The sequence below is a fragment of the Zhengella sp. genome (genome assembly GCF_041397485.1).
Classification (GTDB): Bacteria; Pseudomonadota; Alphaproteobacteria; order Rhizobiales; family Rhizobiaceae; genus Zhengella.
This window is the reverse complement of sequence record NZ_JAWKWO010000005.1, coordinates 55,491-283,055: the sequence shown is the minus strand read 5'-3', so window position 1 is coordinate 283,055 and position 227,565 is coordinate 55,491. Positions and strand designations below refer to the sequence as shown.

Below are 227,565 nucleotides of genomic sequence, written 5' to 3'. Positions count from 1 at the left end.
TCATGGATTTCACGCGCCGTTTTGACCGCACCGACCTCACCTCAACCGGCCTGGCCGTCAGCGCAGCCGACGTGGACGCCGCCGTCGCGGCCGTGGAACCCCAGACGATGGCGGCGCTGGAACTGGCGCGCGACCGCATCCGCTCGCACCACGAACGCCAGATGCCGCGGGATGACCGGTATGTCGACGCCATTGGCGTGGAACTGGGTTCGCGCTGGACGGCTGTGGAAGCGGTCGGCCTCTATGTGCCGGGCGGCACCGCCAGCTATCCCAGCTCCGTGCTGATGAACGCGGTGCCTGCGAACGTGGCCGGTGTCGAGCGGATTGTCATGGTCGTGCCCACGCCCGATGGCCGGATGAATCCGCTGGTGCTGGCCGCTGCACGCCTTGCCGGCGTGTCGGAGATCTATCGCATCGGCGGAGCGCAGGCGGTGGCCGCGCTGGCCTATGGCACGGAGTCGATCCGGCCTGTTTCCAAGATTGTCGGTCCGGGTAATGCCTATGTTGCCGCCGCCAAGCGCCAGGTTTTCGGCACGGTCGGCATCGACATGATCGCCGGCCCGTCGGAAGTGCTGGTCATCGCCGATGGCGAGAACGATCCGGACTGGATCGCCGCCGACCTGCTGGCCCAGGCCGAGCACGACACGGCCGCCCAGTCGATCCTGATGACCGATGATGCCGCTTTTGGCCAGGCCGTGCAGGACGCCGTGGAGCGCCAGTTGAAATCGCTGGGCCGCAGCGAGACGGCGGCTGCGTCCTGGCGCGATTTCGGCGCCGTTGTCGTGGTCGAAACCCTGAACGATGCCGTGCCGCTGGCCAATCGCATCGCCGCCGAGCATCTGGAAATCGCCACCGCCGACCCGGAAGCGCTGGCCGCGCGCATTCGCAATGCCGGCGCCATCTTCCTGGGCCGCCACACGCCGGAGGTCATCGGCGACTATGTCGGTGGCTCCAATCACGTGCTGCCCACGGCCCGCTCGGCGCGCTTTTCCTCGGGCCTCTCGGTGCTGGATTTCGTCAAGCGGACCTCGATCCTCAAGCTCGGACCCGACCAGTTGGCCGAATTGGGGCCGGCTGCGATCGCGCTGGCGAAAGCGGAAGGGCTGGACGCCCATGGGCGTTCGGTTGCCATTCGCATGAACCGGGCAGGCGGCGCCTGATGGCGGCCTCCGGCGATACGGCGCGGCTCGTCGACGTGGTGCTCGACGAATCCATCGGCCGTTCCACGCCGGATGTAGAGCACGAGCGCGCGGTGGCGATCTTCGACCTTGTCGAGGAAAACAGCTTCCGGCCGGTCAGCGATACCGGCGACGGGCCCTACAAGCTGAAGCTGTCGCTGGTCGAATCGCGTCTGGTCTTCGAGGTCACCCGCGAGAATGGCGATCCGGTCATCACCCACATCCTGTCGCTGACGCCTTTCCGGCGGATCGTGAAGGATTACTACATGATCTGCGAGAGCTATTACGAGGCGATCCGTTCTGCCTCACCGGCGCAGATCGAGGCCATCGACATGGGACGGCGCGGGCTTCACAATGAAGGATCGCAGACGCTGATGGATCGCCTGGACGGCAAGATCGAGGTGGATTTCGATACCGCGCGGCGGCTGTTCACGCTCGTTTGCGTCCTGCATTGGCGTGGATAGGCGGAGCGGCGGATGACGGCGCGTCCCGGCTCGGTCCTGTTTCTCTGCTCCCTGAACGCGATTCGTTCGCCCATGGCGGAGCAACTGGCCCGCTCCATCTTGCCGCAGGGCACCTATGTCGCCTCTGCCGGTGTGCGCAAGGGCGAGCGCGACCCCTTCGTGGACGCTGTTCTTGCCGAACGCGGGCTGGACCTCGGCAGCCGTCTGCCGCAGACGCTGGACGAGCTCGAAGACGACTACTTCGATCTTGTGATTTCCCTGTCGCCGGAAGCCCATCACAAGGCCGTCGAGATGATGCGCACCCATGCCGGCGACCTGGAATACTGGCCTCTGCATGATCCCAGTGATACACGGGGCACCCGCGACCGGATCCTCGGCGCCTACCGGGATGTGCGCGACCTCCTGGAAGCCAAGATCAGGCAGCGGTTCGCGCTCCCGCCCGCCGGAGGGAGCGGCAAATAAGCGTGTTCACAATCCGGCGGCAATCATATAGGTTCCGCCGAAAATTTGGCGCCGATACGAATTCGACAAGAAAAGGTTACGCATGGCGAAGGAAGAAGTCCTGGAATTTCCCGGGGTGGTGACGGAATTGCTGCCCAACGCGATGTTTCGCGTCAAACTGGAAAACGATCACGAGATCATTGCCCACACGGCAGGCCGGATGCGCAAGAACCGCATCCGCGTGTTGACCGGTGACAAGGTGCTTGTCGAGATGACGCCCTACGACCTGACCAAGGGCCGCATCACCTACCGCTTCAAGTAACGCGTCCGGACACGAAACGCCGGCCGCCGACAGGATTGTAACCCGTCATGAGCGTTTTCCAGAAGCTTGTCCTGGCCTCCGGTTCGCCGCGGCGGGTGGAACTGCTGCAGCAGGCCGGCATTGAACCGGACCGGCTCATGCCGGCCGATATCGACGAGGAGCCGCAGCGTGCCGAGCATCCACGCTCGCTGGCCAAGCGGCTTTGCCGGGAAAAGGCGGAAAAGGCGCTGGCTTCGCTGAAGGCGGAACCTGAATTCGACCATCCCTACGTGCTGGCCGCAGACACGGTCGTGTCCGTCGGGCGGCGCATCCTGCCCAAGACGGAAATGCTGGACGAGGCCGCCAACAGCCTGCGCCTGCTGTCAGGCCGCTCGCACCGGGTCTATACGGGCATCTGCCTTGTCACCCCGCAGGAAAAGATCCGCACGAAGCTGGTGGAAACGCGGGTGCGCTTCAAGCGCCTGTCGCGCGAGGAACTGGAAAGCTATCTGGCCTCCGGCGAATGGCGCGGCAAGGCGGGCGGCTATGCCATTCAGGGACTTGCCGGCACCTTCGTCGTCAAGCTGGTCGGCTCCTATACGAATGTCGTCGGACTGCCGCTCTACGAGACCGTCGGCCTTCTGACGGGGGAGGGGTTCAAGGTGCATTTCAACTGGCTGTCCGGCAGCCCGCAGGTGTGACCGTGCCCGGCGCCGACAACAAGGTGACGCCACTGCGCCCGAAACGCGCCTGTCCGGAATGCGGCAAGCCCTCGGCGCGCGACACCTATCCCTTCTGTTCTTCGCGCTGCAAGGATATCGATCTCAACCGCTGGCTCTCCGGCTCCTATGCCATTCCGGTGACCGAGGCCGAGGAAAACACCGATCCCGATCCGCAAGACGGCGACTGAGCAGCCGCTACCGATCCGCAGGGCGTATCCGCACGGACAACCCGCTTTGCGACGCCCTTTGAAACGCGTTTGAAAACAATGTCATGGCCGCGGTTTGCCCCGGCCGGTGCCGGCGCCTGCAAATGAGCTTGGAAAAATGCAAGGCAAGCGCTTGCCAGCGGCAAATCTCGTGATATAACGCCCGCCATCGCCGACGGGTTACCAACGCCGCCGGCCGCCGCAACCGGAAGGTCCGGCACCATGTGCCCAGGTAGCTCAGTTGGTAGAGCAGCGGATTGAAAATCCGCGTGTCGGTGGTTCGATTCCGCCCCTGGGCACCACTTCCTTTTCATGTTTCCTGAATGAGAGCCTGCGGCCGCGATGGCCATGCATGCCGCCTGGCAGGTTGGCCGGCTTCCGGTGCCGCGCTCAGGAAGCCTGGCGGCCGGTCTTGTGCTGTAGTGTTTCCCAGTCCGCGCGGGTGATACCGTAGACGAGCTTGTCGTCCAGGGTGCCGTCGCGCAGCGGGAACTCCAGGCGGAGGCGGCCTTCCAGCAGGTAACCGAACCGCTCCATGTTGGCTGCCGACCGAGTGTTCCCGGCCGCAACCGAATTGGAGATTTTCACGACGTTGAGAACGTGAAAACAGTGGTCCATGATCACCGGGCCGATTTCCTGATGGAAACCCGAGCCCCAATGGTCCTTGCCTATGATGATCGTGGTGGAGGCGGTACCTGATGACACATGGATGAGGTGCAGGCCGACCAGTTTCCCCGTGGCCTTCTCGATGATGCTTCTCATCTCCCCTTTTGATCGGCGCGCCCGGGCGCGGAGGTCCCGGTAGTAACGCCTGAAGGTCCAGCCGGAGGTCCGCATTCCGATATAGAGGAACAGTTCGGGATGTTTCGTCCAGTGATAGGTCCGGCACGCCAATGCGAAAGGACCGATCGGTTGAAGCAGCAGCCGGTCTGTTTCGATCGTCGGTCGCGTTTGCGGGCGGGTAAACAACACAGATTTCCCTGGCTCGGCAATGACATGCCCGATGTCGGATGGCTTCGGCGACGAACCTGTCGCCGGCGTGGCCTGCGACGCACGGAGCGCGAACGGATTCGTTGCTGATCATTTAGCGGTCAGCGGGAAGAACCGATACCCGGCAGGCGGGTGCGTGCCGGAATTTCTTCGCGGGAAGAAACCGGACCGGCCGGACACAAGGCCTACAATGCCAGCGTGATCCTGCCGCCATCGGCGGCGCGCGAGCAGCAGGCCATCATGCGCGTGTTGTCCGTCCGTTCCGCCTTGCTCAGCACCCGGTCGCGATGGTCGATCGCGCCGTCGATCACACCCACCTCGCACGAGCCGCAAAGCCCTTCGCAGCAATCCGAGGCAATGTCGATGCCTGCCGCGCGCAGCGTATCCAGCAGCGTTGTGTCGGCACCGACGGTGAGTGTCAGGTCGGAATCGCGCAGATGCACGTCGAATGCCTGTTCCTTTTCAGGGTCCAGCGTTCCCAGCGCAGTGCCGAAATGCTCGAAATGCAGGGTGCCGTCCGGCAAGGCCGCCGTCAGCCCCTCCAGAGCGGCGATCATGCGATCGGGCCCGCAGGCCATGATATGCGCACCGGTCGGCAGCCCGGCCACGAGCGCGGCGAGGTCGGCCCGGCTTCCTTCGTCCGTCACATGCAGGGTGAGCACCGCTCCGTGGTCCGCCGCAAGCCGGTCGAGGAAGGCCATGCCGGATCGCGAACGCCCGCAATAGTGGATTGCATAGGCCTTGCCCAGTGCCTTCAGCCGGTCGGCCATGGCGATGAGGGGCGTGATGCCGATCCCTCCGGCAACCAGAAGGTGATGCGGCGCGCTTTCATCGAGACGGAAAAGATTGTGCGGGCCGCGCAGCTTGCATTCCATGCCTTCACACACCGCCTCGTGGATATGGCGGGAACCGCCGCGCCCGTCTTCTTCGCGCAGGATGGCCAGTTCGTAAGCGTTGCGCCCGGGCCGTCCGCACAGGGAATACTTGCGGTCGAAACCGTCAACCACGAGTTCCACATGCGCGCCCGGGCTCCAGGCCGGCAAGGCCCTGCCCTTCGCGTCGGCCAGCGTCAGGCCGAGCACGCCGTCCGCTTCGCGCCGGACGGACGTGACGGTCACCCGCCGCGCGATCGCCTTGCGCTCCGGCGCGCCAACCGGAAAATGCCGTTGCCGTTCCCTGATTGAAGGGTCGGTCCGTTCCGGGTTGGCGGCCGGGTCCCATTCCACCCGGACATGGTCCGGACCGCGAAACGAGGTGTTGGGCAGATAGGTGAAGTCCTGTTCAGCCAGCCGCAGATGCGGCAGGCGCCGCGTCATCTCTTCCAGGAAGATGCGCATTTCCATGCGCCCGATATTCTTTCCCATGCACTGATGGCTGCCATAGCCGAAACTCAGATGCTCCACGGCATTGTCGCGATAGATGTCGAACCGGTCTCCGTCCTCGAAATGCCGGTCGTCCTGGTTGCCGGACGCCATCACGATCAGCAGCTTGGCGCCCTCCGGCAGGTCGACGCCGCCGACCGTTGCCGGCCCTGTCGTTTCGCGCCGCCAGGCCACGATGGAGCCGCAGAAGCGCAGGCATTCCTCCACCGCATTGGGGATCAGTGACGGATCGGCGCAAATGTCGTCCCACGCATCGCGATGCGTCAGCAGGGTCCGGAACATGTTGGCCGAAGCCAGCGCCGTGGTTTCATGCGCGGCCACGATGATCGCCATCATCATGGAATGGACATAGCTGTCGGTCACGATCTCCGGCATGAGCGCGTTCTTGCGGATCGTGTCATGCATCCAGCCGGTACCGTCCGGCTCGCCGCGCATCCGCTCGATCACGTCGCCGGCATATTGCCAGAACTTCCCCACCGAATGGGCAACCGCAACCTACTGCTCCGGCGATGGCCGCCCCCACGTGTTCACCGCGTGCGCCACGGAAAAGCGGCGCAGCGTCGCCACATCGTCCTCCGGAACGCCGAGGAAATTCAGCGCAACGGTGAGTGGCACCTCGTAGAGCATGGCGTCCACCAGATCGACATGGCCGGAATCGATGAAGGCGTCGATCTTCTCGCGCGTCAACCGGCGGATCATGTCCTGCTTGGTTTCCAGGTTTTCCGGCAGGAAATGGTCCATCAGCACACGCCGTCGCGCCATGTGGGCCGGCTCGTCCTCGTTCACCATGGTCCGGTTCATGGCATAGCCATAGGAGGCCAGCACATCCATCGCCTCCTGGCTGGCCGGCGTGATCTTCTCCAGCGCATTGCGGGGCGAAAACAGGATGTTGTCCCGGAAAACCGCCTTGATGTCGTCATGGCGGGTGACGACCCAATAGCCCAGTTGCGGGCTGAAGAAGACCGGCAAGCGCTCGCGCGACCAGCGCAACGCTTCCGCGGGGTCTGCCAGATAGGGCCCCTCGAAAAAGTCGAATGCGGCGGCCATGTCCTCTGCCGGGCAGGTGTTCGCGCCGCCATGGGAAACAGGGCATCCCGTATCGCTTGGATGTCGCAATTCGCTCATGACCGCTTTCCCTTGACATATGTGCGATAATCGCACGGAATGTTCTTTATATGCGAAGCATAGGGAGGGCGGCCAGCGCCCGTCAAGCCGCGGCAAACGGAGCGTCCTGGACAATGGCGGAAAAGGCGAAATTGCAGACACTGGATCGCGGCCTGGTGACCTTGCGTCTTGTCTCGCATGCCGCTGGAGGCATGAGGATTGCCGAACTGGCGGAGGCGCTGGGCGTGCACCGGGCCATTGCCTATCGTATCGTGGCGACACTCGAGGATCACGCCATGGTAAGCCGGCTGCCGGACGGGCGCATTGCGCTGGGCAGCGGTGTCATTCCTCTGGGTGCGATGGCGGAAGGCAATCTGCGTCTGCTGGCGCGTCCGTTGGTCGAAGCGCTCGCCCGCCGGGTCGCTGCCGCCGCCTTTCTGTCCATCGCCGATGGCGAGGAAGGCGTGGCCGTGGTCACCGCCGCGCCCCCCGACAGCTTTCTCGACATATCCTACCGTGTCGGCAGCCGCCATCCGTTGACAAGGGGCGCTGCGGGAATCGCCATACTGTCAGGCCGCCCGGAACAGCCCGGAGAAGATGAGGCTGTCCGCCAGGCCCGAAAGGATGGCTACAGCCTGACACGGGGACAATTGCAGAAGGGCGCCGTGGGGCTGGCCTGTCCGGTGCGCATTCCGGGCGGCAGCCGACCGCGGCTGGATTGCGCCATTGGCGTTGTCGGACTGGGCGGGCTGGACATCGACCTTGCACGTTCGGCCGTATGCGATTGTGCCGGGGCGCTCGGCAGGGCATTGTCAAGCTGACCGGCCGCACCTTGGCCGTTGCCGGCCTCTGCGCATGGACAATGCCTTGGCGGCGGCTGGCAGCAGGCAATTCCGCGCCGCCATGCATCCGGGAAACCAACCCGCAATACCGCGCAGGAAGCGTATTTCCGGCCTGTGGCAGGGGGGGGGCGGCCTGACGGTTCTGTCAGGTCCGGCGCCTGCCGCTGCCAATTTGGCATGTCTTAACCGATTGAATTTCCGCCGCATTTTCTGGCGCCGCAAGAACCGGCTGACAAAGTGTCACCCGAAAGCGATCCGTTTTTCGTGAGGCTGGCGGCGGTCCCGAGAAAAGCCATTTGTTACCAGATGGTTAGCGCAATGGCTGCAATTGGCGCGCTTCTTGCTGACCTTTGGCATGCCAGCAACCGGCGGTTCGGATGCTGGTGGAGAAAAGGGGGCTTTCAAATGTCATTCACCGGAAAGGTTCCGTGGCTTGCTTGTGTTGTGGTGTTGGCGCTTGCACACAGTGCGGTTGCGCAAGACGTCTTCATTGCCGGGGTTCAACCCGACCGACGGCCGGAGGATGCGCCACATGTCACGGCATTCGTAAAGCCGGCGAACTGGAATGAACGGGTGATGCACGGCATCGCCGAACCCCACCCGTCCGGCCTTGGATTCATGGCCGATCAGGGTGCTTGGTACACGCCGTTCAATCACCCCGGAATGACTGGTCATTACGACATCCGCAATTGGCATCAGGCTGACTGACCGGTTGCCGGAGGGGGATACCTCGTTTTTCCAGCCGGGTTCACCCGGCTGACTCACACAGAGCCAGGCGGGATGCCGGCCGTGTCTTCAACATAGAGGAGAGTGAAATGAAGTCGAGCAACATCAAGAAGGCCGTTCTGGCCGCACTGTGCAGCGCTTCATTGCTGGCGGTCGCTCCGGCCATGGGTGCCGGCATGAGCGGAATGTCCGGTATGGGCGGCATGAGCGGAATGTCCGGTATGGGCGGCATGTCCGGCATGGGCGGCATGTCCGGCATGGGTGGCATGTCCGGTATGTCCGGTAATGCCGGCGGCTGGGTCTGCACGCAGTGGACCTATCCTGGCATGGGTGGAATGAGCGGCATGTCCGGTATGGGCGGCATGTCCGGTATGGGCGGCATGTCCGGCATGGGTGGCATGTCCGGTATGGGCGGAATGTCCGGCATGGGTGGCATGTCCGGCATGTCCGGTATGGGCGGCATGACCGGCAACAACTGATCGCCACAAACGCCAGAGCGGGGAGGCGGTATACCGCCTCCCTTTCTTGCCCCTCAAATCTGTGAAGCAAATGTCATGAAACAAAGCCGCATCGCCCATGGCCTCGCAATTTTGTCCTCGAGCGTTTTCGCCGTAGTCGTTCTGGCCGCCCTGACCATTCCCGGGCCGGAAAATGGCATGGAGCACAACAAGCAGGCTTCGCTTCACCAGATCGATCCGAATTCGGCCGAAGAGAGGCGCGTGCTGGCCAATGGCCATGCGACACCTTCGGCCCTTACCGAAATGCCGGATGCGAATAGGGGGCTATCCGGCATTCCCGGCGCCGGCCGGACTGACGCGTCACCTAGCTCCGAAAGTCCGGGCGCGACTGTTCTGGCCGGCGCCGGCCAATCCGCAGATCCAAGGGCCATGGCCACGAAAGAGAATGCCGCACTCGCGGCGCGCATCGCTGCGCTGACCGATGAGGCCAGGACGCTTGACCATCAGCGTGCACGCTATCACCCGCTGCATTTTTCGCCGGCCATAGAGACGGCAAGCAGCCAGGACTGCCTCGTCTGCCATCAGGAGATCCTGGAGCGCAAGCCGCTTGAGGAATCGCCGGCGGGCGTGAAGGCCATCGACACGCTGGCATGGTATCAGACACTCGATACCTACGAAGGTGAGCAGCAGACTTTTCACTGGCGGCATATCGAGAGCCCGTTTGCAAAACAGGTCATGAACCTGGAATGCAACTTCTGCCACAAGGGCAACGACCCGCGCGAGGAATCGCCGGACATGGTGCCCGGAAAGGCCGCCTTCAGCGCGGATCCCGTGACGCCGGCATTTACCAACAGGAAGATGGTCAATCCGTCTGAAACCTGCCTGCTGTGTCATGGTGCCATGCCCGATCCGGAAAACATCATGGGCCTCTACGGACCTTGGCATGAAATCCGTGGCGACATGGAGGACGAGGAAAATCCGAACGGATGCCTCACCTGTCATGCGGAACTGTTCCGCACGGTCCGCCACCAGGTTACCTACCTCAATCCCGAAGGCATCGAGGAAGCGGCTCTCGCCGGATCGGACACCTGCTACGGATGCCACGGCGGCCGGCAATGGTACCGCATTTCCTATCCCTATCCGCGCCACCCCTGGCCAGACATGGATCCCGAGACACCGGACTGGGCGAAGGATCGCCCCACCCAATCCAAGGAAGAATACCGCTTGCAGCCGTCGGCGGCGAAGTGAGGAGCACAGAGCCATGACCAAGATGGATACCCGCCCGATCGCGGCACCGTTCAGCGATGTCAGCCGCAGAACCTTTCTGAAATCCTCCGCAGCCACGGCAGCAACCGCCCTGGTTTCCGCGAGCGGGACGCGCCAGGCCAGCGCCTTCGCCTATGAGCCCTACCCGCGCGATGACGACCTGACCACGGTCGTCACGAGCTGCGCGCACAATTGCGGCTCGCGTCACATGCTCGTGGCGCACAAGAAGGGCGATGTGATTGTACGTCTGTCGACCGACAACGGCACCTATCAGGGCGATGCCTACGGAACAGATACGGAGGAAATGCCGCAATTGCGTGCCTGCCTCCGCGGACGGTCCTACCGGTCCCGCCTCTATTCGCCAGAGCGCCTTCTCTATCCCATGAAGCGGGTCGGCAAGCGCGGCGAAGGCAAGTTCAAGCGCATCAGCTGGTACGAAGCCGCCAAGGAAATCACCGAGCGGATGGTCCATTTGAAGGAGAAATACGGCCCGACCGCACTCCTTGACCAGTCCTATGCCGGTGCATCCTACGGCGTCCTGCACAAGTCGGACCAGATCGAGGGTCTCCTCGCCCGCTTCCTCGGCATGTTCGGTTGCCGTACCTCATCCTGGTCGGTTCCCTCCTATCAGGGCACGACCTTCTCGTCGCGCATGACCTTCGGCACGATCCAGGATGGCAACGAGGACGATGCCTTTGCCCATTCCAAGCTGATCATCATGTGGGGCTGGAACCCGGCCTACACGTTTCATGGCGGCAATACCTTCTACTACATGCGGCTCGCCAAGCAGCGCGGATGCAAGTTCGTCCTTGTGGACCCGCAATACACGGACTCGGCGGCTGCCTATGACGCCTGGTGGATTCCGATCAAGCCGAACACCGATGCGGCCATGCTCGCGGGCATGGCGTTCCATATCTTCGAGAAGAATCTGCACGACCAGGACTATATCGACCGCTTCGTCCTTGGCATGGACAAGGGCACCATGCCCGATTGGGCGCAGGACAAGGAAAATTTCCGCGACTACATCATGGGCACCTATGACGGCCAGCCCAAGACACCGGACTGGGCGGCGGACATCTGCGGCGTCAAGGCAGACGATATCCGCAAGCTCGCGGAAATGTATGCCACGACGAAGCCGGCAGCGCTGAAGGCGTCATGGGGTCCGGGCCGCAACGCCTATGGCGAACAGTACAACAGGATGGCCGCCGCCCTGCAGGCGATGACCGGCAATATCGGTGTGTTGGGCGGTTGCGCCGAAGGCGTTGGCAAGGCCTGGCATGCCGAGGCTGTTGCCTATCCATACGACCAGTTTGCGAACATCTGGTACGCTTCCATCAAGTCGGACCGTTGGGCGCACTGTGTCCTGAACTATCCGAATGTCTCGCGCGAAGAGATCGGCCTGTGGCCGCGCGGCGACAACATGGACGGCGTCATTCCGAACATTCGCGGTATTTTCTGGCAAGGGTCGGACTGGCTCAACCAGCTCACCAACATCAACAAGGAGATCGAGGCAATCCGAAAGCTCGATTCCTATGGTGAAGGCGAGAGCCTGCTGGTCTGCATGGATTCCACCATCACGCCGACCGGAATATGGGCCGATTACCTGCTGCCCGTGGCAACGCATTTCGAGCGGCATGACGTGGCTTTGCCCTGGTACAAGGGACACTATTACATCCACCGGCCCAAGGTTATCGAGCCTCTGGGGGAATCCAAGACCGACTTCCAGATATTCACGGAGTTCGCCTACCAGCTCGGCTTCGGCCAGGCCTATAATCCGCGCTCCACACCGGACTACTGGAACAACCCCGAACCGGTGGACGAATCCTACCTGGCCGCCTGGTGGAACGAGAAGGTCATCCCTCACCAGCACGTCGACATATCCTGGGAGGAATTCAAGCGGCGCGGCGTGTACAAGTTCCGTCTCTCCGAGCCACACGTGGCCTTTCGCGAGCAGGTCGAGCAGGGCGTGCCATTTCCGACACCATCCGGAAAGATCGAGATCTTCTCCACGCAACTGGCGCAGATCACCGATTGGAAACGGACGCAATACGGCTACGAGATTCCATACATTCCGAAATGGATCGAGCCCTGGGAATATCTGGGCAGCGACAAGACGAAGGACTATCCCTTCCACCTGATCTCCCCGCATCCGCGCCACCGCACGCATTCGATCTTCAACAATATCGGCTGGTTGCGGGAGACCTACTCGCAGGAAACGACGATGAATGCGTCGGATGCCGCGCGGCTCGGCATCAAGACCGGCGATACGATCGAGGTCTGGAATGAGCGGGGCAAGGTGGTCACGCCTGTCTACGTCACCGAACGGTGCATGCCCGGCGTGGCGGTCCTGTTCGAAGGCGCATGGATGGACCTGGATGAAAATGGCGTGGACAGGGCAGGCAACCCGGACTTCCTGACGCTGGACGAGCCAAGCCCGGCTGGCGCGTTTGCCTACAACACCGTGCTCGCCAATATCCGCAAGACGGATCTCGAACACAAGCCGGGCTGGGATGAACTGGCGACGTCGCGAAGCCATGTCTTCCGCCGTGACCTCTGACCTTGCGAACGGAGAAACCTGATGGCTCAGCAACTCGACAAGACGAAGATCAAGGCCGCGGTCAAGAAGCGCAAGCGCGAGATCTATGAACCCGTCGTGCCCGACATGCAGCTCGGCTTCATCCACAACAACGTGGACTGCATTGGCTGCCGCGCCTGCGAAATCGCCTGCAAGGACAAGAACGGTCTGGCGCCGGGTCCGCGTTTTCGCCGCGTGCAATATATCGAAGGCGGCACCTATCCTGAGGTTTTCGCATTCAAGATCAACATGTCGTGCAACCATTGCGCCGAACCGGCCTGCCTTCCGGCCTGCCCCCCGGGTGCGATCTTCAAGCGCGCGGACAATGGTGTGGTGGACATCGATTCCACGCTCTGCATCGGCTGCCGCAAATGCGAGGCGGCCTGTCCCTTCGGTGCCCCGCAATTCGACCCGGAGGACAATGTCGTCAAGAAGTGCAACATGTGCATTGACGAACTTGAGGCCGGGCGCAAGCCCTATTGCGTGAGCGCCTGCATGATGCGCGTCCTCGACATCGGGCCGATCGACCAGTTGCGGGACGGAAGCTACGAGACCAAGGCCCGCGGCCCGCTCGATCAGGTTGTCGACCAGGTCCATTCCATGGCCGATCCCGAACTCACCAATCCGTCAATCGTGTTCGTGCCCCACTCCAAGGGGATCGTTTCGAAATGACGGCCGATGGAGCAAATGCGCCGGCGGCGCCCGGAGACCTTGCCGGCCTTGCGGATGTTATTGACGTGCTTGCGCGCATTCACGACCGCGAAGTCGACGCCGCCTTCATTGACGGATGGCGCGCCAACGGTCTTTCGCAATGGATCGGCGATGTACTCGGCTCGGCAATGGCGAAAGAAGGGGTCTCCGCCCTGGAGGGTGCCTTGGACGCCCTCCCGGACCCTTTGACCGGCATCGCGCATGATGATCTGGCCTCCGATTATGCTGATATCTACCTGACCCATGCCTACCGCATTTCGCCGAACGGTTCTGTCTGGTTGACGGAAGAGGGGCTGGAGCGTCAGGGCCCCATGTTCGACACGCGGTCATGGTACCGGCGTTATGGTGTCGAGGTGCCGGATTGGCGCAAGCGGCCGGACGACAATATTGTTCACCAGCTCCAGTTCCTGGCGCATCTGCTGCGTACCGGCGACCCGGAAGCTTTGGCCGATGCCGCCCGTTTCCTGGATGGCGGGCTCCTCGCCTGGTTGCCGGAATTTGCCGCCCGGATTGGTGCGCGCGCACGCACGCCCTTCTATCGCGCGTTCGCCCGCCTGACCCATGCGGCGGTCGACGAGGTCCGCGACCGTCTGGAGCAGGGCACGGGTCTGGCACGCCAGGTTGCGGCACTTCCGCAACCGTCCTGTGCCGCCACGGCTGCGCCGGACGAAATCCGCTACATGCCCGGGCTGGCCGAAAGCTGGTAGAGGCATGCTGCGGCTCTTCGGTCCCCGCAATCCACGCTGGCCGGATCGGCTTCCGGCAACACCGGACATCGATCCGGACAGATGCCTTCTGGGCGGAGACATTGCTGCCGAATGCCAGCTTTGCAAGAATGTCTGTCCGCAGGGCGCAATCGTGCAGGACGAGGATTGCCTGGGTATCGATACGCAGGCTTGCACGGGCTGCGGCCTTTGCCAGCCTGTCTGTCCTCCGGCGGCCATCGACATGGTTCCCGCACTTCCCGAACGACCTGCCGGTCCCGGCCGGGCCGCAAGCGCGCTGGCGATTTGCCGGCGGTCGGACCAGCCGGAATGGGCAACAGTGCCTTGCATCCATGCTATCGATCTCGCCGCGCTGGCCGGGCTGCACGCGCGCGGCATAGGTCAGCTCGACATCCGGATAGGCGATTGCGCGCGCTGTGACCTTGGCCGTCCCGGCGGGTTTGACGACACGCTCGCCCTCTTCAATGCCATGATGGAAAGCCGCGGCCTTGCCACACTCGCCGTCGACGATGCGCAGGATCAGCCGCCGCGGTTGCAGGAATATCAGGCCCCCGACCGGCCAGACGCCGCGCGCCGCCGCCTTCTTCTGGGCGCCGTTGCGCATGCCGGTCAAGAAAGGACATGGCGCAGACAGGCCCTCGTCAGGCTGCTGCTCAACAGGCCGGCAGGCGATGGCGAGGCACGCTGCCAGGCTGTTCCGCACATCGACGCCGAAGCCTGTATCGGCTGCGACATGTGCACCCGCGTGTGCCCCGAAGGCGCCATCCGGCTCGTAAAGAATGACACGACAGGGGCTGCCTATGAACTTGTGCCGGATGCCTGTTCCGGCTGCGGGCTATGCGCGGCAGCCTGCGACAGCAAGGCGATTGACATCGAAAAGGGGGGAACTGGCAAAACCGGAGCGATCGCGCTACACCATTTGACGTGTGCGGCATGCGGGGCGGGTTATCACCAGCCGTGCGTCCGCGTGTCCGAATCACGGCTTTGCCCGACATGTCAGAAGACAAACCATCACGCCAAGCTGTTCCAGGTCATGCCATGACATCGCCAGATGTCCCGGCTGGTTTCCCCGCCTTTGTGAAGGCCCGGTTGAGCCGGCGTTTCCTTGTCTTGCTGGTTGCCATCCTCACCGTCGTATCGCTTTGCTTTCTTGCGCTCGTACTCGGTTTCTACCGCAGCCAGTTGCTCGACGAGCATGCCCGGGCGTCACTTGAAGTGAACCATCTGCTCGAAGCCACGCTGGAAAACGCGATGCTCAAGCGGGACATTCCCGGCCTGAGCGGGATCGTCAAGCGTCTTGGAATGCAGGAAGGGATCGCCGGTGTCATGATCCTTGATCCCGACGGTGAAGTGCGCTTCTCCTCAACGGACACGAGGCCCGGAGCCCGGCTTCGCGACGACGAGATCGCAGCGGCGCTGGCGGACAGGACGCCAAGGACCGTCTTCACGCAGGGTGCGCAGGGAGGGCAATGGCTTCGTTCGATCAATCCGGTTCACAATCAGCCAGCCTGCAAGGAATGCCACGGTACACAGCTCGAAAGCCCCATCAACGGCGTGCTTGTCGTCGATTATGATGCAGCCGGAATCCGGGCCAGCGCGTGGCGTACCGCCGGTGTCCTCGGAATCAGCGGTCTTGTTGTCATTCTTGCCAGCGGACTGGGAATCTGGCTTGCCATCGACCGTCTGGTCCTGGCCCGCGTGTCCCTCTTGCGCGACGCAAGCGAACGCATTGCCGGTGGCGCGCTGGATACGCGCGCGCCTGTTCAGGGCGAGGACGAGGTTGCAGGCTGCGCACAGGCGTTCAACCGCATGGCGGACCGGGTGGAAACCATGGTCGATCACGTCGCGCACGCCGAGAGGTCGTTGCAAACCGTCATCGATTCGATCCCCGACGGCGTGCGCGTGATCGATGACACGTTCAATATCGTCAAGGCAAACGATGCCTATTGCGCACAGATCGGCCGAGCAAAGGAGCAGGTGATCGGCGAAAAATGCTACCGCTCCAGCCACGGGCGCAGTGAACCCTGTCCGCAGACGCTTGTCACCTGTCCTGTCGTGGCGTTGCGTGATCCGGCACGCTCCGCTGTCAAGTTCACCGACGTTCATCTGGCGAGCGGCGGCAGGCAGGTTTCTGTCGAGGTTTCGGCTGCCCGTGCCGATGTCCCGTCGACGCGAGGCATTACCCGGTGCGTCGTGGAATCCGTGCGCGACCTGTCACAGGATGTTGTCATGTCACAGAAGCAACGCCTGTCGGAAATCGGTCTCCTGGCAACCGGCGTCGCGCACGAGATTCACAATCCCCTTTCCTCCATCGAACTGGCGCTCTCCGCCATCCAGGAGTCCTTGCCGGACAAGGCGCTGCCGCAGGCCCACAGGCATTACATCGACATCGCAAGAACCGAGATCGAAAAATGCCTGAGCGTGACCGACAGCCTGATGCGCCTCAGCGAACCGCCGCGCGAGAAGGAACTTGTTTCCCTCAATTCCCTCATCCCGGACGTGATGGCGCTTCTTTCCTTCCAGTTCGAACAGGCCGGCATCGCATGGGAACTGGAAATCGAGCCGGGATTGCGCGTTCTTGCCTCCGATGGCGACTTGCGCATGATCACGGTCAATCTCACGCAGAACGCTATTCACGCCATGCCGCGAGGCGGGACATTCCGTATTGACGGTGAGAGCGCCGGCGCCCGCGTCATTCTGCGCTTCCGCGACACCGGAACGGGCATTGCCGCCGATGACCTTGACAGGATATTTCTGCCCTTCTGGAGCAGGCGTGCCGATGGCACGACCGGTCGCGGCCTTGGCTTGTCCATCTGCAAGGCAATCGTCGAGAACTGTGGCGGCGAGATCGCTGTCGACAGCGTGGAGGGAAAGGGGACGCAGTTCATGATCGTCTTGCCGGCTGCCGATGCCTGAGCGGACCAGGTCACGGACGCGCAATGCGGGCCGTGTGCTTGTCATCGAGGATGACAACACGCTCAACCGTCTGCTTGTCGATCAGTTGACCCGGCTCGGCTTCGAGCCGCGCGGGGTGACGTCACGCAAGGATGCGGACCGGGCCGTTGGCGAATTCGAACCCGCCCTGGCACTGCTCGACATGCGGCTGCCCGACATGGACGGGATCGACTACCTGCCCGAGTTGTCGCAACAATGCCCCGTCATCATCCTCACCGCCTTCGGCTCCATCGCCCAGGCGGTCGAGGCAGTGAAGGCAGGCGCTTCGGAATATCTCGTCAAGCCGGTCTCGGGTCAAAGCCTTGAACTGGCCATTTCACGCGTGCTGGAAAAGGCCGAACTGCGGCGCTCGGCCGAGTTCTGGGAATCGCGTGCGAAGTCATCGGCCGGCCCGAACATCATCGGCGAAAGCGCTGCCATCAAGGATGTCCGGCGCATGATTTCAATCGTCGCCGGAGCGGATACGACGGTTCTGGTTCTCGGTGAAAGCGGCGTCGGCAAGGAACTTGTGGCCCAGGCCGTACATGCCAATTCCAACAGGGCCGACAAGCATTTCGTTGCCATCGACTGTGCGTCCCTGCAGGAAACGCTTTTCGAATCCGAACTCTTCGGCCACGAACGCGGCTCGTTCACCGGCGCGGACCGCCGCAAGGAAGGTCTCATCGAGATCGCCGATGGCGGGACGGTTTTTCTCGATGAGATCGGCGAGATCAGCCCTGCCATCCAGGCCAAGCTTCTCCGTGTCCTCGAGACGGGCAAGTTCCGCCGCCTTGGCGGCACACGTGACCTCGAATCCGACGTTCGCTTTGTCGCCGCCACCAATCGTGACCTGCGCACCATGGCCAATGGCCAGGAATTCCGCAGCGACCTCTACTACCGGCTGTCCCCGTTCGAAATCCTGGTGCCGCCCTTGCGCGAGCGCCGCGAAGACATCCCCGCCCTGGCCGAGTTCTTTCTCGCCAACCGCAAGTTCTCGCGCAACATCGCCAAGCAGTTCGCGCCCTCCGCGCTCAAGGCGCTCACGCGCTATGGCTGGCCCGGCAACATCCGGGAATTGCGAAACGTGGTCGAGCGGGCCTTTCTCATTTCCGGCAGGAGCGCCAGGATCCTGCCCGAGCACATCTCGCTGCCGGAAGGCGACGGCAAGGACAAGACCGGCATCTCCCTGTCATTCGCCAGCGAACCGACGCTTGACGAATTGCGCGATGCCTATGTCGCCCGGCTCATGGACAGGCACGGCGGCAATCGCCAGGAACTGGCCGCGCGCCTGGGGATCAGCGAGCGCAATGTCTACAGAATCCTGGCGCGTCTGAAGGACCTGGGCTGACCGCCGGTCGCGGCCAGCCCCGTCCGCCGGTCCCGCGGCCGCCGGTCAGTATTTCTGCGGCACATAAAGCTCCGGCGGCAGCACGGCCCGTTCATAATCCGGGTTGAACACCCTTTCGGGCAGCGTGATTTCCTCGCTGGGCACATCCTCATAGGGGAAAAGCGTGAGCAGGTGGTCGATGCAGTTCAGCCGCGCGCGCTTCTTGTCATTGCCTTCCACGATATACCACGGTGCTTCTGGAATGTTCGTGCGGGCGAAGGTTTCCTCCTTGGCCTTGGTATAGTGCTCCCAGCGCACCCGCGACTGCAGGTCCATCGGCGAAAGCTTCCACTGCTTGAGCGGATCGTGGATGCGCATGAGAAAGCGCAATTGCTGTTCCTCGTCGGTGATGGAGAACCAGTATTTCACCAGCTTTATCCCGTCGCGGGCCAGCATCTTTTCAAACTCCGGCACGTCCTGGAAAAACTGCTCCACCTGGTCGGGTGTGGCAAAGCCCATGACGCGCTCGACGCCGGCCCGGTTGTACCAGGACCGGTCGAACAGGACGATTTCGCCACCGGCGGGAAGATGCGGTACATAGCGCTGGAAATACCACTGCGTCTTCTCGCGGTCCGAGGGCGCGGGCAGGGCGACCGTGCGCACCACGCGCGGATTGAGCCGTTGCGTGATGCGCTTGATGACGCCGCCCTTGCCGGCCGAATCGCGGCCTTCGAAGATCACCACCACCTTCTGGCGGCTATGGACGACCCAATCCTGCAGCTTGATCAGTTCAGCCTGCAGGCGCAGCAATGCACGGAAATAGTCCTTGCGCGCAATGGTCTCGCCATGGGCACGCTGGTAGATCTTCCTGATCTCCATGGAGAGCGCGGCATCTTCCAGTTCCAGTTCGTAATCCTCGTCCAGCGTGTCGGCCAGTTCCGCTTCAAGCCAGTCCATGGCTCCGCTGTCGATGGTGTTGTCGTCCATTGCCTTTCCCCCGCATTCGCGTGACTTGCGCATTCGATAAAGCGCATCTTGCAACAGTTTCGTGACAATCCCGGTTCGCGGCAACGACACAGATCAAGCCAGCGATGCCACCGGATAGGTTTTTTCCAGGATCGGCAGCAATTGCGGCCCCTTGCGGCGCAGGAAATCGTCCAGTGCCAGCATGGCCGGCGTGGGGCTGCGGTCGCCATGGCGCACCGAAAACCATTGCCGGCGAATGGGCGTGCCCTCGACATCCAGCACGGCCAGTGTGCCCGCGCGCATCTCGTGCTCGATCGTGTGGCCGGAAATGAACGCGATGCCGAGGCCTGCCATCACGGCCTGCTTGATGGTTTCGTTGGAGTCCATCTCCGACATGGCCAGTTCGCTCTCCCCGCCCTCGCCGGCCATGAAGAACTCGAAGGAGGCGCGTGTGCCGGAGCCGCGTTCGCGCACGATGAATGTCTGGCGGATCAGGTCCTGGCGCAAAATGTCGCGGCGGCGGGCCAGCGCATGGGCCGGATGGGCGATGAACACCAGCGGATGATCGCCGAACAGCGTGGCCTGGACACTGAAATGCTTCGGCGGACGCCCCATCAGCGCCATGTCGATTTCGTGCCGTTCCAGCATGGCGATCACATCGGTCCGGTTGGCCGTGGTCAAGGTTATGTCAATGCCCGGATGTGCCGCCGTGAAGGCGGCGATGATGCGCGGTGCAAAGTATTTGCCCGTCGAAACCACGCCCAGCCGCACCCGGCCGGCCCTCAGTCCCTTTTGCTCAAGTATCCGTTCTTCCAGCGTTTCCAGCTCGTCCACGATCCGCTGTGCCGCCTCCAGCGCGATCTGGCCTGCCTCGGTGGGAATGGTCCCGGTGCGGGTGCGGATGAAGAGCTGCGCACCCAGCTCCTCCTCCAGTTGGCGCAGCTGGATGGTGACCGCAGGCGAAGTCAGCCCCAGCGCCTGCGCGGCGGTGGAAATCTTGCGGTGCTGGCGCAGCGCCAGCAAGGTTCGCAACTGTCGGATCGAGGCGTTGATCATCGATAAACTAAAAATATTTTACACGATCTTATAATAGAATAAATTTTACAAACATTCAAGTTCCTGCACACATTCCGGCCATGGAGGAGACACCCATGGCTGGACAGACACTGCATGCATTCCTGCGATCCGGCGACTTTGCCGGCCACGCCCATGCCGGCGCGATCGCCGGCGTCATCATGGGGCTGGCCGGCAAGGCCGTCGAGGTGCGCAAGCTCACCAAGCAGGGCGCGCTCATCAAGGGCTTTGCGGCCTCCCGCGGCGAGACCAATGCCGATGGCGACACCCAGAAGGACCTGGATGTGGTGGCCGACGGCATGTTCCTGGAAGCTGCCCGCAAGGAGGCTGTTGCCCTCTACGGATCGGAGGAGAACAACTTTCCGATCCTGCTCGATCCCGACAAGCCGCTGGCGCTGGCCATCGACCCGCTCGACGGTTCCTCCAACATCGAGACCAATGTCTCGATCGGCACGATCTTTTCCGTCCTGCCGGTCGAGGGCGATCCGCGCGTTGCACCCGAAGCCTCCTTTCTGCAATCGGGCAGGCACCAGCTTGCAGCCGGCTTCTTCATCTATGGGCCGCAACTGGCGCTCGTCCTGACCGTCGGTTCCGGGACGCGCATCTTTGTCCACACGCCGAAACTGGGCGATTTTGTCGAGGCCTACAGCTCGGTTTCCATTGCGGACAAGGCGGGCGAGTTTGCCATCAACGCATCGAATTACCGGCATTGGGAGGATGCTGTCCGCCTATATGTCGATGATTGCTTGGCCGGCGCGGACGGGCCGCGCGAACGTGACTTCAACATGCGCTGGATCGCCTCGCTGGTCGCCGAGACCTATCGCATCCTCGTGCGCGGCGGCGTTTTCCTCTATCCCGGCGACAGGCGAAAGGGCTATTCGGCCGGCCGTCTGCGCCTCGTCTACGAAGCCAATCCGATCGCCTTCCTGATCGAACAGGCCGGCGGCAAGGCCACCGACACGGTCAACCGCATCCTCGATCTCGTGCCCGCCACACTGCACCAGCGCACGCCACTGGTCTTCGGTTCAGCCGGCGAAGTGGAGCGTATCGCCCGCTACCACGTCGACCCCGCCATGATTTCGGAGCGCTCGCCGCTGTTCGGCAAGCGCGGCCTGTTCCGCGTCTGAGGAAGAACCCATGTCCGCCAAGCATCCCATCATATCCATCACCGGCTCCTCGGGTGCCGGCACGACCACGGTCAAGGAGACCTTCGGCAAGATCTTTTCCCGCGAGGGCGTCACCGCCGCCTTTATCGAGGGCGACGCCTTCCACCGTTTCGACCGCCAGGCCATGAAGCAACGCATAGCCGAGGAAAAGGCGCAGGGCCGCGACTTCACGCACTTCTCCGCCGAGGCGAACGAACTGGAAATTCTCGAAAGCGTTTTCGAGGAATATGGCCGCCGGGGCAGGGGGCGCACCCGCCACTACATCCATGACGAGGACGAGGCCGAACGCTATGGCGCCGCGCCCGGCACCTTCACCGAATGGCAGGAATTTGGCGACACCGACCTGCTCTTCTATGAGGGCCTGCATGGCTGCGCTGTGACCGACAAGGTCAATCTCGCCCGCCATGGCGATCTGAAGATCGGCGTCGTGCCGGTTATCAACCTGGAATGGATCCAGAAGATCCACCGCGACAAGGCCGCCCGCGGCTATTCCACCGAGGCGGTCACCGACACCATCTTGCGCCGCATGCACGATTACGTGCACTACATCTGCCCGCAATTCTCCCATACCGACATCAATTTCCAGCGCGTGCCCATCGTGGACACGTCCAATCCCTTCGTGGCGCGATGGATCCCCACGCCGGCGGAATCGATCCTCGTCATCCGCTTCGCCAATCCGCGCGGCATCGACTTCCCCTACCTGCTGTCCATGCTGCACGACAGCTACATGTCGCGGGCCAATTCCATCGTCGTGCCCGGCGACAAGCTCGACCTCGCCATGCAGCTCATCTTCACGCCGCTCATCCACAAGCTGGTCGAGCGCAAGCGCCGCATGGCCTGACCACGGGAGCCTGCTCGATGAACATGACCTTGACCACTCCGGCCACCGCCGCCGCCGAGCGCGACATGGCCAATGCCATCCGCGTATTGGCCATGGATGCCGTGCAGAAGGCCAATTCCGGCCATCCCGGCATGCCCATGGGCATGGCCGACGCGGTGACCGTTCTCTTCAACCGTTTCGTGAAGATCGATCCGTCCAGGCCGGACTGGCCTGACCGCGACCGCTTCGTGCTGTCCGCCGGCCATGGCTCCATGCTGCTTTATGCGGTCCATCACCTGCTTGGTTTTGCCGACATGACCGCGGCCGCATTGCGGGACTTCCGCCAGTTGGGGGCGCCGACCGCCGGTCATCCGGAATACGGCCATGCGCTGGGCATCGAGACGACAACGGGCCCGCTGGGACAGGGCATCACAACGGCTGTCGGCATGGCGCTGGCCGAGCGCATGATGGCCGCGCGCTTCGGCCACAAGCTGGTCGACCATTTCACCTATGTGGTGGCCGGCGACGGCTGCCTGCAGGAAGGCATCAGCCATGAAGCCATCGACCTTGCCGGCCATCTGAAGCTCTCCCGCCTCATCGTGCTGTGGGATGACAACGGCATTTCCATCGACGGCAAGACCTCGCTGGCCACGTCCATGAACCAGCCCATGCGCTTCCGGGCTGCCGGCTGGGATGTGCATGCGGTGGACGGGCATGACCATGAGGCCGTCGCCGCGGCAATCGCCAAGGCGCGGACCACCGGCAAGCCTTCTCTCATCGCCTGCCGGACGGTCATCGGCAAGGGCGCCCCCAACAAGCAGGGATCGCACAAGACCCATGGCGCACCGCTGGGCGCCGACGAGGTGGCCGCCGCGCGCCTGCATCTGGGCTGGACGGCCGCACCCTTCGAGGTGCCGGATGCGGTGCGCACGGCCTGGGAGGCGGTGGCCGCGCGCGGTCGCGCCGAACGCAAGCTCTGGCAGCAGCGCCACGACGCGGCCCGTTTGCGCAAGGCCTTCGACCGGGCGCTGGCCCGTGACCTGCCCTCGCTGATGAAGCGCCGGCTGGAGCGCTTCCGCCGCACCCACCAGGCCGCCGCCACGAAGACGGCCACCCGGCAGGCGTCGCAAATGGTGCTGGATGTCATCAATGAAGCAACTCCTCTGACCACAGGCGGCTCCGCCGATCTCACCGGCTCGAACCTGACGCAGACGAAGAACCTGGCACCGGTCGCACCCGGCCGCTTCAAGGGACGCTACATTCACTACGGCATCCGCGAACACGCCATGGCTGCGGTCATGAATGGCCTGTCCCTGCATGGTGGCTTCATCCCCTACGGCGGCACCTTCCTCGTCTTTTCCGATTATGCGCGCGGCGCGATGCGTCTGTCGGCGCTGATGGAACAGCCCGTGGTCTATGTGTTGACCCATGATTCCATCGGTCTGGGCGAGGACGGGCCGACGCATCAGCCGGTCGAGCATCTGGCCATGCTGCGCGCCACGCCCAACATGAATGTCTTCCGCCCTGCCGACATAATCGAAACGGCTGAATGCTGGGAAATCGCGCTTTGCGAAACGGCGACGCCCTCGGTGCTCGCCCTGTCGCGCCAGGGCCTGCCCATGCTGCGCGCCCGCCACACCCGCGAGAACCTGTCGGCGCGCGGCGCCTATGTGTTGCAGGAAAGCGAACGTGCCCGCGACGTGACGATCATCGCCACCGGCTCGGAAGTGGAAATCGCCCGCGATGCATCCAGCCGGCTGCTGGCCGAACACGGCATTCACGCGGCTGTCGTTTCCATGCCCTCATGGGAAAAGTTCGAGCAGCAGGACGAAGCCTACCAGGCCTCGGTCCTGGGCACGGCACCGCGCATCGGCGTGGAAGCGGCTGCGCGTTTGGGCTGGGACCGCTGGCTCGGTCAGGGCGGCCATTTCATCGGCATGCCGGGCTTCGGCGCATCTGCGCCTGCATCCGATCTCTACCGGCATTTCGGCATCACCGCCGATGCGGTGATCGCGGCCGCGCGGCGCATGACGGGTGCGGCCACATGAACGCGACCGGCCCCATGGTCCGCGATCTGGATGGCGCGACCGTGCTGCTGCGCTGCGACTTCTCGCAAGGCGTGAGCGGCGACTGCGCTGATGCGATCCGCGCGCTGGCCGGGCGCGGCGCCCGCGTCGCCATCATCGCGGGCCATGACGATCCGGCCGGTGATATCAATCCGGCCATGTCGCTGCGCCAGTGGATGGAACCCTTGCGCGCGGCGACCGGCCTGCCCGTCCATTTCGTACCCGATTGCGTCGGCCCGGTTGCCGAGGCAGGCGTTTCCGCCATGCCGCAGGGGGCGGTCGCGCTCCTGGAGAACATCCGCTTTCACCGGCAGGCACAGCGCCACAGCCGCATCTTCGCCATGCGTCTTTCGGTTCTCGGCGATTACTTCCTCGTGCCCGGCGGCATGCCGGACAGGCCTTCGCCCTGGATCCGCGAACTGGCCGGCCTGCTTCCCCAACCCACCCGAACCCTTCCCGCCCCTGCCTGAAAGGACAGAACCATGGCCCGTATCACGCTCCGCCAGCTTCTCGATCACGCCGCCGAATACGGCTACGGCGTGCCCGCCTTCAATATCAACAACATGGAACAGGGCCTGGCCATCATGAAGGCCGCCGCCGCTTGCGACGCGCCGGTCATCCTGCAGGCCTCGCGCGGTGCGCGCTCCTATGCCGGCGACATCATGCTGCGCCACATGATCGAGGCGCTGACCGAGATGTACCCGCAAATCCCCGTCTGCATGCACCAGGACCATGGCAACAACGAAGCCACCTGCCTGACCGCCATCCGCCATGGATTCACCTCGGTGATGATGGACGGTTCGCTGGAGGAGGACATGAAGACGCCGGCCTCCTACGAATACAATGTCGCGATCACCGAACGCGTCGCGCGCATGGCTCATTGGGTCGGCGCTTCGGTGGAGGGCGAGCTTGGCGTGCTCGGCAATCTTGAAACCGGCGAGGCCGCGAAGGAGGACGGCTCCGGCGCTGAGGGCAAGCTTTCCCGCGAGGACATGCTCACCGACCCGGACCAGGCCGCCGACTTTGTCGCCCGCACCCATGTGGATGCGCTGGCGATTGCCTGCGGCACGTCGCACGGCGCCTACAAGTTCTCCCGCCAGCCCACCGGCGACATCCTCGCCATCAGCCAGATCGAGGCGATCCACGCGCGCATCCCGAACGTTCACCTGGTCATGCACGGGTCGTCCTCCGTGCCGCAATATCTGCAGGACCTCATCAACGATCATGGCGGCGACATGCCCCAGACCTGGGGCGTGCCGGTGGAGGAGATCGAGCGCGGCATCCGCTCCGGCGTGCGCAAGGTCAATATCGACACCGACAACCGGATGGCGATCACCGGCCAGTTCCGCAAGATCGCCACGACGAAACCGAAGGAATTCGACCCGCGCAAGTTCCTGATCCCCGCCATGGAGGAGATGGAGAAGCTCTGCCTCGACCGCTTCGAGCGCTTCGGCACTGCCGGCCACGCCAGCAAGATTCGGGTGATCGACATGGACGAGATGGCCAGGCGCTATGCCAGCGGTGCCCTCGACCCGCAATTCGCCACGGCCCGCGCCGCCTGAAACAACAGACAAAGCGAAAGGAACTGCCATGACCATCGACGCCAAGACCGAGATCAAGGGCAAGGAGCGCTACAAGGCCGGTGTGCTGAAATATGCGCAGATGGGCTATTGGGACGGCGACTACGAGCCCAGGGATACCGACGTCCTCGCCCTGTTCCGCATCACCCCGCAGGAAGGCGTGGACCCGATCGAGGCGGCGGCCGCCGTCGCCGGCGAATCCTCCACCGCCACCTGGACCGTGGTCTGGACCGACCGCCTGACGGCCTGCGAGAACTACCGCGCCAAGGCTTATCGCGTGGAGCCGGTGCCGGGCCAGGAAGGCCAGTATTTCGCCTATGTCGCCTATGACCTGATCCTCTTCGAGGAAGGCTCCATCGCCAACCTGACGGCCTCGATCATCGGCAATGTCTTTTCCTTCAAGCCCTTGAAGGCGGCCCGGCTGGAGGACATGCGCTTCCCCGTGGCCTATGTGAAGACCTTCCGCGGCCCGCCCACGGGCCTTGTGGTCGAGCGCGAGCGCCTCGACAAGTTCGGCAAGCCGCTGCTCGGCGCCACCACCAAGCCGAAGCTGGGACTGTCGGGGAAGAATTACGGCCGCGTCGTCTATGAGGGCCTGAAGGGCGGGCTCGATTTCATGAAGGACGACGAGAACATCAACTCGCAGCCGTTCATGCATTGGCGCGACCGCTTCCTCTACTGCATGGAGGCGGTGAACAAGGCGTCCGCCGAGACCGGCGAGATCAAGGGCCACTACCTCAACATCACCGCCGGCACGATGGAGGAGATGTACCGCCGCGCCGAATTTGCCAAGGAACTGGGCTCGGTCATCGTCATGGTCGACCTGATCGTCGGCTGGACGGCCATTCAGTCGATCTCCGAATGGTGCCGCCAGAACGACATGATCCTGCACATGCACCGCGCCGGCCACGGCACCTATACGCGGCAGAAGAACCACGGCATTTCCTTCCGCGTCATCGCCAAGTGGCTGCGCCTGGCCGGCGTCGACCATCTCCATTGCGGCACCGCTGTCGGCAAGCTGGAGGGCGATCCGCTCACCGTCCAGGGCTATTACAATGTCTGCCGCGAGACGAGGAACGCGATCGACCTGCCGCGCGGCCTGTTTTTCGAGCAGGACTGGGCGGACCTGAAGAAGGTCATGCCGGTGGCCTCCGGCGGCATTCATGCCGGCCAGATGCACCAGTTGCTGGACCTGTTCGGCGACGATGTCGTGCTGCAATTCGGCGGTGGCACGATCGGCCACCCGATGGGAATCCAGGCCGGCGCCACGGCCAATCGCGTCGCGCTTGAAGCCATGGTCCTTGCCCGCAACGAGGGCCGCGACATCGCCAATGAAGGTCCGGAAATCCTGCGCGAGGCGGCAAAGTGGTGCAAGCCGCTGGAAGCCGCGCTCGATACCTGGGGCAACATCACCTTCAACTACACCTCCACCGACACGTCCGACTTCGTGCCGACGCCCTCCGTGGCGATGTGAGCCTCCTGCCTCCAGGTGGCAGACCGCAAACGGATAATGAAAGGAAGACCGACATGCGTATCACCCAGGGATGCTTTTCCTTCCTCCCGGACCTGACCGACGCCCAGATTTCCGCACAGGTGGAATATTGCCTGTCGCGCGAATGGGCCATCGGCATCGAGTTCACCGACGACCCGCATCCGCGCAACACCTATTGGGAAATGTGGGGCAATCCCATGTTCGACCTCAAGGACGCCAAGGGCGTGATGATGGAACTGGACGAGTGCCGCAAGGCACACGGCGAAAAATACATCCGCATCAATGCCTTTGACGACACACGCGGCTTCGAGACAGTGATGATGTCCTTCATCGTCAATCGCCCCGCCGAGGAGCCGAAGATCGACATGGTGCGCACCGATATGCGCAGCCGCAGCCAGTCCTATTCCTGGCGCGTGGCTGGCTGAGAGTGGCAAGACGGGGGTGGCCCGGCAACCGCGCCGGCCGCCCCTGTTCCACAGGCTTTCAACAGCCTGTCAATGCATGATCCACAGACGGTCCACGGACGATCCACAGGAGGCACGGCAAATGGGCGACGACCCGGTCACGGACGAGACACAGCAGGCGGGACCTTCGGCCATAGACCTGAGGGCGGAGTTCCGCTCTTCTGGCGTGGCGGAGATCCTCGAAGAACTGGACCGCGAGCTCATCGGCCTGAAACCGGTCAAGCAGCGCATCCGCGAGACCGCGGCCCTGCTGCTGGTGGATCGCGCCCGCCGCCAGATGGGGCTGGCCACAGAAACGCCCACCCTGCACATGAGCTTCACCGGCAATCCGGGCACCGGCAAGACCACGGTGGCGCTGAAAATGGCCGGCCTGCTGCACCGCCTGGGTTACATTCGCAAGGGGCACCTCGTTTCCGTCACGCGCGACGATCTGGTCGGCCAGTATATCGGCCACACCGCGCCCAAGACCAGGGAAGTGCTGAAAAAGGCCATGGGCGGCGTGCTCTTCATCGACGAAGCCTATTATCTCTACAAGCCGGACAATGAGCGCGACTATGGTCAGGAGGCCATCGAGATCCTGCTTCAGGTGATGGAAAACAACCGCGACGATCTCGTCGTCATCATGGCCGGCTATGCCGACCGGATGGACCGCTTTTTCGCCGCCAATCCCGGCTTCCGCTCGCGCATCGCCCATCATGTCGAGTTTCCCGATTATTCCGACGAGGAATTGCTGCGCATATCGCGGACCATGCTGGAGGCACGGAACTATCGCTTCGACGCGGCGGCCGAACAGGCCATGGCCGACTATATCGCCCTGCGCCGCGCCCAGCCGCATTTCGCCAATGCCCGTTCCATCCGCAACGCGCTCGACCGCGCCCGCCTGCGCCAGGCCAACCGCCTGTTCGAAAGCGCGGCCGGCCCGCTGGATGCCGACGCGCTCAGCACCATCACCGAAGATGACATCCGCGCAAGCCGCGTCTTTTCCGGCGGGCTGGATGTCGACCGCGCGACGCGTGCCGCCGCCGAATAGGAGACATAGCCCATGACCTTCGACCGTGCGATCAAGATTGCGCCCTCCATCCTGTCCGCCGACTTCGCCAATTTCGGGCGTGAGATCCGCGCCATCGAGGCGCAAGGCGCCGACTGGGTGCATGTCGATGTCATGGACGGCCATTTCGTGCCCAACCTGACCTTCGGTCCGCCAGCCGTGAAGGCCTTCCGCCCGCATGTGAAGACGGTGATGGATGTGCATCTGATGATCGCGCCCGTCGATCCGTGGATCGAGGCCTATGCGGATGCTGGCGCGGATGTTCTGACCGCGCACCTGGAAGCCGGGCCGCATATCCACCGCACACTTCAGGCCATTCGCGCAGCCGGCATGAAAGCCGGTGTGGCGCTCAATCCCGGCACGCCCGCGCAAGCCGTGGCCCATCTGCTCGACCTTGCGGACCTTGTGCTTGTGATGACGGTGAATCCGGGTTTCGGCGGCCAGAAATTCATCGACATGACCGACAAGATCCGCGCCCTGCGCGCCATGATCGGCGACCGGCCCATCCATGTTCAGGTCGATGGCGGCGTCGATCCGGCCACCGCCCCACTGGTCGCGGAGGCGGGCGCCGACGTGCTGGTTGCCGGATCGGCGGTTTTTCGCGGCGGCTCGGTGGACAATCCGGCCGTTTATGGCGACAACATCCGGGCCATCCGTGCCGCTGCCACCACCTCCCGCGCCGCGGCCTGAGCGAAACAGCAAACCCCCGGAGTTGTCCCATGGCCGCCATTCCTCCCGTCTGTGATTTCGGCTGGAAGCCGGTCGACGCCACCCTGCCGGGCGTCGACGGAAAGAATCGCTCCATCCTTGGCGAGGCGGGCCCGAACGGTCTCGTCGTCGCCTTCATCTGCAACCATTGCCCCTATGTGCTGGCGGTGATCGACCGGATCGCCCGCGATGCCCGCGACCTTCAGGCGCTCGGCATGGGCTTCGTCGCCATCTGCTCCAACGATGCCGAGGCCTATCCCGCCGACAGTTTCGACAACATGAAACGCTTTGCTGCGGCTCACGACCTGCCTTTCCCCTATCTGCATGATGAAACGCAGGCGGTCGCCCGTGCATGGGATGCGGTCTGCACACCGGACTTTTTCGGCTTCAACAAGGCGATGGAACTGCAATATCGAGGCCGCCTCGATGCCTCGCGCAAGGAAACCGCCCCGGCCGACATCCGCCGCGATCTCCATGAAGCGATGAAACAGGTGGCCGAAACGGGGCAGGGCCCGCGCGACCAGATCGCTTCCATGGGCTGTTCCATCAAGTGGAAGGATGCCGCATGAGCCGGCATTTCGCGCAGGGCGGAGACCGTTGCGGCTGGCCGCAGGCCATCTTCTTCGACCTTGACGGCACGCTGGTCGATTCCGCGCCGGACCTCGCCGCCTCGCTCAACGAGGTTCTGGCGCTGGAAGGCCATGCCGCCCTTTCGCTGGACGAGGTGCGCGCCATGGTCGGCAATGGCGTGCGCAAGCTGGTGGAACGCGGCTTTGCAGCCCGTGCCATCGCGCTGCAAGGCACCGTGCTCGATGCCCGGACCGCGACCATGATGGAGACCTATGGCCGCCAGGTCACCGAGCGCACCACGCTCATGCCTGCCGCTGAGATGATCGTCAAAGCCTACCACCAAGCCGGTGTCACGCTCGGCGTCGTCACCAACAAGCCGGAAGGCTTTACCCGCGCCATTCTCGACCATTTCGGTTTCTCGGATCTGATGGCGGTCGTCGTCGGCGGCGATAGCGGACCGGAGAAGAAGCCGGCGCCGGACATGTTGCTTCACGCGGCCAGACAGGCCGGCTTTCACCCGTCGCGCTGCCTGATGGTGGGCGACAGTCCGGCAGATGCGGGCGCCGCGCGCGCCGCCGGCATGGCCTGTGTTCTGGTGCGCGGCGGCTATACAACCGTACCGGTGGATCAAATCCCCTGCGATGGCGTGATCGATAGCCTGGCGCAACTCGGCCAAGCTATCGAGCGTCTCAAGGAGCCGGCCTGAACCGCTGGCCCATGATCGGCGGCAAAACGCCGGAGCCGGCTGATATGCCGGCTCCCTCAAAGCGTCAGGTGTTGACGGCCAGTGCTTCCACCGGCGGGCAGGTGCAGACCAGGTTGCGGTCGCCATGCACGTTGTCGATCCGCGCCACGGGCGGCCAGTATTTCGACGCCGGCGAGGCGCCGTCCGGCATGGCAGCCTCGGCCCGGCTGTAGGCGTGGCCCCAGTCGGCTGCCAGCAGGTCTTCCGCCGTATGCGGTGCATTGACCAGCGGATTGTCCTCCTTCGGCCAGGTGCCGTCCGCCACCTTGCCCGCTTCCGCGGCAATGGCCAGCATGGCATCGCAGAACCGGTCGATTTCCTTCTTCGGTTCGGATTCGGTCGGTTCCACCATCAGCGTCCCCGCCACCGGCCAGGACATGGTCGGCGCGTGAAAGCCGTAGTCGATCAGCCGCTTGGCGATGTCATCCACCGAAATGCCGGCACTGTCCTTCAGCACCCGCGTGTCGAGAATGCACTCATGCGCGACACGCCCCTTGCGGCCCTTGTAGAGTACGGGATAGGCCTCTTCGAGCCGCCGCGCGATGTAATTGGCCGACAGGATGGCTGCCTCGCTTGCCCGTTTCAGCCCGTCCGCGCCCATCATCCGGATATACATCCAGGTGATCGGCAGGATGGCCGCGCTGCCAAAAGCGGCTGATGCGACGGCATGGTCGCTGCCCTGGGTCACATGGCCCGGCAGGCAGGGCGCCAGATGTGCTTTCACGCCGATGGGCCCGACGCCGGGTCCGCCCCCGCCATGGGGAATGCAGAAGGTCTTGTGCAGGTTCATGTGGCAGACATCGGCGCCGATGTCGCCAGGCCGGGCCAGCCCGACCATGGCGTTGAGATTGGCGCCATCGAGATAGACCTGACCGCCATGGGCGTGGATGATGTCGCAGATCTCGGTGATCGCTTCCTCGAACACGCCATGGGTCGAGGGATAGGTGACCATCAATGCGGCCAGCCGGTCGCCATGCTGCGCCGCCTTGGCCTTCAGATCGGCCACATCCACGTCGCCGCTGTCGGTGCATTTGACCACCACCACGTCAAGGCCGGCCATATGCGCGCTGGCCGGGTTCGTGCCATGGGCGGACGACGGGATCAGGCAGATCCTGCGGTCCTTGTCGCCGCGCGCCTCGTGATAGCGCCGGATTGCCAGAAGGCCGGCATATTCGCCCTGGCTGCCGGCATTGGGTTGAAGCGATACGGCATCGAAACCGGTGATCTCGCCAAGCCACGCCTCGAGATCGTCGAACATGGCACGATAACCCGGCGCATGGGCGGCGGGTGCGAAGGGATGGATGTTGGCCACCTGCGCCCAGCTCACCGGGGCCATCTCGGCGGCGGCATTCAGCTTCATCGTGCAGGAGCCGAGCGGGATCATCGCCCGGTCCAGCGCGAGATCCTTGTCGGCCAGCTTGCGCAGGAACCGCATCATCTCGGTTTCCGACCGGTTTTCATGAAAGACCGGCTGTGTCAGGAAGCCGGCCGCCTCGCGCGGGGCTGGCAGGGCGCTGGCGGCCACGTCGGCAAGGCGCGCGCCGAACAGCCGCGCCAGGCCGGTCACGTCATCGTCCGTACTGGTCTCGTCGAAGGCGACGGAGACCGTATCGGCATCGATCACGCGCAGCAGCCGGCCATCGGCTTCCGCGTCGGCAGCGATGGCCTCGGCCTTGCCCGGCACCGTCACGGTGACCGTGTCGAAGAAATGCGCCCCGGCCAGGGCAAGCCCGTGATCGCGAAGCGCCTGGCCCAGGCGCGCGGCCTTTTCATGCACGCCGGCCGCAATGGCGCGCAGTCCTTCCGGCCCGTGCCAGATGGCATAGGCGGCGGCCATGTTGGCCAGCAGCGCCTGCGCCGTGCAGATGTTGGAGGTCGCCTTTTCGCGCCGGATGTGCTGCTCCCGGGTCTGCAAGGCCAGCCGATAGCCGGGGCGGCCCCTGGCATCGACGGATTCGCCGACAAGCCGGCCCGGCAGCAGCCGGGTCAGGGGCTCGGTCACGGCCATGTAGGCGGCGTGCGGCCCGCCATAGCCCATCGGCACGCCGAAACGCTGCATCGAGCCGACGGCGATATCCGCGCCCCAGTGTGCCGGGGGCTCCAGCAGGGTCAGCGCCAGCGGATCGGCAACGGCCACGACCAGCGCACCCACTTCTTTTGCCTTCGCGATCAGCGCGGAGTGGTCGCCATAGACGCCCGCCGTGTCCGGCCACGCGACCAGCAATGCCGCCGTGCCCTCGTCGATTGCGCCGGAGGCGGTCAACCCCAGCGCCTGTCCGCGTGTCATCACCACATCCATGGTCTGGGGATGCAGGTCGCCGGCCAGCACGACATGCGAGCGCTTTTCGCGATGGTGCCGGAAGGCCACGCCCACGGCCTCGGCCACGGCCGTGCCCTCGTCCAGCAGCGAAGCGGAGGCAACCGGCAGGCCGGTCAGTTCCGCCACCAGTGTCTGGAAGTGAAACAGCATTTCCAGCCGGCCCTGGCTGATTTCGGCCTGGTAGGGCGTATAGGCCGTGTACCAGGCCGGGTTCTCGAACAGGTTGCGCTGGATGACGGGCGGAACGTGGCAGCCATGATAGCCCTGGCCGATGAAGCTTTTGGCCACGGTATTGGCATCCATTTTCGCAAACAGTTCGCCAAGCGCGTCCTGTTCGCTCACCGCCGCGGGCAGGTCCAGCGCCCGGTCGAGCCGGATGGAAGCGGGAACGCTTTCGAATATCAGCGTTTCAAGCGAGGGAACGCCGATTTTTGACAGCATGGCGCGCATGTCCGTGTCGGAAAGCCCGACATGGCGGCGCGCGAAGGAGGCTGCAGCACTCATGGGGGCCTCCTTCAGCCGATCATCGCCTGGTAGGCATCGGCGTCCATCAGACCGTCGAGCTGGCTTTCATCGGCAAGCGTCATCTTCCAGAGCCAGCCGTCGCTCTCGGCCGCGCTGTTGACGAGTTCTGGCTGAGAAGACAACGCCTCGTTCGCAGCCGTGATTTCGCCGTCAGCGGGCGCATAGACATCCGAGGCCGCCTTGACGGACTCGACCACGACGGCCGCATCCCCTTTGGACACGGTCTTGCCGGGTTCCGGCAGTTCGACGAAGACGAGATCGCCAAGCTGTTCCTGGGCGTGGTTGGTGATGCCGACGGTCGCCACGCCGTTCTCGACGCGGATCCATTCGTGGTCTTCGGTGAAATAGGTCTTGCTCATGGTGGTCACCCCTGGGTGCTGCGTTTCTGGATGAAGGGAAGCTTGACGACGGTCATGGTCACGGGTTTGCCGCGCACCTCTGCCGTCAGGGCCGTGCCGGGTCTGGAAAGCACCTTCGGTACATGGCCCATGGACACGGGATGGCCGGCTGAGGGTCCGAACCCGCCGGAAGTCACGGTGCCCACGGTCCTGCCCTCCTCGTCCATGAGCGGCGCGCCGGCGCGCACCGGCTGGCGGCCGTCGGGCACAAGGCCCACGCGCTTGCGTGTCGCGCCTTCGGAAATGATGCGGGCAAGCGCGTCGGCGCCGAAGAAGTCGCCCCCCGCACGCAGCCCCTTGGGGATCGCCCAGAGCAGGCCGGCGCTTACAGGGTCCGTCTCCTCGTCGAGATCCTGCCCATAGAGGCACAGACCGGCTTCCAGCCGCAGGCTGTCGCGCGCTGCCAGACCGATCCACGCCACCCGGTCATCGCCGGCCAGGCGGCTGGCGAAGGCCTGCGCCTCGTCCGCCGGCATGGCGATCTCGAACCCGTCCTCGCCGGTATAGCCAGAGCGCGTCAGGAACCAGCCGGGCCGCGGTTCGGTCCCCGACATGAAGGTGAGAGCGTCGATCGCCTCGCCGGCATCGCGCATCACGTCTGCGGCCATCGGTCCCTGCAGGGCCAGCAGCACCCGGTCGAGCGGCGTTACCGTGCAGTCGAACGGGCCGGCCGCCTCGCGCAGGCGCGCCAGGTCAACGGCAGCCCGCGATGCGTTCGCAACCACCATGAATCGTTCCGGCGCGAGCCGGGTGACGATGAGATCGTCGATGATGCCGGCCTGCGCGTTGAGCAGGAAGGTGTATTTGCTTTTCCCGTCGCCCATGGCGTCCGGTTGCAGCGGGCAGGCCCGGGCAAGGGCGGAAGCGGCCCCGGCGCCTTCGATCAGCACCAGCCGCATGTGGGAAATGTCGAACAGTCCCGCCTTTTCGCGCACATGCAGGTGTTCCTGCAGCACGCCCATGGGATAGCTCAGTGGCATGGACCATCCGGCAAACGCGCCGAATTTCGCGCCCGCTTGCGCATGAAGATCATGCAAGGGAAGGGTATTCAGGTCATCGCTCTCGCCCACGGGCTGCTCCTTGACGACAGGTTGCGTGGTCCGCCCTCACAATGAAGGCTGGGACCGCCCCTCTGTCGGAAGCCTGAGAGATTCGCGCCGCGGGAACCCTGTCCGCACCGCTTACACCGTCGGCGCAGGTTTCCCCTTGTGGGAAAAACCTGACTTTCCAGAGCGCCTTGACCTGTCCGCGGTTCTTTTGCCTGAGAGATTTCGGGCGATTTCCCCTTCGGCGGTTTCCCCATTCACGAGGAAACTCTCTCCCGCCAGACAGACCGGTCGTGCGACCGTGAGCAGACCTGAACCTAGGGCGATTCCGCCCGCTTGTCACGCCCCCTTGTGCCCACGGCTCTAGGCGCCCAGTTCCACGGACCGTGCGCGCGCTGCCTCGACCGCCTCTTCCACGAGTGTTTTCAGACGGTTGTCCCCCATGAGCACGGCCAGCGCGGCGGCTGTCGTGCCATTGGGGCTGGTCACCTGTTCGCGCAGCGTGCCCGGTGCCTCGCCGCTCTCGAACGCCAGTTTCGCCGCACCCAGAACGGTCTGGCGGGCCAGCAGATCCGCGGTTTCGGCCGGCAGCCCGGCTTTCTCGCCCGCCGCCGTCAGCGCTTCGATGAAATGGAACACATAGGCCGGGCCGGAGCCGGAAACGGCCGTCACGGCGTCCATCAGGTCTTCCGATGGAATGGAGGTGACAGCCCCGTTTTGCGCCAGAAGCATGTTGACCGCGTCCATGGCGGAAGGCGCGACGCGTCCGTTGGCGAAGGTCACCATCATGCCCTGGCCGATGGCTGCCGGCGTATTGGGCATGCAGCGCACGATGGCGGCATCCTCGCCGACAAGCGACTGCAATGTCGCAACCCTTGTGCCGGCGGCAATCGACACGATGGTGGCTCCGGCTTCGGCGAAACGGCGATAGGCCGGCGCGGCATCGCCCATCACCTGCGGCTTGACCGCCAGGACGACGACATCGGCGCGCAGGTCATCGGGAAGTGCGACGGCCTCCGCCACGGCTGTCACGCCCTGCGCGGCCGCCCGCGCGCGCAGCGCCTCGGCCGGTTCCACCACGGTGCAATCGCCAGGTGCCAGCACACCGCCGGCAATCCACGCCTTCAGCATTGCAAAACCCATATTGCCGCATCCGGCCATGATCACGCGCATGGTGCTCTCCTCGCCTTGAACTGTTTCGCCTTCTTGGCAAACCGGCTGCCGCTTTGCAATCGCCGCCGGTGTCAGCCGTGCGAGGGCAGGCTCACGCGCGCGGTCATCCTCAGGCCCAGCGTGGCGAAGACCAGCAGCACCCAGACGGGATCGGCCCGGTGGAAGAAGAATGTCTCGACAAAGGCGTTCAGCGTCGTGAACAGCAGGATCATCATCAGGAAATCGGCGAACAGCACGCTGTCCTTGAGCATTGGCACGCGCATGTAGTCGAACAGCGGCGCGATGTTGAACACGATGGCCGCCGCGGCGAGTGCCGGCAGGCCCATGGCGATGGCGATGTCCATATAACCGTCATGGCCATGCACGATGCCGCGGAAATCCCAGTCCGCGTCGAAATGCAGATCCTGGTTCGCAATGAAATCCGTGCCCCAGAAACTGGTATAGCCATAGCCTGTCCAGGGCTTCTTCATGATCATTTCGCCACCGAAGGCCCAAAGGGTTGTGCGTCCCGTATAGGTCAGGTCCGGGGCGAGTTCGCGCGCCAGGTCCTTGAGGGCGTCGATATAGACGATGCCGAGCGTGGCAAGGCCGAACGTGGCGATGGAAACGAGATAGGCCACCACCACGGCCCTGCGCATGCCCATCAGGTTGGGCAGCATGACCAGCAGCATGGCCGCCGGCACCAGCCCCGCCGTGGTCTTGGAACCGGTGTTGAGCACGAAGACCATGGCCGCCAGGAAGATCGCCGCGCCGGCTCCCTTCTCGCCGCGCCGCCAAAGCCACAATCCGGCAAAGGCCAGGCAGGCCATGACCGGCCCGGCAATGTTCTTGTGCGAGTAGATGCCGCGCCAGAAGCCGGCATGCTGGGCTTCATAGCCGCCCGATCCGTGGATCGCGGCCTCGGGCATCAGCACGAGGCCGAGGAAGGAGAAGACGAGGATGATGGCCGCGGCGGTTTTCACCATGGCCGACAGACCGTCGAAACTGCGCGGAAGCGACAGCGCCGCCGCCAGCGCCAGGATGATGATGATCGAGAAGGAGGCCGCCCGTGCCGCGCTGCCCGGATCGGCGGCGCGCAGGATGGAAAGCACGAAGAAGCCGAGCAGCAGGCCCCACCAGGGGCTGGCAAGCGCCAGCACGCGGCGCGGATCGGCAAACAGCGCCAGGCACAGGATGGCCAGCGCGCCGAGTGAACCGTAGCCGAGCTGGTTGACGATGTCGCCGCCGCCATCCTGCGGGCCGGTTCCCGGATTGAGCGGCTTGAACGTCACCAGCAGCAGGGTGAACAGCACCGTGGCCAGCACCATGGCCAGCCGGGAACCGGAAAGGACTGCACCCAGTCCGCGCGGCTCAGTTCTTCTCGGCGTTGCGATACTGTTCATTCGTATAGCCGAATTCCGCGATCACGCGGCCGATGCCCACCAGGACCGGGTAAAGCCCGGTCGAGACCGAGCCGGTGCGCAGCATGGCCGCCAGGCCGCGCAACGGGGATGCGCCCAGCAGCGCCAGGCTGCGCGCGATCACCTTGGCGCGCCCGAACGGCTCGCGCGCCCGCTTTCCCCGCTCCACAAGCGTGGAAATGACGCCGTTGCGGATGCTGCGTGCGCGGATCCAGTCGCCCTGCAGACGGCGCGAGGGAATTGTCTCGCGCACCGGTGCTTCCGCGCACCAGGCCTGCCGGAATCCCTTTTGCCGCGCACGGCTGAGGAAGTCGGAATCGCCCCCGCCCATGAAATTGAAGCGCAGGTCGAGAAACGGGTAATCCATCGCCTCCAGCACGGCGCGAGAGACGAGCAGGTTGCCCGACGAATAGAGTGCTTCCACCGGCCCGGTCTCCGCGTGTGGCGGCCGGAAGACCGGGTGGTTGCGCCAGTGTTCCATGTCGGCCCGCTCGAACACGGGGATTTGCGGCCCCCCCACCAGATCGGCATCCAGGGCTTCGGCTGTGAGCGACATGCGCTCCAGCCAGTCCGGGTCGGCCAGTTCGTCGTCATCGATGACAAGCAGGTGACGGAAATCGGGAAATGTCTCCAGCGCCGTCTTCCAGCCGGCATTGTAGGCGCAGCAATTGCCGCGCTCGTGCGCGACGATGACAAGCCCGTTCAATTCACCGGACTGGAAAAGGGGGGCGGCGGCAGTCGCGCCTTCGCGCTGCTCCGCCTCGTTTTCCATCACGATCACGGCGAAGGCACGATCCGTCCTTTGTCTGCGCACCGATTCGAGCGTTGCCAGCAGGTGGTCGGGCCGCTTGAAGGTGGGAATGGTGATGACCGCCTCGATCCGGGCTGGATCGAGACCGGGGGATCGGGTGACGATTGAGATCGGGTCTTGCATGGGGGGCGCCACGGTTCTTTTCGACATCTTACCTTGCGGTGCAGCGGATTAAGGCCGCGTTAAGCCTGTCGTCCGATTCGGAAAATTGTTCTCCTGGAGGCGTTACTTACACAACTTGCTTAAACATCATGAAACTGCTTTGCGGGTACACAGGAAAAGGAAAGAGAACGTTCACAAGCCGCTTTGCGTGAGGATTTGATGGCAGGCACGAAGGCTACGAAGACAGGGCGATGCAAGGGCGGCGCGACTGGGTCTCTCGTCGCCGGGAGCGCCTCGCCGTCAATCGGGCGCATGTTGGACCGCGGAGCGTGACCATGCATCTCGTTTTCGTCACCTCCATCGTGCCTGACGGCACAGCGACGACCGGCTACGAAATCGCCAACGCCGCCATCCTTTCGGCGCTGCGCCGGGCCGGAACGCGCGTGACGGTGCTGGGCTATGGCTGGCCGGGCCGGCGGCCGGCCGATGACGGGCAGACCATCCTGCTGGGTGAGATCGATGTGACGACCGCTCATGCGTCGCAATTGAAGAAGATGCAGTGGTTGGGGCAGGCAATGGCTGCCGGCACCACGGTTTCCTCGGCCAAGCTGCAGGCCGCGGGCCGCGCGGCGGTGGAACAGGCCCTCGACAGGATCGGGCCGTTCGATGGCTTCGTGCTCAACGCGGTGCAGATGGCCGGCGCCTATCCCGATCTTTTCCTGTCGCGCCCGTCCCTCTTCGTGGCGCACAATGTCGAATATGTCTCGGCCGGGCAGAATGCCGATGCGGCCACGAGCCCCTTGCAGCGCTTCCTTTTCCGCCGCGAGGCGCGATACCTGCGGGCGCTGGAGCAGCGTTTCTGTCGCGCCGCCAGCCACGTTCTGACCCTGTCGGGAGAAGATGCCGGCACCCTGGCGGGCGAGGCCGGCCATGACCGTTTCACCGTCCTGCCGCTCGTCACGCGCGCCGAAGCCCCGCCGCCCGTCACCGGACCCGCGGACCATGACGCCGCCCTCATCGGAACCTGGACATGGGAACCGAATCGTATCGGGCTGGACTGGTTCCTGCGCGAGGTGACGCCGCATCTGCCGGATGACTTTTCCGTGCGCATCGCCGGCTCGGTTCCCGGCGGCATGGCAACGGCCCATGCCGGCACGCGGTTCGTCGGCCGTGTGCCCGATGCCGCCGCCTTCATCCGCAAGGCCCGGATGGTGCCTCTGGTGGCCCGCGCCGGAACGGGCGTCCAGCTCAAGACCATCGAAACCTTCGAGCACGGCCTGCCATCCGTCGCCACGACGCTGGCCTTGCGCGGCATTGCCGAAGTGCCGGAAAACTGCACGCTTGCCGACGATCCGCAAGCCTTCGCCGCCGCCATGGTTGCCCGCGCCGCGGCACCGGCCCATGCCGATGGTGCCCGCTTCCATGCCGCGCAACTGGCCGCACTCGATTCCGGCATGCGCCGGGCGCTGGACAGGCTGGGCGCGGCCCTGGCCGGTAGGGCAGCGGCATGAACATGCTGACCATACCTCCCGGCAGGAAGGCCCGGTCGATGGTCATCCTCGGCCAGCCCGTTGCCATGCTGACCTGGGACGAGGCCATCGCTCATCTTGGCGATCTGGTCGGACAGGACGGCTTCACGCCGGTCAGTTTCCTCAATGCCCACAATGCGAATGTGGCGGCCTCCGATGCCGGATTCGCGGAAGCGATGCGGGGCTTTCTCGTCCTGCCGGATGGCGTGGGCGTCGATATCGCCGCCAGGCTGCTCTATGGCGTGCCGTTTCCGGCCAACCTGAACGGGACTGACTTCATCCCCGCATTCCTGAAGGCGCGCCAGCAACCGGTCACCGTCGGCCTGCTCGGCACCACGAGCGACAACGTCGCTGCGGCCTGCGCAGCACTTCGCCGACATGCCCCGCAGCATCGCTACGAGGTCATCGGCGACGGGTTTTTCGATGATCCGGGGGAAGCGGCGATCCTGGAGCGGCTCCGGTCATTGCGGCCCGACCTGCTGCTCGTCGCCATGGGCGTGCCGCGTCAGGAGATGTGGATCAGCCGGAAGCTCGGTGCGCGGCATTGCTCCGTTGCGATCGGGGTGGGTGCCCTGCTCGATTTCCTTTCCGGTGCGGTTCCCCGCGCGCCAGGCTGGATTCGCCGCCTTCGCCTGGAATGGGCCTATCGCCTGTGGCTGGAGCCCTCGCGGCTGTGGCGGCGCTATCTGGTCGGCAATCCCCTCTTTCTCTGGCGGGTCGCTCGCCAACGCCTTGCGATGAAGCGCCATGACGGCTGAACATGCAGCCCCATCGATGCCGCGCACGGCACTGGTTACCGCCACCTATGCGGCGGATTTCGAGCGCTGCCGCCTGCTTTGCGAAACGGTGGACCGCCATGTCACCGGCATGACGCGGCACCTGTTGCTGGTCTCCGATCCGGACGTCGCGCTGTTCCGGCAACTGGAAGGCCCGCATCGCGAAGTCATTGGCGAGCGGGACATCCTGCCGGGTTGGCTGCATGACCTGCCCGATCCCCTTTCGGGCTTTCGCCGCCGCATCTGGCTGTCGGCGCGTGTGCCGCCGCTGCGCGGCTGGCATGTGCAGCAATTGCGCCGCATCGCCATTGCCCGCCATGTCCGGGAGGATGCGCTCTTCTATTGCGATTCCGACACCGCCTTCCTGAAGCCGTTCGATGGCGCCAGTCTCTGGCAGGGTGATCGCCTGCGCCTGTTCCGCCGTGACGGCCGCCTTGCCGAACCGGGTCACGAGGCGCAGCGCGAATGGGCGCAAAACGCGGCGGCGGCGCTGGGCATTGCGGCTGGCTTCCGGCCCGCCCATGATTATATCGCAACGCTGATCGCCTGGCGCACCGATGCCACGCGCGCGATGGCTGACCGGCTGGAAGCGGCGAGCGGGCGCCACTGGATCGAGGCCATGGCCCGCAACCGCCGTTTTTCCGAATGCATGCTGTATGGCATCCACGCCGACGTCGTGCAGTCGGGCGCCGGTCATTTTCACGATCGTCATGAACTCTGCCGGATCTACTGGTCCGGCCCCACGCTGGATGCTTGCGCCATCCGGGATTTCGTCGGCGGTCTCGGCCCCGGCCAGGTGGCCGTCGGCCTCCAGTCCTTCACCGGCGCGGATGTCGGGGATATCCGCTCGGCCGTTCTGGCCGCCGCCTGATCCCGGCTTGGGCGATACAGGCCGGCGCGTCCGCCGGGCGGGCCTTCTAGAGCGGGCGGGCGGGTTGGCGCAGCGCCGGATAGGTCAGCAGCATGGAGGCGAGATAAAGCGCGCCAAAGGCCCAGGTGAGGCTGCCGATGATGCCGGCCTGGGATCCGGTTCCCCCCGCCAGCAGGAGGGTCAGCAGGCCTGCTTTCAGCACCGCCAGGACCGCCAGATTGATGGCGCGGCGGAAGGACTGGCCGCGCGCATAGAGCAGTTCGGCATGGTATTCGGTCAGGTTGCGGAAACCCGGTATCAACAACGCAAGCAGCAGGATGGGTGCCGCCTCCGCCACGTTGCGCCCCATCAGGTCCGGCCTCCAGGCCAGCATCAGCGCGATGAAGGCCATGCCGGCGGTGGAGATGGCGAAGATTCCGGTTTCGAAGCCGATGCGCCGAAGGACGCCACCGATCTCGCCACCGCGCCGCATGATCGCCTGAACCAGCATCATGTTGAACGTGCGCATGGGAATGGCGGTCAGGTCCACAAGCCGCATGATGATGGCATAGAGGCCGGCAAGTGTCGGCCCGCCAAGGGCGAGAACCAGCAGCTTGTCCAGTTCCATCTGCAGGTAGAAGAGGATCTCGGCGCCCGCCACGGACAGCGAGTCGGTCAGCCGCCGGCGGACGATGCCGGTATGGAAACGCAGGCGATGGCGCGGAAAGAACCACGCCAGCGAAATCGCCAGCACGGCGAGATTGGCCGCTGCATACCAAGGGGCCCATGCGCTGACGCTGTCTCCGGCCGCAACCAGCCAGAAGCCGAGAGCGGCGGCCGCGCGCAGCGCCGTTCCGCAGATCACCAGGATCGCGGCGCGTCCGAACCGGCCCATGCCATTGTTCACGATGACCACGATTTCCGCACTGCGCCAGATCAGCGCCTCGGTGACGATGATCAGCGCGAAGGTCGCCAGCGCCATCTCGCCGGAAAAGACGATGGCGTAGGCAAGCCCTGCGGCAAGCGCCAGAACGGGCAGCGAAGCCGCCGCCATGGCGAGATACCCGCCGGCATAGAGGCCGATCAGGCGCGGGCGCATCGTTGCGGCCCGGTAGAGCGGCGAGGAGAAGCCGAATGCCACGATGCGCGACAGCACGACGCCGGTTGCCGAGGCGGTCGCAAACAGGCCGAAATCGGCAATGGTCAGCGTGTTGGCGAGAATGACGAAATAGGCCAGCGAGAAGACCAGCCGGCCAAGCGAGCCGCTGATCGCCGACATGTAATCGCGCACGAGCCTGCGCCAACCGGCCGGAACGAGCCGGGCGAGGGCATCCGGCATCCGGCGGCGCAGGGCGGGTTTCATCGGTTCGATGGCGCTGTTCATGCGCAAACCCATACATTTCAAAGATTAAGGCAGCGTGTCCCCGCGAGGTTGATGTATTCCTAATCTACGAAAATACGTTTTCTTCCGTGCCCGGAATTAACCTTTTGTTACCCCTGTCTGTTTAGCTTGAATTAACGCTTTCGCCTCCGCGAAACGGATCAAGCCGGGAAGCCATGACTCGTCGCGACGCCAATGATTCCAACAGACGCCGTTCGCTGCTGTCGCGCGGCGCAACCGACACCGCCCCGCAGGCGGATGCCGGGCGGACCCGGCGTGGGCCCGCCCGTGAGGGGCTGTTGTCGTTGCGTGCCGAGCCCCGGGCTGACGGAAACGGCGCTTCCGATCGCGGCTGGCAGAAGGACCGTGACACGTCGCCCGGTCGAACGGGCTCGCTTCTCGACGATATCGTTGCGCCGCGCCCGCTCGACCGGATGCCCCGCGCCCGCAATCAGCGCTTTTCATCCGGTCTGTCGCGCGGCGGCGGCCAATCCGGCGAACGAGGGCAAGACCAAGCGCCCGCCGATCAGCCTGCGCCCGCCAGACCGGATGACCACGCCACGATGGCCGGGCAACAGCCGCAGGAGGCGTGGAAGCCTCTGATCGACCCGCTGGCAGTCATCGGCGGCATTCTTGGGTCGGGCAGGATCATCGTCCTGACCACCCTGGCCGGCGCGGCGCTTGGCGTCATGGTCGCGCTCGGCACGCCGAAACATTATGTCTCGACGGCCGAGATCATCGTCGACCCGCGCGACATCAAGATCGGCGAGCGTGAACTGACCGCCGGCGGGCTCCCCTCCGACGCCACGCTTGCCATCATCGAGAACCAGGTCCGCGTGATGTATTCCGGCAGGGTGCTGGGCGACGTCGTCAACGCGCTGGATCTGGCGCGCGACAGCGAATTCAATGGCCAGGGCGGTGGCATTTCGCTGCGGGGCATGATCTCCAGCCTGCGCTCGCTGGTTTCGGGCCGCGGGTCCGGTGCCGCCGATGGCGATCGCGCCCGCGCGCTGGCCATCGAGAATCTCGCGGAAAGCCTCGACATCTCGCGCGGCGACAAGACCTTCGTCATCTATGTCAGCGCACGGACCAAAAATCCGGAAAAGTCCGCCCGCGTGGCCAACACATTGGTGGATGTCTATCGCGAGGCGGCGGGTCAGCTCCAGTCGGATACGGCTGGCCGGGCCGAAACCGAGATCACCTCGCGGCTGGCGGAATTGCGCAAGGGCGTGTTCGCCGCCGAGCAGGCGGTCGAGGCGTACAAGGCTGAAAATGACCTCGTGGATGCCCAGGGCCGCCTGATTTCCGACGACCAGATCGTCAAGATCAACGACCAGCTCTCCAATGCCCGCGCGAAGACCATCGAACTTCAGGCCCGCGCCACCAGCGCCCGTGACGTCGATCCGGATGCGGCGGCCACGGCCTCCTTGCCCGAATATGTCAATTCGGCTGTTCTGGCCGAACTGCGCTCGCAATACGCCCGCCTGTCACAGCAAGCCGACGCGCTGGCCGTGCGCCTCGGGCCGCGCCACCCGGAACGGCAGGCGGTGGACGCGCAGCTTGCCGGTGCAAGGCGCCAGATCGCCGCCGAACTGCGCCGCATCGTCGCCTCCATCCAGGTGGAACTGAAGCGCGCCGTGGAGCAGGAGCAGCAATTGGGAGCCCGGCTGGCCCAGGCCAAGGCACGCCAGGCGGCTGTATCCGACCGCCTCGTCGAACTGCGCGAACTGGAGCGCGCCGCCGCCGCCGAACGCGCGGTTTATGAAAACTACCTTCTGCGCGCGCGCGACGCCGCCGAACAGAAGGGCCTGAACACGGCCAACGTCTCGATCATCTCTCCGGCAACACCGGCATTGCTGCCGACGGGGCCGTCCCGCTCCATGATCGCTGTCGTCTTCACCATGCTCGGCTTCGTGGCGGGTATCGGCCTTGGCGCGTTGCGCGGCGTGCTGGCCGCGTTCGGTGGAAGGGCGGCCATCATGCCGCGTGCGTCGCGCTTGCAGGCCCGCAGGAGCGGCCCCGAGGAAGGCCCGCTGCCGCCCCCGCCGGGGCAGGGACGCATGAAGCGCCGCACCCCGCAGCCGGATGAATCACCGGACAGGATAAACGATGCGCCAGCGCCGCAACCGGCCTGGGCGGCTGCGGCAACGGCGCTGCTGCGTGAGCGCACCGGCCAGCGAATGCCGGCGGCGCCGGATCCGGGGCCGGTCCAGCCGCCGCATCCGGCTTCGGCGCCTGCCGAAGGCCAGTCGGTTCCGCGCGACACGGAACATTTGCCCTCCGGATGGCAGGCCGCGCCCTCGGCCCCGTCCGGGCCGTCGCAAGCCATGGCACCTGCATATCAGCAGGTCGCCGCGCCCGGCATACCCGGTTCGCCGGCAGGCTGGGCCGGATATCCCGCTTCTGGCTGGCCAGCAGCGCCATGCCATGGCGCGCCTCCACCGGCCTGGCCAGCGGCCGGGCAGATCATGCCGTCCGCGCCGGTGCCGGCCATGCCGGGCGCTCACTGGAGCGGTTATGGCCAGGTTGGGATGCCGCCCGTGCCGCCTCAGGCATATTGGCACTGGCCGCATGCCATGCCGCCCGCTGCTCCGCCGGTGCATCCGGGCGCATATGACGTTCCGTATCCCGCACCGGCGCAGCCGGTCATGCCGGCACCCCCCGGGCCTCTGAATCAGCAGGGGCACGACCCGTCCGTGGACGCGGAAGTGCGCCAGTTGCGCGCGGCATTGCAGACGCTGCGCCATCGCGTCGAGAGCGCATCGGCCGGCCGCCGCCGCCGCGCCTCCTGACAATCTTGCCGAAACGGCATGGGCGTGTCGCATTCAAGAGATGAAAGCGGCGCGCGGACATGCTAGCCCCCTCGGACAAATCGAAGACGAGGACCGGCACATGGCAACCATCATCGACGGCAAGGCGATCGCGGCGGATGTCGCAGCGAAGGTAAGGGCGGAAACGGCGCAACTGGTCGCCAGCACTGGCGTCACGCCGGGCCTGGCGGTCGTCATCGTCGGCGAAGACCCGGCCTCGCAGGTTTACGTCGCGTCCAAGTCGAAACGCGCCAGGGAATGCGGCTTTCACTCGGTCCAGCACGACCTGCCCGAATCGACCTCGCAGGATGATCTCCTCGCGCTGATCGCCGATCTCAATGCCGACCCCTTGATCCATGGCATCCTCGTGCAATTGCCGCTGCCCGGCCATATCGATTCCGGCAAGGTCATCCAGGCCATCGACCCGGACAAGGACGTGGACGGTTTCCACTTCATCAATGTCGGACGCCTCGCGACAGGCGAACTGGACCAGGCCTTCGTGCCCTGCACGCCGGCCGGCTCGATGATCCTGATCGAACGGGCACTGGGCACCGACCTCTCCGGCCTGAACGCTGTCGTCGTCGGCCGTTCCAACATCGTCGGCAAACCGATGGCCCATCTTCTTCTGGCCGCCAATTGCACCGTGACCGTCGCGCACAGCCGCACGCGGGATCTGCCGGCGCTGGCCCGCACCGCCGACATCCTGGTTGCCGCGGTGGGCCGGCCCGAAATGGTGCGCGGCGACTGGGTCAAGCCGGGTGCAACGGTCATCGATGTCGGGATCAATCGTGTTCCCGCGCCGGAAAAGGGCGAGGGCAAGACCCGCCTCGTGGGCGATGTCGCCTATGAGGAGGCCAGCGCCGTGGCCGGGGCCATCACGCCCGTGCCGGGCGGCGTCGGTCCGATGACGATTTCGATGCTCATGGCCAATACGCTGGTGTCGGCCTGCCGCGGGGCCGGCGTCGAGCCGCCGCGCTTCTGAGCGCCCCGCATGACAGGTGAAAACGGGTTGCCGGTCAGGCGGCCACGTTCACCGAGTCGCCGTTGTCACCGTCGCCATTGCTGCCATTGATGGCGTTGCCCACGGACTGGATCGCCCACTTGCGGATCTGTTCTTCCAGTTCCGCATTCTTGGCGCGCAGCATTTCCACCTGCTGGTCGATCTGCTCCTTCTCCGCGGCCCGGATGGCGTCGAGCTGGGCCTTGAGTTCCCGGTTTTCAGCCAGGGTCTTCTCGTAGTCCTGCCCCGTCATCACGTCCAGCGTGCTCTGGAAAGATGACAGGCGGGCATTCACCTTGCCTTGCAATTCCTGAATCTGCTCGGCCAGCCCGCCTTCCACGCCTTCGCCGCCCTGGCCCGGTGCAGCCGCATGGCCACCCATGAAAATGGCGGCCAGCGCACCGGCGAGGTACAGCGGCACGAGCACGATGGCGAAACCTTCAAGCATGTGCACCAGGCCGACATGGCCCACATCGTACAGACCTGCCAGCAGCACGGCCCCGGACGTCACCGATAATGCGCCCATGATCTTCGGAATCAGCGCCATGATGCCGCCGCTGCTTGCGCCGTCGCCTTTGCCGGCGGCTTTCTTGTCCTTTTCCGGCTTTGCGGGCTTTTTGCCAGCCATCGTGCAGTCTCCACGGCCTTCGCGCCCAATGCTGCGTCAGCGAAGGCGGGTTATGGTGCGAAACATGCTTGCCAGAAGCAGCGGGCGGCCGCAGGCGCTTCATGCACCGCTGTCGGAAGTGACCGTCCGTCGCGAAGGTTAACGGGCGCAGGCTAAGGAAGCGTAAATGCGGTGCAATTCCCGCCCTGGCGCCTAGGGGCCGAACACCGTGGCGCCTGCATCCGCCCGCCCGGCCGCGTGGCGGAAACTGGCGAACAATTCGCGGCCCATGCCGTGCTCGTTGCCCGAAAGATCGGGCGTCTCGACCGCGCGTGCGGCCAGTTCGCCGGCATCCACCAGGATTTCCAGCGTGCCGGCCCGCGCATCAAGCGCGATCATGTCGCCGTCGCGGATGCGCGCGATCATGCCGCCGTCCAGCGCTTCGGGCGTGACGTGAATGGCCGCCGGCACCTTGCCGGAAGCGCCCGACATGCGCCCGTCGGTTACCAGCGCCACCTTGTAACCCCGGTCCTGCAGCACGCCGAGGGGCGGCGTCAGCTTGTGCAATTCCGGCATGCCATTGGCCTTCGGCCCCTGGTAGCGGATCACCGCCACGAAATCGCGGTTCAGTTCGCCGGCCTTGAAGGCGGCCTGCAACGCCTCCTGGCTGTCGAAGACCAGCGCCGGCGCCGTGATCGCTTGCCGCTCCGGCTTCACGGCCGAAACCTTGATGACGGCCTCGCCCAGATTGCCCCTGAGCACGCAAAGCCCGCCTGTGGGCTGGAACGGGGCGGCGACCGTGGAAAGCACCTTGGGATCATGCGCTGTATCCGGCGCCCGTTCGCGCAGTACCGTGCCGTTCTCGCCCAGCCGGGGTTCGATGGCATAGGCATCCAGCCCTTCGCCCCAGACCGTGCGCACGTCCTCATGCAGCAGGCCGGCCGAAAGCAACTGGCCGATCAGGTAGCCCATGCCGCCGGCTGCGTGGAAATGGTTCACGTCGGCCAGCCCGTTCGGATAAACCCGCGCGATCAGCGGCGTGGCGTCGGAAATGTCGGAAATGTCCTGCCATGTCAGCCGGATACCCGCAGCCGCGGCCATCGCGATCAGATGGATGGTGTGGTTGGTGGAGCCGCCCGTGGCATTCAGCCCGACCACGCCATTGACGATCGAGCGCTCGTCGATCATGCGGCCCACGGGTGTGAACTCATTGCCGGACTGCGTGATCGCCAGGGCCCGTTTCGCTGCCTCTTTCGTCAGGGCATCGCGCAGTGGCGTGCCCGGATTGATGAAGGAAGAGCCGGGCGTGTGCAGGCCCATGATCTCCATCAGCATCTGGTTTGAATTGGCCGTGCCGTAAAAGGTGCAGGTGCCCGGCCCATGGTAGGATTTCGATTCTGCCTCCAGCAATTCAGCGCGGCCCACCTTGCCCTCGGCATGAAGCTGGCGCACCCGCGCCTTCTCGTCATTGGGCAGGCCCGACGTCATCGGCCCGGCCGGGATGAAGACAGCCGGAAGATGGCCGAAGGTCAGCGCCGCGATGGTCAGGCCGGGCACGATCTTGTCGCAGACGCCCAGGAAAACGGCCGCATCGAACATGTTGTGCGACAGGCCGATTGCAGCCGCCATGGCGATCACGTCGCGCGAGAACAGCGACAGCTCCATGCCGGGCTGGCCCTGGGTCACGCCGTCGCACATGGCCGGAACGCCGCCGGCAACCTGCGCCACGCCGCCGGCTTCGCGCGCCGCCTGCCGGATCAGCGCCGGAAAGCTTTCCAGCGGCTGATGTGCCGACAGCATGTCGTTATAGGCGGTGATGATGCCGAGATTGGGCACCGCGTCGCCTGCCAGCGCTGCCTTGTCACCGGCATTGCAGGCGGCGAAGCCATGCGCCAGGTTGGCACAGCCGAGCTGCGCCCGGTGCACGCCCCTGGCCGCGGCTTCGTCAACCCGCGCCAGATAGGCTTCACGGCCGGCCTTCGAGCGTTCGCGGATGCGCTGCGTGACAGCGCGGATGGTCTGTGCGGCAGTCATGATGTCAGGCCTTTCCGCCCGGCGACCAGTAGATCTGAACGGGCGTTTTCGCATGTTCGAAAAGGGCGGCGACCGGAAGCATGGTCTCCGAACCCGGTTCGGTGGCGCGCAGCGCGACGTCCTTCTTCTCCAGTCCCTCGATATGCAGGACCAGAAGCGATGCGCTGGCCAGCGCCGCCAGGTTCCATGTCAGACGGGCTTCGCCGGCACTGTCCGAATGCACCGCACGGATGCCCGGTTCCGCCTGGGGATCGATCAGGCTCTTCAGTTCCGCCGCGTCGGGAAAGAAGGAGGCGGTATGCCCGTCCGGCCCCATGCCCAGGATCGCGGCGTCGAAGGGTGGCGGAATGAGCCGCATCAGCCGCTGGTTCATGGCCTCGGCTGCCGCATCGGCCGTTCCGGCCGCTTCATACAATCCTTCGAAGGAGGCCCGGGCCGCCGCTTTCTGCAGCAGGCGCATGGTCACGAGCCGCGCATTGGAGCGGTTGGATGACATCGGCACGAAGCGCTCGTCCACCAGCGTCACGGTCACCTTGTTCCAGGCGATCGGTTCTTCCGCCAGGCAGTCGAAGAAGCGGCCGGGCGTCGTGCCGCCCGAGACGGCCAGCACGGCATGGCCCTTTTGCTCGACCGCCAGTGACAGCACGCCGGCCACGCGCCGCGCCAGCGTGCGCGCCAGCGCGTCCGGCCCGGCGAATTCGTGCCAGCTCTTGCCGGCGGGCGAAGGCGTGTCGGCTAGATGCTCTCGTGCCATGTGCGTCCGTCCCTTTCGATCAGGCCGATGGAGGACGACGGCCCCCATGTGCCCGACGTGTAGCCATGCACATCGTCCGGCCGCTCCGCCCAGGTTTGCTGGATCGGGTCGATCCAGCGCCAGGCCGCTTCCACCTCGTCGCGCCGCATGAACAGGGTCTGGTTGCCGCGCACCACGTCCATCAGCAGCCGTTCATAGGCATCAGGATGGCGCACATTGAAGGATTGCGCAAAGCTCATGTCCAGCGGCACATGGCGCAGGCGCATGCCGCCCGGACCCGGATCCTTGATCATGATCCACTGTTTCACGCCTTCGTCCGGCTGCAACCGGATGACGAGCTGGTTGGCATGGACGATGCCGGCCGCCGGCTCGAAGATGGAATGCGGCACCGGCTTGAACTGAACCACGATTTCCGACACCCGCGAGGCCAGCCGCTTGCCCGTGCGCAGGTAGAAGGGCACGCCGGCCCAGCGCCAGTTGGCGATTTCCGCCTTCAGCGCCACGAAGGTTTCCGTGGTGCTGGATGGATCGCCGAGCTCGTCCAGATAGCCCGAAACGGCCCCGCCGGCCGACGCGCCGGCGCGATACTGCCCGCGCACCGTCTGGCGAATGGCGTCCGTGCCGGTGAGCGGCACCAGCGAGCGCAACACCTTCAGCTTCTCGTCGCGCATGGCATCGGCATCCAGCGATGCCGGCGCTTCCATCGCCACCAGGCAGAGAAGCTGCATCAGGTGGTTCTGCACCATGTCGCGCAGGGCGCCGGCCTTGTCATAGTAGCCGGCCCGTTGCTCCAGCCCGACGCTTTCGGCAACCGTGATCTGCACGTGGTCGATATGCGCCGAGTTCCACAGCGGCTCGTACAGCGCATTGGCAAAGCGCAGCGCCATCAGGTTCTGCACCGTTTCCTTGCCGAGATAGTGGTCGATGCGGAAGATCTGGCTCTCGTCGAAAACCGAGCCGATCGTGTCGTTGAGCGCCTGTGCGGAAGCCAGGTCGCGCCCGATGGGCTTCTCCACGACGATCCGTGTCTGCGCGTTCGCCAGGCCATGATCGCGGATGCGCCGTGCGATGTCGCTGAAGATCGCCGGCCCGACAGCCAGGTAAAAGGCGCGGATGCGCGCCGGATCGTCGAGCCTGGCCGCCAGGTCGGCCCAGCCGCTGTCGCCCGTCGCATCGACGGATACATAGGAAAGCCGGTCGAGAAAGCGGGCGATTTCCGCCTCGTCGCGTTCCGCCGGGCCGACAAAGCGTTCCAGCGCCTGCCGGGCATGGCCGCGAAATGCGTCATCGCTCATCGGAGAACGCGACGCGCCGATGATGCGGCTGGGTTCCGAGAACTGCCCGTCGCGCTGGCGCTGGTAGAGGGCCGGCAGCAGCTTGCGCTCGGCAAGATCGCCGGTGGCGCCGAAAATGATGAAGTCGAAAGGATCGACGGGAATGATCGTGCTGGTCATGGTGTCCGCTTCTCAACGCTGCGTCCTCTATAATCTAATCGATTTAAAAAGAACAGGGGGCGCCTCCCGTTTTTTCCGCCCTGCCAGTGCCCTGCTTGCTTGACAGCATGCGTGGAAGCGTTTCAAGTCGCTGCCCTGTAAACCGGCCGGGCCGGGAAGAACGAAGACGGGAGAAACATCATGGGTGCTCATCCGGCCACGACGGTCGCCCAGGGCATGGCCTTCATGAATGTCATCGACGGCCAGCGTGTGGATGCGGTCTCGGGCGAACGTATCGACGTGGTCTGCCCGTCCGACGGCGCTGCCTTCGCCACCATCCCGTCTTCCGGCCAGGCAGACGTCGATCGTGCCGTGAACGCCGCGCGCAAGGCATTCGACGAGGGACCGTGGAGCCGCATGCCGGCGGTCGAACGCGGGCGTCTGCTGACGAAACTGTTCCGCCTGGTCGAGGAAAACGGCGACGAACTGGCAGCGCTGGAAAGCCGCGATACCGGCAAGCCGGTGCGCCAGGGCAAGGCCGATGTCACGGCCACCATGCGCTATTACGAGTTCTACGGCGGCGCGGCCGACAAGGTCCACGGCGACACGATCCCCTTTCTCGACGGTTACACGGCGCTGACCCTGCGCGAGCCGCATGGTGTCGTGGCCGGCATCATTCCGTGGAATTACCCGCTGCAGATCCTTGCCCGCGTGGCCGGCGCGGCGCTGGCGATGGGCAATACGCTGGTGGTCAAGCCGGCCGAGGACGCCTCGCTGACCGCCATCCGCATGGCCGAACTTGCCCTTGAAGCCGGTTTTCCGGAGGGCGTGTTCAATGTTGTGACCGGCTATGGCGCCACCGCCGGCGCGGCGCTTTCGGCCCATCCCGGTGTCGACTACGTCACCTTCACCGGATCGACGCTGACCGGCACGCGCATCCAGCAGGCCGCCGCCATCAACAACCGCGGCGTGACGATGGAGCTTGGCGGAAAATCGCCACAGATCGTCTTTGCCGACGCCGACCTCGATGCCGCCCTGCCGGTGCTTGTCAACGCCATTATCCAGAACGGCGGCCAGACCTGTTCGGCGGGCAGCCGCATCCTCATCGAGACGCCGGTCTACGAGCGCATTGCCTCGGCGCTGGCCGAACGCTTTTCCGCGCTGGTCGCCGGTCCGCACCAGGCCGATCTCGATCTCGGCCCGATGATAAACGAAAAGCAGCGCGACCGCGTTGCCGGTTTCATTGCCGCGGCAGAAGAGGCCGGTGTGCCGGTTCTGGCCCGCGGGCGCATTTCGCCGGAGGCGCCGGACAGCGGCTATTATGCCGCACCCGCCCTGTTCGGCTCGGTGGACCCGCAGGCGGCCATTGCCCAGGAAGAGGTTTTCGGTCCCGTCCTGTCGCTCTTCGCCTTCGATGGCGAGCAGGAGGCGGTCCGGCTTGCCAACAGCACCGAATTCGGTCTCGTCGCCGGAATCTGGACGGCGGACGGCGCCCGCCAGCACCGCGTCGCCAAGCGCGTGCGCGCAGGCCAGGTCTTCGTCAATGGCTATGGCGCGGGCGGCGGCATCGAACTGCCCTTTGGCGGTTTCAAGAAATCGGGCCATGGCCGCGAGAAGGGCTTCGAGGCCCTCTACGACATGTCCGCAACGAAGACGGTCGTGTTCAACCACGGCTGAACCAGCATGAACCGGCCCTTGCAACAGGCCGGAGACGGGAAGGAGACATCCATGGGGCGCCTGCAAGACAAGGTCGCGATCATTACCGGCGGCGCGTCCGGTTTCGGCGAGGGAATGGCCAGGCGCTTTGCCGAAGAGGGGGCGAAGGTGGTCGTCGCCGATCTCAACGCCAAGGGCGCGGAGCGCGTCGCCTCCGAAATCGGCGACGCGGCCATTCCGGTCACGGTCGATGTGGCTTTGCGCGATGAGATCGAGGCCATGGTGGAGGCGGCGCTCCAGGCCTTCGGCCGTGTCGACGTGATGGTCAACAATGCCGGCTTCACCCACAGGAACGGCTCGCTGCTGGATGTCGACGAGGACACGTTCGACCTCATCACGGCCGTCAACATGAAGGCGATCTATCATTCCACCCAATTGGTGGTCCCCATCATGGAGCGCCAGGGCGGCGGCTCGATCATCAACACTGCTTCCACGGCCGGCCTGCGCCCGCGTCCGAACCTGACCTGGTACAATGCCTCCAAGGGCTGGGCGATCACCGCCACGAAATCCATGGCCGTGGAACTTGCGCCGAAGAACATCCGCGTCAACGCGCTCTGCCCGGTGGCGGGCGAGACCGCGATGCTGGCCTCCTTCATGGGCGAGGACACGCCCGAGATCCGCGAGAAGTTCAAGTCGGTCATCCCGCTCGGCCGTTTCTCCACGCCGCTCGATATCGCCAATGCCGCGCTGTGGCTGGCTTCCGACGAAGCCGGATTCATCACCGGCGTCGCGCTGGAAGTCGATGGCGGACGCTGCGTGTGAGCGGCGAGGCAAGGGGGCAAGCCATGCATGCAGTGGCCATCACCGGCACCGGCGTCTTCACGCCGGAAGCCGTCATCACCAATGCCGAACTCGTCGCGTCGTTCAACGAGCATGCGCGCCGCTTCAACGAGGCCCATGCCGATGCGATAGCGCGTGGCGAGTTGGCCGCCAAGCCCATGTCGAGCGAGGAATTCATTCTCAAGGCCTCCGGAATCGAGCGCCGTCACGTCATGGAAAAGGAAGGCGTGCTCGACCCCGACCGGATGTATCCGCGCCTTGCGCCGCGCAGCGACGACGACCTGTCGATCATGGCGGAAATCGCGCTGGATGCCGCCCGCCAGGCACTCGCCATGGCAGGCCGGCAGCCGGAGGACGTGGACGCGGTCATTTGCGCGGCCTCCAACCATGAACGCGCCTATCCGGCGATTGCCATCGAGATCCAGCAGGCGCTCGGCATTGGCGGCTTTGCCTTCGACATGAATGTCGCCTGCTCGTCCGCCACCTTCGGCATCCAGGCCGCCGCCGACATGATCCGATCCGGCTCGGCACGCGCCATCCTCATGGTGAACCCGGAAATCACCTCGGGACACCTGGAGTGGCGCGATCGCGATTGCCATTTCATTTTCGGCGATGTCTGCACGGCGGTCCTGCTGGAGCGTGCCGATGCGGCGGCGAATGGCGGCTGGGAAATCCTGTCGACGCGCTGCCGCACCATGTTTTCCAACAACATCCGCAACAACAACGGCTTTCTGCGGCCATGCCACGACCAGATGGACGACCGGCGTGACATGCGCTTCTACCAGGAGGGCCGCAAGGTCTTCAAACAGGTCGTGCCCTGGGTGTCGGAGATGATGCTGTCGCATCTCGAAGACGAGACCATCGCCCCGTCAGATCTGGCGCGGCTCTGGCTGCACCAGGCCAACAAGGGCATGAATGACATGATCGGCCAGAGGGTGCTTGGCCGCGTGCCGGAACCGGGGGAACAGCCCAACATCCTGCAGGAATACGCAAATACGTCCTCTGCCGGGTCGATCATCGCCTTCGCCCAGCATAGCGCGGACCTGCCGGTTGGCAGCCTCGGCGTCATCTGCTCCTTCGGCGCCGGCTATTCGGCCGGATCGGTGATCGTGCGCCGGATCTGATCGGCCTCGGCCTCCGGTTCCTGCCCGGACGGGGTTCGATGCGGAAGCGCGGCGTCAGAAGGTTCAGATGCGGTCGAGCAGGGCAAGGCCAGCGAAAGTGGTGCCCGGTTTCGCCTCCGGTTCCTGCCCGGACGAGGTTCGATGCGGGAGCGCGGCGTCAGATGCGGTCCAGCATCGAGAACCATGTCATCGCCGCCAGCAGCAGCGGCTTGCGCAACAGGCGCCCTCCGGGGAAGGCAGGGATTTTGAGGTCGCGATAGTGGCGCAGCCGGTCGTCCTTGCCCGCCACGGCCTCGGCATAGAGCCGGCCGGTATGGTTGGACAGCAGCACGCCATGGCCCGAGAAGCCGCCGATTGCGGTGACACCGGGCATGACATCGCGCACGAAGGGCTTGCGCGGAATGGTGATGCCGACCGACCCGCCCCAGGCATGGGTGATCTCGATGTCGCGCAAGGCCGGGTAGATCTCGGCGATCTGTTTGCGCACATGGGTCGAGATGTCCTTCGGCTCTTCCGCCGTATAGGCCTCGCGCCCTCCGAACAGCAGCCGTCCGTCGCGCGATTTGCGGAAATAGCGCACGACGAAGCGCGAATCGTCCACGCTTTCATTGCCCGGAATGACGCTGGTATCGTCACCGAGAGGAACCGTCGCGCCGATGAAGGAGCGGATCGGCATGATATGGGCGGCAGAAACCGGCTCCAGTTTTTCGCCATAGGCATTGGTGGCGAGAAGGCAGCGGTCGGCGCGGATCGTGCCGTCCGGCGTGGTCACCACCACCTTGCCCCCTTCACGGGCGATGGAAAGCGCGGGCGTGTTCTCGTGAATGGCCGCGCCGCTCTGCGCCGCCACCCTTGCCGTGCCGATGACCAGCTTGAGCGGATGGATGTGCCCGGTGCCCATGTCGCGAATGCCGCCGTGATAGCGCGTCGAGCCCAGCCGTTCGGCGGTCTCCGCCTTGTCCATGAAATGGATATGCCGATAGTCGAACCGCTCGGCCATGAGCCTGGCATGGGCGCGGAAATCGTCGAGGTAGCGCGGCTTGTGCACCACGGACATCTGTCCCGGCATGTATTCGATGTCGATCTGGTGGATGCGGGCGAAATCCATGAGATGCGTCTTGGCATCCTCGGCGATGGCAAACAGCGCGCGCGCCCGCTCCAGCCCGATTTCCGCTTCCAGTTCCTCCGCCCAGGCCCTCTGGCCGGTGCCCAGTTGCCCGCCATTGCGGCCTGACGCGCCGTCGCCGACCCGGTGCCCTTCGATCAGGATGCAGCCGATCCCGTCCTTCGCCAGTTGCGCAGCCGCCGACAGCCCGGTGAAGCCACCGCCGATGACGATGACATCGGTAGTGTGGTCGCCCTTGAGTGGCGGCCAGTCCGGCCGCTCGCCGGCCGTGGCCTCGTACCAGGACAAGCCGGGCGAAATCGCGCTCGTATGCACCATGATGGGATTTCCGGTCAGACGTTGAGAAGCAGGAACTCGCGTTCCCACGGGCTGATCACCTGCATGAAGGTCTCGAACTCGCCGCGCTTGATGGCGGCATAGGTGCCCACGAAGCTGCCGCCCAGCAGTTCGCCCAGCGCCGTATCGGCCTCGAACAGCGCCGTTGCCTCGATCAGGCCGCGCGGCAATTCGATGTCGGCCTCGTTGGCCGAGTGGCCTGCCGGTTCCTTCGGCGTCAGCTTCTGCCGCATCCCGATCAGGCCGCAGGCCAGCGAAGCCGCCAGCGCCAGGTAAGGATTGGCGTCGGAGGAGGGGATACGGTTCTCCACCCGTCGCGCCGCCGGGTCGGAGCGTGGAATGCGGAAGGCGGTCGTCCGGTTGTCATAGCCCCATTCCACGTTGACCGGAGCAGTCACCCCCTTGGTCAGTCGCCGGTAGGAATTGACATAGGGCGCGAACATGACCAGCGCGTTGGGCACATGCCGCTGCATGCCGCCGATGAAATGGCGGAAGGCTTCGCTCTCCGAGCCATCCTCGTTGGTGAAGATGTTGCGCCCGGTCTCCTTGTCGATGATCGACTGGTGGATGTGCATGGCCGAGCCGGGCTGGCCCTGGATCGGCTTGGCCATGAAGGTGGCGTACATGTCGTGCTTGAGCGCGGCTTCGCGAAGGGTGCGCTTGAACATGAACACCTGGTCGGCCAGTTCCACCGGGTCGCCATGGCGCAGGTTGATCTCGAGCTGTCCGGCGCCCTCTTCGTGGATCAGCGTGTCGATTTCCAGCCCCTGGCCTTCCGAAAAGTGATAGATGTCGTCGATCAATTCGTCGAATTCGTTGATGCCGGCGATGGAATAGCCCTGTCCGCCGCCGATCGGCCGGCCCGAACGCCCCAGCGGCGGCGTCAGCGGGTAGTCCGGATCGGTGTTCTTGGAGACGAGATAGAACTCGATCTCCGGCGCCACGACCGGTTTCAGCCCGATGGCCTCATAGGCCCGGATCACCCGCTTGAGCACGTTGCGCGGCGCGAATTCCACCTCGCGTCCGTCCTGATGCACCATGTCGCAGATCACCTGCGCCGTCGGGTCGCTCTCCCATGGCACCACCGCCAGCGTGGAGAGATCCGGCATCAGCTTGAGGTCGCCGTCATCCTCGGGATAGCGGAATGTGTCGCTCTCCTCCGGATAGTCCCCTGAGATTGTCGTCATGAAGATGGCGGAAGGCAGCGCCAGAGACGTGTTGGACGTGAACTTCTTCGACGGCATCATCTTGCCGCGTGCAACGCCGGCCTGGTCGGGCGTGATGCACTCGATGTCCTCGATCCCGCGCCATTCGAGCCAGCCGTCTGCCTCTTTCCACGATTTCACGCCACGCAGATTGTTGACGAATTTCGGCGGCCGGGCACGCCTTGCCGACGTTTCGCGCACATCCCTTTTTTCGGAAGCCATACATCACCGGTTCTGGTTGAGACGGTGCGAATATAGGAGATGGAGCGACAGAAAGGGAAGGGGGGCCTAGTCTTGTGTGCCGAGCAGGGAAAAAACGGCCTGTTCCAGCCGGTCGGGAATGATCGGTTTGCGCAGGATCATGTCGGCGGGCACATCTTCCGGCACGGTTTCGTCACCGATGACGATCAGCTTCGCCCGGTTGCGTCCCGCCAGGATGCCGGCATGGCGTCGGCACAAGTCAGCCGCCCTCGTACAATCGAGGATGACCAGGTCCGGCATCTCGCCATCGGCGACAGGGGCCAGCGCCGCCATGTCGAGCGAGCGGCAGGCAATGCCCATGCGCCGCAGCGTGCCCTCGATGACGATCCGGCTGACCGCGTCCGCCGTCATGACGAGAACGCCGCCCCCTGTGCGTTTGCGAAAGGCCGGCTGCCCGGACATTGAGATGCTGAGCCCGTAGGAAAATTTGCCCGATGTCATGGTTGAAACTTCGCTTCGAAATGTATGCCCGGAATATCTAGCGCGGGCTCTTTAAACCATGTTGTATCGGGTTGCCAGAATGCAATCTGTAATTTAATAAAAACGTGATCACGGATGACGCAAAAAGCCGCGTCCTTGCGAACGCGGCCTGTTGCGGGACCTGTTCCCGGATGCCGGGATGCGGCGGATCACTCTTCGCCGGGGGCGCCCCCGTTGGTCACGATCACCGGGATCAGCAGATCGCCCCAATTGCCATTGCCGCAGTGATGGCGCGCCGAGCGCACCAGTTCCACCGAAACGCCGGCCTCGACCGCCTTCATCACCGACTGGTTGAGCCGGTGCAGGTCGTTGGCGACCATGCGGATCACCGCCTGCTGGTCCATGTTCATGGCCGAAGCCTGTTCCTCGGCGCGTTCCTTGACTCGCGTTTTCGGTGCCATCTGTCTCTCCTTGTCACCGGGCAGCCGGATCAGTTGTGAAGTCCTTGCGCTTTTAACAGAAGCCGAACCGGCCGGTCCTGTCTGCGGCGTCCTTGAGTTCAAGCTAGCCATCGCAACGCCGTTATGCGAGGGAAAACAGCCGTTTCGAGGCCTGAATCGGGTCAAGCTGTACAGGCTTTGACGAAATGGCATTGTAAGAATGTAAAACTTGTAAAATCCACAATGTGGCTCTAATCTGTAAACTTGTGTAAAGCCTGGAACGTGGGGGTGCCGCCTTGGCGGAGCAGAAAATTTTCGTCGGACCCCGCATTCGCCGGATCCGCAATGCCAAGGGCCTGACCCAGACGGCAATGGCCGAGGCGCTGGGCATTTCTCCGTCCTATCTGAACCTGATCGAGCGCAACCAGCGCCCGCTCACCGTCCAGCTCATTCTCAAGCTGGCTTCTGTCTACAAGATCGACCCTGACGAATTGCAGGGCGAGACCGGCGCGTCGCTGGCCGCGCTGCGCGAGGTGTTCGCCGATCCGTTGCTTGCCGGTGAACTGCCGGGCGAACAGGAACTGATGGAAATCGCCGAGGCCGCGCCGAATGTCTCGGCAGCGGTCGTCAAGCTTTATCGCGCCTATCGCGAACAGGCCGAACGGCTGACCGATCTCTCCGACCTCCTGGCCCGTGAAGGCCATGCCACCGCCCTGTCGGGCGCGCGCCTGCCCATCGACGAGGTGCATGAGGTGCTGGAGCCGCGGGCCAATCACTATCCGGTCCTGGAGGAAGAGGCGGAAGCCTTCACCAGCCTGCTTCAGCCGGGTGACGACCTGATGGGTGCCCTGAAGGCATGGATGCGCACGGAACTGGGAATCACGGTGCGTGTCCTGCCGGTCGCGACCATGCCCAACTGGCGCCGCCGCTTCGACCGCCATTCGCAGCGCCTGTTCCTGTCCGAGCGGCTTTCGCCCTTCGACCAGCTGCGCGAAGTGGCCATGGAGGCGGTACTGCTGCGCATGAATGTCGCCATTGCCCGCGAGATCGAGGCGCTCAAACTGTCCACCGACGAGGCCCGCCGGCTCGCTCGCTTCGAAATGGCGCGCTACGCTGCCCATGCGCTGATGATGCCGTACCAGCCCTTTCTGCAGGCGGCACAGAAGGCGCGATACGACATGGACGTGCTCCGCTCGCGCTTTGGCGTTTCATTCGAGCAGGCGGCCAACCGGCTGACCATGCTGGGGCGGCAGGGTCAGGCAGGCATTCCCTTCTTCATGCTGGAGGTGGACAATGCCGGCCACCGCTTCCGGCGCGCGGGCGCCCAGGGTTTCCCCCAGCAGCGCTTCGGCGGCATGTGTCCCAAGCTTGCCATCCACGCCGCCTTCACCCAGCCCGGCCAGATTTTCGTCGAGGCCGTTGTCATGCCCGATGGCGCTGAATTCCTCACCGTGGCGCGCACGCTGGAAGGCCCGCAGGGCGCCTTTGCCGAGCGGCCGCGCCGCACCGCCATCCTTCTGGGCTGCGACATCGCCTTCAAGGATGAGATCATCTATGGCGGCGCGCTGCCGGGCGTCGTGCCCGGCGTCACGCCCAGGAACGGCCAGGTTCCGGCCACGCCCGTCGGGCCGGCCTGCCGCCTGTGCGAACGCTCCGGCTGCCTTGCCCGCGCCGAGCCGCCGATCACTCGCCCCCTGGGGCTGGACGAGATGGTGACCGGGCTCTCCGCATTCGATTTTCAGTGAGCCCGGCGGCGCGCTGCCATGATGCGCGCCACTTCCATCGCGGCCAGAAGGCCCGTCACGCTCCAGAACAGCCCACCGCCACGGGTCTGAAGGTACCAGTGCCACGCCGCGAAGGCCGCGGCCGGCCAGGTCAGCCGCTGGACCGGCTTCCACAATGGTCCGAGCCGCGCCCTGATCGCGGGCACCGACGAGATGGCAGGCGGCAGCAGCAGGACGAAGGCCACCCAGCCCGTCCAGATGCTGGTCCATGCCAGCCCCTGGATCACGTAGTCGAGCCGCCCGAGCGCCAGCACCGTTCCCGCCATGTGCAGCGCGGCGAAACCGAAGGCGGCAAGGCCGAAGTCGCGGCGCATGGCCGCCAGCCCTGCCGGCAGACGCCCTGCGGGCATCAGGCGTTGCAGCGGCGCAACCGCCAGCGTCGCCGCCAGCAGCAAGGCGGCGGCCAGGCCGCTCGGCTCCAGAATGTGCCGCCATTGCCAGCCGCCGTTCAGGACCATGGCGAGGAGCCAGCCGGCGCCGGCCATCGCGGCAAGGCGGAACAGGATATGGACAGGGCGGATGTTCGGAGGAACCGGCATGACGTCACCCATAGCGCCAGACGTTTCGCCCGAACAGGTTTTTCGACAGAGCTTAAGTGATGGCGGCCGAGTTGACAGATCGTCGGGCGCCCGGGCAGTCTGGCGCGTCGTCAACAATTGCGGGTATTCATCTTGGAACACGGGGTCACTGCCGCCACGGCGGTCAATCTGAACGGTCAGGGCATGGATGCAAAGAACATGGTACCCGATACCGGCACCCCCGACGGTTTCATCTCCCCGGAACACAAGGCCGAATACGAAACCTTCGTCGCCGCCCATCCGGACCTGGAGGTGGTCGAGTTCCTGATGGTTGATCCCAATGGCGTCATGCGCGGCAAGTGGGCGCCGGCGGATGCGCTGAAAAAGGCGTTTCAGGAGGGCGTGAACTTTCCCATGTCGCTGCACGGGCTGGATGTCTGGGGCCGTGAGGTGGAGGAAACCGGCCTGCATATCGAGACCGGCGACCAGGACGGCTATTGCCGCGCCACGCGCGGTTCGCTGTCCATCGTCCCCTGGGCCAAGCGCAAGACGGCACAGGTCCTCTTGCAGACATTCACGCCGGAGGGTGAGCCCTTCATGGCCGATCCGCGTCAGGTGCTGAAGGCCAAGGTGGCCGAGGCGAATGCCAGGGGCCTGTTTCCGGTCGTGGCCTTCGAACTGGAATTCTATCTTCTGGAACCCGGCACCGACTGGGATGACGGCATGCCGGCGCCCGTCGGCGCCATGGGCGGGCCGGACCGGTTGCGCATGTACGGCCTCGACGACCTGGCCGAGCATGCCGCGCTTTTCGATATGATCCGCGATGCCGCCGCAGCGCAGAACCTGCCCATCGACACGATCATCAAGGAGGCCGCGCCCGGCCAGTTCGAGGTCAATCTCAAGCACCGTGACGATGCCTTGCGCGCCGCCGACGACGTCATCAAGCTGCGCCGCATCGTCATGGGCTGCGCCCGCGCGCACGGTTTGCAGGCCACGTTCATGGCCAAGCCCTTCATCGAATATGCCGGCAACGGCATGCATGTGCATACCTCCGTGCTGGACGCGGCCGGCATCAACATCTTCTCCGGCGAGGGCGGCCGCCAGCGCCTGGAATACGCGGTGACCGGCCTTCTGAAGACCATGCCGGAAGCCCTGCTGATGTTCATCAACACCTGGAACGGCTTTCGCCGCATCACGCCGGGCTCCTATGCGCCCACGCGCGCCGTCTGGGCGGAGAACAACCGCTCGGTCGCCGTGCGCATCCCGGTCTCCAACGAGGCGAACCGGCGCATCGAGCATCGCATCGCCGGCGCCGATGCCAATCCCTACCTGGTCATGACCGCCATCGTCGAGGCGATCATGGAAGGGCTGGAACAGCGCGTTCCCCCGCCCCCGCCGGTGGAAGGCAACGCCTATGACGAGGACGGTCTGTCGCTGCCCGACGACATGGACGACGCGCTTCAACTGATGGACCGTGGCGGTTTCGCCGCCCGCGCCATGGGCCCCTTGCTGGCCAAGGTTTTCAAGGATCTCAAGAGGGCTGAAATCCTGGCTTTCTGGCAGGAGATCACGCCGTTGGAACGCACCAGTTATCTCTAGGCCGCGTTCCGGAAAAACCGGCTTGAGCAACGCGGTAAAGGCCAATAGGCTTTCAATCAGAACCGGCCGCAGCGATACCGTGAAGAGAGCCGGACGACCCTTCGAAGAGGAGAGCAGAATGACCCGATCCACCCTGTTCATGTCCGCCGTTTCGGCGCTTGCGCTCGGCCTTGCCGCCGGCAATGCAGCCGCCCAGGAGCGCGTTGTGAACGTCTACAACTGGTCCGACTATATCGACGAATCGATCCTGGAGGACTTCACCAAGGAAACCGGCATCAAGGTCGTCTACGACGTCTTCGATTCCAACGAGATTCTCGAAACCAAGCTGCTGGCCGGCGGCACCGGCTATGATGTCGTCGTGCCCACCGGCACCTTCCTCGCCCGCCAGATCCAGGCCGGCGTCTTCCAGAAACTCGACAAGTCGAAACTGCCCAATCTCGAAAACATGTGGGACAAGATCGCCGCCCGCACCGAGAAATACGATCCGGGCAACGACTATTCGATCAACTACATGTGGGGCACCACCGGCATCGGCTACAATGTCGCCAAGGTCCAGGAGGCACTGGGCATCGACAGCATCAATAGCTGGGACGTTGTCTTCAATCCGGAGAAGATTTCCAAGCTGGCCGATTGCGGCGTCTACATGCTTGACGCCCCGGCAGAGATGATCCCGGCAGCGCTCAACTGGCTCGGCAAGGATCCCGATTCCAAGACCGCCGAGGATATCGAGGCCGCGCAGGCCGCGCTTGAGGCGATCCGCCCCTCCATCCGCAAGTTCCACTCGTCCGAATACATCAACGCGCTGGCCAATGGCGACATCTGCCTCGCCGTCGGCTGGTCCGGCGACGTGTTCCAGGCCCGCGACCGCGCCGCCGAGGCCGATCAGGGCGTCGAAGTCGCCTATTCGATCCCGAAGGAAGGCGCGCAGATGTGGTTCGACCAGATGGCGATTCCCGCCGATGCGCCCCACGTCGCCGAGGCCCATGAGTTCTTGAACTACATCATGAAGCCCGAGGTCATCGCCAAGGCATCCAACTACGTCTACTACGCCAACGGCAACAAGGCCTCGCAGGAATTGCTCGACGAGGAAGTCATCGGCGATCCGGCCGTCTATCCGGACGAGGAGACCACCGACAAGCTGTTCACCACGACGCCGCCGAACAACAAGGAACAGCGGCTCATGACGCGCGCCTGGACCCGCGTCGTCACCGGCCAGTAATCGAAGGCAAGGAAACCCGGCGGAGACCGTTCCGCCGGGTTTTTTCGGAAACGGGAAAGACTTCCAGTACAGAGCGGCGCGCCGCAAGGGACGCTGTGCCGCATGAGGGGGATCAGGGGATGAAATCGCTTGGCAGCATCCGCAAGAGCTTTGCGCCCTGGAATGATCCTGACGCGAGGCCGTATATCGTCTTTCGCAACGTGACCAAGCGCTTCGGCGATTTCACCGCTGTCGACGATCTCACCTTGACCATTTATGAGCGGGAGTTCTTTGCCCTGCTTGGCGCGTCGGGCTGCGGCAAGTCCACGCTCCTGCGCATGCTGGCGGGCTTCGAGGAGCCGACATCCGGTGAAATCCTGCTCGACGGGCAGGATTTGCGTGGCGTGCCGCCCTATCGCCGGCCCGTCAACATGATGTTCCAGTCCTACGCGCTGTTTCCGCATATGAGTGTGGAGGCAAACATCGCCTTCGGTCTCAGGCAGGATGGCATGCCGAAGCCGCAGATCAAGGAGCGGGTGGCGGAGATGCTCCGGCTGGTGAAGCTGGAGCAGTTTGCCCAGCGCAAGCCGCACCAGCTTTCCGGTGGCCAGCGCCAGCGCGTCGCGCTCGCCCGCTCGGTCGCCAAGCGGCCCAAGGTGCTGCTTCTCGATGAGCCGCTCGGCGCGCTCGACAAGAAGCTGCGCGAGGAAACCCAGTTCGAACTGATGGATCTGCAGCAGGATCTCGGCCTGACCTTCGTCGTCGTGACCCATGACCAGGAAGAGGCCATGACCATGGCCGACCGCATTGCCGTGATGGATCACGGCAAGATCAAGCAGGTAGCGACGCCGGCCGAGGTCTACGAGGCCCCGTCATCGCGTTTCGTCGCTGACTTCATCGGCAACGTGAATATTTTCGAGGGCCAGGTCAGCGATCTTGGCGCCGATGGCGCGGTGATTGCCGGGCAGGACGGCCTGACCATCCGTGCGGCCAATGCCGGACCGGCCCGCAAGGGCGAGACGGCCTGGTTCGCCATCCGTCCGGAAAAGATCCGCATCATGTCGCAGAAACAGGACGCTGCGCCCAACAGCATCGACGGCGAGGTCTGGGACATCGCCTATCTCGGCGATATGACCATCATCCATGTCAGGCTGGATTCCGGAAAGGTCGTGCGCGCATCCATGATCAACAGCGCCCGCGGCTCCGACAATCCGCTCACCTGGGGTGACCGCGCCTGGATCAGCTTCGATCCGGATGCTGGTGTCGTCCTGGCAAGCTGAGGGCGGCGGCCATGCAGAAGCTGATTTCCGCCCTTGCCAGCCGCCTGGTCATCCTGGTGCCCTATGCCTGGTTGCTGTTCTTCTTCCTCATCCCCTTCCTGATCGTCTTCAAGATATCCCTGTCGACCTCGGCCATTGCCATGCCGCCCTACACACCCGTGTTCGAAGGGCTCGGCACCTGGCTGGAAAGCGCGCGCCGGTTCACCATCGACAACTACCTGTGGATCACCGAGGACGCGCTTTATGTGAAGGCCTACCTGTCCAGCGTCATCATCGCCGCCATTTCCACGGTGCTGACGCTGCTGATCGGCTTTCCGCTGGCCTATGGCATGGCCCGGGCGCCGCAGGGCCTGCGCCCCACGCTGCTGATGCTCGTCATCCTGCCCTTCTGGACCTCCTTCCTGATCCGTGTCTACGCCTGGATCGGCATCCTCAAGCCGGAAGGCCTGCTCAACCAGTTTCTGATGGCCCTGGGCGTGATCTCTGAACCGCTGCAAATCCTCAACACCCACACCGCCATCTTCATCGGCATTGTCTATTCCTATCTCCCGTTCATGGTGCTGCCCATCTATTCGACGCTGGAGAAGATGGACTATTCGCTGATCGAGGCGGCGCAGGATCTGGGCTGTCCGCCGGTCACGGCGTTCTGGAAGATCACGCTGCCGCTCGCCATTCCCGGCATCCTGGCCGGCTGCCTGCTGGTCTTCATTCCCGCCGTCGGCGAATTCGTCATCCCGGACCTGCTGGGCGGTTCGCGCACGCTGATGATCGGCAAGACGCTGTGGTCCGAATTCTTCAACAATCGCGATTGGCCGCTGGCCTCGGCGGTGGCCATCATCCTGCTGTTGCTGCTGGTGGTTCCCATCGTCATGTTCCAGAACGCGCAGGCGCGGGCGCAAGAGGCGGGCAAGTGACATGAACACGACCTGGTCCCGCTTCAACATCGCGTCCGTCGTCTTCGGCTTCGCCTTTCTCTACCTGCCGATCGTCCTGCTGGTCATCTATTCCTTCAACGAGTCCCGGCTGGTGACGGTCTGGGCCGGTTTCTCGACGAAATGGTATGGCGAGATGCTGCGCAATGAAGGCCTGATGAACGCGGCCTGGGTCACCCTGCGTGTCGGCCTTCTGTCTGCCACCATCGCCACCGTGCTTGGCACGCTGGCGGCGCTTGCGCTGGACCGCTATACGCGCTTTCGTGGCCGGATTCTGTTTTCAGGCATGGTCTACGCACCGCTGGTCATGCCGGAGGTCATTACCGGCCTGTCGCTGCTGCTGCTCTTCGTCGCCATCGGGTTCGACCGTGGTTTCATGACGGTCACGCTCGCCCATGTCACCTTTTCCATGTGTTTCGTGGCCGTGGTCGTCCAGTCGCGTCTCGTCAGCTTCGACCGCTCGCTTGAAGAGGCGGCCATGGATCTCGGCGCACCCCCGGTGACCACCTTCTTCCAGGTCACCTTGCCCAACATCATGCCTGCCGTGATTTCCGGCTGGATGCTGGCCTTCACGCTCTCGCTGGACGATCTGGTGATCGCGTCCTTCACCTCCGGCCCCGGTGCCACGACGCTTCCGATGAAGATCTACAGCCAGGTACGCCTTGGCGTGACGCCCGAAATCAATGCCGTCTGCACCGTGCTGATCGGCTTCGTGGCCACCGGCGTCATCATCGCGTCCATTGTCAACAAGCGCAGGGATCTGCAGCGCCGGCGCGACGAACAGGCGGCCTTTGCCAATGCCTGACGCCCGGCCGGGGCGTCAGCTTCGCGGCGGACGCAGAAGAAAGACGACGAGCCAGACCGGCACGATCACCATGGAGCCGAGCACGATATTGGGAATGGCCCATTCCGCGCCCTGTTGAAGCAGGCCGAGCACCCTGTCCGGCGTCAGGCCCATCTGTTGCAGGATGTCGCCGGCGGTCAGGTTGAACGCGGACAGTCCTGCTCCGGTGATCAGCGATATCACCAGGATCTTGAACAGTCCGAGCAGGAATTTGAACACGCCGCCACCCCGCACCCTCTTGCGGTCATCCGGATGAAACTAGACTGATTCGCCAATAAAGAGAATCGCGCCGGCCATGGCCGCTGCCGCGCCACCCCGTCATTGCGGGGTCAGGTTCGGTGCCAGCACCGGCGAGATCAGCGGCGCGTTCCACGATCCCCCGGCAAAGAAGGAAAGCGCGTCGCCGTCTGCCGGGTTTTCGCCAAGTGGCGTCACCGTGCCGGCAATGGCGAGGCTGCGTCCGGCCAGCGGGATCAGCCCGACCAGCCGGACCTGGCGCACCGGCGTCGTCAGCGTCGCTTTCTGGATGCGTGCGACACCCTGCTCGATAGCCAGTTCGACCTCCGCCGTCTGGAAGGCCAGCGGCCTGCCGGCAGCCTCCGACAGGCTGAAGAAGCCGGACGACCGCAGCCGGTTGACGAACAGGTCGAGATCGACCTCCGGGATCGCCCCTGCCGTCATTTGCGCCGAAAGCGATCCGGTCGAGTTCTCGATCAGGTCTGTCCACGTGGCGCCGGGGCCTTTCAAAATCAGCGATACCGTCGACGTCGCATCCGGAACGCCGCTGGCAAGCGGAATGGCTTCGCCGATCAGGCTGCCGTCCACTTCGGTGGCGAGCACCCGCAACTCGCTTGTCTTGCCTTCACCCGACCTGTTGATCCGCAATCCTGCCTGGACGGAGCCGCCGAAGGCCCGCGCATCCGAAATGTCGAAGACCGACAGGTCGTCCTTCACCTGGACCGTGGCCGCCACTTCGCTCAGCAGGACATCCTGGAACGTCGCATTGTCGGCCGACAGCCGGAGGTCGAGATTGATCCGGCTGGCGGGGACTTCCGTCAGCGCGTTGGCCGGCGTATCGCCCGGCAGCACATCGGGAAAGGCGTTCAGGATCGTCGCCAGGTCCATGGCGGGAAAATGCAATGTGCCGGAAATCATCGGCACAGGTCCCGGCAGGCCGAATTCCAGCACGCCGCTGCCCGAACTGTCGCCGAAGGACAGGTCTGCCTCTTCCAGTTTCAGCCGGTCCGGACCGCCAGTCAGGCGTCCGCTGGCGGCGATCCGGCCTGGCAACAGGCCCTGCGCCGCGGTCAGCCGCGACCATTCGAGTGCCCGCGAAAGCGAGGGTGTGGACAGCGATGCCGCGCCATCGACGAACAGGTTTGGACGCCGCGTAACGATGCCATCATAGGAAAAGGAAAGCGGCTTTGAGGTCATCTCGAAGGAAAGCGGCGTTTCTCCCCCGGCCATCAGCAGCAGGGGCTGGCGTGCCGAGACGCGCAGATCGGCCTGTTCGCCGTTCCAGATCAGCGATCCTGTGGCCGAGAGGCTGGCAGCCAGGCGCGGCCATGCGATCGTGGCATTGACGCTTGTGACAACCGGAAACTCCTTGTTGTCGCGCGTGTAGACGGCGCGTCCGTCAACCAGGCTGACGGTTCCCAGCGGTTCGTCCGGCACCGATCCGAGATCGGGGGCTTCGCCGTCCACGTCGATGGCCGATCTCGCAAGGCGCAGCGCCGTGACGAAACGCCCGCTTGAGGGAGCGGCAGGCAGCGATGTCGCATCCGGCAGGTTGATCACGGGGCGCACGATGTCGATGCGCGTGAAACGGATGCGGCCGGATACCGCGTCGAGGGCCGAGAGCGCCACGCGCACCTCCTCGGCCCGCGCCACGGTCCGCTCCGGGCTGCCCCAGGGTTTCAGCTGCACACCCGACAGCTTCACCTCGACATTGGGAAAAAGCGAGATTTCCGGTGCCGCGGTCAGCTCGACGCGATACCCGGTCCAGTTGCTCAGCTCCGCGGTGATCCGGCCGCGGATGATGGACGTGGAGGCGAGAAAGGGCAGGGACAGGAAGATCGCCACCGCCAGGATGCCCAGCAGCAGGCCGGAGAGGAACAGCCTTCGAATGACCGGTGCCGACATGCGCGTCCTGTATCTCCTTCCCGAGGCAAGCCCAACCTGTAAACGACGCGGTGGCCATTTCAAGCAGCTTGGCCGGCGCCCGATCCGTTTACCACAGGCATCTGCCGCTTTCCGGTTGCGTGCGGTGTTTGCGAAGGTGTTTATACGCTCTTGCGAAATCCGTGCGCATCGGCAACACACGCAGCCATCGAAAGGGAGGATAGCATGACCCAGGACACCCCACTGTGGACACCCTCGCCCGAGCGTGTGGCCGCCCATCCCATGACCGCCTTCACGGCTGCTGCCGGCGAGCGGGCAGGCCGGGCCTTTGAAGGCTACGACGACCTTCATGCCTGGTCGATCAACGAGCGCGAGGCGTTCTGGAGCCTGATCTGGGATCATTGCGGCATCATCGGCGAAAAGGGCGACCGTATTCTCGTCGACGGCGACCGCATGCCGGGCGCCCGTTTCTTCCCCGATGCCCGCCTGAATTTCGCGGAAAACCTGCTGTGGAAGTCGGGCGAGGGGGATGCGCTTGTCTTCCGCGGAGAGGACAAGGTCGAGCGTCGCATGTCATGGAATGCCCTGCGCGCCCTTGTCTCGCGCCTGCAGCAGGGGTTCCGGGCGCTTGGCGTCAAGCCGGGCGACCGCATTGCCGCCATGGTGCCGAACATGCCCGAAACCGTGGCCTGCATGCTGGCCACCACATCCCTGGGCGCCATCTGGTCGTCCTGCTCGCCCGATTTCGGGGAACAGGGCGTCCTCGACCGCTTCGGCCAGATCGATCCCGTTCTCTTCGTCGGTGTCGATGGCTACTGGTACAACGGCAAGCGCCAGGAAACCGGCGAAAAACTGGCCAATGTCTTTTCGAAACTGCCGGCGCAAACCTGCCTCGTGCTGGATTATCTCGGCGATGCGGCATCGGTCGCCGCCGGGATCGAGGGCGCGACGACGCTCGATGACTTCATCGCACCCTGGCAGGCGGGCGAACCGGCCTTCACGCGGCTGGAGTTCAACCATCCGCTTTACATTCTCTATTCCTCCGGTACGACGGGCATTCCCAAATGCATTGTCCACGGCGCCGGCGGCACGCTGCTCCAGCATGCCAAGGAGCACCGCCTGCATTCCGGCATCGGCGAGAACGACCGCTTCTTCTATTTCACCACCTGCGGCTGGATGATGTGGAACTGGCTGGTTTCGGGCCTGGCAACCGGCGCGACGCTCCTGCTTTACGATGGCTCGCCCTTCCATCCCGATGGCAATGTCATCTTCGATTATGCCCGCGACGAGAAGATGACCTTCTTCGGCACATCCGCCAAGTTCATCGACGCCGTGCGCAAGTCCGGCCTGCGCCCCATCGAGACCCATGACCTCTCTTGTGTGCGCGTCATATCCTCCACCGGGTCGCCGTTGTCGCCCGAAGGCTTCGAATTCGTCTATGACGGCATCAAGTCCGACGTTCACCTGGCTTCGGTGTCCGGCGGAACGGACATCGTCTCCTGTTTCGTGATTGCCGTTCCCGGCAAGCCGGTCTGGTCCGGCGAGATCCAGGGCCCCGGCCTTGGCATGGCCACCGATGTCTGGAACGACGATGGCGAGCCCGTGCGCCAGGAAAAGGGCGAACTCGTCTGCACCAGGGCCTTTCCGTCCATGCCCATCGGCTTCTGGAATGATCCCGATGGCATGAAATATCATGGCGCCTATTTCGAACGGTTCGACAATGTCTGGTGCCATGGCGATTTCGCCGAATGGACCGAACACGGCGGCATGATCATTCACGGCCGGTCGGATGCCACGCTCAACCCGGGCGGCGTGCGCATCGGCACGGCCGAGATCTACAACCAGGTCGAACAGCTTGACGAGGTGATCGAGGCGCTGTGCATCGGCCAGGATTGGGAGGATGACGTGCGTGTCGTGCTGTTCGTCCGCCTTGCCGAAGGCGTCTCGCTGGATGCCGATCTTGAAAGGAAGATACGCACGAAAATCCGCACCGGCGCCAGCCCCCGGCACGTACCGGCCAGGATCGTGCCGGTGGCCGACATCCCGCGCACGAAATCCGGCAAGATCACCGAACTGGCCGTGCGCGATGTCGTTCACGGCCGACAGGTCAAGAACAAGGAGGCGCTTGCCAACCCGGAGGCGCTCGACCTCTATCGCGACCTCGAAGCGCTGCGCGTATGAGGCGCCGGCCGTCTTGGTTAGCAAATCGTGAATGCGAAATTTACCACGCGCAGGGTTCGGGTCGCATGGCTAAAACACGCAATGTGCAGGTAAGGTTTGGTTAAGCTCTTGTCGGCACACTCGCGTTAACTGATTGTTGAAACCTTCGGATCGGTTCCCGACGAACAGCCCTTTTGCATCCCTGACAGCTTGCAGAAATGACTCAGGCGCTTTCCTCACCGGAAAGCGCCTTCTTCTTTGGTGCGGTCAGGAAGCCTCGTCTCGCATCAGCGCACGGGAAAGCAGCATCACCGGCACCAGTGCGGTGACGATGATGAGCAGGGCGGCAACGGCGCCGTCTTCCACCACGCCGCGTGAGGCGTTCTCGTAGACATGGGTGGCCAGCGTCGAGAAGCCGAAGGGACGAAGCAGGATCGTGGCCGACAGTTCCTTCACCGTATCGACGAAGACGAGCACGCCCGCGGTCATGATCGCCGGGGTCAGCAGCGGCAGGAGCACGATGCGCGCCGAACGGGCCGGCGAGCAGCCCAGCGAGCGGGCGGCGTCGTCGATATTGCGCGGCAGCTTTTCCATGCCGGAGCGGATGGTGCCTTCGGCAAGCGCCATGAAGCGGATCGTGCAGGCATAGATCACCGCGCCCGCGGTGCCGCTGATCAGCAGCCCCGTCGAAAACCCGAACCAGTCGCGCGCCAGCGCATCCACCGTATTGTCGATGCGCGCGAGCGCGAACAGCAGTCCGAGCCCGAGGATCGTGCCCGGCAGCGCGTAACCGATCGTCGAAATGCGTGCCATGGCCAGAACGCCCGGCCGCCGCACCAGCCGTGCGGCATTGAGCAGCAGCAGTGCCAGCCCGACTGTGACCACGGCGGTCGCCGCTGCCACCGCGACGGAGCTGAGGAAGGCATTCTGGAGCGCAGGTTCGAAAAGCTGGTCCAGCCGCCTGACTGCAAAACGGCCCAGAACCTGGATGGGTATGCCGAAGCCGGCCAGGATGGGAAGCAGCACGGCGAGGAAGGCGGCCGCTGCCCGCCAGCCGGTCAGTTTCAGCCGCGCCGGGCGCGCCTTGATATGGGTGGCGCGTGCTGCATGGAAACCCTGCTTGCGCCGCGCCCATTGCTCGGTCATCAGGATGGCGAAGACGATGACCATCATCACCGCCGCGATCTGTGCCGCGCCCTCCAGGCTTCCCCGGTTGAGCCAGGTCGAATAGACCGAGAAGGTCAGCGTGCGCACGCCGAGATATTCCACTGCGCCGATGTCGTTCAGCGTCTCCATCAGCACCAGCGCCACGCCGGCGATGATGGCCGGCCGCGCGACCGGCAGCAGGATGCGGCGGAACACCGTGCCCGGCCGCGCGCCCAGCGTGCGCGCCACATCGGCGATGTTGCGCCCCTGCATCAGGAACACGACGCGCGTCGTCATGTACACATAGGGGTAGAGGACGGCCGAGAGAACCAGCGCTGCGCCCTCGGTGGAGCGGATGTCGGGAAACCAGTAGTCGCGCGGGCTCTGCCAGCCGAAGATGGCCCGCAAGGCCGATTGCACCGGACCGGTGAAGTGGAAGAACTCGCCGAACGCATAGGCCGCCAGGTAGGGCGGCACGGCCACCGGCAGGACCAGCGCCCAGGCCAGCACCCGGCGCATGGGGAAATCATAGGCCACGATCAGCCAGGCCGTGGTGACGCCGATGCTGGCGGTCCCGGCCGAGACCAGCGCCAGCAGCCAGAGCGTCGTGGCGGTGGAGCGTGGCAGCACGTTTTGCAGAAGATGCGGCCAGTCCTCGCCGCTTCCCGTCACGCCCACGCCGATCAGCACCATGACCGGCAGCAGCACAAGTGCCGCGACAAGCGCTGTCAGTCCGCGAATGGCGGGATGGCGTGGCCTGCGAACCGGCGGAAGCCGGTCAAGGGACAGGGGGGCGGGATTGACGGCCTGGCTGGGTTGCATGGGATGAGCCTTTTGCCCCGGTCACGCCGACATGACAAGCAGCGAAAGGCGAAGCCGGTGGCCGGCTCCGCCTTCAATGCCGGAGGCTGCGATGAGCCGGTCAGCTTTGCGGGCCGTCATCCAGTCCCACCCGGTCGACCATTTCCGACGCGGCCTTGCGCTGGTCGGCGATATCGGTGAGCGGCAGCGTGTCCGCCTTCAGCGTGCCGAACGACTGGACCACGTCGGAGGCCTCCACGCCCGGCTTGACCGGATATTCGAACACCTGCTCGGCATAGACCTGCTGGGCTTCCTCGCTGGCCAGGAATTCCATCAGCTTGATGGCGGCATCCTTGTTGGGCGCGTGCTTCGCCAGCGCCATGCCGGAAATGTTCACATGGGTGCGGCCGTTCTCGAAGGTCGGGAAGATGACCTTCATGGCGTCGGCCCATTCCTTCTGCTCCGGTTCCTTCTCGTTGGTCTTCATCAGGCCGACATAATAGGTATTCCCCAGGCCGATGTCGCATTCGCCGGAATAGATCGCCTTGGCCTGAGCCCGGTCATTGCCTTCCGGCTTGCGGGCGAGGTTGTCGCGCAGCCCCTTCATCCACGTTTCCGCCGCTTCCGCGCCTTCATGGGCAATCATCGCGGCGAACAGGCCGATATTGTAGTCATGCTGGCCGGTGCGCATGCAGATGCGGCCCTTGTATTTCGGATCGGCCAGGTCGGCATAGGCCAGTTCGTCTTCCGGCACGCGTTCTTTCGAGGCATAGACGACGCGGCCGCGCTGGGTGAGGCCGAACCAGTTGCCCTCCGGGTCGCGGAATTCCGCCGGGATATGGGCATTGATGTCTTCATTGTTCACCGGCTGCGTGATGCCGGCTTCCTTCGCCTTCGTCAGGCGGGAAATGTCGACGGTCAGGATCACGTCGGCCGGCGAATTCCGGCCTTCGGCCGCGATGCGCTCTTCAAGGCCCTTGTCGAGGAAAAGGAGTTGCGTCTCGATGCCGGTTTCCTTCGTGAAGGCATCGAGCACGGGCCTGATCAGGTCCGGCTGGCGGTAGGAATAGATGTTGACGACATCCCCGGCCATCGCGGGGGCGGCGGCGAGGGGGGAAAGAAGGACGGCGGCGCAGGCCAGCCGTGCGAAAATGGTGTTCATTCCGGTCTCCTGGGCTGCAGGGGTCAAGGCCCTGCGCGAAGGGTTTCCATTGGTCCGGCGCGTCGGCCGGTTGCCGTTTTTCAGTGCCTTGGCCCCGCCCGGGGGTCAAGGAAATCCCTGAAAGACTGGAACGTTTCTAAACTGGAGTGGATTGATCCGGTTCAGTCCGCCAGCACGCGTGCCGGCGGGAAGATCACCTCCACGATGGTGCCCTCGCCCGGTGTCGAGGTGATGGCGAAGCGGGCGCGGTTGGCCTCCACCAGCGCCTTGGTCAGCGGCAGGCCGAGGCCGGTGCCGTCGCCGCGTGTGCGGCGCATCGTGTTGAGCTGCTTGAACGGCTTCATCGCATGCTCGATGTCGGACATTGTCATGCCGATGCCCGTGTCGCGCACATGCATCACCACCTCGCCGCCTGCCTCGTGGACGGTGGAAACGATCACCTGTCCGCCGGGCGGGGTGAATTTCACGGCATTGGAAAGCAGGTTGAGCGCGATCTGGCGCATGGAGCGCTTGTCGGCGACCACGTCGGGCAGGCCGGAGACGAGCGATGAGCGGATGATGACCCGTTCGCGATTGGCCTGCGGCTGCATGATCGCCACCGCTTCGGCGAGAATATCGTTGAGCGGAACCGCCTCATAGGACAATTCTTGGTGTCCGGCCTCGATCTTGGAGATGTCGAGCAGGTCGTTGACCAGGTCCAGCACGTGGTTGCCGGAACGGTTGATGTCGCGCAGATAGTCCTTGTAGCGCTGGTTGCCGATCGGGCCGAAACGCTCGCCAAGCATCAGTTCCGAAAATCCGATGATGGCATTGAGCGGCGTGCGGATCTCGTGGCTGACCCGGGCCAGGAATTGTGTTTTCTGGCTTGATGCGTCTTCGGCCTGCCGTCGCGCTTCGGTCAGTTCCTCCTCGGCCCGCTTCCAGTTGGTGATGTCGCGCATCACCGCACAATAGCCGCCGTGGGAAGGCAGTTTGCCGATGCTCATGTAGAGCGGGATGAAACGGCCCTTGGCTTCGCGCCCGATGACCTCGCGCCCGTCATTGAGCACGCTGGCAACCCCGTTGCCGGCGAGCCCGGCAAGGTAATCGCGCGCGGCGCGCTGGCTCTCGGCGGCAAATAGCCGGCCAAACGGTTCGCCCGTTACCTCCTCGCCGTCATAGCCGAACAGGGCCTGGGCCGAGCGGTTCATGGCGCGGATCGTGCCATCGTTCTCGATCAGCACGACGCCGTCGGTCGCGGTGTCGAGGATGGTGTTGAGTTGGCGCACCGTGGCTTGCAGCTTCTCCACGCTCTCGGGCGCAAGGAAGGCATTGATCGGCCCGCCTTCCGTCATATCCGCTCCGGCAGTCAAATCCTGCGTGCTGTCGTCGTCCTCGTCGCCGGGATCGAGAAAGGCCAGCATGATGGCCTTGCCGCCATTCCAGCCGATGCTCTGCATGTGGGTCCGCACGCGCGCGGCGGTATCGTCGGCCAGGCGGATTTCAGGCCCCTGCGGTCCTGCCTCACCGAACAGCGCTTCCAGCCCGCCAGCCGCTTCCAGGTCGGCCAGAGAGCCGTACCCGCTGAAGGACAGGAAGGCGCCATTGGCATAGGCAAGACGCCCGCCGCCGGTCACGAGCACCGGAACCGGCAGGCGCGACAGGAAGGCAGGCGAGACGTCGCCCGCTGCCAGCCGGCGGGCCAGGGGTTCGGTGCCGGAGCCATCGCCGGCCGCCGCGTCTCGCGGCGTTGCTGCGGCCCCGGTCGCCGGTTCATCCGCTCCATTGGCCGGATGGTGCCCTGCCACGGTGAAGGTGGGGTCGGGCTCTCCATGATCCGCCGCCGACGTCGCGGCGGGCTCGCCGTCTGGCGCCTGCACGCCCGGCCTTGCAAGGCTGTAGGCATTGACAGACGGGAAAACCGGTTCGACGGTCTTCGCCACGTCCGCCACGTCCGCCACGTCCGCCACGTCCGCCACGTCCGCCACGTCCGCCACGTTCGCCACGTCTTCCGGAGCGGTTTCCGTCACTGCATCCATGTCGGAGTCTTCTGCGTGGCCGCCAATGTCCTCCCCGGCACTGTCCTTCGTTCCGTCCGATGCGGCTGCGATATACATCGCCCCGGAAACGCCGGCCCCCGCGAAAGCCCCGGCATAGACCCGTCTGGGTGCCTGGCGAACCGGACGGATGGTGCCGGCCGGCGTTTCCGGCAGAAGCGCGGGCCGCGCCTCATCCTGCCGGTTGCTGCCGTCGGTTGGCACGGCACCGCCGCCGGCATCGGCGTCCTGCGCTACAGGCTCTGCCGTTTCGTCTCGCCCGGCGTCGAAGGCGGGTTGCTGGCCGCTCTCCCCGGCAGGGGCTGCCGCGGGCGTGTCCGGCTGACCGCCGTTTTCGCCTGCATCGGCATCGGCGGGCGGAAGCGATGTTTCCCGCAATGTCTTGCCAATGGTTTCGAAGACATGCTGATCGGCGCGTGACAGCCGCTTGCCCGGCCGGTCGCCCGGCCGCTCGCGATGCTGCTCCAGACTGACGATCTTGTCGTTGAGGCGCCGGTTCAGGCTCGTGTCGACGGCAAGCGCGGGCGCTTCTCCGTGAAACGGATCATGCTCCATTTCCGGCAATGTGTCCGGCGCTTCGGAAGCCGGCTCCGGGTGCGCCGGCTCCGGGCTTTCCGCCCCATTCTGCGCATCGTCCGTGCCGGTATCGGTGATTTCCGCCATGGGCGTTTCGCCTTGCGCAAGCACAAGGCCTAGGGCGCCGGGATCCTCGACCGCCTCGCCCGGACGGATCACGCCGAAGCCGCGAAATCCCTCGAAATCCCGCTCGCGGTTGTAGACGGGCAGGGCAGCCAGGTCGACGGGTGCGCGCTTGGCCGTTCCCTGCAGTGGCCAAAGGACACAGCGCCCGGACCACGTGTCGCGCCGTGACAGAAGGCCGGCGATGTCGCCATCCGGGTCGATGCCGAAACGCGCCGCCACGGCTTCGAATGTCTGGCCCAGGATGTCGGACGCGGATGGACCGACAACAGCACCGAACTCGTCCGAGAGCGCGGTGAAGCAGCCCTGCGCGTCCGTGCGCCAGACGAAGCGGACCGGCTGGGCGGCTTCCGTCTCGGCGACGAATGCCTCTGCCGTTCCTGCATCGCCAGGCTCCTCCGGGGCTTCGCCGGGTGAGGCGGTTTCTTCCGGCTTGCTGGTTCCGCCCTGCTCGAAATACCAGTCGTCATGCGGGGCAACCGGGGGGCTTGCCCTGTCCGCTGCTTCATTTCGCACGCCCGAATGGTCGCCATCGGTTGCCGCGCCGCCTTCGGCTGCCGGCATGTCATCATTGGCCGCCATGTCTTCGTGCAAGGCATCCTGGTCGCCGGGCATGTCATGGCGACGGTCCGCGGCAGCGCCACCAAAGGCCAGCCCGACCATTTCGGCAATCGTGCGCGGTGTCGCCACGGCCGGCCGGCCGTCCCGGCGCGGCGTTTCGGGAAGAACGTCCTCATGCGTCTCCAAGACAGGCAGGGCCGTTTGCGCGGCAGTGCCATCGTCTGCCTGCGCGGCCGCTTCGCCCTTGCCGGGTTCCGCTCCCGGTTCCACGGCCAGCAGCAGGTGCAGTGCCGGATCGTCCGTCAGCCGGGCGAACCCGGCCGGAAGCGGCCCGTGGCGGCTTTCGATCATGCGCTTGACGAGGCGGTCCTCCTCATGGGCCACCGCCTTGACCAGCGCCACCAGCGTGCCGGGCGCTATGCCGAGCCGGTCAAAATCGCTGGAACATTCGAGGACTTCGCCATTCGCGTCCACGAGCGCGGCATGGTTTTCCTGGCTGGAGAACCCCGCGACCACCTGCCCGCCTCTGCCGGCCCCGCGCGCTTCGGCCGGTATGGCAAGCAGGATGGCCGGCTCGCCCTGCGGCATGCTCATGCTGCTGGCCTGGAATGCCACCGTGCGCGAGCCCGTGCCAGTCCCCAGGCGGACCAGCACCGGCATCTCGCGCGCCAGATGCGGAAAACCCCGCAGGCCCTGGATCTGCCGCCGCGCGATCACGGCAAGGCCGGTTTCCTGTCCGATCGCCTCTTCGAGATCCTGAAAGCCGAAAATCTGCGCCCCGTGGCCATTCGCCCATAGCACCGTGGAAAGGTCGCTGGACAGGACGACCAGCGCGTCGCCCGATGCCAGGCGCATGCGGACAGCGTCGTTCACGGCAATGTCGAGGAAGGGGTAGACGCCCGTTTCCATGTCTGCGGCCCTGCTTTCCATGTCTCCCCGATCCGCGGGAGCTTTACGCTTTCTTAATAATCGCTGGCGCCTGCACCGTCCATGTTTCACCCCGCCCGGTGGTCCTGCAAACTCCGCAAGTGGTTAATCTGCCTCCAGAAATTGTGCAGTGCAAAATTTATGTTGCAATGCACAAAAAGATCGCTATATTGAAGCCTATCAACACACACCGGCGAGAGCCGGTCAACATTATGAGGATCATGATATGACCAAGGCTGCAAAGACCGCTGAAACCGTCGAATTCCCGGCTTTTGATGCCACCAAGGCCACTGACCAGGTTCGCGCCTTCGCCGAAAAGGGCGTTGAGCAGACCCAGGAAGCCTACGCCAAGATGAAGGCGAACGCCGAGGAAGCCCAGAAGATGGTTGAAGATTCCATGGAAACCGTCAAGGGCGCCGTCAACACCGTTTCGCTCAAGACCATCGCCGCCATGCGCGCCAATGCCGAGGCCGGCTTCTCCCACATGGAAGCCCTGCTGGGCGTGAAGTCGCTCTCCGACTTCGTCGAAATGCAGACCGCTTTCGTGCGCAAGCAGACCGAAATGGCCACCGAGCAGGCCAAGGACATGCAGGCTGCCACGACCAAGGCTGCCGAAGAAATGGCCAAGCCGGCCAAGACCGCCTTCGAAAAGGCCGTCAAGGACTTTAAGGCCGCCTGAGGCGCGCCAACCCTCTTTCCCGCGGCTATCCTCCTCCCGGCCGCTGGGAATGCCGCCCGCCATCCTCCCGGCCGGCGGCACGCGAAAAGGCCGGACTGCGCGTCCGGCCTTTTTTCGTGGCCGGCATGGCCGAAGCGCCGGATTTGTGCTTGAAACCCGAAGCAAATATGCGTATTGACGCTCCGCCGGCTTCCGGCAAGGGCGGTTGTAGCTCAGTTGGTTAGAGCGTTGGATTGTGGCTCCAAAGGTCGGTGGTTCGAATCCACCCAACCGTACCATCCCCGTTTTTCATGATCCTGATGTGCTGAAGGCGTAGCCGCCGGTTTGGCTGCGCTCAGAACAGTTCACCCTGGCGCTTGGCTGGCGGTATCACCGGCGTTTCCTTGCGCTTGCGCGGCCGCTCCTTGTCGCCGCCGACCGGCCCCAGGGCGCCAGCCCGGATCTGGCCGTCGAAGAACTCGATCGCCAGCGCATCGCCGGAGCGGATGGCGGCGGCACGCGAAACCGGTCTTCCTTCCGCATCGCGCACAAGCGCGAAACCGCGCTCCAGCGTTCCCTGGTAGGAGAAGGACTTGAGCAGCCGTCCGGCCTGGCTCAACCGCTCCGACCGCTGCTCCAGCATGCGTGCGGCAAGCCGCGGCAGCGCTGCCTCCAGGCGGGTCTGGTCACGCCGCGCCTGCGCGACGCGTGTTTCCAGCAGGCCCGGCCGCAGGCGCGCGGATGCGGCCTCGGATTTCGCCCGCTTTCGCTCCACGTTCACGCGCAGCATGCGCGTCAGGTTGAGTGCGGCCTCGTCGAACCGCCGCCGCGGCATGGCCAGCAACTGGTCGGCTTGGGGCAGGGCGCGCGCCGCCGCCCGCACGGCTTCGCGCTTGCGGTCCATCGCGCGGCGCAATGCGCCTGACAGCCGCGCCGACAGGTTGGCGAGCGCAGCCTCCAGATCCGCCTTCACCGGAACGGCCATTTCGGCGGCACCCGTCGGCGTCGGCGCGCGCATGTCGGCGGCCAGGTCGATCAGCGTCCAGTCGGTTTCGTGCCCGACAGCCGAAATCAGCGGAATGTGCGAAGCCGCCGCCGCGCGCACAACGATTTCGTCGTTGAAGCCCCACAGATCCTCAAGGCTTCCGCCGCCGCGCGCAACGATGATGACGTCAGGCCGGGGAATCGCACCGCCGGGCACAAGCGCGTTGAAGCCGTCGATGGCGCGCGCCACGTCCTGCCCGCAGGTATCGCCCTGCACCCGCACCGGCCAGACGATGACATGCAGGGGATAACGGTCGGTGATGCGGTGGATGATGTCGCGGATCACCGCGCCCGTGGGTGAGGTCACGACGCCGATGACGCGCGGCAGCGATGGCAATGCCTGCTTGCGGGCCGCGTCGAACAGGCCTTCGCCTGCCAGCTTGCGCTTGCGCTCTTCCAGCAGTGCCATCAGCGCACCGGCGCCCGCCGGCTCCAGGTTCTCGATGACGATCTGGTATTTCGAAGAGCCCGGATAGGTGGTCAGCTTCCCGGTGGCGATGACCTCCATGCCTTCCTCGGGCTTGAAACGCAGCCGCTGGAAACTGCCACGCCAGATCACCGCCTCGATCCGCGCGCGGTCGTCCTTGAGCGCGAAATAGGCATGGCCGGAGGCATGCGGCCCGCGATAGCCCGACACTTCGCCGCGAAGGCGCACATGGCCGAAGGCGTCCTCGACCACGCGTTTCAGGGCGCCGGAAATCTCCGAGACGGTGAACTCGGCCGCATTGGAAGGTGATTCGTCTGTCATGGGCGCATTGGGCTTTCGGGCTGGCGAGGAGTCAACCCGGCCTACCAGCCTGCCAGCATGTGGCCGGGCCGCAGGCGCGGCACGCGAAGGCCGCCATTGGCAGCCTGCATGTCCGGCTGGCCAAGCCCCAGCGCGCCGGGCACCGACAGGTTGTCGAGGCTTTCGCCGATATGCCTGGCCAGCGCATCCACCAGCGCCGGATGGCGGGTGCGCCCGCGCAGGATGGCAATGCCCGTCTCGCCCAGCGACAGGAACCCGTCGCTCTCGCCCAGCACCCGCATGCCCGGCCGCAGCGCACATTCGGGCAGCAGCGAAACCGCCTGGCCGGAAAGCACGGCCGCCGCGATGACCGTGGCCGACCAGCTGTTGAAGATGAAACGATGGTCCCGGCCCATGGCGTCCAGCACTTCCACCGCCCGCTGCCGCCATTTGCAGGATGGCCGCCCCGCAGCCAGCGGCAGGACCGGTTCCTCATGCGTGGCATGGGCGGCGCTCGTCACCCAGAGCAAGGGCTCCCGGCGCACGATTTCCATGCTGCCATCGCCCTCGGTCTGCGAGATGAGCGCAATGTCCAGATGCCCGCGCCGCACATGCTCGATCAGCCCGTAGGTCGGTTCGCAAAGCACGGTGAGTTCCACCTTGGGGTTCGACCGGGTGAAACGCCCGACGATCTCCGGCAGAAACCGCTCCGCATAGTCGTCCGGCACGCCGATCTGCACATGGCCGGCCAACTGGTTGTCATCAAAGGCGGCCAGCGTCTCGTTGTTGAGTTGCACAAGCCGGCGCGCATAGGCCGTCAGCCGTTCGCCGTCCTCGGTAAGGCGGTTCATGCGCCCGTCCTTCTCGAAAAGCGGTTTGCCGACGCGCTCTTCCAGCTTGCGCATCTGCATCGAGACCGCCGATTGCGTGCGGTGGACGATCTGTGATGCCTCGGTGAAGGACCCGGTTTCGGCAATGGCGAGAAAGGTACGGAGCTGGTCCAGATCGAGTGCGGCGGCCATGGCATGTTCCCATCAACAATTCTGAAGGATAAGATTAGAAACATTCGTTCGACTAATCAATTGCCGTGACGCATGATGCTGACATTCCGGACTGACCGGTCGACACACATGCCGCGAGCATCCCGCTTCGCGCCACGTCTTGCCGTTGGCCGGATTGCCGGATTTACCGAGAGGAGTCGAAGAGATGACTGCGCTGCAACACACTGCCCATGCTTCCACCCGCCTGGCCGCCCTCGCAGGCGTTGCCACGCGCGCCGGTGCGGCCGTGGCGGCGCTGGCCCGAAATTGGCGCAACCGCATCCGTCTGGCCGAACTGTCCGGCCTGACCGATCGCGAACTGGCTGACATCGGCATAACCCGTGGCGACCTGTTCGAGGCCGGCGGCAGCCGCTGGAACGAGGATCCGACGCGCCGCCTTTCCGCGCTGCGAGACGAACGCCTCTATCTGGCCGAAATGGCTGCGCGCCAGGTTCACTGAGACCCAATGGCAAATCCCGCGGGCGCTGCGCAACTCCCATGACCGCAGGCCGGATCCCCTCCGGCAAGGCCCGCGCACCTGACCCGGCCGTCCCCCCGCGGCCGGGTCTTTTTCCAGGATTTGCCGCAGGCTGTCAGCGCGGGCGGTCCATGCCCTTCAGGAACTGGTCGAAAATGCTTTCGACATTGCGCTGGTATTCGTCGCGGGCGCGCCGGCCACTTTCGAACATCTCGCCGAAAATCGTGTCATACGGATTCTGCGCCTTGTCGGCGGAACCGCTGTCCCCGGCCGGTTGCCGGCCGCCCCCGGTTTGGCCGCCCCCGGTCTGGCCGCCCATGCCGCCGCCTTGCGCGCTGCGCAGGAAATCCTCGAAAATGCGGCCGAACGGATTGTCGGTCATCGGATTTTGCGGGCGTTCGGCCTGCGGCTGTTTCTGGCCGCCGCCCATCATGGTCTCCAGCATCTTGCCGAAGGGATTGTCGAACGGGTTTTGCGGCTCCGCGCGCGGCGTGCGGTGCTGCTGCTGGCCGCGCGTCCACATGTCGGTGCCCTGTCGCATCATTTCCGCGATGACATCGCCGATTGGGTTGGCGCCTGAGCCGAAACCGCCTGCGCCGAAACCGGCCTGCGGCGCCGCCTGGCCGGTGGTCTGCCGGTAGAGCCCTCCCATGATCAGGTTGGCGAGGACGGGAAGCATCTGCTTGTAGATTTCCTGGCCGATCCCGGTGGCCGCCTCGGCCTGTTTCGCGATGGCCCGGCTGACCTCGGGCGAGCCGAACAGATGGCCGAGAATGCCGTTGCCGTTGTGCACACCCTGCGGCTGGAAGGCGGCCTGCATGTCTTCCCAGTAGCGCGCATGCTGGCCTGTCGCCAGTGCATTGAGGAAGTTGGCGACGCCGAACGGATCGGAGGCATTGCGCTTGAGCCCTTCGGAGAAGGCGGGCATCAGCGCTTCCATTGCCTTGGCAGTCTGCTCCTGGGACAACTGGAACTGGCGCGCCATCTGCTGCACGGCCTCGCCGTTCTGCATGTTGAGCATCATGTCGAGCAACGGGGCCATGGCAATTCCTCCTTGCCGTTTGAATCGTCAGACAAGGCTAGCCCGTTTGCGCGCCGCGAACAAACGGGAAGATGGTTGCAGGAACAGGCCGCGGTGACGCTCAGTAGGCGTATTCGGTGAACAGGGGCTCGACCGAATGGTCCCAGCGCGTATGCCAGGCGGCCAGCATTTCCTGCGCGTCGGTCGTCCCGCGCGCCACGATTTCCTCGAGCGGGGCCAGGAAATGCGCCTCGTCGAAACCGTCGACGTTCAGCCGGTTGCGGTTCTTGAGGCCGAGCCGCGAGATTTCCAGCACGTCGCGGGCGATCATGTGCAGGCTGCGTCCGGCGATCCCGCTGTCCAGCCCGCTGGTCGGTGCGCTGTCGCGCAGCGCCTGCGTTTCCGCCACCGTCCAGTCCTTGACGAGGGCTTCCGCAGCGTCGAGCGCCTCGCCATCATAGAGCAACCCGACCCAGAAGGCCGGCAGCGCGCAAATGCGCCGCCAGGGTCCGCCATCCGCGCCGCGCATTTCGAGGAAGCGTTTCAGCCGGACATCCGGAAACAGGGTCGACAGATGGTTGGTCCAGTCGCCCATGGTCGGTATCGGGTTCGTGATCCGGCCCTTCAGGGCGCCATCCATGAACTGGCGGAATGTCACGTCCGTTGCATCGTGATAGCGCCCGTCGCGGATAATGAAATACATCGGCACGTCGAGCGCCCATTCGGCATAGTCGGCAAAGCCGAAATCGCTGGAAAAGACGAAGGGCAGCAGGCCGGAGCGCTGGTTGTCGACGTCGCGCCAGATGTCGCCGCGCCAGCTTTGCAGGCCGTTCGGCGCGCCCTCGGTAAACGGCGAGGAGGCGAAGAGGACCGTGGCCAGCGGCTGCAGCTTCATCGAGACCTGCATCTTGCGGCGCATGTCGGTTTCGCTGTCGAAATCCAGGTTCACCTGGATCGTGCAGGTCCGGTACATCATGTCGAGGCCCTGACTGCCGACCTTGGGCATGTAGCCTGTCATGATGTCATAGCGCGACTTCGGCATGCGCGGCGTCTCCGCCAGCGTCCATTTCGGGCTTGCGCCCATGCCGAGGAAGCGGATGCCGAGCGGCTCGGCGATTTCGCGCACCTGCGCCAGATGGGCATTGCCCTCCCGGCATGTCTGATGGATGGTCTCCAGTGGCGCGCCCGACAGTTCGAACTGCCCGCCCGGTTCCAGGCTGATTGCGCCCTGGCCCGTTGGTTCGACGAGCCCGATGATATGGCCGGCGTCGATGATCGGTTCCCAGCCCAGCTTTTCGCGCATACCCTCCAGGATGGCGCGGATTCCATTGTCGCCGCCATAGGGGACCGGCCGGTTGCCGTCCACGTAGAAGGGGAATTTCTCGTGCTCGGTGCCGATGCGCCAGTCTTCCGGCGGCTTGCAGCCGGCTTCCATCCAGCCGACCATGTCGGCAAAACCGTCAAGCGGCCTTTCGTCAGTCGTGTCCCGCGCCATGCAACGCCGTCCTTCTCAATTCGCACACGGGCGCGGGCGCGCCGCGTCGTCGAGGCGCATCAATGGACGAGAAGGGCAGGGCTGATCAAGCGAAAAGTCCTGAACGCCACGTCAACAGATATTGAAGCGGTCATGTCCAGTCGCCGCGCGCCGCCTGCAGCACGGCCATTGCCGCAACGGCGGCCGTGTCGGCGCGCAGGATACGCGGACCCAGCGGAATGGCGGTCACGAAGTCGAGCGCATGCAATTGCCGCCGCTCTTCCTCCGAAAACCCGCCCTCGGGTCCGATGAGAAGGCCGAACCGGGGCTCGGCCAGGTTCTGAAGAATGGGCATGGGATTGTTGCCCTGCGCGGCCTCGTCGCAGAAGACGAGACGGCGCCCCCCCTCCCAGGTGGCAAGCAGCCGGTCCAGTTTCACCGGTTCCAGCACCTGCGCAATGGAAAGGATGCCGCATTGCTCGGCCGCTTCCACCGCATTGGCCCGCATGCGCTCCAGACCGGGCTTGTGCACCTGCGTATGCTGGGTGATCACCGGTTGCAGCACGCCCGCGCCCATTTCCACGGCCTTCTGCACCATGTAGTCGAGCCGCCCGGCCTTCAGCGGTGCAAAGCAATAGACGAGATCGCACGGCTCCGGTTGCGGCCGCGTCTGCGCCGCCAGCGTGATCTGCGCGCGCTTCTTGCCAGCCCGCGTGACATGGGCCAGCCACTCGCCGTCGCGCCCGTTGAACACCAGCAGTTCCGCGCCGTCGGCCAGCCGCAGCACGTTCAGCAGGTAGTTCGATTGCTGCGAATCGGCATCGACCACGATGCCGCCGGCCAGGGCGGTGTCGAGGAACAGGCGGGGAAGCTTGTAATTGGCGCGCATGGCAGATGGATGACCGAGGAGGCGGCCGGGGTCAAGCGGTGCTGTCTGCGCGCCAGGCCGGCCGGTAGCCGTTGCGCAAGGCCGTCACCGTCGCCTTCGGCGTGATGAGCGTGACCGGGAAACGCATCAGGTCCGAGAGCGCCATTGGCGGGCCATAGGCATCCGCATGCCATGCAAGCGCCCGGCGGCCGCGCAGCGCGAAGGCCCGGCCGTCCGCCTCCACCATGGTGCCGTCCGGCAGGCCGGGCAGGTCGATCGGGGAGAGGCGCTGTGCATCGGCACGCGTCGAAAGCCGCCGCTGGCCGTGGAGAACGGCGTCCATGCCGGCCGCGGACATGGCTGGCGCGTTCATCCCCTGGGCAAAGGCCGAGGCGAAAGCGGTTGCCGCGCCCCGCCGGCACAGGAAGCAGGGCCTGTGGCCGGCCGCCAGCGCTGTCACCTCGTCGGCGAAGAACAGTTCCGTCCAGCCCGCGGACCCGCCGGGACCGTTCCGGCCCCAGACATCGCGCTTGCGGTCCTGGTAGGTGAGCGCACAGCAGATCCACGCCTTTCTCGACCATCGCCGTCCGGTCGGCGTTCGGGTCTCAGGATCGTGAATGACACCGCGATTGCCCGTGAACGTACCGCGCGCCGGATCCGCAAACAGGCCGCCGAACGGGTTCACGCGGTTTGGCAGGGTCATCGGTCAGGCCGCCCGCTTGACCATCAGCGAGGCAAGCCCTGCGGAAATCAGGAAACCGGCGCCGGTACGCGTGGCTGCCCTGAGCAGGGCCGGACGCCGGATGGCCTGGCGCGCTGTGCCGGCCAGCAGTGCGTAGGCGGCGGCGTTCACCATGCCCAGAACTGTGAACACCGCGACGAACACCGCCGCCTGCGGTACGAAATCCCGCCCTGGCACGATGAATTGCGGCACGAAGGCCATGAAGAACACGATACCCTTCGGGTTGAACAGGGTCACGAGAAAGGCATCGCGGAAAACCGGCCAGCGGCGGATGCCGGCCACCGGTTCGCCCGCCGCCAGCCCCGACAGCACGGGCGCCACCGGCGCGCGCCACATCTTCACGCCGATCCAGACGAGATAGGCCGCTCCCACCCACTTGATCACGGTGAAGGCCGTGGCGGATGCCGCCAGTATGGTTCCGACGCCGACGAGCGAAAGGCTGGCGGCAAGGAGGTCGCCAAGGGCCACGCCGGCAACGCTGGCCAGCGCCACGCGACGGCCATGCGCCAGTGCCTGCGCCACCACCATGATGATGGTCGGGCCGGGAATGACGAGCAATGCCAGGGAAGCGGCGGAAAAGGCCAGCAGGACAGGCAGGTCGACGGGAAAGTCCATGGTTGCACTCCGGCATGGGGTCCTTCGCACCAGATAGGACCGCGGGCCCTGCGCCTGTCAATGCGGCACATCATGGCGCCGGAGGCACCGGATGCGGCGGCACTTGCGTTGCTGCGTTGCAACAAATCCGCTTTTCCGTGTGCAGTCTGTCACAGACGGCTGGTAATCGATCCGTTAATGACTTAGGGAAACCGCCGTCGGGGCAGGGTGGCCTTGTCGATCAGAATGGAACAGATGAAATGCCTTTCCCGTTGTCTGGCAACGGAATGGTAACCAAAACTGGCGCAGGTAGTACGGAAAGCAAACAGAGATGAATCCCGTGAAAGCAACACTTCTTTCTGTCTTCCTGCTGACCGCTGCAGCCATGTGGAGCATCGGTTTCTATGCCACCGATGCCGCCGCCGGAAAATCCGCCACCCATGACGGCTACGGAATCGTCGCGCTGGGCAATTGAGCCCGCCCGCTTGTGATTCGCGTTCAGGCGCGGATGGAGGGCCCTGTGCCTTTCATGCGGCCGTCGATCCGCCTGTTTCCTGCAAGATGCGTGTGAGCCGGCCCTCGATCACGAGGGCCGAGAGAATGCCGGAGGAATAGGCTCCGGTGTCGATATTGACGTGATTCGGCCTGAGGTCCGGGGCGGCAACCGGGGTATGGCCATGCACGATCACCTTGGGGTGCAGCCCGGCCCAGCCAAGGAAGTCGTCGCGTATCCAGATCAGATCCTCGGGATCCTGCCGGTCCAGCGCCAGTCCGGGACGGATGCCGGCATGGCAGAAAAAGAAATCCCCGAAGGAAACCGACCGGGCGAGCCCGGTCAGGAAACGCGTGTGGGATTCGGGAATGGCCGCGTCAAGCCGGCACGCCGTATCGCGCGCTGCCTCATTGCTGCTGAAATCCGCCGTCACGCCGTAGGAAAGCGCGGTCTGGACGCCGCCATGGCGGGTGAACAGGGTGTTGGCGCGAGGCTTGGCGAGAAACCACAAGAGGCCGAGATCGTGATTGCCCGCCAGCGCGATGTTTCGCTCGTCCGCTGACGACTTTCCGGTCAGGAAATCGAGCACGCCACGCGAGCAGGGGCCGCGGTCGATATAGTCCCCGACATGGATGATCCGCCAGTCAGCGGGCCGGTCGCGCGCGATTTCCGCCCCGATTTTGCCGTGGAGCGCGCTCAGCAGGTCAAGACGGCCATGCACGTCGCCGATGGCATAAAGACGCATGCCGGGCGGGCTGGCCGCCTCGCCCAGCGCAATACCTCGGTCAGCACTCACGTTGCCTTGCCGACGACGATGACATGCAACGCCTTCGGCCCATGCGCGCCGAGGATGATCTTCTGTTCCACGTCGCCGGACCGCGACGGCCCGGTCACCAGGTTGACCGCGCGGGGCATGCCCTTGCGCCGGGAGGCCTTGCGCAACCGGGCGAAGGCTTCCTCCATGGTACCGTCGATATCCGCCGCGTCGAGCACCACGATATGATGTTCCGGCAGGAAGTTGATCGTGGTCGGATTGTCCGCGCCGGCCGTCAGCATGACGGTGCCGGTTTCCGCGATCCCGCACAGGCCGTGGCTGACGCCGGTCATGTCATCGCCGTCCGATGCACCGGCCTTCACCTCCAGCGATCGCTGCTTGTCCCAGGGCATGGCCTTGAGCCGCTTGTCGGCGCCCATGCGCACCGATGCCGGCAGGTTTCGCGCTCGCAGATAGGCTGAAACGGCCTTGGGCACGTCGTCGCCGGACTTCACCGTCTGCACCGTTGCCTGCACGCCCTCCGCCTTGGCGAGGAACAGCTTGACCCGCTCGGCCGGCGCAATTTGCGCGCGCGCCGGCACAACGCCCTGCGGGTGCTTCTTCAGCCGGTCCGCGACCGCCTTCATCCGCTCGTCCGCCGCGCCGCTGCCGCCCGCATGCTTGCGGATGCGGTTGAGAATGGCGTCACGCGCGCTCATGGCCGTGCCTCCTGCTTCAGCGCCTCGCGCTGGGCCCATTGCTGCATGAACGTGCGCGATTCCGGCGCGGGCAGCTCGCGATGCCTTGTCCACCCGCCGGCAAGCGGCAGCCACGAAAAACGGCGCTTCGCCCCGCCGAACACCGAGAGCAACGGAATGGCGAACGAGGTGGCCAGCCGGTAGATGCGGGGCCGGCGGGCGAGAAAGGCCCAGCTCTTCAGCCCGAAACGTTGGGTCGACGGGTTCAGTCCGCGCTCGAATTCCCGTTCGCGCCAGTGCCGCATCATCTTGGGCAGGGGAATGCGCATCGGGCACACCGCCTCGCAACGCCCGCAGAAAGTGGAAGCGTTGGGCAGGTGACCCGCCTTGTCCACGCCGATCAGCGAGGGGGTGAGAACCGCGCCCATCGGCCCCGGATAGACCCAGCCGTAAGCGTGCCCGCCGACGGTGTGATAGACCGGGCAATGGTTCATGCAGGCGCCGCAGCGGATGCAGCGCAGCATCTCCTGGAACTCCGTGCCGAGCATGGAGGAGCGCCCGTTGTCGAGCAGGATGACGTGATATTCGTCCGGGCCGTCCGGGTCCTTGTCGCGTTTCGGCCCGGTCGAAAGCGTGGTGTAGACGCTCATCTCCTGGCCGGTCGCCGAGCGTGCCAGCACACGCAGGATTTGCGACACGTCCTCCAGCGTCGGCACCACCTTCTCGATGGAGGCCATGACGATATGCACCTTGCCCAGTGTCTGGGTCAGGTCGCCATTGCCCTCGTTCGTGACGATGATCGAGGAGCCGGTTTCGGCGACCAGGAAATTGGCCCCGGTAATGCCGACATCGGCCTCGAAATAGCGCGAGCGCAGCACGCGGCGCGCCTCGCCCAGCAGATCTTCCGGCTCCGACAGGTCGCGCGAAGGCGGCAGATGCGTGTGGACCCGGCGGAAATCCTCCTCCACCTGGTCCTTGTTGACATGGACGGCCGGCGCGATGATGTGGCTCGGGTGTTCGCCGCGTAGCTGGATGATGTATTCGCCCAGATCCGTCTCCACCGGCTCGATGCCGGAATGCTCCAGGAAGTCGTTGAGCCCGATCTCCTCGGTGATCATCGACTTGCCCTTGGTCACGGTGCGCGCACCGGCCCGCCGGCAGATGTCGAGCACGATGCCGCGTGCGTCGGCGGCGGTTTCCGCCCAGTGGACATGCCCGCCGGCATCCTTCACGGCCTTCTCGTAGGTTTCCAGATACAGGTCGAGATGGGCAAGCGTATGGTTCTTGATGTCGCGCGCCTGGTCGCGCAGTGCCTCGAATTCCGGCAGGCCCGCGGCCGCCTGGGCCCGCTTTTCGATGAAGCCGGAGCGAACATTGCCCAGCGCGCGCTGAAGCTGGCGGTCGTCCAGCGCGGCGCGGGCGTTCTTCCTGAAGGTCGGTGAGGTGATCTGCATGGCGTCAGCCTTTCCCTGCAATCGGCGGCGTGTCTGTCATGCCGGCCAGCACTTCGGCCACGTGGCGCACCTCCACGCCCGAGCCTTCGCGCTTCAGCTTGCCTGCCATGTTCATCAGGCAGCCGAGATCGCCGGCCAGCAGCAAGGAGGCGCCGGTGGAGGTGATGTCGGCCGTCTTGCGTTCGACGATGGCGTTGGAAATGTCGGAATACTTGACGCAGAACGTGCCGCCGAAACCGCAGCACACATCCGGGTCGCGCATCTCGCTGACGGTCAGGCCCTCCACGCTGGCAAGCAGCTTGCGCGGCTGCCCCTGCACACCCAGTTCCCGCAGGCCGGAACAGCTGTCGTGATAGGTCGCAACCGTATCGAGGCGGGCATCGACGCCCTCTATCCCCAGCACATCGGTCAGGAAGCTGACGAGTTCGTGGCACTTGGCCGAAAAGGCTGACGCCCGTTCTTCCCATGCCGCATCGCCGGCAAAAAGGCCCGGATAGTGCTTCTTGAGCATGGAGGCGCAGGAACCGGACGGCGCGACCACGTAATCGAAGTCCTCGAACGCAGCGATGGTCTGTTCGGCGATGGCGCGCGTGTCGGCCCGGTCGCCGGAATTGTAGGCCGGCTGGCCGCAGCAGGTCTGCGCCCGCGGCACGTCGACCCGGCACCCGGCCGCCTCCATCAGCTTGATGGCTGCAAAACCCACGCTCGGGCGGAACAGGTCGACCAGGCATGTGACGAACAGGCCGACGCGGGGAGGGGAACTCTCTGACATGGGATGCTTCCGGATTACTCGATTGTCGTCTCGCTGCGCTGGCGCAGGCGCAGGCGGGAAATGCGCTGCCAGTCCACGGTGCGCTCTGCGTCGCGCATGGAATTCTCCACATAGGTCATGTGCGCCTGCGCGGCTGCGCGCGCTGCGGCCGGATCGCCGGCCATGACGGCATCGTAGATGGCAAGATGCTGCTCCAGCAATTTGTCGCGCGCGCCGGGGAAATTGTAGATCATGGACCGGTTGTAGAACACGCCGTCCGACAGCAGGCGGTAGCAGGAGCGCAGCGTATGCAGCAGGATGATGTTATGCGCGCATTCGCCGATGGCGTTGTGGAACTCCACGTCGATGGCGGCTTCTTCCTCGAAGTCGTCCTTCTGGTGGGCTTCCTTCATGCGCTCGATGATACGCGTCAGCAGCGCCTTGTCATCCTCGGTGGCCCGTCTGGTGGCATACTCCGCCGCCACGCCCTCGATCTCGCGGCGATATTCGAGATAGTCGGCAATGGCCTTGCGGTGCTTGGAGATCAGTTCCATCACCGGTCCAGTGAAAACCTGGCCGATCACATCGGCAACATAGGTTCCGCCGCCGTGGCGGGTGACCAGCAGGCCGCGCGCCTCCAGCATCTTCAGCGCGTCACGCAGGATCGGCCGCGACACCTCGAACTGGCGGGCCAGTTCCCGCTCGCCCGGCAGCTTGTCGCCGACGCGCAGGATGCCCTCCAGGACCAGCACCTCGATCTGCTCGACGACCTCGTCGGCAGTGCGTGAGTGGTGGATCCGGGAAAAGATCTCGTTCAACGGCCTGAAGTCCTCCCTGCGGCAAATTCACGCGAGTCTATCGTTTCGCAGGCAAACTGGTCAATTTGTTTATCCACTTGCGCGCGTTTTCCATCCACGTGCAGGAATGCGCTGGCTTTGCGGCACTGCAATATGTTGCTAAAGCTTGCCGGATAAACGCGTTTGCCCGCGTCCGGAGAAGCGCGGGCCCTGCGCGATCGGGCTGCAAGAGGGAAATTCGATGGCATCTGGCGCTGGGGAACAGAACCGCTCAACCGCCGCAACGGTACTGGGGTTCCCGGTTCATCCGGGGCGGTCGGCCGCACTTGGCGAGGTGCATGCCCGTCCTGCGCCGCTGGTGGAGACGCCGCACCTGCTCGTCCAGCTTGCCTTCATGACCGAGGGCGGCGCCACGGTGGACCACGCCGTCCTGTCGGACCTTTCGCGGGCCAATGGTGTCGCCCCGCCCGATCGCGGCGCGCGCCACCACACCATCCTGCGCGGCCGGGGCGCGCTGCGCTGGGAGCGGCACACGGAATTCTCCACCTATCTCTGGAACGGCCCGCTTTCGCCGCAAGACGGAAAACCCCTGGAAGAGCCGCCCTTCGGCCCGTCCTTTGCCTTGCCGGGTGTCGTGCTGGCCGGCGTGCGCCTCGAGATTCGCAAATGGACCGAAGCCAGCGAGCGCCTTGTCACCGGCTTCGATGCCGCCAGCCTCTGTTACAGCCTCGTGGAAAACGGGCAGGCGGCCGCCATCACCGATTTTCGCCAGGACGGCGACGGCCTGACCCGCATCCTTGTGCTCGACCGCGGCCTGACGCCGGCCCGCGCCGGCGCGCTGGCCCAGCGCCTGATCGAGATCGAGACCTATCGCATCCTCGCCATGCTCGGCCTGCCGCTGGCCCAGGAACTGTCGCCGCGCATTCGCCGGATCGAGGACCGCCTTGCCGACGTGACGAACCGCATGCGCACCCGCAGCGGCGCCGGCAGCCAGGATTTGCTCACCGAACTGACGGATTTGGCCTCGGAACTGGAGGCCGATGCCGCCGCCAGCCTGTACCGGTTCGGCGCCAGCCGTGCCTATGACGGCATTGTCAATGAACGGCTGGCCGCCATCGGCGAGCAACCGGTGACGGGCTACGAGACATGGGGCGCTTTCCTGAAGCGGCGCATGGCGCCCGCCATGCGCACCTGCCGCTCGGTCGAGGAGCGTCAGGCCAATCTGTCGCGCAAGCTGGCCCGTGCGACGACGCTGCTCAGAAGCTGGGTGGAAGTTGACTTGCAGCGCCAGAACAGCGACCTGCTCAACTCGATGAACCGCCGCGCCCAGCTCCAGTTGCGCCTTCAACAGACCGTCGAGGGCCTCTCGGTCGCCGCCGTTTCCTATTACATCGTCGGACTGATCGGCTATCTGGCCAAGGGAACCGGCCTTCTTGGCCATGGCATGAAGCCCGAATATGTGACCGCGGCCTCGGTGCCCATCGTCATCCTGTTCGTGTGGTGGATGGTCAGGCGCATTCGCCGCGCCCACGGCGAGCACGATTAAAGGTTACTCGGCGGCCAGCGCGCGGGGTTCGCTGCCATCTTCCCAGTAGGGCGAGGGGCCGTAAAGACCGGCCAGGAAATCGATGAACAGGCGCACCTTGACCGGCAGGAAGCGGCGCGAGGGATAGACGGCGTAAATGCCGACATTCTTCGAGGCCGAATAGTCCGGCAGCACGCGGCGCAATTCGCCTGACGCCAGTTCCGGGCCGACATCCCAGGTCGAACGCAGCGCGATGCCGATGCCGGCGAGCACGGCTTGCCGCAGCACTTCCGATGAGTTGGTCAGCAGCGGGCCTTCGGGCCGGTAGATCAGCGGGCCGTCCGGCCCTTCCAGACGCCAGGGCTCGTGGTTGTGGGCCGGCAGCACGACGTGATTCTGAAGGTCAGTGATCGAAGTCGGCTCACCGTGTTTTTCCAGATAGCTGGCGGAGGCGACGAGGAAACGCTGGACCGGGGCCAGGCGGCGCGCCACAAGGCTCGAATCGGTCAGTTCGGCAATGCGGATGGCAAGATCGAAACCTTCGCCGACAATGTCCACGAAATCATCGGAAAGAACGAGATTGATGGCGAGATCCGGATTGTCTCGCATGAAGGCCTGCAGATGCGGGGCGACATGCATGCGGCCGAAGGACGTGGGCGCGGACACCTTCAGCGTGCCGCGCGGTTGCGCCGAGCGGCGGGACACGAAGCTTTCGGCCTCTTCCACCGCTGCGAGAATGGCGACGATCCGCTCATAGAACCCCTGACCGGCCTCGGTCAATGCGATCTGGCGCGTCGTGCGCTGGAGCAACCGGGTTCCGAGACTGTCTTCCAGCCGGCGCAGCCTTTTTGAAACCACCGCCGGCGACAGGCCCATCTCCCGGCCGGCCGCCGAAAGGCTGCCAGCGGAGACGACCCGGGCGAAAATTTCATAGTCGGCTATATGGCTCATGTGAGACTCACCTGACATCTGAACCTCACTACGTCCTTTGCTGATCGTTGGATCACTGTTTCCGGAAAAGTTTCTTTGCCGCCCCTCTTTCTTGTTGACGCAGGGTGACAAGTTTTTGTTCCGTCCGGAAAAAGGCTTTCAATGCGAAGGTCGGCCGGCCATTGATTGCGCATGGTGCCGACGAGTGGTAAAACTATTTGACCAGTTCTGGGGAGGAAGGCATGGCAAACATCCGTTTTCACGATCCCGATCCGCGCATTCTGGCGCGGCGTGCCGACATTGTCGCCGATCTCGCCGATCTCGTTCCTGCGTCGTGTTTCGTCAGCGACGAGCGTGAACTGGTGCCCTTCGAAACCGATGCGTTCACGGCCTACAGGCGCGTGCCGCTGGCCGTCATCCTGCCCGAGACGACGGAACAGGTGGCGAAAGTGCTGAAATACCTTGCCCGCGAAAAGGTGCCCGTCGTGGCGCGCGGTGCCGGGACGTCGCTTTCAGGCGGCGCCATCCCGCAGGAGGACGCGGTGGTGATCGGCTTGTCGAAGATGAGCCGCATTCTCGAAATCGACCTGCCCAACCGTCTGGCGCGGGTGCAGGCCGGCGTTACCAATATCAACATTTCCAACGCGGTCGAGGCAGACGGCTTCTTCTACGCACCTGATCCCTCCTCGCAGCTTGCCTGCACCATCGGCGGCAATATCGGCATGAATTCCGGCGGCGCCCATTGTCTGAAATATGGCGTCACGACCAACAACCTGCTTGGCGTGCGCCTTGTCACCTTCGATGGCGAGATCCTCGACATTGGCGCAGGCGAACTGGACGCCGCCGGCTATGACCTGCTCGGCCTTGTCTGCGGTTCTGAAGGCCAGCTCGGCATTGTCACCGAAGCCACCGTGCGCCTGATCGCCAGGCCGGAAGGGGCGCGGCCGGTGCTTTTCGGCTTCGATTCCTCGGAAGTCGCCGGGGCCTGCGTGGCCGATATCATCGGCGAGGGCATCATTCCGGTTGCCATCGAATTCATGGACAAGCCGGCCATCGAGATTTGCGAGGCCTTCGCCCATGCCGGCTACCCGCTGGATGTCGAAGCGCTGCTGATCGTCGAGGTGGAAGGGTCCGAGGCCGAAATGGACGACATGCTCGCGCGCATCGTCGAGATCGCGCGCCGCCACGGCGTCAGCACGGTGAAGGAGAGCCAGTCGGCCATCGAGGCGGCGCTGATCTGGAAGGGCCGCAAGTCGGCTTTCGGCGCGACCGGCCGGATCGCGGACTATATCTGCATGGATGGCACGGTGCCGCTCGGGCAATTGTCCCATGTACTGCGCGAGACGGACGTGATCGTGAAGAAATACGGCCTGCGCGTCGCCAATGTCTTCCATGCCGGTGACGGCAACATGCACCCGCTCATCCTCTACAATGTCAACGATCCGGAAGAGGCAGAGAAGGCAGAGGCCGCGGGCATGGATATCCTGCGCCTGTGCGTCGACGCGGGCGGCTGCCTGACCGGGGAGCACGGTGTCGGCATCGAGAAGCGCGACCTCATGCGCCATCAATATGGCGAGGCGGATCTCGCCCAGCAGCTTGCCGTGCGCGACGCCTTCGACCCGCACCGCATCATGAACCCGTCGAAGGTCTTTCCGCTCGACATGACGACAATCAAGGCGAAGGAAAAGGCCGCATGACCACGACGCATCGTCCGGCGAGCGAGGCCGAGGCCGCCGCGATCATCCGTGAGGCCCATGACGCGCGCACGCCGCTGGCCATCGAGGGCGGGGGAACGCGCGCCGGCATCGGGCGCGCTGTCCAGGCCGCGGCCACGCTGTCTTCATCGGGGCTCGCCGGCATCGCGGAATACAACCCCGCCGAAATGGTCATGACACTCGCCGCCGGCACGCCGCTGGCCGATGTGGATGAGGCTTTGGCCCGGGCCGGCCAGCGCTTTGCCTTCGAGCCGGCCGATTACCGCGCGCTGCTCGGCAGCGACGGCGAACCCACGGCAGGCGCATTGGCCGCTGCCAACATTTCCGGGCCGCGCCGGTTCGTGGCCGGGGCGGCGCGCGACGGCCTGCTTGGCGTGCGCTTCGTCAATGGTACGGGCGAGGTGATCCGCAATGGCGGCAAGGTGATGAAGAACGTCACCGGCCTGGACCTCGTCAAGCTGATGGCCGGTTCCTGGGGCACGCTCGGTTTCCTGACGCAAGTCACCTTCAAGGTGCAGCCCGTGCCTGAGACCGAATTGACGCTGGCATTGCGCGGCCTGCTGGATGAGGACGCGGTCAATGCGCTGGCCCATGCCATGGCGACGAGCGCGGACGTGTCGGGCGCCGCGCATCTGCCGGAACTGGTGGCCGGAAGGGTGCTGGATGGCGCGCTGGGATCGGCGCCGGCGACACTGCTGCGCCTTGAAGGCTTTGAAAAATCGGTGCGCATCCGCGCCGACAAGCTGAAAGATCTGCTGGGAGGCATGGGGGAAATCGAGGAAATCGGCGCCGGCCGCTCGCGCGACCTGTGGAAGGATGTGCGCGACGTGGCCCCCTTTGCCGGTGGCGGCGAGAACAGGCCGGTCTGGCGCATTTCCATGAAACCGTCGCAGGCGCACCATGCCGTGATGGCGCTGCGCATGCAGGCCGGCGCCTCCGCCTTCTACGATTGGCAGGGCGGGCTGGCCTGGGTGCAGATGGAAGGCATCGACCCCCAGGATGACACCGTGCGCGCCGCCGTCGCCCGTTTCGGTGGCGGTCATGCCACGCTGATGCGCGCCAGCGCCGCCGTGCGCGCCACCATTCCCGTCTTCCAGCCGCTCTCCCCGGCCGTGGCCGCGCTCTCGAAGCGTGTGAAAGACACGTTCGATCCCGCCGGCATTCTCAATCCCGGCCGCATGGCCGCTGGAGCCTGATCCGATGCAGACCAATTTCTCAGCCGAACAATTGCAGGATCCCGGCGTCGCGGAAGCGGAATCGATCCTGCGCAAATGCGTCCATTGCGGCTTCTGCACCGCGACCTGCCCGACCTACGTAACGCTGGGCAACGAACTCGACAGCCCGCGCGGGCGCATCTACCTCATCAAGGACATGCTGGAGAACGATCGTCCGGCAGACAGGCAGGTGGTGACCCATATCGACCGCTGCCTGTCCTGCCTTGCCTGCATGACCACCTGTCCGTCGGGGGTCGATTACATGCACCTTGTCGACCACGCCCGCGCCCATATCGAGAAGACCTACCGGCGCCCGCTCCCCGACCGGATGACGCGCGCCATGCTGGCCATGGTGCTGCCCTGGCCGGGGCGCTTCCGCGCCGCACTGAAACTGGCGGCGCTGGGCAGGCCCTTCGCGCCCGTGTTGGAGCGCATCGCGCCGCTGAAGCCGATCGCGGCCATGCTGCGCCTCGCCCCGAAATCCGTCGCCGCTCATGCGCCCTCGGCCTTGCCGGGCCCGCGCCCGCAACGCGGGCAGAAGCGCGGCCGCGTCGCCATCCTCTCCGGCTGCGCCCAGCCGGTGCTCGACCCGGACATCAACCAGGCCGCCATGGATCTCCTGAACCGGCTCGGCGTCGAGGTGGTGGTGCCGAAGGGCGAGGGCTGCTGCGGCGCGCTCGTCCACCACATGGGCCGCGAGGAGCAAGCCCTGGATCAGGCAAGGCGCAATGTCGACGCCTGGTGGCGGCTCATCGAGGATGGCGGGCTGGACGCCATTATCATCACCACGTCGGGTTGCGGCACGACGGTGAAGGACTACGGCCACATGCTGCGCCATGACGCGGCTTACGCGGACAAGGCGGCCAGGGTTTCGGCGTTGGCGAAGGACGTGACCGAATATCTCGCAACGCTCGATCTTCCCGAACCGGTCAATGCCACGGGCCTGACGGTGGCCTATCATTCCGCCTGCTCCATGCAGCACGGACAGAAGATCACCGCCCAGCCGAAATCGCTGCTGAGGAAGGCGGGCTTCTCGGTGAAGGACCCGGCCGAGGGCCATCTGTGCTGCGGCTCGGCCGGTACTTACAACATCATGCAGCCCGACATCGCGGCCACGCTGAAGGCGCGCAAGGTGAAGAACCTGAAGGCAACACGGGCCGAGGTCGTCGCGGCAGGCAATATCGGCTGCATCACGCAGATCGGCGATGCCGCCGGCCTGCCCGTTGTCCATACGGTCAAGCTTCTGGACTGGGCCTGGGGCGGGGAAAGGCCCGCCGGCGTGCCGGATGGCCGGGCGCGCAAGGCCCTTCCCGCCGCCGGTCAGGACGGCCACGCCAGCGGCTAGCCGTTGAAGGTGATGGTGAACGTGGTGCCGCCCGGTCCTGTCGTGCGTTCCACCGTGCCATTGCCCTGTTGCGCCAGCGCCTCGATCAGCCGCATGCCGAGGCCCGGCCGGCCGCCATCGCCGGCGTCATCGGAAATGCCGCGTCCGTCATCCGAAATGGACAGGACATGGCGGCCGTTCTCTGGCCGGAAACGGACCGAGATACGCCCCCTGTTCTCGCCAAAGGCATGTTTGATGCTGTTGGTGGCAACCTCGTTGACCAGCAGGCCGATCACGATGGCCTTGTCCCGGTTGATGGGTGCCCGTTCCGCGTCGCAGGCAAAGGTGACACGTCTGTCGGCGGTCGCCGTTTCCTCCAGCGCCACGCAGAGATCGCGCAGATAGTCGTCGATATGCACCGAGCCGGTATCATCGAACTGGAAGCGCAGGTAGCCATAGGCGCGCGCGTAGCTCTCGATGCGCCCCAGCGCGGCCTGCAGCAGGGCCTTGGCATCGGGCGGGGCGTCGCGCATCTGCATGCGCATGATCGAGGCGATGGAGGCAAAGCTGTTCTTGACCCGGTGCTCCAGTTCCACCAGCAGCATCTCGCGGTCATGCAGGGCCTTGCGTGCCGCCCGCCGGAAAATCTCGGCCAGCAGGACCGAGAAATAGCCCGCCGCCAGGTTGACGAGGATTCGCGGCCCGTCGCTGATTTCAGCCAGGTCGAAACTGCCTGCGACAGGCAGAACGAAATACCAGGCATGGAGACCCGAAAGCGTCTGGCAGACCAGGCCGGCGAGCCAGCCGCCGAACAGCGTTGCGATCAGCACCATGGGCACGGCCAGCGCGAACGGACCGGCGCCCGGCAGATACATGTCGGTCACCATCCGTAGCGCAACGCCGACGGCGCTGCACAACGCGCCGAAAAGAATTGCGCTTGCGGGTGCCGGGAGGGGCCTTGTCAGTTCCGTGATGTCGATGCGGGCGATCCGGTGCAGCGCGCTGTCTCCTGCCACTTGGGTGGCCGGAGCATATCAGCGGGACCGGAAGCAGCAAGTGTTTGGACCCGTCAGGCCCTTCACTTTACGGAACATGCCGGACATCAGGAAAACGGCGCGGAGATGCCTCTCCCCGCGCCGTTTCGCCGAAGCAGGCCGGCAGCGTGTCGTCCCCCGCCGCCGGCCTGTCCCTCTCCGGTCGGATCACTGCACGATGACGCGCGTGCCCACGCCGACGCGGTTGTAGAGGTCGATCACGTCCTCGTTGCGCATGCGGATGCAGCCCGAGGAAACATTCTGTCCGATGGTCCACGGCGCATTCGTGCCATGGATGCGGTAGAGCGTCGAGCCGAGATACAAGGCGCGCGCGCCCAGCGGATTGGCCGGTCCGCCCGGCATGTGAACGGGCAGGATGCGGCCTTCCTGCCGCTTGACCCGTTCGATCATCTCCGCCGGCGGCCGCCAGTCGGGCCATTCGCGCTTCAGGGTGATCTTGTGGGTACCCGCCCATTCGAAACCGGGCTTTGCCACGCCCACGCCATAGCGCCGCGCCATGCCGCCGGACGTCACGAGGTAGAGGAACTTGTTGTCCGTGTCGATGACGATGGTGCCGGGCTTGTGCCCGCCATCATAGGCCACGTCTTGCGGCAGGTAGAGCGGATTGACGGTTCGCCGGGGCTGCGACGGCAGCGGACGCACGGCATAGGCCGCGGTGCGGACCTGCCGGTCGACGGTGGCCTGCCGGGTTGCGGGGCGTTGCCGCACGGCGCGCTTGGCCGGCGGGGCGACACGCACCGTTACGCCTGCCGGGAGGTTGCGATAGTTCCGCTGGTGGCGGGCGCCGACGGGCGCGCGCTGCAACTGCATCACCCACGGGGCGGAAAGGTCGGGACTGACGACGACCGGTGGAGGGCTGCCGTAGCGCTCGCCGGCGGCGGCAGGGCCGGCGGTGGCGAGGCTGGCACATGCCGCGCAGGCCAGGAACAGGGTTTTCAGCATCGGATGGACTCGCAAACTGGTTCGTCACAGGGGCTCGCCCGGCAGCAGGCGTCAGCAGGCACCATGCCGCACGGTTGACGGTGATCCTGTGCCCGTGGCGGAGTCGGAAAGATGAATCGATTTTCATAAAATGCGATTCGCCGGTGAAACCGTTGGCTGTGGTTACCGGGCGCTTCACGAAACTGGTGAATCGCCGGTGAATCCGCTGCCGAAACCGGTTAACAGGGAGAATTGCGGCGATGACGGGCGACGACAATGGCTTGCTGGCCGGGCCTGACGGGCGAATGCGCTGCTTCTGGCATGGCGGCCAGGATGACTATGTGCGCTACCATGACGAGGAATGGGGCTATCCCGTCGCCGACGATATCCGCCTGTTCGAGAAGATATGCCTGGAAGGCTTCCAGTCGGGCCTGTCCTGGTTGACGATCCTGCGCAAGCGGGAGAATTTCCGCGCCGCCTTTGCCGGCTTCGACTTTGCGAAGGTTGCACAGTTCGATGATCGGGATATCGCCCGCCTTCTGGCCGACAGCGGTATCGTGCGCCATCGCGGCAAGATCGTCTCGACGATCAACAATGCCCGCCGCGCCGTGGAGATGAAGGCCGGGTTCGGATCCCTTGCCGCCTATTTCTGGTCCTTCGAGCCCGGTCCCGCCGAGCGTCCGGACCCGGTGACCCGTGCGGCCCTCGTCGCCAATCCGCATACGCCCGCCTCGCATCGCCTGTCGAAGGATCTGAAGAAACGCGGCTGGACATTCGTCGGGCCGACGACCGCTTATGCCTTCATGCAGGCCATGGGATTGGTGAACGACCACGTCGAAGGCTGCTGCTGCCGCGCGGAGGCGCAGGCGGCGCGCGAACGCTTTGCCCGCCCTGCGCGTTGACCGCTTCGGTCTGTCCGAAGCGCGGCTGTGATCCCCGTTACAGCCTGCATTCCTGGTTGTTCGGTAGTGTGATCAAGCGGTTTGGTTGTCTGTGCCGTACCCGTGGCGCTCCGGTGAAAGGCGCATTTGCCCGGCGAGGCGATGTCACGGATACAAGGTCACGCATATATTGAATCGCCGATCATTGTGCCTTGTGCTAGTATTATGGGCGAGGGACGCGAAGAACAGGAGTAGAAGATGATCAGGAAATCAGGGTTCATTGCCTCGGCTCTTGCTGCCGCGGTCATGATGGTCGCGCCAACGGGTTCGGCTGTCGCCTTTCCCGCGATGCCGCAAATCGTGCAGAAGCATGTCTCATCCTCCGACGTCACCCCGGTCCAGAACCGCTCGATTGACGCGATGAGGGAAGCCCGTCGGAACCAGTGGCGCATGCATCGCGGCCATGGCTACTACGGCCGCTATCGCGGCTCCCGCCATTACCGGCCCGGTTGGCGCCGCCACAATGGCTGGTGGTTCCCGCCGGCGGCCTTTGCCCTTGGCCTCGCCCTTGGCGCCGCGCCTCGCTATGCCGAGCCGCCGCGCCGTTATCGCGATCTTCCGCGCGCCCATTACCGCTGGTGCGACCGCAATTACCGGACCTACCGGGCCTCCGACAACACGTTCATTCCGCGCCGTGGCGTGCGCGCCGAGTGCCGGTCGCCCTACTGGCCGTAAGGCCGCAGCGCCGGAAAGACAGGGCGCGGCTGTCTGGCCGCGCCGGTGAGGAACCAAGTGGTGCCAGGGGCGTTCGTCAGGCAAGGGACGAGCAACCCAGGAGCACGACATGACAGGAAAATCCGGTTTACTCGCATCCATGCTGGCTGCGGCCGCCATGACGGTGGCGCCGATGAGCCCCGCCCTTGCCCTTCCCATGGTGCCGCAGACGATCCAGAAGACGGCGACGTCGGGCGATGTCGTAAAGGTGCAGAATCGCCGCGATCACCGCAGGAAAATGCGCCGCCACTTCCGCCGCCATGATGGCCGCGCCTGGCTGAACGGGCACCGCGGCCGCCGCCACCATCGCCGTGGCTGGCGTGAATACAACGGCTGGTGGTTCCCGCCAGCGGCCTTTGCGCTCGGCCTCACCCTGGGCGATGGACGCCGCTACGCGCCGCCGCCGCGCCGCGCACGCGATTTCTCCCGCGCGCATTACCGTTGGTGCGACCGAAAGTATCGCTCCTACCGCCGGTGGGACAACACCTACCAGCCCTATAACGGTCCACGCCGCCAGTGCTGGTCGCCCTACAACTGAGGCATGAGCGCAAGACGTGATGGAATGGCAGACCCGGCCGGCCACGGCCGGGTTTCTTCTTGCAATCGTGCGAGCCAGGCCGCCATGTCCCGCCCCCGCCCTTGCCGCCTTTCCCCATGTCGGTTAGGAGAAGCCCGGTTTTCCGTTTCCCGCCGCTTGGGGCCGTTTCCATGTCTGAGAAGAAAAAGAAGAAGCCGCAGAAGCTGAAGGCGCGCCTGCCGCGTGGCTTTGTCGACCGTTCGCCGGAGGATATCCGCGCCACCGACGAGATGGTGGCGAAGATCCGCGAGGTCTACGAGCGCTACGGCTTCGACCCGGTCGAGACCCCGATGTTCGAGTATACCGATGCGCTGGGCAAGTTCCTGCCCGACAGCGACCGGCCGAACGAGGGCGTCTTTTCGCTCCAGGACGATGATGAGCAGTGGTTGAGCCTGCGCTACGATCTTACCGCGCCGCTGGCGCGCCACGTGGCGGAGAACATCAACGAGATCGCGCTGCCCTACCGCACCTATCGCGCCGGATGGGTCTTCCGCAACGAGAAGCCCGGACCCGGCCGTTTCCGCCAGTTCATGCAGTTCGACGCCGATGTCGTCGGCGCGCCCGGCGTGCAGACCGATGCCGAGATGTGCATGATGATGGCCGACGCCATGGAGGCGCTGGGCGTGAAGCGCGGCGACTATGTCATCCGCGTCAACAACCGCAAGGTGCTCGATGGCGTGCTGGAGGCTATCGGCCTTGGCGGTGAGGAGAATGCCGAACGCAGGCTCACCGTGCTGCGCTCCATCGACAAGCTGGACAAGTTCGGCGTCGACGGCGTGCGCCTGTTGCTCGGCCCCGGCCGCTGGGATGGCGGGCGCGAGGGCGAAGGCGACTTCACCAGGGGCGCCGGGCTTGATGAAGCGCAAATCCGCACCGTGCTCAGGGGAATCGGTGTGCTCTCCGACGATTCCGACGCCTATCCTGCCTCGCAGGCCTATGCCCACGGCATGTCGGAGCTGATGATGATCGAAAGCCTCGTGCAGGCTGCCGGTTACGGCCCGGACCGGGTGAAGATCGACCCGTCCGTCGTGCGCGGTCTCGAATACTACACCGGCCCGGTCTACGAGGCGGAACTGACCTTTGACGTTGTCAACGAAAAGGGCGAGACCGTGCAGTTCGGCTCGGTCGGCGGTGGCGGGCGCTATGACGGCCTCGTCAAGCGCTTCACCGGGCAGGATGTGCCGGCCACCGGCTTTTCCATCGGCGTCTCGCGCCTGATGACGGCGCTGAAGAACCTCGGCAAGCTGGGTCGCACGCCCGTTGTGGCGCCGGTGCTCGTCACGGTGATGGATGGCGACACGCCGGCGCTCGGGCGCTATCAGAAAATGGTCCAGGATCTGCGCGCCGCCGGCATCCGCGCCGAGATGTACCAGGGCAACTGGAAGAAGTTCGGCAACCAGCTCAAATATGCCGACCGCCGCCATTGCCCCATCGCCATCATCCAGGGCTCGGACGAGCGCGAGAAGGGCATTGTGCAGGTCAAGGACATGATCGAAGGCCGCCGCCAGGCCGAGGCCATCGCCTCCAACGAGGAATGGCGCGAAGCCCGCCCCGGACAGTTCGAGATCGCCGAGGCCGACCTGGTGGCCGAGGTGAAGAAACTGCTGGCGGCACAGGCGGAAGGCTGACCATGACCCCACGCTTCCCCTCCAATGCGCGCGACATCCTGGCACTGTTCGAGAAGCGTGGCGCGGAAGCCGTCGATGTGCCGGTCATCCAGCCGGCCGACCCGTTTCTCGACATGGCGGGCGAGGATCTTCGCCGGCGCATCTTCCTGACGGAGAGCGAGACGGGCGAAAGCCTGTGCCTGCGGCCCGAATTCACCATTCCCGTCTGCCGCATGCATATCGAGGCGGGTGAGGCGGGCCACCGGCGCTATGCCTATCTGGGCGAGGTCTTCCGCCAGCGCCGCGACGGCGGCAATGAATTCTTCCAGGCCGGAATCGAGGATCTGGGCGATCCGGACACCAACAGCGCTGATGCCCGCTCGCTGGCCGATGCGCTGGCACTGGCGCGAATGCTCATGCCCGGCCGGGACCTGGCTGTATCCATGGGTGACCAGGCCGTGTTCGAGGCCGTGCTCGCCGCGCTCGGCCTGCCGCGCGGCTGGCAGCAGCGCCTTGCCCGCGCCTTCGGTGCCCCGGAGCAATTGGCCGCCGCGCTGAATGCCCTGTCCTCGGGCAACGGGACGGCTGCACTCGATGCGCCCCTTGTCGGTCTGGTGCAGGGCGGCGACCGCGCCGCGCTGGAAGCCCATGTAGAATCGAGAATGGCCGAAACCGGCATTTCGCCTTCCGCCGGCCGGTCGCCCGCCGAGATCGCCGCACGCCTCATCGACAAGGCCCGCCTTGCTTCCGTGCGGCTGGCGCCGGAAGCCTTTGCCGCGTTGCAAGCCTTTCTGGCCATTGGCGCGCCGCTTAACGAAGCATCCGGCGCGTTGCAGGCCTTTGCCGGAAAGGCCGGGCTTGAAATCGGCGGTGCGCTTGCCGCTTTCGACGCGCGCGTCGCGGCGATCGCCAATTCCGGGCTCGACCTGTCGGCCATCCGCTATGATGCCGCCTTCGGCCGGCCGCTCGACTATTACACGGGCCTTGTCTTCGAGGTGCATGCGCCGGGCCTCGACAAGCCGGTTGCCGGCGGCGGGCGCTATGACCGCCTGCTGACCCTTCTGGGCGCGCCGGCGCCCATTTCCGGCGTCGGCTTTTCCGTCTGGCTCGACCGGGCCGAACAGGCGCGGGAGACCTGAGCCATGGCCGTTACCATTGCCTTGCCCTCCAAGGGCCGCCTGAAGGAACAGGCCATCGCGGTTTTCCAGAAGGCCGGTTTCACCATCCGCCAGCCGGAGGATTCGCGCCAGTACCGTGCCACCGTTGACGGTCACGACGGCATCGAGATCGCATTCCTTTCGGCCTCCGAGATCGCCCGCGAACTGGGTGCCGGCACGGTGGAAATGGGTGTCACCGGCGAGGATCTGGTGCGCGAGACGCTGGCGGCCTGGGACGAGAAGGTGGAAATCTCCGCCCGTCTCGGTTTCGGCCATGCCGATGTCATCGTTGCCGTGCCCGAGGTCTGGTTCGACGTCGATACCATGGCCGATCTTGATGACGTGGCGGCCGAGTTCCGCATGAGCCATGGCCGGCGTCTGCGCATCGCCACCAAATACTGGCGCCTGACCCAGCAGTTCTTCTCGCGCGCCCACGGCATCCAGGTCTATCGCATCGTCGAAAGCCTTGGCGCCACGGAAGGGGCGCCTGCCGCGGGGTCGGCGGATGTCATCGTGGATATCACCTCCACCGGCTCCACGCTGCGCGCCAACCATCTGAAGATCCTCGACGACGGGATCATCCTCAAATCCCAGGCCTGCCTTGTCACCGGCAAGCGTGTGCTGGAAGGCCCGGAGGCTGCGCTCGCGCGCGAGATCGCCGGGCGCGTCGGGGCCAGTCTGGCCCACGCCTGACGGCTATTTTTCACGGATTGCTTTTCTGACTGGTCGGGTGCAAGAAGGCCCGGTCGGACGGTGTGTCCGGCCCGAACGCGTCCCCCGGAGCCCAGCGCTGACCGGTGCGGCTCCGCCAACCACAAAGCCAAAACACATGCGTTCCGTTCATGCGTTCCTGCCGGATGGTCCGGCCGGACGGATTTGCGGAGCTTTTCTCATGGAAATGACATCTGGACTGGCCATGTACGGCCTGTCGGTCCTGCTGCTGTTCTGGTTCGGCACCAGCAGACTGCCGGCATGGATGGCCCGCCTGCTCAACGCCGAATTGGGAGCGGGCATTGCCTGCGCGCTTCTCACCGTCAGTCTCGTTCTCGGCTTGCTGCTCGTCTATTTCGGCACTCAGGCTTTGCTGGGAACGGCATTTTCAGCGGGGGCTGCCGTGTCCGCGGTCGTCATCGCCACCTTTGTGTTGGCGCAAGTCTTCACGGGCACGAAGCAGCCGGTCTGATGGATAAAGGTCCGCCGGAACGGTGCGGGCGGACCTTCTTCAGGTTCGGCCAGGCTCAGGCCGTGGCGAGCTTGCCACCGCCCAGACGCGCGTCCACCGACCATGCTCCGGGACCGGAAACGGCGAGGAAGGCAAAGCCACCGGCAATAGCCAGGTTCTTCATGAAGGAGATGAACTGCATCTGGTCGGCCGGATCGAAGTGGAACACGAAACCGGTAAAGACGCAGAAGGCGGCCAGCGCCAGCGCGGTGGCGCGGGTCATCAAGCCGGCCAGGATGAAGAGCCCGGCGACCAGTTCGAAAATGGCGGCCAGCCAGGCAAGCGCCGTCGATGCGGGAAGGCCGACCGAGGCTATATAGCCCGCCGTGCCGTCAATGCCGCCGGCCAGTTTGCCCCAGCCCGCCATGATGAAGATGAAAGCGGCCAGCACGCGGCCGGCCAGCAGGAGAAGGTTGGTGTTCATGGATAGTCCCTCAGCGTTTGTTTGCTATAGAGAGACAATACGCTTTCCATCGTTCACGAATAGGCGCGGTTTGTGCAACGCAGCGTAAACAGGGCATGGACGCACCAGTTCATTCTCAGCCGCCGTTGATCATGGTTTCCGGCCGGACCAGCCGGTCGAATGTCGCTTCATCCACATATCCGCTCTTCAGCGCTTCCTCGCGCAGCGTTGTTCCATGGGCATGGGCCGCCTTGGCGATGGCAGCAGCCTTGTCATAGCCGATTTCAGGCGCAAGCGCGGTCACGAGCATCAGCGACCGCTCGACCAGCGTAGCGATATGGCTCTCGTTGGCCGTGATTCCATCGACGCATTTGTCCGCGAAGGATACCATGCCGTCGGCCAGAAGACGGATGGATTGCAGCACGTCATGGGCGATCACCGGCTTCATCACGTTCAATTCGAACTGGCCTTGCGAGGCGGCGAAGGTCACGGTCGTCTGGTTGCCCATGACCTGTGCGGCCACCATCGTCAGCGCCTCCGCCTGGGTCGGATTCACCTTGCCCGGCATGATGGACGAGCCCGGTTCGTTTTCCGGCAGCGACAATTCCCCGAGTCCGGAGCGCGGACCCGAGGCCAGCAGGCGGATGTCATTTGCGATCTTGTAGAGATCGGCGGCCAGTGCGGCCAGCGCGCCATGCAGGTTGGCCAGCGCGCCATGGCTGGCCAGCGCCTCGAAACGGTTGGCCGCGGGCCGGAAGGCGAGGCCGGTCAGCGCAGAAATCTCATCGGCGAAGCGTACGGAGAAGCCCTGCGGGGCGTTGAGCCCGGTGCCGACCGCCGTTCCTCCCTGTGCCAGCGAATGCACGTCAGCCAGCGCTGCTGCGATGCGGCTGCGTCCGAGATCCAGCGCCGCGCCATAGCCGGAAAATTCCTGCCCGAGCGTCAGCGGCGTGGCATCCTGCGTATGCGTGCGGCCGATCTTGATGATGTCGCCGAACGCCTCTGCCTTGTCATCGAGCGCCTCATGCAACCGGTCGAGCGCCGGCAACAGCCGGTCATGCGCCTCCCGGCTGACCGCCACATGCAGGGCGGTGGGGAAGGTGTCGTTGGACGACTGGCTGCGATTGACATGGTCGTTGGGGTGGACGGGCGTCTTGGAACCCATCGCGCCGCCCGCCATCTCGATGGCCCGGTTTGCGATCACCTCGTTGGCGTTCATGTTGGTCTGGGTACCTGATCCTGTCTGCCAGACGACAAGCGGGAAGTGGTCGTCCAGCCTGCCTTGCGCCACCTCCTGCGCGGCGCGGTCGATGAGGGACGCGATATCGCCGTCGAGGACGCCGAGCGCGGCATTGCTGCGCGCCGCCGCCTGTTTCACAAGGCCGAGGGCATGGATGAGGGCAGGGGGCATGCGCTCCGAGCCGATGCGGAAATTTTCCAGGCTGCGCTGCGTTTGCGCGCCCCAATAGCGGTCCGCAGGCACGTCGATGGGGCCGAACGTGTCGGTTTCGGTGCGTTTCGCCATGCGTCTGCTCCTCTTGTCCCGTCAGTGATATGGGGCAGGAGGCGGCGGGAACCAAGCCCCGCTCAACCTGGCGGAATACTGCGACGTCCGAAGGTGGTGCGCGCCCTGGCGGTGCTGGCCGGCCGCTCGGCCGCTGGCGGAGCGGCGGAGAGGCCCGCGCCGTGCATTGCCGTTCCGTCCGGTGGAGAGCCGGCGCCGCTTCTGCCCGCCCCTTGCGGCCTGGCCTTTCGGCTGCCGGGACGGAGGAAGGGCGGTTCGGGTGGGCCGAAGTCGTTCGGTCCCTCGTCACCCTTCCTGAAGCCAAGCTCGATAAGAAGGTCATGCGCCCAGCGGAAGCTGAGGTTCGACATCGTCGCGGGCTTGTTGTGGTCGTGAAGCCGCTGCACATTGGCGGACCAGGAGATCCAGAGGACGGCGGCAAGAGCGGCGAGGCCGTACGCGGTCGGTTCGGTATCGCCGCGCCGGTCAAGGCTGAAAACGAGGTCATCCCATGCCAGGAAGGTGAGAGCCGCGACAAGCAGATGGGCCAACCACCATGTCTGCCGCCCGATCCGACCGGAAAATCCGAAGAAACGCCACATGCCTGTCAGTCCGTCATAAACAGCGAGCGGTCAGATATAGCGCCTGCGTCCGAACCCGGTTCGCTCCGCAGGCGGGATTCGCAGGCGGTCCATCACCTGGCGCCGCCGCTCGACTTGCAAGGTCGGCGCATCCTGGTCCTTCACATGAGCTGCTTCCATCGCCTTTCGCCGGCGGTTTTCCGCTTGGAACATCTCGCGGTCTTCCTGGGACGCGGTTTTCCTGACCGGACGTCCCGCAAGGTCGTTGCGCGGCCCGTAGCCGTTGTCATCGCGCCCTGTGCCGGGAAGCAGGCCCAGTTCGATCAAGACCCAGAGGGGCCCGAACACCGGGACGAACAGCAGGAGATACCACCAGCCCGTTTTGCCACGGTCGTGAAGCCGCTTGATGCAGGCGGCGGCGCTGAGCCAGAAGGCCAGGACAACCAGTCCAGCCGAGACCCAGAACCGTGGATCGCTGGTGTCCGGCATGATGAAGCCGTTCTCGAACGTCGCCTTTTTGAACGCCAGTTGACCGGACAACCAGCTCAAGCCGGTTGAAATGGCCATGATGAACCAGAACATGACGCGGCCATAGCGACCGGTAAAACTGAATATCTCCAGCATGAAGACAGGCCCCCATTTGTATTCGCACACGCAGACCATATCGGCCCGAACGGGTTCATGGCATGTTAAGGGCCCGGATTTCCTGCAATCGGGATGAACCGGAGGTAAAGTAAAGAAAGTAGTTTCGAAAACAATTGAATTGCGATGGCATTGTCCGTCGTGAATATCAGGGTCGCCATGGCGGCATGGAAAAAGGGCGGCCCTTGCGAGCCGCCCTTTCCGTATGTCTGTTTGGAAGCCGGACTTAGAAGTCCATGCCACCCATGCCGCCGCCCGGCATTGCCGGAGCCGCCGATTCCTTCTTCGGCAGTTCGGCAATCATGGCTTCGGTGGTGACCAGCAGGCCGGCCACGGAAGCGGCATCCTGCAGGGCGGTGCGAACCACCTTGACCGGGTCGACGATACCCATGGTGATCATGTCGCCATATTCACCGGTCTGGGCATTGTAGCCGAAGGTCTCCGAGGCATTTTCGAGGATCTTGCCGACCACGATGGAGGCCTCGTCACCGGCATTGGTGACGATCTGGCGGGCAGGCGACTGCAGGGCGCGGCGCACGATGGCGATACCGGCATCCTGGTCGGCATTGACGCCCTTGACGGTGAGCGCGTTGGAGGCACGCAAGAGAGCGGTGCCGCCGCCGGCCACGATGCCTTCCTCAACGGCCGCGCGGGTCGCGTTGAGAGCGTCGTCGACGCGGTCCTTCTTCTCCTTGACTTCCACTTCCGTCGCACCGCCGACGCGGATGACGGCCACGCCGCCAGCCAGCTTGGCAAGACGCTCCTGCAGCTTCTCGCGGTCGTAATCGGAAGTCGTCTCCTCGATCTGGCCCTTGATCTGGGCCACGCGGCCCTCGATCTCGGCCTTCTGGCCGGCGCCGTCGACGATCGTGGTGTTTTCCTTGGAGATGGCAACCTTCTTGGCGCGGCCCAGCATGTCGAGGGTCACGTTCTCAAGCTTGATGCCGAGGTCCTCGGAAATCACCTGGCCGCCGGTGAGGATGGCGATGTCCTCGAGCATGGCCTTGCGGCGGTCGCCGAAGCCCGGCGCCTTGACGGCAGCGATCTTCAGGCCGCCACGCAGCTTGTTGACCACCAGCGTGGCCAGCGCCTCGCCTTCCACGTCCTCGGCGATGATGACGAGCGGCTTGGACGACTGCACAACCGATTCGAGGACCGGCAGCATGGCCTGCAGGTTGGAGAGCTTCTTCTCGTGCAGCAGGATGTAGGCGTCTTCCAGCTCGGCGACCATCTTTTCCGGATTGGTCACGAAATAGGGCGACAGGTAGCCGCGATCGAACTGCATGCCTTCAACGACTTCCAGCTCGGTCTCGGCCGTCTTGGCTTCCTCGACGGTGATGACACCCTCGTTGCCAACCTTCTGCATGGCGCTGGCGATCATGTCGCCGATTTCCTTTTCGCCATTGGCGGAAATCGTGCCGACCTGGGCCACTTCATCGGAGGTGTTGATCTTCTTGGCGGAAGAGACCAGCTTGGAGGCGACTTCGCCAACCGCCAGGTCGATGCCGCGCTTCAGATCCATCGGGTTCATGCCGGCGGCAACCGCCTTGGCGCCTTCCTTGACAATGGCCTGGGCCAGAACGGTGGCCGTGGTCGTGCCGTCACCGGCAATGTCATTGGTCTTGGAGGCGACTTCGCGCACCATCTGCGCGCCCATGTTCTCGAACTTGTCTTCCAGTTCGATTTCCTTGGCGACGGAAACGCCGTCCTTGGTGATGCGCGGCGCACCGAAAGCCTTGTCGATGACGACGTTACGGCCCTTCGGACCCAGCGTCACCTTCACCGCATCGGCCAGAATGTCCACGCCACGCAGCATGCGCTCGCGCGCGTCACGGCTGAATTTTACTTCCTTGGCTGCCATGTTTCCATAACTCCCGGGCATTTGCCCTAAATGAGGATTGAGGTTTGAGAGCGGATATCCGGCCGGTTCAGCCGATCACGCCCATGATGTCGGCTTCCTTCATGATCAGAAGGTCTTCGCCGTTGAGCTTGACTTCCGTGCCCGACCACTTGCCGAACAGGACGCGGTCGCCGGCCTTGACGGACATCGGGATCAGTTCGCCGCTGTCCTTGCGCGCGCCTTCGCCAACGGCGACGATCTCGCCTTCCGACGGCTTTTCCTTGGCGGTGTCGGGAATGATGATCCCGCCGGCGGTCTTCTCTTCGGACTCAACCCGGCGCACGACAACGCGGTCGTGGAGCGGGCGGAAATTCATCTCGGCCATGTCTGTTACCCTCGGGTGAATGGATTTCAACTCAATGGGACCGCTTTCGCGGTGTTAGCACTCCTCGATAGCGAGTGCTAACGGCGAGGGAGATAAGCACCGTCTCCTGCCGTGTCAAGAAATCCGGAAGGGAAAAATCACATTGGTGAACGTGCCGGTCCGTTGTGCCCCGGCACGGCCCGGTCCGGCCGGACGCGAATGCACACGCCCCGCCGGTGCGGCGGGGCGTGCGTGGTCCGAAAGGCACGGCTCAGCTGACGATGCGAAGGTTCGACAATTCGTCGGCAATCGCCTTGAAGACATCCATCAACTGCCCGCCGGTCGCATTGTAGAACAATTTCACATAGTTCCCGCTGCCATCCTTGCGGAAGCGCGATTCCGAAGCGCATTCGCGAAGCTCGTCGATGGCGCCGGAACCGGACGGAAGGTCGAGTGCGATCGAAAAGATGATGATCCCGTCATCCTTGGCATTGGTGCAGAGCTGCTGCATGTGCTCGTCCATGGCCGCGGTATACTGTGTATCGTTGAACGCGCCGGTCGGGAAACCGGAACTCAGGCCTTCATAGAGGCGCGGCTTGCTGCCGCCGTCGTAATTGGTTCCCATGTAGCCATGCGCGGCATAGGTCGACTTCTTGATGCCGTCGGGATCGTAGTAGGAACCGGGCAGGTGGGTATAGGTGTTCGCGCCGTCGGTCAGCACGATGATCACCTTGTCGTTGTTCTGGTCCGTTTTCGGCCGGCCTTCGCTGAAGGGCGCATCCTTGGTCAGCGTATGCCAGCCCCATGCCATGCCTTCCGGAACATTGGTATTTCCATTGGCCTGCATGGCATCGATCGCATCCAGCACCACATCGCGTTCGTCGGTCTTGGTCACGTCCTGAAGCGGTGTGATCGGGGTGGTCGTGCAGGAGAAATTGGGTCCCTGGTCCAGGCCGGACGAATGGCTGTCCGGCAGCGTCTGGAAGTATTTCACCATGTCGCGGTGGCGTTTCAGGTTCGTGTAGCTGGACGGGTCGCCCGGATAGTCGTCATCCAGCCAGTTGTTGTGCCACCAGCCATTGTCGCCATTGTCGGTCTCGTCATTGGCGAACATGGGCACGATCAGCGATTCCGGATCGCTGCTGCTGGCGCCTTGTCCGTTGACATTGTAGGGGTAGGGACGGGCCTCGACGCAGCCCTGCCAGGCTTCGGCAGGCCCGTAGATCGGCTCCGTCACCGGCGGCACCCAGGTATTTTCGTTCCAGCAATACTGGCGGCCATACCACCACCGGCATACGGGCTGGCTTTCGTAGTGGCCGGCCTCGATGACCTGCTCGCCGATCTGTTTCTTCATGCCGTTGTAGAGCGAGAAGCGCGTCAGCGCCTCGCCTTCCTCGGCGCCCCATCCATTGCCCGTCTTGTACCAACGGTTGCCGGTCTTGACCGCCTTCTTGCTGTCGCCCCAGGCATCCTTCAGCGAATCCCAGTTGAAGTTCTCGTGATGGATGGGCGAGTCGCCGAACTTGTCCATCCAGTCGGCGGTGGCGTTCTGGGGCCCGACGTTGACGGAGGCAGCAAACGGCACGACGGAAAACTGCACGGGCTTGACGATCTGCTTGATCTTCTTGGCGTCGTCGCCAAGCTCGTTGACAAGATAGGTGGCCGCTTCCTTGAGCAGTTCAAGGCGCTTCTTGTTGGAGCCGGAACCCTTGTTGTCCATGGAGCCGGAATTGTCGAGGACGAGCGCGATTTCCGCGGTGTTCTTGGTGCGAACCTTGATATCCGTGTTGAAGGTGAAATCCTTCGGACCGCCATAGAGATCCGCGAGGCTCTCTGTCAGGAACAGCGGTCTGAACTGCAATTCCGTCGTCAGCTTGATATCGCCATCGCTGCCCGTATCGGTGGGCAGCAGGATCTGCAGGTCCGTCTGGTCGGCGTCCACCGGCCCGAGATTGGATTCGAAGAACTTCTTGCCATAGGCCTTGAGTTCATCGTCGCTCATCCCTTCCTCGATCTGGCGCCCGATGGCGATGCCGGCCGCCTCCATCGCATAGACCGTGGCATGGCGCTGCCGCTGCATTTCCGTCAGGTCGATCGCGAACCCCGCCGCCATGATGAATGCCGGCAGGAGAAAGGCAAACATGATGGCGAAATTGCCTGACTTGTCTCTGGCGAAATTCCTGTACACAGTATTGCTCCCTGCCTCTTGGAACGACAGGGCAATATATTATGAGAACATTTAATTAGAGATTACGCAAAGAAATGATTTCGTATATAAGAATTTACTGTACGTTTACTGTAAATGCACCTGGCTTGCGACGGTTCATGTTGCCGCGAGAATACCCTTGCCCGCGGGCAGATCCGGCTTGAGCCGCCTTGGTCCGTTGAACCGGCTGCCGGACATGACATCGACCCCCAGGTCGATCAGGCTCACCGCCTCTTCGTCGGTCGTCACGTCGATTGCCGAAACGGTAACGCCTTCGCGGGTGCAGGCAGCGATGATGCTTTCTGCATCCAGGTCTCGCGGACGAAGCTTTTCGCGCTCCAGCAGCCGGTTTGCGGTCAGCTTGACGCAGCGCACACCGTATCCGGTGAGGATTTTCAGGGCATCGGCGCCGCCGAGCCATCCTTCGGCGGCAAATTGCGCACCGCTGTCACGCAAGGTGTCGAGTGCCGCGGCGTGCTTGCGGTTCGCTCCGGTCATCAGGTGAACCGGCAGCGACAGGATGAGCGAACGGGCAAGCGCGTCGTCGCCCTTGTAAAGCGTGGCGACCCCGCCCAGCGCCTCCGGGTTCTGCAACAGGCTGGCGGAGACCGGCACATGCAGTGGCAGGTTGGCGCCGTCCGCGCCCAGATGCCGGCTTGCCACTTCGGCCGCCTTGCGCACCAGGGCGGCCTCGAAGGCCTGCCTCGCCCCGGCGCGCGGTTCGCTGGCCATGCGGGACATGAAATCGTTGCCGGGTCCCACCGTGGCGTGCACGTTGAAACCCACGGCCCGCGAACCGGATATGGAAATCATCGGTTCGAGCGCGAGGTCGAAACGCCCCTCGCACAGGGCTTCCACGCGGGCCTTCTCCGCCTTGCCTGCGCGCCTCGACGTTCGTTCCTCCCGTTCCGGCCGCGCGGCCCTGGCCGCTTCCTCGCTGAGCCGGATCACGTTCGCGGCCGGTTCGTCGGCCGCAGCCGCACGCTGCGCACCTTCGCTGGCGCCATCGCCAACCGTGCCGCCGTCAGGGTTTTGCGCCGGAACCGCCGCGGTAATGTTTGCGGGCATCGGGGGATCGAGCCTGCCCTCCGCCGGCTCCGCCCGGTTTGCGCTTCGCGTCTGCGCCGCCAGCGTTCGCTCCACCATTTCCATCAGCCGGCGCTGCTCGCGCCGTGCCTTGCGCAGGAGGAGGAGCGCCCAAAGCCCGGTTGCGAAACCGGCCATCCCGATGCCGGCCGAAAGCCCCAGGCCACCAGCCACCAGCATGTCGTCCAGCGCCGCGTGCGCCGGGGACGCAAGCAGCAGGCTTGCCGCCGAAATGCTGATGAACGGGATCGAAGGACGATTCATGCGACCGGTAAACCTCCATGGCGAAAGCCGGGTTTTGCGACGTATTAGCTCACTCTTTTTCGCATGGTCGCCGGATCCTGTCAGCCCAAAGCTGGTGACAGGGTGAACGGCTTGGGTTAATTCCGGAACGGTTCAACCCCCGGCCCGGGACACGGCCGGGACTTCTTCAAGACCGGATGCGCAAGTCGGAAGCCATTGATGAACGCCACGCCTGGATTGATCGAGCGACTGGATGACCTGGCCGCGCCCTATGCCGCCATCCTGTGCGATGTATGGGGTGTCGTGCACAATGGGGTGCGTGCGTTTCCGCAAGCCTGCGGCGCGCTGGCGCGCATGCGCGCGCAGGGCCGCCGGGTTGTCTTGCTGACCAATGCGCCGCGCCTGTCGTCCGGTGTCATTGCGCAGTTGCGTGGACTGGGCGTGCCCGACGATGCCTGGGATGCGGTGGTCACGTCGGGCGACGTGACGCGCGACCTGATCGCCGAAGGCCCGCGCCGGGTCTTCCATCTCGGGCCCGACCGGGATCTTCAGCTCTTCGATGGCCTGGATGTGGAACTTGTGGAGGAATTCGAGGCTGCGGCCGTGATCTGCACCGGCCTTTTCGACGATGAGACGGAAACGCCGGAAGACTATGCGGAAATGCTGATGCGTTTTCGCTCGCGCAACCTGCCGATGGTCTGTGCCAACCCGGATATCGTGGTGGAGCGCGGCGATCGCATGATCTGGTGTTCCGGTGCGCTGGCCCGCGACTACGGCCAGATGGGCGGGCGCACCCTGATCGCAGGCAAGCCGCATGCCCCCATCTACAGCGCCGCCATGGCGCGGCTCAACGAACTGCCCGGCGAGCCGGTGGAAAGGAAGGATGTCCTTGCCATCGGCGACGGCATGCTCACCGACATCAAGGGTGCGGTAGATGCCGGTATCGATGTTCTCTTTGTCTCCGGCGGCATTCATTTCCGCGAGTATGGCCCGGCAGCCGATGCGCCCGACCGGACCCGGCTGACCGCCTTTTTCGCCCAGCACGGGCTTTGGCCCGCCGCATCCATCGCCAAACTGGTGTAGTCGAATGGTCAAGGAGAGCCTGCTGCGTCTGTCCGATCCGATGCACCTGCCGCCGGAACTGCGAGGCGGTGTTGTCGCCATCGGCAACTTCGACGGTGTCCATCGCGGCCATCTGGCAGTGCTGGAAAAGGCGCTGGCACTTGCCGCGCAAAAGGGTGTGCCGGCCCTTGTGCTGACCTTCGAGCCGCATCCACGCACGGTTTTCCGGCCCGATCAACCGGTCTTCCGGCTGACGCCCGCCCCGTTGCGCGCCCGGCTGCTAAAAGCCCTCGGATTCGATGCGGTCGTCGAACAGCCGTTCAGCCGCGACTTCGCCTCCACCGAGCCGGCCGATTTCATCCACGGCATCCTGCGCGACGGGCTGGGCATCGTCCACGTGGTGACCGGCTTCGACTTCCATTTCGGCCGCAACCGGGCCGGGGGCCCGGCCTACCTGATGGCCGCGGGCGAGGAAAACGGCTTTGGCGTCACGCTTGTCGATGCCTTCCGGGATGAGAATGCGGAAGTCGTTTCCTCAAGCCGGATTCGTGAATGCCTGCAGGCGGGCAGCGCCGCGCAGGCCGCCGGCCTTCTGGGGTATCGCTATACGGTGGAGGCGGATATCATACGCGGCAAGCAGCTTGGCCGCACCCTGGGCTATCCCACGGCGAACATGGCGCTGCCTGAAGACAATGGCCTCGCCCATGGCATCTATGCGGTACGCTTCACCCGAGCCGATGGCGCGGTCCACGATGGCGTCGCCAGTTTCGGCCGCCGGCCCACGGTCGACAGCGACGGTTCGGCCTTGCTGGAAACCTATCTGTTCGACTACGCCGGCGATCTCTATGGCGAGACCTGCACCGTGTCCCTGTTCGGCTTCCTGCGCGGCGAGGAAAAGTTTGACGGTCTCGACCCTCTGGTGGCGCAGATGAAGCGCGACGAGGCGGAAGCCCGCGCGCTCCTGTCAGGCGTCAGACCGCTTTCGCCGCTCGATGCGGCCATTGCCTTCGCGCAGGCGCAATGAGCGCTGGCGGCGCGCGCCGGTTGCTGATAACGGGCGGGACCAGCGGTCTCGGTCTGGCGCTTGCCCGCCACCTTTGCGGCCGGCATGAGGTGATGGTAGCAGGCCGCAGGACGCCGCAAGAGGCTGCGTCCCTGCTGCCCGAACGCTGCCGCTATGTGCAGGCCGACCTGGCTGATCCGCTGGCGGCCTCCGCCTCGATTTGCGACGCTCTGGACAGGGCCGGCTGGGAGGGCCTTGACCACGCCGTGCTCAATGCCGCGGCCGGTTATGCCGTGCCGGACGGACTGGAAAGCACGCAGCAGATCCGTGAGACGCTCGACGTCAATCTTGCCGCCACGCTTGTCCTCGCGCGCATGCTCCATTCCCGCCTTGCCGCCGCGCAGGGTCTGCTCACGCTGGTCGGATCGGTGGCCTACCGGGGCGCGGCGCTGTTTCCCGCCTATGCAGGGTCCAAGGCCGGTCTGCACGGTGTCGCGCGTGCCCTGCGCAGCGAATGGCGCGGCGAGGTGGGCGTGCAGGTCGTCCATCCCGGCCCCATGCGAACCGGCATGCATGCAAGGGCCGGCCACGATCCCGGACGGCTGGCCATGCTGTTTCTGGACCCCGGCGATGCCGCCGCCATGCTGGCCCATGATCTCGCCACGCGCCGTTCGCCGGTTGCGCTCGGCTGGCTGCGCTATCTCTCCGGCGCCTCCTGGTGGAGGCCGCGGCTGTGAGCCGGGCAGGCACGGAGAGGCCGCGCGCCCTGGTCACGGGTGCGTCATCGGGCCTTGGCCGGGCCTTTGCCGACCTGCTGGAACTGCGCGGCTTCGACGTGGTTGTACTCGACCGGCAGGAACCCGATGGCGAGGCCTGCGAGCGCCTTCACATCACCTGCGACCTTGCCGACCGTGACGCGCTCGACCGCACGCTGCCGGTCATCTTCGCCGCCGGGCCTTATGATTGCGTCTTGCTGAATGCCGGCATCAGTGCCACGGGCCGTCTGGCCACGATGCCGCCGGACGTGCTGCTGCGTATCGTCCGCGTCAATGCAGAGGCACCCATGGTCCTGGCCGCTGCCCTGCTGCGAGACCGTGCCGTCGCCGCCGGCGGGCACATGGGCTTCGTCTCCTCGCTGTCGCATTTCACCGGCTATCCCGGCGCCGCCGCCTATGCCGGCTCCAAGGATGCCCTGGCCGTCTATGCCCGCTCGCTGCGCAAGCCCGCCGCCCGTCTCGGCGTTTCCGTCTCGGCCATCTTTCCCGGCCCTCTGGATACGCCGCAGGCTGCCCGCCACGCCCCCGCAGGCGCCGACGCATCGCGCCGCATGCCGGCCCCCGTTGCCGCGCGCATCATCCTGGACGGCATGCAGAAGGGCAGGCGGGCCATCGTTCCGGGCGGCGCGCCAAGGCTCTATGCCGGGCTCGGCCGTCTGTTTCCCGGCGCGATGACGGCAGCCATGCGCCGCATCATCTTCGAGAAACTGGACCGGGACACATGGTAACCGGCGGGGCGGCCCGCAGGCCCACTTTTCAAGTGGCGCAAAAAGGACTAAGACCCGCGCCCATGAAGACCGTGCCACACGTCATATCCCTGCGAATTATTGGCCCGGCTTTCCCCAGCGCCTGACCCGGCGCGGGAAGGTCCGGGAGCCATGCTGTGCGCCATGCGGACCCGCGCCCGCGCAGCCATCCGTTTTCAAGCCCGAATGAAGCCAGGCCGCAACCGGCCCCATGATTGGCAAGACAATGACCGACACGCCCGAAAAGCTCGACTATTCCAAGACGCTCTACCTGCCGCAGACCGAATTCCCCATGCGCGCCGGCCTTCCGAAGAAGGAGCCGGAAATCGTCGCCCGCTGGCAGGAGATGAACCTTTACCGCAAGCTGCGCGAAAGCGCCGCAGGCCGCCCGCTCTACGTGCTGCATGACGGCCCGCCCTATGCCAACGGCAACATCCACATCGGGCACGCGCTGAACAAGATCCTCAAGGATGTCATCACCCGCTCGTTCCAGATGCGCGGTTACGACTCCAACTACGTGCCGGGATGGGATTGCCACGGCCTGCCGATCGAATGGAAGATCGAGGAGCAGTATCGCGCCAAGGGCCGCAACAAGGACGAGGTGCCGGTCAACGAGTTTCGCCAGGAATGCCGCGATTTCGCCAGTCACTGGATCGCGGTGCAGTCCGAGGAATTCAAGCGCCTTGGCGTCATCGGCGACTTCGAGACGCCCTACACGACGATGAATTTCCATGCCGAAAGCCGCATTGCCGGCGAGCTGCTGAAATTCGCCATGTCCGGCCAGCTCTATCGCGGTTCCAAGCCGGTCATGTGGTCGGTCGTCGAGCGCACCGCGCTGGCCGAGGCCGAGGTGGAATACCAGGATTACGAATCCGACACGATCTGGGTCAAGTTCCCGGTCACCGCTGGCGGTGACCTTGACGGCGCTTGCATCGTCATCTGGACGACGACGCCCTGGACCATTCCCGGCAACCGCGCCATCTCCTACTCCGCGCGCATCGCCTATGGCCTTTATGAAGTGACGGCGGCTGAGAACGATTTCGGCCCGCAACCCGGCGAGAAGCTGGTCTTCGCTGACGCGCTGGCCGAAGAGAGCTTCGCCAAGGCCAGGCTGCAATACAAGCGTCTGCGCGATGTATCCGCCGGAGAACTGGCCAATACGGTTTGCGCCCATCCGCTGCAAGGCGTCGGCGGCGGCTACACCTTCGACGTGCCGCTGCTGGAAGGCGACCACGTCACCGACGATGCCGGCACGGGCTTCGTCCACACTGCGCCGGGCCATGGCCGCGAGGACTTTGACGCCTGGATGCACCATGCGCGCGAACTTGAGGCCCGGGGCATTTCCAGCCAGATCCCGTTCACGGTCGACGATGCCGGCTTCTTCACGAAGGATGCGCCCGGCTTCGGCCCGGACCGCGAAGGCGGCCCCGCCCGCGTCATCGACGATCATGGCAAGAAGGGCGATGCCAACAAGGCGGTGATCGAGGCGTTGATCGCCGCTGAAAAGCTGTTTGCCCGCGGCCGCCTGAAGCACACCTATCCCCATTCCTGGCGCTCCAAGAAGCCGGTCATCTTCCGCAACACGCCGCAATGGTTCGTCCATATGGACAAGACGCTGGAGGACGGAACGACGCTGCGCGAGCGCGCGCTCAAGGCCATCGACGCGACCCGTTTCGTACCGGCAGCCGGCCAGACGCGTTTGCGCACCATGATCGCCGACCGGCCCGACTGGGTGCTGTCGCGCCAGCGCGCCTGGGGCGTGCCGATCTGTGTCTTCGCCGATGAGGACGGAAACGTGCTGAAGGACGAGGCTGTCAACGCACGCATTCTTGAGGCCTTCGAGGCCGAGGGCGCGGATGCGTGGTTTGCCGAGGGCGCGCGCGAACGCTTCCTGGGCGAGCGCGCGGGCGAACCGTGGAAGCAGGTGCGCGACATCCTCGACGTCTGGTTCGATTCCGGCTCGACCCACACCTTCACGCTGGAGGACCGGCCCGACCTGAAATGGCCGGCGGACGTCTATCTGGAAGGTTCGGACCAGCATCGCGGCTGGTTCCATTCCTCGCTGCTGGAAAGTTGCGGCACGCGCGGCCGCGCGCCCTATGACACGGTCATTACCCACGGCTTCACCATGGCCGAGGACGGGCGCAAGATGTCCAAGTCGCTGGGCAACACGGTCACGCCGCAGGACGTGATGAAGGATGCCGGCGCCGACATCCTGCGCCTGTGGGTCATGACCACGGACTATTGGGAAGACCAGCGTCTCGGCAAGGCGATCATCCAGACCAACATCGATGCCTATCGCAAGCTGCGCAACACCATCCGCTGGATGCTGGGCACGCTGGCCCATGACGAGGGCGAGACGGTGGCGCTGGACGACATGCCGGAACTGGAGCGGCTGATCCTGCATCGCCTGGCGGAACTGGACCGCGTGGTCAACGAGGGCTACGGCAATTTCGATTTCAAGCGGATCGCCCGCAACCTGATCGACTTCATGGTCATCGACCTGTCGGCCTTCTATTTCGACATCCGCAAGGACGCGCTTTACTGCGACGCGCCGTCGAGCATTCGCCGCAAGGCCGCGCTCCAGGTGGTCCGTACCGTCTTTGATGCGGTGGTGAAATGGCTTGCGCCCATGCTGCCCTTCACCACCGAGGAAGCGTGGCTTGAGCGCAACCCGGATGCTGTCTCGGTGCATCTGGAACAGTTCCCGGCCATTCCGGCGGAATGGAAGGACGAAAACCTCGCGGCGAAATGGAAGAAGGTGCGGCAGGTCCGCCGTGTCGTTACCGGCGCGCTGGAGATCGAGCGCCGCGAAAAGCGCATCGGTTCCTCGCTGGAGGCCGCGCCCTTCGTTCATGTCACCGACCCGGCCCTGCGTGAGGCCATCCAGGGCCTGGACATGTCCGAGATCTGCATCACGTCGGGCATTTCGGTCTCCGAAAAGCCCGCCCCGGCCGGGGCATTCACGCTCGACGAGGTCAAGGGAGTGGGGGTTGTGCCTGCGCTGGCCAGCGGCACCAAGTGCGCCCGGTCCTGGCGGGTGACGAACGATGTCGGCACGGATGCCGATTTCCCCGACGTCTCGGCCCGCGATGCCGCGGCGCTGAAGGAATTGCAGGCGCTTGGCCGCCTCTGAGCCGGACGATCCGGGCAATGCGGGCGCGGGCGTGGAAGACCGCGCGCCCGCGTTGCCGTTCGGCCCGCATTGCGATAAAAGACTGGCAACTTGGGTTGTGTCATCTTGTTGCCGGATTGTGCCGTCATCGCACGAGCAGCAGGATGCAAGGCGCCACGAGCGCCGGGGACAGACAATGAAAGGCGCGCACCGCGACATGCTTGCAAACACGCGAAACGGCCGGAGCCTCGCGCTCGCCATCTCCGCCGCCATAGCCGCCGCGGCCCTGTCCGGCTGCATGAATTCGCCGACCTACGGCACGGACAAGACGGCGAACGAACAGCTTGTCGAGGATCTGGGCGGCATGCTGTCGCTGGCGCCCAAGCGCGGGCCGCAGATCGATTACGAGCCCCGGCCCGATCTGGTCAGGCCGGCGAGCACCGACCAGTTGCCTGCGCCGCAGCAGGACATTGTGGCGACCAATCAGCAGGCATGGCCCGAATCGCCGGAAGAGCGCCGCGCGCGCTATCGCCAATATGCAACCCAGAACCGCGACAACCCGGATTTCCGGCCGATCGTGACAAGCGGCCGCGAACGCGATCCGGATGCGCCGATGATCACCTCCACCGCTGCCGCCGAGCGCGGCCAGTACCGGACCCTCGATTCCAGCCAGACGCCGGTTTTCGCCAAGAACGCCCAGCAGGCCGAATACCGCCGCCGCCGTGTCGAAGGCAGCCAGGGAAGCGCGGCCAATCGCAAGTATCTTTCCGAACCGCCGCTCGAATACCGGGTGCCGGCGGCCACTGCCGCGGTCGGCGAACTCGGTGAGGATGAGGACGAGAAGGAACGCCGCCTGAGAGCGGAATCGCGCAAGAAGGCAGGCAAGTCGAGTTGGCGCGACATGCTGCCCTGGTAAGCGCGTTTCCTGGTTCGCGCGCTCAGTCGCGTTTTTCCGCGAAGAAGGCCTTGAGCAGATGGGCCGCCTCCTGTTCATGAATGCCGGCATAGACGTCTGGCGCGTGATGGCAGGTCGGCTGACTGAAGAACCGGCCTCCACTGGTCACCGCGCCGCCCTTGGGATCCTCGGCGCCAAAATAGATGCGCCGCAACCGGGCAAACGAGATGGCCCCGGCGCACATGGCGCATGGTTCCAGCGTGACATGAAGGTCGAGTCCGGTCAGGCGTTCCTGCCCGAGCGCGGTGCAGGCATCGCGAATGGCCAGTATTTCCGCATGGGCGGTCGGGTCGTTCAGTTCGCGGGTGCGATTGCCGGCCTTCGAGATCACCGCTCCGCCCTGCGTGATGACGGCGCCCACGGGGACCTCGCCGCGGCCGGCCGCCGCGCGGGCTTCGCCAAGAGCGATCTCCATGGGTGTCAGGACGGATTTTGCCTCTCCGGGCATGTTCGTTTTCACTCGCAACAGGACACTGTGTTTGCTACCTAAAGCAATTGCAGCGAAAGTGGGAACCGGTTTCGCGTCCGGGATTGCGAAAGAAGAGCAAGATGGAGCATCGGGGGCGGTTCAGTCGCAACCGAAATGCTCAGGCCCACCACGAAAGAATGACCAGATGAACGACGACAGGAATGACAAGGGCCCGCGCGGTCGCGGCAAGCCGGGTGGCGCGCGAAGGAACACCGGGCCGGGCCCCAACAGGACGGGCGGCAAGCCATTTGGCGCGCGCGGCACAAGGCATCCGGCGGAGGCCGCCGATGCGCCCCCGCCAGGAGAGCGCATCGCCAAGCGGCTGGCCCGCGCCGGCGTCTCGTCGCGCCGCGAGGCCGAAGCCCTGATCGCCGATGGCCGGATTTCGGTCAATGGCAAGGTGATCGACAGCCCGGCGCTCAATGTCACGCCCGCCGACCGCATCGCCATAGACGGCAATCCGATCCCCGAGATCGAGCGCACCCGCCTCTGGCTGTTCAACAAGCCGGCCGGTCTCGTGACGACTAACCGCGACCCGGAGGGACGTCCGACCGTGTTTGCGGCCCTGCCGGAAGGCATGCCGCGCGTGGTCTCGGTCGGGCGGCTGGACATCAACACCGAAGGCCTGCTGCTGCTGACCAACGATGGCGGCCTTGCCCGTGTGCTGGAACTGCCCGCCACCGGCTGGCTGCGCCGCTACCGCGTGCGCGTACACGGCGAGGTCGACGAGACCCGCCTTGATGACCTCAAGCACGGCATCGCCGTCGACGGCATCTTCTACGGCGCCATGGATGCGGTGCTCGACCGCCAGCAGGGCTCCAATTCGTGGCTGACCATTTCGTTTCGCGAAGGCAAGAACCGGGAAGTCAAGAATGTCATGGGCGCGCTCGGGCTTGAGGTGACGCGCCTGATCCGTGTCTCCTACGGTCCCTTCCAGTTGGGAGACCTGCCGGAAGGCGCGGTGCGCGAGATTCGCGGCCGTGCGCTGCGCGAGCAGCTTGGCGAAACCCTGATCGAGGAATCGGGGGCCAATTTCGAAGCGCCCGTGCTCAACGAGTTTTCCAACAAGCCGGTCCGCAAGGGCGAGGAACCGGAACGGACCCCTGCCGCCAGACCGCAGCGCCTCGACCGCGACGAGCGCCGCGCCGACGCGCTCGACCGGCTGCAGACGCGTCCCCGGCGCGACGAGGTCCGTGAGGAAGAGGGCGGGCTGATCCGCCGCCGTGGCCGGTTCCAGTCCGGTCCCCGTGGCGGCGACGAAGGCGAGCGCCCGCGCCGCTTCCGTGACGATGACCGCCAGCGGGGCGACCGCGACGACAGGCGTCCGCGGCGTTTTGACGACGATGACCGGCAGCGCCGTGACCGCGACGAGCGGCCCGCGCGCGAACGGTCAGGCCCGCGTGAAGGCGCGGAGCGGCCGGCGGAACGCAAGTTCGGCGACGAGGCGCGCGGCGCCCATGTCTGGCGCGCGCCGGGTGCCCGTCCGGCTTCCGGCGCACGACCCTCGGGTGGAAAGCCCGGCGGCAAATCCGGTGGAAAGCCCGGCGGCAATTCCGGTGGTGGCAAGCCGGCAGGCAAGGGCGGCTACCGACCCGCCCGCGAAGGCGGCCGCGAGGACGCCGGGCAGGAGCGTGGTTCCGCCCCGCGTGGTCCCGGATCCCGTGGCCCAGGATCCCGCGGTCCGGCCCGCGACCGCGGCCCCGAAGGCGGCAAGCCGGGCGGACGGGCAGGTGGTAAGCCGCATGGCGGTCCCCGTGGCAAACCCCGTGGCGGCCCACGGGGCGGGAAAGACGGCTGATCCATGCGCATCGTTGGAGGGCGGCTGAAGGGCCGGGCCCTGGCCGGGCCGAAAACCGATGCGATCCGGCCGACGACGGACCGCACCCGCGAGGCGCTGTTCAACATTCTCGCCCACGGCCATGGAAACGTGCTGGAAGGCGCGCGCGTGCTTGACCTCTTCGCGGGCACCGGCGCGCTGGGCCTTGAGGCCCTGTCGCGCGGCGCCGCCTTCGCCCTGTTCGTCGAGCAATCGGCCGAGGGCAGGGGTCTGCTGCGCACCAATATCGAGACCCTCGGCCTTCAGGGTGTGGCGCGCATTTTCCGGCGCGATGCCGCCGCGCTCGGGCAGGTCGGCACCATGCAGCCCTTTACGCTGATGTTCGCCGATCCGCCCTATGGCAAGGGGCTGGGAACCCGCGCCCTGGCCGCCGCGCGCGCGGGCGGCTGGCTGATGTCTGGCAGTCTGTGCATCGTAGAGGAAGCGGCCGGCGCGCCGCTGGAATGGCCGGGCTACGAACTGGCCGACGAACGCCGCTGGGGCGACACCATCATGCGTTTCCTGCACCTTGGCGACGCCGGCGCCTGATCTTTCATTACGAAGATTTCATCTGGCGCGCATTCCTTGTGCCCTGACTTGGCCCTATCTTGATGGTCAGTTTGCCCATTCGATCATGCCACAGGAGACATGCTTGCCATGGCGGTCATTCGCAAAACCATGTTGGCGGCGCTGGCCGGCTCAGCCCTGCTGACCGCTGCACCATCCTTCGCCGAGGACGCGAAACAGGACATTTCCCGCTTCATGCTGGACAACGGGCTGGAAGTCGTTGTCATTCCCGATCATCGGGCACCTGTCGTCACCCACATGCTGTGGTACAAGACCGGCGCCGCCGATGAGGCGCCCGGCAAGTCCGGCATAGCCCATTTCTTCGAACACCTGATGTTCAAGGGCACGAGCAATCACCCGCAAGGCGAATTTTCCCGCGCGGTGACGGAGATCGGCGGGCAGGAAAACGCCTTCACCTCTGATGATTACACAGCCTATTTCCAGAAGGTTGCGCCCGATGCCTTGGGCACCATGATGGCTTTCGAGGCCGACCGCATGCACAATCTCATCCTCACCGATGACGTGATCGGGCCGGAGCGCGACGTCATCCTCGAAGAACGCGCCATGCGTGTCGACAACAGCCCGTCGGCACTTCTGTCGGAGGAAATCGACGCCACGCTCTACCAGAACCATCCCTACCGCATTCCGGTGATCGGCTGGAAACGGGAGATCGAACAGCTCAACCGCGCCGACGCGATCGAATTCTACACACGCTACTACGCGCCCAACAACGCGGTTCTCGTCGTGGCCGGCGATGTCACGGCCGAAGAGGTGCGCAAACTGGCCCAGCAGACCTATGGCAAGGTGCCGCAAGGCCCGGAACTGCCTCCGCGGATCCGCCCCCAGGAGCCCGAGCAGAACACCGCCCGCGTGGTGACGATGCGCGATCCGCGCGTCTCGGTTCCGACCTATCAGGTCAACTGGGTCGTGCCCTCCTACAGTTCCGATGAAGGCCTGCAGGCCGAGGCGCTCGACCTTCTGGCCGAGATCCTTGGCGGCGGTACACGCTCCCGCCTTTATCAGGAACTGATCGTCAGCAAGGGCATGGCCGCCAGCGTTGGTGCCTGGTATCAGGGCACCGCGCTCGACCCCAGCCGGTTCGGCATCTATGGCACGCCGCGCGGCGAGACCACGGTGGAGGAACTCCAGGACGCCATTCTCGCGCAAGTCGCCAGGATCGCCGAAGACGGCGTCACCGAGGATGAACTGACCAAGGCGCGCAACCGCTTCATCCGCCAGATGATCTTCTCGCGCGATGACCAGTCCGGCATGGCGCGCATGTACGGCTCGGTGCTCACCACGGGCGGAACCGTGGAGGACATCGGAACCTGGACCTCGCGCATCGAGCAGGTGACGCCGGAACAGGTCCGGGATGCCGCCCGCCGCTGGCTCGACAATTCGCGCTCCGTCACCGGCCTGCTTCTGCCGGAAGAGGAGACCCGCTCATGAGAACCCCGTCCATGCAGAACGCACGTGTTTTCTTCCATCCGCTCGCCGGTCTGCTGGCCGCGCTCCTCGTGATGTTGGCCGCGAGCCTGCCGGCCCGCGCCGGAATGGACATCCAGGAAGTCGTTTCCGACAAGGGGATCAAGGCCTGGCTGGTGGAGGACTATACCGTTCCCATCGTTACCATCCAGATGGCTTTCAAGGGTGGCTCCACACAGGACCCGGACGGCAAGGCGGGCATGGCCAACCTCATCACTGGACTGTTTGACGAGGGTGCGGGCGATCTCGACAGCGACGCCTTCCAGGAACGTCTCGATGACGTGGGTGCGGAAATGAGCTTTTCGCAGAGCCCGGACAGCATTTCCGGGTCCATGCGCATGCTCGCCGACAATCGCGACGAGGCGCTTGAACTGTTGCGCCTGGCCATCACCCGGCCGCGTTTCGACCCCGGACCGGTCGAGCGCATTCGCGAGCAGATCGTCGCCGGCCTCCTCTCCGATGCCCGCGATCCGCGCACCATCGCCGCGATCGAATGGAACAAGGGCCTGTATGGCGACCATCCCTATGCCCGGCGCAACGATGGCACGGTCGAAACCCTGCGCACCATCACGCCGGAAGACCTCAAGGCCTTCCACCAGGCGCAGTTCGCCCGCGACAATCTCGTCGTCGGCGTCGTGGGAGCCATCGATGCCGAAACGTTGAAGCGTGAGCTTGACCGCCTGTTCGCGGACCTGCCGGAAAAGGCCGACCAGAGACCGGTCGGTCCCGCCGCTCCGGAGTTCGGACAGCGCATGGAAGTGGCCTACGATCTGCCGCAGACCTCCATCCGCCTTGCCTATCCGGGCGTGAAGCGTGCCGATCCGGACTTCTATGCCGCCTATGTGATGACCCACATCCTGGGCGGCGGCACGTTCTCGTCCCGCCTCTATGAGGAAGTGCGCGAGAAGCGCGGCCTGGCCTATGGCGTGGGCGCCTGGCTTTCCCCGCGCGATTATTCCGCCGAACTGCAGATCTCGACGGCGACCCGCTCCGACCGCGCGCAGGAAACCCTCGACGTGATCCTGGAACAGGTGGACCGTATGGTGAAGGACGGCGCGACCGCCGCGGAACTGGAAACGGCGAAGAAATACATCATCGGCTCCTATCCGATCGCCAATTTCGACAATTCGCGCGACATCGCCCGCACGCTCGTCGGTATCCAGCAGGAAAACCTGGGCATCGACTATATCCGCGAGCGCGCCGGCCATATCAACGCGGTCACCTTGGAGGATGTGCATGAACAGGCGCGCAAGCTCTTGACCGCCAAGCCCGCCATCATGATGGTTGGTCCGCAAGAGGCCATTGCCGGTGCGGCGCCGGCGGCAACCAGCGGGGGCTGACAAGGCCATGACGAAAAAGGCGCGGGCAGGCAGGACGAAAGCGGAACCGGCTGATGCCCGCCCGCCGTCGGGAGATGGCGAGGGGCAAATGCCGGTCCTGCCACGCATAGGCGTGGCCTTCGGGGGCGGCGGCGCGCGCGGCCTCGCCCATATTCACGTCATCAAGGAACTCGATGCTCTCGGCATTCGCCCGGTCGCCATTTCCGGTTCCTCCATCGGCGCCATCATGGGGGCGGCGATGGCCGCCGGCATGACCGGCGAGGAGATCGAGGCTCACGCCCTTGCCGTTCTGGCCGACCGTGGCGAAGCGGTTGCCCGGCTCTGGCGGGCGCGGCCGGCAAGCATCGGCGCAATGATGGAAACCGGCTTGCGGCTTTCCCAGTTCAATGTCGAGAGCATCCTGAAGGCCTTCTTGCCCGACGGCATACCGGCGCATTTCGAGGAACTGGAGATCCCGCTCACCGTGACTGCGACCGACTATTTCGGTCACAAGCTCTGCCTCTTTACCGGGGGCGATCTGCGCAACGCCGTTGCAGCGTCCGCCGCGATTCCCGCCGTCTTCCGTCCGGTGAAGCGCGACGGCATGACGCTGATCGACGGCGGCATCTACAATCCATTGCCCTTCGACATTTTCGGCGATGCGGTCGACATGGTGATCGCCATCGACGTTGTCGGCGGCCCGGAGGAAACCGGGCGTAATCCCTCGTCCATCGACTTCATGTTCGGCGCCACGCAATTGATGATGCAATCGATCATCGCAACACGGCAGAAGGCGCATCCGCCCTCCATCATGATCCGCCCGCCGGTCTCGCGCTTCCGCGTGCTCGATTTCCTCAAGATCCGCCAGGTCCTCCACGTGACCGAGCCGGTCAGGATCCAGTTGCGCGAGGCGCTGGTGAAAAAGCTGCCGCAACTGGCCGGCCGCGCCGCCGCGCTTCAGGAACCGGAAGTCCCGCCGGCCGCCGAACCGGCCTGATCCAGCCCGATTGCGCAGGGCCGCATTCAGGCGTTGGCGCCGACGGTATGGGGATTGGCCGGTTTTTCCGGATCGCGCCCTTCCGGGTCATCGTCAAGCCGCTTGCCTTCGCGCACCGGCTTGATCAGCGGTTCCGGCGTCACCGGCCGGGTGTGCAGCTTGTCGCGGCCTGCATAGAGCCCTTCGACCTGCTGGATCGCCAGCCGCTCCTCGTCGCGCTTGCGGACATCGTCCTGGATTTCCTGCGCGCGGGCCTCTTCCACTCCCAGCGCCTCGATGGTCTTGCGGCCGAACAGCAGGCCGGATTCGAAGGTTTCACGCGCCTCGTAGTCCACGCCGCGCGCCCGCAAGGCCAGCGTGTGGGTTCGGTCATAGGCCCGGGCGAAAATCTTCGCGTTAGGGTATTCCGACTGGATCAGGTCGATGATCCGGTCCGTGATTTCCCGCTTGTGCGTGCAGACCGCGACGATCTTGGCGCGCCGGATGCCCGCCGCCTCCAGCACATCCTTGCGCGTGCCATCGCCGAAATAGATGCGGAAACCGAATTTCTGCGCTGCCCGCACCCGGTCGGCGGAATGGTCGATGATGGTCACGTCGCGCCCGCTCGACAGCAGCATTTGCGAGGCGATCTGCCCGAAACGCGAGAAACCGACCATCAGCACGTCGGCTCCGGCGCCATCGAAATCCTCGTCCATTTCCTCCGCTTCGTCCGCGCGCACCATGCGCTTGGCCAGCATCATGGAAAGCGGCGTCAGCGCCATGGACAGCGTCACGATGGCAATCAGGATCGATGCCGTGGATGTGGTGAACAGACCGCTGGCCGCCGCGATGGAGAACAGCACGAAGCCGAATTCGCCACCCTGCGGAATGAGCAGGGCCACGCGCATGGCATCATTGTGATCGGAGCCGAAAATCCGGCACAGAAGGTAATTGATCGCTGCCTTCAGTACCAGCAGGCCGAGCGTGGCTCCGGTGATCAGGAACAGGTTGTCCCGGATCACGCCAAGGTCGACCGAAAGCCCCACGGCGATGAAGAAAAGGCCCAGCAGCAGGCCGCGGAAGGGCTCGATATCTGCCTCCAGCTCGTGGCGGTAGCTGGATTCGGCCAGCATGACGCCGGCCAGGAAGGCGCCCATCGCCATGGAGAGCCCTGCCCATTGCAGCAGCATGCCCGACCCGATGACGACGAACAGCGCCGCCGCGATCATCACCTCGCGCGCACCCGTGTTGCCGATGAAGCGGAAGGCCGGATTGAGCAGGTAGCGCCCGGCGAGGATGACGCCGGCCACGGCGGCCACGGCAATGCCGGCATCCAGCCAGATATTGCCCGGAGCGTCGGGCGAATAGGGCGCGAGGAAGGAGGCGAGCGCCAGCAGCGGCACGATCGCCAGGTCCTGGAACAGCAGGATCGAAAAGCCCGTCTGGCCCCAGCGGGTGTTCGTGGCGCCATTCTCGTCGAGCAATTGCAGCGCAAACGCGGTGGAGGACAGCGCCAGGCCGAATCCGGCGATCAGCGCGCCATTGGCCGGCAGCGAGCCGAAGAGCATGAGCAGACCGTAAATGGCCATGCCGGCACCCAGAACCTGCGCCAGTCCGAGCCCGAAAATGGCGCGCCGCATGGCCCACAGACGCGCCGGCTTCAGTTCCAGTCCGATGATGAACAGCAGGAAGACCACGCCAAGTTCCGCCACATGGAGGATCTCCTCGGCATCCGCGATCAGCCGGGCAATCGGCCCGATGACGATTCCCGCCGCAAGATAGCCGAGCACCGTGCCCAGCCCGATCCGCTTGAAGACCGGCGCCGCGATGACGGCGCCGCCGAGCAACAGCAGGGCTTCGGCGAAGAGCGAGGTGGATTCGGTGGCCATGATCTGTCTGCATTTCCCTGTTTGCCCCGGTGCCATTGATTGTTGCAGGCCGCGCCAATAGATGAAACAGGAAAGTTCAGACGGCCCGGCCGGTGGTCAGGGGCCGTGGCAAGGCGGCGGCAGTGCCGCATCGAAGGATGGTCATGACGCAAACCCCACGCGACACGAGCGAACTGGAAACCCGTGTACAGGTGCTTGTCGATGCCGCGCTGAAAGCCGGCGCGGATGCCGCCGACGCCGTTGTTGTGCGCGGCGGTTCGACGTCGGTTTCGGTGCGCCTGGGCAAGGTGGAGAACACCGAATCCTCGGCCAGCGATGATGTATCGCTGCGTGTCTTCTGCGGCCGCCGCGTCGCCAGCGTTTCCGCGACGACCGGCTATGATCCCGCCCGCCTCGCCGAACGCGCCGTGGCCATGGCGAAGGCGTCGCCCGAGGATCCCCATGCCGGTCTTGTCGAGCCGGACCTGCTGGCTCGCGACATTCCCGATCTCGACCTGTTCGACCCTTGCGAACCCGCCGCTGCCCGGATGGCCGAGACCGCCCTGGCGATGGAGGAGGCGGCCATGGCTGTGCCGGGCGTCACCAATTCGCTCGGCGCAGGCGTTGGCGCCGGGTTTGGCGGCCTGGTTCTCGCCACCTCGCACGGCTTCCTGGGCAGCTACCAGTCAACCCGCTTCTCGCGCTCGGTTTCGGTGCTCGCCGGTGAGGGAACCGCTATGGAGCGCGACTACGATTTCTCATCGCGCCAGCATTTCGCCGACCTGGAGACGCCCGAGGCCATTGGCCGGCGTGCCGGCGAGCGCGCGGTCCGGCGCCTCGGCGCCCGCAAGGCGAAGACAGGGCCGGTCACGGTCGTCTTCGATCCGCGCGTGGCGCGCGGCCTGGCCGGTTCACTGGCCGCCGCCATCAACGGTGCCGCCGTCGCGCGCAAGACCTCCTTCCTGCGCGACCGCATGGGCCAGGCGGTCGCTTCCGCGGCGATAACCCTGACCGATGAGCCGCGCCGCGTGCGTGGCCCGGCATCGCGACCCTTCGATGGCGAGGGCGTGGCCGGCGAACCGCTGGTCATGGTCGACAAGGGCGTGCTTCAGCATTGGTTCCTGGCTTCGTCGGCGGCACGCGAGCTGGGGCTGGTGACCAATGGCCGCGGGGTGCGCTCGGCCTCCTCCGTCACGCCGGCATCGACCAATCTGGCCATCGAGCCGGGCGATGCCTCGCCCCAGGACCTGATCGGCTCGCTGAAATCCGGCTTCTACGTCACGGAAGTGATCGGGCAGGGCGTCAACATGGTCACCGGCGACTATTCGCGCGGCGCATCCGGTTTCTGGATCGAAAATGGCGAACTGGCCTGGCCGGTTTCCGAGGTCACCATTGCATCCAACCTGAAGGACATGTTCATGGCCATGACGCCGGCCAATGATCTCGACCGGTCCTTCTCCACCGCCGCGCCCACCCTGCTCGTGGAGGGCATGACGCTTGCCGGCGACTGAAACACCCCTGACCGGCCTTGATGCCGACCTGGCTTTGCTGCGCGATGCCGCGAGCGAGGCCGGCCGCATCGCGCTGCGCTATTTCCGCCGCGATCCCGACGTGTGGATGAAGGCTGGCGATTCGCCTGTCAGCGAGGCCGATATCGCCGTCGACCGGTTTCTCCGCGATTCGCTGATGGCGGCGCGCCCCGGGCACGGCTGGCTTTCCGAGGAAACCGCCGACGACCTGGCGCGCCTCGGCGCCCGGCGTACCTTTGTCGTCGATCCCATCGACGGAACACGGGCTTTCGTCGAGGGGCGTGACGTCTGGTGCGTTTCCGTCGCCATTGTCGAAAACGGTCATGCGCTGGCCGGCGTGCTGGATTGTCCTGCCCTCGGAGAGGTTTTCGAGGCCACTCTGGGCGGCGGCGCCCGCAGGAACGGCATGGCGCTTGCCGTCAACGGCCGGCGGGACCAGCCGGTGGTCGGCGGCCCGGCCTGGATGACAAGGTCCCTGCCGGAGGAAACGCGCCGTCGCATGCAAAAGGTCTCCCACGTGCCTTCGCTGGCCTATCGTCTCGCCATGGTGGCGGACGGGCGGCTGGATGGCACCTTCATCCGGCCCGACAGCCACGACTGGGACATCGCCGCGGCCGGATTGATGCTGCGCGAAGCCGGCGGCGCGCTGTTCGGCGAGGATGGCACGGCCCCGCTGCTGGCGACCCGTGATCCGCGCCGCGGCCGCATGGCCGCCGGTTCCCCGGCCATGGTTCCGCAAATGCTGGAAGCCCTGCGTTCCATGTCTTGAAAACGCCGCGGCGTGGTTTCATTTGAACCGCGTTTATGCTCTATGCGACGTCAATCATGCCTTTATGGAAAGTGTTCCCATGACCGATGCACCGGAAAAGAAACAGCTTCTCCACCTTGTCTTCGGCGGCGAGCTGAAAGCCCTGAACAGTTCCGAGTTCCGCGATCTCGACGCACTCGACATCGTCGGCGTCTTCCCCGATTTCCAGTCGGCCCGCGCGGCCTGGCGCGCCAAGGCGCAGGAGACCGTCGACAATGCCCTGATGCGGTATTACGTCGTTCACCTGCATCGCCTCCTGGAGCCGGACGAAAAGGTCTGAGCGGCGTGACGGCAGTGCTGGACAGCTCTGGCGGACGGGCGGTGAAGACACCGGCCGGCAAGCGCCTGTGGGTCGCCATTCGCGGGCCCCTTGCGCGCTCCCCCACCGTCAAGCGCATCCTGGCCCGTCTCATCTATGGCTGGATCGCGCTGGTCTACCGGACCAATCGTCTGGTGGCGGGGTCTGACGACCTTTCGCAACTCGGTCTTGACGGGCAGAACATGATCGCCACCACCTGGCATGGCCGTCATTTCATGTTCGCTTGCCTGAACCGTCACCGGGTTCCACTGACCATCATGGTCTCCCGGTCCGCCGATGCGGAGTTGAATGCCATGGTGCTTAAATTCGGCGGCATCGCCACAGTGCGCGGCTCGGGCGGACGTCCCGGTGCCCGGTCCGCCGGCAAGGGCGGCGCCGGTGCCCTGATCCGGATGAAGCGTCTGCTCGATGCCGGCCAATGGGTGGGCATGGTCGCCAATGTCATAAAGGGCCCGGCCCGCGAGGCCGGCATGGGCGTCATCACGCTGGCGCGCATTTCCGGCCGTCCGATCCTGCCTGTGGCCTACCAGACCAGCCGCCGCAAGGTGCTGGAAAAGGCGTGGGACAAGTCGGTGATAAACCTCCCCTTCGGCCGCGCCGCCGCGGTGACGGGCGAACCGGTATTCGTGGCCGCCGATGCCACCCAGGACGAGATGGAGGCCGCCCGCCAGCAACTGACCGGCGAGTTGAACCGCATTCATGCGCGCGCTGAAGCGCTTCTGGAAGCGCGGGCATGAGCGACCGTCTCGCCCGCTCGATCCTCTGGTCGTATCGCTGGCTCGGCTGGGCCGCCTATCCGCTGGTGGGCGGCTATATCGGCTGGCGCGCGGCCAAGGGCAAGGAGGATCCCCGCCGCCGCAGGGAGCGCTACGGGATCACCCGCACGGCCCGTCCGGACGGCCCGCTTGTGTGGATACATGCCGCCTCGGTCGGTGAGATGAGCGCCGTTTCGCCACTGGCCGAGCGGATCGCGGCCCTGGGCGTCAATATCGTCCTGACAACCGGAACGGTCACCTCTGCGCGTATCGCAGGCGACCGCTTTTCCGGCAACATCATCCATCAATACGTGCCGCTGGATCTGAAGCCGGCGGTGTCGCGCTTTCTCGGCCACTGGAAACCGGACCTGGCGATCATCGCGGAATCCGAGATATGGCCGATGACCATTCTGGAACTGGGCGCCCGCCGGGTGCCGCAGGTCCTGGTCAACGGCCGCCTTTCCGACCGCTCCTTCAAGGCCTGGAGTAAACGCTCCTGGCTGGCAGAGGCGCTGCTGGAAAACCTTGCGCTGGTCATGGCGCAGTCCGATGTCGATGGCGAACGCTACCGCAAGCTTGGCGCCCGCCCGGTCATCGTCACCGGCAATCTCAAGGTCGATACGGAGGCCCCGGCCGTGGATCTGGGCGAGCTGGAAAGGCTCACCGACGAAATCGGCCGCCGCCGCACGTGGGCGGCCATTTCCACCCATGATGGCGAGGAGGCGATCTGCGCCGATGTCCACCAGGTGCTGGCGCGCCGCCATGCCGGCCTGCTGACCATCATCGTGCCGCGCCATCCCGCCCGCGCCGATGAAATCGAGGCGCAGTTGAAGGCAGCCGGCCTGAAGATCGCGCGGCGCAGCCGTGGCGATGCCGTCAGCAACGAAACCGACATCCTCCTGGGCGACACGATCGGCGAGATGGGGCTCTACCTGCGGCTGACCGACATCGTCTTCGTGGGCAAGTCGCTGACCGGCGAGGGGGGGCAGAACCCGCTGGAACCCGCCATGCTCGACACAGCGATCCTGTCGGGCAAGAACGTCCAGAATTTCCGCGAGAGCTATCAGCGCCTCATCAAGAATGGGGGTGCGAAGCTCGTCAAGGACAAGGACATGCTGGCCGGCGCGGTCAACTATCTTCTTGGCAATGACGAGATGCGCAACACCATGAAGAAGAATGCCCGCCGCACGGTGGAAACCATGCGCGGCGCGCTGGCCCACACCATGCGCGGCCTTGAGCCCTTCATCCATCCGCTTGTCGTGGAAGCAAGGCTCGATCGCGGCAGGCGGGACGCCGGGGAATGATCGGGGACGCGCCGCCCTTCTGGTGGAGCAGGCCGGGATGGCAGGCGCTGGCCTTGCAGCCCCTTGCCTGGCTCTATGGCCGGGCGGCTGGCTGGGCGATGGAGCGTGCCCGCCCCGCTGCCGTGCCGCTTCCCGTCCTTTGCATCGGCAATTTCACCGTGGGCGGATCGGGCAAGACACCGGCGGCCATCGCCATGGCAAAGGCCGCCGTGGCGGCAGGGTTGAAACCGGGTTTCCTCAGCCGTGGCCATGGCGGAGCATCGTCTTCCCCCCACCTGGTCGATCCCGCACATGACAGTGCCCGCCATGTCGGCGACGAGCCCATGCTGCTGGCCGCCCATGCACCCGTTGCCGTCACGCCCGACCGCAAGGCCGGTGCGGCCTTGCTGAAGGCGCAGGGATGCGATTTCGCCATCATGGATGACGGCTTCCAGAGCCGCCGTATCCGTTTCGATTTCGCCTTGCTCGTGGTCGACAGCCGGCGCGGGCTTGGAAACGGCCACGTTATCCCGGCAGGTCCGGTGCGCGCGCCCGTGGTCACGCAATTGCGCCACGCCGACGCTCTGCTCGTGATGGGAAAGGGCGATGCCGCCGCCCATGCCGTGCGGCTTGCCGCGCGCGCCGCGCGCCCGGTTTTCCACGCCCATGTCGAGCCGGTCGAGCCGGTGCGCTATGCCGGGCGAAGCTTCGTGGCCTTTGCCGGGATCGGCGAACCGGAAAAATTCTATGATACCGTGGAAGCCTGCGCCGGCTACCTCGCCGCCACGCGCAATTTCCCGGATCATCATCTCTATTCCGATGACGACCTTGCCGACCTGCAGGCACTGGAAGCGTCCAATGGCGCGCGGCTCATCACCACCGCGAAGGATGCCGCACGGCTGGCCGGCGGTTCGCCATTGGCAAGGACGGTAATGGAAGAACTCGAGGTGCTGGAGGTCGAGACCGTCTTTGACAGCGCGGGAGCGGCCGAACGGATCATCCGCGAAACGATGGAGGCGTTCCGGGCGCGCAGGGCCAGGGGGCAGGCCTGAACACGCGGGCAAGCCTCAGCGCTTGCGCCATTCCGGATGCGCGTCGAGTTCACGCTGATGTGATACGGCGGCGTCGCGATAGGCCTCCTGCCGCTCCACCGACCAGTATTTCAGTTCGTCCAGCGCGATCGGCTCGCCGGTAACGGCGCAGCGCACGAACGCACCGGGCGACAGCACCTGGTAGTCGCCATCCAGGTAGCGGATGCGGGCTTCGCGGGCGCCGGGTCCTTCGAAACGGTTCATGGATGCCTGCCTTTCATGCCTTTCGTTGACGCCATATTTTCCCCCGCGCGTCAAGGCAATTGGGTTCAGCGGCGCGCAAACAGCTTCTCGATATCGGTCAGTTTCAATTCGATATAGGTGGGCCGGCCGTGATTGCACGTTCCCGATCCGGGCGTTGCCTCCATCTGGCGCAGCAAGGCGTCCATTTCTTCCGCTTTCAGGCGGCGGCCGGAGCGTACGGAGCCGTGGCAGGCCATGGTGGCGGCAATGTGGTCGATACGCTCCTTCAGAAGGTCCGCCGTTTCATTGTCGGCCAGCTCGTCGGCCAGATCGCGGACAAGGCCGGGCACATCCGTTTCACCGAGGATCGCCGGCGTCTCGCGAACCGCCACCGCGCCCGGCCCGAAACGCTCCAGCCCCAGGCCGAAACGGGCCAGCATGGGGGCATGGGCCGCAAGGCGGTCTGCATCCTCTTCCGGCAGATCGACGATTTCCGGCAGCAGCAGCATTTGAGACGGCAGCGGACGCGCGTGGATCGCCTGTTTCAGCGCCTCGTAGACGAGGCGCTCATGGGCGGCGTGCTGGTCCACGATGACCAGCGAATCGCCGGTTTGTGCCACGATGTAATTCTCGTGAATCTGCGCCCTGGCCGCGCCGAGCGGACGTGCCATCTGCTCGGGAGAGGCTTGCGCCATGGCTGCGCGGGCATCCGCCGACGGAGCGGAAACGGTGTCGAAGGCGGCCTGCGCGCGCTCTGCGAAGCCGCCGGCCCGATCGAGCGGCCGGCTCGGCGACGTCGACGGATCGAAGGGCGCGGCGGGGCGTCCGGCTTGCCACGGGCCGTGGCCGGGAAATGGCTGTGCGCTGCCGTCCGTGCCGCCGGGGCGGAAAGCCGCCATCATCGCCTCGGCGGCTCCGGTCGACGGGCGGATGCCCGCGCCGGCCAGCACCTGCCGGATGGCGCCGACGACCAGCCCGCGCACCAGACCCGGATCGCGGAACCGCACATCGGCCTTGGCCGGATGGACGTTCACGTCCACCAGTGCCGGGTCGATGTCGATGAACAGGGCGGCCACGGCATGCCGGTCGCGCGGCAGCGTGTCGGCATAGGCGCCGCGAATGGCCCCGGCCAGCATCTTGTCGCGCACCGGACGGCCATTCACATAGACATATTGCGCCAGCCCGTTGCCCCGCGAATAGGAGGGGATGGAGGTGTATCCCGTCAGCCGGACACCCTCGCGTTCGGCGTCGATTTCCAGCGCGTTGGCCGCGAATTCCTCGCCCATGACCTGCGCGATGCGCCGCATCCGGGCCTCGGGGCCGGTTCCGCAGGCCGCAAGCTCCAGCATGCTGCGATCGGATCCCGAAAGCGAGAAGCGCACGCCCGGAAAGGCGACCGCAATGCGTTTCACCACGTCGCCGATCGCCGTGCTTTCGGCCCGCGCGCTCTTCATGAACTTCAGCCGCGCCGGTGTGGCGAAGAACAGGTCGCGCACCTCGACCAGCGTACCGGGATTTCCGGCCGCCGGGCGCGGCCCGCTCACACGTCCGCCCTCGACCAGGATTTCCGCGCCGTCGCCGCCTTCGCGCGGCCGCGAGCGGATCGTCAGCCGCGCCACCGAACCGATGGAGGGCAGGGCCTCGCCGCGAAATCCCAGCGAGCGGATGTCGAAAATGTCGTCGGAGAGCTTGGAGGTGCAATGGCGCGACACCGCCAGCGGCAGGTCCCCGGCCGCCATGCCGCAGCCGTCGTCGCTGACGCGCACGAGATTGACCCCGCCACCGGCGGTGACCACCTCGATGCGGGTGGCGCCGGCATCCAGGGCATTCTCCACCAGTTCCTTGACCACCGAGGCCGGGCGTTCGACGACCTCGCCGGCGGCGATCTGGTTGATGACGGTCTCTGGCAACTGGCGGATGATCATCCGCGCTTCATACAGGGATTCGGGGGGACGAGGCGAGGGGCCGAATTGCAGCTATCCCTCGCGGTTGCGCATGTGATGGCCGAGCCGTTCGACATTTTGCCAGATTGTCTCGCGCAATTCCGCCTGCTCCACCGTTTCGTCCAGCGCCTGGCGAAAACAGGTGAGCCAGCCGTCGATCTCCGCCGTTCCGATTCCGAAGGGCAGGTGGCGGCGGCGCAGCATGGGCGCGCCGCGCTTCTCGATGAAGGTCTGCGGTCCGCCGAGCCACATCATCAGGTATTCCGTGAACTTTTCCTCGCTCTCGCTGAGGTCTTCCGGGTGGATGGCACGCGCTGCCCGCGCTTCGGCCAGCGTGTCCATCAGCGCATAGAAACGCGCGGTCAGACGCTCGACGGCAGGCTTTCCGCCGATGGCGTCATACAGGCTGATCTTGTCTGTCACGATGTCACTCCGGCTTGCAGATGTCGCCGCGCGCCATGGCCATGCCCGTCCGCACGAGCAGCATGACGATGACCGCGACAAGCAGCCCGTACAGGATGCGCCCGGCCAGAAGCAAGCCTTCCGCGCCCACCGCATGGCCATAGGCAAGCGTGGAGATGGTCAGTGCCGCAAGCGGGAAGGAATAGGCCCACCAGGTGATCATGAAGGGAAGCCGGCTGACCGTGCGGATCTGCGTGGCGAAGACGAGCGCGAACAGGACGCCGCTATAGTAGAGGATGCGGGCGAAGGGATCGATCCCGCCGGTCAGGGCGTTCCAGGAAATGAAGCCGACGGCAGGCGGGGCGATCAGGATCATCAGCGTCGGCATCAGCCGCTCGGGTAGGGGCGCATGGAAGATCAGCCGGTTGAACACCAGCGTCGCCAGGATCACCCAGAACAGGATGCCCACGGAGAAGAAGAACCAGGAGATTTCCGTGTGGCCGAGCCGCATGCCAGCAATCGGAACGAGGATGTTGCCGACGGCGGGAATGAACCAGGCCGGGTTGAGATGCGCCGCCTCGAAGGTCCGGTGTCCGATCCAGGCCGAGACAACCGCCAGCGTCAGCACCAGTTGCAGCGCCGTGCCGACGCTCCAGAAGATCCCGCCCCAGCCATCATGCATCGGCGTGAGTGCGGTGGCGATGAGGATCAGGCTGATGCTGGCTGCGGGAAAGAAGGCGATGCGCACCGGATGGTTCCAGTCGGCGCGGACCGCCTTGGGATATTTCATGGCCTTGGTGCCATAGAGCGCGGCGATGGCCGCGAAAACGAGCCCGGTCAGGCCCAGCAGCAGGCCGGGCGCGACCGTGTGAAACCCGCTGACATGTTCCAGGCGCATGGTGGCCAGGGTCAGTCCGGCAAGCCCCATGACCATGGCAAACAGGCCGACCGGGACGTGTTCGAGACGGGAATGGGTGGCGGCGGCAGCCGGCGCCGTGGCGAGATCGGACATGTTGCTCTCCAACAACTAATATATATGAACATATATTAATCTGTCTGATGCCGTTTCGCAAGCATTCAGGAAAGCGGAAACCCCGTGTCGCCGGCCGCTCAGCCGGCAGCATCGCCGCGCAGGCGCAGGCAGATTTCCAGCCGCGTGAGGCCACGCTCCAGGGCTTGCCAGTCCTCCAATCCCATTTCCGCGATGACCGCATTCTCGTATTCGCGCGCGAAAGGCGCCAGTTCCGCATGGATCGCGCGCCCGGCCCGGGTCAGTTCCAGATGCTCCACGCGCCGGTCGTTCTCGTCGGATTCGCGCTTCAGCCATCCCCGTTTTTCCAGCGCCGCCACGGCGCGGCTGACCTTCGTCTTGTGCTGCGAGGAGTGCGCCACAATGTCGCTGGCCGTGGCCCGGCCGAATTGACCGAGCGAGGCAAGTACCCGCCATTCCGGCCGCGTCATGCCATGGCGCTCGCGATAGATGCGCGAGAAGGACCGGCTGACAAGATCGGCGAGGCGGTTCAGCCGGTAGGGCAGGAAGTCCTCCAGTGCCAGGTCGGCTGCGGTCCCCGTTGGAGGTTTGATGGTCATGCGTGCCAGGCCCTTTTGTCGTTACAAATACAACAGTTGCAATTTCAACAATTGCGCAGCAATGTCAATCGCCGCCCGCTTGCCGCCCGCGACGCCATGTCTGCAGAAGGCGGGTATCCGGTGCCGGAAACGCCAGCCGCCCACTTGCACGAACGACGGCATTTTGCTTCAACCATGCAGGAAACATGCGCCAGAGGGGGTGTAGATGGAGGCGATGGAGGGGGTTGACCGGTTTGACCGCAAGATTCTGGCATTGCTGCAGGATGACGCAAGGCTGACCAATGCAGAGCTGGCCGAGCGGGTGCACCTTTCGCCGTCGCAATGTTCGCGCCGCCGCCAGAGGCTGGAGGAGACCGGCTATATCGCAGGGTATTCGGCCCGCCTGGACCGTGGGAAACTGGGCTTCGGTTTCGTCAACATCATCTCCGTGACGCTGGCCACCCACAACCGGGACAACGCCCGGCGCTTCGCCGAACTCATCCGCCATTTGCCCCAGGTTCAGGAGGCCCATGCGCTGACCGGCGAAATGGATTATCATCTCAAGGTCGTGACCCCGGACCTGAAGGCCCTGTCGGCTTTCGTGAATGATGTGCTGCTTCCGCACGAAGCCGTGGCCCATGTCAAAACCGCCATCGTGCTGGAGACGCTGAAGGACAGCAGCGCGTTGCCGCTGGAAATTCGTTGACCGCTTGGACGGTTTATTGAATGATGCGAACCGGCGCCGACAAGAGCAAGGCGTGGAAGGGGAAGTGGCAGGATTTCGAAGGCATGCAGCAATATAGTGCATAAAAGCGCGATAGCATGTTGCAAAATCCTGCATAAGATGGAATGAATGCAGCCGGCGGCAGGTCATCTGTCTCCGGTTGGGAAGCTAGGAAACCGTAGGGAGGAGTTCCGGTGAAACCAGTATCTCTGAAATCGCTCGCATTGGCCGCCATCGTTGGCGCCGGTGCTGTCATGGGCACGTCGGTCGCGTCTTTCGCGCAGGAGGTGACGCTGAAGCTGCACCAGTTCCTGCCGGCGCAGGCCAATGTCCCGAAATATGTGCTCGACGTCTGGGCCGACAAGGTCGAGGAGCAGTCGGGAAACCGCATCAAGGTGGAGCGCTATCCGTCCATGCAGCTTGGCGGCAAGCCGCCGGAACTGATCGACCAGGTTCGTGACGGCGTCGTCGATGTCGTGTGGACGGTGATCGGCTACACGCCGGGCCGCTTCCCGCGCACCGAGGTGTTCGAACTGCCCTTCATGGTGACGACGGCCGAGCCGGCTTCGCGCGCCTTCTGGGAAATGTTCGAGAAGGACATGAAGGACGAGGAGTTCAAGGACGTCCACATCATCGGCGGCTGGGTCCACGGCCCCGGCGTCATTCACGCCAACAAGGAAGTGCGTGTTCCCTCCGATCTCAACGGCATGAAGATTCGCGGCGCGTCGCGTACGGTCAACATGCTGCTGGAAGAACTGGGTGCCACGCCGGTCGGCATGCCGGTTCCTGCCGTGCCGGAAGCCCTGTCCAAGGGTGTGATCGACGGCACCACGATCCCGTGGGAAGTCACCGCCGCGCTCAAGGTCCCCGAACTGGTGAAGAACCACACCGAGTTCACCGGCCGCGCGCTCTACACCGTCACCTTCGTCCTCGCCATGAACAAGGCGAAGTATGAAAGCCTGCCCGATGATCTCAAGAAGGTCATCGACGACAATTCCGGCATGGAATTCTCCGCATTCGCCGGCAAGACCCAGGAATATTACGATGGTCCGGCCCGTGAACTGGCGGTGAAGGCCAACAACAACATCGTCACGCTGAACGAGGAAGAAACCGCGGCATGGCGTGAGGCGGCCCAGCCGGTCTACGACAAGTGGATCGCCGACATGAATGCCAAGGGCTATGACGGCCAGGCGCTGGTCAACGAGGCCGAGGCGCTGATCAAGAAGTATTCCGGCCAGATGTGATGACCGGACGGGAAAGGCGGCTGTCATGGCCGCCTTTTCTGCCTGCCGGCAAACGCCGGCATCGCCTTTCGAAACCGCCGCACGGCCGTTTCGCAAGGTGATGACAGACACCGGTTCGCAAACCTGGGGAGGAAAGCGATGATGACCCGTTTCCTGATGAAGACGATGACTGCCGCGGCACTACTCGGCGCCACGGCCCTGGGGGTCGCTACCCATGCCATGGCGCAGGATGTGACGCTGAAGCTGCACCAGTTCCTGCCGGCCCAGGCCAATGTTCCCAAGCTGATCCTGGATGAATGGATTTCCCGGGTCGAGAAGGACGCCGGCGGCAAGCTGGAGATCGAGCATTACCCTTCCATGCAGCTTGGCGGCAAGCCGCCGGAACTGATGGACCAGGTGATGGACGGCGTCGTCGATCTGGCCTGGACGGTCAACGGCTTCACGCCCGGCCGCTTCCCGCGTACCGAGGTTTTCGAACTTCCCTTCATGATGACCAATGCCGAGGCCGTTTCGAAGGCCTATTGGGACCTGTTCGAGAAAGAGATGAAGGACACCGACTACAAGGATGTCCACATCATCGCCACCTGGGTCCATGGCCCCGGCGTGATGCACACCAACAAGCCTGTCGAGACAATGGCCGACCTGGAGGGAATGAAGTTCCGCGCTCCGAGCCGCGTCGCGACGCAATTGCTTGAACAGTTGGGCGCGACCGCCATCGGCATGCCGGTCACAGCGATTCCCGAATCCCTGTCCAAGGGCGTGATCGATGGCGCCGTGATCCCCTGGGAGGTGACCGCCTCGCTCAAGGTGCCGGAACTGGTCAAGAACCATACCGAGTTCGCCGATGGCTACGCCTTCTACACGGTCACCTTCACGCTCGCCATGAACAAGGCGAAATATGAAAGCCTGCCGGAGGATATCCGCAAGGCCATCGATGCCAATTCCGGCCGTGAGTTCTCCGCCTTCGCCGGCAAGACCATGGCCGGCGCCGACGCTCCGTCCCGCGAACTGGCGGTCGAGGCCGGCAACAACATCATCACGATTTCGGCCGAAGACAGCGAGAAGTGGAAGGCCGCGGCCAAGCCCGTTTACGACAAATGGGCCGCCGACATGGACGCGCGCGGCATTGACGGCAAGGCCTTCATCGACGAGGCGCAGGCGCTGATCGGCAAGTATACCGCCGGAAACTGACACGTCCGGCCGCCTGCTATACGCAAAGTCAATGGCAGGTGGCCGCTTTCAATTGGCGGACATGGCTGGTATGGCGCATGTCTCGCCCGCATTTCTGCCTCGGCATGGGCAAGAGCCGGGGCAAGGGCAAGGGGAGGCTGAGAAATGGCGCGCGCCATTGAACTGCTGGCACGCACACTGGCGCTTCTGGGCGGCCTTGTGCTGGTCGCACTCACGGTCATTACATGCGTGTCGATCGCCGGACGCGCCATGATTTCATTGGGCCTTGGCCCTGTCCCCGGCGATTTCGAACTGGTCGAGGCCGGCGTTGCCTTCGCCATTTTCGCCTTCCTGCCCTGGTGCCAACTCAATCGCGGCCATGCCACGGTGGATCTCTTCACCAGTTTCCTGTCGGAGCGGACGAACCGCTGGATCGATCTCGTCTCCGAGATCGTCATGGCGGTGATCATCGTCGTCCTCACCTGGAAGCTGAAGGACGGCATGTTCGACAAGATGCGATACCATGAAACGACCTTCATCCTGCAATTCCCGGTCTGGTGGGCCTACGCGGCAAGCCTCGTGGCAGCCGTCGTCGCCTGCATCATTGCGCTCTGGATGGTCTATGTCCGCGTGATGGAGGTCAGAACCGGCAAGTCCGATTTCGGCCCCGGCCTGGGAGTTCACCATTGACCCATCTTGAAATCGGCATCTGGTCCTTCCCGGTCCTGCTTCTGCTCATCTTCCTGCGCCTGCCCATCGGCCTTTCCATGCTGGTCGTCGGCATGGTCGGCTCATGGCTGGTCAGCGATTTCAACTGGCTGCCCATCATGGCCAAGTTGAAGAACGAGACCTTCTCCACCTTTTCCAGCTATTCGCTTTCCATTGTTCCGCTGTTCTTCCTGATGGGCCAGTTCGCCACGCTGGGCGGCATGTCGCAAGCCCTTTTCAAGGCCGCGGAGACATGGATGGGACACCGCAAGGGCGGTGTGGCCATGGCGGCCGTCGGCGCCTGCGCCGGCTTCGGCGCCATTTGCGGTTCCTCGCTCGCCACCGCCGCGACCATGAGCCAGGTCGCCCTGCCGGAATTGCGCCGCTATGGCTATTCCGGCGCGCTGGCAACGGGAACCCTGGCCGCCGGTGGCACGCTCGGCATTCTCATTCCGCCCTCGGTCGTGCTGGTCATCTATGCCATCCTGACCGAGCAGAACATCGCCAAGCTCTTCGTCGCGGCCTTCGTGCCGGGCATCTTGGCGGCCATCGGCTACATGATCGCCATCTCGATCTATGTCCGGCTCTATCCGAAATCGGCGGGCACCCGCGAGCGCGCGCCCTATGCGGAGCGCTTTCGCGCCCTGTTCGATGTCTGGCCGGTGCTGATCGTCTTCCTGCTCGTGGTCGGCGGCATCTACATGGGCTGGTTCACGCCCACCGAGGGCGCGGCAGTCGGGGCGGCCGGTACGGGCCTCATCGCCTTCTTCAATGGCGGGCTGACCCGGCGCACCCTGATGGATTCGATCCTGGCCACCGCATCGGCAACGGCGATGATCTTCTTCATCGTCTTCGGCGCGTCCATCTACAACGGCTTCCTGGCGCTCTCCCAGGTGCCTCAGGAAGTGGCCGAATGGGTCGTCACCCAGGGGTTCAATCCGTGGGTGGTCCTTGTCTTCATCCTCGTTGTCTACCTTGTCCTCGGCTGCGTCATGGATTCGCTTTCCATGATCCTGCTGACGATCCCGATCTTCTTCCCCATCGTCTCCGGCCTCGACTACGGCCTCACGCCGGAGGAATTCGCCATCTGGTTCGGCATCCTCGTCCTGATCGTCGTCGAGGTGGGACTGATCACGCCACCGGTGGGCATGAATCTCTTTGTCATCAATTCCATGGCCAGGGATACGCCGATCGCCGCCACCTATCGCGGCGTCCTGCCCTTCGTGACGTCGGACCTGTTGCGCACCGCGATCCTGGTCATCTTCCCGTCGCTGACGCTGGGGCTGATGCGGCTGCTCTATTGATCCGGTCCTGACCCGCGATCCGAACAGGAAAAAGCCGGCTGCGCCATTTGCGCTGCCGGCTTTTGCCCTTCAGCAATCGCGGTGGCCTATTGCGCCGCCCTGGGCGCGCTGCGCACCCGGCCTTCCAGCCGCCCGCCCAGTTCGCACACCGCCTGGTACTGGGTCAGGAAGACCTTGCCCGTCATGTGATGGAAGAAGTCCGAGCGCTTCAGCCGGTCCATGACCGGCCCCTTCACCTCAGACATGTGGAACGTCACGCCGAGAGACTTGAGCCGCTCGTTGATCGCCTCGATCGATTCGAGCGCACTCATGTCGATGGCGTTTACCGCCGGGCACATCAGGATGACGTGTTTCAGTTCCGGCCGCCGGGCGACCATGTCGTAGACCCGGTCTTCCAGATAACGTGCATTGGCGAAATACAGGCTCTCATCGACCCTCAGCGTCAGAATGGCCGGATCGGTCACCACGTCGTGACGCAGCACGTTGCGGAAATGCTCTGTGCCGGCCACCTGGCCCACGATTGCCATGTGCGGCTTGGACGAGTTGTAGAGATGGATCAGGACAGAGAGCGCGACACCGGCTGAAACACCGAGTTCCACGCCGAGGAACAGCGTGACGAGGATCGTGGCGGCCACGGCGATGAAATCGGCCTTGGAATAGGTCCAGGTCTTCTTGAGGATCGAGAAATCCACCAGCGACAGCACGGCAACGATGATGGTTGCGGCCAGCGTTGCCTGCGGCAGGAAGGCCAGCAGCGGGGTCAGCACGATGGTGGCAATCGCGAGGCCGACGGCTGTCATGGCACCGGCCGCCGGCGTTTCCGCCCCGGCATCGAAATTCACCACCGATCGGGCAAACCCGCCGGTCACCGGATAGCCGCCTGTCATGCCGGACGCCACATTGGCGGCGCCCAGGCCGATCAGTTCCTGGTCCGGGTTGATCCGCTGGCGCTTCTTGGCGGCCAGCGTCTGTGCCACCGACACCGATTCCACGAAGCCGATCACGGAGATCAGCACCGCCGAGCCGATCAGGCTGGCCCAAAGGTCCGGCGAGAAGGAGGGGATGGTCAACGGCGGCAGGCCTTGCGGAACGTCACCGACCAGCTTCACCCCCCGTTCGCCGAGCCCGAAGGTGAAGGCAATCAGCGTGGTGACGGCCACGGCCGCCACCGGTCCGGCCTTGGCCAGGATATCGGCACTTTTCGGGCCAAGGCCCCTGGCCAGAAGAAGCGGCTTCAGGCCCTTTCGCACCCAGAACAGGAAGGCCGTGGACGCAACCCCGATCACCAGTGTGACAGGGTTCGTCTCCGGCAGGTGCGAGATCAGTGACGCGACGAGTTCGTACAGGTTGTGCCCGTTCGCCTGAACGCCGAGAATGTGCTTGAGCTGGCTCGCGGCGATGATGATGCCGGACGCCGTGATGAAGCCGGCGATCACCGGATGGGACAGGAAATTGGCCAGAAAACCCAACCGGAAGGCGCCAAGCGCCAGCAGGAACAGGCCTGACATGAAGGCCAGCGTGATGGCCGCGGCCATGTATTCCGGCGTCCCGGTCTGGGCGATGTTGCCCACCGCGGTCGCTGTCATCAGCGAGACCACGGCGACCGGGCCGACGGCCAGTGCCCGGCTTGTGCCGAACAGGGCATAGGCGACAAGCGGCAGGATGGAGGCGTAAAGGCCCATTTCCGGCGGCAGGCCCGCCAGCAGCGCATAGGCCAGCGATTGCGGGATCAGCATGATGGTCACGATGACCGCCGCGACCAGGTCGTTGACCGCCGTGTCCCTGTTGTAGTCGCGGCCCCAGTCGAAAACCGGCATGACCTGCCGGATGCGGCTGCCAGCCGCCTTCACGATGTCATTCATAGCCTCTTGCGCGTCCGGCGCGCCCCCTTCTTGGTCCGGTGTGATGTCCGCGTCCGGCCGTGCCATGCCGGTTCGCGGTCGCAGCCCGTGCCGGCCGGGGCGTCCGGTCCGGCGTAATCAGCCCCGCATGCGCTCCACCAGCATGTACAGGTTCATGCTGCGCGTACCGCTCCGGCAATAGGCCAGGATCGGGCGCGGCATGGCGTCGATGGCGGCCGTCATGTCCGCCACGTCTTGCGGCGTGATGGAGCCCGGCACGACGGGGATGAACCGGAATGTCAGTCCGGCCTCCTTTGCAGCCGCCTCGATGAGCGCATGGTCCACGGCGCCTTCTTCCGTGTCCGGCCGGTTGCAGACCAGGCTCTTGAAACCCGCATCCGCGATCGGCTTGACATGTTCCGGTCCGATTTGCGGCGCAACGGCGAAATCTGGCGTGAGCTGGCGGATCTCCATGGAATCTATCCCTCGTCATGGACGGGCCGGGGCCTGTTCTGATCTCGTGGCCCGGCCCGGTGGTTGGTGTCGTCAAAGTCCGTTGACCGGAACCTTGAGGAATGTCTTGCCGCTTTCGTCCTTCGGAGGCAACTGGCCGGCGCGCATATTCACCTGCAAGGACGGGATGATCAGCTTCGGCATGTCGAGCGTGGCGTCGCGCGCCTCGCGCATGGCGACGAACTCGTCCTCCGAAACGCCGTCGCGAACATGGATGTTGTGCGCCCGCTCCGCCGCGACAGTGGTTTCCCACTGGATGTCGCGTCCGTTCGGGCCATAGTCGTGACACATGAAGAGGCGCATTTCGCCCGGCAGTTCGAGAACGCGCTTGATGGAACGGTAGAGCGTGCGCGCGTCTCCGCCGGGAAAGTCGGCGCGCGCCGAGCCGCCATCCGGCATGAACAGCGTGTCGCCGACAAAGGCGGCATTGCCGATCACATGCGTCATGCAGGCCGGCGTGTGGCCGGGCGTGTGCATGGCATGGGCCGTCATGGAGCCGATGGAATAGCTGTCGCCGTCCTTGAAAAGCTTGTCGAACTGCGAACCGTCGCGCTGGAACTCGGTGCCCTCGTTGAACACCTTGCCGAATGTGTCCTGCACGATCCGGATGTTCTCGCCAATGCCGATCTTGCCGCCAAGCTTGCCCTGGATATAGGGCGCGGCGGAGAGATGGTCGGCATGGACATGGGTCTCGATGATCCATTCCAGCTTCAGGCCATTGGCCTTGATGTGCTCGATGATGCGGTCCGCGCCATCATAGGTGATGCGGCCCGCCGCATAGTCGATGTCCATCACCGAATCGATCACCGCGCAGGCATTCGAGGCCGGATCCTTGACGACATAGGAGATCGTGTTCGTCGGCTCGTCGAAGAAGGCCGTCACTTCCGGCTTGACCGACATGTCGGGCGTGAAGGGCAGGGACATGATTTGCTCCTCGTTTTCGGATTGCGTGTTCCGCTCAGGCCGCGTTCAGCCTGAGCGAGCGGTGCAGGGCCATGCGGGCGGCAACGATGCCGGCCATCATGGCAATAAGGAAGATGGCTGTGGGGCCGAAGCCGATGCCCAGCGCCGGAACCGCGCCGCCGGGACAGAACCCGGCAATGCCCCAGCCCACGCCGAAGGCCGCCGAGCCGCCGATCAGCTTGGCGTCGATGCTGCGGCTGGTCGGCACGAAATACTTCGGCGCGAACAGCGGTTTCCGCGTGGCGCCGAACAGGATCCGGTAGCCGATCGCGGTGGGAATGAGCGCACCGCCCATCACGAAGATCAGGCTGGGATCCCAGGCCCCGGCGACATCGAAGAAATTGACGACCTTGGCCGGGTTGGCCATGCCGGAAATGGCGATGCCGATGCCAAATACCAGGCCGGCGGCCAAGGCTGAAAGAACCGGTTTCATCGTGCTCATCCTCCGATCACGTGGCGCATGACATAGACCGTAAGACCGGTCGTGATCATGAAGGTGACAGTGGCTATGATGGAGCGCGGCGAGAAGCGGGCCATGCCGCAGACGCCATGGCCGGAGGTGCAGCCGGACCCGTAGACGACGCCCATGCCGACGATGAAGCCGCCGACGATCATGGCCGGCATGGAGACCGGAACCGCAAAGGGCACCACGCCGCCGGCGGCCATGTAGAGAACCGGACCGATGATTGCGCCGGCAAGAAAGGCGATTCGCCAGCCATTGTCTTTCGCGTATGGCGGCAGGATGCCGCCGACAATGCCGGTCATGCCCGCGATGCGTCCGTTGAATGCCATCAGCATGACCGCCGAAAGGCCGATCAGAAGGCCGCCGAAAAGCGACTGATACGGCGTGAAATCCGTTTCCATGCGTTTCCCTCCTCGTCTGTTTTCAAATGGCGGCTTGTGTTTCGCCGCTCTGATTGCTACATATGTGAAAGTGTTCATATATGCAAGACCAAAGATGTGTGTGCGATGACGACACAAGACAATGGCACCGAAGTGCAGATGGATATTGGTGAAATAGAGAAGTCGGCCGAGGATGCCGCCAGCCTTCTGGCGGTCATGGCCAATTCGAACCGCCTGATGATCCTGTGCCACCTGATGAATGGCGAAATGGCCGTTCAGCCGCTCGCCGATGCCGTGGGCATGACCCAGTCGGCCTTGTCCCAGCAGCTATCGAAGCTGCGAGCGCTGAAACTGGTTTCGACGCGGCGTGACGGCCGCACGATCTACTACTCCGTCACCTCCGACAAGGTCTGCCGCGTGCTCGAAACGCTCTACGACATCTATTGCGCGCCCCGAAAGGCCGGCCAGAACAGCGAAGCCGCCGCGGTGTGATGCCGCGACGGCTCCCTTGCCGATGGCCTCCGGCAGTCCCTATGCCGCCTCGAACAGTCCGCCCTGTGCCGTCAGCTTCGCCAGGTGATGGTCGGTATCGCCGAACAGGATGTCGATCATGGTGATGCGCTTGAAATAGTGCCCGATCGCATATTCCATCGTCATGCCGACGCCGCCGTGAAGCTGGATGGCGTTTTCGCCCGCCAGCCGTCCGCCGCGCCCGATTTCCGCCTTGGCCGCCGAAATGGCGCGCCCGCGTTCAAGGGCGTCGTCACTGTCGGCCATCATCGTGGCATACATGGTGATGGAGCGGGCCTGTTCCAGCGCGATGAACATGTCCACCGCGGCATGTTGCAACACCTGGAACTTCGCGATCTCGACGCCGAACTGCTTGCGTGTCTTGAGATACTCGACCGTCAGCTTTTCCATGACCTCCATGATGCCGACGGCTTCGGCGCAAAGCGCGGCGATGGCCTGGTCTGTCACCTTGGCGATCAGCGGGAAGGCGCCGCCCTCGGCCCCGAACAGGCGTGAGGCATCCACGGTGACGTTTTCCAGCGTCACCTCCGCCGCCCGCGAACCGTCCTGAAGCCGGTAGCCGCGCCGTGACAGCCCGTCCGCATCGGCATCGACGAGAAAGACGCACAGTCCGTCTTCGTCGCGCACGCCGCCGGAGACGCGGGCGGATACGAAGACCTTGTCCGCCGTGTCGCCATTGAGAACGATGCTCTTGGCGCCGTTGAGAATGTAGGATCCGCCCTGCTTCGTCGCCGTGGTCTCGACATGGGCGAGATCGTAGCGCGCATGGCGTTCTGTATGGGCGAAGGCCAGCTTCAGCGAGCCTTCCGCCAGTGCCGGCACCAGTTCGCCGCGCTGGGCCTCACTGCCGCCTTCGCGCAGGAAGCCGCCGCCCAGCACCACGGTGGCGAACCACGGCTCCAGAACCAGCGCGCGGCCGAAGCTCTCCATCACCAGCATGATGTCTTCGGCCCCGCCGCCAAGGCCGCCATCGGCCTCGGCGAAAGGCAGCATCATCAGGCCCATCTCGGCATAGCGCGCCCACATGGCCTGACTGTAGCCCTCGGGCTCCGCCATGTGCCTGTTGCGGTCCTCGAACGCGTATTCGTTGGCGAGCATCCGGTCGAGCCCGTCCTTGAGCATGGTTTGCTCTTCGCTCAGATCAAAGTCCATTGTCCGTGTCCTGTCTGGGTCTCAAAGCCCCAGCACCGCCTTGGCGATGATGTTCTTCTGGATTTCGTTGGAACCGCCATAGATCGAAACCTTGCGGTTGTTGAAATAGGACGGCGCGGCATGCGCGGCATGGTCCGGGCCGACCGGCGGCTCGTTCCAGCCGTCGCCCGTGTCATGCTGCAGCGGCATGGCATAGGGGCCCATGACTTCCATCAGCAGATGCGTGGTGGCCTGCTGGATCTGCGATCCCTTGATCTTCAGGATCGACGAAGCCGGATCGGGCTTGCCGGTATTGCCGCGCTTGGCTTCCGCCGCGACGACCCGCAACTGGGTCATTTCCAGCGCCTTGAGATCGATCTCCACCGAAACGAGTTTTTCAAGGAAGCGCATGTCCTCGATCAGCGGCCGCCCGCCCGCCATTTCCTTGCCCGCCAGTTCACGGATGCGTGCGATCCGCTGCTTGGTCATGCCGATGCGGGCAATGTTGGTGCGTTCGTTGCCGAGCAGGAACTTGGCATAGTCCCAGCCCTTGTTTTCCTCGCCCACCAGGTTTTCCACCGGCACCTTGACGTCGGTGAGGAAGACCTCGTTGATCTCCCGGCCGCCGTCGATGGTCACGATCGGGCGCACCTCGATGCCGGGCGTCTTCATGTCGATCAGCAGGAAGGAAATGCCTTCCTGCTTCTTGGCCTGCGTGTCCGTGCGCACCAGGCAGAAGATCCAGTCGGCATATTGCGCCAGCGTGGTCCATGTCTTCTGCCCGTTGACGATGTAGTGGTCGCCCTCGCGCACCGCCCGCGTCTTCAGCGAGGCGAGGTCGGAGCCGGCGCCCGGCTCGGAGAAACCCTGGCACCACCAGTCGTCCAGGTTGGCGATGCGTGGCAGGAAATGCTTTTTCTGCGCTTCGTTGCCGAAGGTGTAGATCACCGGACCAACCATGTTGACGCCGAAGGCCAGCGGCGCAGGGCAGGGGAATTTCTGCAATTCCTCCAGAAAGATGTACTGCTTCATCGGGTCCCAGCCCGTGCCGCCCCATTGCTCTGGCCAGTGCGGCACCGCCCAGCCCTTCTCGTTCAGGATGCGCGTCCAGCGCACAAGCCCTTCCTTGTCCGGGTATTCGCCATGGATCATGGCGTCGTGAATGTCCTTGGGCAGGGCTTCGCGGAAGAAGGCGCGGACCTCCTCGCGAAACCTGTTTTCCTCGTCGGTAAAGCGAAGATCCATACCCGTGTCTCCCCTCAAACGATCTCGAACAGGCCGGCAGCACCCATGCCGCCGCCGATGCACATGGTCACCACGGCATATTTCACGCCGCGCCGCTTGCCCTCGATCAGGGCATGGCCGGCCAGGCGCGATCCGCTCATGCCATAGGGGTGGCCGACCGAGATGGCGCCACCATTGACATTCAGCTTCTCCGGGTCGATGCCCAGCTTGTCGCGGCAATAGATCACCTGCACGGCGAAAGCCTCGTTCAACTCCCACAGGCCGATATCGTCGACGCTCAGGCCATGGCGCTGAAGCAGGCGCGGCACGGCGAAGACGGGGCCGATGCCCATTTCGTCAGGCTCGCAGCCCGCCACGTTGAAGCCGCGCAGGATGCCCATCGGCTCAAGGCCCTTCTGCTCGGCGAATTTCGACGAGACCATGACATTCGCAGACGCGCCGTCGGAAAGCTGCGAGGCATTGCCGGCGGTGATCGTGCCGCCCTCGTAGACCGGCTTCAGCCCGGCCAGACCCTCCGCCGTGGTACCCGGACGCGGCCCCTCGTCATGGGCAATTTCCACGTCCGTATGGCTGACCTCCTTCGTCTGCTTGTCGATCACCGCCATCGTCGCCTTGATCGGCGCGATCTCGGCATCGAAGCGGCCGGCCTCGCGCGCGGCCGCCGTGCGGCGCTGGCTTTCGAGGCCATATTCGTCCATCTGCTCACGCGAGATGCCGTAGCGCTTGCCCACGATCTCCGCCGTGTCGATCATCGGCAGGTAGACCTCCGGCTTGATCGCCATGAGGTTGTCGTCCTTGAGCATGTAGGTGTTGCGCTTGTCGTTCTGCACGAGGCTGATCGATTCCAGCCCGCCGGCAATGCCCGCGTCCACCCCGTCATTGCGAATGGCATTGGCCAGCAGCGCCATGGATTGCAGGCCGGACGAGCACTGGCGGTCGATCGTGGTGCCCGCGGCCGTCACCGGCAGGCCGGCGGTCAGCAGCGCGCGCCGCGCCACGTTGAGGCCCGTCGCGCCTTCCTGCATGGCGCAGCCCATGATGACATCCTCGATCTGGCCGCCTTCCAGGCCGGAGCGCTCCAGCGCATGGCGGATGGCATGGCCGCCCAGCGTCGCGCCGGGCGTGTTGTTCAGCCCGCCGCGATAGGCCTTGCCGATGGGTGTGCGGGCGGTGGATACGATGACGGCGTCAACCATGGTTTTCTCCCTTGCGGTCGTTGAGGGCGGCGCGGGCTTTCCCGGCTGCCTCGCGTTTGAGTTCGATTTTCGAAAGCTTGCCCACCGGCGTGCGCGGCAGGCTGTCGCGGATTTCCAGCGCGCGCGGCATTTCATGCGGGCCGAGGCGCTCTTTCAGATGGTCCTGCAGGGCTTCCAGCGTCAGGTCCGGCGCGCCGTCGCGCAGCTTCACGAAAGCCTTGGCACTCTCGCCGCGATAGCCGTCCGGCACGCCGATCACCAGCGCTTCCTCCACGTCCGGATGGGTGTAGATCGCCTGCTCGATCATCTGCGGATAGACATTGAAGCCGCCGGAAATGATCATGTCTTTCTTGCGGTCGACAATGGTGAAGAAACCGTCCTCGTCCATGAAGCCGATATCGCCGGTCAGGAACCAGCCATCGGCAAAGCTCGCTTCCGTTTCCTCCGGCCGGTTCCAGTAGCCGGACGTGACATTGTTGCCGCGGATCGCCAGTTCGCCGGTCTCGCCTTGCGGCAGTTCGCGGGCAGGATCGGCCAGGTCGACCACGCGCAGGAAACAGCCGGGCAGGGGAATGCCGATCGTCCCGGCCTTGTGCGGCCAGCCGCGCGGCAGGTTGGTGCCCGCCGGCGACGTCTCGCTCATGCCCCAGCCGCCGAGCAGTTCGAGCCCGGTCTTGGCCGTGAAGCGTCGCGCCACTTCCACCGGCATGGGCGCGCCGCCCGAAGCCGCCAGCGTCAGCGCCGACAGGTCGCGCTTCTCGAAACCCGGCGTCTGCGTCATGGCGATCCACATGGTTGGTACGCCGGGCAGCACATTGGCGCCCGCCTCGATCTCGTCGAGCGCCGAGGCCGGATCGAAGCGCGTGCGCAGAAGGCAGCGGTTGCCGCCCTTCAGGCTGCGCAGCAGAACCGCCGACAGGCCATAGATGTGGAACAGCGGCAGATAGACAAGTACGCTCTCGCCCTCCGGCCGGGTCAGGCCCCAGATGTCATACCATGCGGTGTAGGAGGACACCGCGCCGGAAATGTTGCGATGCGTCAGCATGGCCGCCTTGGGCATGCCGGTCGTGCCGCCCGTATATTGCAGCAGCGCGAGATCGTCGATGCCGGTCGCCACCCGGGGCGGGCTGCCGGCCCCGGCAACGAAATCGCGATGGGCCGTGATGGCTGCGCCGTCCGGCATCGGTCCGGTCTCGCTGCTGTCACCCCATGCGGCATCGTCGAACACGACAACCCGCTCCGCCAGTCCCGTCTCCGCCAGCCCGGTCGCGCCGGCGGCAAGTTTGCCGAGATTGGTGGTCACCAGCATGCGCGCGCCCGAATCGGTCAGCTTGTGCGCCAGCACGGCCGGCGCGTCGAGCGGGGAGAGGTGGACCACCACCGCGCCAATCTTCATCAGCCCGAAAAACGTGACCGGATGGGCCGGCGTGTTGGGCAGAAGCAGTGCGACGCGGTCGCCCTTCCTGATCCCGGCCCGCGAAAAGCCGGCCGCGGTCTCGTCCGCCATCCGGTTGAGATCACCATAGGAGATGGACCGTCCGCGAAACGCCAGCGCGATCCGGTCCGGATGGTCGCGCGCCCCGTCTTCCAGGATCGACTGGACAGGAAAAAGCGGCAGCGCCGCCGGGTCTGGAAGGCAGCCTTCCGGATAGACCTTTTCCCAGGGCCAGCCACCGGCCGGCGGGGCGGGCAGCATCGTCATGCGGCGTCCTTGAAGCGCTTGCCCTCGACCGCCAGCTTGCGCAGCAGCGGCGACACCTCGAACACCGGGTTGCCGGTGCGGCCATGCCAATGGTCGAGGCGCTCGACGATCGTGCCGAGGCCGACGGTCTCGGCGCAATGCATCGGGCCGCCCTTTCCGACGGGAAAGCCGTAGCCGTAGATCCAGACGACATCGATGTCGGACGCCCGCTGGGCGATGCCTTCCTCCAGGATTTTCGCGCCCTCGTTGATCATCGGGTAGATCGTGCGCTCGATGATCTCGTCGTCGGAAATGTCCCGCCGGTTCACGCCCTGCGCGGCAGCCGTGTCGAGGATCAGTTTTTCCACCCACGCATCGGGCAGCGGCGTGCGCCCGTCCTCGTAGCGGTACCAGCCAGCACCCGTCTTCTGGCCGTAGCGACCGGCCTCGCAAAGCGGATCGCCAAGCGCTGCGGTCTTGCCGAGCGACTTGCGCGTGCGCCAGCCGATGTCGTTGCCGGCAAGATCGTACATCTGGAACGGACCCATGGGCCAGCCGAAGTCGCGGAACGCCTTGTCCACCGTCTCCGGCATGGCGCCTTCCAGCAGCAGCGCCTCCGACTGCGCCGACCGCGCCGCCAGCATGCGGTTGCCCACGAAGCCGTGGCACACGCCCACGACAACGGGCACCTTCTTCGCCTTCTTGCCCACTGCCATGGCGGTAGCCAGAACGTCCGGCGCGGTTTCCTTGCCACGCACGATTTCCAGCAGTTTCATGACATTGGCGGGCGAGAAGAAGTGCATGCCGAGCACATCCTGCGGCCGGCTGGTGAAGGAGGCGATCCGGTCGACGTCGAGATAGGACGTGTTGGAGGCCAGCACCGCGCCGGGCTTGGCGACCGCGTCCAGTTTCTTGAACACCTGTTCCTTGACGCCCATCTCCTCGAACACCGCTTCGATGATGATGTCGCAATCGGCGAGATCGTCATAGGAAGTGGTTGGCGTGAAAAGCGCCATGCGCTTGTCCACGTCGTCCGCCGTCATGGAGCCGCGCTTGACGGAAATGTCGTAATTGGTGCGGATGCGCTCCAGCCCCTTGTCGAGCGGCTCCTGCGCCATTTCCAGGATGGTCACCGGAATGCCGCCATTGACCAGCGACATGGCGATGCCGCCGCCCATCGTGCCTGCGCCGATGACGCCGGCCTTCTTCACCGCGCGCGGCTTGACGTCCTTCGTCACGCCGGCGACCTTTCCCGCCTCGCGTTCGGCGAAGAAGAGATGGCGCTGGGCGCGCGACTGGTCGGAATCGAGCAGCTTGAGGAAGATTTTCAACTCTTCCGCATAGCCTTCCTCGAACGTCATGGTGATGGCATTGCGCACCGACTGCGCGCAGGCATGCGGGGCGTCCAGTCCGCGCGCCTTCTTCGTCACCTCCTTCACCAGCGCGTCGAAACCGGCAATGTCGGCGCGCGCGGCGGCGATCTTGTCGTCGCGGTCACGCGGCAGCGGCGGATGCTTGCCGTCCTGGATGGCCTTGCGCAGGAAATCCACCGCGCCGGCGGTCAGGTCCTCGTCCTCGACAATGGCGTCCACCAGTCCGTCCGCCAGACACTCCTTCGCCGGCATGAACCGCCCGGCGACGATCACCTTCACGGCCTTTTCCGGCCCGATCACGCGCGGCAGCCGCTGCGTGCCGCCCGCACCCGGGATGAGGCCGAGCTTGACCTCCGGCAGGCCGCACATGGCCTGCGCGACCGCAACCCGGTAGCGGCAGCCGAGCGCCAGTTCCAGCCCGCCGCCCAGCGCCGTGCCGTGAATGGCCGCCACGGTGGGCTTGTCGCCATAGCTTTCCAGCGTGGCGATCAGGTCGAGCAGGCTTGGCTCCAGACGCGGTCCGCCGAACTCGGAAATGTCGGCGCCGGCCACGAAGGTGCGCCCGGCGCATGCCAGAACGACACCCTTGACGCTGTCATCGTCGCGCAGCGCGATCAATGCCTCGTTGAGCGGCTTGCGCATGGCGTGGCTGAGCGCGTTGACGGGCGGATTGTCGATGGTGACGATCGCGATTTCATTGTCGCGCGTAACGGTGACGATGTCGCTCATAAATCCTCCGGAAGAGCAAAGGCTGGTTTTCGTGTCGCGGCGTTCAGACGCCGCCCGGTTGAGAAAGAAAATCGTCGATCAGCCGCGCCGTCGCCTCCGGCTGCTCGACGCAAGGGATGTGGCCCGCGCCGGGAATCGCCTCGAAGCGGGCGCCGGAAATGCTGCGCGCCATGGCCTGCACCAGCGAAGGCGGCGTGGAGCCGTCCTCCGCCCCCGCCAGCGCCAGCACCGGCAGGTCGAGCGCCGCCGTCGAGGCGGTCAGGTCGGCATCGCGCAGCGCCGCGCATGTTCCCACATAGCCCTCGACCGGAGAACGGGTGAGCATGGCCTTCATGCCGGCAAAGACCGGATTGCCGGCCGTGCGGAAATCGCCGGTGAACCATTTTTCCATCACGCCGTCGGCCAGCGCGGCAATGCCATCGGCCTCGACCGCGGCGATGCGCTGGTTCCAGCCCGCCGTGTCGCCGATCCTTGCAGCCGTGCCGATCAGCACCAGGCGCTCGACGAGGGCAGGGCGCGCAGCCGCCACGGCCTGGGCGATCATGCCGCCGACCGACAGGCCGCAGACATGGGTGCGTTCGATGCCCAGATGCGTCAGCAGGGCGATCAGGTCGCCGGCATGATCCTCCATCCGGTAAGGAGCCGGTGTCGCCTCGGAAAGGCCATGACCGCGCTTGTCATAGCGGATCATGCGGAAACGGCCGGCAAGCGCCTCCACGACGCCATCCCAGATGCGGAAATCGGTGCCGAGCGAATTGGCGAACACCAGGACCGGCAAGCCCCGCTCCCCCGTATCGCCAAAATGAATCGTCACGCCATTGACGCGTGCGAACCGCATTCCCGGTTCCTCCCTTTTCCGGACATACTACCGAGTATGTTGGAATTTCGCTGTCCGGTCAATCATCATGCGGGCGGGAAAGGCAGGAAAACAAATTCAAACAATTGAATGTTTGGTCCGGACATGCTTTTCTGAACAAGACAAAATGCCTTTCAGGGAGGAAAACCATGCGCCGTGACGCCAAGGTCATCGCGGACCAGTTCAGACTGACCCGCCGTCAGACACTCATGCTCGGAAGCGCGGGACTGGCCGCGCTGGCCATGGGACTGTCTGCGCGTCAGGCCCGCGCCGTCGGCAATGCAACACTCGGCGACGCCGATGTGACCATCGTTTCGGACGGCACGCTCACCCTGCCGCTTTCCTTCATCGCGCCGGATGTGCCGGCCGCTGAAATCGAAGCCCTGCTCAAGGCCAACGGCATGGCGACCGATGCCATCACACCGGATTGCAACGTCACCTTCTTCCGGTCCGGCGACAGGCTCGCCATCTTCGATGTCGGGTCGGGATCGAATTTCATGCCGACCGCCGGCGACCTGATCGCCAACATGGAAGAAGCAGGCATCGATCCGGCGGACGTGACCGATGTCATCTTCACCCATGCCCATCCCGACCATCTCTGGGGCCTGGTCGACGATTTCGACGAACTCGTCTTCCCGGACGCCAACTATTTCATGGGACAGGCGGAATGGGACTACTGGCGGGCCGATGACACGCTGGACAACATGCCGGAAGAGCGCAAGTCCTTCGTGGTCGGGGCGCAGAACCGGCTGGCTTTCCTGGAAGACCGCATCAACCTGATCCGCCCCGGCGCCGAGGTCATCCCCGGTGTCGAGGCAATCGACACGTCCGGTCATACGCCGGGCCATCTGTCCTACATGCTGCATTCGGGCTCCGAGTCCATGCTGGTCATCGGCGATGCCATCTCCAATGCGGTGATTTCCTTTGCCCATCCGGAATGGCCTTCGGGCAGCGACCATGACCCGCAAAAGGGCATCGAGACCCGCACCGCCCTGATCGACAGGCTTGCCGCCGACAAGTCCCGCATCATCGGCTATCACCTGCCGCATCCGGGTCAGGGCATGGTGGAAAGGGACGGCTCGGCCTACCGCTTCGCCGCAGGCTGATCGTGGGCGGCCCTGCGCTGCCCACGGCTGTTGGCGCTTGAACGCTATTCCGCCGGATTGTGGCCCGTCCGGCGGAACGCGGAGGCAACGGATCCTTCCAGCAGCCAGGCAAGGCCCATGCGCGCGCCAAGGGCGATGGACGCCATGACGACCGGGGCCGATATGGCGAGCGTCGAAACGGCCGTCACGCCCTGCCCGATGGTGCAGCCCATGGCGAAGACGCCGCCCGTGCCCATGAGAAAGCCGCCGGCCATGTGCCGCGACAATTCCCGGGCGTCGTCGCAGGCCTCCCAGCGCATGTCGTCGGCCAGCCAGGCGCACAGCGCCGCGCCGCACACCACGCCCACCATCAGACCCACGCCATAGTCCGGAACGACACCGGTAAATGTGGCGAAATGCATGATCGTGTCGCCGATCGGCACGACGAAGGATCCGGCTTCGATCTGCACCGGCTCGAAGGCGTGGAAGGCGGCTGTCGATGTGGCCCACCAGCCAAAGGCGACGGCAAGGCCGATGACGATGCCCGACAGGATGCGCGCCCGGTTGCGCCGGAAGGCCGCGTCGCGAAAGGCCCAGAACAGAAGGCCCAGCACAACGGCCGCGGCCACGATGAGCGACAGATCCCGGCCCGCGAGATGGGACAGGATGGCGCCGAGCGACTGGCTTTCCAGCGGGGAAAGGTCGATGGCGACATTGTCCACGATCTGCACGCGCACCTGCGCGATCAGCCCCTTCTGGGCTGCAAGCGCCGACAGCCCCAGGACCAGCAGCACCACGACCGAGCGCAGGCTGCCGCCGCCCGAGCGCACCAGCGCACCGAACCCGCAGGTTCCCACCAGGGCCATGCCGAAACCGAAGGCCACGCCGCCGATGATCGCACCGGTGAGGCCGAAGAGCGGCGAGAGGTAGAACGTGCCGGCGATGTCGGCAAGGCCGGTATGGATCATCGCTTGCGTGGCGAAAAGCGCGACGGCAGCGGCCAGGATCCAGCTTGAGAGACCCGTCGAATCGCCCGCGTACCAGTGACGCTCAAGCGCCGACAGGGTGCAGAAATGCGTTCGCCGGGCGGCATAGCCCATCACCAGGCCGGCCAGGAGACCGGCAAGCGGCAGGAACCACGGCGATTCCGCAATCTCCATCAGCGTTTCCTCCGGGCGGTTCCGCCGGCTGGCAGGCCGCCTCCTTGTTCTGGAAATGATCCTAGCTGCCATATTGGCAGAGCGCAATCGAGCAGGCTCTGCGGTGACCATGACTGCCACAGCAAAAAGCCGGCGCGGGAGCCGGCTTGGTCCATGATAGGGAATGTGGCAGCCGTGACCTACTCGGCGGCTTTCCGTTCATCGTCGCGCACCGGTGCGCAGAAAAGGCCGTAAAGCGTCTCGATCACCGGCGCCACTTCCTCGTTGGCCAGCGAATAGTAGATCATGCGCCCCTCCCGCCGCGTTTCCACCAGCTGGTCGAAGCGCAGACGTGCAAGCTGCTGCGACACCGCTGCCTGCGGCATGTCCATGATCGATTCCAGTTCGGAAACCGATTTCTCGCCTTCGGCCAGCAGGCACAGGATCAACAGCCGGCTTTCATGGCTGAGTGCCTTGAGCAGGTCGCTGGCCTTGCGAGCCTGGGCGATGAGTACGTTCATGTCCTCCGGGGCAGAGGGATCGAATTTTGGAAGTGCCATGGTTTTTTCCCCGCCATCCAAGGCGCCGTCGGCAACCGACAGTACATGTAAACATTTTCATTCTAGCATGCTGCAATGCGAAAGATCAATCCGCGGGCAGTTTGCCGATCAGTTCGCCGGCCAGATACCAGAAAAACTCGTCTCCTGGATAGCCCCTGATCCGGCCGATCTCCCTGCCGTCGTCGATGAGCACGAATGTCGGCGTGAACCGTTCCCGCGCGACGAAGTCCAGATCCGCCGGCCATGCCCTGGTGATGTCAACCCGGCGCAGCGGCGCGGCCTTGCCTTCGTCCGTGTTCGGCCATGCCGGTGCGATTTCCGCATTGAAGCGCTTGCACCACGCGCAGCCCGGCTGTTCCAGCATCAGCATTTCGGCTGCCGGGGCGGGCAGGGCAGTCAGGGCGAGAAGGCCGGCTGTGGCCAGGGCTGCGATGGATTTCACGAAAGCACCTCATTTTGAGATTGCAACATATAGCTTTTCTCGCATACATTCCAGCCCTCATCCGGTAAGTGAGGACGGCTGCAGGCTTGCAGGACGGATGACGGGAGGAACAATGCTGGATGTCAGTCTGTGGGGCGCGCTCGTGGCAGGAATCCTGTCTTTCGTGTCGCCATGCGTATTGCCGATCGTACCACCTTACCTGGCCTGGCTGGCGGGCCTGAGCTTCGAGGAATTGCAGGCCAGCGAAACGCTTTCCGGCCGCTCGCGCAAGATCGTTCTGGCCGCATTTGCCTTCGTGCTCGGTTTCTCGACGGTTTTCATCATGCTGGGCGCCACGGCTTCCGTTTTCGGTCAGGCCATGCGCGAAGCCCTGGCCTGGTCGATCCGCGTCGGTCCGCTGGACATAAATGTCCTGGCGGCCGTCGCCGGTCTCGTCATCCTCGTCATGGGCCTGCATTTCCTGGGCGTCTTCCGGATCGGCCTGCTTTACCGCGAGGCTCGCGTGCAGGTGGATCGCAAGCCCGCCGGCCTCGCCGGCGCCTATGTCATCGGCCTTGCCTTCGCCTTCGGATGGACGCCATGCGTGGGCCCCGTGCTGGCCGCGATCCTGTTCGTTGCCGGCACCGAGGATACGGCGGCGCGAGGCGCCATGCTGCTCGGCGCCTATTCGCTCGGCATTGGCGTGCCCTTCATCCTGGCCGCCCTCTTCGCCAGCCGTTTCATCGGCGCCGCCCAGCGGTTCAAGCGTCACATGCACAAGGTGGAAATGGCCATGGGCGGGCTTTTGGTGATAACCGGTATACTGTTCATCACGGGCCAGATGTCGCGGATCGCCCAGTGGCTGATCGACACGTTTCCGGCCTTCCAGACCATAGGTTGAGGAGAAAGCGCATGATTCGCCTGTTTGCCCTGTTTGCCTTGTTCCTGTTGCCAATCGCTGCCCAGGCCGCGGAGATCGGCGATGACGGTCTCCACAAGCAGGCCTGGTTCGCCAACACCTTCCGGGATGTCGCCGAGGACATCGAAACCGCCGCCTCCGAGGGCAAACGCCTGGCCATCGTGTTCGAGCAGCGCGGTTGCATCTATTGCCGCGCGATGCACGAAAAGATCCTGTCCGATCCCGAGGTCGCCGATTACATCAAGGCCAATTACATGGTCGTGCAGTACAACATGTTCGGCGACACCGAGGTGACCGATCTGGACGGCGAGGAGCTTTCCGAGAAGAACGCCGCGCGCAAGTGGGGCTTCGTCTTCACGCCAACGATCGTCTTCCTGCCCGAGGCGGTGCCTGAAGGCGAAACCACGGTTGCCAAGGCCGCCGTCGCCATCATGCCCGGCGCCTTCGGAAAGAACACCTTCCTGAACATGTTCCGCTGGGTGCGCGAAAAGGGCTATGAGGGAGAAGAGCACTTCCAGAAGTATCATGCCCGCATAATCAACGAGATGCGCGCGGCCGGCCGGCTCGACAGCGAGTGATTGCTGCGAATGCGAACGACTTGCTGCAACGCAGCATTGCATATGCGACGAATGACACATATTAAAATTCATATCCATGCATTGAAAGCGGGATTGACAAGCGCTAAGGTGCGCGACTGAAGACAAGGGGGAGGCGGAGCAACCGCCTGCCGGAATAGCGGAGGAGACATGAACCCGATGAAGCTGGGCACAGGACTGGTAACATTTGCGGCGGCCATGGCCGTTGCTGCCGTTGCGGGTGCAGCGGAAGTGGCGCCCGATGGCGTCGAATTCACCGACGACGGCGTCATGGCGTCGCTGACGGGCCAGGCGGGCGATCCCGCCGCCGGTGCCGAGGCGTTCAAGAGCCGCAAGCTTGGCAATTGCCTTGCCTGCCATGCCAACAAGGACATGGAGAACGAGCTTTTCCATGGCGATGTCGGCCCGTCCCTCGATGGCGTTGCCGACCGCTGGAGCGAGGCGGAACTGCGGGCCATCGTGGTGAACTCCAAGAAGATTTTCAGCGACGAGACCGTCATGCCCGGTTTCTATTCGCTGGAGGTGGGCAAGGAGCCGGCTGAGCAGTTCGTCGGCAAGACGATCCTGACTGCGCAGCAGGTTGAGGACGTGGTGGCCTATCTGGCCACGCTGAAGGAATGATTGGCAGAAAGGAGCCTCATGCCATGAAGATGACAAGACGACAGGCCCTCGGGTTCAGCGCTGCCGCGGCCGCATTTGCGGTGACGGGCTTCCGCGCCGCGCCCGCTTTGGCCTCTGCTGAAGCAACCGAAAAGGCGATCATGGAGTTCACCGGCGGCAAGACGCCGGAGAGCGGGAAGATTTCGCTCAACACGCCGGAAATCGCGGAGAACGGCAACACCGTGCCCGTCACCGTCGAGGTGGAAAGCGCCATGGAAGGCGACGACCTCGTCGAATCGGTGCTCGTGCTGGCCGACGGAAATCCGAGCCCGGGCGTGGCCACGTTCCACTTTACCTCGCTTTCCGGTGCGGCCCTGGCCACGACGCGCATTCGTCTCGCCAAGACGCAGGACGTGGTTGCCGTCGCGAAGATGAAGGACGGCTCGGTCTACATGGACAGGAAGCAGGTCAAGGTCACCATCGGTGGCTGCGGCGGCTGATCAAGGGAAACGAGGTAGAAGAAAATGGCTAAGTCCAAACCCCGCGTGAAGGTCCCGAAGTCGGCATCGGCCGGCGAGGTCATCACCATCAAGACCCTGATCAGCCACGAGATGGAATCGGGTCAGCGCAAGGACAAGGATGGCAATCCGATCCCGCGCCAGATCATCAACAAGTTCAGCTGCGAGTTCAACGGCCAGCCGGTGTTCTCCTGTGATCTCGATCCGGCCGTGTCGGCCAATCCGTATTTCGAGTTCAATGCCAAGGTCAACGAGAGCGGCACGTTCAAGTTCACCTGGGTGGATGATGACGGTTCGGTCTATGAGACCGAGAACGAGATCACGGTAAAATAAGAACGATGCGCCGGCCGCCGGTCACGTGACGGGCGCCGGCGAATGTTCCTGGGAGGGAAGACGCGTGAAGAAAACGACATTCATGACGGGCGCGATGCTGGGACTGGCACTGGCTGCCGGTACGGTGGCGCTGAAGGCCGATCCCGTTGACGATACGCTCGAGATCGACGGCAAGCCGATGGTCACCCGCACCGCGGCGCCGGAGGGGCATCCGTTCGACGAGGTTCTGTCGGGCTGGTTGTTCCGCGAGGCCGAGACCAGGGATCTGGAGCGTGATTCGTTCGAGAATCCCGGCATGCTGGCCGCCGAGGAGGGCGAGCAGATCTGGAACACTGTCGAAGGCACTGCGGGCAAGTCATGCGCGTCCTGCCATGGCGACGCGGCCGAAAGCATGAAGGGCGTTGCGGCCCACTATCCTAAATGGGATGCCGACGCCAAGCGCCCGATCAACATCGAGCTTCAGATCAACAAGTGCCGCGAAGAGAACATGGGCGCCGAGCCCTATGCCTTCGACAAGGGCGGCCAGAAGCCGTTGACGGTCTATATCAAGCACCAGTCGCTGGGCGAGCCGGTATCGGTTGACCTCAGCCAGGGCGAGCTTCAGTCCTGGTGGGAAAAGGGCAAGGAAGTCTACTACACCCGCACCGGCCAGCTGAACCTGTCCTGCGCCTCCTGCCATGAAGTCAACATGGGCAAGATGATCCGTGCGGACCATCTCAGCCAGGGACAGGTCAACGGCTTTCCGACCTACCGTCTGAAGTCCGGCCTCACGTCGGTTCACAACCGCTTCCGTGGCTGCATCCGCGATACGCGCGGAACCCAGCCCAAGGCGTTCTCGGACGAACTGATGGCGCTGGAGGTCTATGTGACCTGGCGCGGCACCGGCCTGTCGGTCGAGACGCCGGCCGTCCGCCAGTAAACGTTGCCTGCGCCGGAGGCGGCTTGCCGCTTCCGGCCGGTTGGCAGCAACCGGAAAATCTGAAGGGGCATGAATTCCGGGCCGAGCCGGCCCGGAGCCGTCCCTTCTTTGATCGAACAAGAACCTTGCGTGGACCGGAGACCCCGACCGATGCTGACCAGACGTGAATTCCTGATGGCAACAGCCGCCCTGTCGGCAATCACCGGCCCGGCCCTGGTCGGAAACTGGTCGCGCGCCGCCGCGCAGCAGGCGCTGAGCGAGGAGAGCCTGCTGGCGCAGGCCGATTACGGCAACGTGACGCTGGTCCACATCACCGACATCCACGCGCAGCTCAAGCCGGTCTATTTCCGCGAACCGTCGATCAATCTGGGTGTCGGCGAGGTTCAGGGCCTGCCACCCCATGTGACCGGGGCCGATTTCCTCAAGCTTTACAACATCGAGCCGGGCAGCCCGCACGCCTACGCGCTGACGTCGCAGGATTTCGTGTCGCTGGCCAGGACCTATGGCAAGATGGGCGGCATGGACCGCGTCGCGACCGTGGTCAGGCGTATTCGCGCCGATCGCGGTGACGACAAGGTGCTGCTGCTCGATGGCGGCGACACCTGGCAGGGATCCTATACCGCGCAGCAGACCGAAGGCCAGGACATGGTCGATGTCATGAATGCGCTTCAACCCGATGCCATGACCGGCCACTGGGAGTTCACCTATGGCGCGGACCGGGTGAAGGAAGTGGTCGAAAGCCTGCCGTTCTCGTTCCTGGGCGGCAACATCTATGACGCCGAATGGGACGAGCCGGCCTTCGAGGGCTGGAAGATGTTCGAGAAGGGCGGCGCCAGGGTCGCCGTCATCGGCCAGGCCTTCCCGTATACCCCGATCGCCAATCCGCGCTGGATGTTCCCCAACTGGTCCTTCGGCATTCGCGAGGAGGATGTGATCCGCAACGTGCAGGAAGCGCGCGATGAAGGCGCCGATGTCGTGGTGCTTCTTTCGCATAACGGCTTTGATGTCGATCGCAAGCTGGCCGGCCGTGTCGACGGGATCGACGTGATCCTCACCGGCCACACCCATGACGCCCTGCCTGAACCGGTGATCGTCAACGACACGCTGGTCATCGCCTCGGGCTCCAATGGCAAGTTTGTCTCGCGCGTCGATCTGGATGTGCGCGACGGCAAGGTGCAGGGCTACCAGTACCGCCTGATCCCCGTCTTTTCCGATGTCATCACGCCGGATGCCGACATGACAGCGCTCATCGACAAGGTGCGCGCGCCATACGAAGCCGAACTGGCCCGTGTCCTCGGCCGCACCGATTCGCTGCTCTACCGGCGCGGCAATTTCAACGGCACCTTTGACGATCTTTTCTGCCAGGCGCTGCTGGAAGAACGCGAAGCCGACATTTCGCTGTCGCCCGGTTTCCGCTGGGGCACGACGCTGGTGCCCGGCCAGGACATCACCGTGGAAGACCTGCACAACGCCTGCGCCATGACCTATCCCGAAGCCTATCGCTCGATGATGTCGGGACAGATGCTCAAGGACATCATCGAGGACGTGGCCGACAACCTTTTCAATACCGATCCCTACTATCAGCAGGGCGGCGACATGGTCCGCATCGGCGGCATGGGCTACACCATCGACATCAACAAGCCGATGGGCTCGCGCATTTCCGGCATGACGCTCCTCAAGACCGGCGAAGCCATTGACCCGGCCCGGGAATATGCGGTGGCCGGCTGGGCCTCCGTCAACGAGGGCACCGAGGGTCCGGCCATCTGGGAAGTCGTCGAGAGCTATCTCGCGCGCAAGCCCGAGGTCTCGATCGAGGAAAACCGCTCGGTGATCGTGAACGCCTGATTGGCGGAAAGGATAGGAAGCCGGACAATCGACAGACGGTTTCCACCGTGATACATAGAATAATCTATATGTTTGAATAACAGCGATCCGGGAGGATAGCGATGACGCAGACAAACGGGAAAGGCGCTTCCAGGCGCAACTTTCTGAAAGCCGGCCTGGCCGGCGGCGCCGCGCTGGCGGCAGGGACGGTGGGCGCGCGCGCCGCGGGCGATCCGCTCATCACCGAATTGCAGGACTGGGCGACCTATACCGGTGACGGCGTGGACGCCACGCCCTACGGCCTGCCGATCGAGTATGAGAGCGATGTCATTCGCCGCAACGTGCCCTGGCTGACGGCGGACCCGATATCCTCCATCAACTTCACGCCGATCCATGCCCTTGACGGCACGATCACGCCGCAGGGCTGTGCCTTTGAGCGGCACCATTCCGGCGCCATCGAATTGCGCAAGGAAGACTACCGCCTCATGATCAACGGCCTGGTCGATCAGCCGCTTGTCTTCACCTATGCCGATCTTGAGCGCTTCCCGCGCGAAAACCATATCTATTTCTGCGAATGCGCGGCCAATACCGGCATGGAATGGGCCGGTGCGCAGCTTAACGGCGCGCAGTTCACCCATGGCATGATCCACAACATGGAATATTCAGGCGTGTCCCTGCGCACGCTCCTGGAAGAGGCCGGCCTCGATACCGCCGGCGACCTGAAGGACAAGTGGGTCTATGTCGAGGGCGCCGACGCCTCCTCCAATGGCCGCTCCATCCCCATGGACAAGGCGCTCGATGATTGCCTGGTCGCCTTCAAGGCCAATGGCGAGGCGCTGCGCAAGGAACATGGCTATCCGGTCCGCCTCGTCGTTCCCGGTTGGGAAGGCAACATGTGGGTCAAGTGGCTGCGCCGCATCGAGGTGACGGACGGGCCGGTGGAAAGCCGGGAGGAAACGTCCAAATATACCGATACGCTGGCCGATGGCACGTCGCGCAAGTGGACCTGGGTAATGGATGCCAAATCGGTCATCACCTCGCCCAGCCCGCAAATGCCGATCACCCATGGCAAGGGTCCGCTGGTGATCACCGGAATGGCCTGGTCGGGCCATGGACGCATCACCCGTGTGGACGTCTCCAGGGATGGCGGCAAGACGTGGGAGACCGCGCGCCTGGGCACGCAGGGCGGAAACAAGGCGCTCACCCGTTTCTATCTCGATACCGAATGGAACGGCGAGGAGATGCTGCTCCAGTCACGCGCCATCGATGAAACCGGCTATGTGCAGCCGACCAAGGCGCAGCTGCGCGCGGTGCGTGGCCTCAACTCGGTCTACCACAACAACTGCATCCAGACCTGGCATGTCAAAACGGACGGGACGGCGGAAAATGTCGAAGTTTCTTGATACAATTCTGGCGGCAACCACTGTTCTTGCCCTGGCCACCGCGGCCCATGCCGCCGATGCCGATGCCGGCGAGAAGGTCTTCAACAAGTGCAAGGCCTGCCATGCCGTGGGCGAGGGCGCCAGGAACAAGGTCGGTCCGGAACTCAATGACCTGTTTGGCCGTGAGGCCGGGTCTGTCGAAGGGTTCAAGTATTCCAGCGCCATGGCTGGGTCCGGCATCACGTGGAACGATGAAACCGTCGCGGCCTACCTTGCTGATCCCAAGGGCTACATCCCGAAGAACAAGATGGCCTTTGCCGGCCTCAAGAAGGAAGAAGACGTTGCAAACGTCATCGCCTATCTGAAGACGTTCTCCACGTCTGCCAGCGAGGAGAAGGCGCAAGCCGAACCGGCGAAGGAAGAAACGGTCGCGGCAGCCGAAGAAAAGCCGGCCGCAGATGCGTCGGGCGAAGGCCAGCCGGAACCGGCCGGTTTCGAGATGGTCAGGTCCAGGGGCAAGTTCGGCCTTGGCCGCCAGGCCACCGACGACGAGATCGCGGCCTGGGATGTCAATGTCATGCCCGATGGCACCGGCCTGCCGGTGGGTTCCGGCTCGGTAGCCGAGGGCGAGCCGCTCTTTTCCGAGAAATGCGCGGCCTGCCATGGCGAATTCGCCGAAGGCGTTGACAACTGGCCGAAACTGGCTGGTGGCGACGATACGCTTGCCGACGAGGATCCCCTGAAGACGGTTGGTTCCTACTGGCCCTACCTGTCGACGGCCTGGGACTATGTCCATCGCTCCATGCCTTTTGGCGGCGCGCAGGTGCTCACGCCGGACGAGACATATGCCATCGTCGCCTATATTCTCTATTCGAACTATCTGGTCGATGATGAATTCGTGCTGAGCAACGAGAACTTCCTTGATGTCGAGATGCCCAATGCCGACGGCTTCATCGTCGATGACAGGGCGGAAACGGAATATCCGCAGTGGCGTACCGAACCGTGCATGACCAATTGCAAGGATGATGTGAAGATCACGATGCGTGCCACCGTTCTCGATGTGACCCCGGACGAGGAATGATCCGGCGGCCGTGACGGCTGGCAGGCACGGTTCTGGGAGGAAGCCGATGCAGACCAGACAAGGGGTAGGGGGGCAGGATGGCCCTTCGGCAGCCAGGCGCGGGCTTTTCCGCGCACTCGCCGCCCTCTCGCTCGCTTTCGTGACACATGCCTTCGCCGGCGACGGGGATCCCGTTGCCGGCGAAAAGCTGTTCAAGGACTGCAAGGGCTGCCACGAGGTGGGCGAGAACGCCCGGCACAAGGTGGGCCCGCATCTCGACGGCATCATTGGGCGCACCGCCGGCAGTGCCGAGGGTTTCAAATATTCCAGGGCCTTGAGACAGGCGGGCGAGGACGGTCTCGTCTGGGACGCCGAAAAGCTCTCCGCCTATATCCAGAAACCGCGCGACTTCATCAGTGGCAATCGCATGAGCTATCGCGGCATGGCCGATGCGAAGGACCGCGCCGACCTGATCGCCTATCTTTCCCGTCAGGCCAGGGCCGCACCGGCCGAGGATACGACCGCCCGCACCAATACGGGCGTGACCGGCTTCGCCCAGATTGTCCTGCAGATGGAGGGCGATCCGGAATATGGCGAATATCTTTCCGGCGAATGCGTTACCTGCCATCAGGCCTCCGGCCATGCCGATGGCATTCCGTCGATCGTCGGCATCCCGAAGGATTACTTCGTTCGCGCCCTGTTCGAATACAAGAACAACATTCGCTCGAACGAGGTCATGAAGCTCCGCGTCGCCAACCTCACCAACGAGGAAATCGCCGCGCTCGCTGCCTATTTCAACGGTCTTGAACCACAATAGGCAGATTGCAGGATCGGTCAGTTAAGGAGGAAGACATGACACGATTGACTCGCAGGCATTTCGGGCTGGTGGTGGGCGCCAGTGCAGCAACCCTGGCCATGCCGGCCTATTTGCGCGCACAGGGCAAGCCCAGGGTCGTCGTCATCGGCGGCGGGGCAGGCGGCGCGACGGCAGCCCGCTACATAGCCAAGGATTCCAAGGGCGAGATCGATGTCACCCTGATCGATGATTCCGAGAAATTCACCACCTGCTTCTTTTCCAATCTTTATCTCGGCGGGTTCCGCGATTTCGACTCCATCACCCATGGCTATGAAAAGCTCGAGGCGAATTACGGGATCACAAAGGTCACCGGCTATGCGCAGACCGTCGATCGCGCCGCCCGCAAGGTCATCATGGCCGACGGCTTGGAAATTCCATACGACCGCCTCGTCGTGTCGCCCGGCATCGACCTGATCTGGGATTCCGTGCCCGGATATTCTCAGGAGGCGGCGGAGATCGCGCCGCATGCCTGGAAGGCCGGGCCGCAAACGCAATTGCTGAAGGCGAAGCTGGATGCCATCGGCAATGGCGAGCAGATCGTCATGGTCGCGCCGCCCAACCCCTATCGCTGCCCGCCCGGCCCCTATGAGCGCGTATCCATGATGGCGCACCTGCTCAAGGCGAAGGGTGTGGATGCGAAGATCATCATCATCGATCCGAAGGAGAAATTCTCCAAGCAGGGGCTCTTTTCCGAAGGCTGGGAAAAATACTATCCCGGCATGGTCGAGTGGTATGGTCCCAATATCCATGGCGGCATCGCAAGCGTGGACGTCAATGCCGGAACGGTGGAAACCGATCTCGACACGTTCAAGGGCGCGCTGCTCAACATCATTCCCGCCCAGAAGGCCGGCATGATTGCTGCCGAGGCCGGGCTCACCGATGACAGCGGCTTCTGTCCCATTGATCCTGCCTCCATGCGCTCGACCATGGATGAGAACATCTTCGTCATCGGCGATGCCTGCATTGCCGGCGCCATGCCGAAATCCGGGTTCTCGGCCAATAGCCAGGCCAAGGTTGCCTCGATGAACATTCGCGGCGACCTGACCGGTTCCAAGGTCTTCCCGGCGAAATACTCCAACACCTGCTGGAGCCTGATCGAAACGGATGACGGCGTGAAGGTCGGTGCGCAATATGCGCCGCAGGATGGGCAGATCGCTTCCACCTCCAGCTTCATCTCGCAGACGGGCGAGGATGCTGCGCTGCGCAAGGCGACCTACGAGGAATCCGTCGGCTGGTATGCCGGTATCACGGCCGACATGTTCGGCTGAACGTCTTCCTCCCGGTGTCCGCGCCGGGCAGCGCGGGCACGGACGGCAAGCGGCGGTGCAAGGGGTTGCACCGCCGCTTCCTGTATGTCCCGGGAGGGCTGCCTGCGATTATTCGGCCGGCTGGACGGCGGTGCGGGCCAACTGCCCGGTCTGCGCGGTTGCGTCGATGAAACGATGCGCCAGCGCCGCCGAACCGGCCATCGCGCCGAGACCGGCAAGCGCCGATACGGCAAGCACGGCACCGCCGGTGAAGCCGGCGCCGACGGTGCAGCCGACAGCCAGGATGCCGCCAAAGCCCATCAGCGCCCCGCCCGCCGGATAGCGCCAGGCCGCGGCCGCGCCCGGATCGCGAAAACCGCTCAGCCGGAATTCGCCGAACAGCAGGGCGGCCAGAAAGGCGCCGGCCAGCGTGCCGATGAGTACGCCCTGGTCGAGCCCGTACCCTTCGCTTGCGCCTGAAGCCAGTTCGCCTGTCGTGGCGAGCGGGCGGATGAAGGAAAGGCTCTCCGCCTGGATCGGCTCGAACACCTGAAGCGACAGCACATAGGTGAAGTACCAGCCGCCGGCGACCGCCAGTCCGACGGCGACGCCGCCAAGAACGCGCCAGACCGATGCCCGCGCCGCAATGGCGAGGCCGGCTGCCGAAAGCACCAGGACCGCGCCGATGGCAGGGCCCGCACCCTGGGCAAGACCGGCATGGGCAAGAAGGTCGTTGCCCCCGATGGCAGCCGTGTTCCACAACCCGCCAATCGCGTCGCGTGCGGGAACGAGAAGCCCCGAATAGGTGGCAAGTCCGGCCGCCGCGATGACAAGCGTGGTGACGAGGGCGCGGAGATTGCCGCCAGCCGCCAGCACCAGGTGGCGCGAGACACAGCCGCGCGCCAGCACCATGCCGAGGCCGAACAGGCCGCCGCCGATGAGTGCGCCGGACAGGCTTTGCGCCGTGGAAAAGAAGCGCGTCTCGGCCACGTCCACCGTGCCGCGCCAGATCAGCAACTGAACGGCGAGCAGGGCCGTGGCAAAGCCGGCCAGCCAGACGGCCGAGGCGCGCCGGTCCTTGCCGAACAGGCCGATGACGGCCGAGCGCGTGCAGAAGGCCGAGCGCCGCGCGGCAATGCCGAAGACGAGACCGAGGGCCACGCCGCCGGCAAGCGCCGCGCCGTTTTCGCCGACCGTGTCGATAAGGGGAACGAGATCGATCATCACCGCTGTCCTTCCGCGAGAATGGATCGGCCAAGGATAGGCATGCGGTTGGAAAAATCGCCGTCGGCGATTGCGCCACCGCTGGCTGAAAGAGAAAAATTGACCTGCATTGATCGATTGCGCGAAAAGAAATTCCGGCCCAGGCGGGCCAGGGCTGCGCTGCGATACGGCGCGGACGGGACAGGAGCTCGTCTGCCGTTTCGTTGGCCGGGCCGGGAAACCGGAAAAACCGCGCCCGTTCTCCTTGCCGTCACGTCCGGTTGACACGCGCCGTATCGCGGTCCGTCAACGGATCCTGCCGGGCAATGTTCCGGCTGCAAGATCAACGCTTGCCTTGTAAAGCGTCACAAGGCAGTTTGGCGCCCGCTCGGGCAGGCGGGCGATCACCGGGAGGAACCTGATGGCCAACATCACGCTGCACAACTATTTCCGTTCATCCACGTCTTACCGCGTGCGCATCGCCCTGGCTCTGAAGGGCATCGACTACGACTACGTGGCCCATCACCTGCGCCATGGCGGGAACCGGGCACCGGATTTCCTGGCGGTCAACCCGCAGGGGCTGGTGCCGGCGCTGGTCTGGTCGGATGGCACGGTGCTTGGCCAGTCGCTCGCCATCATGGAATTCATCGATGACATGGTGCCCGAACCGCCGCTCCTGCCCGCCGATGCCCATGGCAAGGCGCGGGTGCGCATGCTCTCGCAGATGATCGGCTGCGACATCCACCCGGTCAACAACCTGCGCGTTCTCAATGCCATTCGCAAGCGCTTCGGCGCCGACGACGCGGCCGTGGCCGACTGGTTCCGCCACTGGGTGGCCGAGACCTTCGCACCCATGGAGCAGATGCTGGCGCAAGACGGGGCCACCGGCACCTTCTGCCATGGCGAGACCGTGACCATGGCCGACCTTTGCCTTGTTGCGCAGGTCGCCAACAACGGCCGCTTCGGTGTCGACATGGAACCTTACCCGACGATCCGACGCATTCACGACGCCTGCATGGAGATCGAGGCTTTCCGGGCAGCCGCGCCGATGAACCAGCCCGACGCGGAATAGATAAGGCTTTCATCAAACAGGCATTGAAAAGCGGCTTGCAAGCTGAAAACCTGCTTGCGGCAGCAATGACGACAAGCATGGGAGAAACCCCGCCATGATGAGCCAGGAACAGAATGACCTGATCACCCGCATCGGCCCGGGCACGCCCGCCGGCGCCGTGCTGCGCCGCTACTGGCAGCCCGCGGCACTGGCCGAGGAACTGGTGTCGGCCCGGCCCGTCGTGCCGGTCACGCTGCTGGGTGAAAGGCTCGTCCTGTTCCGCGACGAAGAGGGCGAGCTGGGCCTGATAGGGCGTCATTGCCCGCATCGCGGCGCCGACATGTGTTATGGCCGGCTGGAAGACAACGGCTTGCGCTGTCCTTTCCACGGCTGGCACTTCAACCGCGACGGCCAGTGCGTGGAGCAGCCCGCCGAGCCCGAAGGCAGCCGCATGCACGAGAATATCCGTGCGGTTTCCTATCCGGTGGTAGAACGCAACGGCATCATCTTCGCCTATATGGGGCCGGGCGACCCGCCGCCCTTTCCCGCGCTCGATTGCTTCGCCGCGCCCGACAGCCATGTCTTCGCCTTCAAGGGCCTGTGGGAATGCAACTGGCTGCAGGCCATGGAAGTCGGCATCGATCCGGCCCATGCCTCCTTCCTGCATCGCTTCCTGGAGGACGAGGATCCGTCCGCCAGCTATGGCAAGCAGTTCCGCGACAAGGCCGCCGATACCGAAATTCCCATGACGAAGCTGCTGCGCGATTATCCGCGCCCCGAGATCAAGGTCGAGGACGCGCCGCACGGCCTGCGCCTCGTCGCGCTACGCCACATGGAGGACGGGCGCACCCATGTGCGCGTGACCAACCAGGTGTTCCCGGAAGCCATCGTCATCCCCATGTCGCGCGAAATGACGATCACGCAATGGCATGTGCCCGTCGATGACCAGACCTGCTACTGGTATTCCATGTTCACCAGTTTCGGAGCGCCTGTGAACAAGGCCCTGATGCGCGAGCAGCGGCTGAAGGAACACCGCCTGCCGGACTACGCGCCGCTGAAGAACCGGGCCAACAATTATGGCTACGATCCCGACGAGCAGAAGGACCGCACCTATACCGGGATGGGCATGGACATCAACGTGCATGACCAGTGGGCGGTGGAAAGCATGGGTCGCATCCAGGACCGCACGCAGGAGCATCTGGGCCGCTCCGACATCGCCATCTCGCGTTATCGCCGCATGCTGCGCGCGGCGATCGAGGCTGTCGGCAAGGGTGATGAAGGCGCCTTGCCCATGGCCAACGGATCGGCCGCCGCGGTGACAGGCCCGGTGGCGGTGGATGCCATCGGATCGGCCAGCGAGGACTGGCGCGCCGTCTATGAGCGCGCCGATTCCGAGCGCCGCGCCGGCTGCGCCTGGGCCTGAAGGGGAGCGCGATGGGGGGACATTCGCCTGATAGCCTGAAGTCCGGTCTGGTCGGCACCAAGGGCCTGCTTGACGACGAGGGATTCCGCCGCGCAGCCGAAATCTGCGCCGAGATGGAGGCCGGTGAATTCGAGACCGTGCGCGTCTGTTTCATCGACCAGCACGGCATCCTGCGCGGCAAGACGCTGGTCGCCGATGCGCTCGCCTCCGCCTTCCGCTCTGGCGTCGCCATGACATCGACACTGCTGCTGAAGGACACGTCGCACCGCACCGTTTTCGATGTCTGGGCCGCCGATTCCGGTTTCGGCCGTGGTGTGCTGACCGGCGCGGGCGACTTCCTCATGGTGCCCGATCCGCGCAGCTTTCGCCCGCTGCCCTGGTCGCCGCATTCCGCCCTCATCCTCTGCGACATCTGGCAGGCCGATGGCGAAGCGCTGCCCTTGTCGGCGCGCGGCATTCTTGGCGCCGCCGTGGACCGGCTGAACGCCGCCGGCATGGATGCGCTCTTTGGCCTCGAACAGGAATTCTTCGTTTTTTCCGTCACCGACGAGCGACTGGCCCACGGCGATGGCGGCATGCCGCCCCGGCCGCCCGAGACGCAATTGCTTGCCCATGGCTACCAGTATCTGACCGAGGCGCGCTACGACGCCCTGGAACCGGTGATGGACGAGTTGCGCCGCGCGGCCCTCGCCATGGACCTGCCCGTTCGGACCATGGAGATCGAATTCGGCCCCAGCCAGTTCGAGTTCACCTTCGAGCCGCAGCGCGCCATGGCGGCCGCCGACAATGCCGTCCTGTTCCGCCATTGTGTGAAGTCCGTTTGCGCCCGCAACGGCCTGCACGCCACCTTCATGTCGCGACCACGCGTCGAAAACGGCATGGCCAGCGGTTGGCACGTGCATCAGTCCGTCACCGGCCTGGGCGGCGAGGAAAACCGCTTCATGCCGCAGGCCGGGCGTGAGCCGACACCGACGGCCTCCGGCTGGATCGCCGGCCTGCTCGAACATGCCGTGTCCGGCTGCATGCTGACCACGCCGACCGTCAACGGCTACAAGCGCTACCTGTCCGCCTTGCTGGCTCCGGATCGCGTGCAATGGGCCCATGACAACAAGGGCGCCATGCTGCGTGCGCTGTTTCGCGAGGGCGATCCGGCCAGCCGCATCGAGAACCGTACCCCGGAACCGGCGGCCAACCCGCATCTCGCGCTTGCCTCGCAGATCCTGGCCGGCCTCGATGGCGTGACGCGCGGCCTGACCGCGCCCGCCCCGGTGGAAAGCCCCTATGCCGGGGACGCGGAGCGCCTGCCGCGCAATCTGGGTGCCGCCATCGAGGCCTTCGCCGGCAGTGCCTTCTGGCGCGCGGCGCTGGGTGAAACCGTGGCCGACTGGCTGACACGCATCAAGCGGGCAGAATGGGACCGCTACCTTTCGGAAATCTCCGAATGGGAGCACAGGGAATATTTTTCGCTGTTCTGACGGCGGAATCGAAAAGACTGACGGGAGGGAAAATCCGTGTATCGCAATCCGTTTTCGCTGGATGGCAAGATTGCCGTCATCACCGGGTCGTCGCGCGGCATCGGCAAGGCCATTGCCGAATGCATGGCCGGCCTTGGCGCCAGGGTGGTGATTTCCAGCCGCAAGGCCGATGCCTGCGAGCAGGCCGCCGCCGGCATCCGCGCCGAAGGCGGCGAAGCCCTTGTCGTGCCGTGCAACATTTCCGACAAGGCGCAGGTGGAAAACCTCATCGCCGAGACCGAGGCGCGCTGGGGCAAGCCGGACATCCTTGTCTGCAACGCGGCGGTGAACCCCTATTACGGACCGTTGACCGACCTGCCCGACGAAGCCTTCGACAAGATTTTCGCCAACAACGTGAAGTCCAATCTCTGGCTGTGCGGACGCGTGATCCCCGGCATGGCGGAAAAGGGCAACGGGTCGATTGTCATCATTTCTTCCATCGGCGGGCTGCGCGGCAATGGCGTCATCGGCGCCTACGGCATGTCGAAGGCGGCCGATGTCATCCTCGCCAAGAATCTCGCCGTGGAACATGGGCCGAGCGGCATTCGCGTCAATTGCGTGGCGCCGGGCCTGGTCAGGACCGACTTCGCCCGCGCCCTGTGGGAAGACGAGAAGGCGATGAAGGTCCGCAATGCCATGACGCCGCTGCGGCGCATCGGCCAGCCGGACGAGATCGGCCCTGTCGCGGCCTTCCTGGCCTCCGATGCCGCGAGTTTCATCACCGGCGAGACCATCGTCGCCGACGGAGGCGTGACAAGCGCGTGACGAAACCTGCATGGCATGACGATCTCCGGGCCTTTTCCGCCTGGTGCAGACAGGTGCTGGCTGAAGCGGCGGCAGGGCGTGAACTGGCGCCGCGCCTCATGCAGGTCGCCACCATTGGCCTTGACGGCGCGCCGCGCCTGCGCACCGTGATGCTGCGCAGCGTCGAGGCGGACGGTTGGCACATCACCTTTCACACGGACGCCACCAGTTCCAAGGCTGCGGAACTGACCGCCGATCCGCGGCTCGAAGCCCATCTGTGGCGCCAGGACCTGCAAGTGATGCTGCGCCTGCGTGGCCGCGCCAGCCTCGTCAGGCCGCCGGATCCGCGCGCCCTGGCGGCTTGGGACGCTCTGCCCGGCCACTCGCGCCATGTCTATCGCCTGACCGAGCCGCAGGGGGCGACGATCGCCCGCGGCGGCGGCTATGGCCGGCACGAGGCGAAGCCCGGTGGTCATGACCCTGGCCTCGACCACTACGCGGTCGTGTCGGTGGCGCTGGACGAGATCGAGGGCGTCTCGCTGGACTCGGCCGGCCACCGCCGCGCCATCTGGCAGGCGCCCGGCCGGGAACGGCCGGACCGCTGGCTCGTGCCCTGATCAGGCAGCCGCGTTGGCCGCTTCCAGTCCGGCGGCAAGGTCGGCCTTCAGGTCAGCCACATCCTCCAGTCCGATCTGCAGGCGGATCAGCGGGCCGCCATAATCGGTGCGGCTGACGGTCCGGTCACCCAGGTAGACGTGGACCGCCAGGCTCTCATGTCCGCCCCAGGAATAGCCGAGACCGAAAATCTCCAGCGCGTCGAGAAAGGCATGCGCCTTTTCGGTGCCGCCGCCCTCGAGCACGATGGAGAAAAGGCCGGACGCGCCGCAGAAATCGCGCTTCCACAGGTCATGGCCCGGAAACGATGGCAGGGCAGGGTGCAGCACCTGCTTCACGCCCGGCTGGCCTTCCAGCCATTGCGCCAGCGCAAGGGCGCTTTCGCCGTGGCGTTGCAGCCGCACGCCCATGGTCTTCAGCCCGCGCTGCACGAGATAGACATCATCCGGCCCGGCACAGGTGCCAAGCGTCAGGAAGCCCTCGTGCAACCGGTCCCAGCAGGCATCGTTTGCCGAAACCGTGCCAAGCAGCACGTCGGAATGGCCGCCGGGATATTTCGTCGCCGCGTGGACGGAGATGTCGACACCATGGTCGAGCGGCTTGAAGAACAGCGGCGTGGCCCATGTGTTGTCCATCATGACGATGGCGCCGCCGGCATGCGCCGCTTCGCAAATGGCCGGAATATCCTGCATTTCAAACGTGTTGGAGCCCGGCGACTCGGTCCAGACCACCTTTGTGTTCGGCTTCATCACGCTGGCGATGCCGGCACCCAGTTCCGGTGGATAGTATTCCACCTCCACGCCAAGGCGGGCCAGCATGGTATCGGCGAACCGCCGCGTCGGATTGTAGACCGAATCGACAATCAGAACATGGTCGCCGGCAGACAGGAACGAGAGCAGCGGTACGGTGACGGCCGCCAGGCCCGACGGCACGCAGATCGTGCCCGCCGAACCTTCCAGCGCGTCGATGGCACTGGCCAGCGCATCGGATGTCGGCGTGCCCCGCGTGCCGTAGGTGTAGCGCTGGTTGCGCGAGGCCATCGTGCCGGCATCCGGGAACAGGACGGTGGACGCATGGACGACCGGCGGCTGCACGAAGCCATGATATGATCGGGGTTCGTGGCCCGAATGCGCCAGCCGCGTGTTGATGCCCCTGGATTTTCCGTCCGTGCCCGTCATGCCTGTCCCTTCCCTTTGCCGGTGAGTGCGTCTTGCCAAAGGCATAAGCGCCGGCACCGCTGTTCGCAAGCATCCGTTCCGGCCGGGGAACGGGGCGAAATGAACTTGCATTAAACTGTCTTCGAATGCACCGAAATGCACCTTGGCGGACAGACGGCGCTTGACGATGGCGGCAAGAGCGAATTTGATAGCCGTTGCAATGGGAACCGGGCACTGGGGACCATCGGTTTGAATGGCCGGATGGATTGCCGAAACGGCAGGCCGTGGCCGGATCGAAAAACAGGGACCGGGGAAACCGGTCCGCAATCAAGGGGTTTGCCACATGAAGACAGAACTTCTCACCGGCGTAATCGGCGCTGCGATGCTCACCGTCGCCGCCTCCGCCGCTTCCGCTGCCACGCTGGATGACGTGAAGGCCAAGGGCTTCGTGCAGTGCGGCGTGTCCACCGGCCTTGCCGGTTTCTCCGCGCCGAATGACAAGGGCGATTGGTCCGGCCTCGACGTGGACCTGTGCCGCGCGGTCGCTTCCGCCATCTTCGACGATCCGAATGCAGCCAAGTTCTCGCCGCTGTCGGCCAAGGAGCGTTTCACCGCGCTGCAGTCCGGCGAAGTCGACATGCTGCCGCGCAACACGACCTGGACGATCAGCCGCGACACCTCGCTCGGCCTGAACTTCCGCGCCGTGAACTACTATGACGGCCAGGGCTTCATGATCAACAAGAAGAACCTGCCCGACATTACCTCCGCCCTGCAGCTTTCCGGCGCCGCCGTCTGCGTGCAGGCCGGCACCACGACCGAACTGAACCTCGCCGACTATTTCAAGGCGAACAACATGCAGTACAACCCGGTCGTCTTCGAGAAGCTCGAAGAGGTCAACGCCGCCTATGATTCCGGCCGTTGCGACGTCTACACGACCGACCAGTCGGGCCTCTACGGCATCCGCCTGACGCTGAAGAGCCCGGACGACCACGTGGTCCTGCCGGAGATCATTTCCAAGGAACCGCTCGGCCCGGCCGTGCGCCAGGGCGATGACCAGTGGTTCGATATCGTCACCTGGGCCCATTTCGCCATGGTCGCCGCCGAGGAACTGGGCGTGACCTCGGCCAATGTCGAGGAGATGAAGAATTCCGGCAATCCGGACATCAAGCGCCTGCTCGGCACGGAAGAAGGCACGAAGCTGGGTGAAAACCTGGGCCTGACCAACGATTGGGCGGTTCGCATCATCAAGCATGTCGGCAATTACGGCGAAGCCTTCGAGCGCAATGTCGGCTCCGGCTCGAACCTGAAGATCTCGCGCGGCATCAACGCGCTGTGGACCAAGGGCGGCCTGCAATACGCTCCGCCGATCCGCTGATCGCCGCCAACATGCACTGAAAACGGCCAGGGGCGGCGCCCGCCGCCCCGGCCTCTTCCCGGCAGGCCGGGCAAGGCCCCACCACGAAAAACATATCGGGGCTGCAGATAAACAGACAAGCTCATGAGGGGATCATGGCTTCAACAGAACTCTCCGGTGACCGGGGCGGCGTCAGCGCTGCGTCGTGGTTCTACGATCCGAAGATTCGCGGCATCGTCTATCAGGTCCTGGTTTTCGTGGGCCTCGTCGCCTTTGTCTGGTGGATCACCAACAACACGATCGAGAACCTGCGTCAGGCCAACATCGCCTCCGGCTACGATTTCCTGAACGGCCGCGCCGGCTTCGACATCGGCCAGACGCCCATCGAATATACCAGCGATTCCACCTATGGCCGCGCCTTCATCGTCGGCATGATCAACACGGTGATCGTTGCCTTTTTCGGCATATTGACGGCCACCATCGTCGGCTTCCTCATCGGGCTCGGGCGCCTCTCGCACAACTGGCTGATCCGCAAGATCTGCATGGTCTATGTCGAGATTTTCCGCAACATCCCGCCGCTGCTCGTCATTTTCTTCTGGTATTTCGGTGTGCTGTCGGTCCTGCCGCAGCCGCGTGACAGTGTCGACATGCCGCTGGGCTCATTCCTCAACAACCGTGGCATCTTTCTGCCCAAGGCGGTCTGGGGCGAGGGCGCCTGGCTGATCGGCCTCGCCATCGTCGTCGCCATCGCCGCCATCGTTCTGGTGCGCCGCTGGGCCTGGCAGCGCCAGATGGCCACCGGCCAGCCCTTTCCCGTCTTGTGGACCGCCGTGGGTCTCCTCGTCGGCCTGCCGCTTCTGGCCTTCATCGTGACCGGCTTCCCCCTGTCCTGGGATGTGCCCACGCTCGGCCGCTTCAACCTGACGGGCGGCATTCAGGTGAAGCCGGAATTCCTTTCGCTCTTTCTGGCCCTGTCCTTCTACACCGCCGCCTTCATCGCCGAGATCGTGCGCGCCGGCATCCTCGGCGTCGCGAAGGGACAGACGGAGGCCTCCTACGCACTCGGGCTGCGCCCGGGCCAGACATCGCGTCTCGTTATCGTGCCGCAGGCCATGCGCATCGTCATCCCGCCGCTGACCAGCCAGTACCTGAACCTGACGAAAAACTCCTCGCTGGCGATTGCCATCGGCTATCCCGATCTCGTTGCCGTGGGCGGCACGGTGCTCAACCAGACCGGTCAGGCCATCGAGGTCGTGGTCATCTGGATGATCGTCTATCTGGGCCTCAGCCTCGGCACCTCGCTGTTCATGAACTGGTTCAACGCCAAGATGGCCCTGGTGGAGAGGTGATACCAATGATTCCCCGCTCTGATCCATTTGATGGGCAAGTCCCGGCTGATCTGGCAAGGCGGATCGCGCAGGCCGATGTGGGGCATCGGTCAAGCGGTCCAACGCCGCCAGGGCTCCGGGATTGCTCACCGGAGGCCGGGTTTCCGGCTGTTCCAGCCTTGTCGCGCCGCTTGGCCGGGCAACCAGCCCGACCTTCACGTCTCTCCTCGCTGCCTCCAGCCGGAATTCCCGGTCAAATGGACCACAGCGGGAAACCATTGGTATAGCGATGCAGGAACATGACCTCTCCTATGTGCGCATGGAAATGATCAATGCGCGCGCCGCGCCGGTCAGCGGGAAAAGCTGGACGGCCTGGATTCGCAAGAACCTGTTCGCCAACCCGACCGACAGCGCCATGACGCTGATCGCGCTGGCGGCCATCCTTTACTTCCTGCCGCCCATGCTGAACTGGCTGTTCTTCTCGGCGCAATGGACGGGCACGGACCGAACCTTCTGCGCGACCGAGGCCCAGGGCGGCATCCAGCCCAACGATTGGGCCGGCGCCTGCTGGGCCTTTGTCGGTTCCAAGTTCGAGCAGTTCCTCGTCGGACGGTACCCGGTCGCCGAGCGCTGGCGCGTCTGGGTCACGGGGATCGCCTTTTTCGGCCTGATGGTGCCGTTGCTCATGCCGTCGATGCCGCGCAAGGGACTGAACGCCGTGCTCTTTTTCGGCGCCTTCCCGGTCTTCGCCTTCATCATGCTCTATGGCGGCATTTTCGGCCTGGAAGTGGTGGAAACCCCGCTTTGGGGCGGGCTGATGGTCACGCTGGTGCTTTCCTTCGTCGGGATCGCCGTGTCCTTGCCCTTCGGCATCGTGCTGGCGCTGGGACGACGATCCAACATGCCCGTGGTCAAGAGCCTCTGCGTCATCTTCATCGAGGTCGTGCGCGGCGTGCCGCTGGTTACCGTGCTGTTCATGGCCTCGGTCATGCTGCCGCTCTTCCTGCCGCAGGGGGTGACCTTCGACAAGCTGTTGCGTGCGCTCATCGGCGTTGCGCTGTTTGCCTCCGCCTACATGGCGGAAGTGGTGCGCGGCGGCCTTCAGGCCATCCCGAAGGGGCAATATGAGGGCGCGGATTCGCTGGGGCTCGGCTATTGGCAGAAGATGAACCTGATCATCCTTCCGCAGGCGCTGAAACTGGTGATCCCGGGCATCGTCAACACCTTCATCGGCATGTTCAAGGATACCAGCCTCGTCTACATCATCGGCATGTTCGACCTGCTCGGCATTGTCCGGCTGAACTTCTCCGATTCCACCTGGGCATCGGCGCAGACACCGGCCACCGGCCTCATCTTCGCGGGCTTCGTGTTCTGGCTCTTCTGCTTCGGCATGTCCCGCTATTCGATCTTCATGGAACGCCGGCTCGACACCGGCCACAAGCGATAGGAGCCAGCCAATGGCCGACGTTCACTCCGCTTCAGCCACCGCCAAGCCCGCCGGCATGCAGGTCTCAGAAACCGAAGTCGCCGTGGAAATCATCGGCATGCACAAGTGGTATGGTGATTTCCATGTGCTGCGCGACATCAACCTGAAGGTCATGCGCGGCGAGCGCATCGTTATTGCCGGGCCGTCCGGTTCCGGCAAGTCCACCATGATCCGCTGCATCAACCGTCTGGAAGAGCATCAGGAAGGCAAGATCATCGTCGATGGCATCGAACTGACCAACGACCTGAAGAAGATCGACGAGATCCGCCGCGAGGTCGGCATGGTCTTCCAGCACTTCAACCTGTTCCCGCACCTCACCATCCTCGAAAACTGCACGCTGGCGCCCATTCATGTGCGCAAGATGCCGAAGAAGGAGGCCGAGGAAATCGCGATGCACTATCTCGAGCGCGTCAAGATCCCCGAACAGGCGCAGAAATATCCCGGCCAGTTGTCCGGCGGCCAGCAGCAGCGCGTCGCCATCGCCCGCTCGCTGTGCATGAGCCCGCGCATCATGCTGTTCGACGAGCCGACCTCCGCGCTTGACCCGGAGATGATCAAGGAAGTGCTGGACACCATGGTGGGTCTGGCCGAAGAGGGCATGACCATGCTCTGCGTGACCCACGAGATGGGCTTCGCGCGTCAGGTGGCCAACCGCGTCATCTTCATGGACCAGGGCCAGATCGTGGAGCAGAACGCGCCTGACCAGTTCTTCGACAACCCGCAGCACGAGCGCACGAAGCTGTTCCTCAGCCAGATCCTGCACTGAGGTCAAGGCGAGCCGGCCGGCGCCTGCCATCCGCGCGAATGGCCAGGAAGGACGGGCGCTGCGAATGCCGCCGGGAGCCCTGATTGCGCCCGTCGCGCCTTCTGCCGTTCGCCGATGGTGACGCGCATGTCTTGCCAGCCTCCGGTAAAAACCGGAATTGCCTGATCGCCTCGCACGGCCGGCCTCGTTCGGCCGGCTGGTGAGAATCTTTTCACCATGTCGATACTGCGTCGCAAAAAATCCGGCTATGTGCCTTGATATTCTAAGCATGCTTATAATATATCCGGCTTATGAAAACATCGTCCACCGAAGGCCTCGGCATCCTGCTGCATGACGCGTCGCGCCTGTTGCGAAAGCGCTTCGAGATGCGCACGGCCGATCACGGCCTGTCGTCGGCGCAGTGGCGCCTGCTCGTTCACGTCGCCCGCGAGGGCGCGATGACACAGGCCCGGCTCGGAGAGCGCCTGGAGATCGAGCCGATCAGCGTTTCCCGGCTTGTCGACCGCATGGAGCAGGCCGGCTGGGTCGCCCGCAAGGCTGACGAGAGCGACCGGCGCGTGCGCCTTGTGGCAGCGACGCCCAAGACGCTGCGGGTCTTCGACGAGGTTCGGGGACTCGCCAACGAGGTCTATGACGAAGCGCTGGCCGGGTTTTCGGAGAAGGACCGGCAGGGGCTGATGGCGGCGTTGCGCCTGCTCATCGACAATCTTTCCGAGGGTGAGGGCGCCGCCGCTTGCGCGACAGGAACAACGAACGATGAATGACATGTCGGAAATGAAGGGTGAAACGAAGGCGCGGGCGCTGAATGCGTCCCGACCGGCGCGCGGCAAGACCTCCAGGCGTATCCTGATGTTTTCCGTTCCGCTTCTGCTGGCGGCCGCCGGCGCGGGCTACTGGCTGATGACCGGGCGCTACGAGACAACGGACAATGCCTATCTTCATCAGGCCCGCCTTTCCGTCACCTCCGATCTGGCCGGCCGCGTGGTCCGGTCCGGTGTGGCCGACAACATGCCGGTCAAGGCCGGTGACGTCCTGTTCGTGATCGATCAGGAACCGTACCGGATTGCGCTGGAACAGGCCGACGCGGCCCTGGCCAGCGCCCGTCTCGGAGTCGAGCAGCTCAAGGCGGCCTACCGCATGGCGCTGGCCAATGAAAAGGCGGCGGAAACGGAAGAGGCCTACCGTCAATCCGAGTTGAAGCGACAGCAGGAGCTTTCCCGCAAGGGCGTCTCCGCTTCCTCTTCGCTGGACAGCGCGCGTCACGATGCCAACAAGGCGCACGACGCTCTGGCCGCTGCACGGCAGGGCGTGGCCAATACGTTGGCTGCCCTCGGCGGCAAGCCGGATATCGCGACAGACCAGCACCCCTCGGTCCAGTCCGCGCTGGCGGCACGCGAAAAGGCGGCCTACAATCTTTCGCTCACGACCGTTCGGGCACCTGCCGATGGCGTCCTTTACCAGGCCGCATCCTTCCGCGCCGGCCAGTTCGTGGCTGCCGGCAACCCGCTTTTTGCGCTGGTTGCAACCGGCGACTTCTGGGTGGATGCCAATTTCAAGGAGACGCAGCTTGCCGGCATCAAGCCCGGCGAAAGCGCCGAGGTGGAATTCGACAGCTATCCGGGCAAGACCTTCAAGGGCCGTGTCGCCGCGATCGGTGCCGGCACCGGCGCTGAATTCTCGCTGCTTCCGGCCCAGAATGCCACTGGCAACTGGGTGAAGGTGACACAGCGCGTTCCCGTGCGCATCGCCCTCGACGGAACCGCCGACATGCCTGAGCTGCGCTCGGGTCTTTCGGCCAGCGTCACCGTGGATACCGGCCGCAAGCCGCTTTACGCCACGTGGCTTCCGGGGGCCTTTGCCGCCGAGACGGATGCTGGCACCGGGAAATGAGCGCTTCCGCTCAGATGCATGAAGATGTTCCGCATCGCGGCCTGATCACGCTGGCGATCATGCTTGCCACGATCATGCAGGTGCTCGACACGACCATCGCAAACGTGGCGTTGCCCTCCATGCAGGCCGATCTTGGCGCCTCGCAGGACACCATCACCTGGGTCCTGACCTCCTATATCGTGGCGGCGGCGATCATGACGCCGCTGACCGGCTGGCTCTCCGACAGGGTGGGCCGCAAGGAACTTTTCCTTGCCTCCATCGTCGGCTTCGTTGTCACCTCAATGGCTTGCGGCCTGGCCTGGAGCCTGGAAACCATGGTTCTGTTCCGGCTGCTGCAGGGCCTGTGCGGCGCGGCCATCGTGCCGCTGTCGCAAACCTTCCTGCTCGATATCAACCCGCGCGAACGCCACGGGTCTGCCATGGCCATGTGGGGCGCGGGCATCATGGTCGGTCCCATCATCGGCCCGACGCTCGGCGGCTGGCTGACGGAAACGATGAACTGGCGTTGGGTATTCTTCATCAACCTGCCGGTCGGCATCCTGGCCTTCGCCGGCAGCGCCGCCTATCTGCCCAACATCGCGCGGCGGCTGCGCAATTTCGATTTCTTCGGCTTCGCCATGCTGGCGTTGGGAATCGGCGCCTTGCAGATGATGCTCGATCGCGGCGGCGAAGTGGACTGGTTTTCCTCCACCGAGATCTGGATCGAGCTTTTCCTGGCGATATCGGGTTTCTGGATCTTCTGCGTTCACGTCGCCACGGCGGACGACCCCTTCATCGATCCGGCGATCTTCAGGGACCGCAATTTCGTCACCGGACTGGTCTTCATCTTCGTCATCGGCATCATCCTGCTCGCCAGCCTTGCGCTTCTGCCGCCCATGCTGGCGCGCATTTTCGGCTATCCAACGATCACGACCGGCCTTGTCATGGCGCCGCGCGGCGTTGGCACGATGATCTCGATGATCCTTGTCGGCCGTCTCGTGCGCACCGTCGATGCGCGCCTCCTGGTCCTGGCCGGTCTCGGGCTGGCGGCCGTGTCGCTGTGGATGATGTCCGGCTTCTCTCCGCAGATGGACGACGGGCTGATCATCGTCTCCGGCGTCGTTCAGGGCCTCGGCCTCGGCCTGGTCTTCGTGCCGCTTTCCACGGTTGCCTTTTCCACCATGGAGGTGAAGTACCGCGCCGATGGAACCAGCCTGTTCTCGCTGACGCGTAACATCGGTTCCTCCATCGGGATTTCCCTTGTGTCGGTCGTCCTGACCCACAATGTCCAGGTCAACCACACAGAGCTTTCGGCCTTTATCAATCCCTATGACCCGAACCTGACGCATCTTGCGCCGCAGGCTGCCGCGGGCGATCCGGCCATGCTCTCCGTGGTCGACATGCTGGTCAACCAGCAGGCACTGATGGTCTCCTACGTGAACGATTTCCTGCTGATGATGGTCGTCACGCTGATGGCGGTGCCCCTGGCGCTGCTTCTGCGCAAGCCGCCCGGCGCTTCAATGTCGGCACCTGCAGCCCAGCACGCCGAGTAAGCCGTTGGCAGCGGTGAAACAACGCCTGCGGTTCCCGACCGCCCGGTGTCCGTCAGCCCATGTCATCGGCGTGCGGTTTGGCGCTTTCAGGTCTCCGCGTCCCACCCGTACAGCCAGTCGAAATCCGCCATCAGCCGCTCCGGCTTGCGCAGCCACAGCACGGCATCGCGGGCCAGGGCGACCGGCCCCCGCGCGTGCCAGGTGAAGTGGTTGAACGCCCCGCGCTTGACAACCCTGGCTACGCGCGGCTTGCGCTCTGCCTCCCAGCGGGGCAGGGCCACCGCCGGGTCGCCATTGGCCTCGCGCATGGCCCTGGCCAGCACGCCGGCATCCTCGATGGCCATGGCCGCGCCCTGCGCGGCGAAGGGCGTGGTCGCATGCGCCGCGTCGCCGATGAGCGCCACCGCCTTGCCGTCCTGCCAGGCGCCCGGCCCCACTGCATGCAGCGCCCAGGCCACCCATGGACCCGCCTCGCGCGCCATGCGGCCAAGTGCGGGTGACGCCTTGTCCATCACCGCGATGAAGGGGGAAGGGTCGGCGCTCGCCGCCCATTTCTGTCCGTAATCTGCGCCGCGCATCAGCCCGACGAGATTGATCCGCCGCCCCGCGCTGATCGGATAGGCGACCAGATGCACATCCGGTGCCATGAAGGCGGTTACATGGGCCGGGCTGAGGAGATCGCCCAGCGATTGCGCCAGATCGCCGTCGGCGGGAATGGTCGCCCGCCATGCCACATGGCCGGTGAATGCGCTCGTGCCGGCACCGGGCAGGCGCCCGCGCAGCCGCGACCAGACACCGTCCGCCGCAATCAGCAAGCCGCCGACGATCTCGTCCACCCGGCCGTCCCGGTCCACCGAAAGGGTGACGCCGCGTGGATGCGCCGCATAGTCGGCGACGTTCGCTCCGGTGACGATCTCGACAAGCGGTTGCTGGCGCGCGGCGGTGGTGAGAGCGGCATGCAGGTCGGCCCGGTGGATGACCAGATACGCCGCGCCCCAGCGGGCCTCGGCCCTTGCCCCCAGCGGCACCTCGGTCAGCTTGCCCATCGCCTGCCCGCGCCGCAGGACAACGCTTTCCGGCGCCGTGGCCGCGGCCAGAAGCCGGCCCGAAACGCCGACCGAGGCCAGCACCCGCGTGGCATTGGGCGAAAGCTGCAGGCCGGCGCCCACTTCCGTGAGATGCGGCGCGCGCTCGAACACGCGCACGGCATGGCCGTCACGCGCCAGGGCAAGGGCCGTTGTCAGCCCGGCAATGCCGGCCCCGGCGATCAGGATCGGTCTGTTGCGGATCATCGCTCACATTCCCGCAAGGCCGCGCCAGCCGGCCAGATGCCGCCTCACAGTCTGGCGGTCAGGCCGCCTTCGGCTTGAAGCTGCAGCCTTCGGGCTTCGTTTCGTCCGCCTTCAGCGCGCTGTTGTAGCGATAGAGCGTCGAGCAATAGGGGCAGACCTTTTCCGCGTCGTCTCCCATGTCGAGATAGACATGCGGATGGTCGTAGGGCGGATGGGCGCCCACGCACATGAATTCCTTCACTCCGATCTCGATGGACTTGTGGCCCGCATCGTTCTGGAAATGCGGAATGGAATGTCCGGCCATCTTGCTCTCCGTTCCTGGCGGCGGGCACGCTCCCGCCTGTCGGCTAGGCTCGCGCCGACGTTTGAAACATATGCGCCGCCATTGCAAGATGCGAGCGTGCATTGCGCCCCATTGTGCGCAACGTCGAGCCATGGAATGAAGGAACAGAGAAACCCGCGGGCCGAAGGCTTCCCACCATGAACGAACTGACACCGGCAAGAACCGACTTCACCGAGGGCGCGGCCCCTGCGAGGCTCACGCCCGACGATCCGGAGCGCTACGTCAACCGTGAATTTTCATGGCTGCAATTCAACCGGCGCGTTTTGGAAGAGTCCCAGAATCCCAGCCAGCCGCTTCTGGAGCGGCTGCGCTTCCTCTCCATTTCGGCCACCAACCTGGACGAGTTCTTCATGGTGCGCGTCGCCGGCCTGGCGGGCCAGGTGCGTGAGGGCATCACCGAGCGTTCCGCCGATGGCCGCACGCCCGCCGAACAGCTCGACCAGATCCTGCTGGAGGTCACCAAGCTGCAGGCCGACCAGCACAAGAGCCTGGCCGGCTTGATGGATCTGCTCGAAGCCGAGAGGATCGCGCTGATCCGCGCCGATGGCCTTGCCAAGGGTGAGAAGGCCTGGCTGGAAGAGCATTTCATGGATGCCGTCTTCCCCGTGCTGACGCCGCTGTCCATTGACCCCGCGCACCCGTTTCCCTTCATTCCCAACCTGGGCTTCTCCATGGTGCTGGCGTTGAAGAACCGGCGCGACGGCGAGGAAATGACGGGCCTGCTGCGCTTGCCGGTCGCGCTCAGCCGCTTCATCCAGTTGCCCGAGCGCGGCGGCGTCACGCGGTTCATCGCACTTGAGGATGTGGTCGGCCTGTTCATCAGCCGGCTGTTTCCCGGCTATGAAGTGCTCGGTTCGGGCACGTTCCGCATCATCCGCGATTCCGATATCGAGGTGGAGGAAGAGGCCGAAGACCTCGTGCGCCTGTTCGAGACGGCACTGAAGCGCCGGCGGCGCGGACAGGTCATCCGGATCGAGTTCGACCCCGACATGCCCGAAGGCCTGCGTGATTTCGTCGCCCATGAACTCGGTGTGCAGGGCAATCGCATCTCCGTCCAGGCCGGGCCGCTGGCGCTCAACCATGTGTCCGAGATCGTGTCGCTGCCGCGCGAGGATCTGAAGTTCGTGCCTTACAATGCGCGTTTTCCCGAACGCATCCGCGAACATGCCGGCGATTGCCTGGCGACGATCCGCGAGAAGGATTTCCTTGTCCACCACCCCTATGAGAGCTTCGATGTCGTGGTGCAGTTCCTGCGTCAGGCGGCAGCCGACCCCGATGTCGTGGCGATCAAGCAGACGCTCTACCGCACCTCGAACGACAGCCCCATCGTGCGTGCCCTCGTCGATGCGGCGGAGGCCGGCAAGTCCGTCACGGCGCTGGTGGAACTGAAGGCGCGATTCGACGAGGAGGCCAATATCCGCTGGGCCCGCGACCTGGAACGCGCCGGCGTTCAGGTGGTCTTCGGCTTCATCGAGTTGAAGACCCATGCCAAGCTTTCGCTCGTGGTGCGCCGGGAAGAGGGCCGTTTGCGCAATTACTGTCACCTGGGCACAGGCAATTATCACCCGATCACGGCCAAGATTTACACCGACCTGTCCTACTTCACCGACGATCCGCAGATAGCGCGCGACGTGGCCCAGGTGTTCAACTTCATCACCGGCTATGCCGAGCCGACCGACCAGATGAAGCTCGCCTACTCGCCCTACACGCTGCGGCCACGCATTCTCGATCACATCCGCGCAGAAATAGGCCATGCCAGGGAAGGCCGGCCAGGCCAGATCTGGATGAAGATGAACTCGCTCGTCGATCCCGAGATCATCGACGCGCTCTACGAGGCAAGCGCTGCGGGCGTCGAGATCGACCTCGTCATCCGCGGCATCTGTTGCCTGCGCCCGCAGGTTCCCGGCCTGTCGGACAACATCCGTGTGAAATCCATTGTCGGCCGCTTCCTTGAACATAGCCGCATCTGGTGCTTCGGCAATGGCCATGGCCTGCCGTCGGACGAAGCCATCGTCTATTTCGGCTCGGCCGACCTGATGCCGCGCAATCTCGACCGGCGGGTCGAGGTGATCGTGCCCGTCGAGGCTTCCACCGTGCATGAGCAGATCCTCGACCAGATCATGTTGGCGAACGTGATGGACAACCAGCAGAGCTTTGAGGTACTGCCCGACGGAACGTCGAGACGGCTCCGGCCCGAGGAGGGGGAGGAACCTTTCAACGCCCAGGAGTATTTCATGACCAACCCGAGCCTTTCGGGTCGGGGTGAATCGTTGAAATCGCATGCGCCGAAGCGGATCGCCCACTTCAAGCGCCGCAAGAAAGACAAGTCTGCCCAGCCGTGATGGACCGCCTGTCCCAGGGTCGCCTCTACGACCGCAAGCCCGTCGCCATCGTCGACATCGGATCGAACTCGGTCCGTCTCGTCATCTACGAAGGTATCGCCCGCTCCCCCACCGTCCTGTTCAATGAAAAGATGCTCGCCGGCCTCGGCCGTCAGATCGTCTCCACCGGCCTGCTCGATCCCGCCGGCGTGGAGCGTGCGCTCTCCGAGTTCCGCCGCTTCCGTGCGCTGTGCGATCAGGCCGGCGTGGAGGAGGTGCATGTTCTGGCCACGGCGGCCGCGCGCGAGGCGGAAAACGGCCCGGCCTTCATCGAACGGGCGGGCGAGGTGCTGGGAGCGGACGTGCGGGTGCTTTCAGGGCGCGAAGAAGCTCTTTATTCCGCCTACGGGATCATGGCCGGGTTCTACCGGCCCGATGGCATTGTCGGCGACCTTGGCGGCGGCAGCCTGGAACTGATCGACATTCGCGGCCACGAAACCGGCGACGGCATCACGCTGCCGCTGGGCGGCCTGCGCCTGCAGGAGGTGACTGGCGGCAAGCCGGAGGATGCGGCAGCCGTCATCGCGGCGGAGATGCGACGCGCGACCCTGCTGAAGCAGGGCGGCGGGCGCGAGTTCTACGCCGTGGGCGGCACATGGCGAAACCTGGCCCGCCTGCACATGATGGAGCGTGAATACCCGCTGCACGTGATGCATCACTATGTCATGGAAACGGATGAATGCGTGCCCTTCCTGATGCAGGTGGCGCGCAACGACACCGCGTCCATGAAAGGCGTCAAGCGGGTTTCCAAGAACCGGCGCAGCCTGTTGCCCTATGGCGCGGCCGTGATGCTGGAGGTCATCCGCGCCATGAAGCCGGCACGCATCGTCGTGTCTGCCACCGGCGTTCGCGAAGGCTATCTGTTCGAGCAGCTCGACGACGAATGGCGCCGCGCCGACCCGCTGCTCACCGCCGCCGACGAACTGGCCATCCTGCGCTCGCGCTCCGAACGCCATGCCCGCGAACTGGCCGACTGGACCGGCACCGCCTTCGCCGCGCTGGGCCTTGACGAGACGCCGGAGGAACATCGCCTGCGCCGTGCCGCCTGCCTTGTCGCCGACATCGGCTGGCGCGCGCATCCGGAATATCGCGGCACCCAGTCGCTCAACATCATCTCCAATGCTTCGTTTGTCGGTATCGACCATCCGGGCCGCGCCTATATCGCGCTGGCCAATCTCTACCGGCACGAAGGGCTGATCGACGATGCCGCGGCGCCGGAACTGTTGAAGCTGGCGTCACCCCGCTTCATCGAGCGAGCAAAGGCGCTGGGCGCGCTGATGCGCGTGGTCTATCTGCTGTCGGCCTCCATGCCGGGCGTCATTCCGCTGCTGTCCTGGCGCATCGCCGCCGATGGTGGATTGCAGCTGGTCATCCCGAAGCGCCATGCCAGCCTTCATGGCGAACGGCCCAGGGCGCGCATGGCGCACCTGGCCCGCTTCACCGGCCGCGAGATCGAGCTTGTCGTCGCTGAGTGACGCGGGGCAGGTCGTCGCGCCGTGACGCGGGACAGGTTTGCGCTCAGTGACGCGGGGATGCCCGTCGCCCGGTGACGCGGAGGCCAGGCAAGACCGTGGTCAGGAAATGTCGAACACCTGCACCTTGCGGTTCTCGAACCGGATGCCGATCTCACCGCGAATGAGTTTCAGCGCCTTCTCGCCAAAGGCTTCGCGCCGCCAGCCGTGCAGCGCCGGCACATCGGCCTTTTCGCCTTCGCCGGCCAGCTTCTCGATGTCGTCGGACGTGGCAAGGACCTTGGCCGCCACGCCTTCCTGCTCGGCCACCTGCTTGAGCAGCACCTTGAGCAATTCCGTCGCCGCGCCGGTGCCTTCCGGCTGCTGGTTGGGGCGCGGAATGCGCGGCAGGTCGTCACGCGGTATGGCGAGCGCTTCCTTGACCGCTTCGAGAATGCCCTGGGCGGCGGCGGAGCGCTCCCAGCCCTTCGGGATCGAGCGCAGCCGGCCGAGCGCCTCGACGGTCTCCGGGCGCTGCTGGGCGATCTCGTAGATTCCGTCGTCCTTGATGATGCGTCCGCGCGGAACATTGCGGTTGCGCGCCTCGCGCTCGCGCCATGCGGCCACCTTCTGCATCACCGCCAGTTCCAGCGGCTTGCGCACGCGCATCTTCAGCCGCTTCCAGGCGTCGTCCGGGTGCAGTTCATAGGTTTCGCGCGCGGTCAGGACATCCATCTCCTCCTTCAGCCAGTGGGCGCGGTTCTCGCGCTCCAGTTCGGCGGCCAGATGGGCATAGACATCGCGCAGATGCGTCACGTCGGCCAGCGCGTAGGAAAGCTGCTTGTCGGAAAGCGGCCTGCGGCGCCAGTCGGTGAAGCGGGACGACTTGTCGATCTGCGCGCGGGTGATCTTCTGGACAAGCTGGTCATAGGAGACCGAATCGCCGAAGCCGCAGACCATCGCCGCCACCTGCGTATCGAACACCGGATGGGGCACCAGATCGCCCATCTTGACGATGATCTCGATATCCTGGCGCGCGGCATGAAACACCTTGAGGATGCCTTCATCGCCCATCAGCCGGAAGAACGGGGCGAGATCCATGCCCTCGGCCAGCGGATCGACAAGCGCGGTTTCTTCCACCGTTGCCATCTGGATCAGGCAGAGTTCCGGCCAGAAGGTGGTTTCGCGTATGAATTCGGTGTCCACGGTCACGAAATCGCACTTTGCCATCGAAGTGCAGACGGCTTCCAGTTCGGCAGTTGAGGTGATCACATGCATGGAGACAGGACGTCCGGATGGGAAATGGATAGCCGTCTATTCGCGTTGCGGGTCCGCGAGTCAAGTCAGGCGGGGTGCTTTGCATGCGCAAACCTTGACAAACAGGCTCGCCCATGCGCTTTTCGCGCGGATTTTTTGCCGGGCGCCGGTCCGTCCCCATCGGCCGCGGACGCCCTTCCAAGACAAGCCACAACCGGACCTGATCTTCATGCACCGCTATCGCAGCCACACTTGTGCCGCCCTCCGCCAAGCCGATACCGGCTCCACCGTCCGCCTTTCCGGCTGGGTTCATCGCGTACGCGACCATGGCGGCGTGCTCTTCATCGACCTGCGCGACCATTTCGGCATCACCCAGGTTGTCGCCGATCCGGATTCGCCGGCCTTCAAGGTGGCCGAGACCGTGCGCGGCGAATGGGTGATCCGCGTTGACGGCACGGTAAAGGCGCGCGCGCCCGAAGCGGTCAATCCCAACCTGCCGACCGGCGCGATCGAGGTTTTCGCCGCCGAGATCGAGGTACTTTCCAAGGCTGCGGAACTGCCGCTGCCGGTCTTTGGCGAGCCGGACTATCCGGAGGATATTCGCCTGCGCTACCGCTTCCTCGACCTGCGCCGCGAGACGCTGCACAACAACATCATGCTGCGCACGCGCATCATCCGCGAGATGCGCCGCCTGATGGAGGACGCCGGTTTCAATGAATTCTCCACGCCCATTCTCACGGCGTCGTCGCCGGAGGGTGCGCGCGACTTCCTGGTGCCGAGCCGCATTCATGCCAACAAGTTCTACGCCCTGCCGCAGGCGCCGCAGCAGTACAAGCAGCTGCTGATGATGTCGGGCTTCGACCGCTATTTCCAGATCGCGCCCTGCTTCCGCGACGAGGATCCGCGCGCCGACCGCCTGCCGGGCGAATTCTACCAGCTCGACCTCGAAATGAGCTTTGTCGAGCAGGACGACATCCTCGGCACGATGGAGCCGGTCCTGCGCAAGGTCTTCGAGGCCTTTGCCGACGGCAAGCCGGTGACGGCCGAGTTTCCGCGCATTCCCTATGACGAGGCGATCGCGAAATACGGCTCCGACAAGCCCGACCTGCGCAACCCGATCATCATGGAAGATGTCTCGGAACATTTCCGCGGTTCCGGCTTCAAGGTCTTCGCCAACATCCTCGCCAATTCGCCCACGGGCGCTGTCTGGGCCATTCCCGCGCCGACCGGCGGCTCGCGCGCCTTCTGCGACCGCATGAATTCCTGGGCGCAGGGCCAGGGCCAGCCGGGCCTGGGCTACATCTTCTGGCGCGAGGAAGGCGGCAAGCTGGAAGGCGCCGGTCCCATTGCCAAGAATATCGGCGAGGAACGCACCGAGGCCATCCGCCTGCAACTCGGCCTGAAGGCCGGCGATGCCTGCTTCTTTGCTGCCGGCGATCCGAAGAAATTTGCCGGCTTTGCCGGCGATGCTCGCACCCGCGTCGGCGAGGATCTCGATCTTGTCGACCGCGACCGTTTCGCGCTCGCCTGGATTGTCGATTTCCCCTTCTTCGAGTGGGACGAGGACAACAAGAAGGTCGATTTCGGCCACAACCCCTTCACCATGCCGCGCGGCGGCCTGGGTGCGCTGGAAAACGAGGATCCGCTGGCAATCAAGGCCTGGCAGTATGACCTTGTCTGCAATGGCTTTGAAATCGCATCGGGCGGCATCCGCAACCACCTGCCGGAAGTCATGGTCAAGGCCTTCGGCATTGTCGGGCTTGATGCCTCGGTGGTCGAGGAGCGCTTTGGCGGCCTCTACCGCGCCTTCCACTATGGCGCGCCGCCCCATGGCGGCATGGCAGCCGGCGTGGACCGCATCGTCATGCTGCTGGCCGGCGCCAAGAACCTGCGCGAGGTCACGCTCTTCCCGATGAACCAGCAGGCCCAGGACCTGCTGATGGGCGCGCCGTCCGAGGCCTCGCCGGCGCAGTTGCGCGAACTGCACCTGCGCACGGTGGCGCCTGCCAAGGAATGACGCAGGCCCCACGCGTTCTGGTCACTGGCTTCGGCCCGTTTCCCGGCGCGCCGGAAAATCCGACCGAATGGCTGGTGGCCGCGCTCGTGGGCAGCCCCAGCCCCGTCGCGGCGGCTCTGTCCGCCGCGGTCCTGCCGGTCGATTATGCGAAAGCCGGCCCGGCCCTGGAGGCCGCAGCCATGGCGGCCGCGCCGGATATCGCCATCCATTTCGGCCTTGCGGCATCGGCAAGAGGCTTCCGTCTTGAACGGGTGGCAAGCCATCTTCAGGATCGCGGCAAGGCGGACAATGCGGGGCAGGGAGCGCCAGAGGCGCTGGATGCCGAGGCACCCGCCGTTTCACAATTGCCGCTTGTTTCCATTCATGCCGCGCTTCTGGCCGCCGGCCTACCCGTCGAGTGGTCGCACGATGCCGGCGGCTATTTGTGCAACCACGTTTTTCATCTGTCCTGCTCCGGCCGCTGCCGCCCGCTGGCACAGGCGATGAGCGGCTTCGTGCACATTCCCCATGTGAGCCCCGATGTCGGCCCCGATGTCGGCGAAGGCCAATGGCTGACGCACGACGCGGCTTTGCGCGGCACGCGGATCATCCTCGAAACCTGCATCCGCGAATGGATCGCATTGCGGGAATGAAAGAAGCCCGGCGGATTGCGCCGCCGGGCCTTTGTCATCGCGCTGAGAACCGGCCTCTCAGCAGGTGATCGTGCCGCACGTATTGGCTTCCACGGTGACGTTGAGAACATCGGGAATGGTTTGCGGCGCGCCCATGGCCGCCCCCATGATCTGCGGCGCAGGCACCGGGGCATCGGGCGCGGCCGTTACCGTCAGCGATTGCGGATCGTCCAGATAGTCGCTGACCGCGCCTGCGACCATGCTGGCGAAAGCGGGGTTCTGAAGCCGCGAGAGCAGGATCGGCATCATGCCCTTGGCCATGTTCACCACGTCTGCGCGCCTGGCGCCCTGCTGGGCGGCCACGAAATCGAGCACCCTTCCGGTCAGCGAGGCATCGTCGAGCGCGATTTGCGCGCCGTTGAAGGAAAGTTGCTGCATCAGGCCCATCATGGCGAAGCCCATGGCCTGCTCGTTCATCTCGCCGCTGTCGCGCTTGGCGGTGATTTCCTGCATCTGGCGGATCAGGTCCGTGGTGAACCCGCTGAGATCCATGGTGATGTTGAGCGCCGCCGCGTCGGTGACATCCAGCATCCATTCGTTGATCTGCATGCGCCCGTCCGCCGGATTCCAGCTTCCCTTCATCGTCATGTCGCCCGACAGTGTGGAATAGCCCAGCGCCTGCATGACCGCGCGCGATTTCTCGTCCGGCAGTTTCGTCATGTCGCCCTGAAGGCCGGTCACCTTCATTTCGGTCAGCAGCGGTTCACCGGCCACATAAGCGCTGGCCGTGTAGTCGATGCCGTCCATGCTGAAGATGGTCGCATCGCCTTCGGACACACGCACCGGACCCATCGTGGCGCCTTCGACAAGCACGGACAATTTGCGCACCGGGTCTGTCTCGTTCTCCTTGGGCACCTGAAGGCCGGTGATGGATGCGCCGCCGAAATCCAGCGTCTTGCCATCCTTCGTCATGGAGAATTCCGGCGCGGCTATCGTGCCGATGCGGAACCCGGTCTCGCTTTCGCTCACGTCCTCCAGGCGGATTTCCTCCATCTGCGCCGCGTTCGCCTCGCCCGGCTTGATCGAGACATCGCTCAGGATGACGTCGTCGCCTTCGGCGGTGGCAGAACCGATCGTCAGCGCGGTGCCGTTCTTGTCGAACTGCCGCTTGAGCGCGTCGGCCAGCGCCTGCGCGTCCGCTGCCGCCCAGGCCTGGACCGGAAGGATGCAAAGCAATGCCAGCGCACTGGCGGATTTCAGAAGCGGTCGGGTCATGTCGATTTCCTCTGGTGGCCAGCCGGGGGCGCCGGCTGGAATGTGAAAGGGTTCGGGCCGAAGAGTCTACGGGATCAACGGACACGTCCAGTTTTCACTGGCAGTGTAGTTTATTTTTGACCACCTGGCATGTGATCCCCGCCACAGGCGCTGAAACGCTTGGCGCTCTTGCCCCGAATCACCGCTTTCTGTAACCGGGAACCATGGGAAAAAGCCTCAATCCGCCCGGCGGGGGCGACGGCAAGGACATTGAATCGGTCGACCTGAAGCGCGCCCTTGAGGAGCGCTACCTGGCCTATGCGCTGTCGACCATCATGCACCGTGCGCTGCCCGACGTCCGCGACGGGCTGAAACCGGTACACAGGCGCATCATGCATGCCATGCGCCTGCTGCGCCTCGACCCGGATCGCGGCTTTGCCAAATGCGCGCGCATCGTCGGCGATGTCATGGGCAAGTTCCATCCCCATGGCGACCAGGCGATCTACGACGCGCTGGTGCGCCTCGCCCAGAGCTTCGCCGTGCGCTACCCGCTGGTCGATGGCCAGGGCAATTTCGGCAACATAGATGGCGATAACGCCGCCGCCATGCGCTATACCGAGGCGCGCATGACCGATGTCGCGGCGCTGCTGCTGGAGGGCATCACCGAGGATTCGGTCGATTTCCGCCTCACCTACAACGAGGAGGACGAGGAACCCGTCGTCCTGCCGGGCGCCTTTCCGAACCTGCTGGCCAATGGCGCGTCCGGCATTGCCGTGGGCATGGCGACCAACATCCCGCCGCACAACGCCGCCGAGATCTGCGATGCGGCCCTGCATCTCATCGAACATCCCGATGCCACCAACGGCGACCTGATGCAGTTCGTGCCAGGACCGGATTTCCCGACCGGTGGCATCATCGTCGATGGCAAGGCGGCGATTGCCGAGGCCTACGATACCGGGCGCGGCGGCTTTCGCGTCCGCTCCCGCTGGCACCAGGAGGAAGCCGGGCGCGGCACCTGGGTCATCGTGGTCACCGAAATTCCCTACCAGGTGCAGAAGGCCCGCCTGATCGAGAAGATCGCCGACCTGCTGATCGCCAAGAAACTGCCTTTGCTCGACGACATACGCGACGAGAGCGCCGAGGACATCCGCATCGTTCTCGTGCCCAAGAGCCGTACGGTCGATCCCGAACTGCTGATGGAGTCCCTGTTCAAGCTGACCGAGCTGGAAAGCCGTTTTCCGCTGAACATGAACGTGCTCAGCCACGGCAAGGTGCCGAACGTCCTTTCGCTGCGCGAGGTGCTGAAACAGTGGCTGGAGCACCGCAAGGACGTGCTGATCCGCCGCTCCCGGCACCGCCTTGGCGTCATTGAGCGCCGGCTGGAGATCCTTGGCGGCTACCTGATCGCCTATCTGAACATCGACGAGGTGATCCGCATCATCCGCGAGGAGGATGAGCCGAAAAAGCAGTTGATGGTCACGTTCGAGCTGACCGATAACCAGGCCGAAGCCATTCTCAACATGCGCCTGCGAAACCTGCGCAAGCTGGAGGAGTTCGAGATCCGCAAGGAGTTCGACGCCCTGACGGAAGAGAAGGCGCAGATCGGCAAATTGCTGGATTCCGAACCCCTTCAATGGAAGACGGTCGCCTGGGAAGTGGCCGATGTGCGCAAGACCTTCGGCCCGGACACGGAACTGGGCCGCCGCCGAACAACGTTTGCCGAGGCGCCCGAACGCGATCTGGAAGCCATCCAGCAGGCGATGATCGAGAAGGAGCCGGTCACCGTCATCGTGTCGGACAAGGGCTGGCTGCGCGCGATGAAGGGCCATCTGGCCGACTGGTCGGGCCTTTCCTTCAAGGATGGCGACAAGCTGAAGCTGGCCTTCCACGCCCAGACAACAGACAAGATCCTCGTGCTGACGACCGGCGGCAAGGTCTACACCATCGGCGCAGACCGGCTGCCCGGCGGACGCGGCCATGGCGAGCCGATCCGCATCATGGTCGACATGGACAATGACCAGGACATCGTCACGGCCTTCGTGCACGATCCGCAGGTGCGCCGGCTCGTCGTGTCCCATGAGGGCAACGGCTTCGTCGTGTCCGAAGCCGATGTCGTCGCCAATACCCGCAAGGGCAAGCAGGTGATGAACGTGAAGACGCCTGACGAGGCGCGCTTCTGCGTTCCTGTTTCCGGCGACCATGTCGCCATTGTCGGCGAGAACCGCAAGCTGCTGGTTTTCCCGCTCGACCAGGTGCCGGAAATGACGCGCGGCAAGGGCGTTCGCCTGCAGCGCTTCAAGGATGGCGGCGTCTCCGACATCAAGACCTTCGCGATTGCCGACGGCCTGACATGGACCGATAGTGCAGGGCGCGTCTTTACCCGCGCGGAAGCGGATTTGGCCGAATGGTCCGGCGCGCGCGCAGCCGCCGGTCGCATGGTGCCCAAGGGCTTCCCGCGCACCGGCAAGTTCGGCTGACGTTTCCGGCCATTGAGCCGGCCTTGATATTTTTTCTGTTTTTTCCGCCGGGGCAACCGAACCGAAACCATTCGTGTGCCGTAATGTTGACATCGAGAATGATCGTTCGCATATAGCGAGAACGAACGTTCGCACTCTATTTTTACGAAGCGCTGATGGATACCGCTACCGCCAATCAACGTCCGATGGGCCTGGCAGACGACGAGGATGAGGGCCAGGGCCCCATGACCCGCGCCGAGCGGCGCGAGGCGCAGACCGTGCGCATTCTCGATGCCGCCAAGAAATGCTTCGTCCGCTCCGGTTTTCAGGGCGCCTCCATGCACGACATCTGCAAGGAGGCAGAGATGAGTCCGGGCGCCCTCTACCGTTATTTCCCCTCCAAGGAAGCGATCATCGAAGCCATCGCCGAGGCCGATCGCACGAAGGATGCCGCGCTGCTGGCGGAGGCCCTGGCCAATCCCGACATCGTCGAGGGGATCGTTCAGGCGATGATGACGCATCTGCGCGTCAGCCATGAGAACAACATGGCTCCGCTGTTCACCGAGATCCGGGCAGAGGCGCTGCGCAATCCCTCCGTGCTTGAGACCTGCGAATGCTCGATGCGCCAGGTCCATGAACTGATCTTCAGGCGCATTCAGGCCGCCATAGCCGCAGGCCAGATCCGCCCCGCCGTCTCGGTCGAGACGCTGATGGCGGTCATGGTCTCCATCGGCGAGGGCATCGTGCTGAACGACCTGCCCGCCAAGGGCATCAATCTCGATGAAGTGGAGCACATGGTGCGCACTTCCGTCACAGCCAACCTGCGCCCTGTCGCGCAATGACCCGGACACGACCCATGCCGCTGACCCATGTCCTCAAACCCGCTTCCGCCGCGATGGGCCTGGCCCTGCTCGCCTTGGCGGCACCGGCACTTCCGGCCGCCGCCCAGGATTCCGTCACGCCGGCCGTTTCGGCACCCGCGCCCGCCATTCGCGTGGTCGAGGTCCGAAGGCAGGAACTGACCGAGAGCCTGCCGGTCAACGGCACCGTGATGCCGCGCGACGAGGCTGCCGTCGGCGTTGACCTCAACGGACTGACGGTGCTGGAACTGCGCGCCGACGAGGGCGACATGGTCCGCAAGGGGCAGGTGCTCGCGGTTCTGGACAAGTCCGGCCTGGAACTCGCGCTCCTTCAGGCCCGCGCCCAGCGCGCCCAGATCGAGGCGCAGACCGCGCAGGCCGGCGCCCAGATCGCCGATGCCGAGGTCGCCGTGCGTCAGGCGAGCGAGACACTGGAACGCGTCAGGCAGTTGCGCGAGAAGGGCGTGGCCTCGCAGGCCCAATTCGACAATGCCGTCAATGGCCTGGACAGCGCGCGCGCCAAGCTGGAGACCGCCCGCAAGGCGGTTGTGGCTGCCGAGGCGCAGTCCGGCGTCAATGCCGCGCAGATCAGGGAACTGGAGCGCCAGATTGCCCGCACCGAGGTCAAGGCACCCGCCGATGGCCTCGTGCTTGCCCGCAACGCCATGCTGGGCGCCGTCGTCGGCGCCTCCGCCGGCCCGCTTTTCCGGATCGCCATCGACAACGAGCTGGAATTGCAGGCCGCCGTTTCCGAAACGCACCTGCCCGCGCTCCACGAGGGGCAGAAGGCGCGGGTGCGCGTCCCCGGTCGCGATACGCCGCTTGCCGGTTCCGTGCGCGCAATCGCGCCGGAGGTGAACAAGGCCACGCGGCTTGGCACGGTCTATGTTTCGCTGCCGGCCGACGGACCGGTGCGCGCCGGCAATTTCGCCAGCGCCAGCATCGAACTGGTCAGCCGTGAGGGGCTGGCCCTGCCGGCCAGCGCCATCCTCTTCCGCAACGGCAACGCGCTCGTGCAGAAGGTCGTCGATGGCAAGGTTGTTTCCACGCCGGTAACCCTGGGCATTCGCGTCAACGGCACGGTGGAAATCGCCGACGGGCTGGCCGAGGGCGACCAGATCGTCTCGCGCGCCGGCGTCTTCGTCAGCGATGGCGACGCCATCACCCCCGTCCTCGATGAAGCCACCGGAGCGCTCGCCCGATGAACTGGAACATTTCCGCCTGGGCGATCCGCAACCCGCTGCCCTCGGTGCTGCTTTTCATCGTGCTCACCGTTCTGGGCACGATGAGCTTCATGCAGCTACCGGTGACCCGCTTTCCGAATATCGACATTCCCATCGTCTCCGTCGTGGTCACCGATCCCGGCGTCGCGCCGAGTGAACTGGAAACCCAGGTGACGAAGCGCGTCGAGGACGCCGTCGCCAATGTCACCGGCGTCAAGAACGTCATGTCGACGATCACCGAGGGGCGGTCCTCCACGGTCATCGAGTTCCGCCTCGAGGTGGATACGGCCACGGCCGTCACCGACGTCAAGGATGCCGTCGAGCGCATTCGATCCGACCTGCCGGCCACGGCCGACGAACCCGTCGTCAATCGCATCGATGTGGAAGGCCAGGCGATCCTCACCTATGCGGTGCGCGCGCCCTCCATGACACTGGAAGAGCTGTCCTGGTTCGTCGAGGACAAGGCGATCCGCGCCCTTCAGGGGCTGAAGGGCGTTGCCCGCGTGGACCGTTATGGCGGCGTTGACCGCGAAATCCGGGTCGAACTGGACGCCGACCGCATGAATGCGCTGGGCGTCACCGCTTCGGCCGTCAACAACGCGCTGCGCGCCGCCAATGTCGACTTGACGGGTGGGCGCACCGAGATCGGCGGACGGGAGCAGACCATCCGTACGCTGGGCGGCGTGGCAAGCGTCAACGACCTGCGCGCGCTCGAAATCCCGCTTGCGGGCGGGCGGCGCGTGATCCTGTCCGATATTGCCACCGTCACCGACAGTTGGGCCGAACCGCGCTCCTTCGCCCGCGTCAATGGCGAGCCTGTCGTGTCCATGGGCGTGTTCCGCGGCAAGGGCGAAAGCGATGTGGACGTTTCCCGCCGTGTCACGGACGCGGTGGAAAAGCTGCGTGCGGATTATCCCGGCGTGACCATCGACCGCGTCGACAACTCCGTCGACTACACCGTTGGCAACTATGAATCGGCCATGCAGACCCTGCTGGAGGGCGCGGCACTGGCGGTCATCGTCGTCTTCCTGTTCCTGCGCGACATCCGCGCGACCCTGGTTTCCGCGGTCGCCCTGCCGCTGTCGATCATCCCGACCTTCCTTGTCCTCGATCACCTGGGCTTCTCGCTCAACCTGGTCAGCCTTCTGGGCGTGACGCTGGTGACCGGCATCCTCGTCGATGACGCGATCGTGGAGATCGAGAACATCGTCCGGCACATCAAGATGGGCAAGACGCCCTATCGCGCCGCGCTGGAAGCTGCCGACGAGATCGGTCTCGCGGTGATCGCCATTTCAGCCACTATCATGGCGGTCTTTGCGCCGGTCTCCTTCATGTCCGGCGTGGCGGGCCAGTATTTCAAGCAGTTCGGTCTCACTGTCGCGGTGGCCGTCTTCTTCTCGCTGCTGGTGGCACGCCTCATCACGCCACTGCTGGCCGCCTATTTCCTGCGGCCCCATGGCGACCACGAATTCAGGCCGGGCCTTGTCATGCGCGGCTATCTCGGTCTGCTGGGTGCAAGCCTTCGCTTCCGCTGGATCACGTTTCTGGGAGGCGTCGCCTTCTTCGTCGGCGCCATCATGGCCACCACCATGCTGCCGGCGGGCTTCGTGCCGCGCCAGGATGCCTCGCGCGTGGTCTTTTCGCTGGAGCTTCCGCCCGGCGCGCGGCTGGAGGACACCGGCCATGCGACCGACCGGGCGAGCGAGGCCGTGCTGGCTATCCCGCAGGTCGAGAATGTCTATGTGATCGGCGGCGCCAACCCGACCGGCACGCTGGAATTGCGTCGTGCCACCATGGTCGTCGATCTCCAGCACAAGAGCGAGCGCGAGGTTTCCCAACACGATCTGGAAAACCATATCCTCGACATCCTGCAGACCATCCCGGATCTTCGCGCCTCCTACGTCAACGACCGCGGCCAGCGCGCGCTCGAAATCGGTGTCATGAGCACCGACGGCGACCTGCTGGACGATGAGGCCCGCAAGATCCAGAGCGCCATGGCCGAAACGGGCATGTTCCGGGCGATCACCTCCAATGCGGCGCTGGACCGTCCGGAAATCATTGTCGAGCCGGATCGCGACCTGATGGCGCAGCTGGGTGTGTCCACGGCCGCGCTTTCCGATGTGCTGCGCGTGGCCACCATCGGTGATGTCGATGCCAAGCTGGCCAAGTTCACGGACGGCGTGCGCCAGATCCCGATCCGTGTCCAGCTTGACGAAACCCAGCGCGATGACCTCTCGGTCCTGTCGCAATTGCCGGTACCGCTTGCATCCGGCGCGACTGTGCCGCTGTCCGCCATCGCTGATATCCACTATGCGCAGGGACCGTCGTCGATCCAGCGCTTCAACCGTGAGCGTCGTGTCGTCATCGGTGTCGACATGGCCGGAACGGCCGAGATCGGCGAGGGGCTGAAGGCCATCAAGGCGCTGCCGGAAGTGCAGAACCTGCCGGAAGGTGTGCGCATCCAGGAAACCGGTGACGCGGAGGTGATGGGTGATGTCTTCACATCCTTCCGCAATGCCATGATCACCGGCCTGATGCTGGTCATGGTGGTGCTGATCCTGCTGTTCGGCTCGGTCTTCCACACCGTCACCATTCTGCTGTCCCTGCCGCTGTCCATCGGCGGGGTTGTCGGCGCCCTCTGGCTCACCAACCAGGCGGTCTCCATGCCGGTCGTCATCGGCATCCTGATGCTGATGGGCATCGTGACGAAAAACGCGATCATGCTGGTGGATTTCGCCATCGAGGAAATCGCGCGCGGCATCGCGCGCCGCGAGGCCATCATTGATGCCTGCCGCAAGCGCGCCCAGCCGATCATCATGACGACCATCGCCATGTCGGCCGGCATGGTGCCCGCTGCCCTTGCCCATGGCGATGGCGGCGAGTTCCGCGCGCCCATGGCGATCGCCGTGATCGGCGGCCTGCTCGTCGGCACGGTGCTGAGCCTGCTTTTCGTGCCCTCGCTCTTCTCCATCATGGACGATGTGCGCAAGGGCATCGGCTGGCTTGCTGTCAGGCTCCTGCGGCCCAATCCGCGTGATGAACCGGAGGACGAGGAAATGCCTGCGCATGCCCATGCCGGGCCTCTGGACATCGCGCCGGCGCGTCTGCCGGAAGCGGCGGAATAGACGGGCAGTCCCGCAGGCGGACAAGCGAAAGGCCGGGCAGGGTGCCCGGCCTTCGTCGTATCCGAATGCGATTTGCAGCTCTTCGCGCCAGTCAGTGACCCTTGCCGAATGAGCCCGTGCGCACGTCATAATCGACAGCCAGCCCGTAGTCGGGATCGTCCTCGCTGTCGATCATGAGCTGGCCGGCGCGAGTCAGGAGATGGTGGCAATCGCGCGAGAGGTGGCGCAATTGCAGGCGCTTTCCCTGCGCCTCGTATTTCTGCGCCAGCGTCTCGATGGCCTGAAGCGCCGACTGGTCGGCCACCCGCGAATTCATGAAATCGACCACGACGACGTCCGGGTCCCCGGCCGGGTCGAACAGGTCGAGAAATCCCTCGGTGGATCCGAAGAAAAGCGGCCCTTCGATGGAATAGGTCTTCGTGCCGTCCCCCTCTGTCGTCACCCGCGCATGAATGCGGCGCGCATTCTGCCACGCATAGGTCAGGGCCGAGACAATGACGCCGACCACCACCGCGGTGGCCAGATCCGTCCAGACCGTGACAACCGTCACGAGAAGGATGACGAAGGCATCGGCACGGGGAATCCTGGTCAGGATGGAAAGCGAGTTCCAGGCAAACGTGCCGATCACCACCATGAACATCACGCCCACAAGCGCGGCCAGCGGGATCTGCTCGATGAGCGGGGCGGCAAACAGGATGAAGCTGAGCAGGAACAGCGCGGCCGCGATGCCGGAAAGGCGCGTCCGCCCGCCGGACTTCACGTTGATCATCGACTGGCCGATCATGGCGCAACCGCCCATGCCGCCGAAGAAACCGGTCACCACATTGGCCGTTCCCTGCGCCACGCACTCCTTCGACGCTCCGCCGCGCTGGCCGGTGATCTCCCCCACCAGGTTGAGCGTCAGCAGGCTTTCGATCAGGCCGATCGCGGCCAGGATGAAGGCATAGGGCAGCACGATCCTCAGGGTTTCCAGCGTCAGCGGCACCATGGGGATGTGGAAGGCGGGCAGCGAGCCCTCGATCGACGCCATGTCGCCCACCCGCGGCACATCGATGCCGAACACGATGACCAGCCCCGCCACGACTCCGATGCCGGCCAGCGGCGCCGGCACGGCCCTTGTCAGTCGCGGCATGGCCCAGATGATCGCCATGGTCAGTGCCACCAGACCGAGCATGGTGGCGAGCGGCAGCCCGGTCAGCCATTGGCCGTTCGCCATGCCGTGCCCGCCGGCACCTTCGGCCGATCCCGGCACCTGGAATTGCGAGAGCTGGGCCAGGAAGATGACGATGGCCAGCCCGTTGACAAAACCGAGCATGACGGGGTGGGGCACCAGCCGGATGAACTTGCCGAGATGGAAGATGCCGGCCAGAACCTGGAGCACGCCCATCACCACGACCGTGGCGAAGAGATATTCCACGCCATGCTGGCTGACGAGAGACACCATCACCACGGCGAGCGCTCCGGTGGCCCCGGAAATCATCCCCGGTCTGCCCCCCAGCAGCGCCGTGACGAGGCCGACGATGAAGGCGGCGTAAAGCCCGACAAGCGGGTGAACGCCCGCCACGAAGGCGAAAGCCACGGCTTCCGGCACCAGCGCCAGCGCCACGGTGAGGCCTGATAGGATTTCTGTCTTTGTCTGCGAAACGGAAAGGGTGCCGAGCCGGTCACGCGGACGCCCGGACGAAATGCGGCCGGCAACGGCCGCAAGGGTCGGTTTGATCATGTTTGAGCCTTGTCAACGGGAGGCATGGGGCGCGTGGGGCACGCGCGCGGTTCGCGTTCTAGCTAAACCGGTTCATGCTGCAATGCAAACGCAAGGGCGGGAAGCTGCCATGCAATGCCAGCCTGCCTGGCGGACCGGGCTTCAGACGGGCCGCGCCGCCAGCCGGCGCTTGCGGTCCCGCGCGATCTGGACGCCCGTGTGGATGACGAGCGTGCCAAGCACGATTGCACCGCCGATGAAGGTGTGGCGCTCGGGGACTTCGGAAAAGATCCACCAGACCCAGATCGGCGCCAGAACGGTTTCCAGCATGTAGAACATGGCCACTTCCGGCCCCGTCAGCCAGCGCGTTCCCGTGGCCAGGCAGAACATGGAGATGGGCAGCAGGATTGCCCCGTCGAGGACGATCCAGACCGGGGCCTCGATCCGGTAGCCGTTGAACAGCACGACAATGCCGGAGATCAGGATCAGGAACCCCCCTGACATGACGGCTGAAAAGCCCATGTCCTTGCCGCTGGCCCGCGAGACGGTGAGCGCGGCGGCCAGCGATCCGGCAGCGCCAAGCGCAAGCAGGTTGCCGATCAGGCTTCCGGCGGCAATTCCGCCGGAAACGATGATGAAGACGCCCGCTGCCATGGCGATCATGGCGACAAGGGTTTCGCGCCTCAGCCGCTCGCCCAGGAAGATGCGGCCCAGCAGGGCGGCGATCATCGGATTGAGTGCCAGGATGAAGACGAGGTTTGCCGTTGGCGTCAGGAAGACGGCCAGCAGGAAACACAGTCCGGTGAGTGCATAGAGTGCCGCCACGATCCAGCCGGTCCGGCCCTGGATGAGCGGAGGCGGATTGCGCCCGAACCGCTTGAGGGCCAGCCAGACGGCAAGCATGACGACGATGGAGCAGACCGAGCGCAGGAAGATGACGGACCACGATTCGCCGTCACCCAGCCTGAGCAACGGAATGTCGAAGGTCAGCAGCATGCCGCCCAGCCCGGTGACCGCGAGGCCCTTCACGTGATCTGTTTGCGTGGTCAAGCCGGGTCAGTCCTCGTAGCGGGCCCAGCCCGAAGGGCCGAGATGTTCTTGCGGCCGGAACCGGATCTTGTAGTCCATCTTGCGGGAGCCGCGCACCCAGTAACCCAGATAGACATGCGGCAGGCCCATCGTCCGTGCCCGTTCGATGTGATCGAGGATCATGAACGTTCCCAGCGAGCGCTCGGGCATGTCCGGGTTGAAGAAGGAGTAGACCATGGACAGGCCGTCGCCCATCACGTCGGTCAGCGCGATGGCAACCAGTTCGCCTTCGCCCTTGCCGGTGATGAACGTATCCGGCCCGCGCTTGCGGTATTCGATGATCCGCGTGTCGACATGTGTGTCCTCCACCATCATCGCATAGTCGAGAACCGTCATGTCCGACATGCCGCCGCGCCGGTGGCGTGCATCGAGATAGCTGCGGAACAGGCTGTACTGCTCCGTCGAGGGCTCCGCGTCATAGACCGTGGAAACCAGGTCCTCGTTCGCGGCGACGACCCGGCGCATGTTGCGTGATGTCGTGAATTCCTGCGCCAGGATGCGAACCGAGACGCAGGCGCGGCAGGTCTCGCAGGCCGGCCGGTAGGCGATGTTCTGGGAGCGGCGGAAACCGCCCTGTGTCAGCAGGTCGTTCAGTTCGCTCGCCTTGTCTCCGACCAGGTGCGTGAAGACCTTGCGCTCGAACTGGCCTTCCAGATAGGGGCAGGCCGATGGCGCGGTCAGGTAGAACTGCGGATTGTGAACGGGTTGCTGCGTCATGAATGCTCAAGATAGTAGCCGCCGGCGCGTTCGCCAATGCCAATTTTTTCCATCGGTTTCCGGCTCGCTAAAACCCGTAATACCATGGCGCGATCAGGGTGAATGTCAGCCACATCAGCAGGACGAGCGGCAGGCCGGCCTTCACGAAGTCCGAAAACCTGTATCCGCCCGGTCCCATCACCAGAAGATTGGTCTGGTAGCCGACCGGTGTCGCGAACGAGGCGTTGGAGGCGAAGATGACGGCGGCGATGAACGGCGCAGCCGGAAGGCCTGTGCTGGCCGCCATGTCCAGCGCGATGGGCGTGAACAGCACGGCGGTCGCGTTGTTCGACAGCACGTTCGTCATCAGGGCCACGACGAGGAACAGGCCGGACAGCAGCACGGCCGGGCCTTGTCCGGCCATGGCCATGACGGCGCCATCGGCGATCAGCTTGGCGCCGCCGGTCTGCTCCAGCGCCGTGGCCGCGGCGATAGAGGAACCGACGAGCAGGAAGATCTGGCGGTCGAAGGCGCGCGCCGCCTGTTGCAATGTCAGGCAGCCCGTGGCGATCATTATGGCCGCGCCGATCACTGAACTGGCCACGATCGGCACCAGCGAGGTCGCCGCCGTTGTCACGATGAGGGCAAAGATCACGAAGGCGATCCATGCCTTCTGGCGCTGCGGTACGGCCTGTGCCGACCATTCCAGCAGCAGCAGGTCATGGCTGTCGCGCATGGAAAGCAGATGCTGCTCGTCCGCCCCGACCAGCACCGTGTCGCCCGGCTCCAGCCGGATGTCGGCCAGCGGAACACGCCCCATGCGGCTCTTGCGCTGGATGCCGAGCACATCCACGCCATGGGTGGACTGGATGCCGGCATTGCGTACCGTGCGTCCGGCATGGCGCGAACCCGGCGTGACCACGGTTTCGGCCACGTGGTAGGCCGGACCCGGCTTGACGCGGGGATTGTCCTCGCTGTCCTCGCGCGTCGAGGGCGTGGCCGAGCCGCGCGCCAGCGCATTCATGAAGGCGCGCCGCGTGCCGGAAACGACCACGCGGTCGCCTTCGGATATGACCATGTTCTCGAAAGGCGGCAGGAAATCCATCCCGCGCCGGATGATGAGCCGCGGCATCAGATCCTTCAGCCCGGGGAAAAGGCCCGCGCGCGATTCCATGCCGAGAAAGGGATGGCCGGCGCCGACCGTGATCTCGCCGATGAACTGCGCCCCGGCCGCCCGCCGCCTCTCCTCGCCGCCGCGCGTACCCCGCCGAAGGATGCGCGGCATGACGAGAAAGATGTACAGCGCACCGGCCGCCGCCAGCATCAATCCCGGCGCTGTAATGTCGAAAAAGCCGACCTCGTGACCGTTGCGCTGTGCCACGCCGGCCACCAGCAGGTTTGTCGAAGAGCCGATGATCGTCGTCATGCCGCCCAGGATCGAGAGGAACGAGAGCGGCATCAACGCCCGCGATGCGGAGAAATTGCGCTGTGCGGCCAGAACGGTCAGCACGGGAATGAAGATGACCACCACCGGCGTGTTGTTCAGGAAGGCTGAGAGGAATGCAGCCGAAAGCAGCGTCACGGCCAGTGCCCGCACCGGTGAAGCGCCGCCGGCCTTTGCCGCGATGCGCGCCGGCTGGTCCATCGCGTCCGTGGCGAACAGCCCCTGGCCGACGATCAGCAGCGCGATGACGGTGACCAGCGCCGGGTTCGCGAAGCCTGCGACCAGTTGTTCCGGCCGGACCGCCGCGCCATCGCCGTTGGCGTAGGGAAACAGGGCGAACAGCGCCAGGAACGCGGCCAGTGAGCCGATCGCCACCGCCTCCAGCGCGAAGCGGTCGCTGACATAGGCGACCACCGTCAGCGCGATGATGGCAAAGGTGGCATAGGTATGGAAATCGGCCATTCAACGTCCGCGGGCGAGGATTCGTCCATGGACACTGTAGAATGGTGCGCGGCCGTTGGCGAGTGCCGAATTCCCTGCCGCGGGCAGGGCCGCCGTCAGGCCTTGTCGCGCACCACGACGGTGCCGAGCAGGAGGTCGTGAACCGTGCGCTTGCGGTCCAGAACCAGCGTGGCCAGCAGGATGAGGCCGGAGGTGAACACGTTTCCGGCCCAGAACAGGACCGTGTGGACGATGGCAAGCAGCGGATCGATCCGCAACCCGTCCAGCCTTGCAAGCCGGATGCCCGTCATCTGCATGCCGACCGTCGCCTGCCGTCCGCCGCCCAGCGTCATGGCCACGTAGGTCAGCGCCACGAAGGGGCCGAAGACGGCAAACAGCATCCAGCCAAGACCCAGCGTGACGATGCCCAGCAGAAAGACCAGGATGGCAAACGGGATCATCAGGAGCAGGATGATGACGTAATCAATGAAAAACGCCATGACGCGCCGCGTGCGCACCCCCTCATACAGGCGCCAGTCTTCATCCGCGGGGAAACCGCTGTCATGGACCGTCTTGCCGTCGATCGTGCGTGCCAAGTCTTTCCTGCCTTTCTTCCCGTCCGGGAACTGCAATGCTTGCAAGGCTTCACATGGGAAGGCGTGCCTGCCGGTTCAAGGAAGCGAGGGGTTGGACCGGCCGGAGACAAAGAAACGGCTGTCCGGGTGCTTGAAAAACGAATTGATTCATTGAAGACTGATTTTTAGGCAATCGGACAAGATGAACCCGGACAGTTTCCCGAATGGCAGCGTGCGCGGACGCGCGTTTTCCGGTTCCGGTGTCGGGAGGGCCGGGCCGATGGCTTGCCGGACGCGGTTGCCGGCAAGGGGGCGGAAGGAAGTGGACCGCAACAGGGAGGGACCCGACATGCGCGGCATAGCTTTTCTCTTCGTCGCCACCGCGGCGCTTTTCGTCACCATCGGCATGGTCTGGGGAATCCAGATGTCGGCCAGCGGCAATCACATGCTGTCGGGCGCCCACGCCCATCTCAACCTGATCGGATGGGTGACGATGGGGCTTTTCGGTTTCTACTATCACCTCGTGCCCGCCGCCGCGGCTCGGCCGCTGGCCAAGGTTCACTACGGGGTGGCCACGCTGGGCGTGCTGACCATCGTGCCGGGCATCGTCATGGTGCTCAGGCAGCAGGGCGAGACCCTGGCCGCCATCGGCTCGGTCCTGACCATCCTGTCGATGCTGATCTTCCTCTACACGGTGCTGACGACAAGGGCACAGGCAGCCTGACTGCAAGGCGCCGGCAAGGGCTGGCCGCCTTCGCGGTCAGCCTTTCAGCATCTCCGCCACCTGTGGCGCGAAATAGGTGAGGATGCCATCGCAGCCCGCCCGCTTGAAGGCCGCCAGGCTTTCCAGCATGGCCCTGTCATGATCCAGCCAGCCGTTGGCCGATGCCGCCTTGATCATCGCGTATTCGCCCGAGACCTGATAGGCGAAGGTGGGCAGGCCGAACGTGTCCTTGAGGCGCCGGCAGATGTCGAGATAGGGCATGCCCGGCTTGACCATCACCATGTCGGCGCCTTCGGCGATGTCGGCTTCGGTCTCGCGGATGGCTTCCTCGCTGTTGGACGGGTCGATGTAATAGGTCTTCTTGTCGCCCTTGAGCAGACCGCCGGTGCCGACGGCCTCGCGGTAAGGGCCGTAGAAGCCGGAGGCAAACTTGGTGGCATAGGACATGATGGCCACGTCCTGGAAACCGGCTGCGTCCAGCGCATCGCGAATGGCACCGATGCGTCCGTCCATCATGTCGGAAGGGGCGATGATGTCTGCGCCGGCCTCTGCCTGCCCCACCGCCGCGCGGGCCAGCAGGTCCACGGTCTCGTCGTTGACGATGATGCCGTCGCGCAGGATGCCGTCATGGCCGTGACTGGTGAACGGGTCGAGCGCGACGTCGGTGATGATGCCGATCTCCGGCACCGCGGCCTTGATGGCGCGGCTGGCCTTGTTGATCACGTTGTCCGCGTCGAGAATGTGGGAGCCGGTATCGTCGCGCCGGTCCATGGCGATATTGGGGAACGTGGCCAACGCCGGAATGCCGAGCCTGGCCGCCTTTTCCGCCTCGCGCACGGCGAGATCGACCGTCATGCGCCGGACGCCCGGCATGGCCGCGATGTCCTCGCTGCGGTTCTCGCCCTCGATCACGAAGATCGGCCAGATCAGGTCATCGACCGTCAGCCGCGTCTCCTGCACCAGCCGGCGCGACCAGTCGGCCTTGCGCATCCGCCGCAAGCGGCGCGATCCGGTGATTTCATCGACGGAACGGGGCATCGAAAACGTGTCCATGCGGTTCATGATCCTGTCCTTCAGTTCGCCTTGCCGCGAAGGGCCTCCGGTTGAACCACAGTTGGGCCGCGCCGGGCAACCGCGCCATTGACAAAAAAGCGCACTGGCCCGTAAGCCGGACAGGGCAGGGGGGCCAGAGGGAGAGGGAGCGATTCACGGCATGGGTATCGAATTCGGCGGCGGCGATGAAATCCGCTTCGAGAAGCGGGGAAGGGCGGGCGTGATCACCATGACACGGCCCAAGGCGCTGAACGCGCTGACGCATTCGATGGTTCAGGCGATGGCGCGCGCCATGGATGCCTGGGAAGAAGACGACGATGTCGCCCTTGTCGTCATCCGGGGCGAAGGCCGCGCCTTCTGTGCCGGCGGCGACATCATGGATATCTACCGGGCCGGCCGCGAAGGCCGGGTGCTCACCGCCTTCTTCCGCGACGAATACCGGCTCAACGCCCGCATCAACCGCTTTCCCAAGCCCTGGGTGTCGCTCATCGACGGCATCGTCATGGGCGGCGGCTGCGGCGTGTCGATGAACGGCGCGGTGCGCGTCTTCGGCGACAAGGGCGTGATCGCCATGCCGGAAGTGGGGATCGGCTTCTTTCCCGATGTCGGCGGCAGTCACTTCCTGCCCCGCCTGCGCGGTCGTTCGGGCATCTGGATGGGGTTGACCGGCGAGCGCGTAAAGCAGGGCGATGCGCTGGCCCTCGGCGCGGCCACGCACGCGGTCGCCTCGGCGGATTTCGGCGCGCTGCTCGATGCCATGTGCGAATCGGGCGATGCCGCTGCCTCGCTGATGCGTTTCTGCATCCGCCCTGAACCGGAAACAGGCTCGGAAACCTTCGAAGCCATCGACCGTCTGTTCGAAGGCTCCAGCCTGGAAGCCGTGGTGGCCGCGCTGAACGAGGCCGCCGACGAGGGCGACGGTTTCGCCCGCCGGACGCTTGACACCATCGCCGGCCGCTCGCCGACATCGCTTCACGTCGCCTTCCGCCAGATGGCACGCGGCGCCGGCATGTCGATGGACGATTGCATGCGCATGGAGTTCCGCATCGTCAACCGCATGCTGGTCGGCCACGACTTCTACGAGGGCATCCGCGCCGTTCTCGTGGACCGCGACAATGCGCCCGCATGGCGCCCGGCCACCATCGAGGCTGTCGAAACCGCTGACATCGACGCCTATTTCGCGCCGCTCGACGGCGGGGAACTGCCACTGCCATGATGCAAACCGCCGAGGCCGGGATCTTCAAGCCGTCGCGCGCCGCGCAGGCCTCCGTCGTCTTCATGCGCTTCCTCGCGGTCCTTTCGCTGTGGAGCGGCCTGGCCTACTGGCTTCGCCTGGTCGGGCTGGAACCCGGCGGCATCTGGCGCTTCGATCTCATGCCCATCCATTGGCAGATCGCCGCCGTCAGCCTCGCCGTGCTTTATCCCTTCGCCGCCGTCGGCCTTTGGCTTCCGGCATCCTGGGGGCCGGTGATCTGGACGCTTTGCGCTGCCTCGGAGATCACCATGCATGCGCTCTATCCGCACCTGTTCGGCGACCGTGAGCTGCTGGTCATCGCCCATCTGGGGGTGCTGGCCGCACTGGTTGCGCTGCGGGTTTACCTGTGGCTGGAGGTTCGCCGCAGCCGCGATGCCGCGTGAGGCAGGCGCCCGGCGTTAACCTTTCATTGCCCAACCTGCCGCTTCGGCATGGAGCAAGGTTTTGTTAACGCAAGCCTTTAAGTCGACTTTTAATCGCCTTCGATAATGTGGGCGCCAAGGTGACGGCAAAACAACAAGTCACCAGGCGTCCAACAGAAGGCAAGAAACAATGAGCAATGCACGTCGTGCTGTCTCGCAGCAGCCCGCAGCTTCCGACAAGCAGGAAAGCGCCATCCACTCCCTTTACATGGAGTCGGTGCATCTTCTTGAACGTCTGCACCGCCGCCTGCTTGATGTGGTCAAGGACGAATTCGAGCGCAACGGCCGCTCCGACATCAACGCCGTCCAGGCGCTTCTCCTTTTCAACATCGGCGACAGCGAACTGACAGCCGGCGAACTGCGCACGCGCGGCTATTACCTGGGCTCCAACGTGTCCTACAATCTCAAGAAGATGGTGGACATGGGCTTCCTTCATCATCAGCGTTCGCGTGTCGACCGGCGTTCCGTCCGCGTCAGCCTGACGCAGAAGGGCAAGGATGTCGCGGCCATCGTTTCCGGTCTCTACCAGCGCCATATCGGATCCATCGAACAGGTCGGCGGCATCGGTCCGGAGGAATTCCAGCAGATGAACCGTGCGCTCCAGCGTCTCGACCGTTTCTGGAACGACACCATCGCCTACCGCATGTGATGGGCCGTACATGACGGGGGTGGACATGGCAGGCGGGGCCGCCGCCTGTCCCCGGTCCCCGTGTCCGGCGCGCGGAAGCTGCGTGCGACGTGGTGATAACGCGGCCGTGATCCGGCGCCCACAATCAGGCCATATTCGCGTGGCATCGCCTCTTCCGATGGGGAAGGGCGAGCGGGTTTGTCCCGGCTAGCGACAACCAGCGGCAACAGGCTTGGCGCTTTGTTAACGTTGACGTGCAATCTTTCCCTTTCCATAATCCCGTGACCTGAAGGCCTTTCCGGTCACGTAGAACTTGACGACGAGGGAAGACGATCATGGCAACCAGCCGCCGCCTTTTTCTAGCCGGTGCCGGTGCGACAGCGCTGTCAGCGATGAGCGGGGCCGCCCGGGCGGATGACATCATCCGCACCATCATCGAGTCGCCGCGCCGTGGCAATTGGGACACCGAGTTTGATGCGCGCGCTTCGCAGGGCGGGCGGGTCGCCTCCAACCTTCCCATCTTCAACCCCGACACCGTCTCCTATGTCGAGCACGCGATCGCGCAATACGAGGACATCGTCGCGCGCGGCGGCTGGCCGGTCGTGCCTGCCCGCCAGAAGCTCCGGCTCGGCATGATCGACCCGTCTGTCGAAACGCTGCGCAAGCGCCTGATGATCTCGGGTGACCTGTCGCCGCGTGCCGGCATGTCGCAGGCCTACGACACCTATGTCGATGCAGCGGTGAAGCGTTTCCAGGAGCGCCACGGGCTGCCTGCCGACGGCGTCATGGGGCGCTACACCTTTGCCGCCATGAACGTGTCCGCGCCCGTTCGCCTCGGCCAGTTGCAGACCAACCTGGTTCGCCTGCGGTCCATGTCCGGTTATCTGGGCGACCGCTACGTCATGGTCAACATCCCCGCCGCCCAGATCGAGGCGGTGGAAAACGGCCGTGTCGTCTCGCGCCACACCGCGATTGTCGGCAAGGTGGACCGCCAGACGCCGATCCTCAATTCGAAGATCAACGAGGTCATCATCAATCCGTACTGGACGGCGCCGGAATCGATCATCCGCAAGGACATCATTCCGCTGATGCGCAAGGATCCGACCTACCTGACGCGCAACAACATCCGCATCTTCGCCCAGGACGGAAACGAGATTCCGCCGGAAATGGTGGACTGGACAACCGACGAGGCCGCGAATTACCGGCTGCGCCAGGATCCCGGCAAGATCAACGCCATGGCGTCGGTCAAGATCAACTTCCCCAATCCGCATGCCACCTACATGCACGACACCCCGCAGCAGAGCCTGTTCGGCAAGCTTGCGCGTTTCGAAAGCTCCGGCTGTGTCCGCGTGCAGAATGTGCGCGATCTGGTTAGCTGGCTCCTGCGCGAGACCGATGGCTGGAACCGGCAGCGCTTCGAGGCCACCATCAAGTCCGGCGAGAGCACGCCGGTGCAACTGGCCGAGCCGGTGCCGGTCTACTTCACCTATGTGTCGGCCTGGTCGACGGGCGACGGCGTGGTTCATTTCCGCGACGACATCTACGGCCGCGACGGGGTGGACGAATTGCAGCTGTCCTCCACGCTCTGAGGCGCGCGCGAAGCGTGTCGCAAAGAAGGGTATGAACGCCGCTCCGCCATGCGGGGCGGCGTTTTGCATGGCGCTATGGTCCGGCGCCGGCGGGCGAAAAACCGTCCGCATTGTTTGCGCACGCGGCAAGTGGCAGGCCGCGAGAAACTGTGATAAGCCGCGCTCTCGTTTCTCCCGAGACCGCTGACAGGAAGGGACCACACAGCATGTCCGATACGCGCGCTTTCTTTTCCGCCCCGCTGGAAGAGATCGATCCGGAAATCTTCGGAGCCATCCGCGACGAGCTTGGCCGCCAGCGCCATGAGATCGAGCTGATCGCCTCAGAGAACATCGTCAGCCGTGCGGTGCTGGAGGCGCAGGGCTCGATCATGACGAACAAGTATGCCGAGGGCTATCCGGGCAAGCGCTACTATGGCGGCTGCCAGTTCGTCGATGTTGCAGAGACCCTGGCCATCGAGCGCGCCAAGACGCTGTTCAATGCCGGTTTTGCCAATGTCCAGCCCAATTCCGGCTCGCAGATGAACCAGGCCGTCTTTCTCGCCCTGCTTCAGCCCGGCGACACCTTCATGGGTCTCGACCTCAATTCCGGCGGTCACCTGACCCACGGCTCCCCGGTCAACATGTCGGGCAAGTGGTTCAACGTGGTCTCCTATGGCGTGCGCCAGGAGGACCACCGCCTCGACATGGACGACATCGCCGCCAAGGCCGAGGAATACAAGCCCAGGCTCATCATTGCCGGCGGCACAGCCTATTCGCGCATCTGGGACTGGAAGCGCTTCCGCGAGATCGCCGATTCCGTCGGCGCCTACCTGATGGTCGACATGGCGCACATCGCCGGTCTTGTCGCCGGCGGCGTGCATCCCTCGCCGGTGCCCCATGCCCATGTGGTCACCTCCACCACGCACAAGTCGCTGCGCGGGCCGCGCGGCGGTCTCATCCTCACCAATGACGAGGCCATCGCCAAGAAGATCAACTCGGCGGTGTTCCCCGGCCTTCAGGGCGGGCCGCTGATGCATGTCATCGCCGCCAAGGCCGTGGCCTTCAGGGAAGCGCTGGAGCCGGGCTTCAAGGACTACGCCGCCAGTGTCGTGGCCAATTCCAAGGCGCTGGCTGCCTCGCTCAAGGGCAACGGTCTCGACATCGTTTCCGGCGGCACCGACAACCACTCCATGCTGGTTGACCTGCGTCCGAAGAATGCCACCGGCAAGCGCGCCGAGGCGGCTCTGGGCCGCGCCAACATCACCTGCAACAAGAACGGCATCCCCTTCGATCCGGAAAAGCCTTTCGTCACCTCCGGCATCCGCCTCGGCACGCCGGCCGGCACGACGCGCGGCTTCGGCGAAGCCGAATTCACCGAGATCGGCAACCTGATCTCGGAAGTGCTCGACGGGCTCAAGGCGGCCAATTCCGATGAGGGCAACGCGGCCGTGGAAGCCGCTGTGCGCGACAAGGTCGTCGCCATGACCGGCCGCTTCCCCATGTATCCCTACCTGGGCTGATCGGCCGCCGCCATTCCCAAACCGGTCGAATCCGGCTAAAGCCTCGCGGTGTCGTACCGCGAGGCTTTTTCATGCGCTGCCCCTATTGTCAGTCCGAAGACACCCAGGTGAAGGATTCCAGGCCCGCCGAGGATGGCGCCGCGATCCGCCGCCGCCGCGTCTGCCCGGATTGCGGCGGCCGCTTCACCACGTTCGAGCGGGTGCAATTGCGCGACCTCGTCGTGGTCAAGCGCTCGGGCCGCAAGGTGCCCTTTGACCGCGACAAGCTGATGCGTTCCTTCGATATTGCGTTGCGCAAGCGCAATGTCGATCCGGACCGTGTCGAGCGCGCCGTCTCCGGCATCGTGCGCCAGCTTGAAAGCTCAGGCGAATCCGAGATCAAGGCCGACGAGATCGGCCAGCTTGTCATGGAGGCGCTGAAGGCGCTCGATGACGTGGCCTATGTGCGCTATGCATCCGTTTACCGCAACTTCCGCGAAGCGCGCGACTTCCAGGAACTCCTCGGTGAACTGGGCGGTGAGGATGCGGCCGCGCCGGAAAGCGGGAGATAGCGTCCATGCCGGTTTTGTTCGCGCCCGGTGAGGCGGCAGACCGGCGCTTCATGGCCGCTGCCATCCGCCTGTCCCGCAAGCATCTGGGCCTGACCGGCACCAATCCCTCGGTCGGGACGCTGATCGTGCGGGATGAGGGGGCCGGACCGGTCATCGTCGGCTCCGGTGTCACGGCGCTCGGCGGCCGCCCCCATGCCGAACCGCAAGCCCTGGAAGAGGCAGGCGGAAAGGCCCGTGGCGCCACCGCCTATGTCACGCTGGAGCCCTGCGCCCATCATGGCCGAACCCCGCCCTGCGCCAACGCGCTCGTTGATGCCGGCATCGCCCGCGTGGTCATCGCAGCCAGCGATCCCGATCCCCGCGTGTCGGGCAAGGGCGCGGCCATTCTGCGCGCCGCCGGACTGCAGGTCACCGAAGGCGTTCTGGCGCGCGAAGCGGCCGATCTCATGGCCGGTTACCTGATGCGGTCCTCGTCCATGCGGCCGGAAGTCACCTTGAAACTGGCGGTCTCCGCCGATGGCATGATCGGGCTGGAAGGGCGGGGCCAGATCGCGATCACCGGCGAGATCTCCCGCGCCCAGGTCCATGCGCTGCGCGCCGGGACGGATGCCATTCTCGTCGGCGCCGGCACGGCCGCTGCCGACGATCCGGAACTGACATGCCGCCTGCCCGGCATGGAAGACCGTTCGCCCATCCGCATCGTGCTCGACAAGGGGCTGCGCACACCGGTTTCCTCGCGCCTCGCCCGCTCGGCGCGCACCGTCCCGGTCTGGATCGCCGCGGCGGCGGACGCGAACGCGCAACGGCGCGCGGCGCTGGCTGATTGCGGCGTCGACTTTCTCGCCGTCGATCTGATGAATGGCCGCATCTGCCTGCCCGAACTCATGGAAGACCTGGCCGCGCGCGGCATTTCGACCTTGTTCGTGGAGGGCGGCGCTGTCACGGCGCGCCGGTTCCTTGACGAAGACCTGGTCGACCGCATCTGCATTTTTGAAAGCCGGATGCGGATCGGCATGGGCGGCGTGCGCGCGCCGCTGACACCAGCCACCGTGCCGCCGGCCTTTGATCTGCACCGGCAGGCACAATTCGGGCAAGACACCTATCGCGAATGGACGAGGGCACGCTGATGTTTACCGGAATTGTCACCGATGTGGGTACCGTTGAGCGGGTCGAGCCGCGCGCCGGCGGCGTGCGGCTTCGCATGGCGACATCCCACGATCCGGCGACCATCGACATCGGCGCGTCCATCGCCCATGCCGGTGTCTGTCTCACCGTCGTCGCCTTGCCGGAACCGGGCGATGCGGAACGCTGGTACGAGGTCGAGGCCTGGGAGGAAGCCCTGCGCCTGACGACCATCGGCGGCTGGAAGCCGGGCACGCGTGTCAATCTGGAACGGGCGCTCAAGGTGGGCGATGAACTGGGCGGCCACATCGTCTCCGGCCATGTCGACGGCATGGCTGCGATCCTTGCCCGGCAGGCGGAAGGCGACGCCGTGCGTTTCACCCTTGAGGCGCCCAGCGAATTTGCCCGCTTCATCGCGCCGAAAGGATCGGTCGCGCTGGATGGCACGTCCCTGACGGTCAACGGCGTGGATGGCAACCGTTTCGACGTGCTGCTGATCGACCACACGCTGGGCGTGACGACATGGGGCGAGCGCCAGCCGGGCGACAGGGTCAATCTTGAGGTCGACACCATGGCGCGTTATGCGGCGCGGCTTGCGGATGCGGACAAAGCGTCCTATTGACGCCTCGCGCCCGCGCGCCTGAAAGTCCTGTACCCTGTTGGAGCTCCCGGTCCATGGCGAAAGCCCCCCATCTCCTCGTTGTCGAGGCCCGTTTCTACGATGAACTGTCCGATGCCTTGCTGGAAGGCGCCACCGCAGCCCTCGAAGCGGCCGGTGCGACCTGGGATGTCGTGACGGTCATGGGTGCCCTGGAAGTGCCCGGTGCCATCGCGCTCGCAGCCAAGGGCAAGAAGACCTATGACGGCTACGTCGCGCTCGGTGTCGTCATCCGGGGCGAGACCTACCATTTCGACATCGTCGCCAATGAATCCTGCCGCGCCATCATGGACCTGACCGTCGACAAGCGTCTGGCCATCGGCAACGGCATCCTGACCACCGAGAACGGTGACCAGGCCTGGGCGCGGGCGCGCAAGTCCGAGTCCGACAAGGGCGGTTTCGCCGCCCGTGCCGCGCTCGCCATGATCGACCTGAAAAAGACGTTCGGAGCCTGAACCGTGACTGACGAAAACGGCAAGCCGCAACGCGAGACCAAACCTGCCAACAAGCGCGGCGCTGCCCGCCTTGCCGCCGTGCAGGCCCTTTACCAGATGGATGTGACCGGCGTCGGCCTGCTGGAAATCGCCTCGGAATACGAGAGTTTCCGGCTTGGCAAGGAAGTCGACGGCGATCTCTACCGCGATGCCGACCCGCAATGGTTCCGCATGATCATTGCCGGGGTGGTGGACAACCAGCGCCAGATCGATCCGGTGATTCACCAGAGCCTGCCCGAGAGCTGGCCTCTTTCGCGGGTGGATTCCACGCTGCGCGCCATCCTGCGCGCCGGTGTCTTTGAACTGATGAAGAAGCAGGATGTGCCGATCGCGGTGATCGTCACCGAATATGTCGATATCGCCAAGGCCTTCTACGAGGCCGAGGAACCCGGCCTCGTCAATGCGGTGCTCGACCGGGTTGCCGGGCGGGTGCGCACGGACACGAAAGGCAGGGCGAGATGACGACTGCACTCGAGCGGGAAGCCCGCCGGACGGCGCTGATCCTGGCCGCGGCGCAATCGGTTGTCGGGGCGGCGGCGCCGGTTGCCATCTCGATGGGCGCGTTGACCGGCGTCTACCTGCTCGGCCCCGACAAGTCGCTCGCCACCGCTCCGGTCACCGGCTACAATCTCGGCGTGGCGCTGGGCGCGCTGCCGGCAGCGGCACTCATGCGCGCGGTCGGCCGCCGCTACGGGTTCATGTCGGGCGCATCCATCACCGCGCTTGGCGGCGCGCTGGCCGCGCTGGCCATTTTCCAGGGGTCTTTCTGGGCCTTCGCCGCTTGTCTCGTTCTCGTGGGCCTCGGCGGCTCCTTCGTGCAGCAATACCGCTTCGCAGCCGCCGACAACGCGCCGCATGCCTTCAAGCCGAAAGCCATTTCCTGGGTGCTGGGCGGAGGGGTGTTCGCTGCCATCATCGGCCCTCAAATGGTGATCTTCACGCGTGATGCGTTTGCGCCGGTGAGCTTTGCCGGCGCCTATGCCGGCATCATCGCACTGGGCCTGCTCGGCGTCCTCGTGCTCTCCTTGCTGCGCCTTCCCCGCGATCAGGTGAGCGACCCGACCGTGCTTGAGGACGCTCCGGCCCGGCCGCTGTCCGTCATCATGCGCCAGCCGCGCTTTGCCGTCGCGCTGGTTTGCGCCATCGGGTCCTATGCCCTGATGAGCTTCGTGATGACCGGCGCACCGCTGGCCATGGTGGGATGCGGCTTCACGCCGGACGAGGCCACGCTCGGCATTTCCTGGCATGTGATGGCCATGTTCGCGCCCTCTTTCTTCACAGGCCGGCTGATTGCCCGCTTCGGCAAGGAAACGATCGTGGCCACCGGCATGGTGCTGCTGATCGGCTGCGCCATCGTGGCCCTGTCCGGCATCGCGCTCTGGCAGTTCTGGCTGGCGCTGATCCTTCTGGGTGTCGGCTGGAATTTCGGCTTCATCGGCGCCACGGCCATGGTGGCGGAAACCTATACCGCCGCCGAGAAGAACAAGGTCCAGGGCGCCCATGACTTCATGCTCTTCGGCACCGTTGCCTTCGCGTCGCTGATGTCCGGCCAGGTCTACAATGCCGGTGGTTGGGACATGCTCAACTGGATCATCTTCCCCGTTGTGCTGTTCTGCCTCGTGGCCCTTGGTTTCCTGCTCGTCCTGCGTGAACGCGGCGGCGAAGCGATCTCCTGACAGCAGTCCTTGCCATGCAAGGCGAAAAAGGTGAGTGCCGCCCGCATTTCGTGAGGAAAGCGGGGCATAGCGTCTTTTTGCGTTCTTGACGCGCCTTGAGGCGAAACGCATGATCCGCCCCGGTCCCGCGGAGCCAGGCCTGTCCTGGCCCGGGAAATTGTCACGGGCCGGCTTCGGGGGTCTCGCAGGCCGGCCATGAGGAGGAAGTTCTTTCAATGACCATGCTTTACCTTGTCATCGCATGCGGACTCCTGTCCGTTGTTTATGCGATCTGGGCAACCCAGTCGGTGATGGCCGCCGACCAGGGCAATGCCCGCATGCAGGAGATCGCTGGCTATGTGCGTGAGGGTGCACAGGCCTATCTCACCCGTCAGTATACGACCATCGCCATCGTCGGTGCGGTCGTTTTCGTCCTGGCCTGGCTTCTGTTGTCCGGCACGGCGGCCATCGGTTTCCTGATCGGCGCCATCCTGTCCGGCGCGGCCGGCTTCATCGGCATGCACGTGTCCGTTCGCGCCAATGTGCGCACGGCGCAGGCCTCGGCCAATTCGCTGGCCGGCGGCCTCGACATCGCCTTCAAGTCGGGCGCCATCACGGGCATGCTGGTTGCCGGCCTCGCCCTGCTCGGCGTCTCTGTCTATTACTGGATCCTGGTCGGCCCGATGGGCTATGCCTCCGGCGACCGCACGGTCATTGACGCCCTTGTCGCACTCGGTTTCGGCGCCTCGCTCATCTCCATCTTCGCCCGTCTGGGCGGCGGCATCTTCACCAAGGGCGCCGACGTCGGCGGCGACCTCGTGGGCAAGGTCGAAGCCGGTATTCCGGAAGACGATCCGCGCAACCCTGCCACCATCGCCGACAATGTGGGCGACAATGTCGGCGACTGCGCCGGCATGGCTGCCGACCTGTTCGAGACCTATGCGGTGACGGTCGTCGCCACCATGGTGCTCGGCGCCATCTTCTTTGCCGGCAGCGAGGTCCTCTCCTCGGTGATGATCTATCCGCTGCTGATCTGCGCCATGTCGATCATCACATCCATCATCGGCACCTTCTTCGTGAAGCTGGGCGCCAACGGCTCGATCATGGGCGCGCTCTACAAGGGCCTGATTGTCACCGGCCTGCTGTCCATCGTCGGCCTTGGCATCGCCAACCAGTTTTCCATCGGCTGGGGTGACCTGACCACGACCAATGGCGCGGTGCTCAACGGCACCAACCTGTTCATCTGCGGCATCATCGGCCTCATCGTCACGGCGCTGATCGTGGTGATCACGGAATACTATACGGGCACCAACAAACGCCCGGTCAATTCCATCTCCCAGGCCTCGGTCACCGGCCACGGCACCAACGTCATCCAGGGCCTTGCCATCTCGCTGGAATCGACGGCCCTGCCGGCCATCGTCATCGTCGGCGGCATCATCGCCACCTTCCAGCTTGGCGGCCTGTTCGGCACCGGCATCGCGGTCACCGCCATGCTCGGCATTGCCGGCATGATCGTGGCTCTCGATGCTTTCGGCCCGGTCACCG

The 227,565-nt window shown here is 64.8% G+C and carries 206 protein-coding genes, 2 tRNA genes and 1 riboswitch (2 of these 209 running past the window's edge); of the genes, 126 read left to right on the top strand and 82 right to left on the bottom strand.

Going from position 1 to position 227,565, the window contains the following annotated elements:
• The 7 genes from hisD to R3D65_RS16190 all read left to right on the top strand — a co-directional run.
• Nucleotides 1–1,160 carry the 3' portion of a histidinol dehydrogenase gene (gene hisD / locus R3D65_RS16220; protein WP_371276308.1) on the top strand. 145 nt of this gene lie to the left of the window's left edge, so only the last 1,160 of its 1,305 coding nucleotides appear in the window; its start codon lies off the left edge, out of view; its stop codon occupies nt 1,158–1,160.
• A complete protein-coding gene (locus R3D65_RS16215) occupies nt 1,160–1,642 on the top strand; it encodes a UPF0262 family protein (RefSeq protein ID WP_371276307.1) in 483 nt (160 codons plus the stop codon). The genes hisD and R3D65_RS16215 overlap by 1 nt, the downstream gene beginning before the upstream one ends.
• A 12-nt stretch (nt 1,643–1,654) precedes the next feature.
• Nucleotides 1,655–2,104, top strand: coding sequence for a low molecular weight phosphatase family protein (locus tag R3D65_RS16210; protein WP_371276305.1), 450 nt, complete (start codon nt 1,655–1,657; stop codon nt 2,102–2,104).
• A gap of 82 nt (nt 2,105–2,186) precedes the next feature.
• Entirely contained in the window at nt 2,187–2,405 is a 219-nt protein-coding gene (gene infA / locus R3D65_RS16205; protein WP_094075588.1) for a translation initiation factor IF-1, read from the top strand.
• 47 nt (nt 2,406–2,452) lie between these two features.
• A complete protein-coding gene (locus R3D65_RS16200) occupies nt 2,453–3,085 on the top strand; it encodes a Maf-like protein (protein ID WP_371276303.1) in 633 nt (210 codons plus the stop codon).
• The gene (yacG, locus tag R3D65_RS16195; protein WP_371276302.1) at nt 3,082–3,294 is read left to right on the top strand and encodes a DNA gyrase inhibitor YacG; all 213 of its coding nucleotides are present in this window, start codon (nt 3,082–3,084) and stop codon (nt 3,292–3,294) included. Before R3D65_RS16200 ends, yacG begins: the two co-directional genes overlap by 4 nt.
• Before the next feature lie 244 nt (nt 3,295–3,538).
• Nucleotides 3,539–3,614 (top strand) — tRNA-Phe (locus tag R3D65_RS16190).
• Nucleotides 3,615–3,702: 88 nt separating this feature from the next.
• Here R3D65_RS16190 and R3D65_RS16185 read toward each other — a convergent pair.
• The 3 genes from R3D65_RS16185 to R3D65_RS16175 all read right to left on the bottom strand — a co-directional run bounded on the left by R3D65_RS16185 (nt 3,703) and on the right by R3D65_RS16175 (nt 6,809).
• The gene (locus tag R3D65_RS16185; protein WP_371276301.1) at nt 3,703–4,281 is read right to left on the bottom strand and encodes a GNAT family N-acetyltransferase; all 579 of its coding nucleotides are present in this window, start codon (nt 4,279–4,281) and stop codon (nt 3,703–3,705) included.
• A gap of 206 nt (nt 4,282–4,487) precedes the next feature.
• On the bottom strand, nt 4,488–6,161 hold the full coding sequence (locus tag R3D65_RS16180; protein ID WP_371276300.1) for a cytochrome P450: 1,674 nt from the start codon (nt 6,159–6,161) through the stop codon (nt 4,488–4,490).
• 18 nt (nt 6,162–6,179) lie between these two features.
• The gene (locus R3D65_RS16175; protein ID WP_371276299.1) at nt 6,180–6,809 is read right to left on the bottom strand and encodes a hypothetical protein; all 630 of its coding nucleotides are present in this window, start codon (nt 6,807–6,809) and stop codon (nt 6,180–6,182) included.
• Nucleotides 6,810–6,922: 113 nt separating this feature from the next.
• On the opposite strand from R3D65_RS16175, the gene R3D65_RS16170 reads away from it, so the two are divergent.
• The 10 genes from R3D65_RS16170 (at nt 6,923) to R3D65_RS16125 (ending at nt 18,373) form a co-directional block, all read left to right on the top strand.
• Nucleotides 6,923–7,609 carry an IclR family transcriptional regulator gene (locus R3D65_RS16170; protein WP_371276298.1) on the top strand — a complete coding sequence of 229 codons (687 nt, stop codon included), beginning with the start codon at nt 6,923–6,925 and terminating at the stop codon, nt 7,607–7,609.
• 339 nt (nt 7,610–7,948) lie between these two features.
• Nucleotides 7,949–8,338, top strand: coding sequence for a hypothetical protein (locus R3D65_RS16165; protein ID WP_371276297.1), 390 nt, complete (start codon nt 7,949–7,951; stop codon nt 8,336–8,338).
• Nucleotides 8,339–8,445: 107 nt separating this feature from the next.
• Nucleotides 8,446–8,835, top strand: a complete 390-nt coding sequence (locus R3D65_RS16160; protein WP_371276296.1) for a hypothetical protein — start codon at nt 8,446–8,448, stop codon at nt 8,833–8,835.
• A gap of 75 nt (nt 8,836–8,910) precedes the next feature.
• Nucleotides 8,911–10,062 carry a hypothetical protein gene (locus R3D65_RS16155; RefSeq protein WP_371276294.1) on the top strand — a complete coding sequence of 384 codons (1,152 nt, stop codon included), beginning with the start codon at nt 8,911–8,913 and terminating at the stop codon, nt 10,060–10,062.
• A gap of 13 nt (nt 10,063–10,075) precedes the next feature.
• Nucleotides 10,076–12,637 (top strand): molybdopterin-dependent oxidoreductase, encoded by a 2,562-nt coding sequence (locus R3D65_RS16150; protein WP_371276293.1) that lies wholly within the window; start codon nt 10,076–10,078, stop codon nt 12,635–12,637.
• Between the two features lie 21 nt (nt 12,638–12,658).
• The gene (locus R3D65_RS16145) at nt 12,659–13,327 is read left to right on the top strand and encodes a 4Fe-4S dicluster domain-containing protein (RefSeq protein ID WP_371276292.1); all 669 of its coding nucleotides are present in this window, start codon (nt 12,659–12,661) and stop codon (nt 13,325–13,327) included.
• Nucleotides 13,324–14,073: a molecular chaperone gene (locus tag R3D65_RS16140; RefSeq protein ID WP_371276291.1), complete on the top strand. Its 750-nt coding sequence runs from the start codon at nt 13,324–13,326 to the stop codon at nt 14,071–14,073. Before R3D65_RS16145 ends, R3D65_RS16140 begins: the two co-directional genes overlap by 4 nt.
• 4 nt (nt 14,074–14,077) lie before the next feature.
• Entirely contained in the window at nt 14,078–15,133 is a 1,056-nt protein-coding gene (locus tag R3D65_RS16135) for a 4Fe-4S dicluster domain-containing protein (RefSeq protein WP_371276290.1), read from the top strand.
• Nucleotides 15,134–15,180: 47 nt separating this feature from the next.
• On the top strand, nt 15,181–17,007 hold the full coding sequence (locus tag R3D65_RS16130) for an ATP-binding protein (RefSeq protein ID WP_371276288.1): 1,827 nt from the start codon (nt 15,181–15,183) through the stop codon (nt 17,005–17,007).
• The gene (locus tag R3D65_RS16125) at nt 17,000–18,373 is read left to right on the top strand and encodes a sigma-54-dependent transcriptional regulator (protein ID WP_371276287.1); all 1,374 of its coding nucleotides are present in this window, start codon (nt 17,000–17,002) and stop codon (nt 18,371–18,373) included. Before R3D65_RS16130 ends, R3D65_RS16125 begins: the two co-directional genes overlap by 8 nt.
• 45 nt (nt 18,374–18,418) lie before the next feature.
• Here the strand turns inward: R3D65_RS16125 and ppk2 are convergent, their stop codons facing one another.
• Both ppk2 and R3D65_RS16115 read right to left on the bottom strand, forming a co-directional pair.
• Entirely contained in the window at nt 18,419–19,339 is a 921-nt protein-coding gene (gene ppk2 / locus R3D65_RS16120; protein WP_371276286.1) for a polyphosphate kinase 2, read from the bottom strand.
• A gap of 93 nt (nt 19,340–19,432) precedes the next feature.
• Nucleotides 19,433–20,374, bottom strand: coding sequence for a LysR substrate-binding domain-containing protein (locus R3D65_RS16115; RefSeq protein WP_371276285.1), 942 nt, complete (start codon nt 20,372–20,374; stop codon nt 19,433–19,435).
• Nucleotides 20,375–20,469: 95 nt separating this feature from the next.
• Here R3D65_RS16115 and R3D65_RS16110 point away from each other — a divergent pair, with 95 nt between their 5' ends.
• The 11 genes from R3D65_RS16110 to gph all read left to right on the top strand — a co-directional run bounded on the left by R3D65_RS16110 (nt 20,470) and on the right by gph (nt 31,012).
• Nucleotides 20,470–21,519: a class 1 fructose-bisphosphatase gene (locus R3D65_RS16110; RefSeq protein WP_371276284.1), complete on the top strand. Its 1,050-nt coding sequence runs from the start codon at nt 20,470–20,472 to the stop codon at nt 21,517–21,519.
• Nucleotides 21,520–21,529: 10 nt separating this feature from the next.
• Nucleotides 21,530–22,399 (top strand): phosphoribulokinase, encoded by an 870-nt coding sequence (locus tag R3D65_RS16105; protein WP_371276283.1) that lies wholly within the window; start codon nt 21,530–21,532, stop codon nt 22,397–22,399.
• Nucleotides 22,400–22,416: 17 nt separating this feature from the next.
• Nucleotides 22,417–24,426: a transketolase gene (tkt, locus tag R3D65_RS16100; RefSeq protein ID WP_371276281.1), complete on the top strand. Its 2,010-nt coding sequence runs from the start codon at nt 22,417–22,419 to the stop codon at nt 24,424–24,426.
• Nucleotides 24,423–24,914, top strand: coding sequence for a phosphoglycerate kinase (gene pgk / locus R3D65_RS16095; protein ID WP_371276280.1), 492 nt, complete (start codon nt 24,423–24,425; stop codon nt 24,912–24,914). The genes tkt and pgk overlap by 4 nt, the downstream gene beginning before the upstream one ends.
• 12 nt (nt 24,915–24,926) lie before the next feature.
• On the top strand, nt 24,927–26,006 hold the full coding sequence (fba, locus tag R3D65_RS16090; RefSeq protein WP_371276279.1) for a class II fructose-bisphosphate aldolase: 1,080 nt from the start codon (nt 24,927–24,929) through the stop codon (nt 26,004–26,006).
• A gap of 28 nt (nt 26,007–26,034) precedes the next feature.
• Nucleotides 26,035–27,498 carry a form I ribulose bisphosphate carboxylase large subunit gene (locus tag R3D65_RS16085; protein ID WP_371276278.1) on the top strand — a complete coding sequence of 488 codons (1,464 nt, stop codon included), beginning with the start codon at nt 26,035–26,037 and terminating at the stop codon, nt 27,496–27,498.
• A gap of 53 nt (nt 27,499–27,551) precedes the next feature.
• Nucleotides 27,552–27,941 carry a ribulose bisphosphate carboxylase small subunit gene (locus R3D65_RS16080; RefSeq protein ID WP_371276277.1) on the top strand — a complete coding sequence of 130 codons (390 nt, stop codon included), beginning with the start codon at nt 27,552–27,554 and terminating at the stop codon, nt 27,939–27,941.
• Nucleotides 27,942–28,062: 121 nt separating this feature from the next.
• Nucleotides 28,063–29,010: a CbbX protein gene (gene cbbX / locus R3D65_RS16075; RefSeq protein ID WP_371276276.1), complete on the top strand. Its 948-nt coding sequence runs from the start codon at nt 28,063–28,065 to the stop codon at nt 29,008–29,010.
• 12 nt (nt 29,011–29,022) lie between these two features.
• A complete protein-coding gene (gene rpe / locus R3D65_RS16070) occupies nt 29,023–29,718 on the top strand; it encodes a ribulose-phosphate 3-epimerase (RefSeq protein ID WP_371276274.1) in 696 nt (231 codons plus the stop codon).
• A gap of 29 nt (nt 29,719–29,747) precedes the next feature.
• Entirely contained in the window at nt 29,748–30,305 is a 558-nt protein-coding gene (locus R3D65_RS16065) for a thioredoxin family protein (RefSeq protein WP_371276273.1), read from the top strand.
• Nucleotides 30,302–31,012, top strand: a complete 711-nt coding sequence (gene gph / locus R3D65_RS16060) for a phosphoglycolate phosphatase (RefSeq protein WP_371276272.1) — start codon at nt 30,302–30,304, stop codon at nt 31,010–31,012. Before R3D65_RS16065 ends, gph begins: the two co-directional genes overlap by 4 nt.
• Nucleotides 31,013–31,076: 64 nt before the next feature.
• On the opposite strand, the gene gcvP is transcribed toward gph, so the two are convergent.
• The 6 genes from gcvP to R3D65_RS16030 form a co-directional block, all read right to left on the bottom strand.
• Nucleotides 31,077–33,875: an aminomethyl-transferring glycine dehydrogenase gene (gene gcvP, locus R3D65_RS16055; protein WP_371276271.1), complete on the bottom strand. Its 2,799-nt coding sequence runs from the start codon at nt 33,873–33,875 to the stop codon at nt 31,077–31,079.
• An 11-nt stretch (nt 33,876–33,886) separates the two neighbouring features.
• Nucleotides 33,887–34,255, bottom strand: a complete 369-nt coding sequence (gene gcvH / locus R3D65_RS16050) for a glycine cleavage system protein GcvH (RefSeq protein WP_371276270.1) — start codon at nt 34,253–34,255, stop codon at nt 33,887–33,889.
• Between the two features lie 5 nt (nt 34,256–34,260).
• A complete protein-coding gene (gcvT, locus tag R3D65_RS16045; protein WP_371276269.1) occupies nt 34,261–35,364 on the bottom strand; it encodes a glycine cleavage system aminomethyltransferase GcvT in 1,104 nt (367 codons plus the stop codon).
• A gap of 169 nt (nt 35,365–35,533) precedes the next feature.
• Nucleotides 35,534–35,629, bottom strand: a riboswitch (glycine riboswitch).
• 74 nt (nt 35,630–35,703) lie between these two features.
• Complete coding sequence (gene proC / locus R3D65_RS16040) at nt 35,704–36,513, bottom strand: pyrroline-5-carboxylate reductase (RefSeq protein WP_371276268.1); 810 nt, start codon at nt 36,511–36,513, stop codon at nt 35,704–35,706.
• 71 nt (nt 36,514–36,584) lie between these two features.
• Nucleotides 36,585–37,895, bottom strand: coding sequence for an O-antigen ligase family protein (locus R3D65_RS16035; protein ID WP_371276267.1), 1,311 nt, complete (start codon nt 37,893–37,895; stop codon nt 36,585–36,587).
• Nucleotides 37,864–38,874 carry a glycosyltransferase family 2 protein gene (locus R3D65_RS16030; RefSeq protein ID WP_371276266.1) on the bottom strand — a complete coding sequence of 337 codons (1,011 nt, stop codon included), beginning with the start codon at nt 38,872–38,874 and terminating at the stop codon, nt 37,864–37,866. The genes R3D65_RS16035 and R3D65_RS16030 overlap by 32 nt, the downstream gene beginning before the upstream one ends.
• Nucleotides 38,875–39,161: 287 nt before the next feature.
• Between R3D65_RS16030 and R3D65_RS16025 the strand changes: the two genes are divergently transcribed.
• Genes R3D65_RS16025 through R3D65_RS16015 form a run of 3 tightly spaced genes read left to right on the top strand, consistent with a single transcriptional unit; the run spans nt 39,162 to nt 42,002 of the window.
• On the top strand, nt 39,162–40,337 hold the full coding sequence (locus R3D65_RS16025) for a glycosyltransferase family 4 protein (protein WP_371276265.1): 1,176 nt from the start codon (nt 39,162–39,164) through the stop codon (nt 40,335–40,337).
• Nucleotides 40,334–41,113 carry a WecB/TagA/CpsF family glycosyltransferase gene (locus R3D65_RS16020; RefSeq protein ID WP_371276264.1) on the top strand — a complete coding sequence of 260 codons (780 nt, stop codon included), beginning with the start codon at nt 40,334–40,336 and terminating at the stop codon, nt 41,111–41,113. The genes R3D65_RS16025 and R3D65_RS16020 overlap by 4 nt, the downstream gene beginning before the upstream one ends.
• Entirely contained in the window at nt 41,103–42,002 is a 900-nt protein-coding gene (locus R3D65_RS16015) for a DUF6492 family protein (RefSeq protein ID WP_371276263.1), read from the top strand. The genes R3D65_RS16020 and R3D65_RS16015 overlap by 11 nt, the downstream gene beginning before the upstream one ends.
• 46 nt (nt 42,003–42,048) lie before the next feature.
• Here the strand turns inward: R3D65_RS16015 and R3D65_RS16010 are convergent, their stop codons facing one another.
• Nucleotides 42,049–43,365 carry a lipopolysaccharide biosynthesis protein gene (locus tag R3D65_RS16010; RefSeq protein ID WP_371276262.1) on the bottom strand — a complete coding sequence of 439 codons (1,317 nt, stop codon included), beginning with the start codon at nt 43,363–43,365 and terminating at the stop codon, nt 42,049–42,051.
• 173 nt (nt 43,366–43,538) lie between these two features.
• Here R3D65_RS16010 and R3D65_RS16005 point away from each other — a divergent pair, with 173 nt between their 5' ends.
• Together R3D65_RS16005 and folD are read left to right on the top strand one after the other, a co-directional pair.
• Nucleotides 43,539–46,154, top strand: coding sequence for a GNVR domain-containing protein (locus R3D65_RS16005; protein WP_371276261.1), 2,616 nt, complete (start codon nt 43,539–43,541; stop codon nt 46,152–46,154).
• A 100-nt stretch (nt 46,155–46,254) separates the two neighbouring features.
• Nucleotides 46,255–47,154 (top strand): bifunctional methylenetetrahydrofolate dehydrogenase/methenyltetrahydrofolate cyclohydrolase FolD, encoded by a 900-nt coding sequence (gene folD / locus R3D65_RS16000; protein WP_371276260.1) that lies wholly within the window; start codon nt 46,255–46,257, stop codon nt 47,152–47,154.
• Nucleotides 47,155–47,188: 34 nt separating this feature from the next.
• On the opposite strand, the gene R3D65_RS15995 is transcribed toward folD, so the two are convergent.
• The 4 genes from R3D65_RS15995 to zwf form a co-directional block, all read right to left on the bottom strand.
• Nucleotides 47,189–47,800, bottom strand: a complete 612-nt coding sequence (locus tag R3D65_RS15995; RefSeq protein ID WP_371276259.1) for a hypothetical protein — start codon at nt 47,798–47,800, stop codon at nt 47,189–47,191.
• 192 nt (nt 47,801–47,992) lie between these two features.
• Complete coding sequence (gene edd, locus R3D65_RS15990) at nt 47,993–49,813, bottom strand: phosphogluconate dehydratase (protein WP_371276258.1); 1,821 nt, start codon at nt 49,811–49,813, stop codon at nt 47,993–47,995.
• A 4-nt stretch (nt 49,814–49,817) separates the two neighbouring features.
• Complete coding sequence (pgl, locus tag R3D65_RS15985; protein ID WP_371276257.1) at nt 49,818–50,567, bottom strand: 6-phosphogluconolactonase; 750 nt, start codon at nt 50,565–50,567, stop codon at nt 49,818–49,820.
• The gene (gene zwf, locus R3D65_RS15980) at nt 50,549–52,021 is read right to left on the bottom strand and encodes a glucose-6-phosphate dehydrogenase (RefSeq protein WP_371276256.1); all 1,473 of its coding nucleotides are present in this window, start codon (nt 52,019–52,021) and stop codon (nt 50,549–50,551) included. Before zwf ends, pgl begins: the two co-directional genes overlap by 19 nt.
• Nucleotides 52,022–52,201: 180 nt before the next feature.
• Here zwf and R3D65_RS15975 point away from each other — a divergent pair, with 180 nt between their 5' ends.
• The 3 genes from R3D65_RS15975 to R3D65_RS15965 are packed head-to-tail and all read left to right on the top strand — an operon-like array spanning nt 52,202 to nt 55,620.
• On the top strand, nt 52,202–53,677 hold the full coding sequence (locus tag R3D65_RS15975) for an aldehyde dehydrogenase family protein (protein ID WP_371276255.1): 1,476 nt from the start codon (nt 52,202–52,204) through the stop codon (nt 53,675–53,677).
• A 51-nt stretch (nt 53,678–53,728) separates the two neighbouring features.
• Entirely contained in the window at nt 53,729–54,478 is a 750-nt protein-coding gene (locus R3D65_RS15970; RefSeq protein ID WP_371276254.1) for an SDR family oxidoreductase, read from the top strand.
• Between the two features lie 23 nt (nt 54,479–54,501).
• Nucleotides 54,502–55,620 carry a beta-ketoacyl-ACP synthase III gene (locus R3D65_RS15965; protein WP_371276253.1) on the top strand — a complete coding sequence of 373 codons (1,119 nt, stop codon included), beginning with the start codon at nt 54,502–54,504 and terminating at the stop codon, nt 55,618–55,620.
• A gap of 157 nt (nt 55,621–55,777) precedes the next feature.
• Here the strand turns inward: R3D65_RS15965 and R3D65_RS15960 are convergent, their stop codons facing one another.
• The 4 genes from R3D65_RS15960 to R3D65_RS15945 all read right to left on the bottom strand — a co-directional run bounded on the left by R3D65_RS15960 (nt 55,778) and on the right by R3D65_RS15945 (nt 59,429).
• On the bottom strand, nt 55,778–57,064 hold the full coding sequence (locus R3D65_RS15960; protein ID WP_371276252.1) for an NAD(P)/FAD-dependent oxidoreductase: 1,287 nt from the start codon (nt 57,062–57,064) through the stop codon (nt 55,778–55,780).
• Nucleotides 57,065–57,078: 14 nt separating this feature from the next.
• A complete protein-coding gene (locus R3D65_RS15955; RefSeq protein ID WP_371276251.1) occupies nt 57,079–58,509 on the bottom strand; it encodes a glutamine synthetase family protein in 1,431 nt (476 codons plus the stop codon).
• Between the two features lie 66 nt (nt 58,510–58,575).
• Nucleotides 58,576–58,989: a hypothetical protein gene (locus tag R3D65_RS15950; protein WP_371276250.1), complete on the bottom strand. Its 414-nt coding sequence runs from the start codon at nt 58,987–58,989 to the stop codon at nt 58,576–58,578.
• Nucleotides 58,990–59,177: 188 nt separating this feature from the next.
• Nucleotides 59,178–59,429: a hypothetical protein gene (locus tag R3D65_RS15945; protein WP_371276249.1), complete on the bottom strand. Its 252-nt coding sequence runs from the start codon at nt 59,427–59,429 to the stop codon at nt 59,178–59,180.
• 275 nt (nt 59,430–59,704) lie between these two features.
• On the opposite strand from R3D65_RS15945, the gene R3D65_RS15940 reads away from it, so the two are divergent.
• Nucleotides 59,705–61,153: a short-chain fatty acyl-CoA regulator family protein gene (locus R3D65_RS15940; protein WP_371276248.1), complete on the top strand. Its 1,449-nt coding sequence runs from the start codon at nt 59,705–59,707 to the stop codon at nt 61,151–61,153.
• Here the strand turns inward: R3D65_RS15940 and R3D65_RS15935 are convergent.
• On the bottom strand, nt 61,147–61,731 hold the full coding sequence (locus R3D65_RS15935) for a ferric reductase-like transmembrane domain-containing protein (protein ID WP_371276247.1): 585 nt from the start codon (nt 61,729–61,731) through the stop codon (nt 61,147–61,149). The two genes, R3D65_RS15940 and R3D65_RS15935, sit on opposite strands and share 7 nt — an antisense overlap.
• Nucleotides 61,732–61,863: 132 nt before the next feature.
• Here R3D65_RS15935 and R3D65_RS15930 point away from each other — a divergent pair, with 132 nt between their 5' ends.
• From R3D65_RS15930 to R3D65_RS15910, 5 genes are all read left to right on the top strand, one after another.
• On the top strand, nt 61,864–63,309 hold the full coding sequence (locus R3D65_RS15930) for a glutamine synthetase family protein (RefSeq protein WP_371276246.1): 1,446 nt from the start codon (nt 61,864–61,866) through the stop codon (nt 63,307–63,309).
• A 118-nt stretch (nt 63,310–63,427) separates the two neighbouring features.
• Nucleotides 63,428–64,528 carry a polyamine ABC transporter substrate-binding protein gene (locus R3D65_RS15925; protein ID WP_371276245.1) on the top strand — a complete coding sequence of 367 codons (1,101 nt, stop codon included), beginning with the start codon at nt 63,428–63,430 and terminating at the stop codon, nt 64,526–64,528.
• 119 nt (nt 64,529–64,647) lie between these two features.
• Entirely contained in the window at nt 64,648–65,787 is a 1,140-nt protein-coding gene (locus R3D65_RS15920) for an ABC transporter ATP-binding protein (RefSeq protein ID WP_371276244.1), read from the top strand.
• An 11-nt stretch (nt 65,788–65,798) separates the two neighbouring features.
• Nucleotides 65,799–66,701 (top strand): ABC transporter permease subunit, encoded by a 903-nt coding sequence (locus R3D65_RS15915; RefSeq protein WP_371276243.1) that lies wholly within the window; start codon nt 65,799–65,801, stop codon nt 66,699–66,701.
• Between the two features lies 1 nt (nt 66,702).
• Nucleotides 66,703–67,524 carry an ABC transporter permease gene (locus R3D65_RS15910; protein WP_371276242.1) on the top strand — a complete coding sequence of 274 codons (822 nt, stop codon included), beginning with the start codon at nt 66,703–66,705 and terminating at the stop codon, nt 67,522–67,524.
• 15 nt (nt 67,525–67,539) lie between these two features.
• Here the strand turns inward: R3D65_RS15910 and R3D65_RS15905 are convergent, their stop codons facing one another.
• Together R3D65_RS15905 and R3D65_RS15900 are read right to left on the bottom strand one after the other, a co-directional pair.
• A complete protein-coding gene (locus tag R3D65_RS15905; protein ID WP_371276241.1) occupies nt 67,540–67,782 on the bottom strand; it encodes a DUF6460 domain-containing protein in 243 nt (80 codons plus the stop codon).
• Nucleotides 67,783–67,881: 99 nt separating this feature from the next.
• Entirely contained in the window at nt 67,882–69,705 is a 1,824-nt protein-coding gene (locus R3D65_RS15900; protein WP_371276240.1) for an AsmA-like C-terminal region-containing protein, read from the bottom strand.
• Between the two features lie 204 nt (nt 69,706–69,909).
• Between R3D65_RS15900 and R3D65_RS15895 the strand changes: the two genes are divergently transcribed.
• On the top strand, nt 69,910–71,865 hold the full coding sequence (locus tag R3D65_RS15895) for an acetoacetate--CoA ligase (protein WP_371276239.1): 1,956 nt from the start codon (nt 69,910–69,912) through the stop codon (nt 71,863–71,865).
• A gap of 246 nt (nt 71,866–72,111) precedes the next feature.
• Here the strand turns inward: R3D65_RS15895 and R3D65_RS15890 are convergent, their stop codons facing one another.
• The 3 genes from R3D65_RS15890 to R3D65_RS15880 form a co-directional block, all read right to left on the bottom strand.
• Nucleotides 72,112–73,812, bottom strand: a complete 1,701-nt coding sequence (locus R3D65_RS15890) for an ABC transporter permease (protein WP_371276238.1) — start codon at nt 73,810–73,812, stop codon at nt 72,112–72,114.
• Between the two features lie 100 nt (nt 73,813–73,912).
• Nucleotides 73,913–74,953, bottom strand: coding sequence for a Fe(3+) ABC transporter substrate-binding protein (locus R3D65_RS15885; RefSeq protein ID WP_371276237.1), 1,041 nt, complete (start codon nt 74,951–74,953; stop codon nt 73,913–73,915).
• A 161-nt stretch (nt 74,954–75,114) separates the two neighbouring features.
• Entirely contained in the window at nt 75,115–79,179 is a 4,065-nt protein-coding gene (locus R3D65_RS15880; RefSeq protein WP_371276236.1) for an ATP-binding protein, read from the bottom strand.
• A gap of 223 nt (nt 79,180–79,402) precedes the next feature.
• On the opposite strand from R3D65_RS15880, the gene R3D65_RS15875 reads away from it, so the two are divergent.
• Nucleotides 79,403–79,855, top strand: coding sequence for a phasin (locus tag R3D65_RS15875; RefSeq protein WP_371276235.1), 453 nt, complete (start codon nt 79,403–79,405; stop codon nt 79,853–79,855).
• Between the two features lie 201 nt (nt 79,856–80,056).
• Nucleotides 80,057–80,133: transfer RNA gene (locus tag R3D65_RS15870), tRNA-His, on the top strand.
• A gap of 56 nt (nt 80,134–80,189) precedes the next feature.
• Here the strand turns inward: R3D65_RS15870 and xseA are convergent.
• The gene (gene xseA / locus R3D65_RS15865; RefSeq protein ID WP_371276234.1) at nt 80,190–81,626 is read right to left on the bottom strand and encodes an exodeoxyribonuclease VII large subunit; all 1,437 of its coding nucleotides are present in this window, start codon (nt 81,624–81,626) and stop codon (nt 80,190–80,192) included.
• 41 nt (nt 81,627–81,667) lie between these two features.
• Entirely contained in the window at nt 81,668–82,627 is a 960-nt protein-coding gene (locus R3D65_RS15860; protein ID WP_371276233.1) for a LysR family transcriptional regulator, read from the bottom strand.
• A gap of 184 nt (nt 82,628–82,811) precedes the next feature.
• Here R3D65_RS15860 and R3D65_RS15855 point away from each other — a divergent pair, with 184 nt between their 5' ends.
• A complete protein-coding gene (locus R3D65_RS15855) occupies nt 82,812–83,105 on the top strand; it encodes a DUF1127 domain-containing protein (RefSeq protein WP_371276232.1) in 294 nt (97 codons plus the stop codon).
• Nucleotides 83,106–83,238: 133 nt separating this feature from the next.
• Here R3D65_RS15855 and R3D65_RS15850 read toward each other — a convergent pair whose 3' ends face one another.
• From R3D65_RS15850 to R3D65_RS15830, 5 genes are all read right to left on the bottom strand, one after another.
• Complete coding sequence (locus tag R3D65_RS15850; RefSeq protein ID WP_371276231.1) at nt 83,239–84,165, bottom strand: DUF937 domain-containing protein; 927 nt, start codon at nt 84,163–84,165, stop codon at nt 83,239–83,241.
• A 100-nt stretch (nt 84,166–84,265) separates the two neighbouring features.
• Nucleotides 84,266–85,639, bottom strand: a complete 1,374-nt coding sequence (locus R3D65_RS15845) for a glutamate--cysteine ligase (RefSeq protein WP_371276230.1) — start codon at nt 85,637–85,639, stop codon at nt 84,266–84,268.
• A gap of 130 nt (nt 85,640–85,769) precedes the next feature.
• The gene (locus tag R3D65_RS15840) at nt 85,770–86,507 is read right to left on the bottom strand and encodes a 16S rRNA (uracil(1498)-N(3))-methyltransferase (RefSeq protein WP_371276229.1); all 738 of its coding nucleotides are present in this window, start codon (nt 86,505–86,507) and stop codon (nt 85,770–85,772) included.
• A gap of 31 nt (nt 86,508–86,538) precedes the next feature.
• Nucleotides 86,539–87,189, bottom strand: coding sequence for a hypothetical protein (locus R3D65_RS15835; RefSeq protein WP_371276228.1), 651 nt, complete (start codon nt 87,187–87,189; stop codon nt 86,539–86,541).
• A gap of 3 nt (nt 87,190–87,192) precedes the next feature.
• Nucleotides 87,193–87,843, bottom strand: a complete 651-nt coding sequence (locus R3D65_RS15830) for a LysE family translocator (protein ID WP_371276227.1) — start codon at nt 87,841–87,843, stop codon at nt 87,193–87,195.
• 319 nt (nt 87,844–88,162) lie between these two features.
• Here R3D65_RS15830 and R3D65_RS15825 point away from each other — a divergent pair, with 319 nt between their 5' ends.
• The gene (locus tag R3D65_RS15825) at nt 88,163–88,297 is read left to right on the top strand and encodes a hypothetical protein (RefSeq protein ID WP_371276226.1); all 135 of its coding nucleotides are present in this window, start codon (nt 88,163–88,165) and stop codon (nt 88,295–88,297) included.
• A gap of 52 nt (nt 88,298–88,349) precedes the next feature.
• Here R3D65_RS15825 and R3D65_RS15820 read toward each other — a convergent pair whose 3' ends face one another.
• Genes R3D65_RS15820 through R3D65_RS15800 form a run of 5 tightly spaced genes read right to left on the bottom strand, consistent with a single transcriptional unit; the run spans nt 88,350 to nt 92,790 of the window.
• Nucleotides 88,350–89,111 carry a metallophosphoesterase gene (locus tag R3D65_RS15820; RefSeq protein ID WP_371276225.1) on the bottom strand — a complete coding sequence of 254 codons (762 nt, stop codon included), beginning with the start codon at nt 89,109–89,111 and terminating at the stop codon, nt 88,350–88,352.
• Entirely contained in the window at nt 89,108–89,788 is a 681-nt protein-coding gene (locus tag R3D65_RS15815) for a lactate utilization protein C (RefSeq protein ID WP_371276224.1), read from the bottom strand. The genes R3D65_RS15820 and R3D65_RS15815 overlap by 4 nt, the downstream gene beginning before the upstream one ends.
• A complete protein-coding gene (locus tag R3D65_RS15810) occupies nt 89,785–91,221 on the bottom strand; it encodes a LutB/LldF family L-lactate oxidation iron-sulfur protein (protein ID WP_371276223.1) in 1,437 nt (478 codons plus the stop codon). The genes R3D65_RS15815 and R3D65_RS15810 overlap by 4 nt, the downstream gene beginning before the upstream one ends.
• 4 nt (nt 91,222–91,225) lie before the next feature.
• On the bottom strand, nt 91,226–91,993 hold the full coding sequence (locus tag R3D65_RS15805) for a (Fe-S)-binding protein (RefSeq protein WP_371276222.1): 768 nt from the start codon (nt 91,991–91,993) through the stop codon (nt 91,226–91,228).
• Between the two features lie 14 nt (nt 91,994–92,007).
• Nucleotides 92,008–92,790: an FCD domain-containing protein gene (locus R3D65_RS15800; RefSeq protein WP_371276221.1), complete on the bottom strand. Its 783-nt coding sequence runs from the start codon at nt 92,788–92,790 to the stop codon at nt 92,008–92,010.
• A 220-nt stretch (nt 92,791–93,010) separates the two neighbouring features.
• Here R3D65_RS15800 and R3D65_RS15795 point away from each other — a divergent pair, with 220 nt between their 5' ends.
• The gene (locus R3D65_RS15795) at nt 93,011–94,315 is read left to right on the top strand and encodes a DUF3422 family protein (protein WP_371276220.1); all 1,305 of its coding nucleotides are present in this window, start codon (nt 93,011–93,013) and stop codon (nt 94,313–94,315) included.
• A 3-nt stretch (nt 94,316–94,318) separates the two neighbouring features.
• On the opposite strand, the gene R3D65_RS15790 is transcribed toward R3D65_RS15795, so the two are convergent.
• Nucleotides 94,319–95,245 carry a LysR family transcriptional regulator gene (locus tag R3D65_RS15790; RefSeq protein WP_371276219.1) on the bottom strand — a complete coding sequence of 309 codons (927 nt, stop codon included), beginning with the start codon at nt 95,243–95,245 and terminating at the stop codon, nt 94,319–94,321.
• A 221-nt stretch (nt 95,246–95,466) separates the two neighbouring features.
• Here R3D65_RS15790 and R3D65_RS15785 point away from each other — a divergent pair, with 221 nt between their 5' ends.
• The 3 genes from R3D65_RS15785 to glcF are packed head-to-tail and all read left to right on the top strand — an operon-like array spanning nt 95,467 to nt 99,498.
• On the top strand, nt 95,467–96,921 hold the full coding sequence (locus R3D65_RS15785; protein ID WP_371276218.1) for an FAD-linked oxidase C-terminal domain-containing protein: 1,455 nt from the start codon (nt 95,467–95,469) through the stop codon (nt 96,919–96,921).
• On the top strand, nt 96,918–98,135 hold the full coding sequence (locus tag R3D65_RS15780) for an FAD-binding protein (protein ID WP_371276217.1): 1,218 nt from the start codon (nt 96,918–96,920) through the stop codon (nt 98,133–98,135). Before R3D65_RS15785 ends, R3D65_RS15780 begins: the two co-directional genes overlap by 4 nt.
• A gap of 4 nt (nt 98,136–98,139) precedes the next feature.
• Nucleotides 98,140–99,498, top strand: a complete 1,359-nt coding sequence (gene glcF / locus R3D65_RS15775) for a glycolate oxidase subunit GlcF (protein ID WP_371276216.1) — start codon at nt 98,140–98,142, stop codon at nt 99,496–99,498.
• Here glcF and R3D65_RS15770 read toward each other — a convergent pair.
• Nucleotides 99,495–100,493 (bottom strand): sensor histidine kinase, encoded by a 999-nt coding sequence (locus tag R3D65_RS15770; protein WP_371276215.1) that lies wholly within the window; start codon nt 100,491–100,493, stop codon nt 99,495–99,497. The two genes, glcF and R3D65_RS15770, sit on opposite strands and share 4 nt — an antisense overlap.
• 186 nt (nt 100,494–100,679) lie before the next feature.
• Entirely contained in the window at nt 100,680–101,474 is a 795-nt protein-coding gene (locus tag R3D65_RS15765; protein ID WP_371276214.1) for a L,D-transpeptidase, read from the bottom strand.
• A 239-nt stretch (nt 101,475–101,713) separates the two neighbouring features.
• Between R3D65_RS15765 and R3D65_RS15760 the strand changes: the two genes are divergently transcribed.
• From R3D65_RS15760 to R3D65_RS15730, 7 genes are all read left to right on the top strand, one after another.
• Entirely contained in the window at nt 101,714–102,355 is a 642-nt protein-coding gene (locus R3D65_RS15760; protein WP_371276213.1) for a DNA-3-methyladenine glycosylase I, read from the top strand.
• Nucleotides 102,356–102,592: 237 nt separating this feature from the next.
• On the top strand, nt 102,593–103,069 hold the full coding sequence (locus R3D65_RS15755) for a BA14K family protein (RefSeq protein WP_371276212.1): 477 nt from the start codon (nt 102,593–102,595) through the stop codon (nt 103,067–103,069).
• Nucleotides 103,070–103,178: 109 nt separating this feature from the next.
• Entirely contained in the window at nt 103,179–103,646 is a 468-nt protein-coding gene (locus R3D65_RS15750) for a BA14K family protein (RefSeq protein ID WP_371276211.1), read from the top strand.
• Nucleotides 103,647–103,816: 170 nt separating this feature from the next.
• Nucleotides 103,817–105,313, top strand: a complete 1,497-nt coding sequence (gene hisS, locus R3D65_RS15745; protein WP_371276210.1) for a histidine--tRNA ligase — start codon at nt 103,817–103,819, stop codon at nt 105,311–105,313.
• Between the two features lie 2 nt (nt 105,314–105,315).
• Nucleotides 105,316–106,431, top strand: coding sequence for an ATP phosphoribosyltransferase regulatory subunit (locus tag R3D65_RS15740; RefSeq protein ID WP_371276209.1), 1,116 nt, complete (start codon nt 105,316–105,318; stop codon nt 106,429–106,431).
• Between the two features lie 3 nt (nt 106,432–106,434).
• Entirely contained in the window at nt 106,435–107,142 is a 708-nt protein-coding gene (gene hisG, locus R3D65_RS15735; RefSeq protein WP_371276208.1) for an ATP phosphoribosyltransferase, read from the top strand.
• Nucleotides 107,143–107,341: 199 nt separating this feature from the next.
• Nucleotides 107,342–107,632, top strand: a complete 291-nt coding sequence (locus R3D65_RS15730; RefSeq protein ID WP_371276207.1) for a hypothetical protein — start codon at nt 107,342–107,344, stop codon at nt 107,630–107,632.
• Between the two features lie 55 nt (nt 107,633–107,687).
• On the opposite strand, the gene R3D65_RS15725 is transcribed toward R3D65_RS15730, so the two are convergent.
• The 8 genes from R3D65_RS15725 to R3D65_RS15690 form a co-directional block, all read right to left on the bottom strand.
• Nucleotides 107,688–108,095: a DoxX family protein gene (locus R3D65_RS15725; protein ID WP_371276206.1), complete on the bottom strand. Its 408-nt coding sequence runs from the start codon at nt 108,093–108,095 to the stop codon at nt 107,688–107,690.
• Nucleotides 108,096–108,210: 115 nt separating this feature from the next.
• Nucleotides 108,211–109,599, bottom strand: a complete 1,389-nt coding sequence (gene fumC, locus R3D65_RS15720; RefSeq protein ID WP_371276205.1) for a class II fumarate hydratase — start codon at nt 109,597–109,599, stop codon at nt 108,211–108,213.
• A 62-nt stretch (nt 109,600–109,661) separates the two neighbouring features.
• On the bottom strand, nt 109,662–110,180 hold the full coding sequence (locus R3D65_RS15715; protein ID WP_371276204.1) for a DUF805 domain-containing protein: 519 nt from the start codon (nt 110,178–110,180) through the stop codon (nt 109,662–109,664).
• A gap of 30 nt (nt 110,181–110,210) precedes the next feature.
• Nucleotides 110,211–110,783, bottom strand: coding sequence for a DUF805 domain-containing protein (locus R3D65_RS15710; protein WP_371276203.1), 573 nt, complete (start codon nt 110,781–110,783; stop codon nt 110,211–110,213).
• Between the two features lie 244 nt (nt 110,784–111,027).
• Complete coding sequence (gene groL, locus R3D65_RS15705) at nt 111,028–112,662, bottom strand: chaperonin GroEL (RefSeq protein ID WP_371276202.1); 1,635 nt, start codon at nt 112,660–112,662, stop codon at nt 111,028–111,030.
• 67 nt (nt 112,663–112,729) lie between these two features.
• On the bottom strand, nt 112,730–113,026 hold the full coding sequence (gene groES / locus R3D65_RS15700) for a co-chaperone GroES (RefSeq protein WP_371276201.1): 297 nt from the start codon (nt 113,024–113,026) through the stop codon (nt 112,730–112,732).
• A 250-nt stretch (nt 113,027–113,276) separates the two neighbouring features.
• Entirely contained in the window at nt 113,277–115,193 is a 1,917-nt protein-coding gene (locus tag R3D65_RS15695; protein ID WP_371276200.1) for a hypothetical protein, read from the bottom strand.
• Nucleotides 115,194–115,328: 135 nt separating this feature from the next.
• A complete protein-coding gene (locus tag R3D65_RS15690) occupies nt 115,329–116,561 on the bottom strand; it encodes an EAL domain-containing protein (RefSeq protein ID WP_371276199.1) in 1,233 nt (410 codons plus the stop codon).
• 198 nt (nt 116,562–116,759) lie between these two features.
• On the opposite strand from R3D65_RS15690, the gene R3D65_RS15685 reads away from it, so the two are divergent.
• The 6 genes from R3D65_RS15685 (at nt 116,760) to R3D65_RS15660 (ending at nt 124,158) form a co-directional block, all read left to right on the top strand.
• Complete coding sequence (locus tag R3D65_RS15685) at nt 116,760–117,623, top strand: TIGR01459 family HAD-type hydrolase (protein ID WP_371276198.1); 864 nt, start codon at nt 116,760–116,762, stop codon at nt 117,621–117,623.
• A gap of 4 nt (nt 117,624–117,627) precedes the next feature.
• Nucleotides 117,628–118,626, top strand: coding sequence for a bifunctional riboflavin kinase/FAD synthetase (locus tag R3D65_RS15680; protein WP_371276197.1), 999 nt, complete (start codon nt 117,628–117,630; stop codon nt 118,624–118,626).
• The gene (locus R3D65_RS15675) at nt 118,623–119,342 is read left to right on the top strand and encodes an SDR family NAD(P)-dependent oxidoreductase (RefSeq protein WP_371276196.1); all 720 of its coding nucleotides are present in this window, start codon (nt 118,623–118,625) and stop codon (nt 119,340–119,342) included. The genes R3D65_RS15680 and R3D65_RS15675 overlap by 4 nt, the downstream gene beginning before the upstream one ends.
• Nucleotides 119,339–120,109 carry an SDR family NAD(P)-dependent oxidoreductase gene (locus R3D65_RS15670; protein ID WP_371276195.1) on the top strand — a complete coding sequence of 257 codons (771 nt, stop codon included), beginning with the start codon at nt 119,339–119,341 and terminating at the stop codon, nt 120,107–120,109. The genes R3D65_RS15675 and R3D65_RS15670 overlap by 4 nt, the downstream gene beginning before the upstream one ends.
• A 244-nt stretch (nt 120,110–120,353) precedes the next feature.
• Nucleotides 120,354–123,263 (top strand): isoleucine--tRNA ligase, encoded by a 2,910-nt coding sequence (ileS, locus tag R3D65_RS15665; RefSeq protein ID WP_371276478.1) that lies wholly within the window; start codon nt 120,354–120,356, stop codon nt 123,261–123,263.
• A 175-nt stretch (nt 123,264–123,438) separates the two neighbouring features.
• Nucleotides 123,439–124,158: a hypothetical protein gene (locus R3D65_RS15660; protein WP_371276194.1), complete on the top strand. Its 720-nt coding sequence runs from the start codon at nt 123,439–123,441 to the stop codon at nt 124,156–124,158.
• A gap of 22 nt (nt 124,159–124,180) precedes the next feature.
• On the opposite strand, the gene R3D65_RS15655 is transcribed toward R3D65_RS15660, so the two are convergent.
• Complete coding sequence (locus R3D65_RS15655; RefSeq protein ID WP_371276477.1) at nt 124,181–124,612, bottom strand: nucleoside deaminase; 432 nt, start codon at nt 124,610–124,612, stop codon at nt 124,181–124,183.
• Nucleotides 124,613–124,811: 199 nt separating this feature from the next.
• Here R3D65_RS15655 and R3D65_RS15650 point away from each other — a divergent pair, with 199 nt between their 5' ends.
• The 5 genes from R3D65_RS15650 (at nt 124,812) to R3D65_RS15630 (ending at nt 130,850) form a co-directional block, all read left to right on the top strand.
• Complete coding sequence (locus R3D65_RS15650) at nt 124,812–126,464, top strand: pseudouridine synthase (RefSeq protein WP_371276193.1); 1,653 nt, start codon at nt 124,812–124,814, stop codon at nt 126,462–126,464.
• A gap of 3 nt (nt 126,465–126,467) precedes the next feature.
• Nucleotides 126,468–127,031 (top strand): 16S rRNA (guanine(966)-N(2))-methyltransferase RsmD, encoded by a 564-nt coding sequence (gene rsmD, locus R3D65_RS15645; RefSeq protein ID WP_371276192.1) that lies wholly within the window; start codon nt 126,468–126,470, stop codon nt 127,029–127,031.
• Nucleotides 127,032–127,139: 108 nt separating this feature from the next.
• The gene (locus tag R3D65_RS15640; RefSeq protein WP_371276191.1) at nt 127,140–128,498 is read left to right on the top strand and encodes a M16 family metallopeptidase; all 1,359 of its coding nucleotides are present in this window, start codon (nt 127,140–127,142) and stop codon (nt 128,496–128,498) included.
• The gene (locus R3D65_RS15635; protein ID WP_371276190.1) at nt 128,495–129,874 is read left to right on the top strand and encodes a M16 family metallopeptidase; all 1,380 of its coding nucleotides are present in this window, start codon (nt 128,495–128,497) and stop codon (nt 129,872–129,874) included. Before R3D65_RS15640 ends, R3D65_RS15635 begins: the two co-directional genes overlap by 4 nt.
• An 88-nt stretch (nt 129,875–129,962) precedes the next feature.
• On the top strand, nt 129,963–130,850 hold the full coding sequence (locus R3D65_RS15630; protein WP_371276476.1) for a patatin-like phospholipase family protein: 888 nt from the start codon (nt 129,963–129,965) through the stop codon (nt 130,848–130,850).
• Nucleotides 130,851–130,876: 26 nt separating this feature from the next.
• Here the strand turns inward: R3D65_RS15630 and R3D65_RS15625 are convergent, their stop codons facing one another.
• Entirely contained in the window at nt 130,877–132,718 is a 1,842-nt protein-coding gene (locus R3D65_RS15625) for a monovalent cation:proton antiporter-2 (CPA2) family protein (RefSeq protein WP_371276189.1), read from the bottom strand.
• A 143-nt stretch (nt 132,719–132,861) separates the two neighbouring features.
• On the opposite strand from R3D65_RS15625, the gene R3D65_RS15620 reads away from it, so the two are divergent.
• From R3D65_RS15620 to lpxK, 6 genes are all read left to right on the top strand, one after another.
• Nucleotides 132,862–134,208, top strand: a complete 1,347-nt coding sequence (locus R3D65_RS15620; protein ID WP_371276188.1) for a TldD/PmbA family protein — start codon at nt 132,862–132,864, stop codon at nt 134,206–134,208.
• Nucleotides 134,195–134,995 carry a 3'(2'),5'-bisphosphate nucleotidase CysQ gene (locus R3D65_RS15615; RefSeq protein WP_371276187.1) on the top strand — a complete coding sequence of 267 codons (801 nt, stop codon included), beginning with the start codon at nt 134,195–134,197 and terminating at the stop codon, nt 134,993–134,995. Before R3D65_RS15620 ends, R3D65_RS15615 begins: the two co-directional genes overlap by 14 nt.
• 79 nt (nt 134,996–135,074) lie before the next feature.
• Entirely contained in the window at nt 135,075–135,314 is a 240-nt protein-coding gene (locus R3D65_RS15610; RefSeq protein WP_371276185.1) for a DUF4170 domain-containing protein, read from the top strand.
• Between the two features lie 5 nt (nt 135,315–135,319).
• Entirely contained in the window at nt 135,320–136,090 is a 771-nt protein-coding gene (locus R3D65_RS15605; protein WP_371276184.1) for a lysophospholipid acyltransferase family protein, read from the top strand.
• On the top strand, nt 136,087–137,412 hold the full coding sequence (gene waaA, locus R3D65_RS15600; protein WP_371276183.1) for a lipid IV(A) 3-deoxy-D-manno-octulosonic acid transferase: 1,326 nt from the start codon (nt 136,087–136,089) through the stop codon (nt 137,410–137,412). The genes R3D65_RS15605 and waaA overlap by 4 nt, the downstream gene beginning before the upstream one ends.
• On the top strand, nt 137,409–138,443 hold the full coding sequence (lpxK, locus tag R3D65_RS15595; protein ID WP_371276182.1) for a tetraacyldisaccharide 4'-kinase: 1,035 nt from the start codon (nt 137,409–137,411) through the stop codon (nt 138,441–138,443). Before waaA ends, lpxK begins: the two co-directional genes overlap by 4 nt.
• A 15-nt stretch (nt 138,444–138,458) precedes the next feature.
• On the opposite strand, the gene R3D65_RS15590 is transcribed toward lpxK, so the two are convergent.
• The 5 genes from R3D65_RS15590 to R3D65_RS15570 form a co-directional block, all read right to left on the bottom strand.
• Entirely contained in the window at nt 138,459–138,686 is a 228-nt protein-coding gene (locus R3D65_RS15590; RefSeq protein ID WP_371276181.1) for a DUF2093 domain-containing protein, read from the bottom strand.
• A gap of 65 nt (nt 138,687–138,751) precedes the next feature.
• On the bottom strand, nt 138,752–140,590 hold the full coding sequence (gene mutL, locus R3D65_RS15585; protein WP_371276180.1) for a DNA mismatch repair endonuclease MutL: 1,839 nt from the start codon (nt 140,588–140,590) through the stop codon (nt 138,752–138,754).
• Between the two features lie 51 nt (nt 140,591–140,641).
• Nucleotides 140,642–141,031: a group II truncated hemoglobin gene (locus R3D65_RS15580; protein WP_371276179.1), complete on the bottom strand. Its 390-nt coding sequence runs from the start codon at nt 141,029–141,031 to the stop codon at nt 140,642–140,644.
• A 4-nt stretch (nt 141,032–141,035) separates the two neighbouring features.
• The gene (locus tag R3D65_RS15575; protein WP_371276178.1) at nt 141,036–142,022 is read right to left on the bottom strand and encodes an SLAC1 anion channel family protein; all 987 of its coding nucleotides are present in this window, start codon (nt 142,020–142,022) and stop codon (nt 141,036–141,038) included.
• Nucleotides 142,023–142,120: 98 nt separating this feature from the next.
• The gene (locus tag R3D65_RS15570; protein ID WP_371276177.1) at nt 142,121–142,600 is read right to left on the bottom strand and encodes a MarR family winged helix-turn-helix transcriptional regulator; all 480 of its coding nucleotides are present in this window, start codon (nt 142,598–142,600) and stop codon (nt 142,121–142,123) included.
• Between the two features lie 205 nt (nt 142,601–142,805).
• Between R3D65_RS15570 and R3D65_RS15565 the strand changes: the two genes are divergently transcribed.
• The 5 genes from R3D65_RS15565 (at nt 142,806) to R3D65_RS15545 (ending at nt 147,729) form a co-directional block, all read left to right on the top strand.
• Nucleotides 142,806–143,285, top strand: coding sequence for an Lrp/AsnC family transcriptional regulator (locus R3D65_RS15565; RefSeq protein WP_371276176.1), 480 nt, complete (start codon nt 142,806–142,808; stop codon nt 143,283–143,285).
• Between the two features lie 212 nt (nt 143,286–143,497).
• Nucleotides 143,498–144,547, top strand: coding sequence for a TRAP transporter substrate-binding protein (locus R3D65_RS15560; RefSeq protein WP_371276175.1), 1,050 nt, complete (start codon nt 143,498–143,500; stop codon nt 144,545–144,547).
• A gap of 138 nt (nt 144,548–144,685) precedes the next feature.
• Nucleotides 144,686–145,738 carry a TRAP transporter substrate-binding protein gene (locus R3D65_RS15555; RefSeq protein ID WP_371276174.1) on the top strand — a complete coding sequence of 351 codons (1,053 nt, stop codon included), beginning with the start codon at nt 144,686–144,688 and terminating at the stop codon, nt 145,736–145,738.
• 144 nt (nt 145,739–145,882) lie between these two features.
• Nucleotides 145,883–146,407, top strand: a complete 525-nt coding sequence (locus tag R3D65_RS15550; RefSeq protein ID WP_371276173.1) for a TRAP transporter small permease — start codon at nt 145,883–145,885, stop codon at nt 146,405–146,407.
• Complete coding sequence (locus tag R3D65_RS15545) at nt 146,404–147,729, top strand: TRAP transporter large permease (RefSeq protein WP_371276172.1); 1,326 nt, start codon at nt 146,404–146,406, stop codon at nt 147,727–147,729. The genes R3D65_RS15550 and R3D65_RS15545 overlap by 4 nt, the downstream gene beginning before the upstream one ends.
• Nucleotides 147,730–147,815: 86 nt before the next feature.
• Here R3D65_RS15545 and R3D65_RS15540 read toward each other — a convergent pair whose 3' ends face one another.
• The 5 genes from R3D65_RS15540 to R3D65_RS15520 all read right to left on the bottom strand — a co-directional run bounded on the left by R3D65_RS15540 (nt 147,816) and on the right by R3D65_RS15520 (nt 151,988).
• On the bottom strand, nt 147,816–149,591 hold the full coding sequence (locus R3D65_RS15540; RefSeq protein WP_371276171.1) for a SulP family inorganic anion transporter: 1,776 nt from the start codon (nt 149,589–149,591) through the stop codon (nt 147,816–147,818).
• A gap of 117 nt (nt 149,592–149,708) precedes the next feature.
• The gene (locus R3D65_RS15535) at nt 149,709–150,044 is read right to left on the bottom strand and encodes a TIGR01244 family sulfur transferase (RefSeq protein WP_371276170.1); all 336 of its coding nucleotides are present in this window, start codon (nt 150,042–150,044) and stop codon (nt 149,709–149,711) included.
• Between the two features lie 72 nt (nt 150,045–150,116).
• A complete protein-coding gene (locus R3D65_RS15530; RefSeq protein ID WP_371276169.1) occupies nt 150,117–151,007 on the bottom strand; it encodes an MBL fold metallo-hydrolase in 891 nt (296 codons plus the stop codon).
• Nucleotides 151,008–151,041: 34 nt separating this feature from the next.
• The gene (locus R3D65_RS15525; protein ID WP_371276168.1) at nt 151,042–151,479 is read right to left on the bottom strand and encodes a DUF6691 family protein; all 438 of its coding nucleotides are present in this window, start codon (nt 151,477–151,479) and stop codon (nt 151,042–151,044) included.
• 5 nt (nt 151,480–151,484) lie between these two features.
• Nucleotides 151,485–151,988 (bottom strand): YeeE/YedE family protein, encoded by a 504-nt coding sequence (locus R3D65_RS15520; RefSeq protein ID WP_371276167.1) that lies wholly within the window; start codon nt 151,986–151,988, stop codon nt 151,485–151,487.
• Nucleotides 151,989–152,048: 60 nt separating this feature from the next.
• On the opposite strand from R3D65_RS15520, the gene R3D65_RS15515 reads away from it, so the two are divergent.
• Entirely contained in the window at nt 152,049–152,381 is a 333-nt protein-coding gene (locus R3D65_RS15515) for an ArsR/SmtB family transcription factor (RefSeq protein WP_371276475.1), read from the top strand.
• 39 nt (nt 152,382–152,420) lie between these two features.
• On the opposite strand, the gene R3D65_RS15510 is transcribed toward R3D65_RS15515, so the two are convergent.
• Genes R3D65_RS15510 through pcaD form a run of 6 tightly spaced genes read right to left on the bottom strand, consistent with a single transcriptional unit; the run spans nt 152,421 to nt 160,613 of the window.
• A complete protein-coding gene (locus R3D65_RS15510; protein WP_371276166.1) occupies nt 152,421–153,572 on the bottom strand; it encodes an acyl-CoA dehydrogenase family protein in 1,152 nt (383 codons plus the stop codon).
• Nucleotides 153,573–153,593: 21 nt separating this feature from the next.
• Nucleotides 153,594–154,796, bottom strand: coding sequence for a pimeloyl-CoA dehydrogenase large subunit (pimC, locus tag R3D65_RS15505; RefSeq protein ID WP_371276165.1), 1,203 nt, complete (start codon nt 154,794–154,796; stop codon nt 153,594–153,596).
• A 14-nt stretch (nt 154,797–154,810) separates the two neighbouring features.
• Nucleotides 154,811–155,992, bottom strand: coding sequence for an acetyl-CoA C-acyltransferase (locus R3D65_RS15500; protein WP_371276164.1), 1,182 nt, complete (start codon nt 155,990–155,992; stop codon nt 154,811–154,813).
• Entirely contained in the window at nt 155,985–157,694 is a 1,710-nt protein-coding gene (locus tag R3D65_RS15495; protein WP_371276163.1) for an AMP-binding protein, read from the bottom strand. Before R3D65_RS15495 ends, R3D65_RS15500 begins: the two co-directional genes overlap by 8 nt.
• Nucleotides 157,691–159,775 carry a 3-hydroxyacyl-CoA dehydrogenase NAD-binding domain-containing protein gene (locus tag R3D65_RS15490; RefSeq protein WP_371276162.1) on the bottom strand — a complete coding sequence of 695 codons (2,085 nt, stop codon included), beginning with the start codon at nt 159,773–159,775 and terminating at the stop codon, nt 157,691–157,693. The genes R3D65_RS15495 and R3D65_RS15490 overlap by 4 nt, the downstream gene beginning before the upstream one ends.
• A gap of 43 nt (nt 159,776–159,818) precedes the next feature.
• A complete protein-coding gene (pcaD, locus tag R3D65_RS15485) occupies nt 159,819–160,613 on the bottom strand; it encodes a 3-oxoadipate enol-lactonase (protein ID WP_371276161.1) in 795 nt (264 codons plus the stop codon).
• Between the two features lie 167 nt (nt 160,614–160,780).
• Between pcaD and R3D65_RS15480 the strand changes: the two genes are divergently transcribed.
• Nucleotides 160,781–161,737: an MBL fold metallo-hydrolase gene (locus R3D65_RS15480; RefSeq protein WP_371276160.1), complete on the top strand. Its 957-nt coding sequence runs from the start codon at nt 160,781–160,783 to the stop codon at nt 161,735–161,737.
• Nucleotides 161,738–161,781: 44 nt separating this feature from the next.
• On the opposite strand, the gene R3D65_RS15475 is transcribed toward R3D65_RS15480, so the two are convergent.
• The 3 genes from R3D65_RS15475 to R3D65_RS15465 form a co-directional block, all read right to left on the bottom strand.
• Nucleotides 161,782–162,876 carry a YeeE/YedE family protein gene (locus tag R3D65_RS15475; protein ID WP_371276159.1) on the bottom strand — a complete coding sequence of 365 codons (1,095 nt, stop codon included), beginning with the start codon at nt 162,874–162,876 and terminating at the stop codon, nt 161,782–161,784.
• A 179-nt stretch (nt 162,877–163,055) separates the two neighbouring features.
• Nucleotides 163,056–163,415: an ArsR/SmtB family transcription factor gene (locus tag R3D65_RS15470; RefSeq protein ID WP_371276158.1), complete on the bottom strand. Its 360-nt coding sequence runs from the start codon at nt 163,413–163,415 to the stop codon at nt 163,056–163,058.
• An 85-nt stretch (nt 163,416–163,500) separates the two neighbouring features.
• On the bottom strand, nt 163,501–163,785 hold the full coding sequence (locus R3D65_RS15465) for a transcriptional regulator (RefSeq protein ID WP_371276474.1): 285 nt from the start codon (nt 163,783–163,785) through the stop codon (nt 163,501–163,503).
• A gap of 184 nt (nt 163,786–163,969) precedes the next feature.
• Here R3D65_RS15465 and R3D65_RS15460 point away from each other — a divergent pair, with 184 nt between their 5' ends.
• From R3D65_RS15460 to R3D65_RS15410, 11 genes are all read left to right on the top strand, one after another.
• Nucleotides 163,970–164,737: a cytochrome c biogenesis CcdA family protein gene (locus R3D65_RS15460; RefSeq protein WP_371276157.1), complete on the top strand. Its 768-nt coding sequence runs from the start codon at nt 163,970–163,972 to the stop codon at nt 164,735–164,737.
• Between the two features lie 11 nt (nt 164,738–164,748).
• On the top strand, nt 164,749–165,333 hold the full coding sequence (locus tag R3D65_RS15455; RefSeq protein WP_371276156.1) for a SoxW family protein: 585 nt from the start codon (nt 164,749–164,751) through the stop codon (nt 165,331–165,333).
• A 168-nt stretch (nt 165,334–165,501) separates the two neighbouring features.
• Nucleotides 165,502–165,972 carry a sulfur oxidation c-type cytochrome SoxX gene (soxX, locus tag R3D65_RS15450; RefSeq protein ID WP_371276155.1) on the top strand — a complete coding sequence of 157 codons (471 nt, stop codon included), beginning with the start codon at nt 165,502–165,504 and terminating at the stop codon, nt 165,970–165,972.
• A 23-nt stretch (nt 165,973–165,995) separates the two neighbouring features.
• Nucleotides 165,996–166,451 (top strand): thiosulfate oxidation carrier protein SoxY, encoded by a 456-nt coding sequence (soxY, locus tag R3D65_RS15445; protein WP_371276154.1) that lies wholly within the window; start codon nt 165,996–165,998, stop codon nt 166,449–166,451.
• 24 nt (nt 166,452–166,475) lie between these two features.
• A complete protein-coding gene (gene soxZ / locus R3D65_RS15440) occupies nt 166,476–166,802 on the top strand; it encodes a thiosulfate oxidation carrier complex protein SoxZ (protein WP_371276153.1) in 327 nt (108 codons plus the stop codon).
• Between the two features lie 94 nt (nt 166,803–166,896).
• Complete coding sequence (gene soxA / locus R3D65_RS15435; RefSeq protein WP_371276473.1) at nt 166,897–167,721, top strand: sulfur oxidation c-type cytochrome SoxA; 825 nt, start codon at nt 166,897–166,899, stop codon at nt 167,719–167,721.
• A 150-nt stretch (nt 167,722–167,871) separates the two neighbouring features.
• A complete protein-coding gene (gene soxB / locus R3D65_RS15430; RefSeq protein ID WP_371276152.1) occupies nt 167,872–169,566 on the top strand; it encodes a thiosulfohydrolase SoxB in 1,695 nt (564 codons plus the stop codon).
• A 101-nt stretch (nt 169,567–169,667) separates the two neighbouring features.
• Nucleotides 169,668–170,948, top strand: a complete 1,281-nt coding sequence (gene soxC, locus R3D65_RS15425; protein WP_371276151.1) for a sulfite dehydrogenase — start codon at nt 169,668–169,670, stop codon at nt 170,946–170,948.
• The gene (locus tag R3D65_RS15420; protein WP_371276150.1) at nt 170,932–172,008 is read left to right on the top strand and encodes a c-type cytochrome; all 1,077 of its coding nucleotides are present in this window, start codon (nt 170,932–170,934) and stop codon (nt 172,006–172,008) included. Before soxC ends, R3D65_RS15420 begins: the two co-directional genes overlap by 17 nt.
• Nucleotides 172,009–172,054: 46 nt before the next feature.
• Entirely contained in the window at nt 172,055–172,804 is a 750-nt protein-coding gene (locus tag R3D65_RS15415) for a c-type cytochrome (RefSeq protein ID WP_371276149.1), read from the top strand.
• A gap of 35 nt (nt 172,805–172,839) precedes the next feature.
• Nucleotides 172,840–174,111: an FCSD flavin-binding domain-containing protein gene (locus R3D65_RS15410; protein WP_371276148.1), complete on the top strand. Its 1,272-nt coding sequence runs from the start codon at nt 172,840–172,842 to the stop codon at nt 174,109–174,111.
• A 108-nt stretch (nt 174,112–174,219) separates the two neighbouring features.
• On the opposite strand, the gene R3D65_RS15405 is transcribed toward R3D65_RS15410, so the two are convergent.
• Nucleotides 174,220–175,314, bottom strand: a complete 1,095-nt coding sequence (locus R3D65_RS15405) for a YeeE/YedE thiosulfate transporter family protein (protein ID WP_371276147.1) — start codon at nt 175,312–175,314, stop codon at nt 174,220–174,222.
• A gap of 400 nt (nt 175,315–175,714) precedes the next feature.
• Here R3D65_RS15405 and maiA point away from each other — a divergent pair, with 400 nt between their 5' ends.
• The 5 genes from maiA to R3D65_RS15380 all read left to right on the top strand — a co-directional run bounded on the left by maiA (nt 175,715) and on the right by R3D65_RS15380 (nt 180,642).
• Entirely contained in the window at nt 175,715–176,365 is a 651-nt protein-coding gene (gene maiA / locus R3D65_RS15400) for a maleylacetoacetate isomerase (protein ID WP_371276146.1), read from the top strand.
• 94 nt (nt 176,366–176,459) lie between these two features.
• Nucleotides 176,460–177,767: a Rieske 2Fe-2S domain-containing protein gene (locus tag R3D65_RS15395; protein WP_371276145.1), complete on the top strand. Its 1,308-nt coding sequence runs from the start codon at nt 176,460–176,462 to the stop codon at nt 177,765–177,767.
• Nucleotides 177,768–177,778: 11 nt separating this feature from the next.
• The gene (locus R3D65_RS15390; RefSeq protein WP_371276144.1) at nt 177,779–179,242 is read left to right on the top strand and encodes a glutamine synthetase family protein; all 1,464 of its coding nucleotides are present in this window, start codon (nt 177,779–177,781) and stop codon (nt 179,240–179,242) included.
• A gap of 36 nt (nt 179,243–179,278) precedes the next feature.
• Complete coding sequence (locus R3D65_RS15385) at nt 179,279–180,046, top strand: SDR family NAD(P)-dependent oxidoreductase (RefSeq protein WP_371276143.1); 768 nt, start codon at nt 179,279–179,281, stop codon at nt 180,044–180,046.
• Nucleotides 180,043–180,642 carry a pyridoxamine 5'-phosphate oxidase family protein gene (locus R3D65_RS15380; RefSeq protein ID WP_371276142.1) on the top strand — a complete coding sequence of 200 codons (600 nt, stop codon included), beginning with the start codon at nt 180,043–180,045 and terminating at the stop codon, nt 180,640–180,642. The genes R3D65_RS15385 and R3D65_RS15380 overlap by 4 nt, the downstream gene beginning before the upstream one ends.
• Here the strand turns inward: R3D65_RS15380 and R3D65_RS15375 are convergent, their stop codons facing one another.
• Entirely contained in the window at nt 180,643–181,818 is a 1,176-nt protein-coding gene (locus R3D65_RS15375) for a cystathionine beta-lyase (protein WP_371276141.1), read from the bottom strand.
• Nucleotides 181,819–182,140: 322 nt separating this feature from the next.
• Between R3D65_RS15375 and R3D65_RS15370 the strand changes: the two genes are divergently transcribed.
• The 7 genes from R3D65_RS15370 (at nt 182,141) to R3D65_RS15340 (ending at nt 190,153) form a co-directional block, all read left to right on the top strand.
• Entirely contained in the window at nt 182,141–183,172 is a 1,032-nt protein-coding gene (locus tag R3D65_RS15370; protein WP_371276140.1) for an amino acid ABC transporter substrate-binding protein, read from the top strand.
• A 134-nt stretch (nt 183,173–183,306) separates the two neighbouring features.
• On the top strand, nt 183,307–184,500 hold the full coding sequence (locus R3D65_RS15365) for an amino acid ABC transporter permease (RefSeq protein ID WP_371276139.1): 1,194 nt from the start codon (nt 183,307–183,309) through the stop codon (nt 184,498–184,500).
• 268 nt (nt 184,501–184,768) lie between these two features.
• A complete protein-coding gene (locus tag R3D65_RS15360; RefSeq protein WP_371276138.1) occupies nt 184,769–185,926 on the top strand; it encodes an amino acid ABC transporter permease in 1,158 nt (385 codons plus the stop codon).
• Between the two features lie 55 nt (nt 185,927–185,981).
• Nucleotides 185,982–186,731 (top strand): amino acid ABC transporter ATP-binding protein, encoded by a 750-nt coding sequence (locus R3D65_RS15355; protein ID WP_371276472.1) that lies wholly within the window; start codon nt 185,982–185,984, stop codon nt 186,729–186,731.
• Between the two features lie 290 nt (nt 186,732–187,021).
• Nucleotides 187,022–187,495, top strand: a complete 474-nt coding sequence (locus R3D65_RS15350) for a MarR family winged helix-turn-helix transcriptional regulator (RefSeq protein WP_371276137.1) — start codon at nt 187,022–187,024, stop codon at nt 187,493–187,495.
• On the top strand, nt 187,488–188,621 hold the full coding sequence (locus R3D65_RS15345) for an efflux RND transporter periplasmic adaptor subunit (RefSeq protein WP_371276136.1): 1,134 nt from the start codon (nt 187,488–187,490) through the stop codon (nt 188,619–188,621). Before R3D65_RS15350 ends, R3D65_RS15345 begins: the two co-directional genes overlap by 8 nt.
• Nucleotides 188,618–190,153, top strand: a complete 1,536-nt coding sequence (locus R3D65_RS15340) for a DHA2 family efflux MFS transporter permease subunit (protein WP_371276135.1) — start codon at nt 188,618–188,620, stop codon at nt 190,151–190,153. The genes R3D65_RS15345 and R3D65_RS15340 overlap by 4 nt, the downstream gene beginning before the upstream one ends.
• An 86-nt stretch (nt 190,154–190,239) precedes the next feature.
• On the opposite strand, the gene R3D65_RS15335 is transcribed toward R3D65_RS15340, so the two are convergent.
• Nucleotides 190,240–191,445: an FAD-dependent monooxygenase gene (locus tag R3D65_RS15335; RefSeq protein ID WP_371276134.1), complete on the bottom strand. Its 1,206-nt coding sequence runs from the start codon at nt 191,443–191,445 to the stop codon at nt 190,240–190,242.
• Between the two features lie 58 nt (nt 191,446–191,503).
• Nucleotides 191,504–191,749 (bottom strand): zinc-finger domain-containing protein, encoded by a 246-nt coding sequence (locus R3D65_RS15330; RefSeq protein ID WP_371276133.1) that lies wholly within the window; start codon nt 191,747–191,749, stop codon nt 191,504–191,506.
• Nucleotides 191,750–191,925: 176 nt separating this feature from the next.
• On the opposite strand from R3D65_RS15330, the gene R3D65_RS15325 reads away from it, so the two are divergent.
• Together R3D65_RS15325 and ppx are read left to right on the top strand one after the other, a co-directional pair.
• Nucleotides 191,926–194,130 (top strand): RNA degradosome polyphosphate kinase, encoded by a 2,205-nt coding sequence (locus tag R3D65_RS15325; protein ID WP_371276132.1) that lies wholly within the window; start codon nt 191,926–191,928, stop codon nt 194,128–194,130.
• Complete coding sequence (gene ppx / locus R3D65_RS15320; RefSeq protein WP_371276471.1) at nt 194,130–195,644, top strand: exopolyphosphatase; 1,515 nt, start codon at nt 194,130–194,132, stop codon at nt 195,642–195,644. The genes R3D65_RS15325 and ppx overlap by 1 nt, the downstream gene beginning before the upstream one ends.
• Nucleotides 195,645–195,743: 99 nt before the next feature.
• On the opposite strand, the gene rnd is transcribed toward ppx, so the two are convergent.
• The gene (gene rnd / locus R3D65_RS15315; RefSeq protein WP_371276131.1) at nt 195,744–196,898 is read right to left on the bottom strand and encodes a ribonuclease D; all 1,155 of its coding nucleotides are present in this window, start codon (nt 196,896–196,898) and stop codon (nt 195,744–195,746) included.
• A 208-nt stretch (nt 196,899–197,106) separates the two neighbouring features.
• On the opposite strand from rnd, the gene aspS reads away from it, so the two are divergent.
• The gene (aspS, locus tag R3D65_RS15310) at nt 197,107–198,894 is read left to right on the top strand and encodes an aspartate--tRNA ligase (RefSeq protein ID WP_371276130.1); all 1,788 of its coding nucleotides are present in this window, start codon (nt 197,107–197,109) and stop codon (nt 198,892–198,894) included.
• A complete protein-coding gene (locus tag R3D65_RS15305; protein WP_371276129.1) occupies nt 198,891–199,526 on the top strand; it encodes a hypothetical protein in 636 nt (211 codons plus the stop codon). The genes aspS and R3D65_RS15305 overlap by 4 nt, the downstream gene beginning before the upstream one ends.
• 57 nt (nt 199,527–199,583) lie before the next feature.
• Here R3D65_RS15305 and R3D65_RS15300 read toward each other — a convergent pair whose 3' ends face one another.
• Nucleotides 199,584–200,780 carry a hypothetical protein gene (locus R3D65_RS15300; protein ID WP_371276128.1) on the bottom strand — a complete coding sequence of 399 codons (1,197 nt, stop codon included), beginning with the start codon at nt 200,778–200,780 and terminating at the stop codon, nt 199,584–199,586.
• A gap of 203 nt (nt 200,781–200,983) precedes the next feature.
• Between R3D65_RS15300 and parC the strand changes: the two genes are divergently transcribed.
• The 4 genes from parC (at nt 200,984) to R3D65_RS15280 (ending at nt 208,423) form a co-directional block, all read left to right on the top strand.
• Nucleotides 200,984–203,236, top strand: coding sequence for a DNA topoisomerase IV subunit A (gene parC, locus R3D65_RS15295; protein ID WP_371276127.1), 2,253 nt, complete (start codon nt 200,984–200,986; stop codon nt 203,234–203,236).
• A 155-nt stretch (nt 203,237–203,391) separates the two neighbouring features.
• Nucleotides 203,392–204,057, top strand: a complete 666-nt coding sequence (locus R3D65_RS15290; protein ID WP_371276126.1) for a TetR/AcrR family transcriptional regulator — start codon at nt 203,392–203,394, stop codon at nt 204,055–204,057.
• A gap of 14 nt (nt 204,058–204,071) precedes the next feature.
• Nucleotides 204,072–205,280, top strand: coding sequence for an efflux RND transporter periplasmic adaptor subunit (locus R3D65_RS15285; RefSeq protein ID WP_371276125.1), 1,209 nt, complete (start codon nt 204,072–204,074; stop codon nt 205,278–205,280).
• Nucleotides 205,277–208,423 carry an efflux RND transporter permease subunit gene (locus tag R3D65_RS15280; RefSeq protein ID WP_371276124.1) on the top strand — a complete coding sequence of 1,049 codons (3,147 nt, stop codon included), beginning with the start codon at nt 205,277–205,279 and terminating at the stop codon, nt 208,421–208,423. The genes R3D65_RS15285 and R3D65_RS15280 overlap by 4 nt, the downstream gene beginning before the upstream one ends.
• A 91-nt stretch (nt 208,424–208,514) precedes the next feature.
• Here R3D65_RS15280 and R3D65_RS15275 read toward each other — a convergent pair whose 3' ends face one another.
• The 5 genes from R3D65_RS15275 to R3D65_RS15255 all read right to left on the bottom strand — a co-directional run bounded on the left by R3D65_RS15275 (nt 208,515) and on the right by R3D65_RS15255 (nt 214,391).
• Nucleotides 208,515–210,146: a SulP family inorganic anion transporter gene (locus R3D65_RS15275; RefSeq protein WP_371276123.1), complete on the bottom strand. Its 1,632-nt coding sequence runs from the start codon at nt 210,144–210,146 to the stop codon at nt 208,515–208,517.
• A gap of 141 nt (nt 210,147–210,287) precedes the next feature.
• Nucleotides 210,288–211,175 (bottom strand): DMT family transporter, encoded by an 888-nt coding sequence (locus R3D65_RS15270; protein WP_371276122.1) that lies wholly within the window; start codon nt 211,173–211,175, stop codon nt 210,288–210,290.
• A 6-nt stretch (nt 211,176–211,181) separates the two neighbouring features.
• Complete coding sequence (locus tag R3D65_RS15265) at nt 211,182–211,931, bottom strand: arginyltransferase (protein WP_371276121.1); 750 nt, start codon at nt 211,929–211,931, stop codon at nt 211,182–211,184.
• A 67-nt stretch (nt 211,932–211,998) separates the two neighbouring features.
• Nucleotides 211,999–213,816, bottom strand: a complete 1,818-nt coding sequence (locus tag R3D65_RS15260) for an SLC13 family permease (RefSeq protein ID WP_371276120.1) — start codon at nt 213,814–213,816, stop codon at nt 211,999–212,001.
• 95 nt (nt 213,817–213,911) lie between these two features.
• Complete coding sequence (locus R3D65_RS15255) at nt 213,912–214,391, bottom strand: RDD family protein (RefSeq protein ID WP_371276119.1); 480 nt, start codon at nt 214,389–214,391, stop codon at nt 213,912–213,914.
• Between the two features lie 328 nt (nt 214,392–214,719).
• On the opposite strand from R3D65_RS15255, the gene R3D65_RS15250 reads away from it, so the two are divergent.
• Nucleotides 214,720–215,094: a hypothetical protein gene (locus R3D65_RS15250; protein ID WP_371276118.1), complete on the top strand. Its 375-nt coding sequence runs from the start codon at nt 214,720–214,722 to the stop codon at nt 215,092–215,094.
• Between the two features lie 36 nt (nt 215,095–215,130).
• On the opposite strand, the gene hemB is transcribed toward R3D65_RS15250, so the two are convergent.
• Nucleotides 215,131–216,156 carry a porphobilinogen synthase gene (hemB, locus tag R3D65_RS15245; protein ID WP_371276117.1) on the bottom strand — a complete coding sequence of 342 codons (1,026 nt, stop codon included), beginning with the start codon at nt 216,154–216,156 and terminating at the stop codon, nt 215,131–215,133.
• A gap of 151 nt (nt 216,157–216,307) precedes the next feature.
• On the opposite strand from hemB, the gene R3D65_RS15240 reads away from it, so the two are divergent.
• The 12 genes from R3D65_RS15240 to R3D65_RS15185 all read left to right on the top strand — a co-directional run.
• A complete protein-coding gene (locus tag R3D65_RS15240) occupies nt 216,308–217,363 on the top strand; it encodes an enoyl-CoA hydratase/isomerase family protein (protein WP_371276116.1) in 1,056 nt (351 codons plus the stop codon).
• Nucleotides 217,360–217,785: a DUF6163 family protein gene (locus R3D65_RS15235; protein ID WP_371276115.1), complete on the top strand. Its 426-nt coding sequence runs from the start codon at nt 217,360–217,362 to the stop codon at nt 217,783–217,785. The genes R3D65_RS15240 and R3D65_RS15235 overlap by 4 nt, the downstream gene beginning before the upstream one ends.
• Nucleotides 217,786–217,954: 169 nt before the next feature.
• Complete coding sequence (ldtR, locus tag R3D65_RS15230) at nt 217,955–218,473, top strand: transcriptional regulator LdtR (protein ID WP_371276114.1); 519 nt, start codon at nt 217,955–217,957, stop codon at nt 218,471–218,473.
• Nucleotides 218,474–218,787: 314 nt separating this feature from the next.
• On the top strand, nt 218,788–220,041 hold the full coding sequence (locus tag R3D65_RS15225) for a murein L,D-transpeptidase (RefSeq protein ID WP_371276113.1): 1,254 nt from the start codon (nt 218,788–218,790) through the stop codon (nt 220,039–220,041).
• A gap of 206 nt (nt 220,042–220,247) precedes the next feature.
• Nucleotides 220,248–221,540 (top strand): serine hydroxymethyltransferase, encoded by a 1,293-nt coding sequence (gene glyA, locus R3D65_RS15220; RefSeq protein ID WP_371276112.1) that lies wholly within the window; start codon nt 220,248–220,250, stop codon nt 221,538–221,540.
• 71 nt (nt 221,541–221,611) lie between these two features.
• A complete protein-coding gene (gene nrdR / locus R3D65_RS15215) occupies nt 221,612–222,091 on the top strand; it encodes a transcriptional regulator NrdR (protein WP_371276111.1) in 480 nt (159 codons plus the stop codon).
• A gap of 5 nt (nt 222,092–222,096) precedes the next feature.
• Entirely contained in the window at nt 222,097–223,218 is a 1,122-nt protein-coding gene (gene ribD / locus R3D65_RS15210) for a bifunctional diaminohydroxyphosphoribosylaminopyrimidine deaminase/5-amino-6-(5-phosphoribosylamino)uracil reductase RibD (RefSeq protein WP_371276110.1), read from the top strand.
• On the top strand, nt 223,218–223,835 hold the full coding sequence (locus R3D65_RS15205; protein WP_371276470.1) for a riboflavin synthase: 618 nt from the start codon (nt 223,218–223,220) through the stop codon (nt 223,833–223,835). Before ribD ends, R3D65_RS15205 begins: the two co-directional genes overlap by 1 nt.
• A gap of 53 nt (nt 223,836–223,888) precedes the next feature.
• Nucleotides 223,889–224,326 (top strand): 6,7-dimethyl-8-ribityllumazine synthase, encoded by a 438-nt coding sequence (ribH, locus tag R3D65_RS15200; RefSeq protein WP_371276109.1) that lies wholly within the window; start codon nt 223,889–223,891, stop codon nt 224,324–224,326.
• A gap of 3 nt (nt 224,327–224,329) precedes the next feature.
• A complete protein-coding gene (gene nusB / locus R3D65_RS15195; RefSeq protein ID WP_371276108.1) occupies nt 224,330–224,827 on the top strand; it encodes a transcription antitermination factor NusB in 498 nt (165 codons plus the stop codon).
• Nucleotides 224,824–226,041: an MFS transporter gene (locus tag R3D65_RS15190; protein ID WP_371276107.1), complete on the top strand. Its 1,218-nt coding sequence runs from the start codon at nt 224,824–224,826 to the stop codon at nt 226,039–226,041. The genes nusB and R3D65_RS15190 overlap by 4 nt, the downstream gene beginning before the upstream one ends.
• Nucleotides 226,042–226,256: 215 nt before the next feature.
• A protein-coding gene (locus tag R3D65_RS15185) for a sodium-translocating pyrophosphatase (protein WP_371276106.1) crosses the window boundary here: on the top strand, nt 226,257–227,565 show its 5' portion. 830 nt of this gene lie beyond the right edge of the window; only the first 1,309 of its 2,139 coding nucleotides appear in the window; it begins with the start codon at nt 226,257–226,259; its stop codon lies beyond the right edge, outside the window.

Excerpts from the sequence above, each read along its gene's own strand:
- R3D65_RS16215 (WP_371276307.1), top strand. The coding sequence starts at position 1,160 with ATGGCGGCCTCCGGCGATACGGCGCGGCTCGTCGACGTGGTGCTCGAC.
- R3D65_RS16210 (WP_371276305.1), top strand. The coding sequence starts at position 1,655 with ATGACGGCGCGTCCCGGCTCGGTCCTGTTTCTCTGCTCCCTGAACGCG.
- infA (WP_094075588.1), top strand. The coding sequence starts at position 2,187 with ATGGCGAAGGAAGAAGTCCTGGAATTTCCCGGGGTGGTGACGGAATTG.
- R3D65_RS16200 (WP_371276303.1), top strand. The coding sequence starts at position 2,453 with ATGAGCGTTTTCCAGAAGCTTGTCCTGGCCTCCGGTTCGCCGCGGCGG.
- R3D65_RS16175 (WP_371276299.1), bottom strand. The coding sequence starts at position 6,809 with ATGAGCGAATTGCGACATCCAAGCGATACGGGATGCCCTGTTTCCCAT.
- R3D65_RS16170 (WP_371276298.1), top strand. The coding sequence starts at position 6,923 with ATGGCGGAAAAGGCGAAATTGCAGACACTGGATCGCGGCCTGGTGACC.
- R3D65_RS16165 (WP_371276297.1), top strand. The coding sequence starts at position 7,949 with ATGGCTGCAATTGGCGCGCTTCTTGCTGACCTTTGGCATGCCAGCAAC.
- R3D65_RS16160 (WP_371276296.1), top strand. The coding sequence starts at position 8,446 with ATGAAGTCGAGCAACATCAAGAAGGCCGTTCTGGCCGCACTGTGCAGC.
- R3D65_RS16155 (WP_371276294.1), top strand. The coding sequence starts at position 8,911 with ATGAAACAAAGCCGCATCGCCCATGGCCTCGCAATTTTGTCCTCGAGC.
- R3D65_RS16150 (WP_371276293.1), top strand. The coding sequence starts at position 10,076 with ATGACCAAGATGGATACCCGCCCGATCGCGGCACCGTTCAGCGATGTC.
- R3D65_RS16145 (WP_371276292.1), top strand. The coding sequence starts at position 12,659 with ATGGCTCAGCAACTCGACAAGACGAAGATCAAGGCCGCGGTCAAGAAG.
- R3D65_RS16140 (WP_371276291.1), top strand. The coding sequence starts at position 13,324 with ATGACGGCCGATGGAGCAAATGCGCCGGCGGCGCCCGGAGACCTTGCC.
- R3D65_RS16135 (WP_371276290.1), top strand. The coding sequence starts at position 14,078 with ATGCTGCGGCTCTTCGGTCCCCGCAATCCACGCTGGCCGGATCGGCTT.
- R3D65_RS16125 (WP_371276287.1), top strand. The coding sequence starts at position 17,000 with ATGCCTGAGCGGACCAGGTCACGGACGCGCAATGCGGGCCGTGTGCTT.
- ppk2 (WP_371276286.1), bottom strand. The coding sequence starts at position 19,339 with ATGGACGACAACACCATCGACAGCGGAGCCATGGACTGGCTTGAAGCG.
- R3D65_RS16115 (WP_371276285.1), bottom strand. The coding sequence starts at position 20,374 with ATGATCAACGCCTCGATCCGACAGTTGCGAACCTTGCTGGCGCTGCGC.
- R3D65_RS16110 (WP_371276284.1), top strand. The coding sequence starts at position 20,470 with ATGGCTGGACAGACACTGCATGCATTCCTGCGATCCGGCGACTTTGCC.
- R3D65_RS16105 (WP_371276283.1), top strand. The coding sequence starts at position 21,530 with ATGTCCGCCAAGCATCCCATCATATCCATCACCGGCTCCTCGGGTGCC.
- tkt (WP_371276281.1), top strand. The coding sequence starts at position 22,417 with ATGAACATGACCTTGACCACTCCGGCCACCGCCGCCGCCGAGCGCGAC.
- pgk (WP_371276280.1), top strand. The coding sequence starts at position 24,423 with ATGAACGCGACCGGCCCCATGGTCCGCGATCTGGATGGCGCGACCGTG.
- fba (WP_371276279.1), top strand. The coding sequence starts at position 24,927 with ATGGCCCGTATCACGCTCCGCCAGCTTCTCGATCACGCCGCCGAATAC.
- R3D65_RS16085 (WP_371276278.1), top strand. The coding sequence starts at position 26,035 with ATGACCATCGACGCCAAGACCGAGATCAAGGGCAAGGAGCGCTACAAG.
- R3D65_RS16080 (WP_371276277.1), top strand. The coding sequence starts at position 27,552 with ATGCGTATCACCCAGGGATGCTTTTCCTTCCTCCCGGACCTGACCGAC.
- cbbX (WP_371276276.1), top strand. The coding sequence starts at position 28,063 with ATGGGCGACGACCCGGTCACGGACGAGACACAGCAGGCGGGACCTTCG.
- rpe (WP_371276274.1), top strand. The coding sequence starts at position 29,023 with ATGACCTTCGACCGTGCGATCAAGATTGCGCCCTCCATCCTGTCCGCC.
- R3D65_RS16065 (WP_371276273.1), top strand. The coding sequence starts at position 29,748 with ATGGCCGCCATTCCTCCCGTCTGTGATTTCGGCTGGAAGCCGGTCGAC.
- gph (WP_371276272.1), top strand. The coding sequence starts at position 30,302 with ATGAGCCGGCATTTCGCGCAGGGCGGAGACCGTTGCGGCTGGCCGCAG.
- gcvP (WP_371276271.1), bottom strand. The coding sequence starts at position 33,875 with ATGAGTGCTGCAGCCTCCTTCGCGCGCCGCCATGTCGGGCTTTCCGAC.
- gcvH (WP_371276270.1), bottom strand. The coding sequence starts at position 34,255 with ATGAGCAAGACCTATTTCACCGAAGACCACGAATGGATCCGCGTCGAG.
- proC (WP_371276268.1), bottom strand. The coding sequence starts at position 36,513 with ATGCGCGTGATCATGGCCGGATGCGGCAATATGGGTTTTGCAATGCTG.
- R3D65_RS16035 (WP_371276267.1), bottom strand. The coding sequence starts at position 37,895 with ATGAACAGTATCGCAACGCCGAGAAGAACTGAGCCGCGCGGACTGGGT.
- R3D65_RS16030 (WP_371276266.1), bottom strand. The coding sequence starts at position 38,874 with ATGTCGAAAAGAACCGTGGCGCCCCCCATGCAAGACCCGATCTCAATC.
- R3D65_RS16025 (WP_371276265.1), top strand. The coding sequence starts at position 39,162 with ATGCATCTCGTTTTCGTCACCTCCATCGTGCCTGACGGCACAGCGACG.
- R3D65_RS16020 (WP_371276264.1), top strand. The coding sequence starts at position 40,334 with ATGAACATGCTGACCATACCTCCCGGCAGGAAGGCCCGGTCGATGGTC.
- R3D65_RS16015 (WP_371276263.1), top strand. The coding sequence starts at position 41,103 with ATGACGGCTGAACATGCAGCCCCATCGATGCCGCGCACGGCACTGGTT.
- R3D65_RS16010 (WP_371276262.1), bottom strand. The coding sequence starts at position 43,365 with ATGAACAGCGCCATCGAACCGATGAAACCCGCCCTGCGCCGCCGGATG.
- R3D65_RS16005 (WP_371276261.1), top strand. The coding sequence starts at position 43,539 with ATGACTCGTCGCGACGCCAATGATTCCAACAGACGCCGTTCGCTGCTG.
- folD (WP_371276260.1), top strand. The coding sequence starts at position 46,255 with ATGGCAACCATCATCGACGGCAAGGCGATCGCGGCGGATGTCGCAGCG.
- R3D65_RS15995 (WP_371276259.1), bottom strand. The coding sequence starts at position 47,800 with ATGGCTGGCAAAAAGCCCGCAAAGCCGGAAAAGGACAAGAAAGCCGCC.
- edd (WP_371276258.1), bottom strand. The coding sequence starts at position 49,813 with ATGACTGCCGCACAGACCATCCGCGCTGTCACGCAGCGCATCCGCGAA.
- pgl (WP_371276257.1), bottom strand. The coding sequence starts at position 50,567 with ATGGCACGAGAGCATCTAGCCGACACGCCTTCGCCCGCCGGCAAGAGC.
- zwf (WP_371276256.1), bottom strand. The coding sequence starts at position 52,021 with ATGACCAGCACGATCATTCCCGTCGATCCTTTCGACTTCATCATTTTC.
- R3D65_RS15975 (WP_371276255.1), top strand. The coding sequence starts at position 52,202 with ATGGGTGCTCATCCGGCCACGACGGTCGCCCAGGGCATGGCCTTCATG.
- R3D65_RS15970 (WP_371276254.1), top strand. The coding sequence starts at position 53,729 with ATGGGGCGCCTGCAAGACAAGGTCGCGATCATTACCGGCGGCGCGTCC.
- R3D65_RS15965 (WP_371276253.1), top strand. The coding sequence starts at position 54,502 with ATGCATGCAGTGGCCATCACCGGCACCGGCGTCTTCACGCCGGAAGCC.
- R3D65_RS15960 (WP_371276252.1), bottom strand. The coding sequence starts at position 57,064 with ATGGTGCATACGAGCGCGATTTCGCCCGGCTTGTCCTGGTACGAGGCC.
- R3D65_RS15955 (WP_371276251.1), bottom strand. The coding sequence starts at position 58,509 with ATGGCTTCCGAAAAAAGGGATGTGCGCGAAACGTCGGCAAGGCGTGCC.
- R3D65_RS15950 (WP_371276250.1), bottom strand. The coding sequence starts at position 58,989 with ATGACATCGGGCAAATTTTCCTACGGGCTCAGCATCTCAATGTCCGGG.
- R3D65_RS15945 (WP_371276249.1), bottom strand. The coding sequence starts at position 59,429 with ATGGCACCGAAAACGCGAGTCAAGGAACGCGCCGAGGAACAGGCTTCG.
- R3D65_RS15935 (WP_371276247.1), bottom strand. The coding sequence starts at position 61,731 with ATGCCGGTTCCTCCGAACATCCGCCCTGTCCATATCCTGTTCCGCCTT.
- R3D65_RS15925 (WP_371276245.1), top strand. The coding sequence starts at position 63,428 with ATGACCCGATCCACCCTGTTCATGTCCGCCGTTTCGGCGCTTGCGCTC.
- R3D65_RS15920 (WP_371276244.1), top strand. The coding sequence starts at position 64,648 with ATGAAATCGCTTGGCAGCATCCGCAAGAGCTTTGCGCCCTGGAATGAT.
- R3D65_RS15915 (WP_371276243.1), top strand. The coding sequence starts at position 65,799 with ATGCAGAAGCTGATTTCCGCCCTTGCCAGCCGCCTGGTCATCCTGGTG.
- R3D65_RS15910 (WP_371276242.1), top strand. The coding sequence starts at position 66,703 with ATGAACACGACCTGGTCCCGCTTCAACATCGCGTCCGTCGTCTTCGGC.
- R3D65_RS15900 (WP_371276240.1), bottom strand. The coding sequence starts at position 69,705 with ATGTCGGCACCGGTCATTCGAAGGCTGTTCCTCTCCGGCCTGCTGCTG.
- R3D65_RS15895 (WP_371276239.1), top strand. The coding sequence starts at position 69,910 with ATGACCCAGGACACCCCACTGTGGACACCCTCGCCCGAGCGTGTGGCC.
- R3D65_RS15890 (WP_371276238.1), bottom strand. The coding sequence starts at position 73,812 with ATGCAACCCAGCCAGGCCGTCAATCCCGCCCCCCTGTCCCTTGACCGG.
- R3D65_RS15885 (WP_371276237.1), bottom strand. The coding sequence starts at position 74,953 with ATGAACACCATTTTCGCACGGCTGGCCTGCGCCGCCGTCCTTCTTTCC.
- R3D65_RS15880 (WP_371276236.1), bottom strand. The coding sequence starts at position 79,179 with ATGGAAAGCAGGGCCGCAGACATGGAAACGGGCGTCTACCCCTTCCTC.
- R3D65_RS15875 (WP_371276235.1), top strand. The coding sequence starts at position 79,403 with ATGACCAAGGCTGCAAAGACCGCTGAAACCGTCGAATTCCCGGCTTTT.
- xseA (WP_371276234.1), bottom strand. The coding sequence starts at position 81,626 with ATGACAGACGAATCACCTTCCAATGCGGCCGAGTTCACCGTCTCGGAG.
- R3D65_RS15860 (WP_371276233.1), bottom strand. The coding sequence starts at position 82,627 with ATGGCCGCCGCACTCGATCTGGACCAGCTCCGTACCTTTCTCGCCATT.
- R3D65_RS15855 (WP_371276232.1), top strand. The coding sequence starts at position 82,812 with ATGACTGCGCTGCAACACACTGCCCATGCTTCCACCCGCCTGGCCGCC.
- R3D65_RS15850 (WP_371276231.1), bottom strand. The coding sequence starts at position 84,165 with ATGGCCCCGTTGCTCGACATGATGCTCAACATGCAGAACGGCGAGGCC.
- R3D65_RS15845 (WP_371276230.1), bottom strand. The coding sequence starts at position 85,639 with ATGGCGCGGGACACGACTGACGAAAGGCCGCTTGACGGTTTTGCCGAC.
- R3D65_RS15840 (WP_371276229.1), bottom strand. The coding sequence starts at position 86,507 with ATGCGCGCCAATTACAAGCTTCCCCGCCTGTTCCTCGACACCGCCCTG.
- R3D65_RS15835 (WP_371276228.1), bottom strand. The coding sequence starts at position 87,189 with ATGACCCTGCCAAACCGCGTGAACCCGTTCGGCGGCCTGTTTGCGGAT.
- R3D65_RS15830 (WP_371276227.1), bottom strand. The coding sequence starts at position 87,843 with ATGGACTTTCCCGTCGACCTGCCTGTCCTGCTGGCCTTTTCCGCCGCT.
- R3D65_RS15815 (WP_371276224.1), bottom strand. The coding sequence starts at position 89,788 with ATGAGCGCGCGTGACGCCATTCTCAACCGCATCCGCAAGCATGCGGGC.
- R3D65_RS15810 (WP_371276223.1), bottom strand. The coding sequence starts at position 91,221 with ATGCAGATCACCTCACCGACCTTCAGGAAGAACGCCCGCGCCGCGCTG.
- R3D65_RS15805 (WP_371276222.1), bottom strand. The coding sequence starts at position 91,993 with ATGTCAGAGAGTTCCCCTCCCCGCGTCGGCCTGTTCGTCACATGCCTG.
- R3D65_RS15795 (WP_371276220.1), top strand. The coding sequence starts at position 93,011 with ATGGCATCTGGCGCTGGGGAACAGAACCGCTCAACCGCCGCAACGGTA.
- R3D65_RS15790 (WP_371276219.1), bottom strand. The coding sequence starts at position 95,245 with ATGAGCCATATAGCCGACTATGAAATTTTCGCCCGGGTCGTCTCCGCT.
- R3D65_RS15785 (WP_371276218.1), top strand. The coding sequence starts at position 95,467 with ATGGCAAACATCCGTTTTCACGATCCCGATCCGCGCATTCTGGCGCGG.
- R3D65_RS15780 (WP_371276217.1), top strand. The coding sequence starts at position 96,918 with ATGACCACGACGCATCGTCCGGCGAGCGAGGCCGAGGCCGCCGCGATC.
- glcF (WP_371276216.1), top strand. The coding sequence starts at position 98,140 with ATGCAGACCAATTTCTCAGCCGAACAATTGCAGGATCCCGGCGTCGCG.
- R3D65_RS15765 (WP_371276214.1), bottom strand. The coding sequence starts at position 101,474 with ATGCTGAAAACCCTGTTCCTGGCCTGCGCGGCATGTGCCAGCCTCGCC.
- R3D65_RS15760 (WP_371276213.1), top strand. The coding sequence starts at position 101,714 with ATGACGGGCGACGACAATGGCTTGCTGGCCGGGCCTGACGGGCGAATG.
- R3D65_RS15755 (WP_371276212.1), top strand. The coding sequence starts at position 102,593 with ATGATCAGGAAATCAGGGTTCATTGCCTCGGCTCTTGCTGCCGCGGTC.
- R3D65_RS15750 (WP_371276211.1), top strand. The coding sequence starts at position 103,179 with ATGACAGGAAAATCCGGTTTACTCGCATCCATGCTGGCTGCGGCCGCC.
- hisS (WP_371276210.1), top strand. The coding sequence starts at position 103,817 with ATGTCTGAGAAGAAAAAGAAGAAGCCGCAGAAGCTGAAGGCGCGCCTG.
- R3D65_RS15740 (WP_371276209.1), top strand. The coding sequence starts at position 105,316 with ATGACCCCACGCTTCCCCTCCAATGCGCGCGACATCCTGGCACTGTTC.
- hisG (WP_371276208.1), top strand. The coding sequence starts at position 106,435 with ATGGCCGTTACCATTGCCTTGCCCTCCAAGGGCCGCCTGAAGGAACAG.
- R3D65_RS15730 (WP_371276207.1), top strand. The coding sequence starts at position 107,342 with ATGGAAATGACATCTGGACTGGCCATGTACGGCCTGTCGGTCCTGCTG.
- R3D65_RS15725 (WP_371276206.1), bottom strand. The coding sequence starts at position 108,095 with ATGAACACCAACCTTCTCCTGCTGGCCGGCCGCGTGCTGGCCGCTTTC.
- fumC (WP_371276205.1), bottom strand. The coding sequence starts at position 109,599 with ATGGCGAAACGCACCGAAACCGACACGTTCGGCCCCATCGACGTGCCT.
- R3D65_RS15715 (WP_371276204.1), bottom strand. The coding sequence starts at position 110,180 with ATGTGGCGTTTCTTCGGATTTTCCGGTCGGATCGGGCGGCAGACATGG.
- R3D65_RS15710 (WP_371276203.1), bottom strand. The coding sequence starts at position 110,783 with ATGCTGGAGATATTCAGTTTTACCGGTCGCTATGGCCGCGTCATGTTC.
- groL (WP_371276202.1), bottom strand. The coding sequence starts at position 112,662 with ATGGCAGCCAAGGAAGTAAAATTCAGCCGTGACGCGCGCGAGCGCATG.
- groES (WP_371276201.1), bottom strand. The coding sequence starts at position 113,026 with ATGGCCGAGATGAATTTCCGCCCGCTCCACGACCGCGTTGTCGTGCGC.
- R3D65_RS15690 (WP_371276199.1), bottom strand. The coding sequence starts at position 116,561 with ATGAATCGTCCTTCGATCCCGTTCATCAGCATTTCGGCGGCAAGCCTG.
- R3D65_RS15685 (WP_371276198.1), top strand. The coding sequence starts at position 116,760 with ATGAACGCCACGCCTGGATTGATCGAGCGACTGGATGACCTGGCCGCG.
- R3D65_RS15680 (WP_371276197.1), top strand. The coding sequence starts at position 117,628 with ATGGTCAAGGAGAGCCTGCTGCGTCTGTCCGATCCGATGCACCTGCCG.
- R3D65_RS15675 (WP_371276196.1), top strand. The coding sequence starts at position 118,623 with ATGAGCGCTGGCGGCGCGCGCCGGTTGCTGATAACGGGCGGGACCAGC.
- ileS (WP_371276478.1), top strand. The coding sequence starts at position 120,354 with ATGACCGACACGCCCGAAAAGCTCGACTATTCCAAGACGCTCTACCTG.
- R3D65_RS15660 (WP_371276194.1), top strand. The coding sequence starts at position 123,439 with ATGAAAGGCGCGCACCGCGACATGCTTGCAAACACGCGAAACGGCCGG.
- R3D65_RS15655 (WP_371276477.1), bottom strand. The coding sequence starts at position 124,612 with ATGGAGATCGCTCTTGGCGAAGCCCGCGCGGCGGCCGGCCGCGGCGAG.
- R3D65_RS15650 (WP_371276193.1), top strand. The coding sequence starts at position 124,812 with ATGAACGACGACAGGAATGACAAGGGCCCGCGCGGTCGCGGCAAGCCG.
- rsmD (WP_371276192.1), top strand. The coding sequence starts at position 126,468 with ATGCGCATCGTTGGAGGGCGGCTGAAGGGCCGGGCCCTGGCCGGGCCG.
- R3D65_RS15640 (WP_371276191.1), top strand. The coding sequence starts at position 127,140 with ATGGCGGTCATTCGCAAAACCATGTTGGCGGCGCTGGCCGGCTCAGCC.
- R3D65_RS15635 (WP_371276190.1), top strand. The coding sequence starts at position 128,495 with ATGAGAACCCCGTCCATGCAGAACGCACGTGTTTTCTTCCATCCGCTC.
- R3D65_RS15630 (WP_371276476.1), top strand. The coding sequence starts at position 129,963 with ATGCCGGTCCTGCCACGCATAGGCGTGGCCTTCGGGGGCGGCGGCGCG.
- R3D65_RS15625 (WP_371276189.1), bottom strand. The coding sequence starts at position 132,718 with ATGGCCACCGAATCCACCTCGCTCTTCGCCGAAGCCCTGCTGTTGCTC.
- R3D65_RS15620 (WP_371276188.1), top strand. The coding sequence starts at position 132,862 with ATGACGCAAACCCCACGCGACACGAGCGAACTGGAAACCCGTGTACAG.
- R3D65_RS15610 (WP_371276185.1), top strand. The coding sequence starts at position 135,075 with ATGACCGATGCACCGGAAAAGAAACAGCTTCTCCACCTTGTCTTCGGC.
- waaA (WP_371276183.1), top strand. The coding sequence starts at position 136,087 with ATGAGCGACCGTCTCGCCCGCTCGATCCTCTGGTCGTATCGCTGGCTC.
- lpxK (WP_371276182.1), top strand. The coding sequence starts at position 137,409 with ATGATCGGGGACGCGCCGCCCTTCTGGTGGAGCAGGCCGGGATGGCAG.
- R3D65_RS15590 (WP_371276181.1), bottom strand. The coding sequence starts at position 138,686 with ATGAACCGTTTCGAAGGACCCGGCGCCCGCGAAGCCCGCATCCGCTAC.
- mutL (WP_371276180.1), bottom strand. The coding sequence starts at position 140,590 with ATGATCATCCGCCAGTTGCCAGAGACCGTCATCAACCAGATCGCCGCC.
- R3D65_RS15575 (WP_371276178.1), bottom strand. The coding sequence starts at position 142,022 with ATGTCCGATCTCGCCACGGCGCCGGCTGCCGCCGCCACCCATTCCCGT.
- R3D65_RS15570 (WP_371276177.1), bottom strand. The coding sequence starts at position 142,600 with ATGACCATCAAACCTCCAACGGGGACCGCAGCCGACCTGGCACTGGAG.
- R3D65_RS15565 (WP_371276176.1), top strand. The coding sequence starts at position 142,806 with ATGGAGGCGATGGAGGGGGTTGACCGGTTTGACCGCAAGATTCTGGCA.
- R3D65_RS15555 (WP_371276174.1), top strand. The coding sequence starts at position 144,686 with ATGATGACCCGTTTCCTGATGAAGACGATGACTGCCGCGGCACTACTC.
- R3D65_RS15550 (WP_371276173.1), top strand. The coding sequence starts at position 145,883 with ATGGCGCGCGCCATTGAACTGCTGGCACGCACACTGGCGCTTCTGGGC.
- R3D65_RS15540 (WP_371276171.1), bottom strand. The coding sequence starts at position 149,591 with ATGAATGACATCGTGAAGGCGGCTGGCAGCCGCATCCGGCAGGTCATG.
- R3D65_RS15535 (WP_371276170.1), bottom strand. The coding sequence starts at position 150,044 with ATGGAGATCCGCCAGCTCACGCCAGATTTCGCCGTTGCGCCGCAAATC.
- R3D65_RS15530 (WP_371276169.1), bottom strand. The coding sequence starts at position 151,007 with ATGTCCCTGCCCTTCACGCCCGACATGTCGGTCAAGCCGGAAGTGACG.
- R3D65_RS15525 (WP_371276168.1), bottom strand. The coding sequence starts at position 151,479 with ATGAAACCGGTTCTTTCAGCCTTGGCCGCCGGCCTGGTATTTGGCATC.
- R3D65_RS15520 (WP_371276167.1), bottom strand. The coding sequence starts at position 151,988 with ATGAACACTTTCACATATGTAGCAATCAGAGCGGCGAAACACAAGCCG.
- R3D65_RS15515 (WP_371276475.1), top strand. The coding sequence starts at position 152,049 with ATGGATATTGGTGAAATAGAGAAGTCGGCCGAGGATGCCGCCAGCCTT.
- R3D65_RS15510 (WP_371276166.1), bottom strand. The coding sequence starts at position 153,572 with ATGGACTTTGATCTGAGCGAAGAGCAAACCATGCTCAAGGACGGGCTC.
- pimC (WP_371276165.1), bottom strand. The coding sequence starts at position 154,796 with ATGGATCTTCGCTTTACCGACGAGGAAAACAGGTTTCGCGAGGAGGTC.
- R3D65_RS15500 (WP_371276164.1), bottom strand. The coding sequence starts at position 155,992 with ATGGTTGACGCCGTCATCGTATCCACCGCCCGCACACCCATCGGCAAG.
- R3D65_RS15495 (WP_371276163.1), bottom strand. The coding sequence starts at position 157,694 with ATGACGATGCTGCCCGCCCCGCCGGCCGGTGGCTGGCCCTGGGAAAAG.
- R3D65_RS15490 (WP_371276162.1), bottom strand. The coding sequence starts at position 159,775 with ATGAGCGACATCGTCACCGTTACGCGCGACAATGAAATCGCGATCGTC.
- pcaD (WP_371276161.1), bottom strand. The coding sequence starts at position 160,613 with ATGCGGTTCGCACGCGTCAATGGCGTGACGATTCATTTTGGCGATACG.
- R3D65_RS15480 (WP_371276160.1), top strand. The coding sequence starts at position 160,781 with ATGCGCCGTGACGCCAAGGTCATCGCGGACCAGTTCAGACTGACCCGC.
- R3D65_RS15475 (WP_371276159.1), bottom strand. The coding sequence starts at position 162,876 with ATGGAGATTGCGGAATCGCCGTGGTTCCTGCCGCTTGCCGGTCTCCTG.
- R3D65_RS15470 (WP_371276158.1), bottom strand. The coding sequence starts at position 163,415 with ATGGCACTTCCAAAATTCGATCCCTCTGCCCCGGAGGACATGAACGTA.
- R3D65_RS15465 (WP_371276474.1), bottom strand. The coding sequence starts at position 163,785 with ATGCTGATGCTGGAACAGCCGGGCTGCGCGTGGTGCAAGCGCTTCAAT.
- R3D65_RS15460 (WP_371276157.1), top strand. The coding sequence starts at position 163,970 with ATGCTGGATGTCAGTCTGTGGGGCGCGCTCGTGGCAGGAATCCTGTCT.
- R3D65_RS15455 (WP_371276156.1), top strand. The coding sequence starts at position 164,749 with ATGATTCGCCTGTTTGCCCTGTTTGCCTTGTTCCTGTTGCCAATCGCT.
- soxX (WP_371276155.1), top strand. The coding sequence starts at position 165,502 with ATGAACCCGATGAAGCTGGGCACAGGACTGGTAACATTTGCGGCGGCC.
- soxY (WP_371276154.1), top strand. The coding sequence starts at position 165,996 with ATGAAGATGACAAGACGACAGGCCCTCGGGTTCAGCGCTGCCGCGGCC.
- soxZ (WP_371276153.1), top strand. The coding sequence starts at position 166,476 with ATGGCTAAGTCCAAACCCCGCGTGAAGGTCCCGAAGTCGGCATCGGCC.
- soxA (WP_371276473.1), top strand. The coding sequence starts at position 166,897 with ATGCTGGGACTGGCACTGGCTGCCGGTACGGTGGCGCTGAAGGCCGAT.
- soxB (WP_371276152.1), top strand. The coding sequence starts at position 167,872 with ATGCTGACCAGACGTGAATTCCTGATGGCAACAGCCGCCCTGTCGGCA.
- soxC (WP_371276151.1), top strand. The coding sequence starts at position 169,668 with ATGACGCAGACAAACGGGAAAGGCGCTTCCAGGCGCAACTTTCTGAAA.
- R3D65_RS15420 (WP_371276150.1), top strand. The coding sequence starts at position 170,932 with ATGTCGAAGTTTCTTGATACAATTCTGGCGGCAACCACTGTTCTTGCC.
- R3D65_RS15415 (WP_371276149.1), top strand. The coding sequence starts at position 172,055 with ATGCAGACCAGACAAGGGGTAGGGGGGCAGGATGGCCCTTCGGCAGCC.
- R3D65_RS15410 (WP_371276148.1), top strand. The coding sequence starts at position 172,840 with ATGACACGATTGACTCGCAGGCATTTCGGGCTGGTGGTGGGCGCCAGT.
- R3D65_RS15405 (WP_371276147.1), bottom strand. The coding sequence starts at position 175,314 with ATGATCGATCTCGTTCCCCTTATCGACACGGTCGGCGAAAACGGCGCG.
- maiA (WP_371276146.1), top strand. The coding sequence starts at position 175,715 with ATGGCCAACATCACGCTGCACAACTATTTCCGTTCATCCACGTCTTAC.
- R3D65_RS15395 (WP_371276145.1), top strand. The coding sequence starts at position 176,460 with ATGATGAGCCAGGAACAGAATGACCTGATCACCCGCATCGGCCCGGGC.
- R3D65_RS15390 (WP_371276144.1), top strand. The coding sequence starts at position 177,779 with ATGGGGGGACATTCGCCTGATAGCCTGAAGTCCGGTCTGGTCGGCACC.
- R3D65_RS15375 (WP_371276141.1), bottom strand. The coding sequence starts at position 181,818 with ATGACGGGCACGGACGGAAAATCCAGGGGCATCAACACGCGGCTGGCG.
- R3D65_RS15370 (WP_371276140.1), top strand. The coding sequence starts at position 182,141 with ATGAAGACAGAACTTCTCACCGGCGTAATCGGCGCTGCGATGCTCACC.
- R3D65_RS15365 (WP_371276139.1), top strand. The coding sequence starts at position 183,307 with ATGGCTTCAACAGAACTCTCCGGTGACCGGGGCGGCGTCAGCGCTGCG.
- R3D65_RS15360 (WP_371276138.1), top strand. The coding sequence starts at position 184,769 with ATGCAGGAACATGACCTCTCCTATGTGCGCATGGAAATGATCAATGCG.
- R3D65_RS15355 (WP_371276472.1), top strand. The coding sequence starts at position 185,982 with ATGCAGGTCTCAGAAACCGAAGTCGCCGTGGAAATCATCGGCATGCAC.
- R3D65_RS15350 (WP_371276137.1), top strand. The coding sequence starts at position 187,022 with ATGAAAACATCGTCCACCGAAGGCCTCGGCATCCTGCTGCATGACGCG.
- R3D65_RS15345 (WP_371276136.1), top strand. The coding sequence starts at position 187,488 with ATGAATGACATGTCGGAAATGAAGGGTGAAACGAAGGCGCGGGCGCTG.
- R3D65_RS15340 (WP_371276135.1), top strand. The coding sequence starts at position 188,618 with ATGAGCGCTTCCGCTCAGATGCATGAAGATGTTCCGCATCGCGGCCTG.
- R3D65_RS15335 (WP_371276134.1), bottom strand. The coding sequence starts at position 191,445 with ATGATCCGCAACAGACCGATCCTGATCGCCGGGGCCGGCATTGCCGGG.
- R3D65_RS15330 (WP_371276133.1), bottom strand. The coding sequence starts at position 191,749 with ATGGCCGGACATTCCATTCCGCATTTCCAGAACGATGCGGGCCACAAG.
- R3D65_RS15325 (WP_371276132.1), top strand. The coding sequence starts at position 191,926 with ATGAACGAACTGACACCGGCAAGAACCGACTTCACCGAGGGCGCGGCC.
- ppx (WP_371276471.1), top strand. The coding sequence starts at position 194,130 with ATGGACCGCCTGTCCCAGGGTCGCCTCTACGACCGCAAGCCCGTCGCC.
- rnd (WP_371276131.1), bottom strand. The coding sequence starts at position 196,898 with ATGCATGTGATCACCTCAACTGCCGAACTGGAAGCCGTCTGCACTTCG.
- aspS (WP_371276130.1), top strand. The coding sequence starts at position 197,107 with ATGCACCGCTATCGCAGCCACACTTGTGCCGCCCTCCGCCAAGCCGAT.
- R3D65_RS15305 (WP_371276129.1), top strand. The coding sequence starts at position 198,891 with ATGACGCAGGCCCCACGCGTTCTGGTCACTGGCTTCGGCCCGTTTCCC.
- R3D65_RS15300 (WP_371276128.1), bottom strand. The coding sequence starts at position 200,780 with ATGACCCGACCGCTTCTGAAATCCGCCAGTGCGCTGGCATTGCTTTGC.
- parC (WP_371276127.1), top strand. The coding sequence starts at position 200,984 with ATGGGAAAAAGCCTCAATCCGCCCGGCGGGGGCGACGGCAAGGACATT.
- R3D65_RS15290 (WP_371276126.1), top strand. The coding sequence starts at position 203,392 with ATGGATACCGCTACCGCCAATCAACGTCCGATGGGCCTGGCAGACGAC.
- R3D65_RS15285 (WP_371276125.1), top strand. The coding sequence starts at position 204,072 with ATGCCGCTGACCCATGTCCTCAAACCCGCTTCCGCCGCGATGGGCCTG.
- R3D65_RS15280 (WP_371276124.1), top strand. The coding sequence starts at position 205,277 with ATGAACTGGAACATTTCCGCCTGGGCGATCCGCAACCCGCTGCCCTCG.
- R3D65_RS15275 (WP_371276123.1), bottom strand. The coding sequence starts at position 210,146 with ATGATCAAACCGACCCTTGCGGCCGTTGCCGGCCGCATTTCGTCCGGG.
- R3D65_RS15265 (WP_371276121.1), bottom strand. The coding sequence starts at position 211,931 with ATGACGCAGCAACCCGTTCACAATCCGCAGTTCTACCTGACCGCGCCA.
- R3D65_RS15260 (WP_371276120.1), bottom strand. The coding sequence starts at position 213,816 with ATGGCCGATTTCCATACCTATGCCACCTTTGCCATCATCGCGCTGACG.
- R3D65_RS15250 (WP_371276118.1), top strand. The coding sequence starts at position 214,720 with ATGCGCGGCATAGCTTTTCTCTTCGTCGCCACCGCGGCGCTTTTCGTC.
- hemB (WP_371276117.1), bottom strand. The coding sequence starts at position 216,156 with ATGAACCGCATGGACACGTTTTCGATGCCCCGTTCCGTCGATGAAATC.
- R3D65_RS15240 (WP_371276116.1), top strand. The coding sequence starts at position 216,308 with ATGGGTATCGAATTCGGCGGCGGCGATGAAATCCGCTTCGAGAAGCGG.
- R3D65_RS15235 (WP_371276115.1), top strand. The coding sequence starts at position 217,360 with ATGATGCAAACCGCCGAGGCCGGGATCTTCAAGCCGTCGCGCGCCGCG.
- ldtR (WP_371276114.1), top strand. The coding sequence starts at position 217,955 with ATGAGCAATGCACGTCGTGCTGTCTCGCAGCAGCCCGCAGCTTCCGAC.
- R3D65_RS15225 (WP_371276113.1), top strand. The coding sequence starts at position 218,788 with ATGGCAACCAGCCGCCGCCTTTTTCTAGCCGGTGCCGGTGCGACAGCG.
- glyA (WP_371276112.1), top strand. The coding sequence starts at position 220,248 with ATGTCCGATACGCGCGCTTTCTTTTCCGCCCCGCTGGAAGAGATCGAT.
- nrdR (WP_371276111.1), top strand. The coding sequence starts at position 221,612 with ATGCGCTGCCCCTATTGTCAGTCCGAAGACACCCAGGTGAAGGATTCC.
- ribD (WP_371276110.1), top strand. The coding sequence starts at position 222,097 with ATGCCGGTTTTGTTCGCGCCCGGTGAGGCGGCAGACCGGCGCTTCATG.
- R3D65_RS15205 (WP_371276470.1), top strand. The coding sequence starts at position 223,218 with ATGTTTACCGGAATTGTCACCGATGTGGGTACCGTTGAGCGGGTCGAG.
- ribH (WP_371276109.1), top strand. The coding sequence starts at position 223,889 with ATGGCGAAAGCCCCCCATCTCCTCGTTGTCGAGGCCCGTTTCTACGAT.
- R3D65_RS15190 (WP_371276107.1), top strand. The coding sequence starts at position 224,824 with ATGACGACTGCACTCGAGCGGGAAGCCCGCCGGACGGCGCTGATCCTG.